General features: G+C 47.2%; 217 protein-coding genes and 3 pseudogenes (1 of these 220 cut by a window edge). 65 read left to right on the top strand and 155 right to left on the bottom strand.

All coding sequences use genetic code 11. From position 1 onward, the window contains the following. The 8 genes from ACBP46_RS12150 to ACBP46_RS12115 all read right to left on the bottom strand — a co-directional run. Nucleotides 1-304, bottom strand: partial view of an aldo/keto reductase gene (locus ACBP46_RS12150; RefSeq protein ID WP_371016983.1) — the 5' end (the start) only. Its footprint begins 680 nt before the window's first position; only the first 304 of its 984 coding nucleotides appear in the window; its start codon is at nt 302-304; its stop codon lies off the left edge, out of view. Between the two features lie 60 nt (nt 305-364). Next, entirely contained in the window at nt 365-1,315 is a 951-nt protein-coding gene (locus ACBP46_RS12145; RefSeq protein ID WP_371016982.1) for a Gfo/Idh/MocA family oxidoreductase, read from the bottom strand. 46 nt (nt 1,316-1,361) lie between these two features. Then, on the bottom strand, nt 1,362-2,204 hold the full coding sequence (locus tag ACBP46_RS12140; RefSeq protein WP_371016981.1) for a class III extradiol dioxygenase subunit beta: 843 nt from the start codon (nt 2,202-2,204) through the stop codon (nt 1,362-1,364). Between the two features lie 10 nt (nt 2,205-2,214). Beyond that, the gene (gene ligA, locus ACBP46_RS12135) at nt 2,215-2,613 is read right to left on the bottom strand and encodes a protocatechuate 4,5-dioxygenase subunit alpha (RefSeq protein ID WP_371016980.1); all 399 of its coding nucleotides are present in this window, start codon (nt 2,611-2,613) and stop codon (nt 2,215-2,217) included. An 11-nt stretch (nt 2,614-2,624) separates the two neighbouring features. Then, nucleotides 2,625-3,548: an amidohydrolase family protein gene (locus tag ACBP46_RS12130; RefSeq protein WP_371016979.1), complete on the bottom strand. Its 924-nt coding sequence runs from the start codon at nt 3,546-3,548 to the stop codon at nt 2,625-2,627. Between the two features lie 24 nt (nt 3,549-3,572). Then, on the bottom strand, nt 3,573-4,265 hold the full coding sequence (ligK, locus tag ACBP46_RS12125) for a 4-carboxy-4-hydroxy-2-oxoadipate aldolase/oxaloacetate decarboxylase (protein WP_371016978.1): 693 nt from the start codon (nt 4,263-4,265) through the stop codon (nt 3,573-3,575). A gap of 2 nt (nt 4,266-4,267) precedes the next feature. Further along, complete coding sequence (locus tag ACBP46_RS12120; protein ID WP_371016977.1) at nt 4,268-5,299, bottom strand: amidohydrolase family protein; 1,032 nt, start codon at nt 5,297-5,299, stop codon at nt 4,268-4,270. A gap of 211 nt (nt 5,300-5,510) precedes the next feature. Next, nucleotides 5,511-6,611, bottom strand: a complete 1,101-nt coding sequence (locus tag ACBP46_RS12115; protein ID WP_371016976.1) for a 4-oxalomesaconate tautomerase — start codon at nt 6,609-6,611, stop codon at nt 5,511-5,513. 171 nt (nt 6,612-6,782) lie between these two features. Here ACBP46_RS12115 and ACBP46_RS12110 point away from each other — a divergent pair, with 171 nt between their 5' ends. Beyond that, the gene (locus tag ACBP46_RS12110) at nt 6,783-7,721 is read left to right on the top strand and encodes a LysR family transcriptional regulator (RefSeq protein WP_371016975.1); all 939 of its coding nucleotides are present in this window, start codon (nt 6,783-6,785) and stop codon (nt 7,719-7,721) included. 51 nt (nt 7,722-7,772) lie between these two features. Here the strand turns inward: ACBP46_RS12110 and ACBP46_RS12105 are convergent, their stop codons facing one another. From ACBP46_RS12105 to ACBP46_RS12090, 4 genes are all read right to left on the bottom strand, one after another. After that, nucleotides 7,773-9,224, bottom strand: a complete 1,452-nt coding sequence (locus ACBP46_RS12105; RefSeq protein ID WP_371016974.1) for an aldehyde dehydrogenase — start codon at nt 9,222-9,224, stop codon at nt 7,773-7,775. Nucleotides 9,225-9,496: 272 nt separating this feature from the next. Further along, nucleotides 9,497-10,666 carry a 4-hydroxybenzoate 3-monooxygenase gene (gene pobA, locus ACBP46_RS12100; protein ID WP_371016973.1) on the bottom strand — a complete coding sequence of 390 codons (1,170 nt, stop codon included), beginning with the start codon at nt 10,664-10,666 and terminating at the stop codon, nt 9,497-9,499. A 186-nt stretch (nt 10,667-10,852) separates the two neighbouring features. Next, complete coding sequence (locus ACBP46_RS12095) at nt 10,853-11,323, bottom strand: tRNA (cytidine(34)-2'-O)-methyltransferase (protein WP_371016972.1); 471 nt, start codon at nt 11,321-11,323, stop codon at nt 10,853-10,855. A 5-nt stretch (nt 11,324-11,328) separates the two neighbouring features. Continuing rightward, nucleotides 11,329-12,135 (bottom strand): ComF family protein, encoded by an 807-nt coding sequence (locus ACBP46_RS12090; RefSeq protein ID WP_371016971.1) that lies wholly within the window; start codon nt 12,133-12,135, stop codon nt 11,329-11,331. A gap of 76 nt (nt 12,136-12,211) precedes the next feature. Between ACBP46_RS12090 and ACBP46_RS12085 the strand changes: the two genes are divergently transcribed. Beyond that, the gene (locus ACBP46_RS12085) at nt 12,212-13,099 is read left to right on the top strand and encodes a methyltransferase domain-containing protein (protein ID WP_371016970.1); all 888 of its coding nucleotides are present in this window, start codon (nt 12,212-12,214) and stop codon (nt 13,097-13,099) included. Here ACBP46_RS12085 and ACBP46_RS12080 read toward each other — a convergent pair. Genes ACBP46_RS12080 through rsmB form a run of 4 tightly spaced genes read right to left on the bottom strand, consistent with a single transcriptional unit; the run spans nt 13,096 to nt 18,034 of the window. Beyond that, nucleotides 13,096-13,761, bottom strand: coding sequence for a response regulator (locus ACBP46_RS12080; protein ID WP_371016969.1), 666 nt, complete (start codon nt 13,759-13,761; stop codon nt 13,096-13,098). The genes ACBP46_RS12085 and ACBP46_RS12080 overlap by 4 nt on opposite strands. Before the next feature lie 21 nt (nt 13,762-13,782). Further along, nucleotides 13,783-16,077, bottom strand: coding sequence for a sensor histidine kinase (locus tag ACBP46_RS12075; RefSeq protein ID WP_371016997.1), 2,295 nt, complete (start codon nt 16,075-16,077; stop codon nt 13,783-13,785). Further along, nucleotides 16,077-16,676 carry a DUF4390 domain-containing protein gene (locus ACBP46_RS12070; protein ID WP_371016968.1) on the bottom strand — a complete coding sequence of 200 codons (600 nt, stop codon included), beginning with the start codon at nt 16,674-16,676 and terminating at the stop codon, nt 16,077-16,079. Before ACBP46_RS12070 ends, ACBP46_RS12075 begins: the two co-directional genes overlap by 1 nt. 11 nt (nt 16,677-16,687) lie before the next feature. Beyond that, complete coding sequence (gene rsmB / locus ACBP46_RS12065) at nt 16,688-18,034, bottom strand: 16S rRNA (cytosine(967)-C(5))-methyltransferase RsmB (protein ID WP_371016967.1); 1,347 nt, start codon at nt 18,032-18,034, stop codon at nt 16,688-16,690. A gap of 399 nt (nt 18,035-18,433) precedes the next feature. Here rsmB and ydiJ point away from each other — a divergent pair, with 399 nt between their 5' ends. Together ydiJ and hglS are read left to right on the top strand one after the other, a co-directional pair. Beyond that, entirely contained in the window at nt 18,434-21,520 is a 3,087-nt protein-coding gene (gene ydiJ / locus ACBP46_RS12060) for a D-2-hydroxyglutarate dehydrogenase YdiJ (protein ID WP_371016966.1), read from the top strand. A gap of 10 nt (nt 21,521-21,530) precedes the next feature. Continuing rightward, complete coding sequence (hglS, locus tag ACBP46_RS12055; protein WP_371016965.1) at nt 21,531-22,922, top strand: 2-oxoadipate dioxygenase/decarboxylase HglS; 1,392 nt, start codon at nt 21,531-21,533, stop codon at nt 22,920-22,922. 90 nt (nt 22,923-23,012) lie between these two features. Here hglS and ACBP46_RS12050 read toward each other — a convergent pair whose 3' ends face one another. The 3 genes from ACBP46_RS12050 to azu all read right to left on the bottom strand — a co-directional run bounded on the left by ACBP46_RS12050 (nt 23,013) and on the right by azu (nt 24,702). Then, nucleotides 23,013-23,660 carry a carbonic anhydrase gene (locus ACBP46_RS12050; RefSeq protein WP_371016964.1) on the bottom strand — a complete coding sequence of 216 codons (648 nt, stop codon included), beginning with the start codon at nt 23,658-23,660 and terminating at the stop codon, nt 23,013-23,015. A 268-nt stretch (nt 23,661-23,928) separates the two neighbouring features. Then, nucleotides 23,929-24,117 carry a DUF3008 family protein gene (locus tag ACBP46_RS12045; RefSeq protein ID WP_371016996.1) on the bottom strand — a complete coding sequence of 63 codons (189 nt, stop codon included), beginning with the start codon at nt 24,115-24,117 and terminating at the stop codon, nt 23,929-23,931. Between the two features lie 135 nt (nt 24,118-24,252). Continuing rightward, the gene (gene azu / locus ACBP46_RS12040; RefSeq protein ID WP_371016963.1) at nt 24,253-24,702 is read right to left on the bottom strand and encodes an azurin; all 450 of its coding nucleotides are present in this window, start codon (nt 24,700-24,702) and stop codon (nt 24,253-24,255) included. Nucleotides 24,703-24,908: 206 nt separating this feature from the next. Between azu and ACBP46_RS12035 the strand changes: the two genes are divergently transcribed. Then, nucleotides 24,909-25,436, top strand: a complete 528-nt coding sequence (locus tag ACBP46_RS12035; protein WP_371016962.1) for a gamma carbonic anhydrase family protein — start codon at nt 24,909-24,911, stop codon at nt 25,434-25,436. 34 nt (nt 25,437-25,470) lie between these two features. On the opposite strand, the gene ACBP46_RS12030 is transcribed toward ACBP46_RS12035, so the two are convergent. After that, on the bottom strand, nt 25,471-27,459 hold the full coding sequence (locus tag ACBP46_RS12030; protein WP_371016961.1) for an acyltransferase family protein: 1,989 nt from the start codon (nt 27,457-27,459) through the stop codon (nt 25,471-25,473). A 54-nt stretch (nt 27,460-27,513) separates the two neighbouring features. Between ACBP46_RS12030 and ACBP46_RS12025 the strand changes: the two genes are divergently transcribed. Continuing rightward, nucleotides 27,514-27,645, top strand: coding sequence for a hypothetical protein (locus ACBP46_RS12025; RefSeq protein ID WP_371016960.1), 132 nt, complete (start codon nt 27,514-27,516; stop codon nt 27,643-27,645). On the opposite strand, the gene rfbC is transcribed toward ACBP46_RS12025, so the two are convergent. From rfbC to rfbB, 4 genes are read right to left on the bottom strand one after another with little or no spacing between them, the layout of a single operon-like run. After that, a complete protein-coding gene (gene rfbC, locus ACBP46_RS12020; RefSeq protein ID WP_371016959.1) occupies nt 27,642-28,205 on the bottom strand; it encodes a dTDP-4-dehydrorhamnose 3,5-epimerase in 564 nt (187 codons plus the stop codon). The two genes, ACBP46_RS12025 and rfbC, sit on opposite strands and share 4 nt — an antisense overlap. 5 nt (nt 28,206-28,210) lie before the next feature. Further along, nucleotides 28,211-29,098 (bottom strand): glucose-1-phosphate thymidylyltransferase RfbA, encoded by an 888-nt coding sequence (gene rfbA, locus ACBP46_RS12015; RefSeq protein WP_371016958.1) that lies wholly within the window; start codon nt 29,096-29,098, stop codon nt 28,211-28,213. Next, complete coding sequence (gene rfbD / locus ACBP46_RS12010; RefSeq protein ID WP_371016957.1) at nt 29,083-29,988, bottom strand: dTDP-4-dehydrorhamnose reductase; 906 nt, start codon at nt 29,986-29,988, stop codon at nt 29,083-29,085. Before rfbD ends, rfbA begins: the two co-directional genes overlap by 16 nt. Continuing rightward, nucleotides 29,988-31,067 (bottom strand): dTDP-glucose 4,6-dehydratase, encoded by a 1,080-nt coding sequence (gene rfbB, locus ACBP46_RS12005; protein ID WP_371016956.1) that lies wholly within the window; start codon nt 31,065-31,067, stop codon nt 29,988-29,990. The genes rfbD and rfbB overlap by 1 nt, the downstream gene beginning before the upstream one ends. Nucleotides 31,068-31,397: 330 nt before the next feature. On the opposite strand from rfbB, the gene galE reads away from it, so the two are divergent. Then, entirely contained in the window at nt 31,398-32,402 is a 1,005-nt protein-coding gene (gene galE, locus ACBP46_RS12000; RefSeq protein ID WP_371016955.1) for a UDP-glucose 4-epimerase GalE, read from the top strand. 10 nt (nt 32,403-32,412) lie between these two features. On the opposite strand, the gene wbaP is transcribed toward galE, so the two are convergent. The 8 genes from wbaP to ACBP46_RS11960 form a co-directional block, all read right to left on the bottom strand. Continuing rightward, nucleotides 32,413-33,858: an undecaprenyl-phosphate galactose phosphotransferase WbaP gene (gene wbaP / locus ACBP46_RS11995; RefSeq protein WP_371016954.1), complete on the bottom strand. Its 1,446-nt coding sequence runs from the start codon at nt 33,856-33,858 to the stop codon at nt 32,413-32,415. A gap of 108 nt (nt 33,859-33,966) precedes the next feature. Continuing rightward, a complete protein-coding gene (locus ACBP46_RS11990) occupies nt 33,967-36,849 on the bottom strand; it encodes a glycosyltransferase (protein WP_371016953.1) in 2,883 nt (960 codons plus the stop codon). Further along, a complete protein-coding gene (locus ACBP46_RS11985; RefSeq protein ID WP_371016952.1) occupies nt 36,849-38,045 on the bottom strand; it encodes a class I SAM-dependent methyltransferase in 1,197 nt (398 codons plus the stop codon). Before ACBP46_RS11985 ends, ACBP46_RS11990 begins: the two co-directional genes overlap by 1 nt. Before the next feature lie 133 nt (nt 38,046-38,178). Further along, nucleotides 38,179-38,949 carry a SapC family protein gene (locus tag ACBP46_RS11980; RefSeq protein ID WP_371016951.1) on the bottom strand — a complete coding sequence of 257 codons (771 nt, stop codon included), beginning with the start codon at nt 38,947-38,949 and terminating at the stop codon, nt 38,179-38,181. 177 nt (nt 38,950-39,126) lie between these two features. Continuing rightward, nucleotides 39,127-41,235, bottom strand: a complete 2,109-nt coding sequence (locus ACBP46_RS11975) for a DUF4214 domain-containing protein (RefSeq protein WP_371016950.1) — start codon at nt 41,233-41,235, stop codon at nt 39,127-39,129. Between the two features lie 321 nt (nt 41,236-41,556). Beyond that, nucleotides 41,557-42,534 (bottom strand): acyltransferase family protein, encoded by a 978-nt coding sequence (locus ACBP46_RS11970; protein WP_371016949.1) that lies wholly within the window; start codon nt 42,532-42,534, stop codon nt 41,557-41,559. 11 nt (nt 42,535-42,545) lie between these two features. Then, nucleotides 42,546-43,859, bottom strand: coding sequence for an HlyD family type I secretion periplasmic adaptor subunit (locus ACBP46_RS11965; protein WP_371016948.1), 1,314 nt, complete (start codon nt 43,857-43,859; stop codon nt 42,546-42,548). 5 nt (nt 43,860-43,864) lie between these two features. Continuing rightward, nucleotides 43,865-45,547: a type I secretion system permease/ATPase gene (locus ACBP46_RS11960; protein ID WP_371016947.1), complete on the bottom strand. Its 1,683-nt coding sequence runs from the start codon at nt 45,545-45,547 to the stop codon at nt 43,865-43,867. A gap of 132 nt (nt 45,548-45,679) precedes the next feature. On the opposite strand from ACBP46_RS11960, the gene ACBP46_RS11955 reads away from it, so the two are divergent. From ACBP46_RS11955 to ACBP46_RS11935, 5 genes are read left to right on the top strand one after another with little or no spacing between them, the layout of a single operon-like run. Continuing rightward, the gene (locus ACBP46_RS11955; protein WP_371016946.1) at nt 45,680-47,044 is read left to right on the top strand and encodes a TolC family protein; all 1,365 of its coding nucleotides are present in this window, start codon (nt 45,680-45,682) and stop codon (nt 47,042-47,044) included. Further along, nucleotides 47,026-48,081 carry a GDP-mannose 4,6-dehydratase gene (gene gmd, locus ACBP46_RS11950; protein WP_371016945.1) on the top strand — a complete coding sequence of 352 codons (1,056 nt, stop codon included), beginning with the start codon at nt 47,026-47,028 and terminating at the stop codon, nt 48,079-48,081. Before ACBP46_RS11955 ends, gmd begins: the two co-directional genes overlap by 19 nt. After that, nucleotides 48,081-48,962: a GDP-mannose 4,6-dehydratase gene (locus ACBP46_RS11945; protein ID WP_371016944.1), complete on the top strand. Its 882-nt coding sequence runs from the start codon at nt 48,081-48,083 to the stop codon at nt 48,960-48,962. The genes gmd and ACBP46_RS11945 overlap by 1 nt, the downstream gene beginning before the upstream one ends. Before the next feature lie 9 nt (nt 48,963-48,971). Next, on the top strand, nt 48,972-49,769 hold the full coding sequence (locus tag ACBP46_RS11940; RefSeq protein ID WP_371016943.1) for an ABC transporter permease: 798 nt from the start codon (nt 48,972-48,974) through the stop codon (nt 49,767-49,769). Beyond that, the gene (locus ACBP46_RS11935; protein WP_371016942.1) at nt 49,766-51,013 is read left to right on the top strand and encodes an ABC transporter ATP-binding protein; all 1,248 of its coding nucleotides are present in this window, start codon (nt 49,766-49,768) and stop codon (nt 51,011-51,013) included. Before ACBP46_RS11940 ends, ACBP46_RS11935 begins: the two co-directional genes overlap by 4 nt. 52 nt (nt 51,014-51,065) lie before the next feature. Here the strand turns inward: ACBP46_RS11935 and ACBP46_RS11930 are convergent, their stop codons facing one another. The 3 genes and pseudogenes from ACBP46_RS11930 to ACBP46_RS11920 form a co-directional block, all read right to left on the bottom strand. Then, a complete protein-coding gene (locus ACBP46_RS11930; RefSeq protein ID WP_371016941.1) occupies nt 51,066-52,469 on the bottom strand; it encodes a mannose-1-phosphate guanylyltransferase/mannose-6-phosphate isomerase in 1,404 nt (467 codons plus the stop codon). Nucleotides 52,470-52,579: 110 nt separating this feature from the next. Then, complete coding sequence (locus ACBP46_RS11925; protein ID WP_371016940.1) at nt 52,580-53,785, bottom strand: glycosyltransferase family 4 protein; 1,206 nt, start codon at nt 53,783-53,785, stop codon at nt 52,580-52,582. Nucleotides 53,786-53,831: 46 nt separating this feature from the next. Then, nucleotides 53,832-54,902, bottom strand: a pseudogene (locus ACBP46_RS11920) (glycosyltransferase family 4 protein); the annotation flags it as partial. A gap of 171 nt (nt 54,903-55,073) precedes the next feature. Here ACBP46_RS11920 and ACBP46_RS11915 point away from each other — a divergent pair. Then, a complete protein-coding gene (locus ACBP46_RS11915) occupies nt 55,074-56,216 on the top strand; it encodes a glycosyltransferase (protein ID WP_371016939.1) in 1,143 nt (380 codons plus the stop codon). A 124-nt stretch (nt 56,217-56,340) separates the two neighbouring features. Then, the gene (locus ACBP46_RS11910; RefSeq protein WP_371016938.1) at nt 56,341-57,099 is read left to right on the top strand and encodes a maleate cis-trans isomerase family protein; all 759 of its coding nucleotides are present in this window, start codon (nt 56,341-56,343) and stop codon (nt 57,097-57,099) included. Between the two features lie 68 nt (nt 57,100-57,167). On the opposite strand, the gene ACBP46_RS11905 is transcribed toward ACBP46_RS11910, so the two are convergent. From ACBP46_RS11905 to ACBP46_RS11890, 4 genes are read right to left on the bottom strand one after another with little or no spacing between them, the layout of a single operon-like run. Then, the gene (locus ACBP46_RS11905) at nt 57,168-57,575 is read right to left on the bottom strand and encodes a divergent PAP2 family protein (protein WP_371016937.1); all 408 of its coding nucleotides are present in this window, start codon (nt 57,573-57,575) and stop codon (nt 57,168-57,170) included. Between the two features lie 2 nt (nt 57,576-57,577). Next, nucleotides 57,578-58,423, bottom strand: coding sequence for a decaprenyl-phosphate phosphoribosyltransferase (locus ACBP46_RS11900; protein WP_371016936.1), 846 nt, complete (start codon nt 58,421-58,423; stop codon nt 57,578-57,580). Then, the gene (locus ACBP46_RS11895) at nt 58,416-60,326 is read right to left on the bottom strand and encodes a DUF7024 domain-containing protein (protein ID WP_371016935.1); all 1,911 of its coding nucleotides are present in this window, start codon (nt 60,324-60,326) and stop codon (nt 58,416-58,418) included. The genes ACBP46_RS11900 and ACBP46_RS11895 overlap by 8 nt, the downstream gene beginning before the upstream one ends. A 32-nt stretch (nt 60,327-60,358) precedes the next feature. Continuing rightward, nucleotides 60,359-60,715 (bottom strand): hypothetical protein, encoded by a 357-nt coding sequence (locus ACBP46_RS11890; protein WP_371016934.1) that lies wholly within the window; start codon nt 60,713-60,715, stop codon nt 60,359-60,361. Between the two features lie 217 nt (nt 60,716-60,932). Between ACBP46_RS11890 and ACBP46_RS11885 the strand changes: the two genes are divergently transcribed. Next, nucleotides 60,933-61,841, top strand: coding sequence for a LysR family transcriptional regulator (locus ACBP46_RS11885; protein ID WP_371016933.1), 909 nt, complete (start codon nt 60,933-60,935; stop codon nt 61,839-61,841). A 41-nt stretch (nt 61,842-61,882) separates the two neighbouring features. Here the strand turns inward: ACBP46_RS11885 and ACBP46_RS11880 are convergent, their stop codons facing one another. The 13 genes from ACBP46_RS11880 to ACBP46_RS11820 are packed head-to-tail and all read right to left on the bottom strand — an operon-like array spanning nt 61,883 to nt 73,898. After that, a complete protein-coding gene (locus ACBP46_RS11880) occupies nt 61,883-63,520 on the bottom strand; it encodes a thiamine pyrophosphate-binding protein (RefSeq protein ID WP_371016932.1) in 1,638 nt (545 codons plus the stop codon). Between the two features lie 14 nt (nt 63,521-63,534). Then, complete coding sequence (locus ACBP46_RS11875) at nt 63,535-65,001, bottom strand: aldehyde dehydrogenase (protein ID WP_371016931.1); 1,467 nt, start codon at nt 64,999-65,001, stop codon at nt 63,535-63,537. A gap of 18 nt (nt 65,002-65,019) precedes the next feature. Beyond that, on the bottom strand, nt 65,020-65,811 hold the full coding sequence (locus ACBP46_RS11870) for an aspartate dehydrogenase (RefSeq protein ID WP_371016930.1): 792 nt from the start codon (nt 65,809-65,811) through the stop codon (nt 65,020-65,022). Nucleotides 65,812-65,820: 9 nt separating this feature from the next. Continuing rightward, nucleotides 65,821-66,615: an SDR family oxidoreductase gene (locus ACBP46_RS11865; RefSeq protein ID WP_371016929.1), complete on the bottom strand. Its 795-nt coding sequence runs from the start codon at nt 66,613-66,615 to the stop codon at nt 65,821-65,823. A gap of 26 nt (nt 66,616-66,641) precedes the next feature. Next, a complete protein-coding gene (locus ACBP46_RS11860) occupies nt 66,642-67,439 on the bottom strand; it encodes an alpha/beta fold hydrolase (RefSeq protein ID WP_371016928.1) in 798 nt (265 codons plus the stop codon). Nucleotides 67,440-67,462: 23 nt separating this feature from the next. After that, nucleotides 67,463-67,987, bottom strand: coding sequence for a cupin domain-containing protein (locus ACBP46_RS11855; RefSeq protein ID WP_371016927.1), 525 nt, complete (start codon nt 67,985-67,987; stop codon nt 67,463-67,465). A 31-nt stretch (nt 67,988-68,018) separates the two neighbouring features. Then, nucleotides 68,019-69,254: an MFS transporter gene (locus ACBP46_RS11850; protein ID WP_371016926.1), complete on the bottom strand. Its 1,236-nt coding sequence runs from the start codon at nt 69,252-69,254 to the stop codon at nt 68,019-68,021. Between the two features lie 24 nt (nt 69,255-69,278). After that, a complete protein-coding gene (locus ACBP46_RS11845) occupies nt 69,279-70,481 on the bottom strand; it encodes an NAD(P)/FAD-dependent oxidoreductase (RefSeq protein WP_371016925.1) in 1,203 nt (400 codons plus the stop codon). An 11-nt stretch (nt 70,482-70,492) separates the two neighbouring features. After that, nucleotides 70,493-71,425 (bottom strand): VOC family protein, encoded by a 933-nt coding sequence (locus ACBP46_RS11840; protein WP_371016924.1) that lies wholly within the window; start codon nt 71,423-71,425, stop codon nt 70,493-70,495. 23 nt (nt 71,426-71,448) lie between these two features. Continuing rightward, on the bottom strand, nt 71,449-72,222 hold the full coding sequence (locus ACBP46_RS11835) for an SDR family oxidoreductase (protein ID WP_371016995.1): 774 nt from the start codon (nt 72,220-72,222) through the stop codon (nt 71,449-71,451). An 8-nt stretch (nt 72,223-72,230) separates the two neighbouring features. Further along, nucleotides 72,231-73,262: a Rieske 2Fe-2S domain-containing protein gene (locus ACBP46_RS11830; protein WP_371016923.1), complete on the bottom strand. Its 1,032-nt coding sequence runs from the start codon at nt 73,260-73,262 to the stop codon at nt 72,231-72,233. Between the two features lie 12 nt (nt 73,263-73,274). Beyond that, nucleotides 73,275-73,571, bottom strand: coding sequence for a recombinase-like helix-turn-helix domain-containing protein (locus ACBP46_RS11825; protein ID WP_371016922.1), 297 nt, complete (start codon nt 73,569-73,571; stop codon nt 73,275-73,277). Between the two features lie 12 nt (nt 73,572-73,583). Next, the gene (locus ACBP46_RS11820) at nt 73,584-73,898 is read right to left on the bottom strand and encodes a non-heme iron oxygenase ferredoxin subunit (protein WP_371016921.1); all 315 of its coding nucleotides are present in this window, start codon (nt 73,896-73,898) and stop codon (nt 73,584-73,586) included. 275 nt (nt 73,899-74,173) lie between these two features. Here ACBP46_RS11820 and ACBP46_RS11815 point away from each other — a divergent pair, with 275 nt between their 5' ends. Next, a complete protein-coding gene (locus tag ACBP46_RS11815; RefSeq protein ID WP_371016920.1) occupies nt 74,174-74,950 on the top strand; it encodes an IclR family transcriptional regulator in 777 nt (258 codons plus the stop codon). A gap of 232 nt (nt 74,951-75,182) precedes the next feature. Then, on the top strand, nt 75,183-75,392 hold the full coding sequence (locus ACBP46_RS11810; RefSeq protein ID WP_371016919.1) for a cold-shock protein: 210 nt from the start codon (nt 75,183-75,185) through the stop codon (nt 75,390-75,392). 69 nt (nt 75,393-75,461) lie between these two features. Here the strand turns inward: ACBP46_RS11810 and ACBP46_RS11805 are convergent, their stop codons facing one another. Both ACBP46_RS11805 and waaC read right to left on the bottom strand, forming a co-directional pair. After that, nucleotides 75,462-76,814, bottom strand: coding sequence for a 3-deoxy-D-manno-octulosonic acid transferase (locus tag ACBP46_RS11805; protein ID WP_371016918.1), 1,353 nt, complete (start codon nt 76,812-76,814; stop codon nt 75,462-75,464). 39 nt (nt 76,815-76,853) lie between these two features. Further along, entirely contained in the window at nt 76,854-77,810 is a 957-nt protein-coding gene (gene waaC / locus ACBP46_RS11800) for a lipopolysaccharide heptosyltransferase I (protein WP_371016917.1), read from the bottom strand. A 160-nt stretch (nt 77,811-77,970) separates the two neighbouring features. Here waaC and ACBP46_RS11795 point away from each other — a divergent pair, with 160 nt between their 5' ends. From ACBP46_RS11795 to ACBP46_RS11765, 7 genes are all read left to right on the top strand, one after another. After that, nucleotides 77,971-78,867, top strand: coding sequence for a LysR family transcriptional regulator (locus ACBP46_RS11795; RefSeq protein WP_371016916.1), 897 nt, complete (start codon nt 77,971-77,973; stop codon nt 78,865-78,867). A 129-nt stretch (nt 78,868-78,996) separates the two neighbouring features. Then, nucleotides 78,997-80,046 (top strand): TRAP transporter substrate-binding protein, encoded by a 1,050-nt coding sequence (locus ACBP46_RS11790; RefSeq protein ID WP_371016915.1) that lies wholly within the window; start codon nt 78,997-78,999, stop codon nt 80,044-80,046. An 87-nt stretch (nt 80,047-80,133) separates the two neighbouring features. Beyond that, complete coding sequence (locus ACBP46_RS11785) at nt 80,134-80,754, top strand: TRAP transporter small permease subunit (protein ID WP_371016914.1); 621 nt, start codon at nt 80,134-80,136, stop codon at nt 80,752-80,754. Then, a complete protein-coding gene (locus ACBP46_RS11780; protein ID WP_371016913.1) occupies nt 80,751-82,034 on the top strand; it encodes a TRAP transporter large permease in 1,284 nt (427 codons plus the stop codon). The genes ACBP46_RS11785 and ACBP46_RS11780 overlap by 4 nt, the downstream gene beginning before the upstream one ends. 12 nt (nt 82,035-82,046) lie before the next feature. Beyond that, entirely contained in the window at nt 82,047-82,733 is a 687-nt protein-coding gene (locus tag ACBP46_RS11775) for a DUF2848 domain-containing protein (RefSeq protein ID WP_371016912.1), read from the top strand. Between the two features lie 29 nt (nt 82,734-82,762). After that, nucleotides 82,763-84,115 carry an amidase gene (locus ACBP46_RS11770; protein ID WP_371016911.1) on the top strand — a complete coding sequence of 451 codons (1,353 nt, stop codon included), beginning with the start codon at nt 82,763-82,765 and terminating at the stop codon, nt 84,113-84,115. 19 nt (nt 84,116-84,134) lie between these two features. Continuing rightward, the gene (locus ACBP46_RS11765; RefSeq protein ID WP_371016910.1) at nt 84,135-85,052 is read left to right on the top strand and encodes a DMT family transporter; all 918 of its coding nucleotides are present in this window, start codon (nt 84,135-84,137) and stop codon (nt 85,050-85,052) included. Here the strand turns inward: ACBP46_RS11765 and fmt are convergent. Both fmt and def read right to left on the bottom strand, forming a co-directional pair. Next, the gene (gene fmt / locus ACBP46_RS11760; protein ID WP_371016909.1) at nt 85,024-85,974 is read right to left on the bottom strand and encodes a methionyl-tRNA formyltransferase; all 951 of its coding nucleotides are present in this window, start codon (nt 85,972-85,974) and stop codon (nt 85,024-85,026) included. The two genes, ACBP46_RS11765 and fmt, sit on opposite strands and share 29 nt — an antisense overlap. Then, nucleotides 85,971-86,501 carry a peptide deformylase gene (gene def, locus ACBP46_RS11755; RefSeq protein ID WP_371016908.1) on the bottom strand — a complete coding sequence of 177 codons (531 nt, stop codon included), beginning with the start codon at nt 86,499-86,501 and terminating at the stop codon, nt 85,971-85,973. Before def ends, fmt begins: the two co-directional genes overlap by 4 nt. 262 nt (nt 86,502-86,763) lie before the next feature. On the opposite strand from def, the gene dprA reads away from it, so the two are divergent. From dprA to ACBP46_RS11740, 3 genes are read left to right on the top strand one after another with little or no spacing between them, the layout of a single operon-like run. Beyond that, nucleotides 86,764-87,891 (top strand): DNA-processing protein DprA, encoded by a 1,128-nt coding sequence (dprA, locus tag ACBP46_RS11750; protein ID WP_371016994.1) that lies wholly within the window; start codon nt 86,764-86,766, stop codon nt 87,889-87,891. 8 nt (nt 87,892-87,899) lie between these two features. Next, nucleotides 87,900-88,811 carry a hydroxymethylglutaryl-CoA lyase gene (locus ACBP46_RS11745; RefSeq protein WP_371016907.1) on the top strand — a complete coding sequence of 304 codons (912 nt, stop codon included), beginning with the start codon at nt 87,900-87,902 and terminating at the stop codon, nt 88,809-88,811. Continuing rightward, on the top strand, nt 88,808-89,266 hold the full coding sequence (locus ACBP46_RS11740) for a hypothetical protein (protein WP_371016906.1): 459 nt from the start codon (nt 88,808-88,810) through the stop codon (nt 89,264-89,266). The genes ACBP46_RS11745 and ACBP46_RS11740 overlap by 4 nt, the downstream gene beginning before the upstream one ends. A gap of 5 nt (nt 89,267-89,271) precedes the next feature. On the opposite strand, the gene ACBP46_RS11735 is transcribed toward ACBP46_RS11740, so the two are convergent. Continuing rightward, entirely contained in the window at nt 89,272-89,955 is a 684-nt protein-coding gene (locus ACBP46_RS11735; protein ID WP_371016905.1) for a YggS family pyridoxal phosphate-dependent enzyme, read from the bottom strand. Nucleotides 89,956-90,354: 399 nt separating this feature from the next. Here ACBP46_RS11735 and ACBP46_RS11730 point away from each other — a divergent pair, with 399 nt between their 5' ends. From ACBP46_RS11730 to ACBP46_RS11710, 5 genes are all read left to right on the top strand, one after another. Continuing rightward, nucleotides 90,355-91,644, top strand: coding sequence for a Glu/Leu/Phe/Val family dehydrogenase (locus tag ACBP46_RS11730; protein WP_371016904.1), 1,290 nt, complete (start codon nt 90,355-90,357; stop codon nt 91,642-91,644). A gap of 125 nt (nt 91,645-91,769) precedes the next feature. Continuing rightward, nucleotides 91,770-92,555, top strand: coding sequence for an ABC transporter ATP-binding protein (locus ACBP46_RS11725; RefSeq protein ID WP_371016903.1), 786 nt, complete (start codon nt 91,770-91,772; stop codon nt 92,553-92,555). 15 nt (nt 92,556-92,570) lie between these two features. Then, nucleotides 92,571-93,374, top strand: coding sequence for a transporter substrate-binding domain-containing protein (locus ACBP46_RS11720; protein ID WP_371016902.1), 804 nt, complete (start codon nt 92,571-92,573; stop codon nt 93,372-93,374). Nucleotides 93,375-93,394: 20 nt separating this feature from the next. Then, nucleotides 93,395-94,108, top strand: coding sequence for an ABC transporter permease (locus ACBP46_RS11715; protein ID WP_371016901.1), 714 nt, complete (start codon nt 93,395-93,397; stop codon nt 94,106-94,108). Then, nucleotides 94,105-94,791, top strand: coding sequence for an ABC transporter permease (locus ACBP46_RS11710; protein ID WP_371016900.1), 687 nt, complete (start codon nt 94,105-94,107; stop codon nt 94,789-94,791). The genes ACBP46_RS11715 and ACBP46_RS11710 overlap by 4 nt, the downstream gene beginning before the upstream one ends. Nucleotides 94,792-94,813: 22 nt before the next feature. Here ACBP46_RS11710 and ACBP46_RS11705 read toward each other — a convergent pair whose 3' ends face one another. From ACBP46_RS11705 to panB, 3 genes are all read right to left on the bottom strand, one after another. Then, a complete protein-coding gene (locus ACBP46_RS11705; protein WP_371016899.1) occupies nt 94,814-95,803 on the bottom strand; it encodes an asparaginase in 990 nt (329 codons plus the stop codon). Between the two features lie 83 nt (nt 95,804-95,886). Continuing rightward, entirely contained in the window at nt 95,887-96,843 is a 957-nt protein-coding gene (locus ACBP46_RS11700) for a pseudouridine synthase (RefSeq protein ID WP_371016898.1), read from the bottom strand. 104 nt (nt 96,844-96,947) lie between these two features. Beyond that, entirely contained in the window at nt 96,948-97,775 is an 828-nt protein-coding gene (panB, locus tag ACBP46_RS11695) for a 3-methyl-2-oxobutanoate hydroxymethyltransferase (protein WP_371016897.1), read from the bottom strand. A gap of 47 nt (nt 97,776-97,822) precedes the next feature. Here panB and ACBP46_RS11690 point away from each other — a divergent pair, with 47 nt between their 5' ends. Next, entirely contained in the window at nt 97,823-98,665 is an 843-nt protein-coding gene (locus tag ACBP46_RS11690; RefSeq protein WP_371016896.1) for an aldo/keto reductase, read from the top strand. On the opposite strand, the gene ACBP46_RS11685 is transcribed toward ACBP46_RS11690, so the two are convergent. From ACBP46_RS11685 to ACBP46_RS11675, 3 genes are all read right to left on the bottom strand, one after another. Beyond that, the gene (locus ACBP46_RS11685) at nt 98,662-100,098 is read right to left on the bottom strand and encodes an MFS transporter (protein ID WP_371016895.1); all 1,437 of its coding nucleotides are present in this window, start codon (nt 100,096-100,098) and stop codon (nt 98,662-98,664) included. The genes ACBP46_RS11690 and ACBP46_RS11685 overlap by 4 nt on opposite strands. A gap of 116 nt (nt 100,099-100,214) precedes the next feature. Further along, a complete protein-coding gene (locus ACBP46_RS11680) occupies nt 100,215-100,529 on the bottom strand; it encodes an SMR family transporter (RefSeq protein WP_371016894.1) in 315 nt (104 codons plus the stop codon). After that, nucleotides 100,526-100,918 carry a DMT family transporter gene (locus tag ACBP46_RS11675; RefSeq protein WP_371016893.1) on the bottom strand — a complete coding sequence of 131 codons (393 nt, stop codon included), beginning with the start codon at nt 100,916-100,918 and terminating at the stop codon, nt 100,526-100,528. The genes ACBP46_RS11680 and ACBP46_RS11675 overlap by 4 nt, the downstream gene beginning before the upstream one ends. 72 nt (nt 100,919-100,990) lie before the next feature. Between ACBP46_RS11675 and ACBP46_RS11670 the strand changes: the two genes are divergently transcribed. Then, the gene (locus tag ACBP46_RS11670; protein ID WP_371016892.1) at nt 100,991-101,899 is read left to right on the top strand and encodes a LysR family transcriptional regulator; all 909 of its coding nucleotides are present in this window, start codon (nt 100,991-100,993) and stop codon (nt 101,897-101,899) included. Nucleotides 101,900-102,112: 213 nt separating this feature from the next. Here the strand turns inward: ACBP46_RS11670 and rpoH are convergent, their stop codons facing one another. From rpoH to ACBP46_RS11635, 7 genes are all read right to left on the bottom strand, one after another. After that, nucleotides 102,113-103,018 carry an RNA polymerase sigma factor RpoH gene (rpoH, locus tag ACBP46_RS11665; protein ID WP_371016891.1) on the bottom strand — a complete coding sequence of 302 codons (906 nt, stop codon included), beginning with the start codon at nt 103,016-103,018 and terminating at the stop codon, nt 102,113-102,115. Between the two features lie 270 nt (nt 103,019-103,288). Next, nucleotides 103,289-104,185: an S-formylglutathione hydrolase gene (fghA, locus tag ACBP46_RS11660; RefSeq protein ID WP_371016890.1), complete on the bottom strand. Its 897-nt coding sequence runs from the start codon at nt 104,183-104,185 to the stop codon at nt 103,289-103,291. A gap of 10 nt (nt 104,186-104,195) precedes the next feature. Further along, nucleotides 104,196-105,302, bottom strand: a complete 1,107-nt coding sequence (locus ACBP46_RS11655; RefSeq protein ID WP_371016993.1) for an S-(hydroxymethyl)glutathione dehydrogenase/class III alcohol dehydrogenase — start codon at nt 105,300-105,302, stop codon at nt 104,196-104,198. A gap of 285 nt (nt 105,303-105,587) precedes the next feature. Continuing rightward, on the bottom strand, nt 105,588-106,307 hold the full coding sequence (locus ACBP46_RS11650; RefSeq protein ID WP_371016889.1) for a cysteine hydrolase family protein: 720 nt from the start codon (nt 106,305-106,307) through the stop codon (nt 105,588-105,590). An 84-nt stretch (nt 106,308-106,391) separates the two neighbouring features. Then, nucleotides 106,392-106,712, bottom strand: coding sequence for a 2Fe-2S iron-sulfur cluster-binding protein (locus tag ACBP46_RS11645; protein ID WP_371016888.1), 321 nt, complete (start codon nt 106,710-106,712; stop codon nt 106,392-106,394). A gap of 39 nt (nt 106,713-106,751) precedes the next feature. Beyond that, nucleotides 106,752-107,975: an NAD(P)/FAD-dependent oxidoreductase gene (locus ACBP46_RS11640; protein WP_371016887.1), complete on the bottom strand. Its 1,224-nt coding sequence runs from the start codon at nt 107,973-107,975 to the stop codon at nt 106,752-106,754. Nucleotides 107,976-108,004: 29 nt separating this feature from the next. After that, nucleotides 108,005-109,075: an aromatic ring-hydroxylating dioxygenase subunit alpha gene (locus ACBP46_RS11635; RefSeq protein ID WP_371016886.1), complete on the bottom strand. Its 1,071-nt coding sequence runs from the start codon at nt 109,073-109,075 to the stop codon at nt 108,005-108,007. A gap of 313 nt (nt 109,076-109,388) precedes the next feature. Between ACBP46_RS11635 and ACBP46_RS11630 the strand changes: the two genes are divergently transcribed. Beyond that, nucleotides 109,389-110,702 carry an MFS transporter gene (locus ACBP46_RS11630; protein ID WP_371016885.1) on the top strand — a complete coding sequence of 438 codons (1,314 nt, stop codon included), beginning with the start codon at nt 109,389-109,391 and terminating at the stop codon, nt 110,700-110,702. 65 nt (nt 110,703-110,767) lie between these two features. Here the strand turns inward: ACBP46_RS11630 and ACBP46_RS11625 are convergent, their stop codons facing one another. From ACBP46_RS11625 to ACBP46_RS11590, 8 genes and pseudogenes are all read right to left on the bottom strand, one after another. Beyond that, the gene (locus tag ACBP46_RS11625; protein ID WP_371016884.1) at nt 110,768-111,415 is read right to left on the bottom strand and encodes a TetR family transcriptional regulator; all 648 of its coding nucleotides are present in this window, start codon (nt 111,413-111,415) and stop codon (nt 110,768-110,770) included. 55 nt (nt 111,416-111,470) lie between these two features. Continuing rightward, on the bottom strand, nt 111,471-112,322 hold the full coding sequence (locus ACBP46_RS11620; protein WP_371016883.1) for an endonuclease/exonuclease/phosphatase family protein: 852 nt from the start codon (nt 112,320-112,322) through the stop codon (nt 111,471-111,473). 9 nt (nt 112,323-112,331) lie between these two features. Continuing rightward, a complete protein-coding gene (aspS, locus tag ACBP46_RS11615) occupies nt 112,332-114,131 on the bottom strand; it encodes an aspartate--tRNA ligase (protein ID WP_167661465.1) in 1,800 nt (599 codons plus the stop codon). Nucleotides 114,132-114,202: 71 nt separating this feature from the next. Beyond that, nucleotides 114,203-114,421: pseudogene (locus ACBP46_RS11610) on the bottom strand (FmdB family zinc ribbon protein); the annotation flags it as partial. Nucleotides 114,422-114,530: 109 nt separating this feature from the next. Beyond that, complete coding sequence (locus tag ACBP46_RS11605; RefSeq protein ID WP_167661464.1) at nt 114,531-115,808, bottom strand: putative Na+/H+ antiporter; 1,278 nt, start codon at nt 115,806-115,808, stop codon at nt 114,531-114,533. A 129-nt stretch (nt 115,809-115,937) separates the two neighbouring features. After that, the gene (gene ubiA / locus ACBP46_RS11600; protein ID WP_167661463.1) at nt 115,938-116,864 is read right to left on the bottom strand and encodes a 4-hydroxybenzoate octaprenyltransferase; all 927 of its coding nucleotides are present in this window, start codon (nt 116,862-116,864) and stop codon (nt 115,938-115,940) included. A 70-nt stretch (nt 116,865-116,934) separates the two neighbouring features. Then, nucleotides 116,935-118,131: an aminotransferase-like domain-containing protein gene (locus ACBP46_RS11595; protein ID WP_077734032.1), complete on the bottom strand. Its 1,197-nt coding sequence runs from the start codon at nt 118,129-118,131 to the stop codon at nt 116,935-116,937. Between the two features lie 130 nt (nt 118,132-118,261). Next, nucleotides 118,262-119,290, bottom strand: a complete 1,029-nt coding sequence (locus ACBP46_RS11590; RefSeq protein ID WP_371016882.1) for an aromatic ring-hydroxylating dioxygenase subunit alpha — start codon at nt 119,288-119,290, stop codon at nt 118,262-118,264. A gap of 108 nt (nt 119,291-119,398) precedes the next feature. Between ACBP46_RS11590 and ACBP46_RS11585 the strand changes: the two genes are divergently transcribed. Further along, complete coding sequence (locus ACBP46_RS11585) at nt 119,399-120,316, top strand: LysR substrate-binding domain-containing protein (protein WP_371016881.1); 918 nt, start codon at nt 119,399-119,401, stop codon at nt 120,314-120,316. A 116-nt stretch (nt 120,317-120,432) separates the two neighbouring features. Here the strand turns inward: ACBP46_RS11585 and ACBP46_RS11580 are convergent, their stop codons facing one another. Then, nucleotides 120,433-121,299, bottom strand: a complete 867-nt coding sequence (locus tag ACBP46_RS11580; RefSeq protein WP_371016880.1) for an NAD(P)-dependent oxidoreductase — start codon at nt 121,297-121,299, stop codon at nt 120,433-120,435. A gap of 257 nt (nt 121,300-121,556) precedes the next feature. Then, the gene (locus ACBP46_RS11575; RefSeq protein WP_371016879.1) at nt 121,557-122,747 is read right to left on the bottom strand and encodes an amino acid aminotransferase; all 1,191 of its coding nucleotides are present in this window, start codon (nt 122,745-122,747) and stop codon (nt 121,557-121,559) included. 486 nt (nt 122,748-123,233) lie between these two features. On the opposite strand from ACBP46_RS11575, the gene ACBP46_RS11570 reads away from it, so the two are divergent. The 4 genes from ACBP46_RS11570 to ACBP46_RS11555 are packed head-to-tail and all read left to right on the top strand — an operon-like array spanning nt 123,234 to nt 126,729. Next, a complete protein-coding gene (locus tag ACBP46_RS11570) occupies nt 123,234-124,364 on the top strand; it encodes an MlaE family ABC transporter permease (protein WP_371016878.1) in 1,131 nt (376 codons plus the stop codon). Between the two features lie 3 nt (nt 124,365-124,367). After that, a complete protein-coding gene (locus ACBP46_RS11565) occupies nt 124,368-125,219 on the top strand; it encodes an ABC transporter ATP-binding protein (RefSeq protein ID WP_371016877.1) in 852 nt (283 codons plus the stop codon). After that, complete coding sequence (locus ACBP46_RS11560) at nt 125,219-126,136, top strand: MlaD family protein (protein WP_371016876.1); 918 nt, start codon at nt 125,219-125,221, stop codon at nt 126,134-126,136. The genes ACBP46_RS11565 and ACBP46_RS11560 overlap by 1 nt, the downstream gene beginning before the upstream one ends. Then, nucleotides 126,133-126,729 (top strand): ABC-type transport auxiliary lipoprotein family protein, encoded by a 597-nt coding sequence (locus tag ACBP46_RS11555; RefSeq protein WP_371016875.1) that lies wholly within the window; start codon nt 126,133-126,135, stop codon nt 126,727-126,729. Before ACBP46_RS11560 ends, ACBP46_RS11555 begins: the two co-directional genes overlap by 4 nt. Here the strand turns inward: ACBP46_RS11555 and ACBP46_RS11550 are convergent. Further along, nucleotides 126,721-127,224, bottom strand: coding sequence for a flavin reductase family protein (locus ACBP46_RS11550; RefSeq protein WP_371016874.1), 504 nt, complete (start codon nt 127,222-127,224; stop codon nt 126,721-126,723). The two genes, ACBP46_RS11555 and ACBP46_RS11550, sit on opposite strands and share 9 nt — an antisense overlap. 49 nt (nt 127,225-127,273) lie before the next feature. Further along, nucleotides 127,274-128,359: an LLM class flavin-dependent oxidoreductase gene (locus tag ACBP46_RS11545; RefSeq protein WP_371016873.1), complete on the bottom strand. Its 1,086-nt coding sequence runs from the start codon at nt 128,357-128,359 to the stop codon at nt 127,274-127,276. 228 nt (nt 128,360-128,587) lie between these two features. Here ACBP46_RS11545 and ACBP46_RS11540 point away from each other — a divergent pair, with 228 nt between their 5' ends. Continuing rightward, nucleotides 128,588-129,550 carry an AraC family transcriptional regulator gene (locus ACBP46_RS11540; protein WP_371016872.1) on the top strand — a complete coding sequence of 321 codons (963 nt, stop codon included), beginning with the start codon at nt 128,588-128,590 and terminating at the stop codon, nt 129,548-129,550. Between the two features lie 61 nt (nt 129,551-129,611). Beyond that, nucleotides 129,612-131,072, top strand: coding sequence for a TolC family protein (locus ACBP46_RS11535; protein WP_371016871.1), 1,461 nt, complete (start codon nt 129,612-129,614; stop codon nt 131,070-131,072). Here the strand turns inward: ACBP46_RS11535 and ACBP46_RS11530 are convergent. From ACBP46_RS11530 to ACBP46_RS11520, 3 genes are read right to left on the bottom strand one after another with little or no spacing between them, the layout of a single operon-like run. Then, on the bottom strand, nt 131,061-132,764 hold the full coding sequence (locus ACBP46_RS11530; RefSeq protein ID WP_371016870.1) for an FUSC family protein: 1,704 nt from the start codon (nt 132,762-132,764) through the stop codon (nt 131,061-131,063). The genes ACBP46_RS11535 and ACBP46_RS11530 overlap by 12 nt on opposite strands. After that, the gene (gene mdtN, locus ACBP46_RS11525; RefSeq protein ID WP_371016869.1) at nt 132,757-133,833 is read right to left on the bottom strand and encodes a multidrug transporter subunit MdtN; all 1,077 of its coding nucleotides are present in this window, start codon (nt 133,831-133,833) and stop codon (nt 132,757-132,759) included. The genes ACBP46_RS11530 and mdtN overlap by 8 nt, the downstream gene beginning before the upstream one ends. Nucleotides 133,834-133,843: 10 nt before the next feature. After that, nucleotides 133,844-134,098 carry a YtcA family lipoprotein gene (locus tag ACBP46_RS11520; RefSeq protein WP_371016868.1) on the bottom strand — a complete coding sequence of 85 codons (255 nt, stop codon included), beginning with the start codon at nt 134,096-134,098 and terminating at the stop codon, nt 133,844-133,846. 188 nt (nt 134,099-134,286) lie between these two features. Here ACBP46_RS11520 and dctP (ACBP46_RS11515) point away from each other — a divergent pair, with 188 nt between their 5' ends. The 3 genes from dctP (ACBP46_RS11515) (at nt 134,287) to ACBP46_RS11505 (ending at nt 137,169) form a co-directional block, all read left to right on the top strand. Beyond that, nucleotides 134,287-135,255 (top strand): TRAP transporter substrate-binding protein DctP, encoded by a 969-nt coding sequence (gene dctP, locus ACBP46_RS11515; protein WP_371016867.1) that lies wholly within the window; start codon nt 134,287-134,289, stop codon nt 135,253-135,255. Nucleotides 135,256-135,343: 88 nt separating this feature from the next. Then, the gene (locus ACBP46_RS11510) at nt 135,344-135,847 is read left to right on the top strand and encodes a TRAP transporter small permease (RefSeq protein ID WP_371016866.1); all 504 of its coding nucleotides are present in this window, start codon (nt 135,344-135,346) and stop codon (nt 135,845-135,847) included. A 2-nt stretch (nt 135,848-135,849) separates the two neighbouring features. After that, nucleotides 135,850-137,169 (top strand): TRAP transporter large permease, encoded by a 1,320-nt coding sequence (locus tag ACBP46_RS11505; protein ID WP_371016865.1) that lies wholly within the window; start codon nt 135,850-135,852, stop codon nt 137,167-137,169. A gap of 54 nt (nt 137,170-137,223) precedes the next feature. Here ACBP46_RS11505 and ACBP46_RS11500 read toward each other — a convergent pair whose 3' ends face one another. Then, entirely contained in the window at nt 137,224-138,657 is a 1,434-nt protein-coding gene (locus ACBP46_RS11500) for a DEAD/DEAH box helicase (RefSeq protein ID WP_371016864.1), read from the bottom strand. Between the two features lie 397 nt (nt 138,658-139,054). Between ACBP46_RS11500 and ACBP46_RS11495 the strand changes: the two genes are divergently transcribed. Genes ACBP46_RS11495 through dctP (ACBP46_RS11475) form a run of 5 tightly spaced genes read left to right on the top strand, consistent with a single transcriptional unit; the run spans nt 139,055 to nt 143,626 of the window. Then, the gene (locus ACBP46_RS11495) at nt 139,055-139,822 is read left to right on the top strand and encodes an SDR family oxidoreductase (protein ID WP_371016863.1); all 768 of its coding nucleotides are present in this window, start codon (nt 139,055-139,057) and stop codon (nt 139,820-139,822) included. A gap of 22 nt (nt 139,823-139,844) precedes the next feature. Then, complete coding sequence (locus tag ACBP46_RS11490; RefSeq protein WP_371016862.1) at nt 139,845-140,756, top strand: NAD-dependent epimerase/dehydratase family protein; 912 nt, start codon at nt 139,845-139,847, stop codon at nt 140,754-140,756. Then, entirely contained in the window at nt 140,749-141,243 is a 495-nt protein-coding gene (locus tag ACBP46_RS11485; RefSeq protein ID WP_371016861.1) for a TRAP transporter small permease, read from the top strand. The genes ACBP46_RS11490 and ACBP46_RS11485 overlap by 8 nt, the downstream gene beginning before the upstream one ends. Further along, nucleotides 141,240-142,556, top strand: a complete 1,317-nt coding sequence (locus tag ACBP46_RS11480; RefSeq protein ID WP_371016860.1) for a TRAP transporter large permease — start codon at nt 141,240-141,242, stop codon at nt 142,554-142,556. Before ACBP46_RS11485 ends, ACBP46_RS11480 begins: the two co-directional genes overlap by 4 nt. A 17-nt stretch (nt 142,557-142,573) precedes the next feature. Further along, complete coding sequence (gene dctP / locus ACBP46_RS11475) at nt 142,574-143,626, top strand: TRAP transporter substrate-binding protein DctP (protein ID WP_371016859.1); 1,053 nt, start codon at nt 142,574-142,576, stop codon at nt 143,624-143,626. A gap of 322 nt (nt 143,627-143,948) precedes the next feature. Here the strand turns inward: dctP (ACBP46_RS11475) and ssb are convergent, their stop codons facing one another. Beyond that, nucleotides 143,949-144,473: a single-stranded DNA-binding protein gene (gene ssb / locus ACBP46_RS11470; RefSeq protein WP_371016858.1), complete on the bottom strand. Its 525-nt coding sequence runs from the start codon at nt 144,471-144,473 to the stop codon at nt 143,949-143,951. Nucleotides 144,474-144,562: 89 nt separating this feature from the next. Beyond that, nucleotides 144,563-145,771, bottom strand: a complete 1,209-nt coding sequence (locus ACBP46_RS11465) for an MFS transporter (RefSeq protein WP_371016857.1) — start codon at nt 145,769-145,771, stop codon at nt 144,563-144,565. A gap of 113 nt (nt 145,772-145,884) precedes the next feature. Here ACBP46_RS11465 and uvrA point away from each other — a divergent pair, with 113 nt between their 5' ends. Continuing rightward, on the top strand, nt 145,885-148,704 hold the full coding sequence (uvrA, locus tag ACBP46_RS11460) for an excinuclease ABC subunit UvrA (RefSeq protein WP_371016856.1): 2,820 nt from the start codon (nt 145,885-145,887) through the stop codon (nt 148,702-148,704). Nucleotides 148,705-148,749: 45 nt separating this feature from the next. On the opposite strand, the gene ACBP46_RS11455 is transcribed toward uvrA, so the two are convergent. Genes ACBP46_RS11455 through ACBP46_RS11445 form a run of 3 tightly spaced genes read right to left on the bottom strand, consistent with a single transcriptional unit; the run spans nt 148,750 to nt 151,568 of the window. Further along, nucleotides 148,750-149,880, bottom strand: a complete 1,131-nt coding sequence (locus ACBP46_RS11455; protein ID WP_371016855.1) for a deoxyguanosinetriphosphate triphosphohydrolase — start codon at nt 149,878-149,880, stop codon at nt 148,750-148,752. An 8-nt stretch (nt 149,881-149,888) separates the two neighbouring features. Beyond that, nucleotides 149,889-150,959 carry a 3-dehydroquinate synthase gene (gene aroB / locus ACBP46_RS11450; protein ID WP_371016854.1) on the bottom strand — a complete coding sequence of 357 codons (1,071 nt, stop codon included), beginning with the start codon at nt 150,957-150,959 and terminating at the stop codon, nt 149,889-149,891. After that, on the bottom strand, nt 150,960-151,568 hold the full coding sequence (locus ACBP46_RS11445) for a shikimate kinase (protein ID WP_371016853.1): 609 nt from the start codon (nt 151,566-151,568) through the stop codon (nt 150,960-150,962). It lies immediately after the preceding gene. Nucleotides 151,569-151,677: 109 nt separating this feature from the next. Between ACBP46_RS11445 and ACBP46_RS11440 the strand changes: the two genes are divergently transcribed. From ACBP46_RS11440 to ACBP46_RS11425, 4 genes are all read left to right on the top strand, one after another. Then, nucleotides 151,678-154,131: a penicillin-binding protein 1A gene (locus tag ACBP46_RS11440; protein ID WP_371016852.1), complete on the top strand. Its 2,454-nt coding sequence runs from the start codon at nt 151,678-151,680 to the stop codon at nt 154,129-154,131. A gap of 7 nt (nt 154,132-154,138) precedes the next feature. Then, nucleotides 154,139-154,276, top strand: coding sequence for an LPS translocon maturation chaperone LptM (lptM, locus tag ACBP46_RS11435; RefSeq protein ID WP_371016851.1), 138 nt, complete (start codon nt 154,139-154,141; stop codon nt 154,274-154,276). Nucleotides 154,277-154,294: 18 nt separating this feature from the next. Then, nucleotides 154,295-155,563 (top strand): diaminopimelate decarboxylase, encoded by a 1,269-nt coding sequence (gene lysA / locus ACBP46_RS11430; RefSeq protein WP_371016850.1) that lies wholly within the window; start codon nt 154,295-154,297, stop codon nt 155,561-155,563. A 160-nt stretch (nt 155,564-155,723) separates the two neighbouring features. After that, on the top strand, nt 155,724-158,189 hold the full coding sequence (locus ACBP46_RS11425) for an EAL domain-containing protein (protein WP_371016992.1): 2,466 nt from the start codon (nt 155,724-155,726) through the stop codon (nt 158,187-158,189). Nucleotides 158,190-158,288: 99 nt separating this feature from the next. Here ACBP46_RS11425 and ccsB read toward each other — a convergent pair whose 3' ends face one another. The 3 genes from ccsB to ACBP46_RS11410 all read right to left on the bottom strand — a co-directional run bounded on the left by ccsB (nt 158,289) and on the right by ACBP46_RS11410 (nt 162,547). Further along, complete coding sequence (gene ccsB, locus ACBP46_RS11420) at nt 158,289-159,650, bottom strand: c-type cytochrome biogenesis protein CcsB (RefSeq protein ID WP_371016849.1); 1,362 nt, start codon at nt 159,648-159,650, stop codon at nt 158,289-158,291. Further along, nucleotides 159,643-161,637, bottom strand: a complete 1,995-nt coding sequence (locus ACBP46_RS11415) for a cytochrome c biogenesis protein ResB (RefSeq protein ID WP_371016991.1) — start codon at nt 161,635-161,637, stop codon at nt 159,643-159,645. The genes ccsB and ACBP46_RS11415 overlap by 8 nt, the downstream gene beginning before the upstream one ends. A 214-nt stretch (nt 161,638-161,851) precedes the next feature. Continuing rightward, the gene (locus ACBP46_RS11410; RefSeq protein ID WP_371016848.1) at nt 161,852-162,547 is read right to left on the bottom strand and encodes a c-type cytochrome; all 696 of its coding nucleotides are present in this window, start codon (nt 162,545-162,547) and stop codon (nt 161,852-161,854) included. Nucleotides 162,548-162,711: 164 nt separating this feature from the next. Between ACBP46_RS11410 and yihA the strand changes: the two genes are divergently transcribed. From yihA to ACBP46_RS11395, 3 genes are read left to right on the top strand one after another with little or no spacing between them, the layout of a single operon-like run. Beyond that, complete coding sequence (yihA, locus tag ACBP46_RS11405; RefSeq protein ID WP_371016847.1) at nt 162,712-163,335, top strand: ribosome biogenesis GTP-binding protein YihA/YsxC; 624 nt, start codon at nt 162,712-162,714, stop codon at nt 163,333-163,335. After that, entirely contained in the window at nt 163,332-164,348 is a 1,017-nt protein-coding gene (gene hemB, locus ACBP46_RS11400) for a porphobilinogen synthase (RefSeq protein WP_371016846.1), read from the top strand. The genes yihA and hemB overlap by 4 nt, the downstream gene beginning before the upstream one ends. A gap of 55 nt (nt 164,349-164,403) precedes the next feature. Further along, nucleotides 164,404-165,075, top strand: coding sequence for a GntR family transcriptional regulator (locus ACBP46_RS11395; RefSeq protein ID WP_371016845.1), 672 nt, complete (start codon nt 164,404-164,406; stop codon nt 165,073-165,075). A 34-nt stretch (nt 165,076-165,109) separates the two neighbouring features. On the opposite strand, the gene ACBP46_RS11390 is transcribed toward ACBP46_RS11395, so the two are convergent. Genes ACBP46_RS11390 through ACBP46_RS11375 form a run of 4 tightly spaced genes read right to left on the bottom strand, consistent with a single transcriptional unit; the run spans nt 165,110 to nt 169,102 of the window. Further along, on the bottom strand, nt 165,110-166,063 hold the full coding sequence (locus tag ACBP46_RS11390; protein WP_371016844.1) for a Bug family tripartite tricarboxylate transporter substrate binding protein: 954 nt from the start codon (nt 166,061-166,063) through the stop codon (nt 165,110-165,112). After that, complete coding sequence (locus ACBP46_RS11385; RefSeq protein ID WP_371016843.1) at nt 166,047-166,349, bottom strand: hypothetical protein; 303 nt, start codon at nt 166,347-166,349, stop codon at nt 166,047-166,049. The genes ACBP46_RS11390 and ACBP46_RS11385 overlap by 17 nt, the downstream gene beginning before the upstream one ends. Continuing rightward, the gene (locus ACBP46_RS11380) at nt 166,342-167,490 is read right to left on the bottom strand and encodes a thiolase family protein (protein ID WP_371016842.1); all 1,149 of its coding nucleotides are present in this window, start codon (nt 167,488-167,490) and stop codon (nt 166,342-166,344) included. The genes ACBP46_RS11385 and ACBP46_RS11380 overlap by 8 nt, the downstream gene beginning before the upstream one ends. A gap of 1 nt (nt 167,491) precedes the next feature. Further along, nucleotides 167,492-169,102: an AMP-binding protein gene (locus ACBP46_RS11375; protein WP_371016841.1), complete on the bottom strand. Its 1,611-nt coding sequence runs from the start codon at nt 169,100-169,102 to the stop codon at nt 167,492-167,494. 111 nt (nt 169,103-169,213) lie between these two features. Between ACBP46_RS11375 and ACBP46_RS11370 the strand changes: the two genes are divergently transcribed. Then, complete coding sequence (locus ACBP46_RS11370) at nt 169,214-169,684, top strand: tripartite tricarboxylate transporter TctB family protein (protein WP_371016840.1); 471 nt, start codon at nt 169,214-169,216, stop codon at nt 169,682-169,684. Between the two features lies 1 nt (nt 169,685). Next, on the top strand, nt 169,686-171,188 hold the full coding sequence (locus ACBP46_RS11365) for a tripartite tricarboxylate transporter permease (RefSeq protein ID WP_371016839.1): 1,503 nt from the start codon (nt 169,686-169,688) through the stop codon (nt 171,186-171,188). A gap of 52 nt (nt 171,189-171,240) precedes the next feature. Here ACBP46_RS11365 and dsbD read toward each other — a convergent pair whose 3' ends face one another. Genes dsbD through ACBP46_RS11325 form a run of 8 tightly spaced genes read right to left on the bottom strand, consistent with a single transcriptional unit; the run spans nt 171,241 to nt 178,677 of the window. After that, a complete protein-coding gene (dsbD, locus tag ACBP46_RS11360; RefSeq protein WP_371016838.1) occupies nt 171,241-173,130 on the bottom strand; it encodes a protein-disulfide reductase DsbD in 1,890 nt (629 codons plus the stop codon). Nucleotides 173,131-173,171: 41 nt separating this feature from the next. After that, on the bottom strand, nt 173,172-173,513 hold the full coding sequence (gene cutA, locus ACBP46_RS11355; RefSeq protein ID WP_371016837.1) for a divalent-cation tolerance protein CutA: 342 nt from the start codon (nt 173,511-173,513) through the stop codon (nt 173,172-173,174). Continuing rightward, nucleotides 173,513-174,157 carry a maleylacetoacetate isomerase gene (maiA, locus tag ACBP46_RS11350; RefSeq protein WP_371016836.1) on the bottom strand — a complete coding sequence of 215 codons (645 nt, stop codon included), beginning with the start codon at nt 174,155-174,157 and terminating at the stop codon, nt 173,513-173,515. Before maiA ends, cutA begins: the two co-directional genes overlap by 1 nt. A 36-nt stretch (nt 174,158-174,193) precedes the next feature. Beyond that, the gene (locus ACBP46_RS11345; RefSeq protein WP_371016835.1) at nt 174,194-175,519 is read right to left on the bottom strand and encodes a TRAP transporter large permease; all 1,326 of its coding nucleotides are present in this window, start codon (nt 175,517-175,519) and stop codon (nt 174,194-174,196) included. Next, on the bottom strand, nt 175,516-176,049 hold the full coding sequence (locus ACBP46_RS11340; protein ID WP_371016834.1) for a TRAP transporter small permease: 534 nt from the start codon (nt 176,047-176,049) through the stop codon (nt 175,516-175,518). Before ACBP46_RS11340 ends, ACBP46_RS11345 begins: the two co-directional genes overlap by 4 nt. A 13-nt stretch (nt 176,050-176,062) precedes the next feature. Then, nucleotides 176,063-177,097, bottom strand: coding sequence for a TRAP transporter substrate-binding protein (locus tag ACBP46_RS11335; RefSeq protein ID WP_371016833.1), 1,035 nt, complete (start codon nt 177,095-177,097; stop codon nt 176,063-176,065). Between the two features lie 33 nt (nt 177,098-177,130). Continuing rightward, on the bottom strand, nt 177,131-178,138 hold the full coding sequence (locus ACBP46_RS11330; protein WP_371016832.1) for a fumarylacetoacetate hydrolase family protein: 1,008 nt from the start codon (nt 178,136-178,138) through the stop codon (nt 177,131-177,133). Then, nucleotides 178,135-178,677, bottom strand: coding sequence for a VOC family protein (locus ACBP46_RS11325; protein WP_371016831.1), 543 nt, complete (start codon nt 178,675-178,677; stop codon nt 178,135-178,137). The genes ACBP46_RS11330 and ACBP46_RS11325 overlap by 4 nt, the downstream gene beginning before the upstream one ends. A 153-nt stretch (nt 178,678-178,830) precedes the next feature. On the opposite strand from ACBP46_RS11325, the gene ACBP46_RS11320 reads away from it, so the two are divergent. Beyond that, nucleotides 178,831-179,730, top strand: coding sequence for a LysR family transcriptional regulator (locus ACBP46_RS11320; protein WP_371016830.1), 900 nt, complete (start codon nt 178,831-178,833; stop codon nt 179,728-179,730). Nucleotides 179,731-179,841: 111 nt separating this feature from the next. Here the strand turns inward: ACBP46_RS11320 and rplQ are convergent, their stop codons facing one another. The 29 genes from rplQ to ACBP46_RS11175 form a co-directional block, all read right to left on the bottom strand. Continuing rightward, complete coding sequence (rplQ, locus tag ACBP46_RS11315) at nt 179,842-180,222, bottom strand: 50S ribosomal protein L17 (RefSeq protein ID WP_077734065.1); 381 nt, start codon at nt 180,220-180,222, stop codon at nt 179,842-179,844. A gap of 488 nt (nt 180,223-180,710) precedes the next feature. After that, nucleotides 180,711-181,697: a DNA-directed RNA polymerase subunit alpha gene (locus ACBP46_RS11310; protein WP_371016990.1), complete on the bottom strand. Its 987-nt coding sequence runs from the start codon at nt 181,695-181,697 to the stop codon at nt 180,711-180,713. 139 nt (nt 181,698-181,836) lie between these two features. After that, nucleotides 181,837-182,460, bottom strand: a complete 624-nt coding sequence (rpsD, locus tag ACBP46_RS11305) for a 30S ribosomal protein S4 (RefSeq protein WP_371016829.1) — start codon at nt 182,458-182,460, stop codon at nt 181,837-181,839. An 11-nt stretch (nt 182,461-182,471) separates the two neighbouring features. Then, nucleotides 182,472-182,867 (bottom strand): 30S ribosomal protein S11, encoded by a 396-nt coding sequence (rpsK, locus tag ACBP46_RS11300; RefSeq protein WP_077734068.1) that lies wholly within the window; start codon nt 182,865-182,867, stop codon nt 182,472-182,474. A 14-nt stretch (nt 182,868-182,881) separates the two neighbouring features. Continuing rightward, nucleotides 182,882-183,247 (bottom strand): 30S ribosomal protein S13, encoded by a 366-nt coding sequence (gene rpsM / locus ACBP46_RS11295; RefSeq protein WP_077734069.1) that lies wholly within the window; start codon nt 183,245-183,247, stop codon nt 182,882-182,884. A 36-nt stretch (nt 183,248-183,283) separates the two neighbouring features. Beyond that, on the bottom strand, nt 183,284-183,397 hold the full coding sequence (gene rpmJ / locus ACBP46_RS11290) for a 50S ribosomal protein L36 (protein WP_003805360.1): 114 nt from the start codon (nt 183,395-183,397) through the stop codon (nt 183,284-183,286). Nucleotides 183,398-183,430: 33 nt separating this feature from the next. Beyond that, a complete protein-coding gene (infA, locus tag ACBP46_RS11285; protein WP_077734070.1) occupies nt 183,431-183,649 on the bottom strand; it encodes a translation initiation factor IF-1 in 219 nt (72 codons plus the stop codon). 6 nt (nt 183,650-183,655) lie between these two features. Beyond that, nucleotides 183,656-184,981 (bottom strand): preprotein translocase subunit SecY, encoded by a 1,326-nt coding sequence (gene secY / locus ACBP46_RS11280; RefSeq protein ID WP_371016828.1) that lies wholly within the window; start codon nt 184,979-184,981, stop codon nt 183,656-183,658. Between the two features lie 11 nt (nt 184,982-184,992). After that, the gene (gene rplO, locus ACBP46_RS11275; protein WP_077734072.1) at nt 184,993-185,436 is read right to left on the bottom strand and encodes a 50S ribosomal protein L15; all 444 of its coding nucleotides are present in this window, start codon (nt 185,434-185,436) and stop codon (nt 184,993-184,995) included. Nucleotides 185,437-185,446: 10 nt separating this feature from the next. Beyond that, entirely contained in the window at nt 185,447-185,632 is a 186-nt protein-coding gene (rpmD, locus tag ACBP46_RS11270; RefSeq protein WP_077734073.1) for a 50S ribosomal protein L30, read from the bottom strand. A 3-nt stretch (nt 185,633-185,635) separates the two neighbouring features. Further along, nucleotides 185,636-186,157, bottom strand: a complete 522-nt coding sequence (gene rpsE / locus ACBP46_RS11265; protein ID WP_077734074.1) for a 30S ribosomal protein S5 — start codon at nt 186,155-186,157, stop codon at nt 185,636-185,638. 10 nt (nt 186,158-186,167) lie between these two features. Then, on the bottom strand, nt 186,168-186,521 hold the full coding sequence (rplR, locus tag ACBP46_RS11260) for a 50S ribosomal protein L18 (protein WP_077734075.1): 354 nt from the start codon (nt 186,519-186,521) through the stop codon (nt 186,168-186,170). 21 nt (nt 186,522-186,542) lie between these two features. Beyond that, nucleotides 186,543-187,076, bottom strand: coding sequence for a 50S ribosomal protein L6 (gene rplF, locus ACBP46_RS11255; protein ID WP_371016827.1), 534 nt, complete (start codon nt 187,074-187,076; stop codon nt 186,543-186,545). 10 nt (nt 187,077-187,086) lie between these two features. Beyond that, the gene (gene rpsH / locus ACBP46_RS11250; RefSeq protein WP_077734077.1) at nt 187,087-187,479 is read right to left on the bottom strand and encodes a 30S ribosomal protein S8; all 393 of its coding nucleotides are present in this window, start codon (nt 187,477-187,479) and stop codon (nt 187,087-187,089) included. A gap of 10 nt (nt 187,480-187,489) precedes the next feature. Continuing rightward, nucleotides 187,490-187,795 carry a 30S ribosomal protein S14 gene (gene rpsN / locus ACBP46_RS11245; protein ID WP_077734078.1) on the bottom strand — a complete coding sequence of 102 codons (306 nt, stop codon included), beginning with the start codon at nt 187,793-187,795 and terminating at the stop codon, nt 187,490-187,492. Nucleotides 187,796-187,806: 11 nt separating this feature from the next. Next, a complete protein-coding gene (gene rplE / locus ACBP46_RS11240; protein WP_371016826.1) occupies nt 187,807-188,346 on the bottom strand; it encodes a 50S ribosomal protein L5 in 540 nt (179 codons plus the stop codon). Between the two features lie 11 nt (nt 188,347-188,357). Further along, nucleotides 188,358-188,675, bottom strand: coding sequence for a 50S ribosomal protein L24 (rplX, locus tag ACBP46_RS11235; RefSeq protein ID WP_077734080.1), 318 nt, complete (start codon nt 188,673-188,675; stop codon nt 188,358-188,360). A 12-nt stretch (nt 188,676-188,687) separates the two neighbouring features. After that, nucleotides 188,688-189,056, bottom strand: coding sequence for a 50S ribosomal protein L14 (gene rplN, locus ACBP46_RS11230; RefSeq protein ID WP_077734081.1), 369 nt, complete (start codon nt 189,054-189,056; stop codon nt 188,688-188,690). A 246-nt stretch (nt 189,057-189,302) separates the two neighbouring features. Beyond that, entirely contained in the window at nt 189,303-191,258 is a 1,956-nt protein-coding gene (locus ACBP46_RS11225) for a LapD/MoxY N-terminal periplasmic domain-containing protein (protein ID WP_371016825.1), read from the bottom strand. Between the two features lie 21 nt (nt 191,259-191,279). Next, nucleotides 191,280-191,948 (bottom strand): transglutaminase-like cysteine peptidase, encoded by a 669-nt coding sequence (locus tag ACBP46_RS11220; protein ID WP_371016824.1) that lies wholly within the window; start codon nt 191,946-191,948, stop codon nt 191,280-191,282. 182 nt (nt 191,949-192,130) lie between these two features. Next, nucleotides 192,131-198,439 carry a hypothetical protein gene (locus ACBP46_RS11215; RefSeq protein ID WP_371016823.1) on the bottom strand — a complete coding sequence of 2,103 codons (6,309 nt, stop codon included), beginning with the start codon at nt 198,437-198,439 and terminating at the stop codon, nt 192,131-192,133. Between the two features lie 322 nt (nt 198,440-198,761). Then, on the bottom strand, nt 198,762-199,652 hold the full coding sequence (locus ACBP46_RS11210; protein ID WP_371016822.1) for an alpha/beta hydrolase family protein: 891 nt from the start codon (nt 199,650-199,652) through the stop codon (nt 198,762-198,764). Nucleotide 199,653: 1 nt separating this feature from the next. After that, complete coding sequence (locus ACBP46_RS11205; protein ID WP_371016989.1) at nt 199,654-202,767, bottom strand: CapA family protein; 3,114 nt, start codon at nt 202,765-202,767, stop codon at nt 199,654-199,656. Continuing rightward, nucleotides 202,719-204,368 carry a Mur ligase gene (locus tag ACBP46_RS11200; RefSeq protein ID WP_371016821.1) on the bottom strand — a complete coding sequence of 550 codons (1,650 nt, stop codon included), beginning with the start codon at nt 204,366-204,368 and terminating at the stop codon, nt 202,719-202,721. Before ACBP46_RS11200 ends, ACBP46_RS11205 begins: the two co-directional genes overlap by 49 nt. Before the next feature lie 10 nt (nt 204,369-204,378). Further along, complete coding sequence (locus tag ACBP46_RS11195) at nt 204,379-204,987, bottom strand: response regulator transcription factor (protein WP_371016820.1); 609 nt, start codon at nt 204,985-204,987, stop codon at nt 204,379-204,381. Between the two features lie 17 nt (nt 204,988-205,004). Next, complete coding sequence (locus tag ACBP46_RS11190) at nt 205,005-206,288, bottom strand: HlyD family type I secretion periplasmic adaptor subunit (RefSeq protein WP_371016819.1); 1,284 nt, start codon at nt 206,286-206,288, stop codon at nt 205,005-205,007. A 1-nt stretch (nt 206,289) separates the two neighbouring features. Beyond that, nucleotides 206,290-208,458, bottom strand: a complete 2,169-nt coding sequence (locus ACBP46_RS11185; protein WP_371016818.1) for a type I secretion system permease/ATPase — start codon at nt 208,456-208,458, stop codon at nt 206,290-206,292. 1 nt (nt 208,459) lies between these two features. Then, nucleotides 208,460-208,690, bottom strand: a complete 231-nt coding sequence (locus ACBP46_RS11180) for a hypothetical protein (protein WP_371016817.1) — start codon at nt 208,688-208,690, stop codon at nt 208,460-208,462. A gap of 24 nt (nt 208,691-208,714) precedes the next feature. After that, on the bottom strand, nt 208,715-210,190 hold the full coding sequence (locus ACBP46_RS11175) for a TolC family outer membrane protein (RefSeq protein WP_371016816.1): 1,476 nt from the start codon (nt 210,188-210,190) through the stop codon (nt 208,715-208,717). Between the two features lie 307 nt (nt 210,191-210,497). Here ACBP46_RS11175 and ACBP46_RS11170 point away from each other — a divergent pair, with 307 nt between their 5' ends. Together ACBP46_RS11170 and ACBP46_RS11165 are read left to right on the top strand one after the other, a co-directional pair. After that, complete coding sequence (locus tag ACBP46_RS11170) at nt 210,498-211,925, top strand: NAD-dependent succinate-semialdehyde dehydrogenase (RefSeq protein WP_371016815.1); 1,428 nt, start codon at nt 210,498-210,500, stop codon at nt 211,923-211,925. Between the two features lie 11 nt (nt 211,926-211,936). Further along, nucleotides 211,937-212,620 (top strand): ankyrin repeat domain-containing protein, encoded by a 684-nt coding sequence (locus tag ACBP46_RS11165; protein ID WP_371016814.1) that lies wholly within the window; start codon nt 211,937-211,939, stop codon nt 212,618-212,620. A gap of 92 nt (nt 212,621-212,712) precedes the next feature. Here the strand turns inward: ACBP46_RS11165 and rpsQ are convergent, their stop codons facing one another. From rpsQ to ACBP46_RS11095, 14 genes are all read right to left on the bottom strand, one after another. Then, the gene (gene rpsQ / locus ACBP46_RS11160) at nt 212,713-212,997 is read right to left on the bottom strand and encodes a 30S ribosomal protein S17 (RefSeq protein ID WP_371016813.1); all 285 of its coding nucleotides are present in this window, start codon (nt 212,995-212,997) and stop codon (nt 212,713-212,715) included. A gap of 1 nt (nt 212,998) precedes the next feature. Then, nucleotides 212,999-213,190, bottom strand: coding sequence for a 50S ribosomal protein L29 (gene rpmC, locus ACBP46_RS11155; RefSeq protein WP_077734086.1), 192 nt, complete (start codon nt 213,188-213,190; stop codon nt 212,999-213,001). A 9-nt stretch (nt 213,191-213,199) separates the two neighbouring features. Next, nucleotides 213,200-213,616 carry a 50S ribosomal protein L16 gene (rplP, locus tag ACBP46_RS11150; RefSeq protein ID WP_077734087.1) on the bottom strand — a complete coding sequence of 139 codons (417 nt, stop codon included), beginning with the start codon at nt 213,614-213,616 and terminating at the stop codon, nt 213,200-213,202. A 2-nt stretch (nt 213,617-213,618) separates the two neighbouring features. Beyond that, nucleotides 213,619-214,383 (bottom strand): 30S ribosomal protein S3, encoded by a 765-nt coding sequence (gene rpsC / locus ACBP46_RS11145; protein WP_371016812.1) that lies wholly within the window; start codon nt 214,381-214,383, stop codon nt 213,619-213,621. 9 nt (nt 214,384-214,392) lie between these two features. Beyond that, a complete protein-coding gene (gene rplV, locus ACBP46_RS11140) occupies nt 214,393-214,722 on the bottom strand; it encodes a 50S ribosomal protein L22 (RefSeq protein ID WP_077734089.1) in 330 nt (109 codons plus the stop codon). Nucleotides 214,723-214,725: 3 nt separating this feature from the next. Beyond that, a complete protein-coding gene (gene rpsS, locus ACBP46_RS11135; protein ID WP_371016811.1) occupies nt 214,726-215,001 on the bottom strand; it encodes a 30S ribosomal protein S19 in 276 nt (91 codons plus the stop codon). A gap of 12 nt (nt 215,002-215,013) precedes the next feature. Further along, the gene (gene rplB / locus ACBP46_RS11130) at nt 215,014-215,841 is read right to left on the bottom strand and encodes a 50S ribosomal protein L2 (protein WP_167661421.1); all 828 of its coding nucleotides are present in this window, start codon (nt 215,839-215,841) and stop codon (nt 215,014-215,016) included. Nucleotide 215,842: 1 nt separating this feature from the next. Then, nucleotides 215,843-216,139 (bottom strand): 50S ribosomal protein L23, encoded by a 297-nt coding sequence (gene rplW, locus ACBP46_RS11125; protein WP_077734091.1) that lies wholly within the window; start codon nt 216,137-216,139, stop codon nt 215,843-215,845. Then, the gene (rplD, locus tag ACBP46_RS11120; protein WP_371016810.1) at nt 216,136-216,753 is read right to left on the bottom strand and encodes a 50S ribosomal protein L4; all 618 of its coding nucleotides are present in this window, start codon (nt 216,751-216,753) and stop codon (nt 216,136-216,138) included. The genes rplW and rplD overlap by 4 nt, the downstream gene beginning before the upstream one ends. 2 nt (nt 216,754-216,755) lie before the next feature. After that, entirely contained in the window at nt 216,756-217,430 is a 675-nt protein-coding gene (rplC, locus tag ACBP46_RS11115) for a 50S ribosomal protein L3 (RefSeq protein ID WP_371016809.1), read from the bottom strand. A gap of 172 nt (nt 217,431-217,602) precedes the next feature. Then, entirely contained in the window at nt 217,603-219,114 is a 1,512-nt protein-coding gene (locus tag ACBP46_RS11110) for a tripartite tricarboxylate transporter permease (RefSeq protein ID WP_371016808.1), read from the bottom strand. Between the two features lie 12 nt (nt 219,115-219,126). Continuing rightward, on the bottom strand, nt 219,127-219,606 hold the full coding sequence (locus ACBP46_RS11105) for a tripartite tricarboxylate transporter TctB family protein (protein WP_371016807.1): 480 nt from the start codon (nt 219,604-219,606) through the stop codon (nt 219,127-219,129). A gap of 35 nt (nt 219,607-219,641) precedes the next feature. Then, nucleotides 219,642-220,622, bottom strand: coding sequence for a Bug family tripartite tricarboxylate transporter substrate binding protein (locus ACBP46_RS11100; RefSeq protein ID WP_371016806.1), 981 nt, complete (start codon nt 220,620-220,622; stop codon nt 219,642-219,644). A gap of 33 nt (nt 220,623-220,655) precedes the next feature. Beyond that, complete coding sequence (locus ACBP46_RS11095; RefSeq protein WP_371016805.1) at nt 220,656-222,251, bottom strand: gamma-glutamyltransferase family protein; 1,596 nt, start codon at nt 222,249-222,251, stop codon at nt 220,656-220,658. Between the two features lie 281 nt (nt 222,252-222,532). On the opposite strand from ACBP46_RS11095, the gene ACBP46_RS11090 reads away from it, so the two are divergent. After that, on the top strand, nt 222,533-223,216 hold the full coding sequence (locus tag ACBP46_RS11090) for a FadR/GntR family transcriptional regulator (protein WP_371016803.1): 684 nt from the start codon (nt 222,533-222,535) through the stop codon (nt 223,214-223,216). A 24-nt stretch (nt 223,217-223,240) separates the two neighbouring features. Here ACBP46_RS11090 and ACBP46_RS11085 read toward each other — a convergent pair whose 3' ends face one another. From ACBP46_RS11085 to ACBP46_RS11065, 4 genes are all read right to left on the bottom strand, one after another. Further along, on the bottom strand, nt 223,241-224,047 hold the full coding sequence (locus ACBP46_RS11085; RefSeq protein ID WP_371016802.1) for a quaternary amine ABC transporter ATP-binding protein: 807 nt from the start codon (nt 224,045-224,047) through the stop codon (nt 223,241-223,243). 8 nt (nt 224,048-224,055) lie between these two features. Next, on the bottom strand, nt 224,056-225,954 hold the full coding sequence (locus ACBP46_RS13245; protein WP_442512689.1) for a glycine betaine ABC transporter substrate-binding protein: 1,899 nt from the start codon (nt 225,952-225,954) through the stop codon (nt 224,056-224,058). A gap of 240 nt (nt 225,955-226,194) precedes the next feature. After that, nucleotides 226,195-227,526, bottom strand: a complete 1,332-nt coding sequence (locus ACBP46_RS11070) for an MFS transporter (protein WP_371016801.1) — start codon at nt 227,524-227,526, stop codon at nt 226,195-226,197. Nucleotides 227,527-227,548: 22 nt separating this feature from the next. Beyond that, nucleotides 227,549-229,198: a GMC family oxidoreductase gene (locus tag ACBP46_RS11065; RefSeq protein ID WP_371016800.1), complete on the bottom strand. Its 1,650-nt coding sequence runs from the start codon at nt 229,196-229,198 to the stop codon at nt 227,549-227,551. A 163-nt stretch (nt 229,199-229,361) separates the two neighbouring features. Between ACBP46_RS11065 and ACBP46_RS11060 the strand changes: the two genes are divergently transcribed. After that, the gene (locus tag ACBP46_RS11060; protein WP_371016799.1) at nt 229,362-230,126 is read left to right on the top strand and encodes an IclR family transcriptional regulator; all 765 of its coding nucleotides are present in this window, start codon (nt 229,362-229,364) and stop codon (nt 230,124-230,126) included. A gap of 76 nt (nt 230,127-230,202) precedes the next feature. Here ACBP46_RS11060 and rpsJ read toward each other — a convergent pair whose 3' ends face one another. Next, on the bottom strand, nt 230,203-230,514 hold the full coding sequence (gene rpsJ / locus ACBP46_RS11055; protein ID WP_077734100.1) for a 30S ribosomal protein S10: 312 nt from the start codon (nt 230,512-230,514) through the stop codon (nt 230,203-230,205). Nucleotides 230,515-230,580: 66 nt separating this feature from the next. Continuing rightward, nucleotides 230,581-230,686 (bottom strand): annotated as a pseudogene (locus ACBP46_RS11050) (elongation factor Tu); the annotation flags it as partial.

The raw sequence follows: 230,686 nt of genomic DNA, 5'->3' as shown, positions 1-230,686 counted from the left end.
ACTGGGCTTTGATCGTTTCAGGGCGGCCGTCTATGACCCGTTTACCATCTACCCCAGCCATGCCGCATTTACTGGCTAAAAAAATCTGTTGGCGATGGGGTTTAAGTACTGAACCCACTAAGGTTTCGTTTTTGCCAAAACCATATAACGTTGCCGTATCAAAATGATTAACCCCAAGCTCTAGGGCTGCTTGAAGCAAACGAATACCATCGTCCTGAGACAAAGGCTCGCCATAGGCGTGGCTTAGGTTCATACAGCCTAAACCAATAGGAAAAACCGATTCATTTGCAATGGTTCTGGTCATTGATTGACTCCGTTAACAGCTTTCCCCTAGCTCGGGTAAGAGCTAGGGGAATAATGGAATTTACACTAATTGCTGCTCTAGCTCGTGCAAAGTGCGGTAGCACTCAAACACAGAGGCCACACTAGAGTTAGGCTCGCGCCCTTCTACGATGGCAGCGATGAACTCACGGTCTTGTAGCTCGATACCGTCCATAGAAACGTCTACTTTAGACACATCAATGGCTTCGTCTTTGCCAGTGAATAAGTCATCGTAACGCGCTAAATACGTACCATTATCACAAATATAGCGGAAGAAAGTCCCAAATGGCCCGTCATTATTAAACGATAGCGACAAGGTACATACTGCACCGCTTTCTGTTAGCAACTGAATGGACATATCCATTGCAATGCCTAGCTCGGGGTGAATAGGCCCTTGGATTGCGTTGGCTTTTACAACCTTAGAGCCTGTTTGGTACTGGAACAAATCCACGGTGTGTGCAGCATGGTGCCACAACAAATGGTCAGTCCAAGAGCGCGGCTTGCCTAGTGCATTGGTATTGGTACGACGGAAGAAATACGTTTGCACATCCATTTGTTGGATAGCAAGATCGCCTGCTTTAATTTTGTTGTGAACCCACTGGTGACTGGGGTTAAAGCGACGTGTATGGCCTACCATGGCGACCAAGCCCGTTTCCTTTTGCAAAGCCACCACCTCTTCGGCGTCAGCTAAATTGTCTGCTAAAGGAATTTCAACCTGCACGTGCTTGCCCGCTTTTAAACAAGCCAAGGTTTGCGAAGCGTGCATTTGCGTTGGTGTACACAAAATAACAGCGTCCACATCGGGGCTGTTCAAAGCGTCTTCGAGGTTGCCAGAGGCATTAGGTACGCCGTATTTATCGGCGACCTCTTGGGCTTTTTCCTTTGAGCTAGAAACCACATAGGTGACCTCAGCTTCGGGGATACGCGCCAAACCATCTAAGTGTTTAATACCGAAAGCACCAGCACCGACTAGAGCAATTTTAACTTTTTTCATAGGTGTTCTCTTTCAATCCGAAATTAGAAAAACATGGCCTACGGCCTTAGTCTTTGTTCTCTAAAATCAAGTGTCCGACAGCCGTATTTGAAGCAGGCACATGATAGAAGCGATGCAACACATCTACATCTGCATCCATAGCACCACGTGCAATCAGCCACATTACTAGCTCGATGCCCTCGGAACCGGCTTCGCGCACGTACTCGACGTGAGATACCTGAGCTAACTCGTCGGGTTCTTCGACTAATCGGTCTAAAAACTGGTTATCCCACTCGGCGTTGATTAAACCAGCGCGAGGACCTTGGAGCTGATGACTCATGCCACCGGTACCCCAAATTTGTACGTTTAGATCTTGATCAAACGACTCTACCGCACGGCGAATAGCGCGACCTAAATCCAAACAACGCTGACCAGAAGGCACAGGGTATTGCACTACGTTAACATGCAGAGGAATCACAGGACATGGCCACTGCTCGGGCTGACCAAACATAAGGGAAAGCGGAACAGTTAAACCGTGGTCCACTTCCATTTTGTTGCACAGTGTTAAGTCAAACCCGTCTTGAATAACAGAGTGTGCAATATGAGCAGCTAGCTCGGGATGACCTTCTACATCCGGCACTGGGCGTTTACCCCAGCCTTCGTCGCTAGTTTCAAACGATGCACCCGTACCCAATGCAAAGGTAGGAATTAAGTCTAGGCTAAAGTTATTAGCATGGTCGTTATAAACCAAAATGATGACATCCGGCTTATTGTCTTTTTCCCATTGTTTGGAAAACTCGTAACCATCAAAAACCTTTTTCCAATACGGCTCTTGGTCTTTGCCTAAATCAAGTGCGGCCCCAATCGCAGGAACATGGGAGGTATAAACAGAATGTTTAATTTTTGCCATGACTCAGCCCTTATTTGTCGTCACTTTGTTCGTGTAAATAGCGATTACCTTTTGGTGAACGGCCACCGTTAACCATCATGTCGCGGTAGGCTTCTTCGGTCATACCGGTCATGCTGCCAGCCATTTGCTGGAACGACTTGCCATCGGTTGCACCGATTTTGGCCAAAAAGTAAATATTGCCACCTAATTCCATGCAACGGTTTAGGTCACGATCTAATACCGCCTGTTTTTGTTCAGGGGTCATAGGCCACTCGTTTAAGTAGGCCACTTCATCCGCTTTAAAGCGTTCGCGGTTTTCCGCTTTCATCAAGGACATGCAGAACTGATTTAAGTGATAGCCTTTACGCGATTGCTCGGCATCAAAAATAATCGTTCCTGGAATGTCTTTATAGGGTTTATCCAGTGCCACTATGCTCTCCTTTATTCTGAACGTAGCTCTTCGGGCCAATACAAACGCATGGGGTTATCCACCAGCAATGCCTGCTGCTCGTCTGTAGTGGGCGCGATCTGAACTACATAATCAACCAATAGTCCATCATCAGGCATATGGTCTTTGAGGTTAGGATGCGGCCAATCGGTGCCAAACAGCACACGATCCGGGAATTCTTGCATCAGACGACGTGCAAACGGCACGACGTCTTGGTACGCATGTTGCTCGCCATTTAATGCCGCTGGCCCTGTTTTGCTTAAACGCTCGGGGCATGAAAGCTTTGACCAGATGTTGGGGTGTTCTTGCATTAAGCGCACAAACAAATTGAACTCTTCACCGTCTACAGGTTTGGACACATCGGGACGCCCCATGTGATCCACCACCACGGTAGTAGGGAGCTCGGTAAAGAAGTCCCAGAGTTCAGGCAAGTCTTGTGCTTCAAAGTACACCACCACATGCCACCCTAAAGGTGCAATTTTCTGTGCAACCTTTAGCAATTCCTCTTTGGGAGTGAAATCGACCAAGCGTTTTACAAAGTTAAACCGCACGCCACGCACGCCGGCCTCGTGTAACTGCTGTAGCTCGGCCTCGGTCACCTCAGAGGACAACGTGACCACTCCGCGCGCTTTGCCATCAGCAGACAACAACGCATCAACCAATGCGCGGTTATCTTTACCGTGACAAGTCGCTTGTACTATGACATTTCGACTAAAACCCAAGTGATCGCGCAAAGCAAATAATTGCTCTTTGCTGGCATCACATGGGGTGTATTTACGTTCGGGCGCATAAGGAAACTGCGCTCCTGGGCCAAACACATGACAGTGAGCATCCACTGCACCGGCTGGCATGACAAATTTTGGTTTGCTAGGATTAGGGTAAAACGCCAACCAGCCTGGAGTTACTTCAAATTCCATGTTGCACCTATCTGCTTTTTTATTTTAGTCGATGTATTTCAAGCCAGCTTTAGCTAGTGGCTCGCGCATGTTGTACATGTCTAGCCCTAACACGCCATCGGCCAGTTTTTGACGTTTTTCGCCTTCGTTGTCTTCACGCTTTTGGGCAGCATCAGCCACTAACGCAGCAATAGCTTTGGGCACCACCACAACGCCATCTGCGTCGGCAATAACCACATCACCGGGGTTAACGGCTGCACCAGCACACACCACAGGAATATTCACTGAGCCCAATGTGGCCTTGATGGTACCTTTAGCTGAAATGGCTTTACTAAAGACGGGAAAGCCCATTTTTTCTAGGTCTTCCACATCGCGCACACCGCCATCAATAATAAGACCTTTAGCGCCACGTGCCATAAATGAAGTGGCTAAGAGATCGCCAAAGAATCCATCGGTACACTCGCTAGTGCAAGCCGCAATAACCACATCGCCGGGCTGCAACTGCTCGGCCACTACGTGCATCATCCAATTATCGCCGGGTTGCAATAAGACCGTAACGGCAGTGCCACAAATTTTAGCACCTGAGTAAATAGGACGCATATAGGGTTTCATTAGCCCCACGCGACCCATGGCCTCGTGAATGGTTGCTACACCAAATTTAGACAATCGGGCGACGGCTTCGGCATCGGCCCGCTCAATAGATTGTTTTACTATACCTAGTTCATTTAACTGCGTCATGCTTAGCGTCCTTGTTGTTTGAGTTGCTGATCTAAACGAGGGAATACGCGACGGGCATTGCCTTCGTAGACGTTATGGCGTTGCTGTGCCGACAAAGCACTGGCTTCGATATAACGCTTGGTGTCGTCAAAGTAAAATCCAGTGGTAGGATCGATGGTACGTACTGCACCGATCATCTCTGACGCAAACAACACGTTGTCGTGCGGAATCACATCTAACAGCAAATCAATACCAGGCTGATGATACACACATGTGTCAAAGAAGATATTGTTTAATAAATGCTGCTCTAGCTCGGGTTTTTTCAACATCATCGCCAAACCGCGGAAGCGTCCCCAATGGTACGGCGCAGCACCACCACCGTGTGGCACAATCAAACGCAGCTCTGGGAAATCTTTAAACAAATCACCTTTTAGCAACTGCATAAAAGCGGTGGTATCCGCATTTAGGTAATGATCGCCCGTGGTGTGGAAGCACTCTTTGCAGCTAGTGCTAACGTGTACCATCGCTGGTAAATCGTACTCGACCAGTTTTTCGTAGAGCGGATACCAGTAGCGGTCAGTCAAAGGAGGAGATGTCCAATGACCACCAGAAGGATCGGGGTTTAGGTTTACACCGACGTTGCCAAACTCATTAACGCAACGCTCTAGCTCGGGAATACATGTTTCAATGGCTACACCGGGTGATTGAGGTAGCATGGCTACTGGCACAAATCGGTCGGGGAACAACTGAGAAACGCGATAGCACATCTCATTACAAATTGCTGTCCAAGCAGCCGAAACTTCAAAATCACCAATGTGATGTGCCATAAAACTGGCTCGGGGTGAGAATAAGGTGAGATCAATGCCGCGCTCGTTCATCAAGCGCAATTGATTGTTTTCTATAGACTCACGAATTTCATCGTCACTGATGGTCAAATCCGAAGCGCTGGGCTTAGGGCCTTTGCCGTCAAAGGCCGCAATTTGCTTGTTTCGCCAGTCTTCTAGAGCTTGGGGAGCTGTGGTGTAATGGCCGTGACAATCGATAATTAAACTCATGTCTATTCCCTTGTAGTAACTGTAATGACATTGACGCATTTCAACTATTATCGCTATCGCTTTTTGTTTAAAACAGTCGATTTGCTATATATGAGCTATGTCAAAATGGCATACAAACCCCGAAAACATCAGGGTCCCTGATATCTTGACACTGTATAATGCCCCAGTAACTGCAACGAGCTACTGGGGCCTAAATGTATGGTGTGTAATCTTATTTAAAAACAGATTTTGGCACATAAGCCTCGCCCGCCATTAGCGCACGAGCAGTACGCAATAAGGCGGATTTAACAACCTCTGTGGGGTTTTCAGGGTTGAGTTCTAAAGCAACAGAAAATTCACCGCTGGGGTGTTCAATGGAAAGGGTTTGCTTTAAACCAGAACCTTTTTGCGTCAGACCATCTGCCACGGTACCCGGCAAAACACACGCTGTAGCTACTGTAACCGCAGCCAGTACCCCAATGGATTCGTGGCACACGTGTGGAATGTAGCAGCGCGTATGAATGGCCCCGCCATGCAAAGGTCGGTTCAGCAAACACATTTTGGGAAAATTTTTAGCACTAACATCGCCTAAGCCCATTTTCCTTGAGGCTGCTAGACGCAGTTTTTCAATTAAATCTTTAAGCTCGTCGTCTTGGTTGAGCTGGTCTACAGACTCATAAGCTGTGCGCTGTACGTCTTCGGCGCGCACTAAAATCATAGGCATACCGTTATCAATACACGTCGCCTGTAGTGTGCCAAACCCGTCAATGGTGAATTCGTCCACCACATTGCCTGTGGGCAGCAACGAACCACATACCGAGCCAGCCACGTCTAGAAAATTAATGGTAATAGGAGCACTGCTGCCTGGAGCACCATTAATGGTAGCATCGCCCTCGTAGGTGATTTCACCGTTGGGAGTTTGCACCTCGATCTCGCTTACCATATTGGTATTTAGAGTTAAGACTTTGACTGTGGTAGTATCTGCTTGGGGAGTAATTAGGCCTTTTTCCAAGGCAAAAGGCACCACCGCCGCAAGCATATTGCCACAGTTTGGCGTGGTATCAACGGTGTCTTTTTCCGGTTGTAGCTGCGCAAACAAAAAAGTAAGGTCGGCTTCGCCCGTTTCACAAATATCGACAATGCCTACTTTACTAGTCAATGCATGGGCACCACCTATGCCATCAATTTGACGTCGATGGGGCGACCCCAAAATAGAAAGCAGCACTTGATCACGAGTGTGAGGGTCTGCGGGTAAGTCTTTTGCATAAAAGAATGGCCCTTTGGATGTGCCGCCGCGCATTAAAATACAAGGAATGCCTGTTTGACTAGCCATATATTACTCCGTCAATTGCTGACCCAAAGACACGCCACACTTTTGTCTTCCAGTCTAACTTATTGTTTATCTAACTATTGTAGTAAGCCATCCAAAAGATAAAAGCATCAAATCTATCTATTAGCTATGTCAAATCAGCATAACGGCTTAAAGCCATTACAGGACTACACCATGGATCTCAAACAGCTGAAATACTTTACTCAAGTCGCAGAGTTAGGTAGCTACACTCGAGCCGCCGAGGTTACCCATGTCGCCCAGCCTGTACTAAGTCGTCAGATTCGCAAGCTGGAAACAGAATTACATCAAAACCTGCTCATTCGGCATGGTCGAGGCGTAGTGTTAACCGACGCTGGACGCACCTTATTAGCCCACAGTCGCATTATCTTGCAGCAACTCGAACAAGCCCAAGAGGACCTAAGCCTGTCCGAAGGCAAACTAACAGGGCATATTAATTTAGGTTTACCACCAACGGTAGCGCGTACCATTTCGTTAGATTTAGTGCGGGCATTTAAGCGCGACTTTCCCGATGCACGTCTTACCCTAACCGAAGCGCTCACGTCTAATATCGAAGAAGGTCTGCATTTGGGTCGTTTAAACATTGGTTTGCTTTACAACCCGACCTCAACTGAAAACCTAGAAACTCGCCTATTAGCCAAAGAGGCCTTGTATTTGATTTGTGATAAGCACAGCCCTTATATCCAAGGTCGTAGCTCTATCTCTTTACGAGAGCTGGTTGATATTCCACTGATTATGCCCAGTGACTCCAACACCTTTCGTTCTCTGCTTGAACAAGAAATGCTCAAATTGGACTTAAAACCCAAGATCGAGCTGGAAATTAATAGCGTGGGGGTAATTACTCAGCTTTTAGCTGTGGGAATGGGGGCGGCTATCTTGTCGCGTTCGGTATTGGACTTCATTCCCGATAGCAGTTTGCTACGAGCCGTCCCCATTGAAAACCCGTGCTTAGTGAACCGACTGTACTTGGCATATTCATCAAAGCGTCTACAAACCAAACTTCAACGCAAACTCATCGATGTACTGATTGAGCTCTGCGACAAACACTTTTCTAAAAACTACCCCACCAGCGTGGTAGGTACAGAAGACCCTTAACCAGTCGGTTCACCGCAGCGTCATGCCCAACGGGGCACCTACGCTACGTAACTACAAGGGATACTGACGCGGTGTGGTTTGTATGGTTACCCAACGCATTTCAGTAAACTCATTCACCGCAGACTTACTGCCAAAACGGCCGTAGCCACTGTCTTTGGAACCCCCAAATGGGGCTTGAGCCTCGTCATGTACGGTAGGACCGTTGATATGACAAATACCACTTTCAATTTGCTTAGCTAAATCTAAGCCTTTATTGATGTTTTGTGTAAATACCGCAGCAGACAAGCCATAGGCTGTGTCATTGGCTAAACGAACGGCTTCTTCTTCGGTTGCAAACGTGGTCATTGTGGCTAGAGGACCAAAGGACTCCTCGGCATAAAGCTTCATCTCGGGCGTAATCCCATTCACAATCAGCGGATGCATCAACGCCCCGTCTGTTTGCAGTGGCACTGGCAACGTAGCCCCCTTGGATACCGCGTCTTCGACCAAAGCCGTAATGCGTTGTACTGACTGCGGGCTTTCTAGGTACGCAAAAGTCGTGTCCTCTAAGTCTGGTGAGCCCACTTTAATGCGCTGGATTTTAGCCACTAATTTTTCTAAAAACGCATCGGCAATTTTTTCACTCACCAAAAGACGCTCTGTGGACATACAAATCTGCCCTTGGTTAAAAAACGCACCAAAGGCTACGCCTTCGACGGCCTGATCCAAGTCGGCATCCTCGCACACAATAACAGGAGCTTTGCCACCTAGCTCGAGCAGCACAGGTTTTAAGTATTTAGCCGCTGTACCTGCGATGATTCTGCCCACTTTGGTAGAGCCAGTAAAGTTCACACGCTTCACAGCAGGATGGGCGATAAGCTGCTCTACAATAGCAGGAGCGTCCTCGGGGGCATTGGTAATTACATTCACTACCCCTGCACCAATACCTGCATCGTTTAGCACTTCTCCGATTAAGGTATGCGTAGCCGGGCAAAGCTCTGAGGCTTTAAGGATTACCGTATTACCGCAAGCCAATGGCATAGCAATAGCACGGGTCGCTAAAATAACCGGCGCATTCCAGGGTGCAATGCTTAATATCACACCACATGGCACTCGAAAACCCATAGAAAGGCTACCCGGTAAATCTGATGGAATAATAGAGCCATCAATTTGGGTAGTCATTGCTGCCGCTTCGCGCAAAATATTCGCTGATAAATGCACGTTGAAGCCGTACCACGAGTTAGTCGAGCCGGTTTCCTGACGCGCTGTGAGCACAAACTCTTGGGCACGCTGATCCATTAAGTCGGCCGCTTTAAGTAAGCGTTTGCGGCGCTCGGTGGGACCAAGCTTTGACCAAACATGAAATGCTTTTTCGGCTGACTCGAGCGCGGCCTGCACATCGGCGGGCTGTGCCGCTGCGGCCACTGTAGCCACCTCGCCGGTAATAGGGTTCATACGCGTAAATGTCTTTTGTTCAACGGCATCGCGCATCTGACCATCAATGAGTAACTTCACTGTATTCACAGGGTATCTCCAGTTTACTTTGAGTTCATAACCCAACATCAATAATGAATGGGCTGGCTATATAAGCCACCCGGCTATTGACCACCTCAAAGCCATAATATGTGTCTTGAGCATATATGGTGTACTGCTTGGTTCTTGTTGCGACCTGTTTTATCCGGCCTTGGCAACAAGAACTGAATAAGTGCTCCGGGCAGGAGCCTAATAGAGTGATAGGGAGTCCAAACATTTAAGTTTGGCTCCCTATACCTATTATGAGACGATCATAGCGTTAATTAGTAAGGTAACCCTACATAATTCTCAGCTAATAGACGCGCCCCGTTTTCAGAGTTAAGCAATTGCATAAACTCCGCTTTTTGCATTTTTTTGTCCCACGCATCATGTTCGGGGAAAGTGTGCAGCATATTGGTCATGTACCAAGAGAATCGCTCTGCCCCCCAAACGCGTTTCAAGCAGCGCTCAGAGTAGCCCTCGATGCCAGCAGTATCGTTATTTTTATAAAAATCGATTAAGGCATCGGATAAGTACAACACGTCGCTAGCGGCTAAGTTAAGCCCTTTAGCACCTGTTGGGGGCACAATATGTGCCGCATCACCAGCTAGGAACAAATTGTGGTAGCGCATGGGCTCGGCCACAAAGCTGCGCAATGGAGCAATACTTTTTTCTATGCTGGGCCCAGTAACCAGATTGGCAGAGCGCTCTGGGCCAAGGCGAGTGCGTAACTCGTCCCAAAAACGCTCGTCACTCCAGTCTTCGACCTTATCTGTTAGTGGAACCTGTAAATAGTAACGGCTGCGTGTTTTAGAGCGCTGGCTACATAATACAAAACCCCGTTCGTGTTTTAGATAAATCAATTCATCCGACACTGGTGGTGTATCAGCCATCAAGCCTAACCAACCAAAAGGATAAACACGCTCGTAAGTTTTTAAAATATCAGCAGGAATGGTTTTGCGCGATACACCATGGAAACCATCACAGCCTGCTACATAATCACAATCTAAGCGGTGCTCTTGGCCGTCTTTAATATAAGTAACATAAGGCGTCGCTGTATCCACATCATGCAAAGCCACGTCTTTGGCTTCATAAATAGTCGTGGCCCCAATGGCTTCGCGCGCTGCCATTAGGTCGCGTGTAACTTCAGTTTGACCATAGACCACCACATGACGGCCCACCTGCTTCTCAAAATCCACGCGGTAGGACATGTCGTTAAAGATGATTTCACAGCCATCATGGTTCAAGCCGTGTTTCTCTAGGTTTTCGGTAACACCAGCACGCTTTAAACCATCAATAGTCACGCTTTCTAGTACGCCAGCACGAATACGACCTAATACGTATTCACCTGTTTGGCGCTCTAAAATAACGTTGTCGATACCATTTCTGGACAAAATTTGACCAAGCAACAAACCAGACGGGCCGGCTCCAATAATAGCGACTTGCGTACGCATGTTTTCCTCCGCTACAGAAATTGCAGTGATATAGATAGATGTCTTCATTGTCTGCAAAAAAAACCAAAGGAAAAACCACATAACTGTACTAACAGTTATGCGTTTTCATAGCGCTTGCGCCTATTTTTAGCTAAAAACCGATTTCAAACCAAAAAAATGGCTCTTTATGAGCCACAGGTAAAACACTTAACAGCCGCCTGCATAATCACTTTGACGCCATGCCTCAAACACCGTCACAGCTACAGCATTTGATAAATTTAAACTGCGCTGCCCTGGCATCATCGGTAAACGCAATCGTTGACCTACATCAAACAAGGCCACTTGCTCCGGCTTTAAACCAGCTGTTTCACAGCCAAACACAAACACATCACCAGGCAAAAAAGAATGATTAGCAATTAGGCTTGAGCCTTTGGTTGTCATAGCAAAGCAGCGCGTGGGTGCCGCACCAATCTGCTCTAAAGCAGTAGGCAAATCGGGATGAATTTGCATATGTGCCCATTCGTGGTAGTCAAGACCGGCACGTTTAAGCTTGCTGTCCTCAAGCCTAAAGCCTAACGGTTCGACCAAATGCAAATGGGCACCGGTGTTAGCAGCAAGACGGATGATGTTGCCCGTATTAGGGGGGATTTCGGGGGAAACCAGAACTATATGAAACATGATTTTTATTCGTTAAGCCACGGGGTTCGTGCCAAAGCCAAACCATAGACTTGATGTACTCCGTGCGCTTGTGCGCATAGAGCTGCCCCGTGCAACGTGCTACCTGTGGTCAACACATCATCGATGACAAGCAAAGTCTTAGGTGTGGCCGTAGAGCACCACTGAAAAGCACGTTGAGCATACTGCCAACGCTGATTTTGGGTACGGTGTTTTTGGGCTTGAGCATGTGCTGGCTGTGCCAATGCAATAGCGCTAGGAGCCCAATGTAAGCCTAAGCCCTGCGCCACATAGCGCCCTAGCTCTGCCGCAGGATTAAAACCGCGCTTGCACAGTGCTTGACGACGCGATGGAATAGCTACCACCCACGTATCAGCAGGCAACACCCACGAATCTGCCCTTAGAACTTCAAGCATTAACTCGGCCAAAACAGGAGCCAAACGAAACTGTCCAAAGCTTTTTAAGCGCCACACCAGACTGTCAACCGGCGCAGCATAATCAAACGCAACAGCCAACTGAGCCAGCGCCAGAGGCCTGTCGCGGCACGACATACAATCCAGATGCAAGCTCTCACCATCGCCCAAAACCGCTACTTTACACCGTTGGCAGCGCCAACGCACTTGTTTATGTCCACCCAACCAGTCAGTGCGGCACTCTGCACACAAAATAAAATGGGACTTCGCTAATGCGCTTTTCCGGTTAGAGTTCGGCATCAATAACCGTCTTTGCCCTGTGCCACCTAAAGGCAATGTGCACAACAAACAGTGATTTTGAAACAATAAACGCAACGATTGGGTGTACTTTGAACGCAGCATGCAGTCGCCTCCTAGAGGGAAATCAGCCATAATAGATAGACTTCTTTGCTGTGAATTTTCCTAGGTGTTGCTCTACATGACCACGTCTCGCCCTATTAATGCTCGTCACGTTCAACTGCAGTTCAATCGGCGCGCGCCCTTAGATGCAGCGCAGTTTTTGTACGGCGAAATCGCCCAGCGCATGCTGTCACGGCTTAGCTATATGACCTTGCAGCCCACCGATATTTTGGATGCCGGTTGCGGCGCAGGCCATGCGGTTGACCCGCTACGGGCTAAATACGTTGATATGAAATACGTAGGGGTGGATCACAGCTCAGCATTATTGGCTCTTGCTACACAACGCCATGGCCAAAGCCCCAGTTTATGGCAACGCTTACGCAAAAAAGAGTCTAATGCCCCACAGTTCGTAGAAGCCGACCTGGCTCAAACTCACCTAGCGCCTGCGTCTTTTGATTTAATTTGGTCTAATTTAGCCTTGCACTGGCATCCCGAGCCCGAGCAGGTCATCAATGAATGGCGTCGCCTTTTGCGCCCTGAGCGCTTATTGATGTTCTCGACTTTTGGCCCTGCGAGCTTTATCGAGCTTCGACAGGCAGTGGCTCAGGCCGAGCTAAATACGGCGCTGCTTGAGTTTGTGGATATGCATGATTACGGCGATATGCTGTTACAGCATGGCTTTACTGACCCCGTTATGGATCAGGAAACCCTGACCCTTACGTATGGGTCTGCACAGAAGTTACTTAAAGACGTGTACCATTTGGGCGGCAACCCGCACCCCCAACGTCGCCCTGTGACACGGGCAGCACTGCAACGTTTAATTCAAGCACTAGAAAGCCAACGGCAAATGGATGGCAAAATCCACCTGACCATCGAGGTCGCCTATGGGCACGCTTGGCGTACCACTGCTCAGCAGCATGGCAACGAAGTGCGCATACCCCTAAGCAGTATTAAGCGCAAAAACTAAGAGGACTGCTGACGACGACGTGCCGACGCGTCAATGCCTAGTTGTTTTAATTTGCGGTATAAGTGCGTGCGTTCTAGACCAGTGCGCTCGGAAACTCGAGTCATGCTGTAATTTTCGCGTGCCAAATGGTATTCGAAATAAATGCGTTCGAACTCATCACGGGCTTCGCGCAAAGGTAAGTCCAGCGAAATAGAGCCTAGGTATGACTCGTCTTGAGGCTGCGGTGCTGCTTGAGCCATAGCCGGAGCCGTTGCGCTAGTGCTGGCAACATTTTGCACTACATTTTTGGGAACCACCACAGTGCGCTCTAAGCCCGAAGCCACCGCCTCGAGTAGTTTTTGCATTGCAATGGGTTTTTCTAAGAAGTCCACCGCCCCAATACGGGTGGCTTCCATGGCGGTATCGACAGTGGCATGACCACTCATCATAATTACCGGCATATCTAATAAGCCGCGGGCTGCCCACTCTTTAAGTAGGCTGACTCCGTCGATGTCGGGCATCCAGATATCAAGTAACACTAAATCTGGGCGAGCCCGTAAACGCGCTTCTCGTGCTTGAGCTGCGTTTTCTGCCACCTCTACGGAGTGACCCTCGTCGTATAAGATTTCCGATAAGAGTTCACGGATACCGATTTCGTCATCAACTACCAGAATTCTGGCCATAAACCGTCCCTAACGTTCTTTTTAGGCATTATGATTGCCCTCGGATTTATTATGCAATGTTTGCGTCGTATTGGCTAGGCGCATAAATAACATTGAAATTCGTGCGCCGCCATCTTGGCGATTCGCTAAATCTATTTTACCGCCATGTTCTTCAATAATTTTCTTTACTATAGCAAGCCCTAATCCGGTGCCTGTGGACTTGGTGGTAATGTACGGCTCAAACACCCGAGCCAAAATAGCATCATCAAAACCAGGACCATTATCAGACATCACTAATCGTACTGCGGGTTGAGATTGATTATTATCTACGTGGGTAAGGCTAGTACGCACTACTATACAGGGATTTTCTTGTGATTTATCGTGTTCCAGTGCATCTGTAGCGTTACTTAGCAAATTATGGATAATTTGGCGCAGCTGCGTTGGGTCGCCCTCAAGCAAAGGCAAACCCTCGTACAAGCTAATTTGCAAAGGAATGCGTTGTGGATCAACGCTAGTTTGCGTCACCGGATCCCAGCCGTACAAACTGGCTATTTCAGAGATTAACTCATTTAAATCAACAGACTGCATTTGAGCCGGTGGAGTACGAGCGTACTCGCGGAAGTCCTCGACCATTTGTTTAAGCGAAGCCACTTGATTCACAATGGTGTTGGTGGCTCGGGTTAACATGCCCGCGTCTTTTTCGTCTAGCTTATCTACCAGCTTCAAAGCCAAACGTTCCGCTGAAAGCTGAATGGGGGTTAAGGGGTTTTTAATTTCATGAGCCAAACGACGTGCAACCTCCCCCCACGCCGCTAAGCGATTCACAGAAATCACATCACTAATGTCATCAAATACGACCAAATAGCCATTGCGTTGCCCATCCACGACCAAGGTTGTCCCTCGAGCCAATAACGTAATAATAGTGGGCTCTACATCGTATGCAGTGCGTAACTCGATCTCGAACTGCTGCTGCCAATGCTCACGCTCGGACTCAACCGCCACATGGGAAGCAAACGCATTTCGGATGTGGGTGGCAAACGCTTGAATTGGCTCAAACTCATCAAGACTACGCCCCATCAGCCCCAGCAAATCTATTTGTAAAATACGCTGCGCGCCTTCGTTAAAGCGGGTTAGGCTAAATCTTTCATCAAATACCAGCACCCCAGCCGAAAGATGACTTAGCACGGACTCCAAATACACATTGGAGCGTTCCAGTTGGCGCTTATTGTTTTCCACCATACGCCGCGCCTCTTCGAGCTGACGCGTCATGGCGTTAAAAGAACGCGTTAACTGCCCTACCTCGTCGGCAGAAGACGCCATCTCTGGCAAAGGACGGTAATCCCCCACCCCGACAGCTTGGGTACCCCCTGCCAAGGTCAGCAACGGCCGTACCAGACGACGTGACAAGGCAAATGCCGCCACTACCGCTGCAAACACCGCCAACACCAATGCTAAAGTCAGGGTCAGGCTGTAGAGCTTGCGTAAACCCACGCGCGATAGTCCTAGCTCTTGGTAGTCGTTATAACCTTGTTGGATTAAATTGGCGTGACGCGCTAGTTTCTCGGGCACCGGTTGAATCACCTGCAGCCAGCGCTTGTCAGGATTCACCCCATACTGAGTCAAACTGTTTTCATTTGACACCAAAGGCAAAATGACACGCAGCCGTAACCCCATTTCACCCGGACTGTTTTCGTCTACTTCAACGGCGGCATACTCATGCGCCACACGTAACTGATTGATAACCTGAGGTGGGGGCAAATCGGGCAACAACAACGCATAGTCCGAACTGGAAAAAGACAGTAAACGCCCACTAGAGGTAAACACCATGACCTCTTTCATCTCATAGCTTTCGCGCAAAGTACTCAGCATGATGGCGCTGCCATTGGGTGCGCCGTCTAAGCCAGCAACCAACTGATTCGCTTGTTTTTTTACCTCGTCCAGTTGCTGATCGAGTGCGGCACGACCTAGATTCAATCCGGACTCCAGCGCTGAATCTACCCGCACATTAAACCAAGACTCGATGGACTTGGACAAAAAATGCACAGACAGCACATAAATTAAAGCACCGGGAATAATGCCAATTAAGGTGAAATACCACGCAAAGCGTGCCGTCATCTTGGCACCAAACTGACGGCGGCGTATTTGACGCCAAAGGCGGACAGTAAGAATTAACACCCAAAAAATCAGGGCAAGCGCTAAGACCAGGTTTAAGCCTAGTAGCACCTCATAATACTGCGCAAAACGCGAAGCATTTACCGTGGACCACACCAGCATAGCCAAAAGTGCAATCGCACTAATGACGGCAACAACTAAAGCAAAGCGCAGCGACCAACGTATTAGGGCTGGAGCGCGTCGACGGAGAAATTGAAATTTTTCCATGGGGTTGCTAAGGACCACGAGCGCCCATTCAAAGCATCAACCTGAAGCGGACGGGTTAAAAGAGAAGTGTCTAGGCGCAAGCGTAAGCGCCCCTCGTATGTTTTATTGGGGTCTAAATCAATGGCATACGCCACCGCCCATTGTCGGATAGATTGCATAGGATACAACGCATCCTGCAAAGACGACTCGGGCCAAAGCAGATCGCCGGCCCCTACACGCCACTGCCGTGTGAGGGCGTTATAGACCACCCGCCATGTTTGGCTTTCTTTAATTTCTGTTTTGTCGAACCACCACCAACGCGCCCGATTAATTTCCACATCGGCAGTAAAGTGTAAAGGCACGCCTTTCAAGGCCGCCTGACGTAACTCATCAGAAAGCTCAAACTCAATATCAGCATTAATGAAAAGCTTGCCGTCTTCGATGTATGGCTCAACCACAATGACTTGCTCAGCCCCACCGAGCTGGGCGGGGTCATCAGCATTTGCTGCCGTGACCCACACCATCAAACTGATAAAACAAGCCACTATCACGTGTATAGAAAAACGTAATTCGCGCATTGTTTACTACCCTATTGAGCACTTTTTTGAAGCAAAGCGTAGAAAAACCCATCGCCCCCCGCCTGGTCATGCGTCGTTAAGGACGGCAGAACCTGCAAGGGTGACTCGGGTAATAGTACCGCATCTGGATGCTGTGCTAGAAACTGCTCGAGTTGTTGTTGCCCTTCTTCGGGAAAAACCGAACACGTTACATAGAGCAAATGACCGGTAGGTTTTAACGTGCTCCATAACGCTTTGAGTATGTGCTGCTGTAATGCCGCTGTAGCCTGAATGTCGGACTCACGTCGCAACCAGCGAATATCAGGATGACGTCGCACAATGCCAGCGGCGGTGCACGGCACATCAGCCAAAATCGCATCAAAAGGCACACCATCCCACCACGCATTTAGGTCTTGGGCTGGCGCAGCCTTTAGCTGCACATGATTACCCTCTAGCCCTAGTCGCTGTATGTTTTCACTGACGCGCTCTAGACGACTGGCGTCCACATCTAAGGCCACCAGATCGATATCGGCACGCTCTAATAAGTGGGCTGTTTTACCCCCGGGGGCAGCGCAAGCGTCTAGCACGCGCATACCATCGGTTATAGGTAGCAAGCGTCCGGCAATTTGGGCAGAACTGTCTTGTACCGACCACCAGCCCAAATCAAAAGCAGGAATCTGCTGCACAGGACGAGCTTGTTGCAGAATAACGGTATCGTGACCGGGCGACCAAGCTGGAATCTGGGCTTGCTCGAGCAAGGCCAAGAGCCGCGCTACGGAACAACGACGCTGATTCACCCGCAAGGTTAATGGAGCGGGAATAGCCGCTACCTGCAAAATCTGCTGCCAATCGTTGGGATAAGCTTTTTTTAAACGCTGCACCCACCATGCTGGGTGATTCCAGCGTGCGACGGGCTTTTTTAAAGCTTGCTCAAGCAATGCGTCTCGTTCACGAATAAAACGCCGCAACACGGCATTTAATAAGTTTTTAAAAGGCCGCAACTGACGTTGTGACTGGGCGGCTTCGACGGCTTGGTCTACCACGGTGTGCACCGAATAAATAGGCGTTTCGGGACGATCGCTAAATGCAGTTCGATCTGCTTGAAAACGCACAGCCACATCCACCAAAAGCAGAGCTTCCATCAGTAACGCGTCTAGTAGCGGCTCTTTGGGTTGACGCGGTACCAACAAACGACGCAGCTCTTGCGCCAAGCCCAAGTGACGTAAAGCATAAAAACTGTGAGCCTGTGCAGCCGCACGCACCGACGTTGGCGTGCGCGCCAAACTGTCAGTTAGCGAAGACCCTGTAAGAACCTCGTGGATATGACGAGCGGAAGCAAGTAAAACCTGAGCTAAAGCAGGCTGAGAAGCGGTAGACATGAAAAACTGAGCCAAAAAAAGCCAAAAAAGGCAGCAACATAAACTGTATCATTATTTACGCTTTTATAGGAGTTCACATTAATAACTGTGCTGTGCAAAGTACGCCTTATCACGCTCTGAGCACAGTTGGCTGTTTTCTTGCACGCTTTACTATTACGCCTAAAAACAAGCGGTGATGTGGCACGCAATACGCCAGACAAGGGGTAAAATTCTACTCTGCCCACCCTGCCACTCATGAACAAATGGAATGTATTGCGGGTTTTTATTCGCTTGATTCCCCACGCAAAGTTTGCTTTGATGGAGGGTAGGCGTATAGCGTATACCGCCTGTGAAATTTTCACCCATGCCGATTTATTGTACAGAGGCTTTTGCCCTCTGTTTGCTGACTGCTAGGACACGATGGAACACATTGCTTTTTTGCCCGTACACCGCGTTCAAGAAAACTCGCTCTATAACGAGTTTTTAACCGATTTAGCCGCCCAAGGCTTCCAAGGCGATATCGAACGCGATCTAGCCAAACGTGTTGTTTTTGCCACCGACAACTCTATTTATCAGCGCTTGCCCCAAGCCAGCGTATTTCCTCGTCACACCGACGACTTAATTTGTATTAGTCGATTAGCAGGCAGCGACAAATACCGCAGCATCGTACTCACAGCACGTGGTGGGGGCACTGGCACCAACGGTCAGTCATTAACTGACGGGCTTATTGTGGATATGTCGCGTCATATGAATCAAATCCTTCATATTGATGCGCGCGCCCGTACCGCAGTGGTGCAGCCCGGCGTGGTAAAAGATCAACTCAATGCCGCGCTCAAGCCATATGGCTTATTTTTTGCTCCCGAGCTATCCACCTCAAACCGAGCCACCATAGGCGGCATGATCAACACCGACGCCAGTGGTCAGGGCAGCTGTACGTATGGCAAAACGCGCGATCATGTTTTGGGTCTTAAAACTGTGTTGCTAGGTGGGCAGGTCTTGGATACTCATCCTCTCCATACCGATGAACTGCCAGCATTTAAAGCCGACCCGTTAGTGGGTGCTTTTTATCAAACCATCGACCAACTGGTCACCACTCACGCCCAAGCCATCCGCGATACTTTCCCACCATTAAATCGTTGCTTAACAGGTTACGACTTACCCCATATTAAAGAGGGCGAGTCCTTTAACCTCAACAATTTACTGTGTGGTGCCGAAGGCTCGTTGGGCTTTATTGCCGAAGCCAAACTCAACGTACTGCCTATTCCCACCGAACAAATTCTAGTGAATGTGCGCTATGCCGACTTTGAGGCTGCGTTGCGTGATGCCAAAGCATTAATGGCCTTAAAGCCGCTTTCTATTGAAACCGTAGACTCCAAGGTCTTGGGCTTGGCACAAAACGATATCATTTGGCACAGTGTGGCAGAGTACTTCCCTGACAATGCCGATGGCACCCCCACCTTGGGTATTAATCTAATTGAGTTTGCCGGTAACGATATCGATACACTGCAGCATACAGTTACAGCCTTTATCAAGCATTTGGAAAGCGACACCAGCGTAGTGCGCCTAGGGCATACCGTCGCTTACGGTGCCAAAGCCGTTAATACCGTATACGGCATGCGTAAACGTTCCGTGGGCTTGTTAGGCAACGTAGAGGGCGAAATACGCCCCCAGCCTTTTGTAGAAGACACTGCTGTACCACCAGAAAACCTAGCGGATTTTATTGCTGAATTCCGTGCGGTCTTGGACGAGGCCAATTTGTCTTATGGCATGTTTGGGCACGTGGACGCCGGGGTCTTGCATGTACGCCCTGCTCTAGATATGAAAGACCCTGCCCAAGCCGCCATGATCCGCCCTATTACAGACAAAGTGGTAGAGCTTGTGCATAAATACGGTGGCGTGCTGTGGGGCGAACACGGCAAAGGGCTGCGCTCGGGCTATGCACCCAAATTCTTTGGCGACTTGTACCCCGTGCTGCAGCAAATTAAAGCCTTATTTGACCCATACAACCAGCTTAACCCCGGAAAAATCGCCACACCCAGCACTACCCCTAACGCCCAGCTACTAGCGGTAGATCAGGTCGAGCTCCGCGGTGACTTCGACCGCCAAATCAAGTTTTCTGATTGGAAACTGTTTAATAGTGCCGTGTACTGTAATGGCAACGGCGCATGCTACAACTACGACACAGACGACGCCATGTGCCCCTCGTGGAAAGCCACACGCGATCGTCTGCATTCACCCAAAGGCCGCGCCTCGGCAGTGCGCGAATGGCTACGCCTGCAAAACAATCAAGGTCTAGACCTTAGCACCTACCAAGCCCCCAACACGGCGCTAGGGCACCTCAAGCAATGGCTGCATAAAGCCCAAGCCAGCTGGCAACAGCCGCGCTCTAAAAAAGAGGACTATTCCCATCAGGTTTACGAGGCCCTAGAGGGCTGCTTGTCCTGTAAATCCTGTGCGGGCCAATGCCCCGTCAAAGTAAACGTACCCGATTTTAAAGCTCGCTTTTTATACCTGTATCACAGCCGCTATTTGCGACCACTCAAAGACTATGCAGTGGGCTCGCTTGAGTACGTATTGCCCTATGCAGCCAAAGTGCCTGCACTCTACAACGGCATGATGCGACTAAAGCCAATACAAACTCTGGTCAGCAAAACCGTAGGCCTAAGCGATATTCCGTTATTAAGCACCACTGCTTGGCAGCCTTTGCTAGAGCGTTATGGGGTGCAGGTTGCTACCCCAGACGTCTTAAAACAACTCAGCCCAGCACAAAAACAAAATAGCATTATTTTGGTGCAAGACGCGTTTACACGTTATTTTGAAACCCCTTTGTGGGAAGAATGGCTAGCCTTATTGCAGCATCTACAGGTCAATGTGTATATAGTGCCTTTTATGCCTAACGGCAAACCGCTGCAAGTTCACGGGTTTTTAAATCGTTTTAAACAACAAGCCCAGCGTCATGCGCAACTGCTAAACGAGCTCAGCGCCGAAGGGGTAGCATTGGTGGGCTTAGACCCTGCCATGACCTTGGTGTATCGCCAAGAATACCGTCAAGCGCTCGAGCCCGATATGACAGCGCCTAGCGTGCAACTACCTCAGGAATGGCTGCACCACTGGCTGCAGCACCAAGACCTCAGTCACGTGCAAAACGATACCACCTTGGATAACACCTATTATTTGGTGGGTCATTGCACTGAAAAAACCACCGCCCCTAAAGCCGCCGCTTTATGGAAAGACGTCTTTGCTTTACTAGGCCTAAATTTAGTCAATGTGGCTAGCGGCTGCTGTGGCATGGCGGGTACCTATGGTCACGAAAGCCAACACCAAACCACCTCCGCCACTATTTATGGTCAATCCTGGCAGCGCATTGTGGCACGCCACGGTGGTAGTGGCCGCTTGTTAGCGACCGGTTATTCCTGTCGCAGTCAGGTCGAACGCTTTAGCCAACTTAAAATCAAACATCCGTTGCAAATACTGCAACAACACTATTACTCTCAAGCCAGAAAATAGGAGACAGTTGATGCCATCCACCCCCTTTATGGCTCCTAGCCAAATCCGAGCCTTATTCTCAACAGCCATGTCCACCATGTATAAGGACGAGGTTCCTTTATATGGCGAGCTGCTTGATCTTGTGGCTCAGGTCAATCAAGACTGCCTACAGCAAAATCCGCAACTAGAGCAACATTTACGCACCACACACGAATTAGAACGACTTGATGAGGAGCGCCATGGTGCCATCCGCGTTGGCACAGCGCACGAACTACACACCTTGCGTCGATTGTTTGCGGTAATGGGGATGGAACCAGTGGGGTATTACGATCTTGCTCCGGCTGGCGTTCCTGTGCACTCTACGGCATTTCGGGCACTGCACGAGGCCGATTTACGTCAAAGCCCATTTCGCGTCTTTACCTCGCTATTGCGACTTGAGCTCATTGACAACCCCACCTTGCGCGACGAAGCCAATGAAATCCTAGCGCGACGTCAGATTTTTACGCCTGCTGCGCTTGAGCTCATTGAGCTGCATGAAAAACAAGGCGGCTTAACCGCTGAGCAAGCCCAGCAGTTTGTAACCGAAGCCCTAGAAACCTTTAGATGGCACAGCGAGGCCACGGTTAGCAGCACGCAATACCAAAACTTGCACGACCAGCATCGTCTCATTGCCGATGTGGTGGCCTTTAAAGGCCCGCATATTAATCACCTTACACCACGCACGCTAGACATTGATGCTGCCCAAGCAGAAATGCCTAAACGTGGCATTAGCCCTAAAGCGGTTATTGAAGGTCCGCCGCGCCGTCAGCAACCCATTTTATTGCGCCAAACCAGTTTCAAAGCCCTCGAGGAAAGCGTGCGCTACAGCGACCAACAGGGCACAGAGCGCGGCACTCACACAGCGCGCTTTGGTGAAATTGAACAACGCGGTACTGCACTTACCCCTAAAGGGCGTGATCTGTACGACCAGCTTTTGCAAGCAGCACGCGCTGAAATGAATGGCCCCACTACCGAAGCCAATGCCGATCATTACTACGAAGTCCTAGAGCGTCATTTCAAGGCTTTTCCAGACGATCTACTCAGCTTGTACCAGCAAGGCTTAATCCATGTTACCTATAGCCCCACCGAACAGGGTTTAGCCAAAGCCGGTCAGTTTCCAGCCAACACCACGCTAGATACACTGATTGCAAATGGCGATGTCCGTATTGATGGCATTGTGTACGAAGACTTCCTACCAGTTAGCGCCGCAGGCATTTTTCAATCGAACTTAGGCGAAGGAGCCACCACAGAATACGCCCAACTATCGAATCAAGAGGTATTCGAGCGCGACCTAGGCTGTAGTGTGCAAGATGAGCAAGCGCTTTATCAGGCGCAAAGCGAGCGCTCCTTGGCACACACCAAGCAACAGCTGCAACTCAATTAAACACCCGTTAGCAATAAAAAGAGTCCTGTAAACACAGGACTCTTTTTTATGACTGCTAGTGTGCAGACAAGTAATCGCTAAGGCAGTGCTCTACCAAACAACGGGAGCAGCCACCACATCGGGAGACTCTGCCAACGACACAAAGCGGCGCGATGCGCCATCGTAGGCGTCGATGGTACCCGATTCAATATCAAAGACCCAACCATGCAGGCTGAGCTTATTTTCAGCCAAAGCCAAACGCACCGATGGATGAGTCTGCACATTAGCGAGTTGTGCAATCACATTTTCTCGTACCATTGAAGCAATACGCTCTTGCTCATTAGCATGAGGACGCGCTTCATTAACCAAACGGGCCGAGTCCGCATAACGTAGCCAATGCTTCACAGCAGGCATGTGGTCTAGACACTGACACGCTGCAATAGCAGTCATAGCGCCACAATCAGAGTGACCGCAAATTACTAAATCCCGCACACCGAGCTTAGACACGGCGTACTCTACCGAGGCCGACACCCCGCCCGGCTCTGGCCCATACGAAGGCACAATATTGCCCGCATTGCGAATAACGAAAATATCACCTGGCTCGCGTTGTGTAACAAGCTCTGGAACAATTCGGCTATCCGAACAGGAAATAAACAACGCACGGGGATTTTGATTGGAAGCGAGATTTTTAAACAAATGCTCGCGCTGAGGATAGGCTTCTTTTTGGAACTTTAAAAAGCCTTCAATAATTTCTTTCATCCGGAGTCCTTGGGCAGCTATAACGCTTTGCGTTGCTAAGCCGTCTTGATGTTGCCGCTAAAGCAGCCCATTCCTAGGTGAACGACCAGCCGCCGCTAAAGCTAATTGGCTGATTTTACTGCCAATTAGCCGTTGGACTCAATAAAAAACTCATACCACCCTACAAAGCCTACTTAATTAAGCCTGACTCTGTACGTTTAAGCACGACAAACAAACCAAACACTAACCACCACAATGCACAACTAAACAACCCAAGACCCGCATCCTTTTACTTGCTGTCCTTGTGTTCAGGCAGTTTTTTACGTGGTGTGGCGGCAAAATCCTCTAACTCTTTTTCCGTCATGGAATCATACATAGATTTAGCCGCCCCTTTGAGCTCACTGACTTTGATTTCCTTGCGCTTGGCTGACAGCGCGGCTCCGGCAGCTTTTTGCTGAGCTTTAGAAACAGCAGGCATCATCGACTCCTTTAGCGATTCAACGTATTACTCTACTAGCAAGTAATGATCCTACGCCCCAATACACCATACAAAAAAACCGACTTGTGCCGGTAGTTTGGCCCAAGTCGGTTTAAGCATATCCAATAAAAGGAATTATTGGACTTTTAGATCGCCTTTCATCAAAGCCAAGTGGCCAGGGAAAGAGCAGAAGAAAGCGTAGTCCTCGCCCTCTGTTAGATCGGCAACCTTAAAGGTAACGGAGGTGTCTTCGCCCCCACCAATCACACTTGAATGAGCTACAACACGTTCGTCATCTGGTTTAACGTAGTCGTTGTCCAAGCCTGCAGCAATACCATCGTTAGCGACGGCTTGCTCATCGGCCTTTTTAGAAATAACCACGTTGTGACCCATGCTAGCGACGGGCAAAGTGCCTGTGTGTTTTAGATTAATGGTGAACTCATCACAACTTTTATCTACGATGATTTCTTGGGCGCTAAACTGCATCGCATCATTGCCTTCGAGATCGAAACTGCAATCAGCTGCCATTGCTGCCGGTACACTGGCAACGGCTAAAGCAGCGGCAAAAGTGAATTTCGCGAACATATATAACCTCCTAATCAACAAAAAAAACTACTCTTTCATCATAAGAAAAACTGCTTCAACTGTACATGCCCCCACCCTTACTTTATGTAAGTAATTTTAGCATTACGCCATAAAACCCCATCAAACCCTTATTATTAGGCCCTTCAGCAGACTTCGTACCTTTCTCAATCCACGGTATGATGGGGTGATCTTTTCGAGGAGGCAGGATGACTATTTATCAATTTCAACATAAAAAACCCAGCATTGCTGATTCCGCCTACGTGGCAGCCGAAGCGGTAGTGATTGGCGACGTACATCTAGGGCAGCAGGTTAGTGTTTGGCCTGGGGCCGTTTTGCGCGGTGATAACGAGCCCATTGTCTTGGGCAACGGCAGCAATGCCCAAGAGGGGGCCGTCTTTCATACCGACCCCGGCTACCCTTTAACCGTAGGCAAGAACGTAACCGTTGGGCATCAAGCCATGCTGCATGGCTGCACCATCGAGGACAACTGCTTAATTGGGATTCAAGCGGTGGTACTAAATGGTGCCGTCATTGGTGCAGAGTCCCTAGTGGGGGCGGGCGCGCTAGTTACAGAAAACAAAGTATTTCCACCGCGTTCCCTTATTTTAGGTAGCCCAGCAAAAGCGGTACGCACCTTAACTGAAGACGACATCGTCGCAATGCAAAAAAATGCACAAACCTATATAGAACGCGGGCAAGCATTTAAGACGGACTTGGTAAAACTAAGCGATTAAGCCCATCTAAAGCCCTAAGCCTTTGGTACGTAAACTAAGGCAACAGCGCTTCTAACTGAGGCGCTATTTTTTGCACTAAAAACCGTGTCGCTGCCGTAGACAGATGGGAATCATCCACATAGGCCATGGCTTTGGGTTCAAAGCTCTGATCGGGCAAACGGATTAAACACGCTTGCTCTGTATCACACAGGTAGTCGGTAGCAGAAACATAATGCACATACGGCTGCCCTTGCCAATGGTCTCGAATACGCCCATCAAAAAATTGCGCACTGTCCAACAAACCAAAACTCGTAAACGGGGGAACCACACTGCCCCGCAGCGCAAAATAATTAAACGTATTTTGACCTGCAGGCTTTTTCCAGTTGGGTATTGGGCCGAGGATAACAACCTCTGTTTGGGGTAAATAATGGCGGATTTTTTCTATGGTGGTCTGCAACTGCTGCTGCATGGCCTCGGGTGTTTGACTATGGGCCACCCAAAACGCATGCAGTACCAACACAGCTGGCGGCCGCTGTCTGAGTTGCTCTAGCGCCCGTTCAGAGATGCTGCTGTAATCCCAACCCATATTATTTTTGCGCTCCGCATCAAAATACGGTGCCGTCGCATCTATGGTTAACTGGCCGATTTGCACCCCCTGTGTTTGCCCCCACTCGTGCAAAGCCTGATAGAGCGATGCGGCTTGTGAGTCCCCCCACAGCACCACACTTGCAGACGCATCGGGTAAACAGTGCTCAGCATTTAGCTGGGGGTCACGATAAACCATATTGTGGCACTGGCCCTCGCGTAATGCGCCTAACCACTCGGGAGTACGCAAATCCATTGACACCACCTCTCGTACCTCGGGCGCAAAGCGCTTAGGCATGCCTTTGGCTAACCAAATGGCGCTAGCGACTACGGCAATCAGCCCCATCACTGCACACAAGCCAAGCAGTTTTATGCGCCCAGCGCGACCACCACGTAAGGGTTCCTCTACATAGCGATACGACAACCAAGCCAATAAAACGCTTAATAACAATAAAACAGTAATAATAAGCGGGTGCCACTGGGCCTCAAACAAATAGCTAAAATTATGAAAATACGCTAATAGAGGCCAATGCCATAAATACAAAGGGTAGCTAATTAAACCAACCCAAACCATAAGCGGTCTGGATAAAACATAGCGGTTAAACCACGCATAGGGCCCAGCCGCAATAAAACACACCGCGGAAAGCACAGGCCAAATTGCACGCCAACCGGGAAATACACTTTGTGGATTTAAATTAACCAAAGCCACAATAAAAAAGATAAGACCGGCTAATGACAATACATGGTGACGCCTAAGTGCTACACCATTTAGTGATAATGGATTTTGCGTTTTTTTAATAGACCACCACGCTAAAGCGGCACCTGCTAGCATTTCCCAAAAACGTGAAAAAGGATTATAAAATGCTAATTTTAAATTGCCTAAAGTTAAATAATGACTATAGGCAAATGATGACGCCATACAAATAACTACGGCTAACCATAACGGCCATTTACGCCAATAAAAAAACCAAAGCACCAAAGGCCACAGTAAATAAAACTGCTCCTCTATACCTAATGACCACAAATGCAAAAGCGGATTGGTATCGCTAATATCACTAAAATACCCGCTATCGGCAGCCAGCATAAGATTTGAAACAAAAGCAGCCCCACCTACTGTATGTTTGGCTAAAGATTGAAGCTCTAGGGGGGAAAGCACAAACCACCCCAAACCCAAACTAAAAACCAATACCACCACCAGCACGGGAAACAAACGACGAATACGTCGCTCGTAAAAATGCCAAATACTAAACTGCCCTAGCCGCAAACTACGAATAATAATTGAGCTAATTAAAAACCCACTAATTACAAAAAAAACATCTACCCCCACAAACCCCCCAGGAAGCCATTCCGGAAAGCCATGGAAAAGTAAAACACTTATTACCGCGATAGTCCGTAAACCATCAATATCTGGCCGGTATTTAGGATGCGTTTTGCCAGTGGGAGATAGATTTACACTCAACGTTTTCTCAGCTCAAATCAGTTACAAAACAAAGTATTTCCACCGCGCTCCCTTATGTTAGGTAGCCCAGCAAAAGCGGTACGCACCTTAACTGAAGACGACATCGTCGCAATGCAAAAAAACGCACAAACCTATATAGAACGCGGGCAAGCATTTAAGACGGTCTTGTTAAAACTAAGCGATTAAGCTCCAAGCGCAACCGAGTATTTTTTACAGGTGGCCCATGGCTGTGCTTGATGCTGGTCTTTCACTGATAACACTGGCGACCCAGTCACTAAGGGCCACTCAATACCCACGCTGGGATCATCCCAACGTAAGATCTGCTCGTCGTGCGGCGCATAATACGCCGTGCACTTATAGTGCAGGTCGGCATGGGCGCTAAGCACATAAAACCCGTGCGCAAACCCGGGGGGAATCCATAGCTGATTTTTGTTTTCTGCGCTTAAATACACCCCTACCCACTGACCAAAGGTAGATGAATCGGCGCGAAGATCTACCGCCACATCGTAAACCTCACCAGCGGTCACGCGCACTAATTTGCCTTGGGGCTGATGGTACTGATAATGCAAACCACGTAACACACCCTGCCCTGAGCGTGAATAATTTTCTTGAACAAACTCATATGCGCCGCAGTGCTGCTGAAAAACAGTTTTCCTAAAGCTTTCCATAAAAAAACCGCGTTCGTCCCCCAAAACGGTTGGCTGTAATAGCACCACATCGGGTATGCGTTGGGCTATGTATTGCATGGACTTTACCTTAATAAAAACAATAAATAATCACCATAGGCAGTTTTGGCGAACCTTTCTCCAGCCGCTTGCAATTGCGCATCTGTAATCCAGCCATTGCGCCAAGCAATTTCCTCTAGACACGCTATTTTTAAACCCTGACGTTTTTCTATGGTTTGCACGTACTGCGATGCCTCTAAGAGACTGTCATGAGTACCAGTATCTAGCCAGGCAAAACCGCGACCCAGTTTTTCTACGGTCAAATTACCTTGCTCTAGGTAGGCGCGGTTTAAACAGGTAATTTCGTATTCACCGCGCGCAGAGGGCTGCACCTGCTTAGCTAGCTCCACTACTTGCTGGTCATAAAAATACAACCCTGTTACCGCATACGGTGACTTGGGGTGTAGTGGTTTTTCTTCGATGGAAATGGCTACCCCATTGGCATCAAACTCTACTACACCAAAGCGCTCTGGGTCGTTAACCAAATACCCAAAAACAGTGGCCCCCGTTTCCTGTTGAGCCGCTTTTTGCAGCTGCATGGAAAAATGCTGACCGTGGAAAATATTATCGCCTAACACCAAGCACACATTCTTATCACCAATAAATGATTCACCAATAACGAATGCTTGTGCTAGCCCAGCAGGAGTGGGCTGAACCGCATACTCAATCTGCAAGCCAAACTGCTCACCACTGCCCAGTAGTTTCTGAAAGTTGGGTAAATCTTCGGGAGTGGAAATGACTAAAACCTCATGAATCCCTGCCAACATTAATACAGACAAGGGGTAATAAATCATGGGTTTATCATAAATAGGCAGCAGTTGCTTGGATATCCCCAAAGTAATCGGATGCAGACGCGTACCTGCACCCCCCGCCAATATAATGCCTTTGCGTTGATTTTTTATTGCGATATGCATCTAGTTAGGTACTCCGCCCAAGTTAAATTCAATTGATCGCGCCAGCATGGCATACACAACCCAAACGTAGTCTGAATTTTCCCTAAATCCAAACGCGAATTTAGCGGACGCGGCGCTGGAGTGGGATACTGAGCCGTGCTAATGGCCTGCAACCCCTCTGGCTCTAGCTGTAGGTTTAACGGGTGACGGCGTGCTAAAGCGATAATATGGCAGGCAAACTCGTACCAACTACACTCCCCGGCTGTGGTTAGGTGATACACTCCAGCATGCAGCGCCGTCTTTTGTGCCAATACCTGCTGCAGCACCAAAGCAGTAACCATAGCAATAAAACGTGCAGGCGTCGGCGCACCGCGTTGATCGTCTACCACGGTTAATTGCGAACGCGTTTGGGCTAGACCCAAGATCGTGCGCATAAAATTGTGCCCCCGCGCCGCATACACCCAACTAGTACGAAAAATTAAATGCTGCGCACACTGCGCAATAATGGCATTGTCGCCCGCTAATTTCGTTTGTCCATACACAGTTTTAGGTTGGGAAACATCCGTTTCTTGCCACGGTTTTTCACCCAAGCCACTGTACACGTAGTCTGTAGAGTAATGCACAAGCCATGCATTTAATTGCGTGGCTAGGGTTGCTAGTAAAGCAGGCAAGTCTGCATTGATATGGTACGCAGCCTGTGACTGAGCCTCAGCCAAGTCAACCCCGGTCCATGCCGCAGCATTAACAATCACATCGGGTTGAAGCTGCATGATGATCTGGCTCAAGCGCTCAAACTGCACAAAGTCGACTTCTTTGCGACTAATACAATGCACATGCCCTAGAGGGGCTAAAGCACGGACTAGCTCGTACCCTACTTGCCCATAAGGCGCTAACACCACGATTTTTCGCATTAGTCCTGCTCGCTTTGGTAAGACCCATCTAAAATAGCCTGCCACCAATGAGGATGGTCCAAATACCATTGCACCGTTTTTCTTAATCCGGTTTCAAAGCTTTCCTGGGGATGCCAGCCTAACTCTTGTTGAATTTTTGCTGCGTTGATAGCATAGCGCACATCGTGACCCGGCCTATCTTTAACATGCGTAATTAAATCTGTGTAATACCTAACACCTGCGGGCTTGACTGGTGCTAGCTCCTCAAGCAAATGGCAAATAGCGTACACCACATCCCGATTCGTTTTTTCATTGTGGCCCCCGACCACATACGTCTGCCCTACTACACCCTGTGCAGCTACGTTTACCAAGGCTCTTGCGTGATCGTCCACATACAACCAATCACGAACTTGCATGCCATCCCCATAGATGGGCAATTTTTTGCCTGCCAACGCCTGCACAATCATTAATGGGATTAACTTTTCAGGGAAATGATAGGGCCCATAATTATTAGAGCAATTGGTAATTAGCGTAGGCAAGCCATAAGTACGGTGCCAAGCGCGCACTAGATGATCTGAGCCCGCTTTGCTAGCCGAGTAGGGGCTGCTAGGGTCATACGGCGTGGACTCTACAAAAAACGCCTCTGTGCCTGCTAAGTCGCCAAAGACTTCGTCCGTAGACACATGCAAAAATCGAAACCCATCTTGTTCAGCAGCGTTAAGACTAGCCCAATACTGACGCGCAGCCTCTAGCAGCACATAGGTACCGACCAGATTGGTTTGAATAAAAGCGGCCGGACCAGTAATAGAACGATCCACATGGCTTTCAGCCGCTAAATGAACCACCACATCAGGCTGAAAGGAATCAAAGACCTGTGTCATGGCCGCCACATCACAGATGTCTGCACGTACAAACTGATAGCGGTCTGAGTCGGCTATGTCACGTACCGAGTTCAGATTACCGGCATAGGTGAGTTTGTCTATATTTATTACCTGATGAGTAGTATTGGTAATTAAATGGCGCACCAGCGCAGAGCCAATAAACCCAGCCCCGCCTGTAACCAAAAAACGCTTCGCACACTCTCCCCGTCCTGTAACCATCGTAATCCTAATCACTATAAAAAAACCCGCTCGTTTCTTGGACAAAGAGCTGGGTATATAAAGATGTGTTTTTATTATACGACGAATGCGCTATTAGCTCTGGACAATGCATCGACAATAAAACCACTTTCTAGTGATCTCACAATGCTTGTCATACAAAAAGCCTCAAACCTAGCCATTATTTTCAAGACAATTCTATTAAAACCCGCCATATACAGTGCGGAATAGGTCCATAAATCTTCGCGCTATGTATTCCCTTATAATTATTGCTTTACCTGAGTACGTGGAAGGCCCGTCTTTCAGGGCTGAAGGGCATCAAAGGAGAATACAATGCGCTTATTGGTAACGGGTGGCTTGGGGTTTATTGGAAGTCACACCACGGTACTGCTCTTGCAAGCTGGTTACGAAGTGGTTATTTTAGACAACCTGTCTAATAGCCACCTGCAGGTCTTGAATGCCATCGAGCAGCTTTGCCACCAACGCCCACAGTTTATACAGGGCGATGTACGCGACCGCGACCAACTTAACGCTCTATTTACTGCCTTTCCTTGTCAGGCCGTATTGCATTTTGCAGGCTTAAAGGCGGTAGGCGAGTCCGTACAGCACCCCTTGCGCTACTATGACAACAACGTTAATGGCTTAATCAGCTTGTTGCTCGCCATGGAACAAGCACACGTCCATCAACTGGTTTTCTCGTCCTCGGCAACGGTGTATGGCGAACCCACCATCTTGCCATTGACCGAATCGCACCCCTTGTCAGCTACCAACCCATACGGACAAACCAAATTAATCGGCGAACACCTTTTACAAGACTGGCACCGCAGCCAACGCCACAGCGCTATCGCGTGTTTACGTTACTTTAACCCCGTCAGCGCCCACCCCAGTGGCCTACTAGGCGAAAATCCTCAGGGCAAGCCCAACAACCTCATGCCATATATTATGCAGGTAGCCAGTGGGCAACGCGACACCCTTCATATTTTTGGTAACGACTACCCCACCCCCGATGGCACCGGGATACGCGACTATTTACATGTGATGGATTTGGCAGCGGGCCATGTGGCGGCGGTGGATTATCTGCTACGCCACCCATACGCGTTTTTACAGGTGAACTTGGGCACAGGCCAAGGCTATTCGGTATTAGAGCTAATGCATATGGTGGAACGCGTCACGGGAAAACCTATCCCGCATGAAATCGTAGCGCGTCGCCCTGGGGACATTGCAAGCTGCTATGCCGATCCAACCCTAGCCAAACAGTACTTAAACTGGGTCGCACACCACGATCTTTTTACGATGTGTGCCGATGCTTGGCGTTGGACGCAGCACCACCAGCCCTAAGCACAAGGTATTAATACGCCCCGTCACGCTTTAAAACAATTTCTACGGTTTTAGCCAAAATCACAATGTCATTCCAAAGCGACCAATTTTTGACATACCACGCATCAAAATAAACGCGTGTGTCGTAATCCACATCATTACGACCACTGACTTGCCACAAACCCGTCATACCCGGTTTAGCCATCAGGTAGTAGCCCTGATTGGTGCCATACCGCTCTAGCTCGTCGGGCACAATAGGACGTGGGCCCACTAGACTCATCTCACCCCGAATTACATTCCACAGCTGGGGGAGTTCGTCTAAACTGGTTTTGCGTAAAAAATGCCCTACCGGAGTAATACGCACATCGTTTTTTAGCTTAAAGTCGGCCTGCCACTCGGCACGAGCCTTGGGGTCTGTACGTAACAGTTCCTGCAACACCTCGTCGGAATTCAGCACCATGGAACGGAACTTTAAACAGGGGAAGAGTTTGCCATTGCGCCCTACCCGCATGTGCTTATAAATAGGGCTGCCCCCATCGCGCATAATCCAAAGCACCAACACAATCAACAGGGGAGCCAGCAACACACTAATTAAAAGCGCTATTAGCAAATCAAAACTGCGCTTTACAAAACGCGCTGACCACTTGGTCAGATTCGTATTAATTTTTAATAACAGCAGCTCGTAACGAAACAAATACGACACATCGGTACTATTTAACGGAATGCCCCGTAGCGTAGGCACCACCGACACCACACGACACTGCTGTAACGCCAGCTTTTGAATCCATTGCTCGCGTAACACCTCTTGACCATCGTCTAGCGCCAATACATATTGGGTATGACGTGGATCTGTAGTACGCCATAACAAGCGCTCGTCGCTGACCACCCGCAAACCGTGAATACGCTGCTGATGGGGTGGGTTCGCTGCAAAAAAATAACGAAAGCGCAGACCTAGCTCTTTTTCACCTTTCAGCGCCTTGTAGGACTCGATGGCATTGGCTCCTGTGCCGATAATGACGCAATCTTTTAGCCAAATGCCCGTGCGCCGCAGGATTTTCTTTACTACAAAACGCCCCGACGCCACAAAAACAGCAATACTAACCCAGGTAAACACCCACAAATAACGCGACACATGCCACTTGGAAAACGCCAAAATCGCCAAATTAAAAATGGCAAAAATAGCCACAGTACGCAGTATTTCCTTTAGCTCAAACCAAAACGGCTTGCGGTAAGTGTAGTGACGCAAACGAACCCAAAACCACCCCACACACAAACCGCCCAATACTCCATGCGCCACAAACTGCGGATACCATTGCGAGGGGGGAATAAAGCGACGAATATCGCCCCAAATCAGCCACACCACCCACAGCGCAACAAAGGGACCAAGCAGAAAAAAAACAAAATCCGCACTGGCTAGGGCCAGTTGTGAAACAGCAGATTTAGTCCTATTAAGGTGAAGATATTGTTTTTTTCTCATTGGGTATTCTTATAAGGGTCTAACACGAATGGGGTAATTATAGCGATATCACCTCCAGCGCTTGGCTAAAAATGGCCATACTTACCCCAAACGCGCTTCAAATCATCATTACGACGCCGTGAAACCCAAATGCGCTACCACCTGCTTTGCCATTTGTTGCCACGTTTGCCATGGCATATCAGCAGACGTCGGAGTACGCTGCTCAAGCCACTGTATTAAAGCCTCTGCCAACTGCTGGGCGGTATCCGCATGAAAGAAAAAAGCATGGTCGCCAGCGACCTCGCGAAACACCGGCAAATCCCGCGCAATAATGGACAATTGGTGTTGCGCCGCCTCGATCAAAGGCAATCCAAACCCTTCACCAAACGACGCCGCAATCAAGGCAGAACTGCTTTGGTACAACTGCTCGACAAACTCATCACTGGCGTCATTAAACCAATACAAATTACGTTTTAACTGGCTAAGCCCATAAATGGCCTGAGGAATGGTGCGCCGCGCGTTGGGTTCCAACCCCCTCCAACCCTCGCGCCCCACCACCACCAGATTAACGTCCACCCCTTTACGCCACAACAGTGTCATGGCCTCCAGCACCTGTACATGGCCTTTACGGGGCTCGATGGTACCGACCATTAAAAATGTCGGTTTGCTACGAATTTTCTGCAGCAAATGCTCGGCCTGCGGTGGCATTCCTTGGGATGGATCAGAGTTAACAATATCTGCGCCCAAATGCGCCCACTGAATTAAATACGTGGGTTTTAAGGCTAAGTGAGTTTGCTGGGCGCGCCACTCAGCAAAAGCATCGGCTACCGTTTTGGAAATGGCAATCACCCCATCAAAGGTAGCAATGCGCTCTAACCACTGCTCATGCTGCTGATCTGCACCCGGAGGGAACACCTCTGGTATTTGAATGGGCAACAAATCATACAGCATCCAGTACACCGTTACCCCCTGAAGTTGCAGACGTTGAAATAAACCATCTTGATCAGCCTGCTGCATAAAATGCCCAGACAAATCCAAACCCAACAAGGTGTCGCCAGCCCCGAACTCCACCACCTCATCGTGTAAGAGCGGATAACTGCGGTGCGCGTCCACCTGTGGTAGCGTATGCCGACGTGCGTAGCGATACTGCCAATGGCCGTCGTCCTCAGCCAAATACACTGGCTCTAAATAAAACTCCCCCTGTGCCAATGACTCGTTAAGCAACGCCACTGACAACGCCCGTACCACACGTTCGATACCGGTGCGAAGGTCATGATGCAAAGTCGCTGTCATATCAATAAAAAGCCGTTTCTGAGGCACCGGCGTCGGATACGTAGCAGCAATGGCCCGAGCTAGCTGCCTAAAATGGAAAGCCGTGGCCTGCGGCGCAAGCACTGACCCCACAGCGTGGGCCACATCGTAGCCATGAGGAACCGCGTAAAACTGTTCGATGGCGTCGTAATAGCGCTGCGCACACTGCTGGGGGTGGTGCACATGCTGTACCTCTGCCAAAGCGCGCTGCCCCAACTGCTGACGCCGTGCGGCATCCTCGTGCAAAGTATGTAATGCCTGAACAAGTTGCTCATCACTAAATGCATCGGGCAGCATCCAAACTGCATCCTGATTGATTTCCGCAAATGCACCATTGGCATTCATAATCACTGCCAAACCCGCCGCCATACCATCCAGCACTGTGGCCGAGGACTCACCACGAGATAAGGAACGTAACTGCACCACGACGTCAGCAGCCGCTAAATAGTTTTGGTATTGCTGGTGCGAAGCAAAACCCGTAATAGTAATATGCTTTGTCTGTCCACTGTGTTGAATGGTATCAACCAACGCCTGACCATAGGTCTCGGGATTATTTTCCCCCACAAAAACCAGATGACAACGCGGATCGTGTGCTAAATCACTGCTTAACCAACTAGCCAAAAGGCGATGATTTAACTTGGTCTTTCCTAAAAAACCAAAACTGCACACCAGAAAATCGTCCTCGACCAGACCCAGCTGTTCCCGCGCCACCTCGCGCGATGGCAAAGTGTAATCTTTACATAACAAAGGAATAACCGCCCAATGTTGCGCGGCTTGCGCCCCATACCAGTGCTGGGTGAGCTGCTTAGAATACAAAGAATGACTAATCAGACCGCGCGCAAAACGAATGCAATCAAAATTTGCCGGGTAACGATACGTGGCATCGGCCTCGTGATCGCGCAAATACCTAAGCGCCGCATAGCCATGCGACTCGTAAAGATGCTTTTCCCACAAACCAGCTGGGCCATGATCGCGTTCGTAACCCTCTACCCAACCTCCTAAATAAAAATCGTGCAACACCACCACGCCCGGAATAGCCCGCATCAAAGGCCATATATAGGCATGCATGGCCGAATTGCCCATCTGATACACCACACGATCCACCGTATGTCCGTGCTCTAGTAACCAAGCACTGTCTTTAACTTGAGCATGCGCTAGCACCCACGGGTCGGTCAGGGTTTCCTGATCGGGCACCACCACAATATCATAGTAGTGCGATAAAAGCGGCAACAGCCTAGACGTATAATTCGCCACCCCCGTTCGCGTTGGCAACAAAGGCGATACCATTACTAAGGTAGGCTTGGAGGCTGACGACGCAGATGCCTCGTGCACAGCAGGTAAGGAGGGCAGCGTCTGTGCCCATATCGGCGGCTGGCCTGTTGCCGTTAACACTACTTCGTGTACCCAATCTGCCTTTAAGGCCTGCACAGCGTGCTGATGCAATAACATCGCAGCGGACTGCGCCACCGAGTCATCAGATGCAGGGGGCGCAAACCACACATGAATGGCCTCAGCTGCAACACAAGTTTGTAAAAAAAGCCGATGGCGCATCGCCTGATGCGGGTGAGTACCCTCTAACAACACTAGCACCTCGTGCTGTGCTTGAAGCTGCTGAATACTGTGCTGCCACTCCTGACGTGTCTCGGGCTGCATTTGCTCTGGCAGCACCGAGGCCTTGGACCAATCCAAAACAATACGCATTATTCACCCTTGTGATGTGTTTGAGCCTGTTGCAACGCATTAAACAGCTGCTGCTCCTGTGTGCCTAAGCGGTGCGAGGAAGAAGCCGATGAACTGGTAGACGGCACACTAGGTGCAGTTGGCTCGGGTACGTGAGTTTGCGTAACCCGATGGATACGGCGCTGTAGGGCCGGTACACGTCCCAACTGCGCCCGTACAAAATGCCGCAGCTGCGGGTTTTTCTCGGCGCGCTTATCAAAATGATTTAAAAAAAAACGCAACACAGCTTTGACGACTCGTTTACTGTAACGGCCCACCCGCAAACCCACACCCATCAAGGTGTACGAATAAAAAAGACGCTCTAAACGCACGAGCTGCTGCTGTTGCTGTTGGTACTGCTGCTGCAACTGCCCAATTTGCTCGCGCAATACCTGTGCGTGCTGATGCTGCGCGTGCAGCTGTGCTTGCCACTGCTGCTGATAACGCCCAGTCAACTGCTCTAACTCGACCCCAAACCCCTGCGCAAACGCCGCATCCCACTGCTGCACATACGCCGCTGGACCGGCTTTTTGCGCCACAATGGAATAATCGGGGCTAGCACCCGCTAACACCTCGTACAAAGACACGTGATGATCGGACTCATGCAACGTGGTGGCCTCGTTTAAACGCACCACCCGCACCCGCTCAAAACCCGCGTACTCTAGCGCAAAGCTTAACAATGCTGGTGGTATGGGCTTGACATGCGACGGATCCAAATAAAAATAATGGCTACCCACCATTATATTTTCTGGGTTAGGGGTCTCTAAAATAAGTAAACCGCCTGGCTTTAACGCACGTAGCGCATCCCGCGCTAGCTGCATCACAGCCTGAAAAGGGATATGCTCGACCACATGAAAAGCAGAAATCAAGTTCAGAGTTTGCGCTGTTTGCTGCGCTAAGCACAGCAAACCATCGCCCTGCACCAACGGCAGACCCAGCGGCTCAGCATCCCGAATCATTCCAGCATCCAGATCAATACCCTGCACCTGAAACCCCTGCTGCTGTAGTAGCTCGACCCACTCACCCCGACCACAACCAATATCTAATGCCGTGGGTGCCGCACCAGCGGTCTGTGTAAAGGGCACATAAAAAGGACGATACGCCTGCAAACGCTGGGAAATCAACGCCCGTGAGCCGCGATGCCTGTCTTCAAAGGCACGATAAAAACCCGCATCCATAGTGATTTTTTCTACCAAGGTTTAGATGGAAGTTAGCATAGCATACTGACTTAGACTGCACGCGTTACGAGAAAAAAAGGCAGCCGCAGCTACCTTTTTATGGTCTTAGTCAGCACCACAGCATATACGGTGATTAAAAATTAAAGCGAATGGTGTCATCGCCCTTGGAACCAAACAGGACATCCACCTGATCCGCACTGTCCACGGCCGGGTTATGACGTTGCAAACGCAATAGAAGATGTCCCTGCTGCAATGACATATTCACCCCATAGCCTATCCCTAGGGCTTGGGCTTGACGCAACGCCAAAAAATCGGCATCGGGCAGCTTAGCTAGAGCGGCCTCGTTTAAACAATACAGCTCGGGCAGCTTCATGCCTAACGCGTCTACCAATGCAGTGGGCCAAGGCATCAATACCTGAGCATCCGCCAGAGCCTGTACCGCCTGCTGAGTACGGGCAAACAAAGGCGCGTCTTTGAGTAACTGATCTTGAATGGTCTGAACCGCTGGCGTTAGGCTACCATCGCCCTGCATTAACGGCTGCGCCCCTAGACTGTCGGCTTGCGCAGCGAGTTTGCCAGATAAATTAAAGCGTAAAAATGCGGCCTTGCCCATTTGGTGCAAATCAAAATCGTAAGTGCTGATGCAACGCGGTTGATACCGACCTAGCCACTCGCCGTTTAAGACAAATAAATTGTGTTGCGGCTGCAGCCCTGCCACAGCAACCAACTGCCACACACCACCCAACTGCGTGATAGCCACTGGCATGGTGGATGCCGCCAACGCCAGCTCGCCCGCATGCAAAGGTAGCAGTGGCTGACCTGCAATGTAGCTTAGATTAGCAGGCGGAATCCAATAAAACTGCTCGGAGTGATTTTGGTTAAGAATTTGATAGTTTGCACTCATACATTGACTCCAAAAATAACAGGCTTCTTTAATCATACACCGTCCGCTAGTGACATAAGGTAAGCAGAGCATGCAGACCTTATCACCTCATAAACAAAAACCCTCCCCTAACCGAAGTCGGGGGAGGGTTTAAATCATTATCTGTATTGAGTTAAAAACTTAATACAGCATTAACGATTAGAAGTGCAAGAAGCCATTGTCTAAGACTAGCTCGTCAGCTTGAACACCTGTTAGGGTGATCTCGACTAGATCGCCATTATCTTCAGCTGGTGTAGAAGAAGCGCCAGCAAAGGCTGCTTTTTCAACATACAAAACTGTATTGTCACCGTCTTGGATAGCAAAGATTTCTAGTACGCTATTGTCACCACCTAGGTTGCCTTTAGCTGCATCAAACCCAGCCTCCAATACGATTAGAGCCTCCGCCTTGTCACCGAAGTAGAACAAGTCTTTGCCGTCGAAGTTGTTAACAGTAACTTCATCTTTAGCATCGTAAACGAAAAGATCAGCTAACTGGTCAGCATCGTCTTCGTTGTAAACGTCGCCATTGTACTCGTTACTGCCATTAACTTTAACTAACTGAACGCCTAGATCTTCAAATGCTTTCTCAGCGGTTTCAATTGCTTTATCTGCGTCTGCAACTACATTAGCGGCATCTTTTAGCAAACTTTGCTGCTCTAGGGCTGCATTGTAATGATCTACGGCTTTGTTAAAGTCAGCTAAAGCGTTTTCTGCATCAGAGGCAGCCTCAACAAACTCAGCGCTGGCCTCTGCGGCGTTAAGTAAACCTTCTGGTAACTGGCTACCATCTAGAGATGCTGAGTCTTCAATAACTTCGCCTATACTTTCATCGATACCATCTACAGTAAATAGTTGACCTTCGATTGTTGTATCAGCATCAAGCTTGCCTTCTTTATCGGCTAAACCAACAGCTGTAGCAGGCTCTTTTACAGCTAACTCACCGTTTTCATCAACAGATACTAAAGACCATGCTACGGATTTACCATTTTCATCAAAAGCTTGGTATTTGTTATCGCGTAGTGCAGCCAATGCTGCTGTAGCTACTGCTTTTTCGGCGGCAGCTTGCTTAGCAATGTTGCCATGTAAAGCTAACACCTGCTCTTTATAGGCATCAACACCTTTTAGCTTGTTAAAGGCATCAACATCCTCTTTTTCGCCACTTACTTTAAGCTGACCTTTTTCAACTGTCAGCTCAACATCAGCAACACTTACTTTAAACTCTTTAGCATCATTTGCATTTTCTAATGAGTTCCACTCGCCTTCAAAACCATTTAACGCACCAAATTTGGCCGATTCAGCCCCATAAGCGGTTACGGTTTCGTTTATTTCTTTAGCGGTATTGTCGTAAGCTGTCAGTTTTTCTTGTAAGTTCACTGCAGCGGCGTTCTGCTTTTTCAACGCAGCTACATCGGCCTTAGCTGCATTAAGATCAGCTGTTAAGGATTCACGAGCTGTAGCAATGGTTTCCTCTGTTACTTTCAGAGCGTCGTCAATTTCACCAGTAGTACGTACAGCAGTTTCTGCATAATCTACAGCGCCATTCACTGCAGTTACAACATTATCTACGGCTACGTTGCCGTTTTCATCGGCCTCTTCTAAATCCAACGCTTTGTCTGCAGCTTTAGCGGCTTCAACTTGAGCTTTCTCAGCACCTGCTTTAGCGTCTAGCTTTTCTTGGTAGACTTCAGCAGCCTCTGCAATAGCAGTGTTGTCTAGAGGAACATTTTTATCGATTTCCGCTTTAGCGGCTTCGACAGTGGCTGGGTCTGCGGTTACGTTAGCGATGGCTTCAGCAGCAGCTTTGTAGGCGGGATCGTTCACTACATCAGCTGAACTAGGATCAACGTCTTCGGATAGGTTGGAAGCGGCACCCATTTCTTCTGTGAAATATAGACCCACAGCCACTTTGTTATCCAACGCAGCTTTGCGTAGCAAGGCATCAGCGTCGTCACCGTCGTAAGCAAGCGCAGCGTCGATGAACTCGGCTAGGAACTCGCCGCGGCTTATACCGTTGTCTAGGGCGTTAACCCAGAACTCGATACCTTCGGCGTCGCCTTGGCCTTGTAATACGTTTTCGTAGATAGCTTTAACGAACTCTTCGTTGGTTTTCTCGCCGTACTGTTCTGTGAACACAGGGTGAGTAACGAAGCCTTCGGACATAACCACAAAGTTTTCTTGTGCAGTCCAGAAGTTAAGACCATTTTGGTCGGGAGCGCGATTAAATACGGCAGCGTATAGAGCGGTTGCTTGATCTTTAGTTACTGACATATGAGTAGTCTCCTTAAGGATTTTTGGTACTTAGTAGGTACCTATAGATTCGAGTGCGACTCGAATCAGCAGTAAATCTAACATAGCCTATTACTTCAAAGCCCCTTGCATTGAGCAAGTAGCACAACCCATGCAACTATCAATTTCATTGTGCCAAATCAAAAAATAGATGAAAAGCACTGTTTACTTTGGACACGTGTAGCAAAGAGCGCATACAAGCACGCCTGAGCTAAAACACAAGCCTTTGGTTGCCAACCATACATTAATTATAGCGCTAATGCAAAAAAAAATTAGAAATAACTATCTAAGCAATATGCTGTATTACTGAGAGCTAGGTTTGCCTAAATAGGATCTAAAACGCGACCACAACGGACGCTCTACATAGCGGTGCGCTAACTCAGCATAAAGTAAGTTCATGGCACAGACCACTGCCACTGCCGTCACCCCGTTGCCCAAGCGGGGTTGCACCACCCATAGCAACGGAAAATGCAATAAAAACAACGCATACGAATACACACCAGCTCGCTGCTGTACCACCCGCCACCATTTGGGTCTAGAGCTAGACCGACTGCCCCACACCACGCATGGCAAGCCCACACTAAAACCCACCGCCACCTCAAACACATACGGGGGGTTCGTGGGCTGTAACACTAAATAGACGACATATACACAACAGATCAACCACAATAAAAGTAAAAAAATGCGGGTAGCACGATTTGGCTGAATACATAAGGCACCGCAAATAAATAAAAATAAAATACCAGGCAATAATCGATAGCCGTATATATCGGAATTAATTAAACCCGTTTGCGCGAAACTAAATATCCCTAATGAAAGCATTAATGCCACAAATAACACGTTGCGATTAAGCAACAGGATTGGCACCAGAAAATAGAATTGAATTTCTGCGCCTAATGACCATGCGGGGGCTAATAAAGTGAATTGATCTGTGCCATTAAACATAAAGTAGTTCAATGGCACGATAGTGAGGTTGGCGAACCAATCAAAAAGAGTGGGTATAGCGCTAACATGGTAACTGTCGGGCTGTAGCCAACACCACATGACCGCAGCCACAGCTAGGCTAAGATAATATTGCGGCAAAATACGCCAAGCACGATCGCGTGCAAACCACTGCAAGCGGCGTTCGGCAGGTGCATGCAACCAAAGTTTTGCCACCACATGCCCTGCTAGCAAATAAAACACGGCAACGGCCATTACTCCTGGGTTATAGCCGTGCCAGCTGTAACCCATATGACTGATTAAGACTAAAAAAGCCAAAAACAACCGTAGGCAGCCCATGACAATTGGGGCTAGTCTTCGATTAAGGAGCGGGCAAAAGCGTTATCAACGGGTTGCATCAGGTACTGAAACAAGGTGCGTTCCCCCGTGTTGATAAGCACTTCGGCAGGCATACCCGGTACAAGCTGGCGATGCCCTAAAGCTTTTAAGCCCTCTTCGGTAAGCTGCACCCGGCTTAGGTAATACGGCATGCCGGTTTGTTCGTTGATTAGACGGTCGCCCGATATTTGCGCCACCACGCCCTGAATGACGGGGGTAGTGGCGCTGTTAAATGCACTGAAGCGAATATCGGCCAGCTTGCCAATTTCCACGCGGTCGATGTCCATAGGCGAGACCTCGGCCTCGATCACCAAGTCGGAGGCAGATGGCACAATATCGAGCAAGGGCGTGCCAGAGCTGATCACGCCGCCTACTGTATGCACTTTCATACCAATCACCATACCGCTGTCGGGGGCACGAATCACAATACGGTTGATGCGCTCTTGGAGGGCAAGTAAGCGTTGCTCGAGGTCGAAGGCATGGGCTTGTACCTCGGCCAGTTTACCTACCACTTCGGTATTAAACTGTTTGTCGAGCTGCACAATTTGTAATTCGGTTTCTATGATTTGCAGCTGAATACGGATTACTTCGCTTTTATGCTCGGCCGCTTCGGCGACGCTGGTGTCTAAACGACGCTCTTGTTCTAACAAACGTTGTTTATCTATGTAGCCATCTTTAAGCAGATCGCGTAGCTCTTTGACCTCTGAGCGGTACGATTGCGCTAGTTTTTGTTTGGTTTGCACCAGATCGTTTAGGCCTTTGATTTGCTGTTTAAGCTGGCCTACACGCTGTTGCAGCACCTCGCGCTCGCCCTGATGAGAGCGACGGCGTGAAGTAAAAACTTGTGTTTCACCCTCTTGGGCCTCTAGGGCGCGACGGCTGTCTATCTCGGTCATAAGGTCGAAGTTAATGCTATCCAGCTGATCTCGCTCGGCCAGTAAGCGAGCTTCGGTGGCTTGAGCACCAAGCAATTGGCCCAACACGATATCGTATTCGGCGCGTAACTGCGTGTCGTCCAAAATAATTAATGGTTGACCGGTTTCAACGTGGTCTCCGTCACGCGCTAGTAATTCTTTGACGATGCCGCCCTCTAGGTGTTGTACGGTTTTGCGATAGGTTTGTACTGTGACTACCCCCGGTGCCAACGCTGCGCTGCCGATGGGGGCCAATACTGACCAACCACCGAAAAAACCAAACATAATCAGCACCACGGCATAGCCAAAACGACGAACGCGGTGATCGGAGGCAATGATATGGGGAAGTGTGAGAGTTTCTGTTTGTGTCATGATGGTTAGCGCGCCGCTTGTAATTCAGCAAAAACCTGTTGGGCTGGGCCAAACTTCATTATTGCGCCTTCTTTCAGTACCAACAAGGTATCGACTTGGTTCAGGATACTGGTGCGATGCGTAATAATGAAGATGGTCGCGCCCGTGGCTTTGACCTGGGCAATGGCTTGTGCCAGCGCACGCTCGCCCACCTCGTCTAGATTAGAGTTTGGCTCGTCCAGCACAATCAGTCGGGGGCTGCCGTAAAGGGCGCGAGCTAAACCAATGCGCTGACGCTGTCCGCCCGATAGGTTAACGCCGCTAGAGCCAATCACCGTATCGTAACCATTGGGTAGCTGCAAAATCATTTCATGCACACCTGCCAACTGAGCCGCAGCAATAATTTTTTCAGAGTCGGGCGCGCCAAAACGGGCAATGTTGTCGCTGATGCTGCCTTCGAAGAGCTCGATGTCTTGGGGTAAATAGCCCATGTACGGGCCTAGTTTGGTTTTATCCCACTGCGATAGTTCAGCGCCGTCCAAACGGACCGTGCCGTGCTGGGCACGCCATACCCCCAGTAATGCGCGTGCCAAGGTGGATTTCCCCGACGCACTGGGACCAATAATACCCACGGTTGTGCCAGCAGGGACGTTAAAACTGATGTTGCGTAAGATAGGGGTTTTGCTGCCAGGCGCGGTGACCATTAACTGCTCTACACTAAGCTGCCCAGTGGGCGCAGGCAAGGGCAACGGGTCGATTTCCTGATCTAACTGCTCAAGCACTTTGGTTAAGCGTTCGTACTGGCCCCGTGCAGACACAAAGCCTTTCCAACTGCCGATCATTAAATCAATGGGGGCCAGAGCACGTCCAAGCAAGAGCGAACCAGCAATCATCATGCCAGGGTTGATTTCGTGGTTGATCGCCAGATATGCCCCCAAACCTAGAATTAAGGACTGCACAATTTGCCTAAAGGTTTTTGAGATGGCGGAAACTGTGCCTGCTTTGTCACTGGCCTCAGACTGGAAAAAAAGCACCCGTTTTTGTTTTTCCTGCCAGCGCTGACGTAACGAAGTCAGCATACCCATCGAAGCGATGACCTCGGCATTGCGTAAGTTTTTTGTGGTGTAAAGAGAGGCGTCGATGTTTTCGCGGTTGGCCTCAGCCAAGGGCTTGGCGCTGACTTTTTCGTTGATAAAGGCCAACACAACGAGGAAAATCGCCGCCCCAATAGCAACCCATCCGAACCACGGATGAAATAAGAACATAACGGCCAAATAGAACGGGAACCAGGGCGCGTCGAAAAAAGCAAACAGGCCATTACCTGTCATGAACTGGCGCAAACCGTTTAAGTCGTTCATAGGCTGCGCGCTGGCGTCCATACCGCCAGAGGCTAAGGCGCGGTTAAAACTGGCTTGGTACACATCGCTGCTAAGGCGCTGATCGAGCTGATTGCTGATGCGCACCATAAGACGAGATCGAGTCCATTCCAACAAGCCCATCGTAATCATTAACGCTGCCATAATGATGGTTAACATGACCAACGTGGGGATACTGCCACTGGTTACTACCCTGCCATAAACCTGCAACATATAAAACGCGGGCGTAAGCATGAGCAAATTAACAAACATGCTGAAAAACCCAACAGCAAAAAAGCTGCTTCGACAAGCGCGCAGCGCATCATGTAGGCGATTAACAGTGGGGTTTGACATAATCTGGGGAGTAAAAAGTAATGGGAAATAATAACATATACACACGATAGGCATGACGCGGCTGTGTTAGAATTTTTGCTCGGTGTCAGCGCCGAGTTGGTGTGACTGTTTATTATGACGTTAGGGGGTATCGTGCGTATTTTTCTTAGTAGCGTGCTGATAACACTAGGGCTTAGTCCGGTGTGGGCCGCCCCAAGCTCCCAAAGCAATCTGCTGAGCCTCTATTGCGAGGCCCGCACACAAGACCCAAAAGTATTGACCTCTCGCTATAACGCTTTGGCTGCCGAGGCCCGCGAACGCGAAGCGCTGGGTGCGCTTTTGCCGCAGGTTTCTGCCAGCGGCCAGTTTAACCGTACTCGTCGCAGTGGCGATGTGCCTACTGAGTACTATAATACTCACCGCTATACCCTATCACTGTCTCAGCACATCTACAATAAAAGTGCTTGGGAAAATTACAAAAAATTTCATCACCGCGCCATTGAGGGAGAGCTACAGGCCGAAGACCAGCAAGCCGAAGCCGCGGTTGAGCTCGCACGGCGTTATTTCAGCGCGCTTGCAGCCCAAGACGAGTTGGATTTAATCGAAGCCGAGCTACGTACCACCCAAAAAAGCCTAGACCAAGCCGATGCGCTGTTGGCGAAACAACGTATCCCCCGCTCCGAGGCCTTGCAACTACAAGCCCGGGTCGAAACCCTAAAGGCGCGTGTGATCGAAGCCGACAACCAACGCACTGTACACCTCGAGTCGTTAACGGAGTTAGTGGGCCGTCCCATTACAGAAAACCTAAGCCGTATCCGCCAAGACATTAAAATGACGCCGCCCGACGAGCCCATGGATACTTGGGTACAACGCGCCCTAAGCAACAACAAATCCTTACTTGCGCACAGCGCCGCGATCGAGGCATCGAATGCCGCAGTCAAAGAAGGCCGCGGTGGGCATTACCCCTCGGTTAGCTTAAACTTGTCTACACAACGTAGCGATGTGGGCTACGATAACGTCATTGCTCCACGCACCAACAGCTTAATAGCAGCCGTCAACGTCAATATCCCTATCTATAGTGGTGGTTCCACCCTAGCCAGAGGGCGTGGCTTGTACAACGAGTTGCTTAGCACTCAACAAAACTACGAAGCGGTCAAGCGTGAGCTAGTCAAAAACAGCACCAGTGCGTATTTGACACTACAAGCCAGTACCAAGAAAATCGATGCTCTAACCCAAGCCCTACAAGCTGCTAACGAGTCACGCGTTGCCTCCGAGGTTATGTTCGAACGTAGTTTAATTAATGCGGTCGATATGTTGAACAGTGTGCAGCAAGAGTTTTCCGCACGCCGCGACTTGCTTCAAACTCATTATGATTTTGTGATTAATCGTCTCATGCTTTCTCGTTGGGCTGGAGCTTTTTCCGCCCAAAGCATTTTTGACGTGAATGGTTGGCTTGAGGGCGCTGCGCTGCCAACCGCATCTACAGGTATAGATTATCAATGTCAAACCTCTCCATAAAGAATAAACGCGCTATTGTTACAGGCGTTACCGGCCAAGACGGAGCCTATTTGGTGCAGCTGTTATTGGAAAAAGGCTATACCGTGTATGGCACCTACCGCCGTACTAGCTCGGCTTCGTTTTGGCGGTTGGATTACCTAGGCGTGCAACACCACCCCAATCTGCACTTAGTAGTGCATGACCTCACCGACTTATCAGATAGCATCCGTTTGCTGCAAAAGACCCAACCACACGAGCTTTACAACCTAGCTGCCCAGAGCTATGTGGGCACTTCTTTTGATCAACCTATCACTACAGGCGAAATCACGGGTTTAGGTGCTGTGAATCTTCTAGAAGCCATCCGCATCGTAGACCCCAGCATACGGTATTACCAGGCCTCCACATCAGAGATGTTTGGAAAAGTACAAACCATTCCCCAGACCGAGTCCACGCCGTTTTATCCGCGCAGCCCATATGGTGTTGCAAAACTCTATGCACATTGGATGACCATCAATTACCGCGAGTCTTATGGCCTGTTTGCGACCAGCGGCATTTTGTTTAATCACGAGTCACCATTACGTGGGCCTGAGTTCGTTACACGTAAAATTACCCAAGCCGTGGCTCGCATTGCCACGGGCAAACAAGATCTGATCGAGCTTGGCAATCTAGATGCCAAGCGAGATTGGGGCTATGCCAAAGAGTACGTCGAGGGCATGTGGCGTATGCTTCAAGCGGATCAGCCTGATACGTTCTTATTAGCCACTGGACGCACCGAATCTGTGCGCTCTTTTGTAGAAATGGCGTTTAAAGCCGTAGACATGGCTATTACGTGGCAGGGTAACAACGAATCAGAGGTTGGCAAACTGGCGGGCTCTGAGCGCGTGCTGGTACGCGTCAACCCCGAATTTTATCGCCCTGCCGAGGTAGATTTACTGGTGGGCGATGCCTCATATGCGCACGAGGTCCTAGGTTGGAAGCCCAGTACCACGCTTGAGCATTTGTGCAAGATTATGGTTGATGCCGATCTACGGCGTGAACAGGTTCCAGGAGCCCTATAATGTCAGTATTAGTCACAGGTGCCTCAGGTTTTACGGGGCGAGCCTTATGCGCTGCGCTGCACGAGCAAGGGCAAACTGTGCACGGCCTAAGCCTACGCCCGTTTCATACGGTGCCTTGGTCAAATTACTCTGTCGATTTACGTGACTCAATGGCACTGCACGAGCTGGTGGCACAGTTGCAACCCAAAACCATTGTGCATTTAGCGGCACGCAGCTTCGTCGACGACACGGATAACCTTGGTTTTTACGAGCATAATGTCGTGGCAACCACCCATCTGTTAGACGCTGCTCGAGCGCATGGGGTGTCACGTGTAATTGTCGCCAGTAGTGCCAATGTGTATGGGGTACCCTCGTCAGACGATTTGCCCTTAAACGAGTCCTCCCCTTTACGTCCAGTCAATCATTACGGCGCGAGCAAATTGGCAATGGAACACATTGCACGCACCTACAGTGACGATTTTGCTCTTACTATTACCCGTCCTTTTAATTACACGGGTTTAGGTCAAGCAGCGCATTTTCTAGTACCCAAGCTAGCCGCCCACTTTTCCCAACGCAAAGTGCAAATTGCCTTAGGCAATCTGGACATTGCACGGGATTACACCTCCATTAACGATGTGGTGCGGGCTTATACCCTACTGCTTGGTTGCGACGCTGCAGCGGGTCAAACCGTTAATATCTGCAGTGGTCGTGTCTACACATTACGCCAGCTACTAGCGCTTTTTACCCAGTTGTCTGGTCATTCCCTTCAAATCCAAAGTCAACCTCAGTTTGTGCGCCGTCATGATATTGCCGTGCTTAGCGGTGATTACGCTTTATTGCATCAACTGTGTGGTTGGCAGCCTACGCAATCCATTCCCGATCTATTGCAAAGCATGTTGTAACATCCAAACATGAATACCTTTTACCGTTTATGGCTCTTTAGAGACTATGTGCTCAGCGCCATTATTACTGATCTGCGCTATCGCTATACGCGCAGTGCCTTAGGTGGCGTTTGGGCTATTTTGCAGCCCTTGGCCCAAGCCGCTATTTTTGCTGTGGTGATGTCTGTGATTATGCAAGCACGTTTACCCGGTATGACCAGCACCACCTCTTATGGGGCCTATTTACTAAGTGGCTTGTTAGGCTGGAACTTATTTGTAGATGGTGTAAATCAGGGACTAGGGCTGTTTTTACGGCATGCCAACACCATTAAAAAAGTCCGCTTTCCCTTGTTGTCTTTGCCTATTATTGCTGGGGGAATTACCACACTTAACCATGCTCTGTTGCTGCTTGCCACCCTATTTATTTTGAGTTTGCTGGGTTTTGCCCCGCTAGCACCTAAGGTTTGGCTGATGCTACCTGTGTTGTGGTTGCTTACACTTGGGCTTGGGCTTGGGCTTGGGTTGATGCTGGGCATCGTCAATGTGTTCATGCGAGATTTAGAAATTGTGGTACCTATTGTGTTGCAGTTAATGTTTTGGTTTTCCGCTATTGTGTATAGCCCAAGCGTACTACCCGAGCTATATCAGCGTTTATTGTTAATTAATCCTATGGCTGGCATTGTCCAAGCCTATCACACGGTCTTGGTGTTTGATCAATGGCCAGAGTGGTTTTGGTTGGCTTATCCCGCTGCGTTAGTGGTGGTGTTTTTTACGCTGGCTGCGTGGTTATTTAAACGGTGTTTTGTTCAAATGGTGGATATTTTATGATTCCGGTCGGTGGTATTCACGTTCAGAATCTTAGCAAAACCTTTTATCGTTATAAAAACGACGCCCAACGGTTTTGGTCTTGTTTATTCTCGCGCGTGCAGCCGTTACAAGTCCATGAAATTTTGAAGGATTTATCGTTTACGGTACAACCTGGGCAGGCGGTAGGTATTATTGGTCACAATGGGGCGGGTAAATCCACCCTGCTGAAAATGCTAACTGGCACCTTGCAACCATCCTCAGGTACAGCGCAGGTAGCCGGGCGGGTTGCTGCTATTTTAGAACTAGGCATGGGGTTTAACCCAGACCAAACAGCCCGTGAAAATGTACGCCACGTCAGCGGTTTAATGGGCATAAAACAAGAGGAAATCGAGGCGCTTATGCCTAGCATCATCGATTTTTCTGAAATTGGGTCGTATTTTGACCAACCAATGCGTGTGTACTCAAGCGGTATGCAGGTACGTGTGGCCTTTGCTCTTGCCACGGCAGTGCGTCCTGATGTGCTGATCGTAGACGAAGCGTTGAGCGTGGGCGATACCTATTTTCAGCATAAAAGCTTTGCCCGTATTCGCGAATACCGCGACCAGGGCACGACTCTTTTGTTTGTTTCGCACGACCCAGGCTCAGTATTGGCTTTATGCAATCGCTGCTTATTAATTAACCAAGGCCAATTGGTATTAGACGACGAGCCAAGCGTGGTCATGGACTACTACAATGCGCTCTTAGCAGAAAAAGACCAGTCCGTAGTCGGTGAAAAAACCATCGTCCAAGAGCGTACCGAACATGGCATTCGCACGCGCTCAGGTTCGGGTGAAGTGCATTTGGACCACATCGAACTACTGACAGAACAACGTGAAACAGCAGAGTTTTTACATGTAGGCCAACACACCACCTTGCGTGTCGAGGCAACCTGCCATCAAGATATAGACCAATTGGTCTTTGGCTACATGATTAAAGACCGATTAGGCCAACCGATTTTTGGTACGAACACACATCATACCCAGCATCCCATAACGACAGTTAAGGCGGGGGAACGTCTTGTGTTTGAGTTCGACTTTCCTGTGCAGTTAGGTGAAAACAATTACTCCATTGCCACTTCTTTTTCTAATGGAGACACTCACCTAACAGGAAATTATGAGTGGGTTGACCATGCGTTGGTGTTTAATGTGGTGAATTTAGATCAAGACAACTTTGTAGGGTCGGCGTGGATCCCCCCGACGCGGGTGCATATTGAACGCCTACCTTAAAAAAAAGCCCGTCGCACAGCAACGGGCTTTTACGTGGTTTATTGGTTAGGGACTATTGACGCCCATAGCGGTCTTCAAAACGCACAATATCATCTTCACCCAAGTAGGCACCCGACTGTACTTCAATGAGCTCAAGCGGTACTTTACCAGGGTTGGATAAACTATGGGTAACGCCAAGTGGAATATAGGTAGATTGGTTTTCGCTAAGTAAACGCTCCTCGTCCCCACATCGCACTAGCGCGGTGCCAGACACCACAATCCAATGCTCGGCGCGGTGATAGTGCATTTGTAACGACAGGGATTCGCCTGGAGCAACAAAAATGCGTTTGACCTGATAGCGTTCGCCAATATCCACTGTTTCATAATGCCCCCACGGACGATGTACTACAGGATGCGCAATGTATTCAGGGCGATCTTTTAGCTTGAGCTGGTCAACAATTTCACGCACGGCTTGGGTGTCGTCCTTGTTGGCAATAAGCACGGCATCAGAGGTTTCCACTACCACTAGGTTTTCCACGTCCACAGTTGTAACCAGACGATGGTGCGAGTGAACTAGGCTATTGCGCGTGTTGTACGTCAACACATCGCCACGAATGCTGTTTTGGTCTGCATCACGTTGATCTGCATCGTAGATAGAGCCCCAACTACCTAGGTCTGACCAGCCCGCATCCAAAGCCACCACGGCCCCTTTATCGGTGTGCTCCATAACGGCATAATCCACTGACTCGGAGGCGCACTGAGCAAACTCAGCCTCGGGAATGACGGTGAAATATAGATCGGTCTGGGCTGCAGCCAGCGCGAGTTTACAGTCTTCGAGTAGTTGCGGGCATAGACGCTGAACCTCGGCCAGAAACACTGAGGCCTTGAACATAAACATACCGCTGTTCCACAAGTACTCACCACTGTCTAAGTAGCTTTGTGCTGTGTCAGCATCGGGTTTTTCTTTGAAGGATTTAAGCTCGAATCCATTCGCAAGGGCAGCGCCAGTATGAATATAACCATAGCCTGTTTCAGCGTGCGTAGGGGTAATGCCAAACGTGACTAAACGCCCTTGTTCGGCTAAACCAGCCGCATGCTGGATAGCGTTATGGAAGATGGCTGTTTCCGCAATGTAGTGATCGGCGGCCAACACCAATAGCACCGGATCTTCGCCTGTTTGCATGGCGGTTAAGGCAGCCAGCACAATAGCAGGCGCTGTATTGCGGGCAATAGGCTCTAGAATAATCGCGCTTTGCTCTAGGCCCATTTGGCGTAATTGTTCGGCCACAATAAAACGGTGGTTTTGATTGCTGACTATGATGGGATTATCGTGTGCTAAACCACCTAAACGTGCCAACGTGTCCTGCAACATACTGTCTTGGCTGCTTAGAGCCAAAAATTGTTTGGGGTAATTTTGTCGAGAAAGCGGCCACAGTCTAGAGCCACTACCACCGGCAAGCACAACAGGTAAAAACATGAGAACTCCGTTTCGTACCATATAAACTGGTCGTTAATAGGTCAGATTTTAGCAAAGCTACGTCGTTTACCTACCTAACTTTAACCTAACCGAAAAATAACAGCATAAATTTAGAGGCACTGCTTATAGACCTCGACCGTGCTACGCGCACACTTTGTCCATGAAAACTCGCTAGCGCGCTTTAGACCGCGTTCAATCAAATCGGTTCGTAACGAGGTGTCTTGTACTAAATGTGCCAATTGTTCGGCCAAAGCCTGAGTTGAGTTGCCGTGCAAAAGCACTGCGCCCTGAGCAAACTCAGCCATGGACGTGCCCTCGCGACACAGCACCGGCACACCAGAGGCCATCGCCTCTAGCACAGGTAAGCCAAAGCCTTCGTAAATAGCAGGAAACACAAAACCCATGCTGCCCGACACCAAAAAGGGTAAATCAGCATGGGAGACATAATCTAAATACCGCAGCTGACCTTGGTCCTGCAGGGTACGCAACCGCTCCATGACGTGATCATACTGCCAACCGATGCCGCCCGCTATGACTAACTGTTGGGTGCGACGCAAAGCTGGATCTATCATTTCCCATGCATTTAATAGCTCTTCGACACGCTTACGCGGCTCGATAGTTCCCACATACAACACATACTGCCCGTGTGTGAGGCCATAGCTGTCTAACACGGACTGGGTTTGCGCAGCCTGACGTGGCTGAAAGCGCTCGTCCGCAGCTAAATAGACCGCATGCACTCGATCGGGACTGACCTTAAAGTGATCGATGATTTCCTCTCGTACCAGCTCGGAAACAGTCAAAATGTGTTCGGCAGAGTTAACGGCCTGCTGAATACCCGTTTGTAACCACTCTAAACGTTTTGCAGGTAAATATTCAGGAAAATGAATCCATGATAGATCGTGAATGGTAGTGATCAGTTTATTTTCTGTGCGTACCGGAATAAAGTTTGGCTCGTGGTACAAATAGGTAGCCAGTTCTTTTTGTTGTTGTCGTAATACCGCGCTGCCATAGGCTTGTTTTAAACGATAAGCCCCCGGAATAGCGCGGGCATAACGCTTGAGGCGTCCGTAAACTTTGGTTGAAAAAGAGCGTTTTACCATTTCAGCCGGAACAGGGGCAGGCTCGGGCGTAGCGGACGTCTGGGGCTTGGTCAGTCGATCAAGGACTTCATGCGCAGGGACTACGTGTTGCCCCGTAAACGCTTTGATGTCAGTAAACTCGGGCATGGTCACAAACTGCTCAAGCAGCCTATAGGTATAGGTACCAATCCCGGTTAACGGTGCATTTAGCGGTTCAGTATTAATCAGTAATTTCATGAGTATGCTGGATAAAATGAGTGTATTTTTCTTGTACTAGCTCTTTGAACTGCTGTTTAAAACGGTCAGTTGAAAACTGCAATGCATGGGTACGAATTTGCTGTGGGTCGGCGTTAAAATGCGCTTCAAAATCAGTTACCGCCTGTTGAATAGCTGCACTGGTTTGCTCGGTAAACAACCAGCCAGTTTTTGTATGGCGCACAGTTTCGGCTGCCCCTCCTTTGCCAAAGGCAATAACGGGCGTGCCACATGCTTGGGCTTCGACCATCACAATGCCGAAATCCTCTTCGGCAGCAAATACAAAGGCTTTGGCACGCTGCATGGAATCAACTAACACGTCATGAGGTTGATAGCCAAGAATCTGCACATTGGGTGTGGCCACGGCACGAATTTTCGCCATGTCGGGACCATCGCCAATAACGACTAATTGCTTGTCTGGCATAGCGGCAAACGCCTCGATAATGAGCTGAATTTTTTTATACGGCACCATACGCGATGCAGTGAGATAAAAATCTTCTTTAGGCTTTGTGCCTAGCTGAAAACGCTCTACATCCACACAAGGGTAAATCACCTTGGCCTTGCGCCGATAGACTTTGTGAATACGGCGCGCAATATATTGGCTGTTACCAATAAACACATCTACCCCATTAGCGGTGCGCAAATCCCACAAGCGTATTTTGTGAAGTAAATATCGCACTACTAGACTTTTTAGCCCGGTGTTTAAACCGCTTTGCTCTAGGTATTGGTGTTGAAGATCCCACGCATAACGGATGGGGGTATGGCAATAACAAATATGTAACTGCTGGGGACCTGTTAATACCCCTTTTGCTACGGCATGGCTGCTACTAATGACCACATCATAGGTACCCAAATCGAATTGCTCGATGGCGTAGGTCATAAGCGGCAAATAGTGCCTGTAATGTTTTTTTGCTAGGGGTAGGCGCTGCACAAAGCTGGTGTGTACGGGTTTGTTTTGGATAAAACCGCGCTGGTCGGACGGCAAAAAATCAACGATAGAGAACACGTCTGCCTGCGGCCACAACTGGACGAGCTGCTCTAGCACGCGTTCTGCGCCTGCGTAGGTGACGAGCCAGTCATGAATTATTGCAACTCTCATACCGTTTTACTTGTTTTTAACAAAATATAAATAATCATTAAAATACGCAAAGATGTCCGTAAAAGAGCGCCCTGTTTGATCGAATTCACTCTGCGCATTGATGCTACCGTTCTTTAGGTGGTTTGATCTTAACAGATTCAGCATCCATTTCTTCACATTGTCTCTTGATCTATGCATAAACGATTACTTATATTAGGAAGCCGCGGTGTTCCAGCCCAATATGGCGAAAAGGAAAGCCTAGCCGAAGAGCTGGCTTTGCATCTGGTACAAAAAGGGTGGCGCGTAACGGTTTATTGCCAAGAGGACTGGAGTCGAACCGTACCTTACGAAACCATGTGGGGCCGCGTGCGTCGGGTTCATATTCCAGTAAAACAAACAGGCTCTGTAGGCCAATTCATGTTTTACTTAAAGTCGGTATTGCACGCCCGAAAGCAGGCTTCAATGACCCTGATACTAGACGATCAGTATGCGTTTTTAAGTATTTTCCAACGCCTGCGCGGCAAAGTAGCTATTTTCCACTTAGGCAGTCGGCCCCAGCTTAATCCACACAACCACTTCTTGAGCCGGATGTGGGCACGTTTTAATGAAAAAATGGCGTGTTTGCTCGGAGATTATTTTATTGTAGATAACGCCGAAATCATCAACTATTTCCAACTGAACATCACAAAAGATAACAGCTATCTTATTCCTAGTGGGGCGCTAGCAATTACCGATGCCAGCACCACCGATCTCCGTCAGCTTGGACTGGAGTCAGGCAAGTACGTATTGATAGACGCACTGGCCCAGCCTGAAAATAGTTTGTTGGAAATCGTTCAAGCGTTTAGCCAAGAGCAACGTCGGCATCAGTTAGTGGTGGTGGGCGCGTTTGACGATGACAACCCTTACCATCAGCGCGTCTTGGTCTCTGCTAGCGACGAAGTCAAATTCATTGGCCCTATTCACGACAAAACCACATTACGGGCCTTGCGCTATCACAGTCTACTTTTTGTGCATGGGCACCAGTTGGGGGGCACAAGCCTTAGTTTAGTTGAAAGTTTGGCGGCGGGTTCACCTATTATTGCTTTCGACACGCCTTCGACACGGTGGGTCTGCGCAGAGGCAGCACTTTATTTCAATGACAGTACCAGTTGTGCTGCACAGCTGCATCGTTTGCTTAACGAGCCCGAATTACGCGCTGGTCTGAAACAAGCTGCGCGGTTGCGTCATGCCGAGCTATTCACCTTAGACAGCATGCTGACCGCGTATGAAAACGTCTTAACCGCTCTCAACCCTTACCAACCACTGGCCGAGGATGACTCTGAGCTGCATCCATAATCTCTATACAACTAAACACTCCAGTCATCGCAAAATACGATGGCAACATGATCAAACAGCATTTTACGCATTGCCATCCATTTATTAAACTAAAGCTATTCTTTTATTTTTGTAGGTGGAGACAATGAAAACTTACCGTATTGGTCAAATCGTTCCTAGCTCTAATACAACCATGGAAACAGAAATTCCCGCCATGCTAAATGCACGCATGGCTGCGAATCCTGCTGATCGTTTTACGTTTCATTCCTCACGCATGCGCATGATGAATGTCACCCCCGAAGAGTTAAAAGCCATGGATGCCGCCAGCGACCGTTGTGTGGTTGAGCTTGCCGATGCTCGTTGTGATGTCATGGCCTATGCGTGTTTAGTAGCGATTATGGCTCAGGGCAATGGCTATCACCGTCAATCCCAAGAGCGTCTAGAGGCTGCGGTTAAAACCACTGGCGTTGATATTCCTGTGCTTAGCTCCGCCGGTGCCTTGGTAGACAGCATGAAAGAGTTTGGCATTAAAAAAGTGTCCATTATCACTCCTTACATGAAGCCATTAACTCAACGCGTGGTTGAGTACATCGAAGCCGAAGGCATCGAAGTCAAAGACTCCATTAGCCTAGAGGTTTCTGACAACCTAGAGGTAGGCCTACTGAACCCAGAAAATCTGCTTGAGCACGTACAGCGCTTAGATCACGAGGGCGTCGATGCTGTGGTGTTATCAGCGTGTGTGCAAATGCCTTCCTTGCCTGCTATTCAACGTGCTGAAGACATGATTGGCAAACCGGTTTTATCCGCCTCAGTTGCCACGGTATACCAAATGTTGAAAACACTAGGCCTAGAAACTCGTGTGCCTGACGCCGGTTTCTTGTTGTCTGGCAAAACCAGCATCTAATTCTGATACACCTCCGGTATAAAAAGGTCACGCATTTGGGCGTGACTTTTTTGTGCTAATTACGACGTTTAAAAATGGGCAACACACACTGCTACCAATAGGCCAACCAACACCCCAGCGCCAATTTCAATGATTGTGTGACCCATGCGTTCGCGTAGAGCGGTCTGAGTGGATTGCGCCCGAAGCTGATTAATAGCGGCGGCTTGTTTGCCTACCTGACGTCGTAAACTGTTTGCATCCAACATCACAATAAACGCTAGGGTAATAGCCACACCAAAGGCGGGATGGTCTATGCCCTCGTTGAAAGCAATCAACGCCGCCATACTTGAGACAATGGCACTGTGGTTACTGGGCAGTCCGCCATAGCCCACAAGGCCAAAAGCCAGTTGCTTGGCTTTAAGACTGTTAATTAAAAATTTAGTAACACCCGCCACAAACCATGCCACAAACGGGGTTAATGCATAAGAATAATCCATTTTTATACCTGTTCAGGCCATAACGCCCATGCACATACAGCAACCCATACTATAACGGTGACGAGCAACTGCTTGTCATCAAATAACGCATCGGTTGGCGATTCACCGCCATCTAGGGCTTCGACCACATACCAATAACGAAATAAACCAAATAACACAATGGGAATAGTGATGACCAGCTCGAGGCGCTCCGACAAAACAAACATACTGTAGAAGACCAATGCTCCAGTTGCAGACATTTCAGCATAGCGATCTACCAAACCAATGGAGTATTTTTCCAGCACCTTGCGCCCCCCGGCCCCGCTTTGGCTAAGTTCCTGTCTGCGTTTAACTGCAGCTAAATACAATGCTAAACACAACGTGGTGATAAACATCCACGAGGAAACCGGCACACTAAGGGCCACAGCCCCAGCATATACACGAATCACAAAACCCAATGCAATGGTAAATATATCAACTACAGGTTGGTGCTTGAGTACAAAGCTATAGGCCACATTTAAGAGCAAATACAATAAAATAACGCTCAGTACTTCAGGTTCTAACCAAAACCCCACAAGCAAAATACTATACAACCCACCTAGTAAAACGAGAGCTTCGGGTACGTTGACGGCACCAGAGGCCAGCGGACGCATTTTGGATTTTTTAGGATGTAAACGATCTTGTTCTCTATCGCGCAAGTCGTTCACTATGTAAGTTGCCGAAGACGCCACACAAAATAAGAAAAACGCAAACGCGGCTTGGCTTATGGCTTGGGGCTGTAAAAACAAGCCAGAAAAAATCAAGGGTGCTAAACAAAATACATTTTTCACCCACTGTTTAGGGCGCATAAGACGGAGTAAATCAATCATCCAGCACCTCGATCTTTAACGCTTTTAAGCCAATGCCAAGCAGGCGGGTATCCGTAGACTCCCCGACAGTGTGGGGCGATATCGCATCGGGCAAGCTAAAAACCAACGGCATATCCTGCCCAGCATTTAACGACACCACAACGCTTTCCACCAGTTTCGACTCTGGGTAATGGACTTCCCACGTTGCAGCAGGCTGCCCTGCTACCGTTAAACCAACACGTTGTAAGGGATGTTTTTCGTTCACATAAGTCTCGGCTTCAATTTGTATTCGTAATTTTACGGGTTTATCGGGATGCAGCGTCTTTAGATTCAACACAGCAGTATTTCCTTCTGACCATACCCCCCAACTTTCAAGGTGCGACCAACCCTGCCCTAAATATAACGGCGCGAGGGAATTCAACGTAAGCGGTAGGGCTAGTGGGTACATATACTCGCACTTGAGTCTTCCTGTCAGGTATGCGTAGCCCTCTTTAGGTTTAGAAAGTCGAGCTTGGCTGCTTGGACGCGTATCAATGGGAACCAGTTTACTGCCCACCCCACATACCTCTTCCATCGTTTTCTGCATAGTAGACTGCTGTGTGAGGACTTTAAGAATGGTCTGCTCGTCATTGGTAAAGATGGCTGGCGTACTGATAGGTAGCTCTTTTTGGTGCAACCGGTTAAAAAACACCATAGGAGCTGGGTTGTAGCGATGAGGGTTGATTCGCCACACTACTGATACCCAAGGCTTAAACTGCAAATAAGCACCAGGTGCTAAAGCGTGGTGGGTGCCATAATAAAAAGCGAGTGGAAGTTGCACTAAGGCTACGGCCAAAACCACCCACGAGGCATGGCGAAATGAATTTAAGTGCAAAGCAACCCAAAACAGTAAAGGAATACTTAACCAACACACATACCGAAGAAATGCACTTTGCCCAGGGTTCCAATTATTTTGCGCTAAAACGGGCAGCGACATGAACACAAACGCTACCAGAAAAATATCGGCAAAGACGAGGTTTTTTTTATATTTTCTGAACTGCCATAAGCGATAAAAAAACAGCACGCCTATCAACACCACCACTGCCGGCAAGGCAACAAGGACCCCTTGGTTTAAATCAAACAGCAATGACAGCCAACGCGAAATACGCACATATGAATAATTAACGTAGTCTGAATCGGCAATGGGGTTAAATACTCCCATCACACTCTTACTCCAAACGTAAGGCAACAAAACTAAAAAAGAAGCCATAAACGTGGGAGAAAAACGTTTTGCCACGCGCCATAATCCCTGCTGCCAGTCGCTGCGGTACGCTATAAAAAACTGGTAAAAGTAAACGGGAAACAGGAAAAAAGCCAAGGATGGGTTTTGGTATGAGGCCAACGCCACCCACACGGCTGTCCAAGCATATTGACGGCGCAAGAGTTGGCAGCATGCAATCAACAATAACGCACTGCTGTATATTTCTGGATGCGTCCAAAGTAAATACATTGCACCGGTAGAAAACACAAAACACAGAGCAATAAACCATTTACTGGCGCGGCAGAGTGATGCACTGCTAAAAAGACAATACAGGGCCGCTATACATAGTAATGCGTTGGTTATTTGAAAGGCTTGTAGTGTGTCTAAACCCAAGCTTTTTAAAACAAAAAAGGCAGGTAAACAAACCAGACTGTAAAACCAAAAATGCCAGGTGTAAATATGGCCGTCCTTGCCTACCGAGGTGAGGATTTCCTGTGCGTTAACACCTGTTCGTTGCAAAACTTGGGCATTGACGCCATCGCTTACATAGGGGTGCCCATATTCATAAAAAGCAATTAACTGGGCGTAATAATACGCTCCATCGCCTGTGCGTTCGGCGGGATAATAACAAGCGATGAAAAGCAGTAGCAGTGCTAAAAAAATCACACCGAGCCGATCTATCACGTTGTTTCCATTGAAGCGAGTTAAAATACGCATTACCCGTCAATGCCTTTACTGCTTAAAAAAAACATACCTGCAAAAATTAAGCTCATCCCTATAACTAAGTTAAACGTTATTTTTTCTTTAAAAAACACACTGCCCACTATGACCAAAACCAGCTGGACGCCCGAAGTCATCACGATGTAGGCCTTACTGAGGGGAATAGTTTTTAGCAGAGCGGCATAGACCAAAAACGCGACAAAATACAGTGTTACTGCACTGCCTACATACACCATTGTCATTGGATTTAAAATATCAACGACGTCGCCCCCTTTAAGGTTAAAAGCTTTAAGCAACACGCTGGCTAATGCATTCGCCAATACGGCAATTAATAATAAAATATAGATAGACACGACTTGACCTGTTATATGACGAATATGTGCCAACAGACTGGGTCCATTGCCTCGGCACACGGCTAAGCAAGAAAATTTTTGCCTAGGCATTATATCGAGGGCTATGCATGCTCGTCTGTAGCTTATAGTGTATAAACGTTAAACACTTGGGCGCTGGCCTGTGGTGCTTTTCTACCCAAACACCTATCTTTACCTAAACGGATTCAACCTTACCGGTATGCCGCTCGATTTACTCAGCCTAAAACTCTTCGTTCGTGTCCTTGAAGAAGGCACCATCAGCCAAGCCGCCCACAAAGAGCATATCGCATCGGCAGCGGTCAGTAGACGTATCAGCGAGCTTGAAACCCAACTAAACACTCAGCTATTACACCGTACCAATAAAGGTGTAGCCCCCACAGAGGCAGGGCTTGAGCTGTTGTATCGCGCCCGCAATCTATTACAAAACGCTCAGGCTTTGAAAGACCATTTGCATGATTTTTCTCAAGAGCGCCAAAGCCATGTTCACATTTTGGCGAACATTTCTGCTTTATCGCAAAACTTGCCCCATTTATTATCTGAATTTATAAAAAAGCACCCAACTATTCATTTAAAAATAGAGGAAAAAAATAGCCAAAATATTGTTTACGATATTGAAAAAAGCAAAGCAGATATTGGTATTTATTCGGCTTTGCCCCATGATGCGAAAATTGAAAGCTATTTTTTTAGAAAAGATATTTTGGGTTTATTAGTACCTGCTAACCACCCATTAACGCAATACAAGCAGTTATATTTTGAGCAATGTTTAAATTATGAGCAGATTGTATTGCGCAGTGGTACCCAAATTAATTATCAAATTACCAAAGCGGCAATGGAGGTCAACCAACACATAAAGGTGCGTGCCGAAATTGATAGCTACGAAACCATGGCGTTATTGGTAAATGCGGGTATGGGAATAGGCGTAATGCCTAGACAAAGCACGCAAATTTTTCAAATACCACATACCCATTTTATTGAATTAAAAGACAACTGGGCCCAGCGGCAACTGGTCATTGGGGTACGAAGTAAAAAAGAACTCAGTGCCAGTGCAAAACTACTGTTTGATTATTTAACCAAGCAAAGCCTAACCTTTCAAGAAAATACCCCCTAGGCTAGCTTCAACCTAGGGGGCATTTATGATGAGTCTAAAGGTTAATACAGTTTTTTCTGGGGTGGGCCCGAGAAATTCAGAGGGCCTAAAGCTTGCATATCCACTTCAATTACGGCTGGGCCTTGTAGTGCTACGGCCTCGGCAATCACAGTTTTGAATTGTTCTAAGCTGCTAACGGTAAAGCTTGGGCACTGCATTGCTTCCCCTATTTTCTGGTAGCTGGGCGTATGCAGTTCGTTGAAGTATTGTCTATCGTCAAAATAACGACGCTGAATGCCTCGCATAACCCCATAGCCACCATCATTCATTACCAGCAAAATCATATTGCTTTTTTCTTGAACTAAAGTGGCTATTTCGCCTAAACCTAGCATTAAGCCGCCATCACCCACTAAAGCAACGACTTTTTTATCTGGGTTCGCTATGGCTGTGCCTATACCATGGGCTAACCCCAAGCCAATAGCACCGGCTAAAGAGTGAATGTTTTGTAAAGGCTTGTTTACAGGGAAAAGTCGGCTGCCCCAAGTGCTGCCAGACATGGTGATGTCGCGTACTAAAATACTGTCCGAAGGCAACGCCTCTCGTAAAGCAAAGCATATATCTGCGTAGACGCCTATTTGCTCGCTTAACGCACGAACTGCGTCTTGCTTTGCCGCGCTAATCTGTTGATCGTACTGCGCGTCTACCCATGTGTGCCCCTCTAGCTGTGTTAGGGCTTGCTGCAATAAGTATTGGCTGTCAGCGCAAATAAAATGGCTTACTGGGTAATTACGCTGCTGCGCCATCGGGGTAGCATCTATTTGGATTCGATGCGGAGCCAATTCGATACTGTAGGTTTTGGTTTCATTACTGCGTAATCTAGAGCCTACGATAACCAAAAGATCGGCCTCGGCCAGTAGTTGCTCTACCTGCTCTGAGTTATGGAATGCCCCCAAGCTGCGTGGGTGGGCATCGTCCAAGATGCCTCGGCCATGTGTTGAAGACACCACAGGAATACCCAAATCAGCAAAGGCTTTCACTTGGTCACCTGCGCCCAAAGCGCCCCCACCCACCCAGAATATAGGTCGTTTGGCGGTTTTTAGCGCATCCACTAAGGTTGTGATCTCTGCAGTAGAAGGCTGAGGCAATGCTAAGGGAGCCACTGGGCTTAAATCGCTGGGCAACTCTATTTCAGCGGCCTGCACATCGATGGGGATCTCTACACTGACAGGCCCCATGGGTACCGTAGTAGCGACCCGAATAGCTTCGCGTATTACACCCACGGCATGCTCAGGACTCATAATACGAAATGCCGCTTTACTCGCAGCGCGTAAAAAATTTAACTGGTCCTTGGCTTCATGAATGAAGCTCACATCGCGATCTAAATACTCTCGTTCTACCTGACCGGTTAAATGCAAAACGGGGCTACTGGCATTAAAGGCTTCAATTAACGAACCCACCGCATTGCCAGCGCCTGCGCCGGTACTGGTTAAAGCCACCCCCAAACCTGTAAAACGTGCTTCTGCATCGGCCATTGACACTGCTCCCGCTTCACCACGGGCACACACAAAATGCATTTTTTCACGTCGTCCTACTGCATCGGCAACTGGTAAGTTATGAATGGAAATCACGCCATGCATATTTTTTACCTGGTGTGCTTCGAGCACACGCACGATTGCTTCTCCTACAGTGACTTTAGTCATCTTTTTCTCCTTGATTACCCTTCACACCATGGGTTGGGGGTACTGTCTAAACCAATATAAATACTTTTTTGCTGCATATAGGACAAAATACTGTGCCGGCCTTTTTCTCTGCCTACACCACTTTGTTTGAAACCACCAAAGGGGGTAGAAATAGAAAACTTTTTATAGGTGTTAATCCACACAGTACCCGCATCTAGTAAGCGTGCTAGCTGCCAAGCTTTACGGTAATTTTCTGTCCATATACCTGCTGCTAAGCCATACACACTCTGGTTCGCTACACTTACCAGCTCTTGTTCAGACTCAAAGGGCATCACCACTAATACCGGACCAAAAATTTCTTCTTGGCAAACCGTAGCGCTATTGGATAAACCCGTAATAACTGTTGGGGCGTAATAACTGCCTTGGTCTAAGCCATTGCCTGTAACACGGTGCCCTCCGGTTACTACCTGCCCCCCTTCTGCTTTGGCTTGCTGCACATACGCATCTACGCTGCGTAAGTGGTTTTCATCAATGAGCGGGCCCACTTGAGTCGCAGGGTCTTCAGGATGACCCACGCGTAAGCGGCTTGTTTTTTCTACCAAGCGAGCTACAAACTCGTCATAGCGAGACTGATGCACAAATAAACGCGATCCGGCAATACACGCCTGCCCTGCCGAGCTAAAAATGCCATAAATAACGCCGTTTACTGCCAGTTCTAAGTCGGCATCTTCCAAAACCACTGTAGGTGATTTGCCGCCCAACTCTAACGAAGTGCTAATCAGACGCTCGGCGGCAACATGAGCAAGCTGCTTGCCTGTATTGGTGCCACCAGTAAAGGAAATTTTACGTACTAAATCGTGCTGAACTAGTGCATTACCGACCACTGAGCCTTTGCCAGGCAATATGCTCAGCAAGCCCTTGGGCAAGCCTGCCTCTTCAAATAATTCTGCTAAGCGCAAAGCAACCAAAGAGGTCAGCTCTGCTGGCTTCAATACAATGGCGTTACCACCGGCTAGCGCTGGAGCAATTTTTTGCATCTCTGACGCAATAGGAGAGTTCCATGGCGTAATCGCTGCCACCACACCTAAAGGCTCGTAAACACTTAGTGTTAATGTGTCGCTAGCGCGCTGATTTGTTAATTCCTCATCTAAGGTGTCCAACACAGAGGCCATATAACGGGCTGTTTGTGCTGCACTCATTACCAAGCCTCTGGTTTCACTCAAGGGCTTGCCATTATCTCGGGTTTGCAATGCGGCTAGCTCTTCAACACGTGCCTCGATCAGATCGGCCACTTTCCATAACACGCGAGCCCGTTGTGACGGCAAGCTAAAACGCCATTCAGGCTGCTGCCAAGCCTGATGTGCTTTATGCACCGCCTCATCCACTTGCTCTACACTAGCGGTGGAGAACTCATCATTTTTAGTGCCATCCGCTGGGAAATAACTTACCGTAGGCTTTCCCTGCCCTAACACCCACTCTCCGGCTAAAAAAATCTTTTTCATACTTTCCCTTTGATAGAGCTAAATCACCCACACCTGATTGATCTGTTCAATGGCACGTACAATACTTAACGCTGCTAGAGTGGAGGTTTTAGGGTTATCGGCCAAAGCAATACCTTGCATCTGCACGGTCATTTCACCAAAACCGCCTTTGGCATAGATGGTGTGGGTATTACGCTGTACGGCTGGATCGGCAATAAGCTGAACCTGCGTCGCATCCATGCCCACCCCAGCCAAACCAATAGTGGCGGCTACATTGGCATTGGCAGGAAACAACTGGGCTGCCTCCCGTGCTGTACCGGTAAAAAATACAGTCGCTTCAGTTAGGGCATCTAAATCCACCTGTTGTTCTGCGTAGCTACCTTTCCAACCCGTTGGGGGTTTGCGCCCTTGATACGTAACCTGTTCTAAACCGAAAGTCCGCGCTGCCCTCAAGCCGTCCATACCTGCCACGGCCCCTGGTAATAACTGTATTTGTGCTTGGTGTTGTTCGGCTACGCGTTGTAATGAGTCCAGCAAATCTGCATCAGCTAATGCGCCCACAGAGATCACCGCTAAACGCCAGCCTCGCTCTAACACCGCGCCTGCATGCTCTTTTAGTCCTGCTTGCCCTGCCATCTCTACCACTAAGTCAGGCTCAAGCTGAAGCTCTGCTATAGCACTTACGACTTCGACGCTGGCATCAAGCTTATTTTTTACGTCTGCTACCGCAGCAGAGGGCACAACCACACCACCCAATCGAACGCCTTGCGGTAATAACCGATGCACGGTTTGGGCCATCGCGCCATAGCCAATAAAAACTACTGTTTTCATAACATCCCTTTAAATTTCTTGGCTAAAACCGCCGGATACATCTACTACCGCACCCGTGGTATAAGAGGCCAGCGGCGAGGCTAAAAACACCAAAGCCTGAGCCGCCTCATGAGGTAAGCCTAAGCGTCCCATGGGAATGCCTCGATCATTCGCTATGCCCTGAATCCATTGTTCCCATGTTTTAGATCGGTCTGAACGCTGCTCGTAGCGCCGACGCCATTGCCCTGACTCCACCATACCTATTAGCACTGAATTCACCCGTATGGTTTGACTAGCAAACTCTTTTGCTAAGGATTTGGTTAGATTTAGTAGCCCGGCGCGCGCAGCAGAAGTGGCGATCATATGAGGTTCTGGTTTAAGCGCTAACAAGGAATTAATATTGGTTATGGAACCGTTCGCTGACTTTTTCAAAAAAGGCAAAGCCGCTTTAATTGGGTTCAAAACACTAAAATATTTCAACTCCACTTCTGTAATCCACTGCTCGTCTGCCGTATTGTCAAAGTTGGAAACCAAGCCCTGTCCTGCATTATTGATAAGCATATCGATTTGACCAAAATGCTCGTTGACTTGTTTGATAAACTGTTGGACCTCTTCGCGCTTGAGCACATCACAAACGGCTGTAAAGCATTCGGCTTCGGGGTAGAGCTTTTGCATTTGCTCTAAGGACTGCTGTAATCGCTCTGGATTACGCCCGCACCATGCTACTTTTGCACCCTGAGCCAAAAGCAACTTAACTGTTTCTAAGCCAATACCTGATGAGCCGCCCGTGACAATAGCCACTTGATTACGAACTAAAAAACCCATAGTTAACACTCTCTGTTTGCTACTGTTTATATTTGAAATACCTGTTGATTAAAAAGCGCTGGTTGATCCAAATAGGCCAAATGTCCCGCTGCAGCGAGAGGAATTAACTCTAAATTTGGGTATTTCTGCTTTAAATCAAACATACCCTCAGGAGGAGTGATGCTGTCTTTTTCTCCGTAACAAAGTGGGATAGGCATTGATAAAGAATTCAAATACCAATCAATGCTGTCATAAGCGAGTAGGTACGACGCCTGAGTTAGCCCCTGTTGGGTTAGCCCGGCAGAAACCGCCTGCACCACCTCTAAATTAAAGGGCGTAGGTTGAGCCAGTAAACGTGGCCCGCGCTCTTTAGCCATGCCTGCTGGCCCTAAGCGTTTAAGTAGCTCTGGGCGCATACGGTACACCCGTTCTTGGTCTGTACTGGCATGGCTCCCATAGCCTTGAGCCGGATTCACTAAAACGAGTTTTTTAGTTTGCTCTGGGTACAGCTTGGCAAAAGCTGCGGCCATCATGGCCCCCAATGAGTGTCCCACTACTGTGACAGGCGTGCGAATCTCTAGCTCATCCAACAGCTGCTTAATCTGTAGCGCATAATCCTGTGCAGTAGGCGTGCTGGTTAATAACCCAGCACTTTTGCCATAGCCAGGTGCATCCCAAGCAATAAGCCGACAGGACTCTTTTAAGGTCACAAACTGCTTGACCCAAGACTTTGCCCCAGAGCTAATCCCATGCAGTAATACATAAACGTCTGCATCCGCCTGATTATCGATATAACTCAAGCCACGCTCGGATTGTCTATAGAGGGATTCGATTTGGTCTAACATCGGCTTTATTCACTCCAATACAGCTAGGCGTTGCGTTTTATTTTAGAAAGCGGGTGCGTTTCAGGATACGTAGGTATTTCTGGCTTATTCGTCCCTAGCATCACACACATCAACGCATCTTCTTGTGTGGGGTTATATAAACCGCGATAAATACCAGGAGGGATTGAAATTAAATCTCGCTCTTTCAATACGGTAGTGTAGGTTTCCCCGTTGTCTTCCAATGTCAACTCAATAGAGCCTCGCAACATAAAAAACACTTCTTCTACATCGTTATGGATATGCAATGGGCCTTCGCATTGAGCAGGCAAGACCATAGTAGAAAAAGTAAAGTTTTCTGCTGGCACCGTATTGGAATCGGTTGCTACTCCTGTTGCGCCTGTTCCCATATAGCGCATTTGGGCACGACGGTATTTAGGATCAAAATCAGCCTGAAACTTTAACGCATCAAAGTCATAACGACGCGTTTCAAAGCGAGCAATACGTGTTGCCATCCAGTCTTCTAATGACTGGGATTCTTTTCTGACCCAACCTGGAAATGTATGACTCATAACTGCACTCCTTTACTATACAAACCATGAGTTAATAACGTTTAATCAAAGCCACTAACATGAGGGATCCAACCACAGCAACCAGAGCTAAAAAGTAAATGCCGTTGTTGAAATCACCAGTGAAGGTGACGATATAACCAATTAGTACGGGGGCTAAAGCACTACCGAAATTACCTAAGCCATTAAAAATTCCGCCAGCCGTCGTTGCCGCTTCTTTGGTGCTTACTTGACCTAACAAGGGGAATACAGCAGAAACGGCGACTCCCCAGAACATAGAGCTAACCGACATTGCTAAAATCACCATCCAAACACCGCTTGCCAAGGTCATCACATACATCGCAATGCCCGCTACAAAAAGCCCGAGAAACACTTGTTTGGCACGAGACTGGTGAAACACCTTATCGGAATAAAAAGCACCCGCCACTTCCCCCACAAGCATGCTGATAAAGGGAATAGACGACAGCATGCCAAAGGATTTCAGATTGAAATTTTTCTCCTCAATCAGATAAGTAGGAATCCAGCTATTTAAGCCCCATAGATATGTCATTAAGGAAATATTGAAAATACAGATAATCCAAAAACCAGGATTAGAGGCAAGCACTTTAAAGTTGGTTTTGTGATCTGCTTTTTTCTTATGGCGGTCTTTGTTGATCACTACGTCTTTAAGGCCAATGACTACAAAAATCGCCATGATTAGCGTCAGCACACCCATCACATAAAACGTGGTGTGCCAATCATAGTGTTGTAATACATAGGCCGTAATCGGGAAGCCCAAGGCCGCACCTATAGGTGTTCCTAAAATAAATAGAGTGGAAGCACGCGCTTGCTCTTTTTCGGTAAAGCGTTGCTTGACGATGCTATAACACAAAGCAAACAGAGGCCCTTCCGCAATGCCTAACAATATGCGATTTGTTAACATGCCCTCGTAGGTATACGTTACCCCCATAAGGAGCATTAACACGCCCCAACTCACTACACTCCAAAACAAGACCCGTTTAGGATTAAAAATATCGCCCAAAAAACTAAGGAAAATAGATGAAAAACCATAAGCTAATAAAAAGCTGGTCATCAACCATCCTGCTTTGGCCCTATCCTGAGCGATGCCCATTGTGTTTTGAAAGGTCGGATCGGCAAACAACACCGCAATACTAATCTTGTCAAAAAAAGCCAATACCACACACAACATAAGCACCACTGCCGGTGTCCAATGCTTAACCATGCTTTTAGGCGGTGCTCTGTGGTCTAAGCCCGTATTCACTGTCCCCATGTGCCCTAACTCCTCAAGGTGCTTTTACTTTATTGCCATTAAGTTGATGCTTAAATCTGCCACTTGCTCGGGCGTTACAGCCACCTGACGTTGCATCCAGCGTTTAGCTATTTTGATGTTTTTGGCATCGTTGACGGCAACCACATAGCGCAGCGTTTCGTCTTCATCAAAATAAAAAAATGTTTTTTGGCGTGCGCCGCTTTCGCGCATAACGCAAGACAAGGAAGGAGAAGGTGTACCTAACATCTGGATATTGCAGTCATATTGGTCAGACCATAACCAAGGAATGTCTTGATAAGGCTCTTCTTTGCCTACCATATGCTTAGCTGCGGTTGCGCCTTGATTTTGGGCATGGGCCCATGACTGCATACTGATCCCCAACGCGGGATGAATCGCCACATCGCCTGCGGCATAAATATCGGGCTCGGAGGTTTGACAGTACTCGTTAACGACTACAGCCCCTTGGACATCAAGACCTGCGGTACAGGCTAGCTCTGTGTTTAATTGAGCACCCGCAGCCACCAACACGGCATCCACCGTAGAGTGAAGCTCGCCCTCTATAAACACTTGCACTGTTTGGGAATCGCCTTGGGCTAATTCAATCGCCCCGCAATGCGTTAGGATTTCAACGCCTTCACTTTGGTGTAGATTTTGCAAAAACTGCGCAACCTCTGAGGTCACGCTGCGCCCACAGACTTGTTCACCGCGCTCTAAAACCGTTACTGCCAAGCCACGTTGACGTGCTGATGCTGCCACCTCTAGGCCGATCCAACCCCCGCCAATGACTACCAAGCGTTGGCTTTGCTCTAAACATTCACGTAAGCGGTGGCTATGCAGAAAAGAGCGCAGCTCATGCACATTTTCTAGTTGCTGCCACGCTGGATTAATAACCCGCGCGCTGCTACCCGTAGCCAACAACAACTTGTCATATACCAATTGATCGCCATTACAAAGGCGCACCACTTTGGTTTGGGTGTTTAGGTCTACTGCTCTACGCCCCAAATGCCAATTAATCATTAACCCAGCTATCACATCGGGTTTATAAAATTGGATGGCGCTTAGCTCTGTAGGAGCTAACAAGTTTTGTTTTGAAAGCGGTGGACGCTCATAAAATATATCTTGCTCATCCGAGACCACATGCAAGGTGCCGCTATAGCCTTCTTGTCGTAAGGTATAAGCCGCAACAGCTGCCGCTTGACCGCCACCAATCACTACAATATTTTCCATGGCTTCACCTTTTAGTTTGAGCTGATTTGCCGTCTTGTTGCCGGATCAATGCCTTTATCAATGGCCCATTCAGTGAAAAGCTCTAGCGCATAATCAAAATGTCTAGGTTGCCAGGCTGCGGTGAGATAATCGTCGTTGGTATAGTATTCAAATGCTCCGCCTAGAGGAGAATGGATATACCAAAAATAGGCTGAGGAAACAGGATGGCGGCCCGGCCCAATAAACGAATCCCAACTGTTTTTGTTCATATTGAGCCCGCCCCCGATGACCTCATGAATGTCACGCACCACAAAAGCCACGTGGTTGAGTCCTGGTTGCTCTCGATTAGGCAGCTTCAATAAAAATAAATCGTGATGCCATCCTTGGGCGCTACAGCGTAAAAACGCTCCTCGTCCTGTATACGCATCCGATAAGTAAAAACCGAGCTTTTCTTCATAAAATGTCTGGACGGTTTCTAAGTCAGGGGTAAAAAACACCACATGCCCTATCGCCACCGGATTGGCTTTTTCATAAACCGGACTGGCCTCATTTACCCGTTGGATGTGCCCATATTGGTTTATTGCTGGGCTTAAAGCCTGAGTTGCTATGCCTAGTTGAGCTACCTCGAATCGTAAGCTCATCCCGTTCGGGTCTAGACAGCGCAGCACGGTGCCATCAAAGGCATAGCCCGGTTCATCTTGTAAATTATGAGCCAACTGCAGCAAATCCTGAGGCCGGTTTACCGCCCAAGTCACCTCTCGTAATGTAGACCCGCTTTCAAAAGCAGGAGGTAAATCAGGATGATCAGACTCAAACACCTGCACTGTGCTGCCGTTAGGCAAGGCATAATGCAACGAGTCGGCGTTTTGCTCTGCCGCAGCATCCAAACCAAAATCAAACAAATAGTCTTTGGCTTTATTTAAGTCTTCTACGCCAAAAGTTAAGTTTTTGAGTCCATTAATCATGCTAAATAACCTTACTCAAGCGGTTAGTTAAAGACGAAACCGCCATTTACAGGTATGTTTTGACCTGAAACAAACGACGAGAGATCAGACAATAAGTACAAAGCGGTGCCATTAATATCGTTTGGGTATTGAGCCCGTTGTAAGGCTCGACCTGATACATATTGATGGTGACGTTCTTCAGGCACATACTCGGTGGCCTCTACCAGCGTCAAACCAGGTGAAATCGTATTAACACGGATGTTGTACTCACCTAGTTCTCGGGCCATAGAGCGTGTCATGGCAATAATGGCTCCTTTGCTTGCCACATACGCCATGAGTTTGGGGGCACCCCACAAAGCAGTATCTGAAGCTATGTTCACGATGCTGCCTTGATCTGCTTGCTTCATATAAGGCAATACCGCTTGTGTCACTAACCAAGTTCCTTTGACGTTTACCAACATGACTTGGTCCCACAGGTCGGGAGAGTAGTGCTCTAAGGTTTTACCGCCCACTCCCGTAGCCAAAGCGGCACAGTTCACTAGCCCATCCACATGCCCCCAGTGCTCTTGTATCCAGTGTCCTAAGCCGGTAATGGACTCCTGTTGACTAATATCTACGGAAAGACCATGAGCATTTAGGCCTTGGTCGCGAAGCTCTTGAACGAATGCCATTAAGCGGTCAGTTAAAATATCCGCTAATAAAACCTCAGCCCCTGCAGCCAAAGCGGCTTGGGCAAAATCAGCCCCTAAGCCGCGCGCAGCACCCGTAATCAGTATTTTTTTATTAGAAAGTAGCGTGCTAGTTGAACTCATTGACACCCCCTGCATTAAGCCTCGGCAACGGTTTTTTGCTCTTGCAGGGTTTTAAACTGAGTTTGAGCCGCTTTTTTAAACTGTCTACGCAACCGTGCTAAGCCCACATCATGTTGGTACAAGAACTCATGCTCTTTTGCGTTGGGTGCCATGTTTTCCAAGATAATGCGGTCTTGCTCGAGCACATCCCAATGTAATTTTTCTAAGCGGGTGCGGTACATAAAGCGCCACACATGTCGTTGCCAACCGCTAACTTTGCGACAGCGCCAGAAAAACACGCGTGTATTGTCTTTATCAATAGGTGTAGCGAAGCCAATGATAAAAAAATCACCGCCAGGACCAAACTGCTGCTGATAAGGAATGGATAAACGCAACCACGCGCCGCCCGTTTGACCGTATTCAACCCAGTCAAAGTTGACACGCGCTTGTCCTTCTTTCTCGAACACGAACCCTTCTTCAGTAGGACGTAGGCTCATGTTGGCGACGCGATCACCTTGATACATGGAGTGAGACTGGCTATGCAGGTAGGTACCATGCATTGGGTCCATCACGTTATCAATGGCATACATGTAATTCACACCCCAGTCCGCGCGACATAGGAAGCTGCTCCAGTCATCACTGCTTAGTTGCTCTGGAAGTTGTAATGGAGTGGGTTCCTGCTCTGCATCTACACCAAACCACAGGAAAATCGCGCCATTCAGTTCTTGTGCAGGGTATGATTTAACGCATTTCATCCCCTCTAGAGGACAGGACGCCACTGCAGGCACATCGGCAACCACACCATCACCACGAACCTCAACCCCGTGATACCAGCATGCCACCCGATCACCTAAGTTCCACCCCAAAGAAAGACGCGCACCGCGGTGAGGACAACGGTCTTCCAAGGCATGAACTTGACCTTGGCTATCACGCCACACCACAATGTTTTCCCCCAAGCGAGTAATACCCACTGGGTTTGAGGCTACCTCCCAACTTGCTAAAACTGGGTACCATAAATCTCGTATGCCGTACTCTAGATATTCATCTGCTGAAGCAAAGTCTCTCATCTCGTCCCTCTTTTAATAACCTAGTCGTGCCATTTCTGTCTGAAAGTTAGACGTGGTCCACTTTTCACCCGTTTCTAGCAACAAGCCTTGCTCGTTTAGCAAGCTCACAATGCTTTCTGGTTCCGTAGCACCTTGCTTAAACGCTTTGATTAGATGATCAGCAAGCTGCTGCTCGTACTCAGTTGGAGCATGCGAGCGGTTTTGCCAAACAATATGCTCTACTACCCCAGGTTTTTGAATGTTGTTGATCCCTGCTTCGGTGCTTGGAATAGCATGAATCCAAGATTGAAGTTTTGTGTTGTATTCCATTTTCTTGCCTCTTTAGGTTGTTTCGCACTGAATCAAAACTTGCTCACCCTCTACCTTGGTGGGATAAATGCGTAAATTTCTACAGCCCGGTCCGCTTTCCAGAACACCCGTTTTGATATCGAAAATTGCTTCGTGTAAAGGACACTCCACTTTTTCGTCCTCAATAAAACCATCGGTTAAGAGGGCAAAGGCGTGAGGACACACGTTTTCTATGGCGAAAAAGTGCTCATCAACTTTAAAAACCCCCACATGGTTGCCTTCTATCTCAATGGCTTTGGGCATATCTTGAGAGACCTCGTCGACCCCACACACCTTAAACCAGTTCATCTTAACCCCCTTGTTTTACCTGCAAAACATAGTTTAATATACAAAACAACTTCATTTAAACTTGAATTATTTATTTTGCACATAGGAAAAAACCCCTATTCAGGGGTTAAAAAGTGACTTAAATAAGACAAATGCAAAAGAAAGAGGGGCACTGCAGCACGAACGCTACAGAGCCAAAACACAAAAAATGAGACATTTTTGCAGCATAAAACCTCGTTATAATGGGGCTATTAATGCTGTATCTATTTAGTTATTAAAGGGTTAGCTGCATCAATATGAGTACAAACGAAAACGAAAAATACCTTGTACCGGCCTTAATTCGTGGCTTAAAGATCCTAGAGCTATTCAGCCCTACCCAAACAGAGCTAGCTCTTTCAGAAATTGCTCAATCCTTAGAGATCAATCGCTCTAGCGCATTTCGTTTAGTACAAACTTTAGAATATTGCGGTTATTTAAATCGTAACGAGCAAAAAAATTACACGATTAATATCAAAGCGTTGCAGCTTGGTTATAGTGCTTTAGCAAGCATAGATATTACCGATCAAGCGATGCCAATTATGAAACAGTTACGCGACCAAACTCGCACTGCTGTGCATTTGTCAGTGTTAGATCAAACTGACATTGTTTATGTACAAAATATTCAAGCGCTTGGTGCTTTTACTTCTAATATTTTGATAGGCACTCGTTGGCCTGCCCATGCTACGGTTATTGGGCAATTTTTATTATCTGGTTTAAATAATAATGAAATAATTGAGCGATATAGCGCATTTAAAGAATGGAAACGCTTTTCAGAAAGTACGCCTAAAAATTTAGATGAATTATTGCTTAAAGTTGAAAGAGCCCGAAACTCTGAATCCTTGACGAGCTGGCAACAATTTAAAAACACAATGGTTGCTAGTGCGGCCCCTATTATTCATCCCTTCAACGGCTCTATCCCTTATGTTCTGTCTGTTAGCCATCCGGCTTACTCCTTAGACAAAAAGAAATACGAGGCCGAAGTCATCCCTCATTTAGTTAATGCCGCTAAAAAAATATCTTCTTATATTTTGTAAGCTTCTGTGGCTTTAATTCTTATAAATATAAACTTATTACCCTAGCACAAACCCTTAATAAATTATCTTGACCCACGATATGAAACAGTCTAAAGTACAAGAGTAGGTTATCAAGTTCGTCGAAGTTCGCTCAATACTGTTTGCTTTCTTAGTAAATTGCATTGCATAATTTTGTCCCTTGAAAATCTGTTACTTAGGGCACCTTGCTCATTTATTTAAGGAATCGCATATCATGCAAACAGAATACGGCACCGTAAAATGGTTTAACAACGAAAAAGGCTTTGGCTTCATTTCTCCAGAAAACGGTGGCAAAGATCTTTTCGTTCACCACTCCGACATTCTTGGTACAGGCTACAAATCTCTAGAAGAAAACCAACGTGTTTCTTACGAGCCAGCTCAAGGCCAAAAAGGTCCACAAGCCAAATCCGTACAAAAAGTTTAATTTTTGTATGTGCTAAAAAACCCGCCTAGGCGGGTTTTTTTGTGTCTGCTCCATTTGCATTACCGTTTTTTAACGGTGATCGTTACGCACGTATTGTTTTTTTAACACTTCTTTCACCCCCGTCATGACACGATCTACCGAGCCTGTATGTTTACGTACCCAAGACGAGGCCGCATCCGACATAGTTTGACGCTGGGTGCTGTCGTCAAGCAAGCTCATTGCTTGTTTTAGTGCCGCATCAGCGTTGGTCACACGCACCGCAGCCCCTTCGTCCAATGCGTCATTAACCGCTTGTTCAAAATTACGGGTATGGGGCCCAACAATAACTGGCACACCCAACGCACACGCCTCAATGATGTTTTGTCCCCCTAACGGGGCAAAACTGCCACCAATAATGGCGACTTGAGCCTGAGCGTAATACCAGGGCATCTCGCCAAGAGAATCGCCCAAGAGCACATCCGCATTTTTACAACACGCTAACGAGCTGCTTGTGCAGTCGCCAGTAGTCATAATCTCTGTGCGACGAATCACATTCCACCCTTCGGCTTCAAGCAAAATCGCCGCTGATTCAAAGCGTTGAGGATGACGTGGAATTAAATAAAAAAGAGTGCGTTGTTGACTATCTAGATCCATGCTGTGTTCACGGCGGATATAGCGTCGCATCGCATCAATAAAAATCTGGTCTTCGCCCTCGCGGGTGCTAGCAATTACCACAATTTTGCGCCCTAAAGAGGCCGCAAACTGTTTACCGCGCTCGACTTGCTCTTGGGATAACTGCACGTCAAATTTAAAATTTCCTGCCACGCGCACCCCTTTACCACCCGCTAACTCTAAGCGCACCGCGTCTTGATAGGTTTGTGCATAAATGGCGGTGAAATAGCCTAAAGTTTGGCGCATCAGCAAGCCCATGCGTAGGGATTTGCGTAAAGACCGCGCAGAAAATCGCGCACTGACCAAAAAAGCGGGAATATCGGCTCGATAAGCCTGATACATCAGGTTAGGCCAGACCTCGCGCTCAATAACTATCAGTAATTTAGGTTGGTAATGGGCATAAAAACGACGAGCCGCACCAGGGAAATCGTAGGGTAGCCATTGTTGTTGTAAGTGGCCTTCGGCCAAAGCTTTATTAAAGGCTCGCTGCCCTTCGGCAAGCCCGGTATAAGTTAAATGCGTTAATAAAACGTGATGACCTGCGTCTAATAGGGCTTGTACTAGTGGCTGAGCCGCCCTCATTTCACCTAAACTAACAGCATGAACCACAATAACCGGTTCGGCTGGGCTAGGGCTTTTGCCATAATACCCAAATCGCAATGGGCTAAACACCTGCCATTGCCCACCAGACCGACGCGCGCGTAAATACATCCACCCCAATAAAATGGGTGAAATCAAACGCAACAACACGGTATATATAAAACGACTCAAACGTACAAAACCTTCAAACAACAAACATATATTGTACTGTTATCCCAAGCTAAATGCTTGTTGGATTGCGCTTAACACGACTTCAGCACTGGGCTCTTGGCCTCTGTCTCCTAAACTGGCGGTATAGGCGCGGCTTACTAATGGGGTGCGCACAGGAGTAGATGCCTTGTAAATACCAATAGTAGGACGCTCTAACGCAGCTGACAAATGCGTTAGCCCGCTATCTAAGCCTACCATAATGTGGGCTTTGGCTAACTCGTGCGCTACTTCAGTTAAACCCATTCGTGGTAAAACCACTGCATTTTCACGATTGGCTATTAGCTGTTGAGCCCGCTCGGCCTCGTGCTCATTTCCAGCTAATAAGCGCAAACCCAAACCCTTTTCTTGTAAAAAATCAAATACTTGGTGCCAAGACGTTTCAGGCCATAATTTATCATCACGGCTTGCTGATGGCATAATCATCGCTACAGGCTCTACCGTGACCGCATTGGTAATGCTCTGCAACCCATAGTCAGGAGCCCCTTCGTATGCGTAGTCAAATGCCAGTGAGGCCAACAAGCGTTGACGGGTAATAGCTGGCTGCCAAAATTCGACGCGGTGTTTTACATCGTAAAATAGCGAACATACCGGTTCTCGTGCCGACTTCCAATCTAAACCGTGCTTGACGCCCTTTGCTAAACGGGTAATCCACACCGTTTTTAACAAGGCCTGCATGTCTAATACTACATCGTATTGAGTTTGCAGTAGGCGCTGTTTAAATGCTTTTCGTTCTTTTTTGGTCTGGGCGGACCACCATTGTTTACGCCACCGTCGATGCGCTACTGGTATAACTGTATGTATTGCGGGGTGCCAAGTGGGAATTTGCGCAAAGGATTCCTCTACGACCCAATCAATCTGCGCGTCTGGGAACACCGCTTGCATATCCGTAATGGCTGGCAACATATGCACCAAATCCCCTAATGAGGAAGTGCGCACTATTAATATTTTTTTACTCATAACTGTTTATCTTAGGTGGGCGTAGATACCACTGGCTTTTTTGTAGGGCTATAGTAACTCAACTCGCACTTATTGCTAGCCATTCTGTTAATGGATTTTTTGCATTAAATGTTCACCCGCCTTCCAGTCTTTTATCTCCCCTCTCTGTGGAAGCCACTTAATGATTGATTTTAAACAAATTGAAGCCTTTATCTGGGTTGCTGAGTTAGGTGGTTTTAGCGCTGCCGCTGAAAAACTTAACACCACCCAGCCTTCAATATCACAACGTATTGCTAGCTTCGAACGCGAGCTGTCAACGCGCGTATTTGATCGTGGGGCACGAGGGATCAAACTGACAGATAAAGGCCAAGAGCTGCTATCTCACGCACAGCGCTTGCTGGATCAACGTAATGAAATGCTGCGTGTGGCACAAAGTACAAACGTGATACAAGGCACATTTCACCTAGGAGTAGCGGAAACTCTGGTGCATATGTGGCTGCCATTGCTGATTGAACAGCTTTATTTGCAATATCCCGCCTTAAATATTGAAATTCATGTCGATACCAGTCAAGTCCTTAAAGAAAAACTCTTGAATTATCAATTAGATTTAGCTTTTTTTGTAGGTAAAGAGACGGATAACAATACTGAATACATGCCTGTGGGCGAGTACCCCTTAGCCTGGGTCGCAAGCCCAAATTTAAAGTTACATAATCGTCAATTACGCATCACGGATCTAGGTGTTTACCCTGTAATTACCTACCCAGTAGGTAGTTTACCCTATCGGGTAGTTACCCAAATTTTGCGTGATGCACATGTGCCTTCACCACGCATTTATGGCAGCGCTTCGCTTAGCACCATTGTGCACATGACGTCGCGTGGAATGGGGGTTAGCGTGCTTGCTCAAGTCCTAGTCAAAGACCTATTATCCCAAGGGAAACTGCGTCTTTTACATGTAGATCAGCCCCTGCCGGCTTTAGAGTTTTACGCCCATTGGTTGAAGTCACCAGACAGCCATGCGGCACGCACCGTAGCACGTTTAGCCCAACGCATTTCTCAAGACTTCACCCCCCATGAATAAGTTTTTCTTATACCCCTACATCTAAACATATAATTGGACAGTGGACAGCGAATACGGTGCAATTCTGTCTAATTATATTCAATTGTTTCTATATGGCTTAGTTATGGGCTTATATACAGGAGACTCCGTATGAAACGTTTATTCGCTGCATCCCTCTTGATGGGTTTCACTGCACTGAACGCACAAGCACAACAGGTCGTAACTGATCTGCCTCAAACTAAATTGAACGTAGTGGGTGGCCTCAGCAACCTCACTGCATACCAAAATGGCGAGCTACCATTCTGGTCCAAAACAATTCCTGAGCTATCAGACGGCAAAATCACTGTAGACATCAAAGGCTACAATGAAATGGGTCTGAAAGGTCCTGAGGTATTACGTTTGGTTAGCCAAGGCGTAATACCTATCGGTAGTGCTACGCTTGCCTACTTTGCCACCGACAACCCTATTAACGAAGCCATTGACTTAGCAGGTCTAGCTCCAGACATCGATACAGCACGTGCCGTTACCGAAGCCTTTTTACCGGTCTATGAGCAACACTACGATGCCAATAACGCCAAACTGCTAGGCATTTCTACTTACCCAGCTCAGGTTCTGTTTTGTAAAGGCAGCTTTACTGGGCTTAGCGACCTAAAAGGCAAAAAAGTACGCACTAGCAGCCGCACACAGGCCGAGTTTGTACAAGCCTTTGGCGGTAGTAGCGTGACCATTCCATTTGGTGAAGTAGTACCTGCTTTGCAAAACGGTGTTGTAGATTGCGCTATTACCGGTTCCTTATCGGGTTACTCAGCCAAATGGTACGAAGTCAGCGATCATCTTTACGCGTTGCCCATTAACTGGAACCAGCAACTCATCGTGGCTAACAAAGCGTTTTGGAACAAGTTAGACCCTAAAGTTCAAACTTTCCTTGAGGAAAACGTAAAAACTTTGGTCGATGACATTTGGGACGCTGCCGCCGCCGAAACACAACAAGGTTACGACTGCAACACAGGTGCCGAAGCGTGTACGCTTGAGCCTAAAGGTGCCATGAAATTGGTAGAGCCTACCGACGAAGACCGTCGTATTCTTCAGGAAGTCATGGATAAAACCGTTATCCCTGCTTGGGCTGCCCGTTGTTCCTCTGATTGTGTAGAAAGCTTTAATGTTCTAGTTGCTCCTGTTTTATTTGACGCAGCTAACTAGTCTTCTTTGAAGGTTACGCTGTAACCCAGCTCTAACCGGGCGTTTGATTGCATCTAATCAAACGCCTCTTTTCTCTAGGTGTAACCCATGACGACTCCTACTCCTACATCCTTGTTAGGACGACTGCTCAATGGCGCTACCACGCTGTCTCGTTTTGCCATTTGGATAGCAGGTTCTCTGACCTTATTAAGTGCTTTGTACATTACGGCGGATGTAGCAAGCCGTAAATTATTTAATGCGCCTTTAGGTGGTTCTGATGAACTGTCTGGTTACGCATTTGCCATTAGCATTTCATGGGCGTTGTCCTTTGCCACACTTGATCGCGCCAATATCCGTATCGATGCGATCTATCAGCATTTACCTGCTCGTTTAGCCGCTTTTTGCGATTGGTTAGCTTTAGTGGTGTTGGCTGTTTTTATTGTTTATCTCACACGTTACGCTGCCGAAGTCGCCGGGATGTCATGGAATAGTCACTCGACCGCCAACACACTCTTGGGCACACCACTTTGGATCCCACAAATGCTTTGGGTTGCGGGCCTCGTATGGCTGTGTGTGGTGCTGGCCTTAATGCTGCTGCGCGCCTCTTTGGCCCTAGTGACGGGCGATATTGAGCAGGTACGCGCTATCTGTGGCGTACGAACCGCCAAAGAAGAAGCCAGCGAAGAAGCCGAAGCCGGTAAACGTATTGTGCAAATGGAGCAGCAATGATTGCCACCTCTCTGACCCTACTGCTTGTTTTAATTGGCGTTAGCATCCCCGTTGGGGCCGCTTTAGGCGTGCTAGGCCTGATCCTTGATCCACTCTATTCTTTTTTACCCCTTAGCCGTGCTATGGGCGAAGTGGCCTGGGGCACAAGCAATGAATTTCTCTTAGTCGCTGTGCCCTTGTTCATCATGTTGGGCGAAATTCTCCTGCGTTCGGGCTTAGCCGAACGTATGTACAACGCAATGAGCCTCTGGTTGTCATGGCTACCCGGTGGTTTAATGCACGCCAATATTGGGGCAAGCGCATTGTTTGCAGCCACCTCTGGCTCCAGTGTAGCCACTGCTGCCACAGTAGGTACCGTAGCCCTACCCCAAATTAAAAAACAAAACTACAACGAGCCTTTATTTTTAGGCAGTTTGGCAGCAGGTGGTACGTTGGGGATTTTAATTCCTCCATCTATCAACCTCGTTATTTATGGGGTATTAACCAACACCTCTGTGCCCAAACTGTATCTTGCCGGTATTGTGCCCGGGCTTGGCATGGCGCTTTTATTCATGGCCGTAATTGCCTTAGCGTGTATGGTTAAACCTGCTTGGGGCGGTAAAAAAATCAGTGCCTCATGGTCAGCGCGTTTAACAAGCCTAGTCCACTTAATTCCACCTCTGTTGATTTTCTTTTTAGTGGTGGGCTCAATTTATGCCGGGATAGCCACACCCACCGAAGCCGCCGCACTAGGCGTAGTAGGCGCATTGCTACTGGCTGCTTTTAGCCGTCGCCTATCTGTAAAGATGCTTTTGACGTGTTTTGAAGGCACCATGAAATCCACCGCCATGATCATGTTAATTGTGATTGGGGCTGCTTTTTTAAATTTCATTATGTCTGGCATCGGCCTAACTAATGCCATTACGCACGCCATTACAGGGTTGGGCGTTTCGCCCATGATGATGCTTTTAGTGCTGGTCGTCTTTTACTTAGTTTTAGGCTGCTTCATGGAAACGTTATCCATGATGATCACTACCATCCCTATTGTGGCCCCTGTCATGATTGCATTGGGCTTTGATCCGGTCTGGCTAGGTATTGTGATTATTATTTTGGTTGAGGTGGCTCTAATCACTCCACCTGTCGGTTTGAACCTGTTTGTGGTTCAAAGCTTGCGCACCACTGGCAGCATGAACGATGTCATGGTGGGTAGCCTGCCTTTTGTACTGATGCTCTTGGGAATGGTGTTAATCCTTGCGGTATTCCCTGACGTCGCCCTTTGGTTACCGCAAATATTTGGTTAAAGGTAGTTTTCCATGTTGTTAAATTTTGATCTTATCGGCACAGATGGTAGCAATGAGTCCATTCAAGTTAATGTGGACCACTGTATTGTGGCTGGTTGGGCTGGTCGTGATCGTGACGCGATTGAACACCATATTTTAGAGTTGGCTGAACTAGGCGTGCCCCGCCCTAGCGATGTACCGCTGTATTATCGTATTGCCACAAACCAGCTTATTCAGAGCTCACGTGTTCAGGTGGTAGGCCCGCACAGTTCAGGCGAAGCCGAGGTACTGGTGTTTAACCATAACAACGAGCTATGCGTTAGCTTGGCCTCTGATCATACTGATCGCGCTCTAGAAGCACACAGTGTTGCGCTATCTAAACAAATTTGCGTCAAGCCCACGGCACAGCAAGCATGGCGCTATAGCGATGTGGCTGGTCATTGGGATGAGCTGGTGCTGCGCGCTTGGATCCTCGAAGAAGGCCAAGAGGTGGCTTATCAAGACGGCGCGGTGGCTACGTTACTGCACCCCATCGATTTAATTAAAAAGCATTTTGGTCAAGATCATTTGCCAAACCAAACGGCTATGACATGCGGTACAGTCGCTACTATCGGCTCAATTCGTCCAGCGGCTCAATTTACGATGGAGCTTTACGATCCACGCCTTGAGCGCAGTATTCGTCATACTTACGATATTGAGTTCTTGCCTGAAATCGCTTAATTAGATTTTTTACTCATAGGGATTCCATCATGTCGACCTCTTTTGCACGTATTCGTGAGCTACAACACGCTCTAGATGCCGGAGAAACCACTGCCGTTTTGCTAACCCAGCAGGCGCTATCACGCATTGCTGACCCAGCTGGCGAAGGGGCAACCACCTTTATCTCCATCTATAAAGAACAAGCCTTAGCCGCCGCTCACGCTTCCGACATTTTACGTGCAGCCGGTCTAAGCCGTTCTGCTCTAGAAGGCATCCCTATTTCTATCAAAGACCTCTTTGATTACAAAGGTGACGTCACCCGTGGGGCTTCCGCTCTGCTTAAAGACGCACCGGCTGCTACAGAAAACGCCACACTCGTCCACCGCCTCCAAGAAGCAGGGGCCGTTATTATTGGGCGTACCAATATGACGGAGTTTGCTTTTTCCGGATTAGGCATCAACCCGCATTACGGAACCCCCCGTGCTCCTTGGGACAGAGAGCACGGCCGTATCCCGGGCGGCTCCTCTTCCGGTGCAGGCGTGTCGGTCGCAGACGGTATGGCCGTCGCTGCTATTGGTACTGATACCGGTGGCTCTATTCGTATTCCCTCTGCTTTTTGCGGTATTACTGGCTTCAAGCCTACTGCCGACCGCATTCCTGATGCAGGCGTTATGCCCTTATCGCATTCCTTAGACTCCAGCGGGCCGCTTGCTTTGTCTGTCGAATGTTGCGCTATTGTGGATGCGGTACTTAGTGGCGAACCCGAGCCCGAGCTCGCCCTTATTGACTCCACCCAATTACGTTTTGTGGTGCCAACCAATTACGTCTTGAATCAGGCCGATGACAAAGTCAAAGCCGACTTTAAAGCCGCACTAACTACTCTTAGAAACAAGGGGGTCTCTATTGATGAAATTGAAATCCCCGAGCTAGACCAGTTGCCTTATATCAACCGTACCGGTGGCTTTGTGTGCGCAGAAGCATGGTTCTACCATCAAAAACACATCGAGGCTCACGAAGCGCTGTATGACCCACGCGTGGCTTCACGTATCTTGCGTGGCAAGAGCCAAACCGCTGCGGATTACATTGAGCTAGAGCAAACGCGTCAAGTCTGGATTGCCCAGATGGAAAGCCTGCTTGCTCCTTACGATGCCATGTTAATGCCCACTGCGCCGCTATTGCCTCCTACCATCGATGAGTTAAACGATGAGGACGCTTATTTCCGCGCTAATGGTCTAATTTTACGCAACCCAGCTATAGTTAACTTTTTAAATGGGTGCGCCTTATCTATTCCATGCCATGCTTCAGGCACCGCTCCTGTAGGTCTTATGGTGGCCGCCCCCGCCTACCACGATGCACAGTTGCTTAATGTAGGTCATACTATCGAGCATCTACTTAACTCTTAATTTTTTTAAGGCATTTTTTATGTCTACGCCGCAGCGCCCTATTGTTGGAATTGTTCTTTTAATTCTTTCCACGTGGGCGCTGTCGTCATTAGACGCCAGTGGCAAGTGGATTATGGCCGCCGGACTGCCATTGTTGGTAATGTGCTGGGCGCGCTATGTGATTCATTGGTTTTTGGTATTGGCGGTAGTGTTACCTATGCGCGGCACAAAGGTGTTTAAAGCCCATCGCCCCCGCGATCAAATTTTGCGTGGCCTTATTATGTTATTTGCCACGCTGTCTTTTTTCTCTGCTCTGCGCTACTTGCCCCAGGCTGAAGCCACAGCCATTAATTTTTTAGCCCCATTACTTGTGTTATCGGTCGCCCCCTGGCTATTGAAAGAGCCCTCCCGCCTTTCACGTTGGATTGCGGCAGGGGTAGGCTTTTTAGGGGTATTGCTAATTATTCGCCCTAGCTCGGGTTTACATCCGCTAGGGGTGATGTTTGGCTTGATTACAGCTATTTTTTTTGCGACCCAGTTTATTGTGACGCGCCGTTTAGCGGTTGAAGACGCCTTCACCACCTTAATCTGGAGCGGTTCAGTGGGCACGGTATTAACTTCATTATTAATGCCGTTTATTTTGCCTGAAATTTGGCCGATTTTTACCACATTTGGCCCTAAAGAATGGGCCGTATTAATGGCAACCGGTGTGTTTGGTGCCTTGGGCCATTTATTGCAAATACAGGCTTATCAACGTGCTCCTGCCTCAGCCTTAGCGCCCTTTGTTTATACGCAAATTATTAGTGCTGCTGGATTAGGTTGGCTAGTGTGGGGCCAGTTCCCCGATGCGTTAAGCTGGCTAGGTATTGCTATTGTGTGCGGTAGCGGCGCCGTGATTGGTTATATCGAATGGCGCCAACAGCAACACGCTAGGCGGGCAGCTGCCACCCTTGAATAAAACTAGCAACTGGTTGTCGTCGGCTGCCAGCACGCTGTAGCTCGAGCAACCGCAACACGCCGTCGCCTGTGGCAATATCTATACCGTCCGCACTGGCTGCTAATACCGTACCGGGTGCCGCCGTGGTGGCCTGATCTAAAGCCTGAGCCTGCCATACCTTCACGGGCTGATCTAGCCCGGGTAACGCCATCGTACAACTAGGAACCGGATTAAACGCCCGTATACGACGTGCCAACAGGACGGCAGACAAACTCAAGTCTAAGGCTGACTCGGACTTTTGCAATTTTTCAGCATAGGTAACGCCCTGTGTAGGCTGTGGTACTGCCGTTAAACCTGTGGTTTCTAACGCTTTTAGTGCCTGCACAATCGCCTGAGCACCAAGCTGTGCTAAATCGTCGTGCAAACTACCCCCAGTATGCTCTGCGCTAATAGCCAAAGGGTGTACAGCCAACATATCGCCTGTGTCTAGGCCCGCATCCATTTGCATAATAGTAATGCCGGTTTCGGTATCGCCTGCGTCTATGGCACGCTGAATTGGGGCGGCCCCGCGCCAACGCGGCAACAAGCTGGCGTGGATATTTAAACAACCTAGGCGTGGTAAATCGAGTACCCATTGCGGCAAAATCAAGCCGTAGGCAGCCACCACCATTACATCGGGCTGAATAAGCTGTAATTGCTGTTGTACTGCGGCGGCGTCAGCGGGGTATTTGCCATCTAGGCGCAGGCTAAGGGGCTGCGCCACAGGAATGCTTGCATCTAGTGCGGCTTGCTTTACTGCGGACGGCCGTAGCTTCATGCCTCGGCCAGAGGGTCGATCGGGCTGAGTTAACACCAAAGGCACCTGATACCCTGCCGCTAAAATGGCCTGTAAAGCCAACTGCGCAAAATCGGGGGTGCCAGCAAAAACCACCTTTAGCGTCATACAGACACCTTTGCTTCAGCTTTGCGTGCCTCGCGCTGTTGCTTGCGTAATCGCGTTAAAATACGGGTCTGTTTCAAAATGGATAAGTGTTCAACAAAGACCTTGCCATCAAGGTGGTCAAGCTCGTGCTGTACACATACGGCCAATAAGCCCGCCGCATGAAACTCGTAACTTTCACCTTTTTCATTTAAGGCTTTAACTTTAATTTCAGAGGCTCGTTCTACCTTGTCGTAGATGCCAGCAACAGACAAGCAGCCTTCCTCGTGAACCTTGGTTTCCTCGCTGTACCAGGTGATTTCAGGGTTAATCAGCACTAAGAGCTCATCGCCCTGCTCGGACACATCGATCACCACAACACGCTCGTGTACATTGACCTGAGTAGCGGCAAGGCCAACCCCAGGGGCATCGTACATGGTTTCCGCCATGTCTTTAACTAACTGACGAATGCGGTCATCTACTTGTGCCACTGGTTTAGCTACCGTGTGCAAACGTTCGTCGGGGTATTGAAGTATAGGTAATAGCGCCATAATAACCTGAGTGATCCGGCTTATTTAGTACAAATAAGAACGCATCACCCCAAATAAGTAAGAATACCGTCATTTTAATACACTCTGTAGACTTTGCCTAAAAATGCTGCTCTTTGGGCGTAAGTGTGGCTACAGCAACAACGACCTCAGGTAGCTCAACGGTTTAGCCTAAAAAGACCCGTCAGACGTGAGTAGAGCGAGTTCATCTACGTATTTGTCGCTCTATCCGCGTCTATCTAATCAATCGTACAATTCAGCCATGATGACGCCACGAATGCCTCCCTCCGAGCTCTATGCCTGGATACGTCTATCCCTAGAGCCTAATCTCACCGCCCATGCAGCCCGACTGCTATTGGCTAATTTTGGTTTACCTCCCCAAATTTACGAACAGTCCATCAGTACACTTAGCCGCTATATCGATACCGCCTTAGCCACGCAGTTGCGTAGTGCTCCCAACGCCGAACTCGAAAGCCAAATTCAAACCACACTGGAATGGGCTCAGGCTTCAGACCAACATATTCTGTGCTTAGCCGATAGTCACTACCCAAAGTCATTGCTTGAGCTAGCCGACCCGCCTCTTGTACTTTACGCTAAAGGCGATCTTAACCAGCTTAGCCATCAGGCATTGGCTATTGTGGGTTCGCGCAATGCCACTCAGCCCGGTCTGGAAAACGCCTACCATTTTGCGCAGTTTTTAGCGGATCAGGGGTGGTGTATTATCAGTGGCCTAGCTACAGGCATCGATACTGCAGCTCATCGTGGTGCTTTAGCGGCTCACCAAACCAACAGCACCATCGCCGTACTGGGAACAGGTATGGATTTGGTTTATCCCGCACGAAACCGTGCGCTCGCACACCACATTGCTGAACAGGGGCTGCTGCTCTCCGAGTTCCCCTTAACCACTAAAGCGCTGCCCTACCATTTTGTGCGTCGCAACCGCTTAGTGGCTGCGCTTTCCCGTGGTGTTATTGTGGTCGAGGCCGCCCTAAAAAGCGGATCACTCACCACAGCACGCTTTGCCGGCGAAATAGGACGCGAGGTTTTTGCCATACCGGGCTCTATTCATTCGCCTCTGCACAAGGGATGCCACCAGTTGATTCGTCAGGGGGCAAAACTGGTAGAATCAGCAGAACATATACTCGAAGAATTAGGGCAGCATTTACGCCCTCCGTCCAAAGCTTTACCCAAAAGCGAAACACGCGCGCTTCCAGAGCACCTTGCCTCTGAACAACAGCAGGTGCTTACGGTCATGGGGTTTGACCCAGCCAGCGCAGATACGATTCAACAACGCAGTGGGCTTAGCCCCACTACCGTTGGCAGTGCTCTTGTGCAGCTCGAGCTCATGGATCTGGTCATAGTACAGGCTGATGGACGCTATTTACGCACCTAGGAGACTCCATGCATTATCCTCAAGCCGTTAAAATTGTCGAGGTCGCACCACGCGATGGCCTACAAAACGAAAAAAACTTTGTACCTACCGCAACAAAAATTGAACTGGTAAATCGCTTGGCCCGTGCCGGCTTTCAAAATGTAGAGGCCGCCTCGTTTGTATCACCGAAATGGGTACCCCAAATGGCAGATGGCACTCAGGTCATGGCAGGCATAGAGCGTCTTGATGGGGTGGTGTACTCTGCGCTTACCCCAAATCTACGCGGTTTCGAGGCCGCCCTTGCAGCGGGTGCCGACGAAGTGGTCATTTTTGGTGCTGCTAGCGAGGCCTTTTCCCAGCGTAATATTAATTGCAGCATTGCCGAGTCCATCGAGCGTTTTATGCCCGTGGCCCAAGCCGCCCATGCGGCTAATATCCGCTTGCGTGGCAGTATTAGCTGCGCGCTGGGCTGTCCTTATCAGGGTGAAACAGCAATAGACACGGTGTTAGATGTGGTCAAACGCATGCAAGACCTAGGCGTCCAAGAATTCGATATTGCCGATACCATCGGGGTAGGCACGCCACATAAAACCGCGCGCCTACTGCAGGCTGTGGCTCAAACTATTCCCTTAGATCGTATCGCTGGGCATTTTCATGACACCTACGGCCAAGCCCTTGCCAATATTCTGGCGGCTCTAGATGTAGGCGTTCATATTTTTCACAGCTCAGTCGCCGGACTAGGCGGCTGCCCCTATGCCAAGGGTGCCACAGGCAACGTTGCTACCGAGGACGTCGTGTACATGCTACATGGCATGGGCATTCACACAGGGCTAGATTTAGATGCGTTAGTACAAACCGGTGCCTGGATTTCCGAACAAATTGGTAAACCCACCAACAGCCGCGCAGGTCGTGCCCTCTATTTAAAAAACACTACCGTATGAACCCCACCCTAAGCCCAGAACAGCAACAGCTTTTACCTAGTCTCAATTTACCTATACGTGGGCGCTCTTGGCCCAAACACATTGCACTGATGGCTTGGGTAGTCATTGCTCTGATCGGGCTACGTCTAGGATTTATTGCAACACACTATGGCGATCAGGTTGCCACTAGTATTATTGCCTGCGTGGTGTTTGCTTATTGTGGCATGATTGTGGTGGCTTATTTTATGCTGGTTGGGCACACCACCATCACCACTACAGGTATTCAACAGGAATGGATTCTTAAACGCGAGCTACTTTGGCAAGACCTTAAATTTGCTAAATTTGTTCCGCTTTTTTTCTCAAAACGTTTAATTTGTTTTACTAAGCGCGGACGCCCCATTGTTTTTCAAGGTGCCAGCCCCGAGCTACAGGTAGCCTTTGCACAGATTGCTTTGGCCCACCGGCGTCCCATCTAGCCGCTTTATGCCTTATCGCGTTCACCAAACAAAGCTGAACCAACGCGAATATCTGTGGCTCCCTCGGCTATAGCCAACTCAAAATCGCCGCTCATCCCCATCGATAGTCGCTGTATTTGCGTGTACCCCTGGTCCAACGCCTGATCCCGCAGCTGCCTTAGCTGGGAAAAACAACGTCGCACCTCGCTCACTTCGTTGGTTTGGGTAGCCATGGTCATTAAACCCACCGGCTCTAAGCGATCAAAGCTAGCAAGCTGCGCTAAAAAACCCAATAACTGGTCGGGCTCTAGCCCAAATTTGCTGTCTTCTCGTGCTGTTTTGACTTGAATAAACACGCTCAAGCTACGCTGTTCTAGCTCGAGCCGCTGCTGTAAGGCCTGAGCTAATGCCAGGCGATCTAAAGACTGCAACTCGCTGGCATAGCGTGCAATTTCTTTGGCCTTGTTGGTTTGCACATGGCCGATCATCACCCACTCAAGGGCCGGGTTAGCAAAATGCGTGGCGCGCGCGCGTAAATCTTGGGCACGGTTTTCCCCAAAACGCTGTAAGCCTAGATCAATGGCTTGTTGGACGCGGTCGTGGCTAAAGGTTTTGCTGACGGCTAACAGTCGAACCGTTGCCACATCACGATCGGCCTGAATACACGCCTGCTCTATACGTTGCTGAATCGCCTGTAACTGTTGCTGCATAGCTGACTGACCTATCTCAAGATAAAACCGTATTTTAACAAAGCGGCGCAGCCCTTAATCGCTAGTAAATTTTGTCCAAACGATAAACACCCATTTACCCTAGGTTTGCTGTTTTATGGACACTTTTGGGTTATGCTCAAACTTGACATAACAGCAACACACACTACAATTTGCGCCTTATGTACTAAAAATAGCGTTTTTTAATCATAAAGTCTCAATAAAACGTGACAATCATGCTTGATTAACGTTAAATTTATTTTTGCTGTTCAATAGCAACGGCACTCTTCTTTAGGCGATACAACACACGATTTATAAACCCCTGCTCATCGAGCAGGTCTTAGTGCCGTGGTTGTTTTTTGCTTCCCGTAGACCTCCGCATAACCGCAAGAGGATTGATTAATGAATCAGCCAACTCAACACGACCTACCTACATATTTAAACCCTGACGACCTTGGGCCATGGGGCATTTATTTAGAACAGGTAGAGCGTGTCACTCCCTATTTGGGTAAGCTGGGGAAGTGGGTTGAAACCCTTAAACGTCCTAAACGTATTTTGACCGTCGATGTTCCCGTAGAACTCGATAACGGAACGATTGCTCATTTCGAAGGCTACCGCGTCCAACACAATATGGCACGCGGCCCCGGAAAAGGGGGCGTGCGTTATCACCAAGATGTAACCTTATCAGAAGTTATGGCTTTATCCGCCTGGATGTCTGTTAAGTGTGCTGCAGTCAATGTGCCTTTCGGAGGCGCAAAAGGTGGTATTCGCATCAACCCTCGCAACTACTCTCAAAAGGAGTTAGAACGTGTCACTCGTCGATACATCAGCGAAATCAGCATGATTATCGGACCCGATCAGGACATTCCAGCTCCAGACGTTAATACAAATGGTCAAACCATGGCATGGATGATGGACACCTATGCCATGAAAACAGGTCACCTAGCCACAGGCGTTGTTACCGGCAAACCGATTTCCTTAGGCGGTAGCCTAGGTCGGGTTGAAGCAACCGGACGTGGTGTATTCACTGTAGGCGTTGAAGCAGCGCGTGAATTAGGTTTGGACCTAACCGGTGCTCGCGTTATTGTTCAAGGCTGTGGCAATGTGGGCGGCATTGCTGCTCTTTTATTCCACGAAGCCGGTGCTAAAGTCATCGCACTTCAAGACCACTCCGCCAGTATTTATGCTGAAAACGGTCTAGATGTGCCCACCATTTTAGCGAACAATAACCCAAAAATTGGTTTGGTCGGCAGCAATGCTGGCGAAATCATCAGTGCAGACGAATTCTGGGAATTAGAATCAGACATTCTCATTCCTGCGGCTTTGGAAAACCAAATCACCGCAAAAAATGCCGACCGTTTACGCACGAAAATTGTTATTGAAGGTGCCAATGGCCCTACCACGCCCGAAGCTGACGATATTCTGGCTAACAAAGGCATCCTCGTCATTCCCGATGTGATTGCGAATGCCGGTGGCGTTACCGTTAGCTATTTCGAGTGGGCGCAAAACTTTTCCAGCTATTTCTGGGAAGAAGACGTTATTAACGAGCGTTTAGGCAAAATGATGCGTGAGGCTTATCAAGCCACCGCAGCTGTTGCCAAGCAACATAACGTCACCTTGCGTACGGCCGCTTTTATTTCGGCTTGTAGTCGTATCCTAGAGGCTCGTGAGCTACGTGGCTTATACCCCTAAGCCGGCTACTACGCTATAACGCACCCAAAACCGCCCTCTTGTCGGGATAATCCCGAACAAGCTGGCGGTTTTAGTTCTAAAGCTGTTTATAATGTGTCTTTTAACTCTAAACCGCGGCCAAAACAGTGACCGTTTCAACTGATTCTGCTGCTTGCGCTGTGCAGGTACGTAATATCCATAAAGCCTTTGGTGACGTCGACGTCCTTAAAGGGATTTCGTTTAGTGCACACCAAGGTGATGTGCTTTCTATTATTGGTGCCTCCGGTTCCGGAAAAAGCACCTTATTGCGCTGTATTAATCATTTGGTCATCCCAGATCAGGGTGAAGTCCAAATTGGTAAAGACGTATTACGTACACGCGCTAAGCGTAATGGCCAGATGGTCAGCTCAGACCCAAAGCTTCTTGAGCAGGTTCGTGCCCGTTTAGGCATGGTATTTCAAAACTTTAATCTTTGGTCGCATCGTTCTGTATTGCACAATGTGATCGAAGGTCCTGTGCATGTAAAAAAAATTGCCAAAGCTCAAGCTATAGAATACGCCTTACACCTACTCGACAAAGTCGGTCTTGCCCACAAGGCCGATGCTTATCCATCTGAGCTTTCCGGTGGGCAACAACAGCGCGTAGCTATTGCGCGTGCTCTGGCTATGGATCCCGATGTAATGCTTTTTGACGAACCCACTTCTGCTCTGGACCCAGAAATGGTGGGCGAGGTGCTACGCGTAATTCGTCAGCTTGCAGAAGAGGGGCGAACGATGATTCTCGTCACCCACGAGATGCAGTTTGCTCGCGAGGTCTCAAACCATGCTATTTTTATGCACAACGGCATATGCGAAGAGACTGGTGCGCCTGCAGATCTCTTTGGCAACCCTCAATCGGCGCGTCTACAACAGTTTTTACAGCCTTTGGCTTAGGTTTAGGAGATCTAAATGAATATCAAAAAAACCCTAATCGGGGCAAGTTTAGCCCTGTTTAGTGTCGCGACCTTGGCGGCCACCTCTTATAAAATTGGTACCGAAGGCGGCTACCCCCCTTGGTCTATGGTGGATGCAGCTGGTACTGTCACAGGCTTTGATGCAGATGTTGGCGCTGCACTCTGTAAACAGCTAGATGCCGACTGTCAGTTTACTGTGCAGTCGTTCGACAGCCTCATCCCGTCACTTAGTGCAAATCGCTTTGATTTAATCATCTCGGGCATGTCCTACACCCCCGAGCGTGCCAAGCGCATTAACTTCAGCTTGCCTTATGCCGTAGAAGACGCCATTTTTATTCTTAAAAATGATGCTGACGGTATCAAAGCGGGTTCTGCCGACGCAATCTACGACAGCCTCGAAGGCAAAACCATTGGTGTACAGGGCGGTACTACCCACGGCGCATTTTTAGCCAAAGTAGCCCCTAAAGTCACCATCAAAGACTACGAGACACTAGACCAAATGCAAATTGATCTGGATGCGGGTCGTTTAGACGGTACCTTTGCCGATCTCACATCACAGTCCCGTTTCCTAAAGCAAATGAACAATAGTGACTTTGCACTAACAGAAACCGTTATTAAAGGCTCCTCTGACCCTGAAGTCTTAGGTTATGGTATTGCCATTGGTATTCACAAAGACAACACCGACCTAAAAGAAAAAGTCGATGCTGCCTTATGCAAACTTATCGAAGACGGCACGATCAAAACTGCTAGCCAAAAGTGGTTTGATATCGATATTACCAACTACGACGCTTGCAAATAATCACTAAGTAGCCCATTACGATGCTGGAAACCTTATTACGCATCTTCAACGAAGGTTGGGGATGGATGTTTTTGCGTGGCCTTTCCATGACCTTATTCATTTCGGTCTTTGGGATGGCCTTAGGTGTCATCATCGGCATTGCCGGTGCCAGCATCAAGCTGTACGGCCCGCGTTGGCTTAGCGGGCTTGTCAGCCTTTACACGACCGTTACACGCAGCATTCCCGAACTGCTCATTATTTATCTGCTCTTTTTTGGTTCTGTGCACTCGGTGTCAGACTTGGGCGTGTGGCTACAGGCCGAAGACTGGGTCAACAAGTGGTTTCCGGCAGCCATTGGTATCTTAGCCATCGGCTTAATTGCAGGCTCGTATAGCGTAGAAGTGTTTCGCGGTGCTCTGCAGACTATTCCCCAAGGCCAAATCGAAGCCGCTAAAGCTATTGGCATGTCGCCATTCATGCGCTTACGCCGCATTACCCTACCGCAAATGGTGTGGTATGCCTTACCTGGCTGCAATAACGTCTGGCAGACTGCTCTTAAAGACACCGCTTTAATCTCTCTGGTGGGTTTGGTTGAAATTATGCGCGCAGCGCAACTAGGCGCGGCCTCAATGCGCGAACCGCTAGCTATGTATTTAATTGCTGGCTTTTTATTTTTTATGATTGGTATAGGTAGTCAGGCTTTGTTTGTTTTGGCTGAACGTCATTCTGGTAAAGGCATGAGGGCCGTCGTATGATGAGCTGGGACGAATTTGCATACACCGTTAGCATCCTTTGGAAAGGATTTGGGCTGACGCTTTATATCGGTCTGTGGGGCATTGGGCTTTCTTTGCTGGTGGGTATTACCTTAGCCTTAATGCGTCTTTCGTCTAATCGCCTTTTCTCTCGCTTTGCCTTTGTTTACAGCACGGTATTTCGAGGCACGCCCTTGTTGGTGCAGCTTTTTTTGCTGTATTACGGGGTGGGCATGATTGGCTGGGTCAAACAAGTGCCATGGTTATGGTGGCTATTCAGCGATGGCACCCGTACTGCTATTTTGGCTATTGCGCTAAATAGTGGGGCTTATGTAGGCGAAGTATTTCGGGGTGGGTTTCAGTCTGTACCCAAGGGTCAAATCGAAGCAGCACAAGCTATTGGTATGAGTGCTTGGCAATGTTTTAAACGTGTCCGTTTGCCCCTCGCCATTCGACAAGCCTTGCCAGCCTATAGCAACGAAATCGTAATTTGCATCAAAGGCACGAGCTTGGCCTCGACCATTGCTGTGCTTGAGCTAACCGGCTATGCTCGCCGTATCATGAGCCAAAACTATGCCATTGTTGAGACCTTTGTGATTGCAGGCTTGTTGTACTTAGCTATTAACTTCAGTTTGCTGGCTATTGTGCATGTGGTTGAACGCCAGCTTATACACAAGCACAACTAAGCCCCTGCTTAATCATCACACTCTAATAATGCCGCAAGTAATACGCTAGCTCATCGCGACTGCTCTGTTGTGCCAAAGCCAAGGCCACAAGCGTGCGCGCTGCTACTGCGTGAAGCTGATGCGCCGGCAGGGTATGAAACTGTGTATCTTGCTCAGAAACACTAACCGCACCATTCAAAATACGACTCGCACGCACGCACAGCACATCGCGTTCGTAGCAATACAATGCGCCCTCGCGTGCAGCAGGACTTAAACTGCCATTTCCCAAGGTAGCAATCACCACGGCACGGCTTCCCGCTTGGGCACAAGCTTTATACATACTGGATTGAGCCCCCACGTAATCCACCACGATGTCGACTTGAGGTAGCTGAGACTGTGCCGGTAGGTGTAGCGCACTCTGCGCCCCGAATGGGCGTCGTGGGGTGGCATTAATATATACATTGCCTTGACTGACCAAGCCCACAGGGCCTGTTGCTGGCGAGCTAAATGCGTCGGGCACCGAAGTATGGGTTTTTTGCACAAAACGAGCACTATGTAAGGTATCGTTTAGCAGCACCAAGACCCCAACGCCATGGGCCTCGGGATGGCTAGCCACCAGCACAGCATTAAATAAGTTTAATGCGCCGTCGGCGCTTAGTGCCGATGCCGGACGCATCGCCCCCGTCATTACCACCGGTTTGGTGCTTTTTACGCACCATTGCAATAGCAGCGCCGTTTCCTCTAGGGTATCGGTACCATGCGTAATTACCACCCCATCTATATCATTGCGCGCGACTAGGTGCTGCACTTGAGTTGTAAGCTGGTGCTGAAGCGCAAACGTCATATTCCGGCTATCAATATGACACACCTCATGTACCTCTATATGCGCGAGCTGTGCTAGCTCAGGCACGGCCTGAACCAACTGCTGGGCTGATTGGTCTACTTGATAGTCCCCCAAGGTGGTTTGACTGGATGCACTCGCTGCAATCGTGCCCCCTGTAGTCACAATAGCAATGCGTTTTAAGCTGGACATAACAAGTTCCTAAAGAAAAATAACAATAAACAGTAGGTCATCAGATTTTGGTTGACATCCTCCTCGCCCTAAAGGACGAGGCTTTACGCGCTTTCTGGCAAATAACGTAAGCGTTGTTGACTACAAAACTGACGCTGTTTTTGGCTAACTGGATCAATAAACGCAATAGAACGCGCTAGCAATTGCAATGGTCGCGAAAAATCATCTGCTGCTAAAAAAGCTTGGCCCGCAGGATAATAACTATCATTCAAAATAGGGATGCCCATACCTAGTAAATGCATGCGTAGCTGGTGCTTGCGCCCTGTTATAGGATGCAAAATATACTGGGATAACGGCCCTATTTGCTCGTCGTACCAAGACTGTGCAATAGCAATTTGGGTTTGGCTATTAGGAGAGCCTTCGACTTCTTGCATTAAAAACTGCCCTTTGGGAGCAAGCAGCCGACTTTGATAACACAACGGAAACTGCCACGTAGGATGAGTGGCAGCAATTGCCTCGTATTGCTTATAAATTTTTTGTTCTTGGAATAAGCGTTGATAGGTCCCGCGTAAACTGGGTGCGCGACAAAATAGCAAAACCCCTGCTGTTTCTCGATCTAAACGATGCAAAGGCGTAATTTGTGCCTCGTTGAAGTGCTGGCGGACTCGTACTAGTGCCGTCTGTGTTAGGTACTGCCCCCCGGGCGTAGAGGCTAAAAAATGCGGTTTATCTACAGCAATGAGATGTTCATCAGCATACAAAATGGGCATCTCAAAGGGAACGGGTACCTCGTTGGGAACGGCTCGGTAATACCACAACCATTGATTAGCTTGATAAGGATGGTGTTCGCAAACGGGCTGCCCTGAACTAGTCACAATATCGCCTTGTGCTAAGCGTTGACGCAAGTCGGCAACAGCCACATGGGCAAAGCGCTCAAACAAAAACGCGCCTATAGTAGGCCACTGACCTAGCGGCAACCACACCCGGCTTGGAGCGACCCCGTTTTTAATAGGCAGAGGGGCTAACAGCCCCCCTGTATTTTGCTTTACCGCATTTTTCATACAAACCCAGCTCAACTATACCGACTGCCCCTCCTGTAAATGGGGTGAGGTTCGGCGCATACACAAAAGCCTTAACTAACTATTATACCCACCCCACAGCTGCTTTAAGCCTTGCGTTTTACCCCAAAACAATGCTCTAGACCGGGGAACTGCCCCTCACGAACCTCGTCGGCATAGCGCTGGACGGCTTCTTGGATAACGGCACCTACATCTGCATAAGGCTTTGCAAAACGGGGGATACGCCCTCCGCTAAGCCCTAATATGTCTTCTGTTACTAAAACCTGACCATCACACGCTGGCGATGCCCCAATACCTATGGTCGGTATTTGTAACTCTTCGGTAATTCGACGCCCTAAAGACTCGGCCACCCCTTCAAGTACCACAGCAAAAGCGCCCGCAGCTTGATGGGCTTTGGCGTCATCCAAAATACGTTGTGCGGCCTCATCGTTCATGCCCTGAGCTTTAAAACCACCCATGGTGTTTACATACTGAGGCATTAAGCCTACGTGGGCCAGCACCGGTATGCCTCGCTCAACCAAGAAACGTGTGGTCTCAGCCAGGGCAATGCCCCCTTCTATTTTCACTGCTGAGGCTCTACTGCGCGATAGCAAAAAGGCTGCGTTTTCAAAGGCTTGCTGTGGTGATACCTGATAACTGCCAAAAGGCATATCAATCACCACACACGCTTGTTGAGTGGCGTTGACAACGGCTGCGCCATGATCGGCCATTTGTTGTAGAGTAATGCTTAATGTGTCAGGCATGCCATAGCCGACCATGGCGGTCGAGTCACCGACTAAAATCAAATCCAAGGCCGGATCAATCAAACGCGCAATAGGGGCAATATACGCGGTTAAACAAACGATTTTCTTATTGCCTTTATACGCCATGAGTTCCGGCACGCTACGGCGTTTGACTTCACTATGTACACTCATTCCAACCCTCTTTAATAAACGAAAACAAAAACAAACTGGAGCTTTTTATGCAACTTAGCCCTTTAGTCCACTTTTATAACGGTCAATCTGCGCCTCAGTTAGGTTTTGGTGTTTGGCAAATCCCTAACGAACAAACGGCTGATGCTGTACAAGCAGCGCTGGAAACAGGCTACCGTTTAATTGATACTGCTGCCATTTATGAAAATGAACAAGGCGTGGGTGAAGGTCTAGCCAATAGCGGTCTAGCTAGGCAAGACTATTTTGTCACCACCAAAGTCTGGAACGATAGCCATGGCCATGAACAGACTCGTGTTGCTTTTTTTAATAGCCTAGAGCGCCTGAATCTAGACTATGTCGATATGTACTTAATCCATTGGCCAGTACCAAAGAACAATTTGTTCGTAGAAACATGGGAAACGCTAAGGCAATTGCGTGATGAAGGCTTAATTAAACACATAGGTGTGTGTAATTTTAACGCCAACCACCTAGAAACCTTGATCAAAGAAACCGGTGAAAAACCCGTAGTGAACCAAATTGAGTTACACCCTGGTTTTCAACAACACGCCATGCGTGAATTTAATGCAAGTCATCAAATTCAAACGCAAGCCTGGAGCCCGATGGGCTTAGGTACGCTCTGGGATAACCCGACTTTAACGGAAATTGCACAAAAGCACCAACGAAATGTCGGCCAAATTATGCTGCGCTGGCAATTAGAGCTGGGCAATATGGTGATTAGTAAAAGCGTCAGCCCTGAACGTATCCGTAGCAATTTTGATGTATTGAATTTTCGCTTGGATGCGCAGGATATGGCCGCTATTGCTGCATTAGACCAAGACCAAGGCCGTTTAGGCCCTGATCCCGAGCTTTTCCGTTTGCCTAAAGCGCTTTAAGTATTGGTATTGGGCTCGGTAGGCTCTCCGGCCTGACGAGCCGCTTTAGACACGCACACAAAAATAATCGGCATTAAAGCAAAACACAGCAACAACCACGATGCTGAGCGTTGCGCACCCGCTAGAGTACCTGTATTAAAGCCCGCCGAGGTGGTGATCATACCCGCTAGGGCAGCACCTATAGACATCGCATACATTTGTAAGGTGGTAATAGCAGCGGATGCCATGTTTTCCTGCCCAGGCTGGGTGGATAAAAAAACACGGGTCGATAAATGCGGCCAAATCATACCCACCCCTAGCCCCACGCCAAATAAAGGAATAAACATTACCCATGTCATGTGGTAGTGCAGACTTAATGCCTGCCACGGCATCAATACACCTAAAACCGCCAAGCACACTGCGGAAAGCAAAGGGGAAATAATTAACAATTTATTGGCAAACTGACGACTACGACCTGACATTAAGATAGAACCGGTGGTCCAGCCTGCCGACATCAACGCCGTCATGTACCCTGCCGCAAAAGGGCGTATATCGTGAATGTGCTGTAAGAAATAAGGAATAAAAACTTCGCTTGTTACCCCTATACTCATCAAGCCAATGCCTGCGTACAAACTACCTAACGATTGTTTTAAGGAGTAAGTGCCGGAAGGGAACAACGGGTTATTACCGTTTAAATCATCCCGTGCAATGCCGTACATAATGCTGACTACCACCACCAAGCACAGCACCATCAAAGGCCACGAGGTCGTTAAACTACCAAACGACAACACAAGTACTGACAAGGTCAGCAATACAATTTTAAAGACAGGGGTCTGGACTAAACGTGACTCGCGCTGCTCTTGCCGTGTTTTCAGTTGTGAGTTAACCAGCAAAGCCACACACACCGCTACCGGCACAGTAGACCAAAACGCCAAGCGCCAAGCCCCACTTTCAGCAAAAATGCCCCCTACAGCTGGCCCAGCCAACGTAGCTACTCCCCACATACTGGAAATAAGCGCCATAGTACGCGGCCAAAACCGTGGCGCGAACACCATGCGCACTGAAGCAAAGCTAAGCCCTAACAGCAAACCACCGCCCAGCCCTTGTATAGTACGAGCAACAAGCAACAACAGCATTGAAGGTGCCATCGCCGCACCCATCGAGCCAAGAATAAAAACCAAAATGGCACTAAGATACGAACTACGCAGCCCCAAGCTAGCTATGGCGCTAGAGGACAGTGCCGAGCCCAAAATTGAAGCGGCAATAAATAGCGTGGTATTCCATGCATAGTACTCAAGCCCGCCTAAGTCTTGGACTACCGAGGGCATAATCGTGGTGACAATATACACATTAATGGCGTGCACCACTACGCCGCCACATAAAGCGACGGCGCGAATACCATTTTTTCCAGAAAATAACTCAGACCACGATGCGGTTTGCTGAGAAGTTGACATGGGCGGCCCTTAACCAATACACGTTAATAAAAACAAGCTGTATTTTAGTACGAGCTAGCTCTTAACGCACTGAAAGACCTTAAAGCCGAGCGCGCCCTTTTTGAATACAGAGAGTATTAAGCCTGCATCAACATCACAGCCAAAATTAATATAGCCAAACCCAATACAATGGTACGGTTCATGGGCTGACCTAAAAAAAACCAAGTGGCTATAGCGGTGCCTGCAATAGACAGCACACCCCAAACTGTATATGCCACGATCAAGGACATACCTTGTACGGCTAGTGCCAAAAAGGCAAAAGCCGCCATAATAAGAAGCACGGCAGCAAAACCCCACCGTTTTTTCTTAAAACCGTCTGAAAGGCTCAAAGCCATGTTGGCTAAAATATCGAGTACAACAGAGCTGAGCAGATAGGCTACATAGGCACTCACACGGTCTCCTGTACAGCCTCATCCGCTTGGTGATAGCCATGGTGAATCACCATAATGCCTATCAAAGACAGCACAATACCGATTAACTGCAAGGGGGAGATTTGCTCTTGGAGCCAGAGAAAAGAAACGCCAGTGATAAGCACCATACCTAGCCCTTCCCAAGCGGCATTGGCAAATGTAACGGAGATCCGTCGTGTGGCTTGACTGAGTAGTAAGTAAGAAATACCTACTGTGGACATAGCAATAAGCGTGCCAATAAACACACGCCCTTCATTACTAAAAACTTTCATTAACGAGGTACCTACTACCTCACCTACAATAGCTAGTGTCAAAAAGACCCAATGCATAAAAAACGTCCAACTACAGAACGCTCCATAAAATGAACACATAGCTATCTTAAAAGACTTTTAATATTTGATAAAATCTCTGAGCATCAAATAATTTGGCACTAAAGGCAAACCATGCGTATTGAACATATAGAGTATTTTGTAGAAACTGCACGACTGGGTTCTATTGTCAAAGCAGCAGCCAGCTTAGGCCGTCAGCGCAGCACAGTCAGTATGGCAATCGCTGCCTTAGAGGATGAGCTAGGGGTGGCCTTGTTTGACCGCACAGGAAACAGTCTAATGCTATCAGCCATAGGCGAAAGTATTCTTGAGGATTGCCATCGCCTGCTAAGCCTACATTTGGGGATCAAGCAACGCTGTTTGATTGGAGACCACACCCAACGTCAAGAGCTACGCATTGGACGCGATGACGTGCTCTCTGAAACCTTCTGGCGTCAAATTATTTTGCAATTGCGCCAACGTTATCCACATTTAAGTCTAAGCATGCGTTTTGCTTCATCGGATGAACTGCCTGACTTAGTGCGACAACAGCAATTAGATATTGCCTACGGTTTAACGGAGAACCTTTACGACCCAGCCGAAGGTTTATACCGACGTGTGGTGGGCAGAATTATGATGCGCATGATGATTGCACATAATCATCCCCTAAGCCTTCTCCAACACGTGACAGACAGGGATCTGCGCTCTCTAGCACAAATCACCTATATGGATAGCTCCAATCAAGAACGTTTTCATATGGAACACGTAGGCAGCGAGCGTATCGCCCTGAGTAGCTTTGAGTTAGTACGCGATGCTATCCGTGATGGTTTAGGTTGGGGCTATGTGCCTGAGCCCCTATTACAGTTAGAACAACGAGATGCTGAAGAATTAACGCCACTTCGACATGGGCTGATGGTCACAGGCTACCCCTATCTGGTGTACAGCCGAGAAACATTACTTAGCCCAGCACGTCAGTCACATCTTTTATCAGAGGTCAACGATCTGGTCGCTCATGCCATGCAGAAACTAGGAGCTCAAGCCTAAAAAGACAAAAAAAACCCTCCCGATTCGGGAGGGCAAATCTTTGAATGTTGGGGCACATTCAACGCCTGACTCTTGGGTAAGGAGAAGCCAAGACAGGCTATCAACCGCCACGCTTACAGCTACAAGGGGTTTAAATGGCAGTTGATAGTAATTAGTCTAGTGTAAATAAGAAGAGTTCCAAAAAATAAGTGAAACGCTTTGTAAGGCAAGCAATTAAGCGACCTCGGCCTCAAGAAAACCGCGTAACTTTTTCAGAGCAGCCGTTTCAATTTGTCGGATGCGTTCGGCCGATACCCCGTACTCGGCAGCCAGTTCGTGCAAAGTAGGACCACGATCGTCTTGGAGCCAACGCGACTCAATAATGTGTTTAGAGCGGTCATCAAGACGTGCTAATGCGTTTTCTAAGCCGGGGCCCTGCAATTGGATTTGGGCGCGTTGCGCTAAGACATTGGAAGGCTCAAGCTCGCCTTCGTCAGATAAATACGAAATAGGCGCAAAGACAGCATCGTCATCGTCGTTGCCATAAGGAGCCTCTAGGGCCATTTCTGCCCCTGACATACGCAATTCCATTTCTGCTACGTCTTGGGGGCGAACATTTAATTCGCGCGCAATGCTGTCGACCTGTTCAGGATCGAGTGTTTGCCCGTCTTCGGGCGACATACGACGTAAGTTAAAGAACAGTTTACGTTGGGCTTTAGTGGTAGCCACTTTAACCAGACGCCAATTACGAATGACGTACTCGTGAATTTCTGCTTTGATCCAGTGCACCGCAAAAGACACCAATCGCACACCACGATCTGGGTCAAAGCGTTTCACTGCTTTCATGAGGCCAATATTGCCCTCTTGGATGAGGTCGGCATGAGGCAGACCATACCCTAAATATTGACGCGCAATAGACACAACCAAACGCAAATGCGACATGATTAATTGACGAGCGGCGTCCAAGTCTCCGTCTTTTTGTAGACGACGACCTAAGTCATGCTCTAGCTCGGCGCTAAGCATGGGTTGCTGATTTACTGCCGTAATATAGGCTTCGATGGTACCCAACGCGCCGGGGTTAGATACCGCTGCTGCTAATTGTTGATTCGGTAGAGCCAATGTGGTTGTACCTTGGGTCATATCGTTTCCTATGAAATGATGGGTCGATTTCAAATAACACACCAAATAGTAATTGTCTAACATTACAATTTTAGCACTGTATTGCCCTGAGTGCTAATACACATTACTAAAATCAATTTACACTGTATTTGAGCAAAAAATGAGCATAAAGTTCCACTTTAGACTGAATTTTATGTTTTTTTACATCTTTTATTATTCAGCCATGTCGTTGCTTTTTACCTACAAAAAAGCCGAACCCGTGGTTCGGCTTTGGTGAGCACAGCAAGTTAGTTAGGCTCTGAGCTGCTGAGCATGGTGTTCAATATGGTCTTTAATAAAAGTCATAATGAAAAAATACCCATGGTCGTAACTTTCGTGGCGACGCAGCGTTAACGGTTGCCCTACTTGAGTACATGCCGCTTCGAACAAATGCGGATGTAACTCACGTTCTAAAAACTGATCCGCTAAACCTTGATCAATCAAAATACCCTGTGGAAAAGGTACTGCCGTCTGATTTTCCATCAAGCTACTTGCATCGTGTTTTTTCCAGATTTCTCGGTCTGTACCCAAGTAACCCGTAAACGCTTTTTCGCCCCAAGGGCACTGGGTAGGCGCTGCAATGGGAGCAAAAGCAGAGACGGACTTGAACTTGTCTTGGTGGCGTAGCGCTAATACCAACGCACCATGCCCCCCCATTGAGTGACCAAAAATGCCTACACGTTCAGCATCACCAGGGAGCTCTGTAGTGACAATACGAAATAGCTCGTCTGCCACATACGACTCCATGCGGTAATGCTTGGCGAAGTCGGGGGTAGTGGCATCAACATAAAAGCCAGCGCCCGTGCCGAAATCCCAATTGTCGTCTTCGCCAGGTGCACCCGCACCACGTGGACTGGTATCGGGAGCGACCAAAATCAACCCGTGTTCTGTCGCATACTGTTGTGCACTTGCTTTGGTTGTAAACGTGTCTTCAGTACACGTTAATCCAGCCAAATAAATCACTACGGGACATTTGGTGGTGCCCATTGGCTGCCCAGACTCGGACTTAGCAGACGTGGCCTGAACCTGTTCAGGTAAAAAAACCGAGAACTTCATCGGTAAACCGATGGTGGTAGATTGATGCTGGTAATAGCGCTGCCAGCCACCATGACAACGGTGTTCACTGACTAACTCTAAACTCACAGTCATTAAATCCTCCTTAGAACATCACCACAGAACGAATGGACTCGCCGCGTTTCATCATTTCAAAGCCCTCGTTGATTTGATCTAGACGAAGGTGATGCGTAATTAAATCGTCGATATTGATTTTGCCGTCCATGTACCAATCGACAATTTTTGGTACATCAGTACGACCTCGGGCCCCCCCAAACGCAGAGCCTTTCCAAACGCGACCTGTTACCAACTGGAAAGGACGAGTGGAAATTTCCTTACCGGCTTCGGCCACACCAATAATAATGGACTGCCCCCAACCACGGTGACAACACTCAAGGGCTTGACGCATCACATCGGTATTGCCCACACACTCGAAAGAGTAATCAGCACCACCATCAGTCAGCTGGATGATGTGATCCACCACATTTTCCACTTCGTTTGGATTCACAAAGTGAGTCATACCAAATTTGCGAGCCATTTCCTCGCGCTCTGGGTTTAGGTCTACCCCGATGATTTTATCTGCGCCAACCATTTTGGCACCTTGAATGACGTTTAAGCCAATACCACCTAAACCAAACACCACTACGTTGGCTCCGGCTTCGACGTTAGCAGTAAACAAAACTGCGCCTAGGCCAGTAGTAACGCCACAACCGATATAGCACACCTTGTCAAACGGAGCGTCATCACGAATTTTTGCTAACGCAATTTCAGGCACCACAATGTGGTTAGCAAATGTAGAGGTACCCATATAGTGATGAATGGGCTGACCGTCAATACTAAAGCGTGAAGTACCGTCTGGCATTACCCCTTTACCTTGTGTGGCACGAATGGCCGTACACAAGTTGGTTTTTTGGGATAGACATGATTTACATTGACGACATTCGGGCGTGTAAAGAGGGATCACATGATCACCCGGTTTTAAATTGGTAACGCCTGGCCCGACTTCGACCACTACCCCCGCCCCTTCGTGACCAAGAATGGCAGGAAACAAACCTTCGGGATCAGCACCTGACAAGGTATACAGGTCGGTATGGCAAAGACCGGTTGCTTTTACCTCGACTACCACCTCGCCAAACTTGGGCGCATCAAGCATGACGTCTTCAATTGTTAAGGGCGCGCCCGCTTTCCAGGCAACCGCTGCTTTGGTTTTAATCATATATCCCCCCATGTGGAAAACGTAAAAAGCGACAGTGTGATGTTATCACTGTCGTTCATAAATCAAAATTGTAGGCTTTCAGTAGTATAAATAAGTCATATGTCCACCTAAAGTCTACGGCTTTAGTCTATACATACTTTGATATTCTTCCCATTTTAAAGGACGAGCTTTGTCTCGTCCTTGATCTGCCTATGGAAAGAAGCGCCTGGTGAGTCATTTTAGCTGCAAGGCCATAGAGCTAAGATTGAACTCAATCGAATTAAATACTAAACCTATTTTTTATTAAATAATACTCAACGATGGCTTAGCCGTTGGCATTGTATTTTGCTGTAAGTAATCGACTATTTGTTCAGTCCCAGCCAAATCTGCAAAATTAACGTACAAGTTGTTCAGCGTTGCATTGTGTTCTTCATCTGACAATGCGGCATTAGAATCCGTCATAAAAACAACGTGATAGCCAAGCTGGTGGGCGTCTCTGGCGCTAGCCTCTGAGCAACAGTTCGTTAACGTACCACTAACAATAACGGTTTCTATTCCTGCTGCTTGCAAACGCTGGTCTAAATCACAGGTTCCAGGTACAAACGCACTAAATCGCGTTTTTTCCAGCACCCAGTCTTGTGGTTGGTGATCTAACTCGGGCCAAAGCTGACTGTCTGCCGAGTCACTTAGAAAGGCCAAACGTCGCTCGGCTGAATAAATGGGATTGCATAATGAATCATACCAGCTTGTCCAAGGGCGAGCCTCGTTGGGGTTATATACAAAGCGTAAAAACACATTAACCCCGCCTGCTTGACGCACGGACTGACTAATTTGATTCACATTATTAACAATTTCTCGTGCCATAGGCACCTCCACCGCCCCGCCCTCTTTTAGAAAGCCATTTTGCATATCAATAATGAGATGGGCAGTTTTCCGTGGATCAAAGTCACGATGCCTCAGAGAGCCTTGGCGTTGTGCTGCCGCTTGTTCCTCGATAAACGGCAAAATAGTAATTGCGTGCATAGTTTTGTCTCCTTGTGTACTTTATTTTTAAGTATTCATCTCACTCCCTAACCAAGTGCCCTTTATAGCGAGGGGTTCAAGCACTTAACTTTGGCACTCTGGGAGTCGGACGGTTAAGCCATCCATGGCCTCGGTCAGTATCACCTGACACGAAAGTCTAGAGTTGTCTTGGGGGCTTTGTGCAAAATCGAGCATATCTTGTTCTTCCCGCATAGAGTCGGGTAAATGAGACTGCCAATTAGCATCAATATACACATGACATGTAGCACAGGCACACGCCCCACCACACTCCGCATCTATCCCTGGTACACCATTGTAAACAGCGGCTTTCATTAAGGTAGTGCCTGGTTCCGTTTGTACCTGGTGGGCAGTACCATCAAACTCGATATATGTCACTGTAATCATCACTATTTTCTCGCTAAGTCAGTTCAAACAGGGCTTAAACTATTGCAATACGCTAGCTAAAGGGGTTTCAGCATAGTTAAATAGGTTTAAATCAATGGGTTTGGCTTGGGCAATGGCTTTGCGCGCCATCATGAAGTTACGGGGGGCTTGAACACATTCCACCGCGACTAAGCAAGATTTAGCAAAATGGAGAACAGAAAACCCGCCGCTGTCAGGGTCTTGGCATACGACTGCTTTTTCCGAGTTTTGTATTAAACCCGCCACTTGTATTTTGCTGTCATATTGATCGGACCAAAACCAAGGCACTTCAGGTGCTGGCGCTGCTTTACCTGCCAAACGCAAAGCCACTTGTTTAGCCTGCTCTAAGGCACTGGGCACACTTTCCAAACGCAAAGTCGTTGTCAGCCCCAATACAGGGCGTTGTGTCATGTCGCCAATGGCAGAAATGTGCTCTTGGCTTGTTTGTGCAGTGGCATCGACAATTACCCCTTGCTCGCACTGTAAGTTTGCTTGTAAAGCTAAACTTAAATCAACGCTAGAGCCTATTCCTACCAAAACAGTGTCACACGCAATCACCCCTGCTTGGTGGAGCTCTACCCCTTGAACATCCGTTTGCCCTACAAGTTCCTGCACCTGCACGTTATAACGTATGTCCACGCCGTTTGCTTGGTGTAGCTGGGCCAAATGTTCCGACAGCTCGCTAGAGGCCAACCGTTTTAATAAGCGATCTTCCCGCTCTAGCAAGGTCACTTTAATACCTAAACCACGGGCAAAAGCCGCCAGCTCTAAGCCAATAAAGCCGCCACCGATAATGACTAGATGCTGACTTTTTTTCAACGCGGTGCGTATTTTTTCTGCATCCCTCATTGTGCGTAATGAGTAAACCCCTTTCAGTTGGCTGCCTTCGACATCTAGCTTACGGGCTTGAGCACCACATGCCAGTATCAAATGACCATACGATACGGTTTCACCATTATTTAAATGCAGCTCTTGTTTTTGGTGATTTACCCCAATGACCTTTACCCCAGTCACACACTGAATGTCTTTTTGCTCGTAAAACGCAGCAGGCTTCAGAAGCAGATCGTTCTCTGACATATGGCCTTGCAACCAGCCTTTGGATAAAGGCGGGCGCTGATAAGGTAAAAATGGCTCATCGCCTATCAAAGTGATTGCACTTGTTACGCCATGCTGTCTAAGTAAGGCAGCCACCGTACCACCTGCGTGGCCTGCGCCGACAATGACTATTTTCTCATTCGTAATCATTACGTCTGCTCCTGCTTTAAATTGTTTAGCTACTGCACCCGGTCTAACAAGGCTGCAACTTCTTTTTCAGAGGTGGGTTTGGCATCAGACTCTTGACTCATTTGATCAACCAAACGACGCATACGTCGCGGCGCTGCATCAATGGCTATTTTGATGGTCTTACGCCCTACGAGACGACGCTCATTATCCTCAATGGCCTCTAGAATTTCTTTGTCTTCATCAAACGCTTCGCGGAAAGCATCAGAAAGACCTTGATTGGTTGCATCATCGGCATGGAAATTTTTGATATGCAGCCAATGATCAATGGAGTTTTCTTTATCTACTGGAGTAATAAAGTGACAGGCAAAAATTTGAATGCAATCGTCACGACGCCCTTCTGGGGCTCCGGTTCCTGTCTCGGCAGAGCCAAAATCAATTACCGCAATGCTAGGGGCGTAATAATGGTAATAATGCCAGCGGTCCACATTACCTTTAAAGTTTCCAAACTTTTGAAATAAAGGAATGGCTGGTGCATCAATAATCCAACGCCACGTCACAAGTTTGCCTTCCTCTTCGGCATATTGGACGGGCACGTCTTCGCTGGCCGCATTGCCTAAGGTGGTTTGGTGCACAAAGCTTACATGCGCCGGATCGCATAAGTTATCCGCCAAATTCAAGTAATTGGCGCGGAAATGCAACGCATCCCCTTCCACGGTGCTCCAGTTGGGATCATGGTATTGCTCTAAGTCAAAAACAGTGGAGGGGTCAGCCAAGCTTGGGTCACCCATCCATATCCACACCATGCCCATGTTTTCATGAGTGGGGTACGTGCGCACCTTGGCTGAGGCTGGAATCATGTCTTGTCCAGGGATACGGACACAGGCACCGGAGCAATCAAAGGTCATGCCGTGATAACCACACTCAATGGCATCCCCTTTTAGCTTGCCTTTTGATAGCGGTAGCAAACGATGAGGGCACGCATCTTCCATAGCGACTACCCCACCTTCGGTACTGCGAAACAACACCACATCCTGATCCAAAATTCGATGCGAAGTCAGCTCACGACTTACCCCTCTAGACCACGTTAATGGATACCAAGTGTTTAACACATAATTTTGCATTTCTGTCTCCTAGTTTTTGAGCGTTCACTCAAATAGTAGGGGAGCAAATCTTTGATAGCAAATAGTATTAACACCTACTAAACAAGATAAGACCAACATAAGCCATTGATAAAAATCATAATTTTTCTTTTATTCTTTTATTTTAAGCTTCATTTATTGAAGTCTAAGTAAAACCACTAATTTTAGTGAACACTCAATTAAATTAGTCTCCAAAAAGAAGAGCGCAAAGCGTCAAGCTCTTCAGCAGTGATATGTGATGGAAAAAGATAAAACGTTGTACACAACTACACATTTCAAACCAAAGGAGCTCCCTATGTCGCAGCTTTCATCAGTCGCCTTGCCCCAGGCACTGATCACAGATACATCCCAAGAATCCCTATTTAAGAAAATTACTTGGCGGATTATCCCGCTACTTTGCATCTGTTATATTGCCGCCTACCTGGACAAGATCAATATCGGTTTTGCTAAGCTACAAATGCAAAGCGATTTAGGCTTTAGCGAAACCGTATATGGTTTAGGCGCTGGTTTATTTTTTATTGGCTATATGCTCTTCGAGGTTCCTAGCAACCTGATCTTGCAGCGTATGGGTGCCCGCGTTTGGATTGCTCGCATCATGATTACCTGGGGTTTGATCTCAGCCTGTATGATGTTTGTAACCACACCAACCCAGTTTTACATCCTACGTTTTTTACTCGGTATTGCTGAAGCTGGTTTTTATCCAGGCGTTATGCTGTATATCACACTCTGGTATCCCAGCTATAGACGCGGCAAAATTATGGCTTATTTTTTGCTTGGTATCCCTTTATCAAGCCTAATTGGCGGCCCTCTTTCCGGCTGGATCATGGATTATTTCGACGGCTACCGCAGCATGCCCGGCTGGCAATGGTTATTTCTGCTCGAAGCCATTCCATCGGTGATACTCGGTCTTCTTGTTTTAAAAATGTTACCCAGTAAAGTCGAACAGGCTCAGTGGTTAAACTCAGAGGAAAAACAACAGTTATTAGACACCCTTAAAGAAGACGCCCTCAGCTCCGCGCGTACCTCTGTAAAAGAAGCCTTTAAAAGCTTAGGGGTTTGGGCGCTTGGTATTATCGATGTTTTTTTAATGTTTGCCGTCTACTGCCTGAACTTTTGGCTTCCCACCCTGATTCGCGACTCAGGCGTCACCGATACGTTCACCATTGGCTTACTGACCGGTGTCTCCAGTGTTTTAGCGGTAGGCGCTTTGATTTTTAATGGCATGAGTTCAGATAAAAATCGAGAGCGACGTTGGCACGTGGCTTTGCCTGTTTTTTTAGCGGCAATCAGTATTGGTCTAAGCCCTTTTTTCAGCAGTAACCCAACGCTTACAGTGACTCTGTTTTCCCTAGCCAATGTAGGGTTAATGGCGGCTTTCCCGGTGTTCTGGTGTTTACCTGCTACCTTTTTATCCGGTCGTGCCGCGGCAGCGGGTATTGCTATTATTGCCTCTATGTCCACGCTGGGCGGTATTGCCGCTACCTCTTTGATTGGTTTGCTCAAAGACGTTACTCAATCCTCTAATCTGGGTTTATGGATTGTTTCCATTTGCGTACTACTAGCTGGTCTGATGGTTCTGGCCTTTCCTAGACAGGTGGTTAACCGTTAACCCTACTAAAAAGCTATCTGTTTTTAAAACAGATAGCTTTTTGTTTTTTAAAGATGAACTAGCAGCTAAGCTCGAACAGAGGCCAGTACGGTCTGCACAATAACATGGCCCCACCGCTCTAATTCAGCCTTGTTCATTAAGTTGCGATCTAAAAAAACACTCAGACTATACCGATTGGATAAGTAAAAATACCCCAACCCCATAATCGTAATGTACAGATCCACAATATTAATGTCTGGTCTAAATATGCCTTGTTCAGTTCCTTTCTGAACCACACGCTCTAATACCTCTAGAGCCGGGGAAAGAAACTCGCTCATAGAGCTAATGCTAGATAAGTGTTTGCCCTTGAGTAAATTTTCTGTATTTAACAAAATAATCAGCTCGGGGTTTTTTTGGTAATAATTCCACATAAATAGCGCAATATCCCCCAACGCCTGCTCGGGGTTATCGGTATTAAGCTCGAGTGCCTGTTCTGCTTTGATCAACTTTTGATAGGTGTTGGTCAGCACGGCGGTAAACAATTTGTCTTTATTTCCAAAGTGATAATAAATTAGACTCTCGTAACATTCTGCCTGTTGCGAGATGTGTTTAACCGTAGCTCCTGCATAGCCATTTCGGGCAAAGACGAACTCTGCTGCCTCTAGAATTGCTTTTCTAGTAATCCGACTTTGCTTTGTTTTAGGCGTCTGCTCTGAATAGTTTGTTTTTTTCATATCAGTACAATTACACGTTTTTGGAACCGCATTCGACGAGCAGAGGCTAGAAATTTTAAGGTAGCTCTAGTTCGGCCACGATGGGGGCGTGGTCTGAAATTTGAGTCCAAGGCGCACCGCTAAGTACCCGTGCGCTGCGCACAGCAAAACCACGTTGGTAAATACGGTCAAGGCGTAACCAAGGGAAAACAGCAGGAAAAGTACGTGGTGGTGGCACCATACGTGCTCCGCCAGTTGCGCTGATTTCAGGAATGATGGGCATGCGAGACTGCTGCGCATCAAAGCCCTGACGCATCCAATTGAGTGGTTTTTTCAGTCTAAAACGTTTGCGCTGATCGCCATCGGGGGAAAAAGCAAAGACTTCGTAAAGATTAAGCTGCTCGACAAACAAAGGAGCTAGTTTGTTAGACCAGTCGTTAAAATCGCCAGCAATAATCAGAGGTGCATCACTAGGCACCATTTCTTTAATGCGCTCTAGCAGGGCTTGAGTTTGACGCGCTCTACCCGAGCCAAACAACCCCAAATGCACCACAATACAATGCACTGACTGATTATTAATCTCAACAACCACATGCAATAGACCGCGCTGCTCGAGGCGATGGTCTGACACGTCCTGATTTTCATATTTCAGAACGGGGTAACACGAAAGTAAAGCATTGCCATGATCGGTGTGTTCGCGGATCGCATTGCAGCCATAGACAGGCTGCATGCTGAGGGCCGCAGCTAAGGACTCGTGCTGCGCGTCCAGTGTTCCTCGTAGTTCGTTACGCCCCTGCACCTCTTGGAGAAACAAGAGATCGGGCGCTAGTTTATATAAACTGAGCTTTAGATCGGCAAGGGATTCGCGATTGCCTGTGGCAGACCTTCCCTTGTGAATGTTGTAACTGATTACTCGAACAATGGACACGCGCTCTCCTTAGACGGTAGGTTTAGGCTCCGTAGGACGTAAACGAATATGCAACTCTTTGAGCTGTTTTTCATCTACGGCGGATGGAGCTTGAGTGAGTAAGCACTGGGCACGCTGCGTTTTAGGGAATGCAATGACATCACGAATGGAATCGGCCCCTGCCATCATGGTAACCATGCGGTCTAAACCAAACGCAACACCACCATGAGGTGGCGCACCGTATTGCAACGCGTCAAGCAGGAAGCCAAACTTTTCACGTGCCTCGTCGGCATCAATACCTAGCGCAGCAAATACCTTGCTTTGTACATCGGCGCGGTGAATACGTACAGAACCGCCCCCCATTTCCCAACCATTTAACACCATATCATAGGCTTTGGCCAAAACACGCTGTGGTTCGGTTTCAAGTAGGTCTTCATGCCCGTCTTTGGGGCTGGTAAATGGGTGGTGGGCTGCCACGTAACGTTTGTCTTCGGCATCGTATTCGAACATGGGGAAGTCAACCACCCAAAGGGGCTTCCAACCGGCTTCGAACAAGCCATTTTTACGGCCGAGTTCGCTGTGACCAATTTTAATGCGTAATGCGCCAATGGCATCATTCACTACGTTTTTCTTGTCGGCGCCAAAGAAAATTAAATCGCCGTCTTGAGCACCAGTACGCTCGATAAGCTGCTTTAGGGCGGCTTCGTGAATGTTTTTCACAATGGGCGACTGTAAGCCACCAGGGATATCGGTATGGTCGTTGACTTTGATGTAGGCTAAGCCTTTAGCGCCATAAATGCCTACAAATTTCGTGTAGGCATCAATTTCGCTACGTGTTAGCTCGCCACCGCCAGGTACGCGTAATGCAACCACGCGGCTATTAGGATCGTTAGCCGGTGCAGAAAACACTTTGAAATCCACGTCGGCCATTAAATCAGCCACGTCAGTAAATTCTAGGTTTACGCGTAAATCGGGCTTGTCAGAGCCAAAACGGTGCATGGCTTCCTGCCACGTCATGGTAGGAAATGGATTGGGAAGCTCTACCTGAAGCACATTTTTGAACACATGCCGAACCATGTCTTCGAAAATGGCACGGATTTCAACTTCATTTAGGAAGGAAACCTCGCAATCGATTTGAGTGAACTCGGGCTGACGGTCAGCACGTAGGTCTTCGTCGCGAAAGCATTTTGTGATTTGGTAGTAACGATCAAACCCAGACACCATCAGCATTTGTTTAAAAAGCTGGGGGGATTGGGGTAAAGCAAAGAACTCGCCAGCATTCACCCGGGATGGCACGAGGTAGTCGCGTGCACCCTCGGGCGTGCTTTTGGTGAGCATAGGCGTTTCTACGTCGATAAAACCGAGGTCATCGAGGTAGCCACGCACAGCACGAGTCACTTGATGACGCAGCATCAGGTTTTTTTGCATTTGTGGGCGGCGTAAGTCTAAGACACGGTGCGTAAGACGTGTGGTTTCGGACAAATTATCGTCGTCAAGCTGGAACGCGGGTGTGACTGACGGATTAAGAATTTCGATTTCAGTACAAACGACTTCGACCTGACCTGAGGGCAAATCGGGGTTCACTGTGCCTTCGGGACGCTCGCGTACTTCGCCTGTGATACGCAAACAGAATTCGTTGCGAATGCGCTCAGCGGCTGCAAACATGTCGGCATTTTCCGGATTGACCACCACTTGTGCGAGCCCTGCACGGTCTCTTAAGTCAATAAAAATCACACCACCATGATCGCGTCGGCGGTGCACCCAACCAAATAATGTGACGGTTTGACCCAAGTATTGGGTGTTTAAATCGCCGGTGTAGCAGGTACGCATCTAGGATGACTCCAGTAAACGTTAAAAATATATAGGATGAAAAGGGCGCTAAGCGCCCTTGGATATTAGTCTGCAGAACCCGATGCAGCACCCCCTGACGATTTGGGGCCATCGCGAAAATCGGTCACATACCAACCGTCGCCCTTGAGCTGAAAACCGGCAGCAGTGATTTGTTTTTCGTAAGTAGGCTGATGACACGTTGGACACTGTGTTAATACAGGATCAGACATCTTTTGTAGAACATCCTGCTCGTGACCACAGTCACTGCATTTATAAGCATAAATAGGCACGACCTAATCAATCCTATAAATCAATAATTAATATAACAAACTCACATTCTTTAATTTTAACGTGTTTGCGCCCGTTACGTATAGCGTTACGGCGCGCAAACCCTGTCTTTTAAACAAAAGAGGTGGGTAATAAGAACATAACGGCTGCAATCAATGTGGGGACAGCAGCGGCTAAAAGCAAGCGTAAAGGCGAAATGGCCCCATCGGGGAATGTGCTTTTTAAGATGGAAAAGCCAGCCGGGTTAGGCGCATTCGCAATAACCGTTAACCCACCCCCTGTGACGGCACCAGCCACCAACATATAGCGCCATAGATCGCTCGTTCCTTCGACTAATGAACCCAGGTACGTTAGAGCGGCATTATCTGTAATCGCTGTTAAGGCGGTCGAGCCCGCAAACAAGGCGTAGGGAGACAGGCCACCGAGTAGGTCTTGAAGCCACCATTTTTGTAAGCCACCAAGCACCACTAAGCCAGCCAAGAAGAAACCCACCATCAGCCCTTCGCGGATCATTAATGGATTTTGATACTGACTATAGGCGGTTGAGTACCCAATGAACATCATGAGCAAGCCCAAGAAAATAATGGGATGGTGCGAAGCCAAGACAATACACAACAAAAAGACTAAATGGATCGCCATCACCACTAAAGGAACGTTAGGGCGAGCGCTGGCTGTTTGCTCGGGCACTGACTCGGGGGCTTCGGTTAAGGCACAACGACAGATTAGGGTTAATAACCCAGCATTGATAAATACCGCCACAGCAGCACGCCACCCAAAGTGGGTCGCCATAAAGGGGGTATCCCAACCAAAGGTTTGAGCCACCATCAAGACGGGAGGCGCTGCATAGGCAGTTAACACACCACCAATAGAAATATTAACAAACAGCACACCTAGCGTAAGGTATTTAAAGCCCGCTCGGCCACTACGTTTAAAGTATTGATCGCGAAGCAATAATGCCGCTAAGGTCATGGCGGCGGGTTCGGTAATGAGCGAGCCGGCCAAAGGCACAAAGGACATGGTGACAAAAAACATGGCGTATTCGTTGCGCAATGGCATGATGCGCGCAATGACTTTGACTAGGCTTGACACCATTTCCAAAATCGGACGGCTAGCGGCTACCACCATAATTGCAAACACAAAGGCTGGCTCGGTGAAATTGCGTGTGTCCATGTATTCAACGGCTTGATTTAAACCAATAAAGGCCGCCACCAAGACGACTAGAACAAATGCCCATACCCCGAAAACGGCTTCGACTTCGGACAATAAATGCCACAGACCCGAATGTGCCCCCCCTTTGTTTGCTAAACGGGCAAACACAGGCACTGAAAAAGTATGAACAATAGCTATTGCAAACAGAACGGTTGCAAGAATTTCCATTGTGGTTGGCATAATCTACCTTCTTTTTTTATGACGCTTAGAGTGTAAGCGGAAAATCTAACTCTTATGTCACAGCTAAAACAGTAAAACTGGCGCTATTTTACACGTCTATGCGTTTGCGCCTACTTTTAAAGCCAAGTTTTACAGTAATGTGCCACCTAAAGCGGCAACAACCAATAAAACCCCTACTGTCATGTTGGCTCTGAATAAAGGCAACCCCAGTTCGCGCCTTTGAGGATCGAATTGCTTAATTTGCCATGCTAAATGCATGCCAATGGCCGCCATGACCACAAAGTAGGCCCAGCTCATGCCCATGGCGTATCCCGCCCAAAGCCAGAGCACCATCGTGACAGCATAAAAGCCCCCTAGCCATTGCTTGCCTTGGTCACCAAAGCGGATGGCGGCAGACTTTAACCCGAGTTTGAGGTCGTCTTCCATGTCGATATAACCGTAAATGGCATCGTAAGCAATCTGCCACGTGACCGCCCCTAACCACATGGCAATAGCAGCCAAAGGCAAGGCATTTTGTGTGTCTGACCATGCCATTAACATACCCCAATTAAACGCAATGCCTAGTACGGCTTGGGGCCAGTGCGTAAAGCGTTTACATAAGGGATACACCACGATAAACGGCACCAACAGCAAGGCTAACCAACGACTGAATTCATTTATAGCCAGTAATAGCAATGCGCCAATCATGAGCTGCACAAAGACGAAGATCAATGCATTACGTAAGCTAAGTTGCCCGCTGGTCAAGGGTCTAAAACGGGTGCGCTCGACCTGATGATCAAAATCACGATCAAAAATATCGTTAAAGCAGCAGCCGACGCCTCGCATTAACAAGGCACCAAATGAAAAAATCAACAAGCGCCAGACATCAGGCCACCCCCCTGCTGCTTGGATAAGCGCAGCAATACAGGGCAGCAGGGTCAGCCATGTACCCACAGGACGATCTAAACGGCACAAACGGGCATACGGCCCCCACGAATCAGGTAAATACCGAGCGACCCAATCGTCGGGGCGCATATCAGTCAAATCTGGCCGTGTGGTGGATGAGGTATGTTGCATAAGAAAGGATTACGTAAAGACAAACAGCCGTGACACGCACGGCTGTAGAAGTTGAGTTAACGCATCGTCATTACATTTGTTCGCGAATGAGCTTGCCTAAGATAGCAATGCCTTCGCGAATGCGGTCTTCGGTGACCGTCACAAAGCTAAGACGGAAAGTGTTCGCTTTTGCATCGCTTGTTGCGTAAAAAGGCTCGCCAGGCACAAAGGCAACATTGCGCTCGATGGCTTTACTGAGTAGGTCTTGGGCGTCCATGTGTTTTGGCAAAGTCACCCACAAGAACATACCGCCCTCGGGTCGTGTCCACTCGACCTCGGCTGGGAAATACTCTTGCATGGCATCAAGCATGTAATGACACTGACGCATGTAGAGATCGCGCACCATAGGCAGATGCTTTTCGAGGAAGTTGTCTTTAATGGCTTCGTAAATAGCCATTTGGGTAATGGTAGATGAGTGTAAGTCTGTTGCTTGTTTGATTTGGATGAGCTTATCGATAATGGCCGGCGGTGCTACGATATAACCTAAGCGTAGGCCGGGAGCCAATACTTTAGAAAAAGTACCCAAATGGATAACCGTAGCACCGGCTTTACGGCCTAAGTGCAATAAGCTGGGTTGCGGGCTACCTTCGTAACGTAATTCGCCGTAGGGATCGTCTTCGACCACAGGAATATGGGCGGCGGCACAACGCTCGACCAGATCTTGGCGACGCTCATTGCTAAGTGTGCGCCCTGTTGGGTTTTGGAAGTTGGGTAAGGCATAAATAAAGCGTGCGCCTTCGGCTTTAGCAGAGGAAACCTCGGCAGGAATTAAGCCGCCCTCGTCAGTATCAATGGGAACGTAGGTGGGCTCGTACATGGAAAACGACTGCAATGCACCCAAATAAGAAGGAGACTCGACTAAGACCTTGCTGCCAGGATCAATAAAAAGTTTGCCTAGCATGTCGAGGGCTTGTTGAGAGCCTGAAACGATAAGCACTTCATTGGGACTGATGGTGACATCGGCCGAGCTTTTTTGACGGGCTACCCATTCACGTAAGGGTCCGTAGCCCTCGGTAGGGCCGTACTGTAGGCCCACTTTCCCTTGTTTTTCCAAGACCACATCAAACGCCTGACGCAACTCTGCCACAGGGAAGCCATCGGCTGAGGGCAAACCACCCGCAAAAGAAATAATTTCTGGTCGAGTAGTGACCTTTAGGATTTCTCGGATAGCCGAACTAGTAAGCTGATTAGCGCGATTGGAAAAAGTAAAAGGGGTATGAGAATCCATGATATGACGATGACCCTGATAAAAAGAGTAATTACAGCAATAGATAGCAACGATATGCTCTAGATTACAGTATTACGCGCTTAGCGTGAATAGCCAAACACCATTAGGCAGTATTTAGCTACTTTAGGGCCTAGGCTTCGTTTGCTGTCTTTTCCACCGCAATTTTGGCGCTCATGCGACGTCTAAACAACAAAGACCCCTTGTCAGCAGCCAAGTGCAATTTAGTCCCATGCTCGTCCATGCCGATTTGCACAGCTTCTAGGATCTCTTTGTCTTCATTAAAAGCAGCCCGTACATCTTCATTAAAAATATGTGAGATGGCGTCGTCATTTGGACTGAAATTGCGCAGCTGGAACCAGAAATAGCGCGTGGTTTTTTCATCAATAGGGGTTAGGAAGTTATAGGAATCCATTAAAAACACATCTGGGTGCAATTCTCCCTCGTCACTTCCTGTACCAGCAGGGGTAAAAATCGCCCGAATCACCGCGTGCGCGGGGTAGCGCATTTCATACTGCTGCTTACGGTCGCAATTGCCACTGAATTTCACGAATTTTTTATAGAATGGTGAGACTTCAATATCGCGTAGCCAGCGCCACACGGTAATACCGTTATCGGCCTCGGTGACCTCAAGCGGGACACCAACTAGCTCGTTGCTACCAAAAGAGCTTTGGTGTACCCATGTCACATGAGACGGATCCAATAAATTATCAGTGATATAAAGGTAGTTACAAGCCACCTCCATCGCATCGCCACGGTTTACCCCCCAATTGGGGTCGTCCCACTCTTTAATTTCAATCACACCGGCAGGGTCTGCCAAGGCACTATCCCCCATCCATACCCAAACCAGACCATATTTTTCTACTGCAGGGTACTGGCGCACTACGGCTGACATAGGAATGTGTTTGGTACCAGGGGCGTCTACACAAGCACCTGAGCAGTCAAAACGTAAACCGTGATAGCCACACTCTAAGGTGTCATCAATAACGCGCCCTTTAGACAGCGGCAAACGACGGTGGGGACAGGAGTCTTCCAACGCGACCACACTGCCATCTAGCTTGCGATACAGCACCACGTTTTGGTTAATCATTTTTACTGCAAAAGGACTACGGCTGATGTCAGCAGAAAGAGCTGCTACATACCAAGCGTTTTCTAAGAACATGAGACTCTCTACCGAAAAAAAATAGAATACATCTATAATAAAACAAGGTTAGCTGGCATAAGATTGTTTTTCATTAAGTTTTTCTAAACTATTTAGACGAGGCAGCCAATGAGTGCTTTACCACCGCTACGCGCTCTGCAAATTTTTGAAACCGTCGGGCATAGCCAAAATATTCAAGACGCCGCTAAACGCTTAGGTATTAGTACAGGCGCAGTCAGCCAACAACTTCAGTTACTTGAAAGTGAGCTTAATGCAGCCCTCTTTTTTAAAGAAGGTCGGCGTTTACGACTTACCGCGGCAGGCTTAGACTACCATCAACGTTGCTCTGAAGCCTTCGAGCTATTACGTGAAGCCCAAACCCAACTGTACTTAGATCAGCAAGACAGAACACTGCATATTAGTGCCCTGCCCTCTTTTTTAAATGAGTGGTTAATTCCACGCATTCACCCATGGCAGCAGCAACAAGAGTCTTTGGTTAATATGCACTTCCAAGGCTCTCACTACGAACCCGATTATGCCAACGAGCGTATTGATTTTCGTTTTACGTATGCACAATCGGTACCACAAAACTTGCATGCCCTAGAGCTATTCACCGATAAGGTGCTGCCAGTGTGTCACCCACAACTATTACAGCGCTTTACCGTATCGCAGCCCAAAGACTTACAACAAATACCCTTGATTACCGTAGACTGGCAGCCTCGTTTTAGTTCACCCCCGTCTTGGTCCGACTGGTTTGCTACCTATGCACCCTCTGTAGCCCCCAATACGCCACCAGCTTGGCAAAGCTTTAGTCTGTCGCACCAAGCATTGCATGCGGTGCGTCAAGGTCTAGGGATGATGTTAGCCCAGCACTCCTATGTGCGGGCTGAGCTTGAGTCTGGTCAACTGTGTTCTCCGTTTGAGGAGATGAGCTTAGAGTTGGACTGGCCCTATGTGATGACTTGGCAACCTCATGTGTTTAATAAAGCCCAAGCACGTGATTTTCACCGTTTTGTGGTGGGGCAAGTGAAGCGTTTAGACGCTTAGCCCCATGTTTAGTGCTTGTAACACTCAACAACACATCTAGATTTTTCAACAGCATACTTTTAAGCCCAGTTTTTAGTATGGGCTTAAAAAGCCTAGCTGTGGTTTAAGCTAACGATTTACTTCGATTTCAAACGTAAATCGACCACTTGATTAACGGCTTGAGCAAGAGGAGCATCGCTCAAATCGTTTACGGGCAGGTGGCCCATTTTTTCTTGCACATCCGCAATTTTATCAGCTAGGGCACCAGTAAAGCCTAACTCATCATAGGTAGCAGCGACCTCTCGCATCTCAGCGGCACGACGTAAGCCATGATGCAGGGTGCGTTCAAACATGTAGTTCACATTTTTGGGCCACCCTAAGCCAGGGAAAGTATCAGCCAAAGAGCCTATTACGCGCTCAAAGCACCCTGTAGCAGAGGCCGCTAAAGCTGTCTCGACGGTTAAGGCTTCTAAGCCTTTAACAAACATGGAGCGCACCATTTTAATGGCGGTGGCCTCACCAGGTTGATCTCCTACTACTTCAAATTGAAAGCCTAACTGCTCCAAAGTAGGAGCAATAGCATGGGCCTGTGCCCCAGCAAGCAATACTGGCGTAGCATGTCCTCGGGGGTGTACAGGAGCCATCACTGCCATATCCAAATACTGGGCACCTTTTTCAGCCACTAGCGCAGCCGTTTTTTGTTTACGGCCTGGTGATACAGAGTTGATGTCTATAAATAGCTGCTCTGGCTGCAAAGCACTTAAAGCATGCTCTGCGGCCTTATAGCTTTGGTCAGCCGTCACAGCACTGATAATCCAATCCGCGCCTTTTACTGCTTGTGCTACATCAGTCTCAAAGGCTAAACCACGCTGTGTTGCCGCCTGACGCATTTCATCATCGTGACGCACATCATACGCAGCAATAAAGCCCTTAAAGTTTTGCTGCACTAAACTATCCGTAAAGGCCCGTGCGGCCTCGCCAAACCCAATATATGAAATATTCATGTGTACTCTCTTAGACCATGAGCAAAAGATGAGCCTGTTATGTAGTGATGCCCTACGAGTTAAGCCCTGCTCATTCCAATGAACCAAGAACGCATTGCGTTACCAAGGTAATTTTAGAGCCTAATGATGGCTCTTTGGTTTTATAAATAAAAAACCAGTTTGTAGACATAGGCCGATTTATCGTCCCCACCTACAAACTGGTGTAATCCAGCAACCGTATTACGTTAGTAAATGTGTAATGCACAAACCAGCTGGCGCTAAACGACGGCAGCAATAGCCGTTGCGTAATACTCTACATTTTTTTTCGTCAACCCCGGCACACTAATGCGCCCGGAATCCAGCATATACACCCCAAACTCTTCACGTAGACGCAAAATTTGCTCTAGGCTAAGACCGGTATAACTAAACATACCTTGTTGCTTAATCATGTAGTCGGCATCGTAATGAGGGGCCAAGCGGGCTAGATGTTGATGAACAGCCTGACGCATAGCATGAATGCGGGTGCGCATCGCGTCTACATCGTTAACCCAGCTTTGGAATAGCTCGGGGTCTGATAACACTAAAGCAATGGCTGCTGCCCCATGAATGGGGGGGTTGGAATAGTTTTTACGCACCCAAGAGTTAAGCTTGCCAATCGTAAGCTCGGCCTCGGTTTTATCTTTGCAGACTATAGACAAACCACCACAGCGTTCTGCGTAATAGGAAAAGTTTTTAGAAAAAGAATTAGCGACTAAAAAGTGCACGCCAGCATCGGCCATAGCACGCACCGCATAAGCGTCTTCATCTAAGCCCTGACCAAACCCTTGATAAGCCATATCTATGAAAGGAATGAGCTTGTGGGATTTAATTAATACAATGAGCTCTTGCCATTGCTGTGGCGATAGATCGGCCCCAGTTGGGTTATGACAGCAAGGGTGTAACAACACAAAACTGTGCTCGGGCAACTGGCTTAGGTCGGCTAGCATCCCTTCGAAATCTACAGCCTGGGTGGTAGCATCGAAATAGCGATATTTGTTCGTTTTGATACCACAGCCGCCAAAAATTGAATGGTGATTATCCCAAGCTGGGTCACTAATCCACATTTGGCTGTCTGGGTAGGCCTCGTGCAGCAAGTCTCCGCCCACTTTCAGCGCACCAGTACCCCCCAAGGTTTGGATAGTGGCAATACGCTGGCTTTGGTAGGCCTCGTGCTTGGCACCAAACACCAGTTTTTGTATGGCGGTGCGATACGACTCAAGACCTTCCATAGGTGTATATACACGCGGCTGTTTTTGCGCTGCCCAACGTTGCTCTGCAATTTGGGTACACGCCAATAACGGCACACTGCCATCGTCTTCAAAGTACAACCCAATAGTTAGGTTGACTTTATTTTCACGTTGATCTGCCTGATATTGAGCAGCAATACGGAAAATAGGATCGCCAGCATAAGGGGCTACATGTTCAAACATGAGAATTCCTATCGAACAAAAAGAGAAAAACAAGACCAAAAGCGTACAAAACAGTTTAAACCCGCCGCTTTAAAAGCACAGGTCTTATCCATCCAGTGTAAACCCTAGTATCCCCCAGATAAAGCTAAATACACTATGTAGTAGCGCTAGACTTTTTGTTTTAAGTGCTTTGCATTATATCAACCCAAAAAGCCAAGTAATAAAACTAAAAACCTACCCATAGACCCTTTTTAGTCCGTTCACATCTACCACAATTAACGATTGTTTTAGTCTTTTTAAACGCGTTGCTTTCTGTCTTTAACATATATCTATTAAACTTTCGGGTTCAAAAACCTTAATTTAAAACACCTTCAAGGGCAACGAGGCCTATACAGCTAGAAGCAAAGCGTAATCAAGCTTGTGTTGCAGCATAGCTTCCTAGTACGTTAAATTTAATGCCTTAACGCAAATCGTTGTTTAACTCTTTTTAGGGTAGACTCTGGTTTCATGACCCAAACTAATACCACCTATTTACGTGATACAGACCATACCCTCTCTATAGAGGGTGAATGGGTATTACGCCATTACAGCGATTTACAGCAAGCCGTCCATCAGCATCAAGACCTTGCTGCCTCGGCACAGCAACTTGATTTCTCTCAATTGCAAACCATCGATACGGCAGGAGCAGGACAGCTATGTCGCTTACTCGGCGCTGAAAAGCTCATTGGGTTTTTAGATAATGCGGCTCACCTCTCCAACGAACGTAAAGCACTTTTACACACCGTAGCCAACGCAATGATCGAGGCTGGCCCGCCTCCAGACCAGAAAAAAACTTCAAGCCTAGCTCGATTTTTTGGCAATATCGGCGCAGCACTACAAAATTTTTGGAATAATGCCATCGAGTTGCTAGGGTTTATTGGCTTAACACTACAAAGTATGGCCCAAATCGCTTTACGCCCTTCTCAATGGCGTATTAATGCGTTAGTGCAACAGATCGAGGAAACAGGATTAAACGCGGTCCCTATTATTGCGTTATTAACCTTTTTGGTGGGGGCAGTGATTGCTTTTTTAGGCTCCACCATTTTGAAGGATTTCGGTGCCACCCTGTATACCGTTGATCTGGTAGGTTTTTCTTTTATGCGCGAATTCGCAGTGTTACTGACTGCTATTTTGATGGCAGGGCGCACCGCCAGTGCATTTACAGCACAACTAGGCTCCATGAAAGCCAATGAAGAAATTGATGCATTACGCGCTCAAGGCCTAGACCCGATCCAGATTTTGGTGATTCCCCGCGTGTTTGCCTTGCTGATCTCCTTGCCTCTACTGACATTTATAGGCATGGTGTCCGGTATTATCGGAGGAGCCCTTGTCTGTTATTGGGTGCTCAATATTTCACCCACCATGTTTTTTAGCCTCTTTCAAGAAGACCTGACCATTACTAATTTTTATGTTGGTATGGCTAAAGCGCCTTTATTTGCCTTTTTAATTGCGGTTATTGGGTGTTTGCAAGGGTTCAAGGTGTCTGGCAGTGCTCAGTCTGTGGGCGAACACACCACTGCAGCAGTAGTGCATTCTATTTTTATCGTCATTGTATTAGATGCTATTGCCGCCCTGTATTACATGGAAATGGGATGGTAAACAATGACTAACTCTCATCCAAACCAAACGACGCGTGACGCGCGCATTAAAGCCCAACAAGAACGCCAGCAAGGCGAGCCCATCATTCAAGTTCGCGATCTGGAAAATAGTTTTGGCAGCCATGTGGTACATGAGCATTTAAATCTGGATTTATACAGCGGCGAAATCGTCGGCGTAGTGGGTGGCTCAGGCACAGGAAAATCGGTGCTTTTGCGCTCTATTTTAGGTTTGCGCCCTCCTACTTCTGGTCAAGTTACAGTATTTGGTCAAAATCTGGCCCAGCTTAACTCCGACGAGCGCTCCTTAATTGAACGACGCTTTGGGGTCTTGTTTCAACAAGGTGCTCTGTTTTCTTCTCTTACTGTTATAGAAAACATTGCTGTGCCTTTAATTGAAATTATGAAAATGGATCGTGCTAGCGCTGAAGACTTGGCTCGCATAAAAATTGCGCTAGCTGGCTTACCTGCTTTAGCAGCGGATAAATATCCTTCGGAACTGTCTGGCGGCATGATTAAGCGTGCAGCATTAGCCCGTGCGTTAGCCCTAGACCCAGAAGTGCTTTTCTTAGATGAACCCACTGCAGGTCTAGACCCTATTGGAGCCAATGAGTTTGATGAATTAATTCTCACTCTCAGGGATGCTTTGGGTTTTACTGTATTTTTAGTTACGCACGATTTAGATACGCTCTACACTATCTGTGACCGAGTTGCCGTGCTTTCCCAAAAGCGCGTCATTATTAATGATCGTATTGAAGTGGTAGAGCACTTTGATGATCCGTGGGTCCAAGACTATTTTCAGGGCCCTCGAGGGCGTGCTGCCCAACAAGCTCAAACACGACGTCAGGAGAATTCGTAATGGAACCGCGCGCGCATCATATTCTGATTGGCGTTTTTACCCTTCTTATCGCTACTTGCGCTATTTTATTTTCCCTATGGTTAACCAAAGCAGGCAGCGAAAATAAAACCAAAGACTATGTGATTGTCTTTACTGAAGCTGTACGCGGTTTAAGCCGTGGTAGTGCAGTACAGTTCAATGGCATACGTATCGGCGAGGTCACTAAACTTAGCTTAGATCCTAACGATATACGTCGTGTTTTAGTGGACGTTAGCATCCAAGAAAGCATTCCTATCAAAGAGGACACCAAGGCCCGTTTAGCACTGACGGGCATTACTGGCACATCTGTGATTGAGCTACAAGCCGGTTCACCTGGCAGCCAACCGCTTGAGCCCACCGATACCCAACCTGCTATTATTTATGCCACCCCTTCGCCTATAGCAAGCCTGATGGCGGGCGGAGAAGAGCTAATGACTAACATCTCAGAGCTCTTAATCAATGCCAATGCGTTTTTATCGTCAGATAATGCCAAACGTATCACCTCTAGCTTGGCAGAGCTCGACAGCCTATTGCAGCATTTGGCTGAAGGCTCTAGTGATCTGCCCAGTTTGTTGGCTGAGCTCAAAAAAACCACCGTCGAAGCCGGTGCCATTATTACAGACACACGTAAACTGATTAATACGGATGGCCCCCAAGCGTTTGCCAAAGCCAACGAAGCCATTGATCAATTAGCACAAGCGGCACACCAAATTCAAGAGTTAGTACACTCAAACAGTGGTTCGATCACCCAAGGCTCCCAAGGCTTTGCGCAATTAGCACCTGCTATGACAGAGCTGCGTCAAACGCTTTTAAACATCAAACATATTACGCAAGAACTACAAAACAACCCCACTGAGTATCTTTTAGGTGGAGATAAACTACAGGAGTTTCAGCCATGATGCAGCGCTGGCGTCACTATTTACTAGGAGCCGCCTTGGCGGTGTTGGGTTTAACCACGGGATGCTCCATTTTGCCCAAATCCGAACCCCAAACTCGGTTTAATCTTCCTGCCGCCGCCTTAGACACTCACGTGCCACAGCAAAAGGGGGTTTTGTTTGTGGCGGTGCCTCAGGGTAACCGACTCATCAGCAGTAATTATGTTTTGATCCAACCTGAACATACAGAAATTCAGGTGTACAAGGGTACACTTTGGGCCGACACCGTACCGTCGTTATTACGGGAACGTTTAATTACTGCTTTTAGCGAAGCCCAATTATTTGATGCCATTAGTGGCGATGCGGCATTACGGTCTGATTTGACTCTTGAAACCTATGTACAACGTTTTCAGGTTCAGTTTGAGAATGATCAACCTATAGTTCATGTGCAGGCTGATGCCAAGCTCGTTGATAGCAACACCGCCTCTATAGTTCGTTCCCAGCGGTTTTACGTTACCCAGCCCGCCCAGAGCAAAGACGTGGTGCATCTGGTTGCGGCCTTTGGGCAGGCCACCGATCAGCTCAGCCTAGAGCTGATACAGTGGTTGTCACGGTAATGCGACAAACTGACCCTGCCAATACAATAAAGCGGGGTCAACGGTATCGGTTAGGTGTACGTGTTCCACCGCACCCAGCACGATTACATGGCTATGGCGCACAATAATTTCTGATACCTTACACACTAAAGCAGCGGGTGCCTGCGCCAAAAGCCAAACCCCATTGTGCTCGATCCAGTCCGCACCTTCGTAACGCTGCTCTGCATGTAAGCCGCCTATGCCAGCAAAACGCTCTGCTACGTCTTGCTGGCTGTGCTTTAAAATATTGACCCCAAAATAACCACTTTTTTCTATGAGCGGCCAAGCAGATACTCTTTGATTAATACAAACCAAAAGCTCGGCTGGGTCAATAGCCACAGAGGTAACGGAAGAAGCCGTTAGCCCCGAGCGCTGCCCTTGGTAAGACGCTGTAATAACACAAGGCGTGCCTGCTAAATGACGCATTGCTTTTTTATAATCGGTACTGCTTACCGCTAGTGGATGGGTAGAGCTCATAAACAACCTGTTGATCCATAAAGCCAGAGACTAACTCTAGCGCGTAAATTTAACGAATTCCCCGTGCTTTTAATAGGGGTAACACTTCATCTCTAAAATAAGGGAATTCGTTGACATAATCAAAAAACGACAACGTGGTGCCACGAAACCCCGCCTCATGCAAAGCACAAATTAAGTCAGCCACCTTTTCAGGTGTACCCACTAATGGAAAACCACCGTGCCCGACTGTCATGCGTTCTCGGATTTGAGCTAACAACTCATGCGGAAAAGAATGGGCATGTGCAAACTGCAAGTTCACTAAATTCTCTACCGCACCGGTATCTGCATTATCCAAGACATGCTGCCACTCTGCTTCAGCCTCAGCTTGAGTAGGTCTACAAATAACATGCGAAAAAGTCATCACATCGACCTGTCTGCCCACTGCCGCTGCTTGGGATTTGAGCTCGTGTACCTCTTTGCTAGAACGCTCTAGCTCCATGGCAGGCGTGAATAAAAAGTTAGCGTTACGGCTAGCAAACTCACGTCCCTGACCAGAGCCAGCCGCATTAAAAATAGGGGGATGAAAATCGGGACGCGGCGTACCATGCACCTGTTTAAGCTGAAAATGAGTACCAGGCCAATCAAAACGACCCTCATGATCCCATAACTTACGAATCACATCAAACCACTCTTGAGCATAGGCATAGCGCGTTTCATGATCATCAGGCAGAGTTAAGCCCAACGCATCATACTCCGGCTTATTCCAACCTGCCACAATATTTAACCCCACTCGGTTTTGACTCATTTGCGCTAGGGTCGCAATTTGCTTTGCTACCACTACGGGGTGATTAGCGACGGTATGAATCGTGGCAAATACATTTATTTTTTTAGTATGCGCTAATAATGCTGCGGCCCAGGTCATGGTTTCTAGTACATAACCATGAAAATCCGTTTCCCCTCGGTAGCCAACCCAACGCGCAATAGGCAACATAAAATCAATGCCAGCCTCATCTAGCATTTTTGCTAATGCCAAATTATTTTCCCATGTGGCCTGCCAGCGGTTAGGCAGCTGAGATACGGTCATACCGCCCCCACAATTAGAAGCAAAAGTGCCCAGCAAAAAGTGATCACTAGTTAATAGGCTATTGGGTTTCATGTCTGTCTCCTTTTGGTGTGATACATCTAACTGATGTGAATCACATTCTAGGTTTGGCTGTGTAAACCCGACTATCTCAATGCTGCTGTGCTATCTGAATCCTGCAGTTTTTTTTATCAGTGAAAACCAGAGTACAGCAGACGACTTAGACTGCTTTATGCTTAAATTTCATTAGCTCATAAATAATAAAAAAACGCTAATGCACTGACCCGTGTTTTTGGACTTGTTATGCAGCATTTACTTCAACAGTATGACCAGCTTCGCTCTACTGACTTAAACCAAGTACAGCAGCATATTGCGCATATTCTTTGTCCACACCAGCTACACCTCAACAACAATCAGAGCCTAAACACTGAATTGTATTATCGGGCCAGCTCTGGCTTAGGTTTTGGACGCTTGCGCTATGGTGCCCATGTTTCTATTACCCCCGAGCCATTACTTGGTTTTTATCTATTGCAGATTCCTATCCAAGGCTATGAACAAATTCAGCTTGGCAAACAGCGCTTTGAGTCTCACCAGCACTGTGCCTCAATGATTAATCCTAATGATGAGTTCAGCATGGAGCACAGCCAAGAAGCGAATAAACTGTTTATTCGTATTTGCAAGACCAGGCTAGAACAGTTTTATGTGCAACATTACCAACGTCCCTTGCGCGGTGAACTTCACTTTAGCGTCTTACATACTTTAGACACCCCTGCGGGACAAAGTATCTGGCATTTAATGCAATGGCTATTTCAAGAAAGCAGCCAAGGCTTATTATTTGATGAGCCCGCTAGTGCACAGCGCTTAGAAAATTTTTTCTTAGCACATTTACTTGATTTATGGGCTCATAACCAGTCCCCCGAGTCTCTGCACTCTACATGTATTACCCCTCATACCATCAAACAGGCCAAAGCATTTATTGATGAGCATCTTGACCAGCCCTTAACGGTGCAACGCATTGCTAATACCGTAGGAATCAGCACTCGTTCGCTCTATGCGGGCTTTAAGGAATACGTAGGATATAGTCCCATGCAATTTGTAAAGCAGCGCCGTCTAGAACTAGCACGCTCTTTGCTTGCCCAAGCAGACCCCACGCAGCAAACTGTTACTCAATTAGCCCTACAATGCGGATTTACCCATTTGGGACTATTTGCTCGCGATTATCAGCAACGGTATGGTGAGCGCCCTTCAGCGACATTATTAAGATAAAATGCCACCTGGCTGTGCTTTTGCATTTTTAATGAGCCGCTCTTATCCAAAGGCGTTACGAATGAGTCCAAAACTTTTTTTTATGGTCGGTGTCAGCATACTTGCTGGCTGCACTCACTTAGATTCAGCCCACTCGGTTAAACGCGCCTCATTTGAAACACCTAAACCCGCAATCACACAACCCCCACAACCGCAATTTGCACATATTCGCCCCATCGAAGCCATTGATACCCAACACGAGTATCAATTGGCGGAACTGATTCATCTGGCTCAACTGCATAACCCAGCTACCCGTATTGCTTGGCAAGAAGCAGAACAAGCTGCCTTGGCTGCTGGGATGGTGAAAGCCACCTACTTGCCTAGCATTACAGCCAGCGTGATTGCTGGCAGACAATCCTTTCATAATCAGCACAATATTGAGCTAGCGCATTTATTAGATAAAGAAATACGATCAAAAAACACCGCTCATGGCGTGGTGCCAGCTCTTACCCTTTCATGGCTTTTATTTGATTTTGGTCGTCGAGACGCCGCACACAAAGCCGCGGTAGAGCTTAGTGCAGCGCAATACGCTAAATTTACGACGGCACATCAACTGATTATTTTTAACGTCACACGTACCTATTTTGAATACGATGCGGCACGCCAAAAAACCCGTCTAGCTCACGAACACTTTACTCAGTCTAAAACCCTAGTACAGGCCGCTCAGGCACGTTTTAACTCCGGTGTAGGCACCCGTATCGATATCGCTCAAGCCCAACAACTACAGGCTCAAGCCCGTTTACTGTGGGTACAAAAACAAGGGGCTGAACGCGACAGTTACAACGCTCTTTTAGGCGCTATGGGCTTGCCACCCAATACCTCACTTCAAGTTCAAAGCAGTGCAAAGCGCACGCTACCTGCATTAAAGCAACTACCGTCTGCTGACGATCTACAGGCAGCCTTGGCTTACCGCCCTGATTTAATGGCGGCGGATGCCGTCGCGCGTGCAGCAGAACAAGGTGTTGAGCTAGTTAAAGCGGATTACCGCCCTGCGGTAGGATTATTGGCCGTAGCAGCAACCGGCAGTGCATCCTTAAATTTTAATAATGCGCTGCAAACTAGCCCTACGGTTAAAGGCAATGCGGTATTTTTAGGAATGACTGTACCGCTCTATGATGGTGGCTTACGCCGTCAGCGCCTTTACGATGCGCAGTCTAAAGCTCAAGCAGCTCGAGATATATTCGAACAAACTCAACACGCGGCTTGGCGAGAAATTCATATTGCAGCTAATGCGTTACGCACAGCGCTCGAAGCCTATGAGGCCTCACAAGAGTTGTTGGCAGCAGCACAAATCACTCATACAGCAGCGCAAGAATCCTACGAGGTGGGTTTAACCAGTATGATGTTAGCCACTGAAACCTCGAATGCGTTGCTTGATGCTGCGCAAGCCCATGCCACAGCCCATGCCGCAGCGTTAATTGCTTCGTCTAATTTAGCGTTTATGATGGGCCAGATTGAAGCCACTGATGTGTTAACTCAATAGGTGTTGCTGTACGTATTGCCACTGTGCACGTTGCGCCTGAATTTGTTCAGGTGTAGCACGAATGGTTTTGGGCTCTAAGTGTGCTAGATCCAACTCATAACGCGCAGAATCAAGCGCTTTGGCGGCATTGGCGGCGTAGAAGGTCGCGGCAGTCAAGGTCGTGGCCTGCTCCTGCTGATGCAATGCGTCTTTTGCTTGGTTTAAGTGTTTTTGAGCAAATGGCATTATGCTGTTTGGCCACAAGTACGTAAAAAAGCCATACATCATTATATTTCCCACCAAAATTCCGATGATACGGTCCCGTGCCATATCCATATCTACACTAGGCCCATTCGCACCCAAATTAATTAATAAAAAAGCAAATGCAATTTGTAAGCCTGCATACGAAATACGCTCTGAGCCCAACACAACCCAAGCCGCAAGCAAACACACCAAAAACACAGCCAACATGAGTGAAGCGATGGACGTCATATGAGGAATAAACACATACCAATACACGATCGTGATGGCTACGCCAATTAAACACCCAATAATACGTAAAAGCATTTTATGTAAGGTTTCACCCGTGTTGCTTAACCCCACGATATAGCAAGTAATAAGCGCTGTATGAATCCCATCCCATTGCGCTGCGCTGTAAAACAAATAACAAAGTAATGCCGCTAAGCTGGTTTGCAACGCAATGCGCACATAGGCGGGATTAGTAAACGCATCCGCTACAAAAAAAGAGGACTTTTCTTTAGGGATGGTTTCGGTGGCTTGGGTTTCACTTAGACGCTGCAACAGGGTACGTATGATGGTGAGCTGAGGCGATGCCAACTGTGCTGCCTTGGGTAAGTCTAATTGATGTGGGCGTTGTTTATGGCGTAACTGTTGGGCAGCCTGACTACAGGCTTGCGCTAAACGCTCGGTGTTGACGGTGGTTTCTGCATGCGCTTGTGACCAACGGCAAGCGGCTAACAATACGCCATAGCTATGGATCACAGCGTGCGCATACCAAGGTTGCCAAAACCGTGGCGCTAAATGAAATACCCTCAGCCATCGCACGCGTTTTTGCTGTTGTTCTATGCCAGAAAGTAAATTTTCTTGCGCCTGTTCAGCATGCACACCTGAACGCTGCAACACCGCAGCGGCTAAGTCTAAACGCGTCGCCATTTCTTGCAGTAATAAGGTACGCGGATTGCGACCAATAGTTAGCGAGGCAAAAAGAAGCAAACCCATGGGCATTGCCACCATTAACCACGCATACAACACAGCACGGGTGGCTAACTCGCCGATAGGAATATAAGAGAGTAAAGTCAGAACAAAGGCAATAACCAAAGCAATAATGCCGCCTAAGGGCCCTAAAGCACTGCTTACCCCTAAAAACATAAACACTATTGAGCTACTTAAAAGCCAAATCATCCGCGCCACAGGCGAATCAATAGTGATCTGAATTAACCCAATCAACGCGACTACAATTAGGCTGACAAATACCAATAATGCCACTGCCATAAGCGATGATTCGGCCGCATCGGACTTCATCACAAAAAAGAGCACATAACAACTGATGGCAGCCTCGGGAATGCCGTATGTCATAGAGACGGCTGTGCTAAACATGCACAGCAAGGCAATGCGCCACGTTTGTGCCCATCTTCCATCGTAAGGCTGCAAATCACCCCATACCCGCTGCCAAAGCGTCTCTGATTTACTCACATTGTGTTCCATCATGAATAATGGTGGTGGCCGACACCCCTTTACGTATATAAGGCTCGAGCTCTGGTGTCATCTGTAACTTGATCCGTACCGGAAAACGTTGCGCCACACGTACCCAGTTCATGGACTTTTGTACATAGGGGACTTGGCGGGGCAACTCAATCATATCGGTAGCGCTAACGCCCCACCCAATGCTTTCTACTTTGCCCTGAATACGCACATGGGGATTGCTCATGACATACACATCAGCACACTGACCTGGCTGTATAAACGGCAAGGTGCTTTCTCTGTACATCGCGGCAGCGTACCAACGCTCGGTACTTAACAAGGTAAACACACTCATTTCTGGCAATAAATGCTCGCCAACCATCATGTTGAGCCCCACTACTCGACCTGAATGTGGCGCATACAACCGAGTGTCTCGTAACGCCCGCTCTGCCATGGCTAAACCGGCTTTACGCATCTCTACCATGGCTAGCTCTGCATCGGTATTGTCTACCAGCGCTTCTGCGGCATCGGCTTGCTCTAGGGCTTGGCGCAATGAAATCTCGGCATCACGACGTACCGTTGTGGCTTCGTCTAGTTGCTGTTTGGGCACATAACCTTTAGGAGCTAAAGCGGCTAAACGAGCTTGGGTTTGTTTAGCCAGCGATAAATTTTCACGCGCGCGATCTATTTGTTCGTTGGTAATGGTGGCATTGTGCGATTGTGCCAAAACCACACGCTGCTTAGAATCAAGTAAAGCTTCTGCTAGGGCTAACTCGGCTTTGGCCTGTTCTACCCGTAACTCGTACAGTTCGGGATCTAAGGTCAATAGTAACTGCCCTTTTTCTACATACTGCCCTTCTTCAACCAATAGTTCTTTAATATGTCCAGGTACAGAGCTGACAATTTGCACCCCTTCAGTATTAATGGAGGCGTCTTCTGACTTGGGATTGTGGTGCGTTTTTTGCCAATTTACATAGGCTAGAACCGCAGCAATGCTAAGCACCACCACAACAAGCCCTATTGCTATGATTTTTTTGCTTTTGCTGGACTCGGGAGATTGAGTTAAATCAGTATTGGTCATGGTGGTTTAGTTAGGGTACAAAAAAAAGTAATAACGCAGCCAAGCAAAAAACTACCATCAGGCCAATATAAAGCACCGGCTTATAGCGTAGGGCATCATCCACGCCCAATCGTATCAATAAACCTCGCACCAACAAGGTCAACACCACAGAGGCAAGCGCAAATACCAGCCAAGCAGGAAAGTAGGCCCCGCCTATGCTAAATGATGGAGCGCGCTGGCATCCGACTAATAAAAAAGCCAGTCCAGCCACCAAAAAAACAGTCATAAAACAGATCCGTCCCGAAAAGAGACCTCATTATAGTCGTGCATCCACTTATCAGTTCATAGCAAATTCTCTCTCTGCACTGACCTCGTACAAACCCTATGCAGAAAAATTATTAGTCAAAAGGTAATATATTTAAAACTAAATATATTACCTTTCATGGTTATACCTGTACGACATTAGGATGGGACATGCTCAAACAAACCTCTAAACGACTCTTAGGCTTGGCATTGTGTTTTTGCGCTTGGGGCGCTAATGCTGAACAAGCCACACTCAAAGCGGTATCCGCGTTTGGAAAAGACACGTTTTTCAACGAACGCTTTGAGCAATTCGTAGAAAAAGTGAACGAGGAAGGCAAGGGTCTTTTACAGATCCAAGTTATAGGTGGCCCAGAAGCCATACCTACCTTCGAGGTGGGCAATGCCGTGCGATCTGGCGTGGTTGATTTTGCCAATACCAGTGCCGTGTTTCACGCGAATCTCGTACCAGAAGCCTTAGCCATGACACTAACCGACCGCCGTATGGATGAGCTCCGCGCCAATGGTGGATACGACCTAATGAATCAGATTCATACGGACAAATCCAATATGATCTGGCTGGCTCGGGTTACAGACGGGTTGCAGTATCATCTGTACGTCAACAAGCCCATCGACAACGCAGACTTAAAAGGCTTCAAAATCCGCAGCACCCCCGTTTATTTGGCTTTATTACGCAATTTGGGTGCCACTGCACTACAAATCTCCCCTGGTGAGACCTACACGGCATTAGAGCGTGGTGTAGTAGATGGTTATGGCTGGCCCTCCGTAGGCTTATTAGACCTTGGCTGGCAAGAAAAAACCAAATACCGCGTAGAGCCCGGTTTTTACAATGTAGAAGTCAGTTTCTTCATCAATAAAAACAGTTGGGAGAAACTCAATGACGAGCAAAAAGCTTTTCTACAAAAACAAGTGGAATGGGTAGAGTCCCTAAATCAGCCTGAACTAGAACGCGGTGAAAAAGAGAAAAAGCGCCAAGAAGACGCAGGCATTGAAGTGATTACTCTTTCTGATTCAGCAGCCACCGATCTGCTGAATAAAGCCTATGCCGCCGGTTGGGAAAATATCCATAAAGTTAGCCCAAACAATGCCGCCGATATAGAAAAATTGTTTGGCCGTGACTAAAGCGTTTAGCACTCCAAACCACCTTAAAGGCATCTTCCACGTCGCAGATGCCTTTTAATTTTTTATTTCCCACCCCAAAGGACAAAGTATGTCGACCTCTGTGCCTCGAGCTACGGGCCCTTATCACATCATGATGTGGTGTTGCGGGGCTTTCTCCGCTATCACTTTTGGCCTCATGAGTGTATTGGTAACCTTAGACGTGCTCTTACGTAACCTAAATATTGACCTTATCCCTGCCAGTGTAGAAATCACAGAATATATGCTGATGATAGCCACTTTTATTGCGGCACCGTGGTTACTTTACCAAGGCGGTCACATTCGTATTGATGTGGTTGTCAATGTATTGCCACGCTCACTTCAGCGTCTATTGGGCTTACTTAGCAATGCATTGGGCTTTTTTGTTTGCGGTGTATTGGCATGGCAATCGTGGACTGTTTTACAAGATTCTCACCATCAAGGCAGTGTGGTGTTTAAAGAACTCATCTTTCCAGAATGGTGGTTAAGTTTGCCACTTTTGATTGGCTCTGCCCTATTAACACTAGAGTTCTTACGCCGCCTTTTCAATGATTTTTCTCGCAACGAGGTCGCCTAATTATGGAATGGCAATCTGCACTTTTATTGATGCTCGGAGCCCTGTTCTTTTTTATGGCGGTGGGCACGCCCGTAGTTTTTGCTTTTTTAGCGGTTAATTTAATCGGTGCTTGGATTTTTTTAGGACAGGAAGCGGGTTTAGCCCAATGGGTCCGTAATACCACCTCGTCTGTAACCAGTTTTGCTCTAACGCCTATTCCCTTATTTGTTTTAATGGGAGAGGTGTTGTTTCATACAGGACTAGCATTTAAGGCAATTAATGCCATTGAGCGTTTAATCTCACGTGTACCTGGCAAGCTATCTATTGTAAGCATCTTAGGTGGCACAACTTTTGCCACCTTATCCGGCTCATCTATTGCTAATACTGCCATGATGGGCGGTGTAATGATGCCTGAAATGCAGCGGCGCGGGTATCACCCTACCATGTCCATGGGTCCCATTATGGCTGTAGGTGGTATTGCTATGCTCATTCCGCCCTCCGCATTAGCGGTAATGCTAGGCAGCTTAGCGGGTATTTCCATTGAGCGACTACTCATTGGAGGCATCTTACCCGGTCTATTGATGGCGATCGGTTTTTTAGGTTATGTCGTTATTCGTAGCCGTCTTCGCCCCCAAGATGCGCCATCCACGGCCGAAGACGAAACCCTGGTTCAAGGCTGGGAAAAATGGAAGCCTTTTTTCTCTGATGTGGTGCCATTGTTAGGGATTTTTATTGCTGTGGTCGGCTCCATGTTGGCTGGCTGGGCCTCCCCTACCGAGTCCGCCGCCATTGGTGTCACGGCTTCAGTTATTGCTACTTGTTTTTATCGTGCGCTTACGTGGAAAGCGCTGTGGACTAGCCTAATTGAAACAGCCAAAGTGTCAGTAGTTATTTTATTTATCTTAGCGGCTTCCACCACATTTGCTCAGCTTCTTAGCTTCTCTGGTGCTAGCGCCGGCTTTTTAGGCCTAGTCAAAAGTATGGGGCTAAACCCAGCGGTTTTAGTAATTAGTATGCTTTTAATCTTGCTAGTGCTGGGTATGGTATTAGATCAAGTGAGCATGATGATGATTGCATTACCTTTTTTCATGCCATTGGCTCATGCCGCAGGGGTGGAGCCCGTCTGGCTTGGTGTCATGATACTTATTGCTTTAGAGATTGGGCTATTAACCCCGCCTTTTGGCTTGCTACTAATAGTGATGCAAAGTGTAGCGCCTAGCTCAATACGATTACCGCAAATCTATCGTGCTGCTGTTCCATTTTTGGTTATTGAGATCATCGTACTGGTTTTGGTTTTCTCTATACCTTGGCTAGCCCTTGGTCTACCTAATTTAATCCGCTAACACACATAAAAAAAGCCTCGTTGATTAACGAGGCCTTTTGATTTTTAACGGAATTTAGTGCGCTGCAGCACGGCTGGCACTACGGCCACCTGAACGCGATTTTCCAGAAAAATTACCTGGGCGACCAGTAGGACGTGCAGACGGTTTAGCACTGCGATCGCCACGACGTGGTTTACGGCTGTCTTGATCTCCACGACCAGCAGCATGACCTTCGCCAGCACGCACAGGACGACTAGGACGGGTGTCTCTAGACTCGCCATCACCGAATTTCTTTGGTGCGCCGTTATTAAATGCGGGGCGACGACGACCACCGCCATTACCTTTACGTGCTTTATAGGTAGGACGAGCTACACGTGTAGGCTCTAAACCAGGAATTGTTTCCACAGGAATAGGCTGCCCAATAAAGTGCTCGATGCGACGCACTTTGTGACGCTCAGAAACATTTGCTAAGGTAAACGCTAAGCCGTCTTTACCGGCACGACCAGTACGACCAATACGGTGAGTGTAGTCTTCGGCTTGCATTGGCAAATCGAAGTTAATCGCATGACTAATACCCTGTACATCAATACCACGCGCTGCAACGTCAGTTGCTACTAACACACGTAAACGACCTTTTTGTAGCATGCTTAGTGTGCGAGTACGCTGGCGTTGGTTCATATCACCATGCAATGCCCCGGCAGCAAAGCCTTCATCGGCTAAATGCTCAGCCAAATCATCTGCACCACGCTTTGTCGCTGTAAATACAATGGCTTGATCCAAATTGGAGTCGCGCAACAAGTGGTCAAGCAAGCGCATTTTATGATCAGCGTTATCTGCATAAAGCAATGCTTGGGTAATATTGGCGTGTTTTTCACGATGGCCCGATACCTCGATAGATAAGGGGTTGTTCATCATTTGGCTAGCCAAATCGGCCACCGTGCCATCCAATGTGGCGGAGAACAATAAGGTCTGACGGTCAGAAGGAGTACGCGCCACAATGCTTTCGATGTCTTCAATAAAACCCATGTCAAGCATACGGTCTGCTTCATCCAATACCAATGTATGAACGGTGTTTAATTTAACGCGTTTGGCCTGAATGTGATCCATTAAACGGCCTGGAGTGGCTACCAAAACATCCACTCGACGTGATAAGGCTTTAAGTTGGGCACCGTAAGGCATACCACCTACCACCACAGCAACACGTAAATCGCGACAGTGAGCAGCATAGCTTTTAGCGGCTTCACCAACCTGCATAGCAAGCTCGCGTGTAGGCGCTAAAACCAACACAGACACCCCACGTTGTTTAGGTGGATTTGCCAAAATTTTATTTAAGGCAGGCAACATAAACGCTGCCGTTTTACCACTTCCTGTTTGCGCTGAAACCATTAAATCATGGCCTTCAAGGGCTTTAGGAATAGAGGATGACTGAACAGAGGTAGGCTCGGAAAAACCGGCTTTTTGCAAAGCGGATAATAAAGGAGCAGCCAAACCTAGGGTTTCAAAAGACATAACATACCTTTGCTGTACGCACAGCAAGAGACACGTCTAGAGCTAAAAAAGCACTATGACGATAGATTAATTGGAAAGCATCGGGCCGACCAATCAACCTAATCATAAGGCAATGTTGATGCCGCAGGCTTGGGGGTCAGAAAACGCGATGACAAGACAGCAAATTTTTTGCTGCAAAGGTGAGTATATAGAGCTTGACCATAAAATTAGGCCAAGCCATACATTAACGCATAAAAAAAAGGATTTAGCAAGCCATTTCAAAGCCAGTGCCTGATCACACTCTCACTCTGTTGCTTCTTTTTCCCAACGAATAAGTCTAAACCCTAGTTGCAGCAACCCAAAAATAAAAATAATCTTTCACTTGAAATTATTTTCCAATTCGATACGAATTCCAAAAATGTCTCTTTCACACCTACCTGATCCAAACTACCCTTCCCTAAATGACCGTATTGTCGTTTTAACAGGGGCCTCCGGCGGTATTGGTCAAGCCTTAGCCAAAAAATTCACTGCCAACGGAGCCAAGCTCGCCCTTTGGGATTCCAACTCAGAGGCTTTAAACCCTCTTCAAGAACTCTATCCCTCGGCTTTGCTTTATGCGGGAGACTTAACACAAGAAAACTGTGTACGCGCCGCAACCGAGCAAACGCTACAACATTTTGGACGCATAGATGTTTTAGTGCATGCCGTTGGAATTCTTGGCCCCTATTCACCAGTAGCAACCTACGATACGACTCAATTTCAACGTGTTTTCGATATTAATATGCACAGTACATTTTTATGCAATAAATATGTACTGCAACCCATGCTACGTCAAAAGTACGGCCGTATTATCAACATTTCATCTATAGCTGGTAAAGAAGGCAATGCAGAAATGAGTGCCTATTCTGCCTCCAAGGCAGCGGTTATTGGTTTTACTAAATCATTAGGCAAAGAGGTAGCCAAGGACAACGTTTTAGTGAACTGCATCACTCCAGCCGTCATTGCCAGTCCTTTAAATGACCAACTCACACCCGAGGAATTAAAGCTCATCGTATCGAAAATTCCGATGGGTCGAGTAGGCCAAAGTCATGAAGTCGCCGACTTAGTGCTTTGGCTAGCCTCAGAAAACTGTTCATTTTCTGCCGGGGCCTGCTTTGACCTCTCGGGTGGTCGCGCTACCTACTAAAAAATAAAAAAAGGAGACAGCCATGAAAAAAGTTCTAATTACAGGTGGCAGTGGTTTTCTAGGTTTATGGGTTGCTAAAAAACTATTAACTCAACAGTATCGAGTTCGTATTGCCGACATCCAACACAATCCCCATCTAGCTCAAGCTATTCTTGGCTCTCAATCTGCACAATTAGAGTGGGTTCATACCGATGTGACCTCAATCGATGATTTACGCACCGCTGTTTCAAACTGTGATCACATCGTACATTTAGCCGGATTATTGACCCCACAATGTAGAGCAAATCCTCTGGATGCCTATCAAGTAAATTACCAAAGCCTGCTTTATCTGTTTGAGCTAGCGCGTGAATTTCAGCTACCCCAAATTATTTATGCCAGCACAGCCGGTGTGTATGGCCCGCATCATAATCAATACCCTGAGCCCGTAACTTTTTACGGAGCATTTAAGCTGGGAGCAGAACATCTCGCTCGAGCTTATTGGACAGATGTCGAACCCGAACAAAAAATTGCCAGCATAGGCTTACGCCCCTTAGTCGTCTATGGTCCTGGACGCCTAGGCGGTGCCAGTGCTGGTCCTAGCATTGCTTGTACCAAAGCCATTAAACAAGAAGCCTATATCATTCCCTTTTCAGGCCAAACAGGTTTCATCTATGTAGAAGATGTAAGCGAAATCATTCTACGCTCACTACAGAAACCGCCTCAAGGGGCCCATGTGTTGAACCTCTCTGGCGTTATGGCACAAAGCGAAGAAGTAGCTCAGGAAATCATCAAACAAACTGGCTTTAGTGACATTCATGTTCGCGGCCCGTCATTAGGTATTCAAGTTCCCACTCAAAACCTAGCTGATCATCCATGGTTAGGAGACTTGCAGTACACGTCCATTCGAGATGGAATTTCAAAAACTTTAGCTTTTGAAAGGAATAGATATGAATGATGCCATCAAAAGAATAAGTAGGCTTCTATCTATAATTAGTGGTTTTACTTTTTTAATTATTGCTATTTTCATTAGTGTTAACACCATAAGTCGTTACTTAGGCGGCCCCTATTCAGGTCTGAGCGATCTTTTATCTTCAATGGCTATGGCATTAGGAGGAGCTTGGTCTTTATCCTACGCTTTAGTCAATGACACTCACGTTAAAGTTGATTTATTTAATTCAAAATACCCAAAAAAAATAAATGATTTATTTAAATTAATAAATCTTTCTATTTTATCTTTTTTAACTATAGTTTTATTTAAAGAATCTTTTGCCCTAGCTCTTAACTCCTATGAATTAGGTGCTCTTATCCCACAATCTATGGTAGATCTTCCTTTAGCTCTGCCTCAGTTTTTAGCTAGCTTTGGTTTTTTTATTTTTATGGTGCAGTCTATTTTCATGACTCTAAGCGTAGCTTTAAACATGAGATCTAAGGGGGAGTTATGATTGCAATCGGTATTTCTATTCTTGTCATATTAGCCGTATTTTTTATATTTGGCGCACATGTAGCCGTCGCTTTAGCGATGACGGCCTTAATCACAGGTCTTATTTATATTGGTTCTATTTGGGACTTTTTTGCACACATCCCTTGGAACGTAGTCAGCGGCTCTACTCTTATCGTTGTCCCTTTATTTGTATTGATGGGCGAACTCTTAGTGCGTAGTGGCGTCACCGATGATCTATACGCAATTTTAGCTCGCATCATGCGTCCTGTACCGGGCGGTCTACTCCATACGAATATTCTCGCTTGTGGTTTATTTTCTTCCATATCGGGCTCTAGTGTTGCCACTGCCACCACCATTGGCTCTGCTGCCATGCCTGTTATGCGTAAATATCGTTATAGCGAACGCTTGGCCGTAGGTTCTTTGGCATCAGGAGGAACACTGGGTGTATTAATCCCTCCTAGCGTAATTTTAATCATCTACGGTCTTCTAGCCGAAGTATCTATAGGCGAACTGTATATTGCAGGCGTTATTCCTGGATTAGCCATGATGATTGCCTTCATGGTTGTCATTCTGGCTCTAGCCTTTGTTTTTCCAAAATCTGCTCCAAAAATAGATAAAGACGCTATACAAAAAATAAGTTGGGTAAAAGGTGCTCTTAACATTCTTCCTATTTTAATTTTATTTCTAGTTGTTATTGGGTCTATTTACTTAGGTGTAGCCACAGCAACCGAATCTGCAGCTTTTGGAGCAACTGGTGCCCTACTTATAGCCGCTTGCAAAAGAAAAGTTAACAAAAATATGCTATGCGATGTTTTTGTTAACACGGCCACCACCACCGCCATGGTTTTATTTATTTTAATTGGTGCTTTTCTTTTACAGTTCATTTTATCCATGAGCGGCATACCATCATCCCTATCTAAATGGGTAATTAGCCTAGGATTAAGCAAAACTGAACTTATTATTTTGATTTGTTTAATCTATTTAGTACTTGGCATGTTTTTAGAAAGTCTAGCCATGCTCGTCATGACTATTCCTATAATTGTGCCTATTTTGCAAGCTATGCAAATTGACCTAGTTTGGTTCGGAATTATTGCAACTATTATGGTCGAAGTCTCGTTAATTACCCCACCTGTAGGTATGAACCTATTTGTTATCCAAAGCATGAGAAATCGGCTTGATCAAAATATGCCGCAGAAATCCATGATGGATCTTTATATTGGAGCATTCCCTTTTGCACTTACTATGCTCATCGTTCTAACTACCATCATTATTTGGCCTTCCATTGCGACCGGCTTAGTTAGCTACATGAGATAAAACTGGAGACATACAACATGGTTACAAAAAATCTACAATCTCAAAACCGTCGCTCGTTTCTAAGCACATCGGTTAAAGGCAGTCTAGGTTTAGCCACCTTATCATTACCTTCTTTATCCTTTGCCTCTAACAAGCAAATCACATGGCGGGTGGTGCTGCAGCACCGCAATGGAGCTCAGCACAAAAAGTGGCTTTGGCTAGAAGAAGAGCTCCCCAAACGCACAAACAACCGTCTTAAAATCGAGCTGACTACGATTCCTGAGCTCGGTCTACAAGGTACTGAGATTCTACGTGTACTCAAAACGGGAATGGTAGATGTCGCCGAGGTCTTAACCGGTTATGTAGCTAGCGACTTCCCCGCCATGGAGGCCACTGATCTTCCTGGCTTAATCTCCTCATACCCTCAGGCGCGTACCGTGTACGATACATGGGTGCAAGCGGTAGTAAACAATAATGAAGCCATGATGGGTGGCAAAACCATTGCCACCTTTTCCTATGGCACCATGCCAGTTTTCACTAAATTCCCGCTTAACTCTCTAGAAGACTTTCAAGGCCAAAAAATCCGCGTGTTTTCCCCAGCCCAAGCACGTTATATTACCGCCTTGGGGGGTGAACCCATTAGCATGCCTATCGCGGACGTATACAGTGCATTACAGCGCGGTATTATGGATGGTTTAATTACGGGCTTAGAGTGGGTTTCCGGCATGAAAATGTGGGAGATTGCAGGCCACGTTAGCGATATCAACATAGCTCCCTTAGGTTGCTATATTGTAGTAAGTCAACGCTCTTGGGAGCGCCTACCAGAAGACCTAAAAACGATAGTTTTAGGCTTGTCAGAGGAGCTAACAGATCTAGGGTGGCAACTAGGTCAAGAAGATATGGACTCTGGCTTGCGCTTGGCTGCCGAGCATAATATGACCATTAACATTCCTGGCAAAGATACTTGGCAACCTCGCCTGAAGCAAATATGTGAAGAGGATATTTTACCGTGGTGGGCCAAACGTGCAGGTAAAAAAGGAGTTGAATCCTTTAATGAGGCACTTAGTCCTATTTTAACTATCTCTGCCTAAGCTAAGTCGGCCTAGAGCAGAAAATGTCTTAATCTTATCCCCAAAAAAGCCAGAGCAACAAAATAATAGGAATAGGTACGCCGATCAACCACAATAAGATAGAACGCATAAGAACTCTCCTGATAGGTTTGATTTGTCTTCTGCTGGCCCCTCTTAAAACTAGGGGTACACCTTTAACCTTACACCCACTAATTGTTATTTCCTATGTCATAACTAAAACATAAGTAAAAATTCGCAACAAAGCGCTCAATGAACAGACCCCAAAAAGTTAGTCCAACTTTTTGGGGTCTGTTCAGGTTTTATACTGCTAATGTGATTCCCATCAGAACGGAATATCGTCATCCATATCCGCCATGCTATCCATGGGGGCTTGGTAGTTTTGTTGAGGACGTTGCTGTTGAGGTGCTGGTTGCTGAGGAGGACGCTGTGCAGGAGCGGAGCGTTGTTGCTGAGGGGCTGATTGACTGAAATCGCCGCCATATTCACCGCCACTAAAATCACCACCGCTGTCACCACGACCGCCTAGCATTTGCATTTGATCAGCAATAATTTCTGTGGTGTAGCGGTCTTGGCCGTCTTGGCCTTGCCATTTGCGTGTACGTAAACGGCCTTCGATATAGACCGGACGGCCTTTGCGTAAGTATTCGCCTGCCACTTCAGCCAGGCGATTAAACATGACGACACGGTGCCATTCAGTTTCCTCACGGCGCTCACCTGTTTGGCTATCACGACTATTAAATGTGGTGGCAATAGAAAGATTACACATTGCCGCGCCATTAGCGGTATAACGAACCTCGGGGTCGCGTCCTAAGTTGCCCACTAAAATTACTTTGTTTACTGAGGCCATGTTGTTTTCCTTTAAATATCTGTTTGTTCTATTATCGATGATTTAGAAACGAAGTCCTAGTGGCTACTTTTAGCCTTGACTAAAACCACTCAAAGTCGCACTTGAAAGTGGCGTGTGCTATTCCACCAAACCACCGCCAGCGCCGCCCCCAACCACAGAGCCCATTGCACGCCGGCAGTGGAAGCAATAATGCCCCCGGCCAAGCCTCCACCAAAGACCCCTAATGACTGCGTCGTGTTGTAAAAGCCCATTGCTAACCCTTTGTAATTAGGCGGTGCCACACGCGAAACCAACGAAGGCTGCAACGCCTCTAGGGTATTAAACAGGCAGAAAAACAAGAACAAAAATACCACTACGCCCCAGAACGAGTTGCTTATAAAGGGCATAAGGACTAGGACAATAACTAAAGCACACACTAAATGCGTTAAGGTTTTTGTGTGAGTTTTACGTACTTCTGTACGTATGACCATAGGGATCATAAAACCAAAAGAAAGTACGATCACAGGTAAATACACTTTCCACAAGCTGCCTGAATCTAGCTGCCCAACTTGAGATAAGGTGGTGGGAATAACCACAAATAAGGTCATCAAAATAAAGTGCAGAGCAAACACACCCAAATTTAAGCGCAATAAATCACTGTGGGCTAGCACCTCTCGTGCTGACACCTGTACCAGCGTTTCGCTTTGGGGGTACTCAGGAATAGCAAATGCTGCAATGAGTAAACACACAAAACCCAGCAAACTAATGGCCCAAAACAAGCCGGATAAGCCAAACTGCCCTACTAATACAGGAGACAGCACCAGTGACACAGCAAATGACAGCCCAATAGCAGAGCCCACCATAGCCATAGCACGAGTACGCACCTCGGGACGGGTGGCATCAGCCACCCACGCAGTAATAGCAGCAGAAATTGCACCAAGGCCCTGAAGTACACGGCCCACAATAATGCCATCTACACTGTGAGCTAAAGCACTGACAACCCCACCAATAATGAACAGCACCATGCCAGCCATAATAATAGGACGACGGCCAAAACGATCTGAAGCAATGCCAAGCGGTATTTGCAAAATAGCTTGGGTCAACCCATAGGCCCCCAAAGCAATACCGACTTTCATGGCATTGTTGCCGCCTGGAATACTTTGCGCGGCCACAGCAAAAATAGGGGTTAATAAAAACAGCCCTAACATACGTGTAGAAAATAAAAGGGCAAGCAAAATACTAGAGCGGCGTTCCTGAGGCGTAAACTGCACACGTTGGGAGGTTTTTTTATTCATTTCCTGATTTTTAGACGAACTCATGCAAGACTCAATAGTTAACGCTTTACAAAAAGCTGACCACTCAACCGCGCACTAATTGGCGGTACACGCTATAGTAGTAGGTTAGCCTCTAGACCATAGCACGTAAAAAACGAATGGAATTAATACGTATTCGCGGTGCGCGCACGCACAATTTAAAAAACATTTCGATTGATTTACCTAGACAAAAGCTAGTGGTCATTACTGGCTTGTCTGGCTCGGGTAAATCCTCTTTAGCCTTTGACACGTTGTATGCCGAAGGCCAGCGTCGTTATGTGGAGAGCTTATCCGCTTATGCCAGACAGTTTTTACAATTAATGGATAAGCCTGATGTAGACCTGATCGAGGGTCTGTCGCCTGCAATTGCTATTGAGCAAAAAGCAGCAGGACACAACCCGCGCTCTACTGTAGGCACCACCACTGAAATTCATGACTATTTACGTTTGCTGTATGCACGTGTGGGCACTCCGCATTGCCCTACGCATGAGCTAGCGCTGCAAGCACAGAGCATTAGTCAAATGGTGGACACCGTTTTGGCTTGGCCAGCCGAAACGCGCATAGCTATTTTAGCGCCTATTTTCTTTGAACAACACCAAGACCTAAACCAAATAGCACAAAGCTTGCAATCCCAAGGTTTTGTGCGTATTCGGCTTAATGGCACCATGATCAATCTAGGCGAGCCGCTTTCTAACACAGACCCAATCAATACCCTCGAGGTCGTGATTGACCGACTCCGTGTACGTGCTGATAGTGCTGCTCGTCTGGCCGAAAGTTTTGAAACGGCAACCCAACAAAGTCAGGGCAAAGCATTCGTCTTAAACATGGACACAGAAGAATTAACCAGTTTTAGCGTGCATTTTTCCTGCCCACTCTGTGACTATCACATTGAACAGCTAGAGCCGCGATTATTTAGTTTTAATAATCCTGCCGGTGCCTGCCCAACATGCTCAGGCATGGGGGAAACGGAATTTTTTGATCCGCAATTGGTTGTGGCAGTACCTGACTTGAGCTTAGCCAGTGGCGCTATTGTAGGGTGGGATCGTCGCAACGCGTTCACCTTTAATTTACTGCAAAGCCTAGCAAGCTATTACGGTTTTGATATTGAGGATAGTTTTGAGTCCCTTGATGCCCAGGTCCAACACGCTATTTTATATGGATCAGGCACAGAGGACATCCCCTTTATCTACCTGACTGAAAAAGGGCAAACCACCACCAAACTTCATCCATTTGAAGGTGTCATTCCTAATTTAATCCGTCGCTGGGAGGAAACTGACTCCAGCGCAGTAAAAGAAGAGCTCAACAAACTACGTCGCATTCAAACTTGCCCAAGTTGTAAAGGGGCACGCTTAAATACGGCCGCTCGCCATGTGCTTTTAGGGGATAACGACGCCAAAGCCATTCATGAAGTCGAACACTTTACACTGCAAGGTTGTTTAGAGTGGTTTGAGCAGCTTGAGCTTAGCGGCGCAAAAAAAGAAATTGCCGCCCGCATCGTAGAGGAAATTCAGTCTAGATTACGCTTTCTGAATAATGTGGGGCTGAGCTATTTGTCTCTTGATCGACGAGCCAACACCATTTCTGGCGGCGAAGCCCAACGTATCCGTCTAGCCAGCCAAATCGGCTCGGGCTTGACGGGGGTCATGTACGTGTTGGACGAGCCCTCGATTGGTTTGCATCAACGCGATAACGACAAACTTATCCTCACATTGCAGCAATTGCGTGATTTAGGCAATAGTGTGATTGTGGTGGAACACGATGAGGACATGATTCGCCTTGCCGACTTTATCATTGATATGGGGCCAGGAGCCGGTGAATTGGGGGGAGAAGTCATTGCATCGGGCACCCCTGCTGAAATTATGGCAAATCCTCAATCCACCACAGGGCAATATTTAACCGGTACCCTTTCTATCCCTATCCCAGCACGCCGAGCCGTGCTTGAGGATCAAGCCTATTTAGAGCTTTTCGGTGCGATTGGCAATAACTTAAAGCAAGTCAACCTACGCATTCCCACACAGCGTTTTGTTTGTATTACAGGTGTTTCTGGTTCGGGAAAATCCACGTTAATTAATCATACTTTAGCCAAAGCTGTTGCTAAACAACTGCATCGCGCTCAGAGTGAGCCTGCTCCTTACGAAAGCTTAAATGGGCTTGAGCACATTGATAAAATTATTACTGTGGATCAAAGCCCAATTGGACGTACACCGCGCAGCAATCCAGCAACCTACACCGGTATGTTCGGACCTATACGTGAGCTGTTTGCCGGTGTGCCCGAGGCGCGTGTACGGGGCTACGACGCGGGGCGTTTTTCATTTAATGTGAAAGGTGGCCGCTGCGAGGCCTGCCAAGGCGATGGCGTGATTAAAGTGGAAATGCACTTTTTGCCCGATGTGTATGTACCGTGTGATGTCTGTCATGGCAGCCGCTATAATCGCGAAACCTTAGAAATTCATTATCGTGGCAAAAACATCAGTGAGGTGTTGGAGCTTACCGTAGGCCAAGCACTGGACTACTTTGACGCAGTACCACAAATTGCACGACGGTTACAAACCCTGATGGATGTGGGGCTTTCCTACATTCGTTTAGGGCAAAGCGCCACCACCCTTTCAGGTGGTGAAGCGCAACGTATTAAACTTGCGCTGGAATTATCCAAACGCAATACCGGCAATACACTCTATATTTTGGATGAGCCGACTACGGGCTTACACTTCCAAGACATAGCCATGTTGCTTAATGTCTTAAACCAGTTGGTGGACGCGGGCAATACCGTTGTCGTGATCGAACATAATCTGGACGTGATTAAAACCGCCGACTGGATTATTGATGTAGGACCAGAAGGCGGCGCGTTAGGCGGCAACATTGTGGCAACTGGCACCCCAGAAACCATCGCCGCTACCCCAGCAAGCATTACTGGTCAGTATTTAAAAGCTCATTTGTAGCCTGTCTCTCATTAAAGCGTCACATACAGACGCTTTAATGAGTGCTTAGACTGCGTAGAGTTCTCGATGTTCTTTGATAGCGTAACGATCAGTCATGCCCGATACATAATCCGCAATAGCTCGGGCTTGCTCGTTAAAATCGTCACGTCGGTGTTCTTCAGACAGTAGCCGCGGATCAGATAAGAAAGCCTGAAACAGCTCGCGCACGGTACGACGCGCTTTAAATGACATCCGCAATACTTTGTTGTGTTGGTATAAATGAGTACGCAAAAAACGTTTTAACTCATCGGCCTGAGCACGCATTTCTGGAGAAAATGCAGCTAAGCGTGGGCATTGGCGCAGCTCCGTCACAGAGCGTGGCGTATGTTGTGCCAAATTCGCTAGGGTGGCTTGGGTTAAATCAACCACAAAAGTATGGATCATGCGTCGTAATATTTCACCAATTAACCGCTTTCTTGCCCCTTTAGCAGCCAACTGGGGATATTGCCTAAGTACACGCTCGTGGTGCTGAGCAAATACCGTCACCTCGAGTAATTGATCAAGGTGAATTAAACCTGAACGCAGTCCATCATCCATATCGTGGTTGTTATAGGCAATCTCATCAGCCAGGTTGGCGATCTGAGCCTCTAGAGAGGGCTGAGTGCGCTCAATAAAACGACGCCCTACATCGCCTAACTGTCTGGCATGGCGTGCATTACAGTGTTTTAAAATGCCTTCGCGTGTCTCGAAACACAAGTTCAAACCGTTGAACTCTGCGTAGCGCTCTTCGATATGATCCACGATGCGCAAACTTTGCAAGTTGTGCTCAAAGCCCCCTGCCTCGGGGGCTAGTTCGTGCATACAATCATTTAGCTCGTCTTGGCCTACATGACCAAATGGCGTATGACCTAAATCGTGCGCTAGAGAAATGGCTTCGGTCAAATCTTCATTAAGCCCCAAACGGCGGGCGATGGAGCGCGCCACTTGGGCTACCTCTAGGCTATGCGTTAGACGCGTGCGAAATAAATCGCCCTCGTGGTTCACAAATACTTGAGTTTTGTATTCAAGTAACCTAAACGCGTTGCAATGAATAATACGATCTCGATCACGCTGAAATTGACCTCGGCCCTCGGGAGCGGCCTCGGGATGTAAACGTCCTTGGGTTTGATCATCATGGCATGCATACGCGGCTAGCATAAAACCTCCTAGAATTTGGCTAATACCTTTTTCACGGTGGATACATCAACAGCTTGAACTACACTACGGCCTAACTCGGGCAACAACACAAAACGCAGCTGCCCGCCTTCGGTTTTTTTGTCTAAGCCCATTAAATCTATCCATTTATCGTGATCCCACTGGGGAGGTGTAGTTGGACAACCGATGGCCTCTACCAATTGACGAATTTTTTGTACGCTTTCGGCAGATAAACCGCAGACCTCGGCAGAGAGCTCGGCAGCCATCACCATCCCACAACCTACGGCCTCTCCGTGTAACCATTCACCATACCCTAACCCGGCTTCAATCGCATGACCAAAAGTATGACCAAAATTTAAAATAGCGCGCAGACCTGACTCACGCTCATCCTGAGACACCACATGGGCTTTGAGTTCGCATGAACGTTTGACGGCATGTTGTAGCTCGGCATCACGCAGCTGATTTAGCGCTTCTGTATGCTCTAAACACCAATCTAAAAACTCAGCATCCGTAATCATGCCGTATTTAATGACCTCGGCTAAACCGGCTGCGATTTCTCGTTTAGGTAGGGTTTTGAGCACATGAATATCTATTTCTACCGCAATAGGTTGATAAAACGCACCTATCATATTTTTACCTAGGGGGTGATTGATTGCTGTTTTGCCCCCTACAGACGAGTCCACCTGCGATAATAATGTGGTGGGAACTTGGATAAAACGAATGCCACGCATAAAGCAGGCTGCAGCAAAACCACTGATGTCTCCGACCACACCACCACCTAAAGCCACAATTACTGCTTTGCGATCCAAACGATTTTGTAACAAAGCGTCAAAAATCTGTTCAAGCGTCGCCATGGTTTTGTACCCTTCCCCATCCGGTATTTGCACTTGCACTACCTTTTTTCCTGTGGTTTGAAGAGCATCTAAAACTCGCTGCCCATATAGCTCAAATACAGTGGGGTTAGTAATTAATGCTAAGGTTGTTGCATCAGTAGGAATGGACTGCTGCAGCTGGTCTAAGCGCCCAGCCTCTACGTAGATGGGATAGTTTCCTCCTGGTGTACTTACCTGAACCACACTCATTCAAATCACCTCTTGTTCTTTTAATACATTAAGTAATTGTTTAATAACCGTATGCACGGGGGCAGATCCTGTCTCGAAAATCACATCGGCAAGCGCCTCATAAATAGGCTCACGTTGTTGTAACAGCTCTTCAATACGCTGTTGTGGATTTGCAGTTTGTAATAATGGACGGGTTTTATCACGCTCGAGTCGTCTATATAATTCATTCACACTAGCGCGTAAATAGACGACTGTACCGCGCTGGCTTAACATGGTTTGATTGGCTTCGGCCAACACCGCTCCACCTCCGGTAGCCAGCACAGTAGCAGGGCGACGCGAACAGATGTCTAGTTCCATTGTTTCACGTTTGCGAAACCCCGCTTCCCCTTCTATGTCAAAAATAGTAGAAACGGGTACCCCACAACGTTCAATTAGCTCTTGGTCTAAATCGTAAAACTCTCGTTTTAAATGGCGAGCCAGCTGACGACCAAGTGTTGTTTTACCCGCACCCATCATGCCAATCAAAAAAATAGGTTTATTGGCTGGTTGCACTAACTGCTGTAATTCTTCAGGACTAAGAGGTGTTAAAATTTCATTTTGCATGAGGTCTGCGGATAAAAAGTCTATCATTTGTGTATTATCTCATTAGCTACGTATAGTTATTCGCTTTTGTTTGCCATTTATTTGCTTTCTTAACCCAATGTCTAAATCTTTCTTGGTTTAGCACCCATACCCCACAATGAGTTCTACTGCCCAATCTTCACCAAATAAGCCAGTCGCTGGCTCTTGGATCATCCGCTTTCTTGTGAAAGTAGCCGCTTTATGCACAGGCTTAGCCATCTGTGGGGCCTTGGTTGTGTCCTTAGCACTAGCGTTAGCCTGGCCCAACCTTCCCGATCTTAGCGCAATGACGGATTACAAACCACGTGTACCTTTGCGTATTTACACTGCAGACAAGGTTCTGATTGGTGAGTTCGGCGAGGAGCGCAGAAATGTAATGCGCTTTGAGGACATTCCTGATGTGATGAAATCCGCCCTTCTAGCCGCCGAAGACGACCGCTTCTATCAACACAGCGGTATCGATATTAAAGGAATCGGGCGCGCCATTGTGGCCAACTTGGTCTCTGGCTCTAAAAGCCAAGGGGCCAGCACCATCACCATGCAATTGGCACGCAACTTTTATTTATCCTCTGAAAAAACATACACCCGCAAGTTCTATGAACTATTGCTGACCTTTAAAATTGAGTCCATGCTCACTAAAGATCAAATTCTTGATCTCTACATGAACCAAATTTTCTTAGGCCACCGTGCATATGGTTTTGCAGCAGCCTCACGCGCTTATTTTGGTAAACCGCTTACTGAAATCACCTTAGCCGAAGCTGCCATGTTAGCCGGTATTCCTCGTGCTCCTTCGCGTTTTAACCCCATCGCTAACTACAACGAAGCCAAGCGCCAACAAGTGGTCGTGCTGCGTCGTATGTTAGGTCTTGGTTATATTACTGAATCCGAATACCAAGCAGCCCTAGAGCAAACCATCGAGATTCGTACCGCCGAGGGTATGCCTACTGGTGGCTACAGTGTGCATGGTGAATACGCGGCCGAGCTGGCTCGTCAACTTTTACATGGGGTTTATAAAGACGGGATTTATTCGCGTGGTTTCAATGTATACACCACAATTAACTCTAAAGACCAAGAGGCAGCGTATAAAAGTGTGCGTGATGCGGTTCTGCAATACACCCGTCGTGCTCGTTACCCAGGTCCAGAAAGCCGCGTTGACCTACCCGAAAACGTAGAAAATGATCCCGAGGCTTTAAGCGATATTTTGGCAGATGTACAGCGCAAACACCCTGACATGGGCGACTTGCTTACCGCAGTGGTGTTAAAGGCCAGCCCTACGGAAATTACTGCCGTACGCAGTGCTGATGAAACCATCGTAATTGATAACAAGCGCTCGTTAAACATTGTGGCACGGGGTCTTACCGCAAATGCTAGCGATAAAGAGCGCATTAGTCGCGGCGCAGTGGTGTATTTATTTAATAATGGCGAGTACTGGGAAGTCATTAATATGCCTGCCGTTCAGGCTGCATTTGTATCGATGCGCCCCCAAGACGGTGCCATACGCGCTATGGTCGGTGGTTTTCATTTTTCTGATGGCAAATTTAACCGCGTCACCCAAGCTTGGCGTCAGCCCGGCTCAGCCTTCAAGCCCTTTATCTATGCAGCTGCTTTAGAAAAAGGCTTAACACCCGAAACTCTCATTTCCGATCAGCCCTTTAGTCTCTCCTCAGCACAAACCGGCTCCAAACCTTGGAACCCTAAAAACTATGGCGGCCGCTATGAAAACATGCTGACTTTACGCAATGGTCTGTATCGATCCAAAAACATGGTTTCGATTCGCATCATGCAAGCCGTTGGGCCTAAATACGTCCAAGATTACATTGTGCGTTTTGGTTTTGACCGTGAACGTCAGCCTGCTGTACTGCCTTTGGCTTTAGGGGCAGGTAGCGTAACACCATTGCAACTGGCTTCAGCGTATAGTGTTTTTGCTAACGGGGGTTACCGAGTTCAACCGTACCTTATTGATTACATCACTGATGGCTCTGACGAGGTCATTATGCGTGCTAAGCCCGTGGTCTCAGGCGATAGTAAAGCGCGCGCCATTGACGAGCGTACCGCTTACCTAATGAACCACCTACTGCGCGGGGTAGCCACCTCTGGCACAGGGGCTCGAGCCTCTTCCACCCTAAAACGTAACGATATTGGTGGTAAAACGGGAACCACCAATGACTCACATGATGCCTGGTTTGCTGGCTATACCCCAGACTTGGTAGGGATTGCGTGGATGGGTTTTGATCAACCGCGTTCCTTAGGCTCAAGCGAAACAGGTGGTGGCCTATCTCTGCCTATTTGGACTAACTACATGCAAACTGCCTTAAAAGACGTGCCGCAAAAACCGTTGGGTCCGGTACCATCTGGGCTACAGCAATCTAATGGTAATTTCTACTATAACGAGTTCCCACCCAGCAAGGCTATTATGCGCGTTGGCTTGCCCTCCGCTTTGGATGACAGCCTCTACAATGACGAAGGCGCTGATGGCCCCGACCAAATAGGTGAGCTGCTCCAACAGCTTAATCCACAACAAGGGGGTGAAGCACTAGACCCAGCTTCTACGCCTGGTCTAATCCCCTTTTAGCGCCATCATGAATCATGTACTAACTCGGCTAAGCGCCTTATCATTATTGATTGCCCTTTTTATAGGGACCGCAGGGTGTGGCTACAAAGGCCCCCTGTATCTGCCTGAGCCCGCCTCTGAGTCGGACTCAGTCTCACAAAATTAATGGAATGTTTTTATTTCTATGACTGTAGCTACACATTTTCAACATAAAGACGGCGTTTTACACGCTGAAAACGTATCACTCGAGCAGCTTGCTCATGATTTTGGTACTCCGCTATATGTGTATTCCCGCCAAGCGCTACATGATGCATGGAATAGCTACTACCAAGCCGCTCAAGGTCGAGATGTGCTCGTCTGTTATGGCATGAAAGCAAACTCTAATCTCGCTATTTTGAATGAGTTCGCTCGTTTAGGTACGGGGTTTGATATTGTGTCGGGGGGCGAGTTAGCTCGAGTCCTTGCCGCAAAAGGAGATCCCGCTAAGGTCGTGTTCTCTGGTGTGGGCAAGCAACGCTGGGAAATCGAAGCCGCACTCGATGCGAACATTAAATGTTTTAATGTGGAGTCCGTTGCTGAGCTCGAGCGTATTGCCGCTATTGCGGCAGAAAAAGGGGTAAAAGCGCCTGTATCATTACGCGTTAATCCAGACGTGGATGCAAAAACCCACCCTTATATTTCTACCGGTCTTAAAGACAATAAATTTGGGGTAGACATAACCATTGCGCCAGCGATTTACGCCCAAGCACAACAAATGCCAAGCCTGACCATTGTGGGTTTAGATTGCCATATTGGGTCGCAAATCACTGAAATCAGTCCTTATCTGGACGCGCTTAACAAGCTAATCGCTCTTATTAAGCAGCTTCAAGCCCAAGGCATTGAACTAAGCCATCTAGATATTGGTGGGGGCTTAGGTATCCGCTATACCGACGAAACCCCAGCTACTCCCTCTGACCTGCTCTCAGCTGTATTCAACGCTTTAGATAAAGCCAATCTCGGTCACTTGCAGTTGATTCTAGAGCCTGGTCGTTCAATGGTGGGCAATGCGGGCGTGCTTCTTACGCGCGTAGAGTACTTAAAATCCAATCAAGACAAGCATTTCGCTGTGGTCGATGCCGCCATGAACGATTTAATTCGCCCTACTCTGTACGACGCATGGCACGATGTAGAGCCGGTACGTCCCCATACTGATGGCACCGCAGCCGATCAATACGATATTGTTGGTCCTATTTGCGAAAGTGGCGATTGGCTAGCTAAAGATCGCGCTCTAGCTTTAAAACAAGATGATTTATTAGCGGTTATGTCAGCAGGTGCTTATGCATTCACCATGGCTAGCCAATACAATACGCGCCCTCGTGCTGCTGAAGTCATTGTGGACAAACAATCTGTGCACTTAGTCAGACCTCGTGAAGAATTGCAAAGCCTATTTGAACACGAACGTTTAATCGATTAATTCCAAAAAAACAGCCCATAAATGGGCTGTTTTTACTTATGGCGCAGTAAAGAAAATCCAGCTATAAACGTTAAGTCATATAGGAGGGGTGTTCACTCCGTCAGGATTTGATTTAACTCTAGCCAAATTAGGCTGTTTTCTTGGATAGTACGCTTTGACAGTGCTTTTTTTTCAGCGGTGGTCTTTAGCAACAATTAACCATCTGCTTTCGACTCGTTTTATTCCGGGTCTCATAGGCTTGCTGTCACTACTTGGGATTTTTTTTCTTAGTCCCAACCCGACCTTACAACAAGAGCTGTTTGGGTCACTTGTTTCTTCACACCATTACCACCTCCTCGAAGGCGGTTTATGGGCAACCGCTTTGTTTGCGGTATTGTTAGCCTTTTATAAAAACAATAGCTTTTTTTTGCTATCGGGGGCTTGGGTTCTATGCAATTTGCGTTTAGGCAGTATTTTTTTACACCAAGACGCATTTTGGTTACAGCTACACATCCCACCTGAGCTACTTCCTTATTTCAATCAGCTCACTGTTGGCATGTATTTTTTGCTAACACAGCAGCTCTTGCATACGGCACTTAACCTAAACTCTGCTGCACCGCTCAATCGATTATTAAATGGTTTGGCTAGTAGTGTATTTATAGTGGCCTGTTTACCTTTTGAGGCACCTTTTCAGGCCTTAATAACGGTAGCCCTGCCTCTTGGCCTAGGGAGTGCTTTATGGCTCAGTCTGCAGCGTTTAATAAGCCAAATTGGGCAGTTATTGTTGTGGCAAGTTTTATTAGTCAGTGTATTGCTAGCGGGCGTACTGGCTTATGGACTTAACATTGGGTATGGCGCTAACCCTTTAATCAATATTTTTACTGCTTTTGTGTTTTTTGTTTTGTGCCAAAGCGTTGTAATCGTGTGGTTTTTAGAGTTTTTACGTCAACGTAATCAACAACACACAGAACTCTATAGCCAACTGCATCAATACCCTTTACCTCTGATCCGTATCGATCACGATGGCCTCATTCTGTATGCTAACCGTGCTTTCCAGCGGCTTAGCCAACAGTTGATTCACATGCAAACCAATCAATGGACTGAGCTTTTTCCGGTGCAAAATTGGAAGTTTCTGGCTCAATGTACCCGTCAAGGTAAAGCCATAGAAGTTTCTCCTTTGCAAAGCACACCAAATCGCTTTTATCACCACCAGTTCCGGCTCTTTGTTAAACGCCACCCTTTTTATTTTTTAGTCAGTCTGCAACCTATTACCCACGATAAAGAAAGTGTAGACCCCGTTCGTGCACACGCACAGAGTACCGTGTTGAATCAACATGGCTTAGAAAAAGCCTTGAACTACACTCTGACCCATTTAAACAATCATCAGCCGTGCTTTTTAGCCTATTTGGAAATTAGCCAAATTAGCCAAGTCAGTCGCACCCATGGGCATGCTGCCGGCGATGCGCTGCTGCAGAGTATTAGTGAGCGCTTGCACACGCTATTACAAGATCGTTATGCTTTTGGTCGCATCGGTAACGATGATTTTGTTTTTATTATGCCAAACACTACTACGGAAGATGCCCGTACTATGGCCCAAGAGTTAACTCACAGTCTTAATAACACCCCTATCAAAACAGAGACTCGTGATTATAAGCTGCAAGTGCACATGGGCTTAATTGAGCTTGGCCCTGATATGGATGAGCAAGCCGCTTTGCGTATGGCTCAAAGTGCCAGCACAGCAGCCCGACGTAATAAAAATGAATTGATCGTGTATGAGCACGACTCGTTAGCAATGCAATACCACGCCGAAGAACTCACTCTCTTTCAGCGCTTGGAAAACGGCTCAACCCAAGGCCTGTTTATTGAAATGCAGCCACTGTTAAATCTTAGTGATCCTGTAAACAGCTTGAATGTAGAGGTCTTATTACGTGTACGTCGCGCCAACGGCGATCTCATTCCCATTCAGAACTTTATTATGGCAGCCGAAGAAAACGGCACTATTTCCACTATAGATAAGTGGGTATTTGTGACCACCCTAGAATGGTTAGCCAAGCACCAAGAGCAACTGCATAACCTGCATTTGGTCACCATTAATCTTAGCGGTTCGTCCTTGAACAACGATAAGTTTATTGCAGATTTATTTGTTATTCTTGATCAGTACAAAGCCCAACTAAATCGCTTATGTGTGGAAATTACTGAAGGGGTCGCCCTACAGGATCTAGCACGTACTCGTACTTTTATGTCCCAGTTGCAAAATAAAGGGGTACGCATTGCTTTGGATGACTTTGGGGCGGGCTATACGTCGTTTAGTTATTTACGCGAGCTACCTGCAAACCTAATCAAAATTGATGGTGCCTTAATTCGTGACATGCTGCACAAAGAAAGCAATATTGCTATTGTGCGCACATTAGTAGAGCTAGCTCATAACCTAGGCATGGCATGTGTAGCGGAATGGGTTGAGGACGCAGAAACGCTATCTATATTAAATACTATGCGTGTGCATTATGCGCAGGGCTATGCGATTAGCCCATCGGTATCGCCAACAAAAATCCTACAAACTCGCTCGGTGATGGAGCTGATTAATAAGACCGACACACAGACTTTTATTGAAAATAACTACCCCACCCTATCTAAATCAATACATTAACTCACTGGTACGACAAAGCTTGTAGGTATTGCTTCTACTAAATGGCAGCATAAAAAAAGGTGGCTGAAATAAGCCACCTTTTTTCAATTAAAGCCCTGTTTAGAGCTCGCCATACGAGTGCAAACCAGACAAGAACATATTCACACCTAAGAATGCAAAGCTAGTGATCAACAACCCCACTAATGCCCAGTACGCACTAAACGTACCACGCAAGCCTTTCATAAAGCGCATATGCAACCAAGCGGCATAGTTTAGCCAAACAATCAAAGCCCAGGTTTCTTTAGGGTCCCACTGCCAATAGGTGCCCCATGCGTCAGCAGCCCAGAGCGCACCTAAAATAGTGGCAATGGTAAAGAACGCAAACCCAACCGCTATGGCCCTATACATAATGTCGTCAAGGATTTCCAATGAGGGCAACTGACGTGAAATAGGACCACGGAAAGCCATAATTAAGCCAACAATAATGGCGCTAATCCCAAAATACACCATCCATGTAGCAGAGAACTTGCCCGAGCTAAAAATAAGCGGCTCAGCACAGAGGAGCACCCCTAAAACAAACACAGGACTTAGCTTAGCCCATGAGCGGGTCTCGCCATTTTCTTTGACTAGATAGGCCAAGCCCACCATAGCTGCTAGGGAGAAGGTACCGTACCCAATAAAGTTAGCAGGCACGTGGATTTTCATCCACCAGCTTTTTAGCGCTGGCACAAGAGGCTGAATTTGATGGGCATCACGCGTAAAGGAATACCACAGCAAAAACACCACAATCGATGACATGACCAGCAAAACAAAGCCACCCAAAGCACGGGTATGATAACGACGCTCGTAGTACAAGTAAAACAGGGCGGTCATTAAGGCAAAAAGCACAAAGACTTCGTACAAGTTACTGACCGGAATATGACCAATATCAGGGCCTAATAAGTGGCCTTCACGCCAGCGTACTAATAGGCCAATAGCCCCCGCATACACAGCAGCCCACGTTAAGCCAGACCCAATCCATGCAGCGGTTTTGCTGACCATCCCTATCCAATACATCACTGTGGCCAAAATGAACAAGGCACACATCCATAAGATGGCAGATTGAGAAGAGATTAAATAACGTAAGAAAAATACAGATTCAGAACGGTTAATATCGCCGTTTAATAAGTTGCCATCTGGGGAGTAAAGCCAAATGGCAAATAACGACACCAAAGCCACCACCACTGTCATGGTGCGCAAAGGACGCCACAACCAACCCATCCATGCCAACAAGGGCACGGTAGCAACCAAAATAATACGTTCGTAATAGTCCATTTGGTCGGGGTAGGTGTTAAGACAATACACCGCCGCCACGGCAAGGACGATTAAATAAATAAAATCACTAATCGTAGGACGACCTCGTACACCTCGGGAATCTCCGCTTGGCGCACGCTGGTCGTCTCCGCTCCACATGGACGGAGACGAAACGGCTGGATTAGACATGTTCATTACCTCTATTTTCGGACAAGCGCTCAAAAGCCTGTTGGAAGCGTTGGAATTCTTGTTGGAAGTCTAAGTTACGACGTTGGGATGTCATGGCGGCAGTTAATAAACTACCTTTTTCGTCAGGACGCACCCAAACCCAAATACGGCGATCTCGTACATAAATCATGACGAACACACCGATTACCAAGAACAAGCTACCGGTATACACAATATACATACCAGGGCTGCGTGAGACCTGGAATACACTGGCCTGCACTTGATCAAAACTATCTAGTTTAAATACTACAGGAGCCGGGTAATCTGGCATATTGGCAAAAGCCAACAGTGCCAACTGCACCCACTCTTCCTCGTGGGCACCACGCTCACCGCTGTAATCCACTGCGTCTAGGCCGTGCTTTTCACGCGCAATATTACGCAACTCAAGCAAAGTCATTTGTAACATTGGCACCGTTAAGCTAAGGATACGCTCACGCTCGTTTTCGGGCACGGGTTCAATAATGCCGTTAAAGCCTTTTTTCATGAAGGTTTCAATGGTTTTAAAAGCCGCGACCTCCATGAGCGAGTTGGCTTCGACCTGACCACTACGCTGCGCAAAACGTTGAGCCGCCAAATGCAATGCATCTGTGTCCTCTGTAATGGCCCGCAACATCATGAACTCTTCCATACTGTTTTTTGCATCAGCCGGAATACGCACATAACGGTAAAAATCGGCCTGATTACGACGCATGCCCAATAAAAACACAGGGAAATCGTCAAGCATCATAGGGGCCATGTAGTTTACAAACTCAAATGACTGACCTTGTTTGTCCGTCAGGCTATACAACACACTAGGCCCTACGTTAGTTAGATTGTCTTTAGGACGAACATTACTACCCGAGACGGCAGCAACGTGCTCTATAAACGCTTTGGGTTGTGGCGCACCGTCGGTTAAGTCCTCGACGTTAAAAACGCGTAGCTCGCTAAACATCGCATTTACGCTCTCGCCACTGTTATTGTAAGTTACTGACTGACTCTCTCCCACGGTGGCTTTAAAACGCACCGGTTCGTAATCTTTGCCCTGCAAGGGATAAGCGCTTAGGGTTAGGCGGCTACCACCATCGTCAAAACCTGATTGGTATACCGTCACGCCTCGGTAGCGCAATGGTTCGTTGACCTCTATCAGCTGCTCAAACCGTTCGCCGCGTTCTTCGTCAATGACCTCTACTTCACTTTTAAAGCTACTTGGCATGCCTGTGGAGTAGTAATCAATGTAGAAACGTTTTAAATGCAGAACGAAGGGCAAAGGTTGAATCAATACCCCATCACCATAGCTAATGATAGCGCTAGAAGATCGAGCATCATCCGGTAGCATCATGTTGGCGCGAAAGCTGGGGTTAGCCAAACTAAGGCGTCCGGACTCTGGTACCTCGGAAATAAACATATTTTCCGTGATGGCGGCTTTATTGCCAAACCACACCTGTAAACGCACCGGAAGCTCGCTATCTAGCATGCCGCCAATACAAATTACTACAATGGCAACGTGACCAAAAATATAGCCTAAGCGATTAGCGCCCCCTTTTTTGGCGGCTACTAAATAACTACCATCCTCGTCTTCACGCACTTTAAAAGCGTAATTGTGGGCTTTAAGCCACGACTCAATCGCAGGTAGATTTTCCTTAGGTATATGGCTTGAACTGATATCGATACGATGGGGAAAAGCGCGCAAGCTAGAGCCACGAATATGCTCACGAAAAGTGCGTGCCTCACGCAGCATTTTAGGCGTATGACGAATTACACATAGTGTAGTCGACATCACCAAAAAGCCCATAATAACTAGAAACCACCAGCTGTTATACACATTCCAGATGGTGAACTTGTCGAATAATGCAGTCCAAAACGGGCCAAATTGGTCGGTATAAACATTTAAGGCCTCGTTTTGAACTAAGACCGTTCCAATAATGCTAGCGATACAGATAAAAACCAGTAGGCTAATCGCAAAGCGCATGGAACCAAGCAGCTCTGTAATATCAGCGGCACTAGCTCGTTGTTGAGTAATTGGTTCAGTCACAAAATTAACTTTTAAACAAATAAGGAAGAAGGAACGCTAACCGAGTTAGAAAGCACACCCCAGCAAAAGTTCCGCACTTCTTAACTTTTACAGACAACAAAGCTCATCTTGCAAACACGCAAGATGAGCTTAAACCGCTTAGACTGTGTTTTTAACGTAATCCGGCTGCGTAATCAGCGACGGCATCGATGTCTTTGTCGTTCATACGGTCAGCGATTTCGTGCATCATGACTTGGTTGTTGCGATCACCACTTCGGAATAAGCGTAATTGCTCGGCAATATAGGAAGGGAATTGACCGCCAAGACGGGGATACTGACCAGGGATACCGGCACCGTTAGGAGCATGACAGGCCGCACAGGCAGCCACGCCGCGCTCGGGCAAACCACCACGCCAGATTTGCTGACCACGATCTAGACTTTCTAAATCCGTTGCTGTGGCCGCTTTTTCTAGGTCTAAGTCTTGTTGACTAAGATAAAAGGCCACGTTGCGTATGTCTTCTTCAGTCATACCAGCAGCAATACTAGCCATTACACTAGGAGCCCCACCCGCACCTAAACGAGGAGCAGGCACCCCATCTTTGGTGGAGTTAAAATCGTGCAGCTGTTTAACGATATACTCAAAAGGCTGATGTGCTAAGTTGGGGTTCGCACTTAACGTGCTGTTACCGGCTTCGCCGTGACAGGTTACACAGGCAAGTACACCTTTAGATACATTGCCATTAATATAAAGCTGTTCGCCTTTTTGTAAGTCGGGCTTTGCTGCTTCGGCAGCATAAGCGAAATTCAGCACGGAACAACCCGCCACTAGGCTGCTTGTGATAATAAATTTTGATAGCACGCGCTTCATGTAGTCCTCGACAATCGCGATTCAACTGGAATAAGCAATGGAGGCTTATGCCGCCAAACCCGTCGCATTCTACATCAGCATCTTTTGCTAAGAATACGACGATACAGTATTAAACTTAGTGATTATACAATAGAGCTACAAAATTAAACGGAAATTGCTACACCATGTCTATATTACATCGCGCTCGTTTCACTATTTCAGCAGCGCAACTTTCGCAATTACCCCCAGCAGGCCCACCAGAGGTGTGTTTTGTGGGGCGCTCTAACGCGGGAAAATCCTCTGCCATTAATGTGTTAACAAACCAACGACGCTTAGCTTTTTCCAGTAAAACGCCTGGCCGCACACGTTTAATTAACATGTTTGGTATTCCTGACCCACTCGATAAAGACGGTCAATTAGGTTATTTAGTCGATTTGCCTGGTTACGGCTATGCCGCCGTTAATCGCCAAGAAAAACAACAGTGGGATCAGGTGTTAGGCAGTTACCTACGCGAGCGTAGCTCTCTGGCAGGCATTGTGCTGGTCATTGATATACGGCGTGGCCTGACTGATCTTGACCTACAGCTCGCCCACTGGATTGCGCCCACAGGCCGTCCGGTATTAGTATTATTAACTAAAGCCGACAAATTCGCGTATGGCAAACGCATTCAAGCGGTCGCTGCAGCTCGCAAAGAGCTCAAAGAAATCGGAGCGGTACACGCGTTGCCTTTTTCTGCCACGCACCGTCTCGGCCTCGAAGAGGCCACCCTACACATAGAGAACTGGATTTCTCCACAATTTGTACCATGACAAAATTTTTACCTGACGTTCATTTTCCACACAGCCGTCCTCGTCGTAATCGTCGCGATGACTTTACTCGTCGCTTGGTTCGTGAAAGCTCGGTCAGTGTGAACGACTTCATTTATCCTGTTTTTATTCGCGATGGCAAAAACGTCCAAGAGGCGGTCGATTCTATGCCAGGCGTGAACCGTTACTCCCCCGATACCTTGTTACCTATAGCCGAAGAGTGCGTAAAACTTGGTATTCCTGTTTTATCGTTATTCCCATCTATCGACGCCGAACTCAAGTGCCCTAAAGGCCTAGAGGCAGGCAACCCTGATGGCCTTGTTCCGCGTACTGTTGCTTTACTCAAAAAAGAATTTCCTGAATTAGGCATCCTAACGGATGTAGCGCTCGACCCCTACACCAGTCATGGTCAAGACGGCATTATTGATGAAAACGGCTACGTATTAAACGAGCCTACCGTCGAGGTACTGTGCCAACAAGCTCTTACTCAGGCTCAGGCCGGAGTAGACATTATTGCTCCTAGCGACATGATGGATGGTCGTATGGGTGCTATTCGTCGCATTCTGGATGAAAACCAGTTCATTGATACCCGCTTAATGGCTTACTCAGCAAAGTACGCCAGCGCGTTTTATGGTCCTTTCCGTGACGCAGTCGGTTCGGCCTCTAACTTGGGTAAATCCGACAAAGCCTCTTATCAAATGGACCCAGCAAACCGTCTAGAAGCATTACGTGAAGTAGCAGCAGATATTCGCGAGGGTGCGGACATGGTTATGGTAAAACCAGGCATGCCTTACCTTGATGTAGTACGCGAGGTCAAAGATGCCTTTGGTATGCCTACTTTTGCTTATCAAGTCAGTGGTGAATACGCCATGCTGAAGGCCGCTAGTCAAAATGGTTGGCTAGACCACGACAAGGTCATGATGGAAGCTCTGCTCGCTTTTAAACGTGCCGGTGCAGATGGTATTTTGACCTACTTTGCCATCGAAGCGGCAAAATGGCTGAAAGCAAATAGCTAAAGCTCAAACCCAAGGTATTGTAGTCGTGTAGTACGTTAAAAATGCTACGTTTTTTATGAACCCAAAAAATCAACCATTAAATAATCGAGAGCGTGCCTATCACCATCTAAGGCACGCCATTCTAATCGGCGAAATTACCTACTCTAATCGTTTAGTAGACAAAGACATTGCCCTAGAGCTAGGTATGTCGAGAATGCCTGTGCGCGAAGCACTACTACAACTCCGAAGCGAAGGTTTTTTAGAGTCCACCTATCGTGGGTTTATATTAAAAGCATACTCGGCTGAAAATATTTTCGATATTTTTGCTGTACGTCTTTTGCTAGACCCCGAAGCCGCCTACCAAGCTTGTCAAGCCGCCACTGATTTTCAGCTCCAATCTCTAGAGGCTGCCAGTAAAAAAGTTGCCTTGACCGATCAACAGGGTCTGGTCAAGGACAACCTGTTGGCTAATTGGAGTTTTAGACGTACTTGGGCACAGGCTGTTCACAACTTAACCCTTAAAGACACAATGGACCGCTTACGTGACTGGGCTGAGCAAGCTCGCATACAAGCTCTTAGTGACCCCGATTTTCGTCACGGTACAGCACAACGTATTCAGCAAATCACGGAAAGCTTTCTCAATAAAGACCCTCATCTTGCTAAGCAGCTTGTGGCGGAAAATCTAATTATCTGTCGTGATAAATACTGCGCAATTCAAGCTCAACTCACTACCATCCACCATAACTAAAAAAAGCAGCTTATTAGCTGCTTTTCCTATTATCTTATTGAATGCTAAGTCCTAACTCATCAATCAATGGACCTACGGTACTAATTTCTCCATTAATCAAACTTTCCATTTCTAGTGGTGTGGTGGTTTGCACTAAAATGCCACTTTTTCTGAAGTCATCAATCACCTTTTGATTATTTAATACCTCAGATACATCGGCTTGAACTTGGTTAATTAGCTCGTCTTTTAATTTGGACTGCGCTCCTAGCCCCCACCAAATTCTAAAATCAACGTCATTAACTCCCAGCTCTTTTAATGTGGGTACATCCGGCTTTAAGTCGCTACGCACTTGATCAGCTACCGCTAGAACAGTTAATTGATTATTCTCCACAAAAGCTGTACTGCCTGCTGATACATCAAACATAAAATCAAGCTGCCCACCCACTAAATCCACCAAAGCGGGTGCAGCACCACGATAGGGCACTACCGTCAAATTGCCGTCTACCTCTAGATTGAGCATCTCAGCAGTTAAGTGCGTGCCCGTTCCTATACCAGGCACGCCATATCTTAAATTCTGGCTATTAGCTGCTGCCAAAAAGCTCTCTGCAGTATTAAGTGGTCCCTCTGTTTTACTAAATAAGAAAATAGGTGCCTCTGCGACCAATGTGACTGGTTTAATGTCGTTCTTAATATCGTAATTAAGATTCTTATATAGTTTTTGATTTAAAGTAAAAGCACTATGATCTGACAAAATTAAAACAATATCATCATCTTTGCGTACTCGTTGCAGCTGGTTCATTGCTATCTGAGCCCCCGCGCCGGGACGGTTTTCAACTAGCACCTGATGCCCTTTTTGCTCAGTTAAACCTTGGGCAATAACCCGTGCTAGCTGATCTGCTGCCCCACCTGGAGGGTATGGCACAACTATAGTTATTTTCTCTGCTAACACAGCCGTGCTACTTAGAGCTAATACAGAACCTAACAACAAGGTATTAACGGTTTTTTTCATCAGTTGTCTCCTCAATAGGAATGGAAATCAGTTTTTTATTGTCTTCATAAATACGTACTGCTTGGCCTACTGGCAAAGCCTGTACTGCTATAGCAAAAACTAAAACGTGGTTTTTAGTTTTAACTAAACTTATGTAATGGTCTTGATGCGCATTTTTAACTTGGGCAACTATCTGTCCTATCTGATCAGGAGCCGAAATAAAATTCGAGCCATAACAGTTAGGACAAATCTGCTTAGGCGGGTAAACCGATTGCTTGCATTGTTGGCACTGTTCCGTTTTAAACATTTTGCACCTCTAAAACCATGGCGGCCGCACACATGCAATAGCGGTATTGCACCATGCCATACCCAGTCACCAACCCATACTGGGGCTGCACCACCTGACGTTCAGCTGCTTGCCCTGTTAATTGTTGAATAACCTCAACCAAACCCAACATACTTCCTGCTGTACCTGCTTGCCCACAGGACAACTGCCCCCCAGAAGTGTTCAATTTAAAACGTTGGGTAGCAATCTGATCTCGAATAAAAGGACGAATCTGATCTGCGCTAAAAAACCCCAAATCCTCTAACTGAGCCAAGACCATCACAGGATAATCATCATAAATGGCACATACATCTATAGAATCAGGTGCCAAATCGGCTTGTTTCCAGAGATGGTCTTTGATTTGAGCTAGTCCTGTCTGTAAACCCGTCCCTAGTTGATTGTCATAGTTATGTTTGGCCTGAAAGGCACGAATGGCAAGACTTGGCCCCTGTTGAGCAAGAGGATGATCGGCTCGAACTAATAAAATCGCATTCGCTCCGGCTGCAACGGGCACACAATCATAAAGACCGAGCACATCAGTAACAGGGCATGCCGCCAAATACTCCTCCATACTTAATGGAGTACGATAAAGAGCACTAGGATTCAGCGCAGCCCATTGTCGCTGTTGCAGAACCAGATGACCAAAGTCCTCGGTCTTTAATCCACGCAACTCCTGATATTGCTTAGTCAAAAAAGAAAAAAGAGTATTGGGACTTGCCGCTCCTATAGGAGCCAAATAGTTTTGAGTCGTACTGTTATAGCCATTAATTAGCTGCTCAAACATCGCTTTGTCAAAACTATCTCCGGCCACGAGCACTATGGCTGATGCCTGACCAGTAGCAATAGCAGCCATAGCATGCTGCACCATGTTTAAGGCACTTACACCACCATTCGCCTCATCATGCACCCAAGACAAACTCATGCTCAAGCGCCAAGCGATATCTATAGCGCGGTTCGGTGCCAAGCTAAATGAAGCCACTCCCAAACCATCTATATCAACAATAGACAGTCCCGTTTTTTCAAGTAAAGCTAAAACGGCATCGCAGATTAAAGTAGCTGAATCGTGCTCGCTCGAACGAACATAAGGCAGCTCAACGGCATCAATAATCCGTGTCGTCTGCATCTTAGTCTCGCCTTAATACAATATTGGATTGTTCTCTATCCCACGTATCTGTGGTTATGCCCTCTGCCCGTAATTTATATTTTTGAATTTTTCCGTTTTCGGTCAAAGGCATCTGTTTAACAATACGAAAATAACGAGGAATGGCAAAATACGCTAAATTTTTCTGACAATGCTCGATGAGCTTGGCAAAATCAACCTCATTCTGAGAACGTAGTGTTAATGTTGCCATCACCTCCTCTTCGGCTAAGTCCGACTCAACTGCATATACAGCAACCGCTTCAATATCTGTATAGGAAGACAAGGCATTTTCCACATCATACGAGGAAATATTTTCGCCTCGGCGGCGAATCATATCCTTTAGACGATCCACAAACTTAAAGTACCCATCTTCATCCACACTGACTCGATCTCCGGTATGAAACCAAAGGTTTTTTCTACTTTCTATAGTGGCCTCAGACATCTTGTAATAGCCAAGAGAGAAAGAGTAGGGGTCTAAGCTACGTAAAATTAGTTCACCCACCTCTCCAGTAGCCACTGGCTCACCAAACTCATCAACAACTCGTGCCTCAAAGCCAGGCGTAATTTTCCCCATTACTCCTGGACGCTGGTCTTTTAACGCCCCACCAATAATAAAGTTTGTTTCCGTTGACGCATACCCATCTAACAATGGGAAACCAAAGCGCTGTTCAAAATCATTTTGCTGCTTGATAGAAACAGAAGGGCCTAAAGCCAAACGAATACGGTGCGTTTGATCAGCAGACCGAGACGGCTGCGCTAACAAAATAGGAATCATCGCCCCAAGCAAATACACGACTGTGGCCTGATTGTCTGTTAATGTTTGAAATAGTCGGCTAGCTGAAAAACGCTTACCAATCACCATCGTGCTATCACTAACCAAAGCCTGATATATCGTATTCAAAGCATTGGTATGGAATAGAGGCAGACAGTTATACAGCACATCATCGCTGGTCAATTCTAGTTTGTTACCTGTATGAATTCCCCACCAATAAAACTGAGCATGAGGACAGATCACCCCTTTAGCCGGACCCGATGTACCAGAGGTATACAAAATAGCCATCGGATCACTAGGCAAAATACGAATGGCCTCGCACTCCTGTTGACTACGTACAGGTAGCTCCTGCACACTTAGCCCCTGCATATTCGATTGCACATGAGGGCTTAAAGTCCAAACTGTTTGCAGCGCTGTTGCTTTTAAGTCCAATTCAGCCAAATTAGGCAAAATAGCGTTATCACATACGATAAGTCGCGCATCACTATTTTCTAACACGTGCTGGAGCTGCGCCCCTTTTAATGCCGCGTTAATAGGAACGGCAATACCGCCCACCCAGGCTACCGCCATCAACAGCTCAACAAACAACAGATTGTTCGGCGCAATCAACGCAACCTTATCACCTTTTTTTATACCGTACTGTTTGAAGTTATACGCTCGCTGCTGTACTGCTTTTAATGCATCGACGCCTGTCCAAACTCCTCCGTCCTCATCCACTAGAAATCGTTTAGCTGGCAAACGTTTTGCTCGTAGTTTTAACAATTCCGGTAGGGTTCTAGACTGCGGGCAGAGCCCTTCTAAAGCCAAGGTGGTGTTGCTCATCTCTCTTCCTTAAATTTTTTTATTTAGTATTTTCACTGATTAACAGAAAATATATTACAGTATACTCTTTAGTTGTCAAGTATATATATCTATATAAAAAAGAGGCAAAAAATGAGACCCACTTTCAATAGAAAGGCCTGGTTATCAACCGGTGTTATGTGGTTATTAGGAGGAGGAATCGTCGCGCTAAGTCAGCAATATGACATTGGCACTCTACGAGAAATGGGCCCGGGTTTCATGCCCTATTACTGTGGATTGCTTATGCTTATTCTCGGTTTTATTTATCTGATTGCGTCCCATGTCATCCCAACTGAAAGCGACTTCAAACACATTTCTTTTTCACGCAGCCGTCTACGAGGTTGGATTTTTATTTTCCTTGGTCTGAGCGCTTTTGTTTATCTAGGCGATGCCTGCGGATTCGTACCAGCCTCTTTTGCCTTGGTCTTCATTTCATCTATTGGCTCTTCAGAGTTCAAACTAAGTAACACCCTTCTCCTTTCTAGCGCTATTACACTCATCGGGACCTTTATTTTTATTTATTTACTAGACCTACAAATCCCCCTCTTTACGGCGAACTTCTAAAATGGATATCTTTCATAATCTAATTGCCGGCTTTGGTGTCGCTTTTCAGCTAGATAATTTACTTTGGGCTGTTTTTGGGGTCGTTGTTGGCAACCTAGTCGGTGTTTTGCCCGGTATGGGCGTCATGGCGTCTCTGTCTATTCTGCTACCCCTGACTTATTCCATGACACCTACTGCCGCTCTCATTATGCTGGCCGGTATTTTCTATGGTTCCCAATACGGAGGAGGTATTACTTCGGTTATGCTGAACTTGCCAGGTACAGCCGCCCATGCTGTTACCTGTCTAGAAGGGCATCCCATGGCCAAAAAAGGTCGAGCCGGAGCCGCTCTATTTATGCTACTACTTGGTTCATTTTTTGGAGCAACCTGCGGCATTTTATTGATGGTTTTTCTCTCGCCAATCCTCTCTAGCATTGCGTTTAAATTCGGGCCTGCCGAATACTTCAGTATGATGCTATTAGGTCTAATTGCTGGCTCCACCTTAGCTAATGGCTCTGCTTTAAAAAGTATCGCTATGGTGTTGCTAGGAGTGGTTTTGGGACTTATTGGTATAGATGTCAACACAGGCACCATGCGTTTTACTTTTGGCTTTATAGAGCTCGCCAACGGTCTTAGCATTGTGATCTTAGCGATGAGTTTTTTCGGTTTGGCTGATTTCTTAAAAAACATCAACAACTCCGACCTTGCATCTCCAATAACTAAGATAAAAGTCGATAGTAAATCCATCCGTCCCAAAAAAGGAGACATCAAAAAAGTGCGTGGCGCACTATTCCGCGGGACCTCAATAGGCTCTTTGCTAGGAGTGCTGCCTGGTACAGGTTCTGTTATTGCCTCATTTATTGCCTACGCTACAGAAAAACGCATTTCCAAAAATAGCCATGAGTTTGGAAAAGGAGCCGTTGAAGGTCTTGCGTCTCCAGAGGCAGCCACGAGTTCAGCCGCGCAAACCAGCTTTATTCCTACATTAACCTTGGGGATACCTGGTGACCCTGTTATGGCTATTATGCTTGGAGCATTAATTATTCATGGCATTCAGCCTGGTCCAGCTCTTATTACTGAGCACGCCGATATTTTTTGGGGGCTTATTGCCAGTTTCTGGATTGGTAACCTGTTGCTACTCGTAATCAACTACCCTCTTATTGGTTTTTGGGTAAAGCTCATCTCTCTGCCATTCAAGTACTTATACCCAACGGCTTTATTTTTTATCTGTGTAGGGGTATACAGCACAAACTCAAGTTTTTTTGATGTGGGTTTAGTTATTTTTATTGGATTTGTGGGTTACCTGCTTTTGGTTTTAGACTTTGAGGCGGCTCCCTTATTATTAGGTTTTATTTTGGGTCCTATGATGGAGGAATACTTCCGTCGATCTCTCATTATTTCTGATGGCGACCTCAGCTTCTTTATAGAGAAGCCCATTAGTTTGGCTTTTTTAGTTTTGAGCTTACTTATTCTGCTCTACTCCATTTACACCAGCGTAAGCAAAACGAAAATAGCTCAAACCTAGCCCCACGCAAAAGCCCTTCTTTAACAAGAAGGGCTTTTTAGTATGGCGTTAATTATAAAACCTTGTTTAGCTCTGCAGCGAAGGCTTCAGCCGGCATAAAACCAATCACTCGAGGGTCGGACTGCTCTTGGCCTTGAGCATTAAAAAAGATAATCCCTGGTGGCCCAAACAAATTAAATCGTTTTAATAGCTCACGATCTGCCGCCGTATTTTGGGTTACGTCTGCCTGTAACAACAGCATGTGCTCCATCTTTTGAGCCACTTGGGGGTTAGTAAAAGTGAACTGCTCCATTTCTATGCAAGACACACACCAATCCGCATAAAAATCCAGCATAACAGGCCGGTCTGTAGTGGCTAACAGTTCATCAAGCTGCTGCACCGAGCTAACAGACTGAAAACTGGGTGCCGCCACCGCTGTGGTAGCGGTAGCACCTAGACCCAAACCAGCTAGAGGCTGCGTTAGGCTACGCCCCCCTGAGGCTACCCCCACCGTCAAGGCAACAGCCCACACGGCCACTAAAACCCCTACTGCTTTTAATAGTTGAGCCAACACACTGCTGTCAGCATTAAGCGCTCGGAATGCACCTAATAACACAGCACTCCACATGGCTAACACGGCCCATCCTAGCATCAGCACCCATGTGGGTAAGACGGAATTCACCATCCACCAAGCCGTAGCCAACAGTAAAATCCCAAAGGCGTATTTGATGCCGTTCATCCACCCACCTGCTTTGGGCAATAGCACGCCGGAGGAGGCCCCCACCAGTAATAAGAGCGCCCCAGAGCCCCACGCTAAAGCAAATAACGTAGCACCACCTAAGACCACATCACCGGTTTGAGAAATAAATAACAATACCCCTGCTAACGGTGCTGCTACGCATGGCCCTACGATTAGCGCAGATACCATCCCCATCACAAACACCCCACCGTATTTCCCACCAGGGATTTTGGCTAGACGTCCTTGTAATGACGATTGCAACGCTGAAGGTACTTGCAGGGTATACACATCAAACATAGACAAAGCTAAAACAGCCAATACCACTGCAAATAAACTAAGCACCCACGGGGTTTGCAACCATACCGCTAAGCTGGCTCCCGCCAGACCTGCGGCCACCCCCAGCGCGGTATAGACTAACGACATACCGAACACATACACTGCGGCCAATGCTAACCCACGTTTTCTAGACAAAGCCGCCTGTGAACGTTGCCCTGCAATAATGCTAAGCAAAATAGGCACCATGGGTAATACACAAGGTGTAAAGGACAAAAACAAACCAAAAACAAAGGCTAGCGCCATCATTTGAGGCCAACTGGCTTGTGCCAAAAAACCAGCAATACCCGTATCACTTAACTGAAGGGCATCCGTAAAACTGACGGACTCGGTGGTCTTTTTTTCTACAACATAATCTAAAGGCGCTGGCACACTGGCCTGCACCCATTGTCCTTGTGCTTCGTAGCCATCCGCTACAGGAACTATCTGCACCGTTTCGGTAAGAGGGGAATAACACAGCCCGGCATCGGCACAGCCTTGGTAATTGATCTCAAAATTCAGAGGTAAACCAGGTACACCCTGACCGGCAGGAATAGGAACACGAACAGTGACTTGTTCACGATACACCGCCATATCCTCGCCAAACGTCGGGTCAAAAATGACTTTGGCGGGCGGATACTGGACTTGATCGTTCGCAATAGGTGTGCCATTTACGGCAAAACCAAAACGCGACTGATACATGTAATAAGCAGGTGCAATCTCGAAAAAAACATCGAGCTCAGTAGGACTATGGTGGGCGACCTGTAATTGAAACGCTTGCTCTGGCTCGAGAAAATCCTCTTCGGCATGGGCCGAAACTGCCCCAAACCACATAAATACCAATGCGAAAAACCCAAACACAAACCGATAATAGCTGTGTTTAGCTGAGCGAGCGGGATAGGTACCCAACATAGAAAATCCTTTGGTTAACAGTGATTAAACCTGAACCAAGGCTACGCTGACGTTTGTTCTTTTACCCACTGAATGTAAGAGTCTAGCCCTGCAATTACAGGCAGTACGAGTAGTTCGGGAACATCATACGGATGCAAAGATTTAATGCGCTCCATTAGCGCTAACACCCGTGCACCCGTGGTCTTAAAAGTTAAGGGGACCTCTTCGGCCCCCTCAAGCGTGCCTTGCCACATGTATATAGACAAGCTAGGCCGCCCAAGGTTCACACATGCCGCTAAACCTTCTTCGATCACGATGTGAGCGATTCGTTTTGCCAAGGACTCATCTGGTGCATTAGACAAGACCACAACGATTTGTTCATCAGAATACGGTTCAAATTGCATTATTCAGCATCAGGTTGATTAGATGGCTCGGCTTGTATAAATGCGGGTAATTGCGAGCAAGCCTGTACCGCTTGAGTCACCCGCGGTAAATGGTCGGTGCAGTATCCAAATCGGTGTGCATTAAAGACCTGGGGAATTAAACAGGCATCTGCCAAGGAAGGCACGGTGCCATAACAGAAATCCCCTGATTGATTATACGCCACTAGCTGTTGCTCAAAGGCCTCTAGCCCCAATGCAACCCAGTGCAAATACCACTCTTTACGCTGTTCGGCCGATAAACCAACGGAATTTTCTAAGTATTTTAAAATGCGCAAATTATTGATGGGGTGCACATCACAGGCAATATCATAGGCCAAACCACGAATATGAGCTCGAGCCACACTGTCACCGGGCAAAATAGAGGCTTGGGGATACCTTTCCTCTAAGTATTCCATAATAGCCAAAGATTGCTTTAAAACGGCTGCGCCATCTTTCAAGGCAGGCACTAAGCCCGCAGGATTGATCTTTTTATATGCTGCACTGTGTTGCTGACCGCCATCTTGCAGTAAATGCACAGGTACCGCTTCCCAACTCAGCCCTTTTAAACCTAAAACAATACGAACGCGATAAGCGGCTGAACTACGAAAGTAGGTGTATAACTGCATGCTTTTTCCTTTAATGAATCAGTTTTTTTATTTTTTCTAGTAGCCAAGTAAATGCACAAACCAAAGAGTTAAACTAGGAAAGAACACCAGTAACACCATGCGCAGTAGATCTGAACCTAAAAAAGGCAACACGCCTTTAAAGGTCTCACTTATTGGTATGTCTTTAGCCAAGCCATTGATAATAAAAACATTCATACCTACAGGTGGTGTAATTAGACCTATTTCGACTACCATCAACGCTAATATGCCAAACCAGACTGCTTTATCGGTGTACTCTAAACCCCAAAAATCTAAGCCCATAATGATGGGAAAGAAAATAGGGATGGTCAGCAAAATCATTGATAGGCTATCCATAACACAGCCTAAAACCACGTAAGTAATAATCATTGCTGCCAAAATCGCTAAGGGAGGCCACCCACTTGTTAAGGCTAAATCAGCAAGCAATTGGGAAATTTGGGACAAGGCTAAAAAAGAATTAAGCACGTCCGCTCCGATCAGAATCAAAAAGATCATCGCAGTGGACTCCATAGCACCAAGTACAGCTGAAACAAACCCGTCCCAACTTAACTCTTTTAAAACCAAAGCCACGCCTAACGTCGCCAATACTCCTATGGCAGCAGCCTCTGTTGGAGTAAATACTCCACCATAAATACCGCCGACCACTACAATAAATACCGCTAAGATAGGCCACACTTGACCAAGGGCTTGCCAACGCTGACGCCAAGGCTGACGCACTGACGCGGGTCCACTGCCGGGCTTTAACCGGACTACTAGTGCAACGGTAGCTAAATAGCCAAGCACGGCAATTAGACCTGGCACAAACGCCGCGATGAACATAACCGCTACATTTTGTTCAGCCAAAATAGCGTAAATAACCAACGCTACGGAAGGAGGGATCAATACACCCAGTGTTCCCCCCGCAGCCAGTGTCCCCGTTGCTAAGGAAGGCGAATAACTGTGTTTACGTAACTCAGGCAGCGCCACACGACCCATCGTTGCCGCAGTAGCTAACGATGAGCCGCATATAGCACCAAAACCAGCGCAAGCCCCAATTGCGCTCATAGCGAGTCCGCCTTTGTAGTGGCCCAAAAAGCTGCTGGCAGCATGAAAAAGCCGCTGTGAAAGTCCCCCATACGAAGCAATATTACCCATCAGCAGAAACAACGGAACCACAGAAAGGTCATAACTTGAGAAACGAGCATACGCTAAGCTTTTAAATGTGCTTAATAAAGGAGACCAGCCCGACAATAAAACATAGCCTAGCGAGCCGGCGACTAGCATCGCAATACCAATATGCACACGTAAAGCTAAAAGTCCTATTGCTAGAGCTCCGACCACGACACCTAAAAGCTCGCTGCTCATGCCGTCCCCTTTGGTTTACTCATTAGCCGCCCTGCGGTATAGAGAGAAGTCATACACAAGAGAAAAAACCCTGGCCCTAACATTAAGAATGACCACCACACAGGCCAAGCTAAAATCATACTGCTTTCCCCATAGTGGTAAGACTCTATGCCGCCTACTACGCTTCGCCATCCCAAAACTGCCGCACATAAGGCAAGTAATAGCGCTGCCCCTATGTCTAAGCCACGCTTTAATTTAGGTGGTGCCTTGAGCGTAAAAAAATCCACAATAAGATGCGCATTACGCATTTGGGCATACGGCAAACAGGCTGCAATGCTAAGAGCAGCCCCCATTTGCACTAACTCTACATCCCCTAACACAGGCTCTGAAAAAAGCCACCGTCCTATCACGCTGTATGTAGATAAAACACACACCAGAAATAAAATAGCAGCACCAACCAAAGCCAAGCTTACTGAGACCGCATATAAAAAGCGGCCTAGCAAGTCTGTGGGTTTAGCCCAAGCGCTGGCCTCTAGTCCGCTTTCCGCCATGATTTAGGCCTATTTAGTTTGTGCTGTATTTATTAATTAACGACTTGGCTGTATCAAGCATCTCTTGCCCGTTATGCCCTTTTTTATTCATGTCTTTAACCCAGTCCTCTGCGACCTTATCGCCTACGGCAATCCACTCAGCCATTTGATCATCAGAAATAGCATAAAACGTGTTTTGACGGTCTTCGGCTTGTTTACGAGCAGGACCTACGGACTCATCCCATTGCTTACCAATTAATGCAGAAAACTCAGCCCCACTGTTGTCGTCAATGATTTTCTGCAAATCTGCAGGCAGACTGTTGTAACGGTCCTTATTCATAGCGATGGTAAACAAAGTGGTATAAAACGCAGGTGCGTCTGGGCTCATTTCCGTGTGATACTTGGTTAGCTCATGCAAACGCATCGTTGGCACGACCTCCCAAGGCAAAACATAGCCATCAACTACACCTTTAGACAATGCGTCTGCCATTTGAGGCAATGGAATAGAAACTGGTGTAGCCCCTAATTTGGCTAACATCAGGTTTGTTTGACGTGTAGGGGCACGCATCTTTAAACCTCGCATGTCAGCTATTTTTTTTATTTCACGTTTATTGTTATGAATAATCCCTGCATCGTGTACGTTAAACGCCAGCGGCTTTACTGAGGAAAACTCGTCTTGGGCGTATTGTTCGTAATACTCCCACAACGCACGGCTCGCGCCCTCAGCTTGACGCGTCATAAAGGGTAATTCAAATGCTTCGATAATAGGGAAGCGACCTGCCGTATAACCCGGCAGCGTCCAAACAATATCAGCCACCCCGTCGGCGGCCTGCTGAATAAGTTGTTGTGGTGAGCCACCCAACTGCATAGCCGGATAAATCTGACAGCTTAAACGGTCATTGGATTGCTCGGCGAGCTTAGCACACCAGGGTTCTAGAACCTTTTGTTGACTCAATGCGCCAGAGGGCCAAAAATGCGCGACTTTTAAGACGTATTTATCAGTCTCTGCAGTATGTGCTGTAAATGCTGCTGTTACGCATGCCAAAGCTAGTATCGTTTTTTTAATCATGTCTCCACCACCCGATAGATAAACGTAGATAACCTACGGTTTAAACAACTCAACTTTGTTTTCAATCACACCAAAAATGCTTTGACCTGCTTCATCTTGCATTTCTATGCGAATCACATCGCCGGGCTGCATAAAAGGAGTGACTGGCTTGCCTTGTTCTATGGTTTCGTACATACGTACCTCTGCCAAACAGCAATACCCTACCCCACCATTTTCAATGGATGAACCCCACAAGTTCCCTTGTTTGTTTGAGACGGTGCCTGAGCCCACGATCGTGCCCGCGCATACAGTACGCGTTTTAGCAACATGAGCTACTAACTGAGCAAAGTTAAACGTCATGTCCACGCCCGCATTGGGCTTGCCAAACGGTTTTTGGTTTAAATCGACTAACAAAGGCAAATGCACTTTGTGGTCTTGCCATTTATCACCGAGCTCATCCGGCGTTACAGCGACGGGGCTAAACGCACTGGCGGGTTTGCTTTGTAAAAAACCAAAACCTTTGCCTAGCTCGGCTGGAATCAATCCACGCATGCTGACATCATTTACCAACATGACTAAACGAATGGCTTGACCTGCTTGCTCTACCGTTGCCCCTTGAGGAAGGTCGCCCGTAATAACGGCCACCTCTGCCTCGAAATCGATGCCCCATGCTGGATCCGCCACCACGTTGTCAGTGGGAGCAATAAAACAATCGGATGCGCCTTGGTACATTAAAGGATCGTGGTAGAAGGACTCGGGGACCTCAGCATTACGCGCCTTGCGCACAAGCTCTACGTGGTTGATATAGGCCGAGCCATCGGCCCATTGATAGGCGCGCGGTAAAGGAGAGTGAAATAGATTTACATCAAAGACTTGAGTGTTGTCTGCTGAAGCATTAATTTTTTCATACTCAGCATTGAGCTGCGGCTCGCATTGCTCCCAGTTGTCTAAGGCGTACTGCAGGGTTGGGGCAATGTCTGCCACCACCTTAAAACGGGTTAAATCGCGGCTTACGACCACCAAGCTGCCATCACGGCCTTGTTTTAAGCTGGCTAATTTCATTTAAACATCTCCTTGTAGCTACCATCGTGCAGCCACGCTGCATGTTTAGGTGCTCGTTTAGTTTGACTCCATTCCTCGAGCATCGCCCACTTCACTTCGTCTAGGGCTTTATCCATGCCCGGTAAAGGCGTATTAACGGCTAACTCTAAGCGATGCCCATTGGGATCAAAAAAGTAAATTGACTGAAACAGTGCGTGATCGGTTGGCCCCAATACCTCTACCCCATTTGCTATAAGGCGCTCTTTAGCTGCCAATAAGGTTTCCATTGAGTCCACTTCTAATGCCAAATGCTGAGTCCATTTTGGGGTGTTTTCATCACGCCCCATCTCTGGTTGGTTAGGCAACTCGAAAAATGCCAACACATTGCCCATGCCTGAATCAAGAAAAATATGCATGTAGGGATCGAATTCGCCGGTAGAAGGAACATGGTCTTCGGCAATAGCTAAAACCAATTTCATATCGAGGTTTTTTTCGTACCATTTGGCCGTGGCGTACGCATCTTTGCAGCGATATGCCACGTGATGAATTTTACTAATCATGGCAGCTGTCTCCTTGCTGAATGTCGCAAAGCGTAAAACCGCTGCGACAAATTAGAACGAATTAACCCATTACAAACCAAAATCATCTATTATTCAAATTGATTTTTTCGTTTAATTTATTAATTTAATTAATAAATAAAAGAGGCATGAGGGATGAAAATACGGTTACGTCAGTTACGGGCTTTTGTGGAACTTGCTAAAACTCAAAGCTTTACTCAGGCAGCCCAAAACCTGTTCATTACCCAGTCTGCATTAAGCAGTTTAATTAAACAGATGGAGTTGAATCTGGGTTTACAACTGTTTGATCGTAGTACACGCAACGTCAAGCTATCGGATGTAGGTCAAGACCTATACCCCTATATTGATCAGATTCTGATTGATTTAGCTCATGTGCTTGATGAAGCGGCCAACCTAAAAGCTCTTAAAAAAGGCACTGTGCGTATTGCTGCTCCCCAACTGCTTGCCTGTACTATTTTGCCCCAGAGCATTGCAGAATTTCAGCAGTATTATCCCGACATCCAAGTCCAGCTTATTGACTGTGGTGTAGAACAGGTTGAAACCAAGGTGCTGTCAAATGAGGTGGATCTAGGCATTAGTCCCGAGCGCGATCATCATGCGGATATCGAGCCTACGTTATTGTTTGAGAGTGCTTTTTGCGTGGTTAGTCCAAAAAATCACCCTTTTACTCAGCGTCATCTTATTACTTGGCAGTGTTTACAAGATCAACCGCTTATTCTCTTGCAAGGTCAGTTTACAAAACAGCTCTCGGGCGATCTTAACAGCACGGAGTTTGGGCCAGAGTTTAATTTACGCCCTACGGCACACGTTAATTTTATGTCCACGGCGTTAAGCATGGTAAACTCAGGTTTGGGGTTAACTATTTGTTTGCCGTATGCACGTTCTTTGGTCGACGTATATGGTTTAACCATGCAAGAACTTAGCCCTGCTGTGCACCGGCGTTTTTATACCTATGAGCGCCAAGGGCGCACTTTAGCCCCAGCAGTAGAGCAGTTCAAACAGCACTTAATGCAAACTCTTTCTGCCGTGCACTAATTAAAATAATAAACAACAGCGCTCAAACCCTGCCCAAATACAATGGGTCGTTTGAGCAGCCATAAAAAAACCACCGCATTTAGCAGTGGTTTTTTATTACAAGGTGCGAAATTACTCGGCAGCTTGTTCTGTTTCTGTGCGCTCTACTAGCTCCATGTAAGCCATAGGAGCGTTATCGCCTTGACGGAAACCCATTTTTAGAACGCGGGTGTAACCACCGTTACGCTCTTTAAAACGTGGGCCTAACACATCAAACAATTTAGTTACTGCGTCACGGTCGCGTAGACGAGCAAAAGCAAGACGACGGTTAGCAACGGTTGGCTCTTTGGCTAAAGTGATCAAAGGCTCGATAACACGACGTAGCTCTTTGGCTTTAGGCAATGTGGTTTTGATGGCTTCGTGCTCGATCAAAGACACAGACATATTGCGGAACATAGCCAAACGATGGCTGCTAGTACGATTTAGTTTACGTAAACCACTACGATGACGCATGATTTTTTCCTAATAAATAAAAATGAATCTTAGTTGTGCGATAACTGCATGCCGCACCCACCCAGGCTCTTCTATCAGCATTGCTGCGGGCCAATTGGCGGTAAAAGACTAAAAATTATACCAGAGTTTCTGGTAAAACCACTAGATTTTAGTGGTGCTATGCGTTGTAGAAAACCAAACTGGGAATAGAGTTCCTGTTTGTGTTTGCCTTAACGCGGTCGAACGATTCAGCGCGAAGCGAACGAATAAAGCGAGCACTGCTTAGTGAAATACCATTCAGACAAACCCAGCAAGCAATACATCGCTCTATTTCTTTACCCTGAAAAATAAAACAGAGCACTGGGGGTCATAAGTCAGACTGACAGCAGCACCCTAAACACAAATCAATGATTCAGCACGGGCTTATAAAATAAGCGAACACGGCCTAGTGAAATTGTGATTTAGGGTGCCGCAGTCAAAGCTGACGCTAACCCGGCATCCTAGCAGGATTATGGGCGCTCTAAACCTAGAGGCGGCCAGTTATCTAGCTTCATACCCAAAGTCAAGCCACGTGCAGCCAATACCTCTTTGATTTCATTGAGGGATTTGCGACCGAGGTTCGGTGTTTTGAGTAGTTCATTTTCTGTGCGTTGAATGAGGTCACCGATGTAGTAAATATTTTCGGCTTTCAAACAATTGGCAGAACGAACGGTAAGCTCTAGATCATCTACAGGACGTAGCAGAACAGGATCGATCTGAGGTGCAGCGCGCTCGGTGGTCTCAAAGGTGTCTTCTTCGTTTTCCAACGCAGCAAACACAGAGATTTGATCCATTAGAATACGTGCAGCTTGACGCACGGCTTCTTCAGGGGTCAAAACACCGTTGGTTTCAATATCTAAAACCAGTTTATCTAAGTCAGTACGCTGTTCTACACGCGCGTTTTCTACTGCGTAGCTAACACGACGTACAGGACTAAAAGAAGCATCAAGAATAATACGACCAATAGTATGCTGACGATCATCAGATAAAGCGCGAACGTTGCCTGGTACATACCCACGACCTTGTTCTACTTTGATCTGCATTTCTAGCTTGCCGTCTTCGGTAAGTGTAGCAAGGTGGTGATCGGGATTAACGATTTCCACATCATGAGGGAGCTCGATATCACGAGCAAACACTTCACCGGCACCGGTTTTATTCACAGTCAAATTGACTTCTTCACGACCGTGTAATTTAAAAATCACGCCTTTTAGGTTCAGCATGATGTCGACAACGTCTTCACGCACACCTGAAATAGTGGAGTACTCGTGTACCACACCCGTAATTTGTACTTCGGTAGGCGCATAGCCTGTCATGGAGGACAAAAGAATGCGACGCAACGCGTTCCCTAGTGTGTGACCATAACCGCGCTCGAAAGGCTCCATAATGACCTTGGCGTGGTTTTTAGTGATGGCTTCGACTTCAATGGAGCGTGGCTTTAGAAAAGCTTGAGACATGATTTTTCCTTTTCAATACCCTCGGCTCGTTACACCGATAAGGCTGATGGAATAAAACAAAGAATAAAAACACAACATGGTCCACTCTCGAATGAAAGTGGACCATGTGTCGTTTAACAAGTACTTGGTAAGTACGTGTTAATTAGCGTGAGTACAACTCAACCACTAAGGATTCGTTCACATCACGGGCCACGTCAGCGCGATCCGGGACTTGTTTGAACACACCGCTTAGTTTGCTGGCGTCTACCTCAACCCACTGTGGTACACCAACGCTAGCTGCTAGGTCTAACGACTCTTTAATGCGAAGCTGACCACGAGCTTTTTCACGAATGGCAACCACATCACCTGGCTTAACGGCCATGGATGCGATATCGGCAGTGCGACCATTGATTTCAATTGCGCGGTGGGTTACCAATTGACGTGCTTCAGCACGTGTGGAACCAAAACCCATGCGGTAAACCACGTTGTCTAAACGTGATTCTAGCAATTGAATCAATAGTTCACCGGTGTTACCACGACGGCGCTCGGCCTCTTCGAAGTAACGACGGAACTGTTTCTCTAGTACACCGTACATACGTTTGAGTTTTTGCTTTTCGCGCAACTGCAAACCGTAATCAGACGTACGAGCACCAGAAGTGCGACCGTGCTGACCTGGACGTGAATCCAATTTACATTTGGAGTCCAAGGAGCGACGAGCGCTTTTCAAGAATAGATCAGTACCCTCACGACGCGAGAGTTTACATTTAGGTCCAATATAACGAGCCACTTATCTTCCCCTTAGATGCGACGACGCTTGGGAGGACGGCAGCCGTTATGTGGGATCGGCGTAATGTCTGCAATACTGGTAATTTTGATACCTAATGCATTCAATGCGCGAACCGACGAATCACGGCCAGGGCCAGGGCCCTTGATGCGAACTTCCAAGTTTTTAATACCGTATTCCATTGCAGTACGGCCAGCTTGTTCAGCAGCCACCTGCGCAGCAAACGGTGTGGATTTACGCGAGCCTTTAAAGCCAGCGCCACCCGATGTCGCCCAAGACAATGTGTTGCCTTGACGATCGGTGATAGTGATGATTGTGTTGTTAAAGGTCGCCTGAACGTGCGCAATGCCGTCGGAGACGCTCTTTCTGATTCTCTTACGAGCGCGCGATGCGCCAGAAGCTTTAGCCATCTTCTATTCCTCGATTATTTCTTCAGAGATTGCGCTGCGCGACGTGGTCCCTTACGGGTACGTGCGTTAGTGCGTGTACGCTGACCGCGCACAGGCAGTCCGCGACGGTGGCGCATCCCACGATAACAGCCCAAGTCGATCAAACGTTTGATTGACAGTTGGACTTCACGACGTAAATCGCCTTCAACGTTAAATTGCGAAATCTGTTCGCGAATTACTTCAAGTTCGGCGTCGGTAAGATCTTTGATCTTTTTGGAGTATTCAATGCCCGCACCGTCACAAATTTGACGAGCGCGAGTACGACCGATACCGAAAATCGCGGTTAGACCGATTTCGGCGTGTTGATGCGGCGGAATATTAATGCCAGCAATACGGGCCATGGTTGTTCCTTGTTAAATCGGTTGCGTTTCGGCGTATCAGCCTTGACGCTGCTTGTGACGGGGATCAGTGCAGATTACACGTACCACGCCATGACGTTTAATGATTTTGCAGTTGCGGCAAATCCGCTTAACTGATGCCATTACCTTCATGGTTGACTCCTAGTTTTCTTAAACCGGCCGCTATTATTTAGAGCGGAATACAATTCTAGCTCGGCTAAGATCATAGGGCGTGAGCTCCACTGTGACCTTGTCGCCCGGCAGAATCCGGATGTAATGCATACGCATCTTGCCCGAAACGTAGCCTAACACCATATGGCCATTTTCTAGCTTGATACGAAAAGTTGCGTTAGGGAGGTTTTCTACAACCTCACCTTGCATTTGTATAACGTCGTCCTTTGCCATTTTCTTTTATCGCATAGGCAAACCCGTGCCTTTAAAGTTAGCCTTTTTAAGCAACGAGTCATATTGTTGAGACATCACGTAAGCCTGAGCTTGTGACATGAAGTCCATCGTAACTACAACAATAATTAGCAAGGAAGTACCACCAAAATAAAACGGTACATTCCAGCGCATCTGCAGAAACTCCGGAACCAAACACACTATAGTGATGTAGATAGAACCTGCTAATGTTAAGCGAGATAAAATCCGATCAATATAGCGAGCTGTTTGCTCTCCGGGACGTATACCAGGTACAAATGCACCGCTTTTTTTCAAGTTGTCTGCTGTTTCACGGCTATTGAAAACCAATGCTGTGTAGAAAAAGCAGAACAATATAATCAAAGCTGAAAACAGCGTGATGTACAAAGGCTGACGAGGTGAAAGCGCAGCTTCCAAATCACGTAACCAGCCCAGACCCGGTGTAGTGGAGAACCAACTGGCAATTGTTGCTGGAAGCAAAATAATTGAGGAGGCGAAGATTGGAGGAATCACCCCTGCCATATTAAGCTTCAGCGGCAAATGCGAGCTTTGTCCGCCATAAATACGGTTACCTACCTGACGTTTCGCGTAGTTGACCGTGATACGACGCTGTCCACGCTCGACAAATACAACAAAGTACGTTACTGCAACCACTAGTAAAATAATGAACAATGCAGAGATAATCGACATTGAATCAGTACGTACTAGATCTAACAAGCCGCCTAAAGCGCTTGGTAGTCCTGCAACAATCCCAGCAAAAATAATGATGGAAATGCCGTTGCCTATACCACGTTCAGTGATTTGTTCGCCTAGCCACATAAGGAACATCGTTCCAGTAACTAAGGTAACCACCGTAGTAAAGCGGAATAACATACCGGGGTCAATAACGAGCCCTGGTTGAGATTCCAGTGCAACTGAAATTCCAACTGCTTGGAATAGTGCAAGAAACACTGTGCCGTAACGAGTGTATTGGGTGATCTTACGACGACCCGCCTCACCTTCTTTTTTGATTGCCTCGAGCGTAGGCACAACCACCGACATTAGCTGCATAATAATAGAGGCAGAAATGTAGGGCATGATCCCCAATGCAAACACGGAGAATCGTTGCAACGCACCACCGGAGAACATGTTGAACAAACCAAGAATACCACCTTGATTTTGTTGGAACAGTTCAGACAGTGCGTCTGGATTGATCCCTGGGACGGGAATATGTGTACCCAAGCGGTAAACAACCAGCGCGAGCAGCAGGAATACGATACGCCGCTTTAAATCAGCGTAACCTGAACCTGTCTTACCCTTTGCCTGTGCTTTAGCCACCGTGACCCCTTTTATTCAGCCAAAGACCCGCCAGCAGCTTCAATAGCAGCACGGGCACCAGCTGTTGCACGCAAGCCTTTCAATACGACTTTACGAGACAGCTCGCCGGATTTAATGACTTTTGCGTAACGCACGAGCTGACCAACTACGCCAGCTTGCTTTAATACGTTCACATCGATTTCTTCAACGTCTAAACGTTGTAAGTCGGATAAACGTACTTCGGCGTGCAAGTGACCACCAGGAGCGGTAAAACCACGCTTAGGTAGACGACGCTGCAAAGGCATTTGACCGCCTTCAAAGCCAACTTTGTGGTAACCACCAGAACGAGATTTCTGACCTTTGTGACCACGACCTGCTGTTTTGCCGTAACCGGAGCCCGAACCGCGACCAACGCGGCGAGCAGCGTGTTTAGCGCCAGCTGCAGGTTGTAAGGTGTTTAATTGCAATTGCGACATGCCGATTCCTTTAGGCTTCCGATACGGTAACGAGGTAATCCACTTTACGGATCATGCCACGTACTTCGGGAGTGTCAACCAGAACGCGGCTGCTGTTAACACGGCGTAGACCTAAACCACGAATAGTGTCGCGGTGGTCTTGCTTAGTACCGATAACAGAGCGCACGAGAGTTACCTTGATTTGCTTCTGTGCCATGATTTACCCCAGAATTTCTTCAACTGTTTTGCCACGTTTAGCAGCAATTTCAGCCGGTGTGGAGCAAGCACGCAAACCATTTAACGTTGCGCGAACCATGTTGTACGGGTTGCTGGAGCCTAAGCTCTTTGCTACGACGTTACGTACACCCATTACTTCGAAAATAGCACGCATTGGACCACCGGCGATAACACCAGTACCTTCTGCAGCTGGAGAGATAAGAACAGTGGATGCACCGTGCTTACCAACTACGGAGTGATGTAACGTACCGTCTTTCAGAGCAACTTGGAATAGACCACGACGGGCTTGTTCCATAGCTTTCTGTACAGCAACAGGTACCTCACGGGCTTTACCTTTGCCCATACCAATTCGGCCATCACCGTCGCCTACTACTGCTAGTGCAGCGAAGCTCATGGTGCGGCCACCCTTGACGACTTTACTGACGCGGTTAACCGCGATCATTTTTTCACGCAGGCCGTCATCGCGCTCTTGTTCGGCATTTTGTCTGCCTTGTGCTTTAGCCATTTGACATTCCTTAGAACTTCAAGCCGGCTTCACGCGCGGCATCGGCCAACGCTTTCACGCGGCCATGATAACGGAAGCCCGAACGATCGAAAGCGACTGTTTCGATTCCAGCAGCTTTGGCTTTCTCGGCAACACGTTTGCCGATAATCGTCGCTGCAGCAACGTTGCCACCATTGGCCAACTCTTTGCGCACTTCGGGTTCCACCGAGGAGGCGCTGACCAAAACGCGGTCGCCTTCGGGCGAGATGATGTTGGCGTAAATGTGCAGATTGGTGCGGTGTACCGCCAGGCGATGTACGCGTAACTCGGCAATTTTCTTGCGAGTTGCCACTGCACGACGCAAACGAGATTGTTTCTTGTCCATAATTCGTCCTTGCCTGTGCGATTATTTCTTCTTGGTTTCTTTCAAGGCCACATGCTCTTCGGCGTAGCGCACACCCTTGCCTTTGTAAGGCTCTGGGCGACGGTAAGCGCGAATTTCAGCAGCACACTGACCTACTACCTGTTTGTTTGCACCAGTCAACAGAATTTCTGTTGGGGTTGGGCATTCGGCAGTAACACCAGCGGGCAACTCGTGCACGATGTCATGAGAAAAACCGAGTTGAAGCTTGATAGCATTGCCTTGTACTTGGGCACGGAAACCCACACCAACTAATAGTAGTTTGCGTGTGAAGCCAGTGCTAACACCAGTAACCATGTTGTTCACTAAAGAACGCACGGTACCAGACATAGCATTAGCATGACGGGTTTCGTTAGCTGCGGCAAAGGTCAATTGACCATCGACAAGCTCTATAGTTACATCGCCAGTCAAAGGCTGCACTAAAGTACCACGAGGGCCTTTAACAGTAATTTGATCTTCAGCGATTGTTGTTTCAACGCCATTTGGCAATGCGACGGGGTATTTAGCAATACGTGACATTGTGTTCTCCTTATGCCACGTAGCAGAGGACTTCGCCGCCCACGCCAGCAGCACGTGCTTTACGATCTGTCATAACACCGCGTGAGGTGGACACGATCGCTACGCCCAAGCCATTCATAACTTGAGGAATGCTGTTGCTACCTTTGTAGATGCGTAGACCAGGACGGGACACGCGATCGATACGCTCGATTACGGGTTGTCCAGCGTAATATTTTAAAGTGATTTCTAGCTCGGGCTTTTTATCGCCGGAAACTTGGAAATCTTCGATATAGCCTTCGTCTTTTAGCACAGCTGCAATAGCAGCTTTTAGCTTCGAGGAGGGCATGGATACCGACTTTTTGCTGACCATTTGTGCGTTACGAACGCGGGTCAACATGTCAGCGATTGGATCGCTCATGCTCATGTTTTTTCTCCTACCAGCTAGCCTTGGTCATACCGGGAATCTCGCCTGCGAGGGCCATTTCACGGATTTTATGACGAGTTAAACCGAATTGTTTGTATACACCGCGAGAACGCCCTGTAACAACGCAGCGATTACGCAAACGTGTTGGATTGGCATTGCGTGGAAGCTTTTGTAGCTCTAGGCGTGCCTGATAACGCTCTTCGTCGGACTTAGACTGGTCGTCAATGATTGCTTTTAGCGCAGTACGCTTAGCAGCAAATTTTTCGACTAGTTTTGCGCGTTTGATATCGCGATTGATGAGTGATAATTTTGCCACGTCATCGCCCCTTAGTTACGGAACGGGAAGCTGAACGCATTCAATAGCGCTTTTGCTTCTTCGTCGGTCTTGGCAGAAGTGGTGATGCTGATGTTCAAGCCACGAACTGCGTCAATTTTGTCGTATTCAATCTCAGGGAAAATGATTTGCTCTTTTACGCCTAAGTTGAAGTTGCCGTGGCCGTCAAAAGCACGAGCAGGTACACCGCGGAAGTCACGAACGCGTGGGAGTGCCACAGCGATTAGACGATCCAAAAACTCGTACATACGGCGACCACGCAATGTGACTTTACAGCCAATTGGGTAGTCTTCACGGATTTTAAAACCAGCAATAGCTTTGCGAGTTTTAGTGATAATAGGTTTTTGACCTGCGATTTTCGCCATGTCTTCAGTAGCGTGATCGATAACCTTACGATCTGCTACTGCCTCGGATACACCCATGTTCAAAGTGATCTTGGTGATGCGAGGTACTTGCATGATGCTTTTGTAGCCGAATTCCTTTTGTAATTCTGCTACAACTTTATCGCGGTAGAATTCTTGTAAACGTGCCATGATTTCGTCCCTTATGCCTTAGCGCCCACAACTTTGCCGTTGGAGCGATATACACGCACTTTGCGACCGTCAACAACGCTAAAACCAACGCGATCAGCTTTATCGGTTTCTGGGTTAATCAAAGCTATGTTAGAGATGTGAATAGGCATGGTTTTATCTACGATGCCACCTTGTACACCAGCCATAGGGTTTGGACGCACGTGTTTTTTAACAACGTTGATGCCTTCAACTACAACGCGATCGCCATCTACGTTTAACACCGTGCCACGGCGAGTTTTATCGCGACCGGCTAGCACAATGACTTCGTCGCCTTTACGGATTTTCTGCATATCCTAGGCTCCTTATAGCACTTCAGGTGCCAATGACACGATTTTCATGAACTTCTCGGTACGCAATTCGCGCGTAACGGGTCCAAAAATACGAGTGCCGATTGGCTCTAGTTTTGCATTAAGCAAAACGGCAGCATTGCCACCAAATTTAATTAGCGAACCGTCCTTGCGGCGAACACCCTTGGCAGTGCGAACTACCACAGCGTTGTAAATTTCGCCTTTCTTGACGCGTCCGCGCGGGGCCGCTTCTTTTACGGTGACTTTAATAATGTCACCAATAGCGGCATAACGGCGCTTGGAGCCACCCAACACCTTGATGCACATTACGGAGCGCGCACCAGTGTTGTCGGCCACATTCAGCGTGGTCTGCATTTGAATCATGATTTTTCCTGTTCCAACTTAACTGCACAACCTGGTACGGACAAAAAGCCTACCAAGCAACGCAACCAGTTTTGGGCCCGTCAGATTCGACGTTGGTAACCACACCAATTGTTGTAGTAGCTTGCGCCGAACCCTGGGTTGAAATCTTGCGAGAAACAAAACGTATGTGTTTAGTCTACTTCGCTCTATTAATTAAAAGCCAAGTAAGCCATCAATTTTAACAAAAAACACAGATTAAGCAAGTGTTTATGTGGTGCTTGATGTTAACTTGCCGTATTCCTGCAACATTTGACGAGTAGACTCAGTAAGTTGAGAGAATTCACCATCAAAAATAAATAATACACCTGAAAGCGCACAAATATCTAGTGCGCTGCGTAGAACAATTAAGCCCCCTGTTTTTTGCTCTAATTCAAGCAGCTCAGCATTCTCCGCTCGTACATATGAAATATGCAGCGTAGTTAAGTCCATCAATACTCGCGGTAGCTGCAGAGCACGACGGGCACCACGTAAGACCCCATATTCCGCAAGTAAGGCGGTAAAACGTGCCACACGCACAGGCTCACTACTAAGAGCGTAGGCATCTAGCTCTACAGCTAGACGTTTTGCCACCGACGGCTCCACTTGGGCTAGTTGCTGTGCCACTTGATCAGTAAAGAACTCTTGAGCTATAGATGACAAAGAAACACGCAATAAGATGCGATCATTCTCATGCTGCGTTAAATGATTAAGCGCTAACTCGAAGGCTCTTAGATCACATACTGCCGATAGGCCCAAACGTGTTGCAACCGGCATAAACTGATATCCCAAAAGCTTTTCATCTGTATGGGAAAGAGACAACGCTAAGACTGCCTCGAGCCAGTTGTGCTGCCCCATACGCTTAGGGCTTAACTTTAAGCTTAGTCCCTGTTTTTCTAAAGCATCTTGAATTAGTGCGCGCCACTGCGTTTCCCCGCCTTTGGGTTGCTCTATCAGCTGTTCAGCCTGCTCGCTAGTTAATATCTCAATCACATTATGCCCAGCACTTTCTGCACGCATCAGCGCCTGATCTAAACGCCCCATAATATGAACCAAAAATTGCCCAGGCTTATAATCCGTCTGTGCCATGGCCCAACGGCAGTATGTACCATTTGGTAATTGAATTCGTTGCTGTCGTAGTATTAACTGCACCGTCTCCATTAGTTTATGCATAGGCTCTGTCTCTAGACCATTTATCAAAAGCACAAAATCAGAACCATTTAAGCGAGCTAAAGTTAACTGGGCTGTCCCATTGTATTGGGCGATTTCCTGCTGCAATTGCTGGCTTAAACTTCGTAGCCAGTCATCAACATTCCCTCGCGCCATCACTCGGTTTATTTCGGCTAGATCACGCTGCCTAAATAAAAAGAGCCATCCTCCGTACCCATGATTTTTTTCTAGTTGGCGTCGCAACTCATTAATAAAATATTTTCTATTCACTAGACCAGTTACTGCATCTTGATTTAGCTCTATTTCTAACGACTCTAGTTTGGCGTTTTGCTCCTCAGTAGTCGCCACAATACTTTGGCGAGCTGTAGCAAGCGCCTGGCTGACCTCATTTAGCTCAGTAAAGGTAGGTTTTTTATATGTTTTTTCTGTGGGCTCATGGTCATGAGTTAATGCATGAAGCTGTTGCGTTACTTCCTTATGCAAAACACGGCGCAACCAACGTATTAAAAACAAAACAAACAGAGCCCAGAGGAAACCTGCCCCGACTACCCAAGCCACTAAACGAACAAAACTTTGCCATAAGCTATCGCGCGCATAGGTAGGATCAGCCTGAAGACTAATTTGCCCCACCTGACGCCAGCCATCGCTCACTTGGGCAGCACCTTCTGCTGCATGAATAGGTAGCCAACGCACAAACCACGAGGGCGCTTTGCCTTGAGAGTCACCCCCCTCTGTTTGACGTAAAAAGACGACTTGTTGGTGGCTATCACGCAAAGTAATTCGATTGAACTGCCCCGAATCAAAAAGCGCCATAATAATTAGCTCTTGTGTAACTGGATCTTGGTTTGAAGCCTGCGATAAGGTCAAAGCCAAAGAGGTTGCAGCTGAGTCGGTCTGAACCTGAAGCTGTGTATCTAAATAATTTCGCGCTGAGTCCACACTTAACCAAAGCGCACCACCCAAAATAATTACTATAGCCAAACTAACACTAATTAATAGCTGTTTTAATAACGACATAGTGTCTAAACCTTTTTGTTTTTAGGGCGTGAACCCCTCTCTACGCATTTTATCTAAAAGCCCACGCCAACGACTGATTCTATCTATAGAGCTAGGAGCGCTTCCGCTCACATAGACGCCTTCGGAGTTAAAACTAAAAACAGGCGTTAAATCAGGCCGCTGACTAGCGGGACGTATTAAGCCCGTTAAGTTATCTAATAACAAGGGTTCTGCATCAGGCGTCGCATAGTAACCTAAAACCATGTGGGCAATACTGGAGCCAGCGACTTGAGCACGCACATAAATTAATCGCAGTTTTGCCGCTGGCACACCTAAACGAATCAAAGAAAAATACTTTCCAATTACGTAGTCCTCACAATCAGCGGCTGCTCGACCTAAGGTTTCCAATGGGGTAGCCCAATAATCCTCTACCCCCCAGATGTGTATGTCTTCGCCCGCTACAGCAACTCTGTTCCAAAAATCATTGATTTCTTTTAGTTGTTGCTCCTCGGGAACAGCCTGAAGCGCAGCAAGTGTAGCTAGCCACTTTTCTACGTTTTGAATGCCTTTAGTACCGTATTTTTTTTGAGCAGTGCTTTTAAGTCTTTCATTATTGATTTCTAAAGCAATAAGACCAGTAGACGCGAATGCAAACGCCAACCAACTTATCGCCACAAGTATCTTCTTTAAGTCTAAGCACTGCAACCTCATATAGATCTCTTTGCTAAAACAATTTTCTATTTTAATTATTTATTAACGGCATATATTAAAAAACATTAAGAAATACGACGATCACCTTAAATAGGCACTTAACCATAAAACCACCATTAGCTTCAGCTTAAAGGTAAACAAGCCGCCCTTTTATAGGCGGCTTGTTTTAATTAAAAATCGAATTAATGATGATCGTGACCTCCCCCTGCTTTAAGCAGGTCTTGAGCCGATTTCAGATCGACCTCTGAAGGCCCTGAAACACCATCTCCTGTGCTATATACGTCTTGATCCTCTACCACAGACTGCGTATTAACCGCCTTTTCAAGGTTTACCTGAGCTCGCTCTGTGCCTAAATGCTCTAAGTGACTCGTATCGACGAATTGCTCCTGATCACTGAGAAGATCTTCTGGTATGGCACCCTCTTGCTCGCTCGTAGCTGTATCTGTAGACAACCCACTTTGGTCTGCATTGATCTCGTCCAACGTATCAAAGACATCAAAACTCAAACTTTCTGAATCGTCATCTAAGAGCGAGAACGACATCATGCGGGGCTCTACTGCCACATCAAACTCGTGCGGACTAGCGGTATCCTCAGCAACATCACCTACGGTTTCCCCATTTAGCATCGCGGAGACACTACCTTTAATGCTCCAGTTAGCCTCGGGGGTATCAGTAGTAACCGTCGCAGAAATTTCTGCACTCTGACTTCCAGCAGGAAGCGTCAAAGTAATCGTACCGTCTACATTCACAACAGGAGAAATAGCTTCACCACCGACCTTCCAGTCTGTAATAGCGGAAGTATCTAGACCAACCACCTCAACTGTAAGCTGAGATAAAGAAGCCCCTTCAGCCTCTGACTCGAGTAAGCCTGCCGTGATGGTTAAATCATACTCATACGAAGACGTTGGTAAATAAGGCTTGATTTCCCCATTTTCCCAAACCGTACCATCGGTAAAGATAAAACCTTTAATATGGTTAACGGTCATCTGATTCAGCCCAGGCGTACCGTGCTTATCTGTAATAACCCCACCATAATATCCCGTATTCATGGTTGGAGCTTGTTGATAAACTACCCCCAAATCATAACGACTGGCGTCACCCTCTAGGAGAATGTACTGAGCATTGTGATTAGGGTTCGCGTTGGCTACCCCATCAATACTCGATCTATTGTCATTAGAAATACCCTTGACATGAATCACGGCAGGATCAGAAGGATTCCAATAAGGAGCAGAACCTTTTTCTACCAGCTTTATACCCTCAAGCTGGATCGTCCCATCGACAATAGTAATTTGAGCACCATTTCCTAAATCAATCTCTACCCCTTTCTCTATCAGCTGAGCCGCGCCCACCTCAACATCTATAGTGGCCTGAAGGTCAGCTGGCGGTGTTTCAGGATGCTCTGGTTGCTCTGGTTGCTCTGGTTGCTCTGGTTGCTCTGTTTCTATATCAGAAGTAATCACTTCCTCCGCATACCCTGTTGCCGTTTCTGAAGTCCCTAACACTCGCTCGTAAGCCTGTGCTTCTACTTCTAAAGAGAAGTTGGTGCCAGTCGGTACACGAACGGTTATGTCCGCAGTAACTTGAGTATCCGAACCTAAGGATAATTCGTAGTCAGACAAATCCCCTTGCAAAGTCAGTTTGCCACTGGCGTCTATAGTAAATACCTCGCCCTTATAGACTACTTGAGCCCCATTAGGTAAACCGCTAAGAACAAGATCAGCTAACATTCCTTCGCTACCATCGAGATCAGAAACATGAGCCACAATAGTAATATCGTACTCAGTAAAACTCTCTGGCTCAGTTGGCTTAGTAACTAGTCCGGGATTTCCTATGTATCCCCCAGTCGAAGTAATTACGCCTGCTAATTGGTTAAAGCCCTGCGTGACCTGAACACCACTCTCGGTTTGAATATTCCAATTATCGTTATGGTTGTATTCTTGCTCGTGCCACTCATGGCTGACCACTCCGGAAACTGTGTATTTTTCATTTGCACTCTCAAGCAAGAAAATGAAGTCGGCTGCATTGCCATTACCCCCGTTTCCAGTGCCACCATTAATTTTATAGGCATGGTAAGTCGTACCCTGGTTGTCCGTCTGGATATTTTGCTGGTACAAGCTATTTTCATGCAGCATGAACACATCTGTCATCTGCTTACCAGCATCCCCAGCACTTGGGTTGCCCGTTGTATAAGGCACAAAGTTCGCCTTCATTGCATTAAAGGCTTGAACATAGGCATCCCCTGTTAAACCTTTCAGGCTATTTGCAATAATAGTATTAATATCCTCAGCAGAAAGGTCTTGCACATGTTTAACATCGCCATTCTGTGTGGAACCTGTTTTAGCATCGGTATACCAAATACGTACATTTCCACCTATAGCGACGATCTTGCCGTCAAGCACATCAAAACCTAAACCGTCTGGCGATTTACTACCACCATTTACCTCGACTACCTCAGCTCCTGACTCTGACTCTGATTCTGACTTGGAATTTACAGTGATATGCACCTCTGGACTATCAACCACAGGCTTAATATTTACTTCCAACTCTCCTAATTGAGACGACTCAGCCCCAATAATGTTGTATTTAATATGAGCATAATCCGTTTTTTGATCACCAACGCCTTCAGCGTCATACCCATCAAAGCCGGACTCATTTTCAGCAGGTACAAAAGTTAACTTACCATCCAGTACATTCTGTTTAGTAATCTCAGTCCCTACCTCTACCTCTTCACCATCCAAGAGTAACTGCCCACCACCTTCACTTCCTAAATAGGAAATAGACTGCGCTGTTACATTATCCTCGCCCACTAAATCAGCCCAACTAATAGTAAGAGTCGTATCCTCAGTGCCTGATACGACACCAACAAAAGATACGTTTTCATTAGGATCATCTGAGTCGGAATCTGCGTCGGCGTCAGAGTCGGAGTCGGCATCTGCATCAGCGTCCGCGTCGGCATCCGCATCAGAATCAGAGTCGGCGTCAGCATCGGCATCGGCGTCCGCGTCGGCATCAGAATCTGCATCGGCATCAGAATCTGCATCGGCATCAGAGTCGGAGTCCGCATCGGCATCAGAATCTGCATCGGCATCGGCATCAGAATCTGCATCCGCATCGGCGTCAGCGTCGGAGTCTGCATCGGCATCCGCGTCCGAATCGGAGTCCGCATCGGCATCCGCATCCGCGTCAGCATCGGCATCTGCATCTGCATCCGCATCCGCGTCGGCATCAGAGTCGGAGTCGGAGTCGGCATCCGCATCAGCGTCAGCATCGGCATCGGAGTCAGAATCTGCATCCGCATCAGCGTCAGCATCAGCGTCGGAATCTGCATCGGCATCGGCGTCTGCGTCAGAGTCTGCATCGGCGTCCGCGTCCGCGTCGGCATCAGCATCCGCATCAGCATCAGAATCGGAATCTGCATCAGCATCAGCATCTGCGTCGGAATCGGCATCTGCATCGGCGTCAGCGTCAGCATCGGCGTCAGAGTCTGCGTCAGCGTCTGCATCCGCATCAGCGTCGGCATCTGCATCAGAGTCCGCGTCAGCGTCGGAGTCAGAATCTGCATCAGCATCCGCATCGGCATCGGCGTCAGAATCGGCATCGGAATCAGAATCAGCGTCTGCATCAGAGTCGGAGTCGGCATCTGCATCTGCATCTGCATCGGCGTCAGAATCGGCATCCGCATCGGCGTCGGCATCCGCGTCGGAGTCAGAATCGGCGTCGGCGTCAGCATCAGAGTCGGAGTCGGAGTCTGCATCCGCATCGGCGTCAGAATCGGAGTCCGCATCTGCGTCAGCGTCGGAATCTGCATCCGCATCAGCATCAGCATCAGCGTCTGCATCGGCGTCAGAATCGGAATCGGAATCGGAATCCGCATCAGCATCGGCATCAGAGTCAGAATCTGCATCAGCGTCGGCGTCTGCATCGGCATCGGCGTCAGCATCAGAGTCAGAATCTGCATCAGCGTCGGCATCTGCATCGGCGTCGGCATCCGCGTCAGAGTCGGAATCCGCATCCGCATCGGCATCTGCATCAGCGTCAGAATCGGCATCAGCATCAGCATCAGCGTCTGCATCGGCGTCAGAATCAGAATCTGCGTCGGAATCTGCATCCGCATCGGCATCCGCGTCAGAGTCGGCATCAGAGTCAGAATCTGCATCGGCGTCAGCATCGGCGTCAGAATCGGAATCCGCATCCGCGTCAGCATCGGCATCTGCATCAGCGTCTGCATCGGCATCCGCATCGGCGTCGGAGTCAGAATCGGCGTCGGCGTCAGCATCAGAGTCGGAGTCGGAGTCGGAGTCGGAGTCTGCATCAGCGTCGGCGTCGGAATCTGCATCCGCATCCGCGTCGGCATCTGCATCGGCGTCGGCATCAGAGTCGGAATCCGCATCCGCATCGGCATCTGCATCAGCGTCAGAATCAGAATCTGCGTCGGAATCTGCATCAGCGTCAGCATCCGCATCAGCATCGGCATCGGCATCCGCATCGGAATCGGAATCAGAATCTGCATCCGAATCGGAGTCCGCATCGGCATCAGCGTCAGAATCAGAATCTGTGTCGGAATCTGCATCGGCATCCGCGTCGGCATCTGCATCTGCATCAGCGTCAGCGTCGGCATCAGCATCAGAGTCAGAATCGGAATCCGCATCGGAATCAGAATCAGCGTCTGCATCAGCGTCAGAGTCTGCATCGGCGTCCGCGTCCGCATCAGAGTCAGAATCTGCATCTGCATCCGCATCGGAATCAGAATCAGCGTCAGCATCCGCATCCGAATCAGAATCAGAATCAGCGTCTGCATCAGAGTCAGAATCTGCATCCGCATCAGCGTCAGCATCAGCGTCGGAATCTGCATCCGCATCAGCATCTGCGTCGGAATCGGCATCTGCATCGGCGTCAGAGTCTGCGTCAGCGTCGGAGTCAGAGTCTGCATCCGCATCAGCGTCGGCATCCGCGTCGGAGTCAGAGTCGGAGTCAGAATCTGCATCAGCGTCCGCGTCCGAATCGGAGTCCGCATCTGCATCCGCATCCGCATCGGCGTCGGAATCTGCATCGGCATCAGAGTCGGAATCTGCATCCGCATCGGCATCAGCGTCGGCATCGGCGTCAGAATCGGAATCCGCATCGGCGTCTGCATCAGCGTCGGAATCTGCATCCGCATCCGCATCAGCGTCGGCATCGGCGTCAGAATCCGCATCTGCATCAGCATCGGCGTCGGAATCTGCATCCGCATCAGCATCAGAGTCAGAATCTGCATCTGCATCTGCATCGGCGTCAGAGTCGGAGTCAGCATCTGAATCTGCATCTGCGTCGGAATCTGCATCCGCATCTGCATCGGCATCCGCATCAGCGTCGGCATCGGCGTCCGCGTCGGCATCAGCGTCGGCATCGGCGTCAGAATCCGCATCTGCATCAGCATCGGCGTCGGAATCTGCATCCGCATCGGCATCCGCATCTGCATCGGCGTCAGAGTCGGAGTCAGCATCTGAATCTGCATCTGCGTCGGAATCTGCATCCGCATCTGCATCGGCATCCGCATCAGCGTCGGCATCGGCGTCCGCGTCGGCATCAGCATCAGCATCAGAGTCAGAATCTGAATCTGAATCTGCATCTGCATCCGCATCGGAATCCGCATCGGCGTCTGCATCGGCGTCGGCGTCAGCATCAGAGTCAGAATCAGAGTCCGCATCAGCATCGGCGTCCGCGTCGGCATCAGCATCAGCATCAGCGTCAGCGTCTGCATCAGAGTCAGAATCAGAATCCGCATCAGCGTCGGAATCGGCATCCGCATCTGCGTCAGAGTCGGAGTCGGAGTCTGCATCAGCGTCGGCATCAGAATCAGAGTCCGCATCAGCATCGGCGTCCGCGTCGGAGTCAGAATCTGCATCCGCATCCGCATCGGCATCAGCATCTGCATCCGCGTCGGCGTCGGCGTCGGCGTCGGCGTCGGCATCAGTGTCCGATTCGTTAGGATCTAGTGGGTCTAAATCATCCACTAAGGGGTTAGGTTGCGCTAGGCCACTTATTGGATTAATAGCATCAATAGCTGTATTTGGCGTTGGATAGGCAAGACTTAATGGCTGTGTTGTTTCAATGGCTTCTACTAGCTGCACAATGCTGGTTCCGCCACCATCCCCGCCACCGCCTGTTAAAGTGGCCGCAGTCGGATCAAGGGTATCAAAAGGATCATCTCCAGCCTGTAGCGCCGCTAGCACTTGGGCAATGGCAGGGTCATCTGCTAAGGGAGGTACTAAAGAAGAAAGCGTGGGGTCTACCTGCGTATCAAACATACTAGGGTCAAGTTGAAGCTCACGACCTTCTCCTAGCACAAATGGTGTGACACCATTTGCCTGGAGCTGAACTTGCGCCCCTTCAGCTGTAATAATTTCAGCATTATCAGGAATTGACATTCCTGCTTGTAGAGGTAGTAATTCACCACCTTCTGAGCGTACCCATGCAATACCTTGTACTTTTTCTACGATTACCTGTGCCATTTGTTTGATCTCTTTGATTTACTCTGCCCAGCTGACCAAGAGCCAGCCTATCCTATGACACAAATACTAACAAAGGAGGGGGAAAAAACTATTGGCGTCTAAGCCAATAAGGCTTCTTATTAGCCCTAAGCTTTCTACGGACTTAACCGCTGTGAGTTAAAAGCTGAGATCTTTAGCACCAAACCAGCTCTTTTTTTAACGAATGAAAAATTTTCATCATTAATGTCTAGAGCAGATGTCTGAATCGATTATGTAGTCTTAATATAACTATTATCCACAAATAACAATAAATAATATTTTTTATTTTATAGATTTTACTTATTTAAGAATCTGAACACTCTTTTATTAAATATATAAAATCACTTTCGTTTATGTTGTGATGGTCTGGGCCTTTACCAGCGAACTCTACTATATTTACTTGGTGTCCAGCCTTTTCTAACTTAAAAGCAAAAGCTAACTGCAAGTGAAAAGGTGTATTTTTATCTCTTGTATCACCCATAATAAAAATTTTTCTATTTGGGTCTTTTACTATGTTTTCAGTATAAAAATAAGGGTCATACTGCTGTGAAACTCTACGAGTTTGTGAGTCATAAGAAAAACTGTTTTGTTCTAATTTTTTTAAGGCTCTTCTTGCTAAATAATCATACGTACCTGAGCTAAGAATGGCACATTGGATATCCGTGCGACCTAAAGTTAGTAAACCAGCGCCTAGGGTTGCCCCTCCACTATGCCCAACGATAATAAACCGCTCGATGCCATACCGACCTTTAAGCCCATCCAGTGCTTTATTTATTGCCAAAAACTCTGAAAGCATCCTTTTTTCTTTATGGTTGCCGCTTGACCCGTATGTGCCAGGCCTAGCCAAAATAACCCAAGGGATATTTTTTGTTTTTTTAAGTTTTGCAATAGCTAATTTTTCTTGATCTGATTTGGTGTTATTTTTTATTTCATCAATGGGACTTCTAGAGGACACATCTCTATCACCGTATAACTGAATCACAACAATTTTTTCACCGTTCAAACTAGAGCTGGGGTAGTATCTTAGGCATTGATTTTCATTTTCATAGTTAACCAACATATAGCCATTTTCATCTAAACATTTTTCTTTTGAAAAAGGTTGATTCCATTTTAGAAAACTATTATTTAAATGATTGGCATTTGGTTCATTAAAAAAAGAAATAATAAAAATAGAGGAAAGCAGTATGTTTATCACTTTATCCCCACTTAAATTTTTTTATAAAAAAATCACTTATTGCACTGAAATCAGACTCCCTTCTTGACCCTTTTAATAAAACAACATCATCTTTTTGTAAATTTTTACTTATGTAATGACAAAGGTCTTCATGATTTAAAAAATGTGGGCCCAGTAAATTAGATGGTACTCTTTTTCTTAAATATTCCATTTCCTCGCCATGCGTTATGATCATATCTACGTTGGCATCAATCAAAGGCTTGGCCAAGTCCTCATGAATGCTTTTAGCCTCTTTTCCTAAGTGAACTATTCTGCCTAAAATAGCAATTTTTCTACCTTGGCAAGGGTATCTCTTCAACATATCAAAAGCATTTACCATTGAAATATAAGTGGCATTATGACTGTCATCGATCAAGGTTAGGGGCTCACCCGCTATAAACAAGTTATGTATTTTCATTCTGGCAGACAGTGAGTTATAGCTTTCCATAGCCGAAATAAATGTTCTTCTATTAATTTTTAATAGCTCACTTATACAGAAAACAGCAATTGAATTTTCTATTGACCCTTGATCAAAACCGGTAACCCTATAAATAATTACTTCATTTTTGTAAATTAAATTAATTTCTGTTCCCTCTTTGGAAACAGTCACCTTTTTAACTCTTACTGTAGCAAGCTCACTTTCGCCATAGGTGAAAATGGTATCAGCATGTTTTTTTGCTTCTTTTATTACATAAGAATAAAAAGGTATTTTTTCATTAATGACAGCAACTTTTGCCCCTTGCAATGAATCAAAAATACGAGACTTCCAATGAGCAGCTTCTTTTAGGTTTTTTACTCTTTGTTCGACTTGAGAAAGACCTATTGAGGTAATAATAGCGATATTAGGTCGCAATAAACGAGTGATTGGCCCCCTACGCATCCACAAAGCGCTTTGTGCTACTTCTACTGCTGCTACATCATAGTCAGCACTAAGGCTAGCTAATAAGCCAGGCGCACCCACTCTAGAGTTATAGTTATCGATGCTCGCTAAACAAGACTTACCCGCTTGATTTAAAAGCGTCTTAATCATGTTTACTGTTGAGCTTTTACCTGCTGTTCCTGTAACCGCTATAACTGTACCGTTAAACCGTTGTCGTGCTGCTAGACCTAAAGTGATGAATGCCTTAATAGGGTCAGGCACATACAAAATGGGAAAAGTACTGGGTAAGCCAGCAATCTTTTTTGATACTATAGCGCCAGCCAATCGACTTATATTTTTTTTAATAATGTCGTGCCTATCGAAATTTTCATTTGGCAAGCGACTATTTTCATGTCTGCCTCTATCAAACGAATCATGTCCGACAAATAGCGTTGGCCCTGGCAACAAAGGTATATGCCGCCCTCCTGCCACTACGGACTTTACATACCAATTTTTCGGGGGCCTAACTAACCATCTTCCCCCTGTAATAATCTCTAATTGCTCTGCGTTCCAAGTTTGCCCAGAAATCTCAGAGGCATAAGTACTTTTTGGGAAGTTTTGTGGATAGTGAACGGTATCAATTAAGTCTCCTTTCTCATCGAATAATGACTCTTTGGCTGGATGGTTCAGTTTAATTTTTATAGGTAATGGGACGGGCTGCCAAAGTGGCTGTGCCGCGATCACATTAACTACTAACTGCAGCTCACCATTATCCCACTCCTTTAAATGAGGAGGCCTCAGCCCATAGAAGTCACGATACACAACCCCTGACTCCCAGGTGCTTACGGGCTTTAACCAATCACAGGGGTCATGATCCATAGCACGCCCCCAGGGCCGCATGGTGGTTTTACCTAAAGGAACTGCTTGAAAATCGATACGTACATTTTCTTGTGTTTTTGTCTTTAAGGTCCAGAAACTTTCCACCCATATCATTTGGCGTTTTTTTAAATGCTGATTTATTACTCTTACGCCTAAAAGCTGGATTGGCCCAAAACGGATTGGGGAAATCACAGCCTCGTCTGGAACACGTTTTACTGTCCACTGCCCCTCTAGCTCGGGCATTAGCGCAGCATTAAATTTTCTTTTAGATGGGGGTTTAAAATAAGGGAATGACGTAGCCTGTTTTTCAGTATTTACATCAAGTGCTAGGTAGCCATGACCTTTTTTATTAATAGTTAAACGGGCCTTCAGCTTCGAGCACAGCAAGCCATAGTCTTTGCTTGCTTGTTCCGCTACAGTGCCCATTAATTCATGCGTTTGACCATATCCCACAGCCACAGGAATAAACGTTATGGCTTTAACACCTTGTTGACATAGCGTTAATTGGAAAATACCTCCTTTTCTACTTTTGCTTTGTACAGCATCAAACAATAAATCACCCGCATCATGAATAATGGGGCGGTTTTTATACACTTCTATTGCCTGTAGCTCGTGAGCAGAACTTCCTAAAACAGCATCAGCGCCTGCATCGATTAAAGCATAAGCAAGAGCCTGGTTTTCACTGGTTACCTCGTGACTACCATTTAATCCATAATGAGCAGCCACTAAAACCACATGCACCTGTCGCTTAGCCTTTCTAATAAGAGGCGCTAACTCTTGTTGGAGTAATTTAGGTTTTTTAGGATCAAAGTAAGCGGTGCCTCCTACCTCATCTGTTGCTGCAAAATGGCGTTGTGTGGTGTCTATACTAAATAGCGCTAGATTAATTCCCTTGACACTACAATAGACCGGTTGCAGTGCCTCTAGGCGATTCCTTCCCGAGCCGGCTTGTTGAAGACCTATTGTTTTTAAGAATTCGTTTTGCTGCAAAAGTGCTTCTGGACCGTAATCGCCAGCATGGTTATTGGCAGTGGTTACAATATCAACCCCTGCCTCTAGAAGCACATTGACCATTTCAGGTCGAGCCCTGTAGTAATAGGGTCCTCCCTCTCCTTTAGCAATGCCTTGTTTACCTTTGGTAGTAATTACACATTCAAGATTAACGACAATCACATCACTTTTCTGTAATGAAGGGAGGGCTAAAATATTTTTTACCCCTAACTCTGCACTTCTATAGTGTTGTCTTCTACCTAAGTTGACATCCCCTCCCCAAGTAAAAACAGGATCTCCGGCAGATGTTAATTTCCTAGTTAACGATTTTTTTTTTGCAAATACTTCAAATACGCCACATAGCCAGATAGGTAATGCTCAACGTCGTCAATACGTACTCTAAATGAATGATGGCGTATGAAAAAACTGCCTTTTATACGTTGGGGATTAGCAAAATACATGGCTATTTCTGGAGCAAAATAACCATTTAATAAGTAATGGGCTCGCTTTTCTAATGCGCTATAAAACTCATCAACATCTAGCTCATTTAATAAATGGCGATATGTTTCTGAATTCTGTAGGCGCTCTACCATGCGTTGGGCAGCCATCATCAGCTCTAATAGGGTAGGAAAAGTTGTAATGCGATTCGCTACAAAATCTAAATAACCCACGATGTTTTTTAGACCAAATCGATAGTATTTTTCTTTTTCTTTATAGAGGGTTAACTCATTAACACAGTAACTAAGCCAATGATCATGTGCTCGCCAGTGCTCTTTTTCTATAAAATATTCGAACGCTTTTTCAACAATACGCAACCAACGAGGATCTTTAGTTAAGCCATACAAACGCATCAGCCCAAAAGCAGCCTCGCCGTCGTAGTAAATGATGCGAAACTCGTCTTTGATGCTTAAATTTGGATAATTCAATACATGTGAAAATCGACCTGTGACAGGGTCTTGCATAAACTCAATTCCCAATGCTAGTGATTCTAATAGTTTTAAGTATTGAGTTGGATGAATTAGTTCACTGTATTTTGATAAGGCTAAAATCAACACAGCATTTGCACCCAGTTTAATTTCTTTGCCGGTGTGCTCTACAACAAATGCTCGTTGTATGCCTTGAGAATCAGTTTCTATCTTAACAAAATGCTGTAGTGCATATTCCAATGCTTTCTGAATAGCCTGAAGCAGCTCATCAGAGCGTGTTATCTCCCATGCTTCCACCATGGAGTAAATGGTAGAGCAATGGCGCAGCGTATTATAAAACTTGATTTCCCTGTCAAAACAAGGATGCCAGCCATAATAAAAAAGACCTGAAGGCTGCACCTGTGTGGCTAAATAGTGGCTACTGGTTTGGATCAGATGCTCTACATTGTGAACGCTAAGCTTTTCTATGTGGCGACGTCCGGCATCCCGCCCTTTACCATAAAGCAAAACCGGTGCTTCATCGGTGGCAACAAACACGCCTGCATTATCTAGCATCCATATAGGCTGCTCACCATCTAGCGAGGTAGATAAATGGCCATATTTTTTACGAGCATAGGAATTAAAATTGGTTTTGTTTATCACCACATGGGGTATTTTGACACCGCCATACAGCATGGCATTTGCATTTAATTCCTGTTCAGTAAACGCATACTCTAAGTTTTCATCAAAAAGAACGCCCCACCTAAAATAGTTTCTTTTAACACCTTGAAGCCATTCTTCTAATTGAGCTACGTGCGTTTTTTTAACTTGTTGAGCCCAATCAACGCGTAGCCACTGGTTTAATGGTTTTTCTGCTTGTACCCACTCTTTATAGCAACGTTCTAATTTTTCCCACGCTTTTTCAAAGCTCATTTCAAAAAAATGATGTACTTGTGCTCTCTGCGTACCATCAGAAAAAGACAAAAATAAGAAAATCCCTTTTGATTCCTGTAGTTTGACTAAAGGAGCTTTTGTTTGAACTATAGATTTAATTTTATTTAACATAGGAATTACTTTATTTTAAGCCGTGCACTTTTAGTACCAGCATCAACCTATCACTAATATTTAACTTGTTAAATATCGCCCCCAGATGAGCACGCACTGTTCTTTCACTAATACCAAGATCTTCTGCTATCAGCGCGTTAGAGTGTCCTAGCGCGGCGCGTTGTGCTACATCAATTTCTCTGGGGGTTAATTCAGCTTGCCAAGCATTGCTTCTTTGCGGTAGATGACTACTAACTTGACTGAGTAAGCGACTTAATAAGCTTTGTCCTAACCACACCTGACCGGCTTGTACCTGTTGAATAATTAATAGCCAGTGCTCGGGCGCACTATAGGCTTGAGCGTATGCTTTAGCACCCAATAAAAAAGCATCCTGCCCCTCTGAATCATTGGGTTTTAGCGTTGCAACCAAAACGTTCTGTGTAGTAAATATTTCTTGCCAAGAAACGTTTCTCCATTGCACACAAATACTATCTACAATCACCAGCTGAGAGGGCTCTAACGCGTGCAGCTCTTGTAGCGTTTCGACTTTTTTTGTTACATAAAGCTCGTTAGTAAGGCGCTTTAAATGTTGAGCAAGAAAGTCATCCTGAGTAAATAAATAAATCGTTTGTTGGCTCATGGTCGATTCCTTTACCTTCATCGTTCAGTAAACGCATTTTCACGCGCTCTCAATATTGGTTTCAACAAGTACTGCAAAACCGTGCGTTTTCCAGTCAATATATGTACCTCAGCCATCATTCCAGGAATAATGGGTTTATTGTTGTCTCCTACATATGCATTTTCTGTCCGAACCTTAGCCACGTAATACGCATTCCCTTTTTCATCTAAGATGCTGTCCGCACTAATTTGCTCTACCATGCCTTTTAAGCCACCATAAATAGTAAAGTCATAAGCAGTAAGCTTTACACTGGCTTCTTGGCCTGGATGGAGAAAACCAATATCTTTGGGATTAATACGTACCTCTAACAACAAGGTGTCATCTAGGGGGACGATTTCCACAATGTCTTTCCCCGGCTGTACAACACCACCTCGGGTATTTGCATACAAGGTTTTGATCGTGCCTCGTACAGGAGAGCGCACTTCGGCTAAACGAACGCGATCGGCCAAAGCAATTTGCCCTTGGGTTAGTGTTGAGAGCTTGGCTCGTGTCTCGGACAAGTCCACTCGAGCTTGATTCTTAAATGTGATTTCAGTTTCTTGTAAACGCTCTTGAGCTTCTTGAATCGATGCTTGAATACGATCTATTTGGGCATTGGCAGCTTTTTGTTCACCACAATAACGGGCAACTTCGCGCTGAATACGCAAAATATCAACCTGTGAAACAGCCCCACTTTGCAATAAAGGCCGAGTCATTCTGAGCTCATCAGAGGTTAACGCACAGCTAGAGGCCGCTTGATCTCTGTTTGCCTGTGTTTCACGTAACTCTTGTTGACGTTGGTTGAGTTGTTCTCGAGCTACTGAAAGCGTGCTTTGTAACTCTTGTAAGCGTGACTCCCATACGCGACGTTCCATTTCCGCCAAATCCGGTGCAGCCACCACTACTTCTTCAGGCATATGTATGGGTTCACCTGTGGCTATGGCCTCTAGTCGGGCTGCTTTTGCTTTCAACGATAGAATTTCAGCTTGTGTTTCTCCGAGCGAAGAGGAGTAACGCGTTGGATCGATGCGCAAAAGAATATCCCCCTCTTCTACGGCCTGCCCTGGCCGAATTAAGATTTGTTCGACCACGCCACCATCAAGACTTTGGATTACTTGTACTTGCTGTGAAGGAACCACCTTGCCTTCGCCTCGAACGACCTCATCAATGGTTGCAAAATAAGCCCATACGAGTAGTGCAAAAATAGCAAACAAAGACAGCCATACCAAAGCCCTAGAACCTCGTAACCGTTGCTTTTTTATAAGTTCATCAATAGGGCTCACCTTACGCTCCTTGTTTACTAATTCGGCCTTCGCGTAAGGCTGTAATCACTTGATCTTTAGGGCCATCAGCCATAATTTTTCCATTATCTATAACAATGAGACGATCAACGAGCTCTAATAACGCCATGCGGTGCGTAATCAGCAAAACAGTCCGCCCTTCGCACACGGGTTTTAAGTGTTTGCGTAAGTTGAGTTCACTTTGATTATCCATATTGCTACTAGGCTCATCCAACAACAACACAGACGGATTATTGAGTAACGCTCTGGCTACCGCTATGGCTTGGCGTTGACCTCCAGACAACGACTCGCCTCGTTCGCTAATAATCATGTCATAGCCTTGAGGGTGCTTAGAGGCAAAGCGGTCAACACCTGTTAACTTTGCCACCTCTAGCATTTGCTCATCGGTAGCAAACGGTGCCCCCATCAATAGGTTTTGTTTTAAGGTGCCATAAAATAATACGGGGTCCTGAGACACATACCCCATGGCCCGACGTAAATCTGCGGCATCAATTTGCTGACTATCTACCCCATCAACGAGCAAAGCACCTTCGATGGGTTGATAAAGACCCAAAATCAGCTTTGCTAAGGTACTTTTCCCTGATCCAATACGACCAATAATCCCTACTCGTTCACCTTGTTTAATATGAAGATTCAGTTTTTCTAAAACATAAAAATTCGTATTGGGATAAGCAAAACTGAGATTTTTAAATTGAATATCCCCTTTAATATGAGGGCGAGGCAAAAAATTCGTTTGCACATCATGCTCTATAGGCAACTGCATATAGGTGTCGATGGCTCCTAAAGATTGACGCGTGTGATAGTACTGCATCATCAAACCTGCCACCGACCCCAGTGGGGCCAAACTACGCCCCGCAAGCATTGAAGAAGCAATAATTCCACCTAATGACAACTGAGAGTCCGCAATTAAATACACACCCACCATAACCACGGCTACCGTAGTTAACTGTTGTACGGTTTGGATAAAGTTAACCGTACTGCTGGTGATATAGCGTATTTTTAAATTCACGCGTGCGATTTGCTCTGTCGCTTGTTCCCATTGCTGTTGTGATCGACTTTGTGCATTTAAAACTTTGATTGTTTCCAAACCCGCTAAGGACTCAACAAGTACAGCATTGCGTTGGGCTCCGGCCTGAAATAGATCTGCACTAAAGGCTCGTATGCGCCTTTGCGAGAAAAAAGACAAAATCAAAATAACAACCATCGCCACCAAAGGCGGTACCATCAGATAAGGTGATATCCACCCTAAAACTGCTACAAATAACAGACTAAAAGGCACATCGACTAAAGTGGTTAAGCTAGCAGAGGCAATAAAGTCTCGTACTGCCTCGAAAGACCGCAAGTTAGCAGCAAAAGCCCCCACTGAGGTGGGCCGACTCGCTAAGCGTAAATCCAGCACCCGCTCCATGACTTTGGCTGAAATACGTATATCAACCTCGCTGCTTGCTTTATCAACAACTCGGGAGCGTGTTACTGTTAATAGCCAATTGAACAGCAATACAATTACCACTCCAGCAGCTAAAGCCCATAAGGTGTCGAAGGCATTGTTAGGCACCACCCTGTCATACACATTAAGAGTAAACAGCGGCATCACCATGGCAAATAGGTTGATCAATAACGCCGCAGCTAACGCATCACGATACAAACGCCAGTTGTCCCACACCGTAGACCAGAACCAGTTTTTTTCCTGAGCAATGGGTAAAGACTCTTGAGAGCGTTGCTCCACTCTATAATGAGGCTTAATAAAAGCAGCCAGCCCATCATAGATTTCCAGTAGCGTAGCCATCTCTATTTCTACAGGAGACGGACTTTCAGCAAACATCACCATAGCCATTGAGTTTCGCTGGTCACGACTAACCAAAACGCAATGACGGCCATTTTTTAAAAATAAAATAGCAGGTAATGCTTCGTTAGGAATGGTTTCTAGGCGGGAACGCAATAGTTTAGTTGCACATTGAGCACGTGCAGCAGCTCGCCCCAGTAGCTCAGGGCCGAGCAAATTGTTTTTAATGGGTAAACCATTGACTAAATGTTCAGCCGAACATGGATACCCCAGTAAACGTGTCACCTCAACTAAACAAATAAGTAATGAATCATCATGCACCGTATGTGACGGGATCTGTGCATTCAATGCCGTTTCTACTTCTGACATATTAAATTAAGCTCTCCCCATCTTCTTCATCTAACAAGTTCAGCGATCCTTTTAAATGTTGACGTGTTTGTTTGCGTTTATTTAATTTAGCTAAAGCTTCAGGAGGTAAATCCGTCAAACGTATCGTGCCGTTTGCTATTAGTACATCTATTAAATCTTCTAATACGCGTATGAACTCAGCATCTGAAAGATCTAATTCATTTTTAATATCATCATTTTTAGCTTGGCTCATACGCTTTACCTCGTTTATGAATAATTAATTCCAACCAGCGGGGCTAATCACTGGCGGCTCTAAGTTGTCCTGATAATGCACCTGCACAGGCTTTAGATTTTGTAAGTCGGGCACAGGTTTTGCACAGTGTTCCAGCATGTCCTCTGAGAGCGCTAATGCTTTTATTTCCTCTGGTCGCTCTTGATAGGGTTGTGCTAACCCTAGGGCTGGCAATAGCTGATGCGAATACATTAGCCACTTCAACTCTGATTGATGCAAGTTATAGCGTGCATTGACCAAAGCTCGGCGCGCCTCAAAGAGCTCGTTCTCTGTGTCGAGCAAGTCTAAAAGTGAACGCTCTCCGATTTGAAACTGCTGCATATAAGCCACTCGCACCCTAGAGGTGGTGAGCTCATGCTCCTCAAGAAAAGGGATTTGTTCGCGTAAGCGCACTAGACCATTCCAGGCAACATTTAATTCTTGTTGAATATTGCGACACGTGTAATTACGTACATCCTGAGCGGCATATTTTTGAGCGGCTGTTTGACGTAAACGAGCACTATCGGCCCCACCACGGTACAAATTAAACGTAGCACGCAGCTCTGCATTAGAAGATCTGACATCGTTTCTATTATCTAGCCGTTGGTTGTCTTTACCCGTGCTTGCTTTGAACTCAATTTTGGGAGAAAAGTTGCCTTTTGCTACATCTACCCCTGCTTGTGCAGCTTGTGTTAGTGCCTGTTTCGATAGCAGCGATGGGTTTTGACGTAAGTAAGCGGTAAAGCTTTTTGGGTCAACGGGTAAATAGGTTTGCTGGGAATTAGGAGCCCCTAAAAATTGAGGTACAGCAATACCAGTCAGACGCTGATAACGTTGCATTACATCGTTATAGTTACCTGCCTCTACCATAAGATTAGTTTGGGCTAAAGCTAAACGGCCACGTGCTTGCTCAAGATCCACACCACGTCCTACGCCAGACTGATGACGCTCTTGAAGATTTTCTTGAGTACGTAAATGCATCGCGTAGTTGTCTTGGGCTAACTCTTCGAGCGCACGGTAACGCAGCACATCAATATGCGCCGCTGCCGCCTCGTAGGCCACGGTATCAACAGTGGCTAAAAGCTCGTAATAACCAGAGAGGTACTCTAAGCCAAGCTGTAGAACTCGGTTTCGTGTTTGAAAACCGTTGTAGAGTAGCTGGTTAAGCTCAAGAGCATATCCGTTGCGATTCCAACTGCTTGAAGGCTGAGATGAGGAGCCGGCGCGCCACTCTTTTCCTACCCAGCCTGCAGCATTGACCTCTGGCAAGAAACCGGCCTTAGCAATACTTTTATCTTCGAGCGCAGACTGAAAGTCATGAAATCGCGCCCCAATTTCTGGGTTATGGGAAATAGCTTGCTCGACGGTTTGCTCTAAGGAAAAAGACGCCGTGTTAGCAGAGCTAGGAAACGATGAGAAAAGGAGCATTGAAAACAAAGCTCCTGTTGTTAAGCGTACATGTTTGTGGGTTTTATTCTTCATTGTATACCTCATGCCTTTTACGCCCATGTAGGGCGGACAGATTTCAGCTGGGAAATAAAGGTCACTATAGGTTGGCAAGGCGGAGCCTCAGGCTTCTGGCCTGACGTTCTTGGAGCATAACCTTGCGTCTTTGATACGCTTTAATGTTGAAAAGACATTAAAGGTTTATGATTTAATCGTAGTATGCTTTTTGTAAGCCCAAAAAAGCAACTAACATTTACAAATTTAACATTGTTTAACCCAGATCTACCAATTTGTAAAAACTTATGGTTTAAACCGCAGCTTTTAGTACACAGGAGACGCCACGATGTACCCTACTCTTTCCCTTTATATCAACGGTGAGTTTATTGAAGCCCAAGGCCGCAAGACCGAATCTGTTTTAAACCCAGCAACGCTTGAAGAGTTAGGCAAGCTTCCGCATGCCACCCAAGACGACTTGGACTTGGCTTTAAAAAGTGCTCAAACTGCGTTTGAGTCATGGCGTCATAGCTCACCCATTGAGCGTAGTGATATTTTGCGCAAAGTGGCACAGCTTTGCCGTGATAATTCTCAAGAAATAGGCAGAAATATCACGCTAGATCAAGGAAAGCCTTTAGCAGAGTCTGTAGCAGAGGTTATTAACTGCTCAGAGCATGCTGAATGGCATGCTGAAGAATGTCGCCGTATTTACGGTCGCATCATTCCACCACGTAACCCTGCTGTACGACAAATGGTGGTGCGTGAGCCAATTGGGGTGTGTGCGGCCTTCACTCCTTGGAACTTTCCATTTAACCAAGCCATCAGGAAAATCACCGCTGCTATTGGAGCAGGCTGCACTATTATTATTAAAGGGCCCGAAGACTCGCCCAGTGCGGTCATGGCTATCGCCAAAATGTTCCATGAGGCTGGTCTACCAAAGGGGGTTTTAAATGTGGTGTGGGGGGTACCCGCAGAAGTCTCTGATTACCTAATTCGTTCTCCTATAGTGCGCAAGGTCTCCTTTACGGGCTCCGTGCCGGTGGGCAAACAACTAGCCGCTCTGGCCGGTGCTCACATGAAACCAGTAACAATGGAACTAGGTGGGCATTCCCCTGTGTTGGTTTTCCCAGATATTGATATCCCACGTGTAGCCAAACAGTTGGCTTACTTTAAGGTACGAAATGCAGGGCAAGTATGTATTTCACCTACACGTTTTTATATTCACGAGGACATTTATCAGCCCTTTAAAGACGAATTCATTAACGTTTTAGCTAATATCAACGTAGGCAATGGTCTAGAAGCAGAAACCGAAATGGGGCCACTTGCTCATGAAAGACGCTTAGCTGTAATGGATAGCTTTGTTCAAGACGCTCTTTCTCACGGAGGCAGCCTAGAGCTAGGCGGTAGCCAGTCCCAAGGAACCGGTTATTTTTATGGCCCTACTGTACTTGCTGATGTGCCTGACCATGCAATGATTATGACTGAAGAGCCATTTGGTCCTATTGCACCGTTAACTCGATTTAGTGATACCACAGACGTATTAAAACGCGCCAACTCATTACCTTTTGGTTTGGCTTCGTATGTTTTTACTAATAATCTACAAACGGCACATACCGTTTCAAACGAGCTTCAAGCCGGTATGGTAAGCATCAACCACTTTGGTGTTTCTATTGCAGAAACCCCGTTTGGAGGAGTTAAAGACAGCGGTATTGGTAGCGAAGGGGGCATAGAAAGCTTTGATGGTTACCTAGTTACTAAATTTATTACGCAACGTTAAAGAGGTCTTTTATGCGCCCTACTTTTTGTTCAGCCCTTACTCAATCACTGGCATGGATAAGTGGGGCGTTCCTTAGCTTGCCTTTACTTTGTTTTGCTCAATCGCCTATGTCTTTATTTGATGCTATTGCCAAAAACGATGAAAATGCTGTCATAGAAATTTTGACGCACCACCCAGATCTTGAAGTACGTAACGCCCAACAACAAACACCACTGATGACTGCTGTCTATCAGGGTAATACAGAATTAGCTTTACGCTTAATTCAAGCTGGAGCCGATGTTAATGCCCAAGATGCCATGGCTAACAGTCCTTTTTTATATGCAGGAGCAGAGGGCATGATAGCTATTGTGCGCGAAGCATTAAATCACGGGGCTGACTTCAGCGTATTCAACCGGTACGGCGGCACGGCCTTAATACCCGCAGCAGAAAAAGGTCATTTAGATGTGGTTCAGCTATTAGCCAGCACGCCTGATTACCCCATTAATCATATCAATCGTCTTGGCTGGACGGCGCTTATGGAGGCCGTTATTTTGGGGGATGGTAGTCCTACTCAAGTGGAAATAGTTAAGACCTTGCTTGAAGCCGGTGCCGATGCCACTATTCCCGATAAAAATGGCACTAGTGCTTTGCATCATGCTGAGGCCAGAGGTTTTACTGATATGGCAACATTACTCAAAACGCATTTAGCCAAATAAAAAAACTAATATATTCAGCAAAACAAAAAACCCCAACCTATTTACACAGATTGGGGTTTTTTTAGATTCCGTAGAATCGAGTGCGTTATGTATTAAATAACGCGAGCAGGAGTAACCAAACGCACAACTGTCCACGTTTTGTGGCGGCTGATAGGACGGCCCTCGGCGATCTCTACGATATCGCCTTCGTTGTATTGGTTAGTCTCGTCATGCGCTTGGTATTTACGTGAACGCACGATGATCTTGCCATATAAAGGATGTTTAACGTGACGTTCTACATAAACGACAACGGTTTTATCCATTTTAGTGCTGACCACGCGGCCCTGTAATAGGCGCTGACGCTTTTCTGCTACGGGTGTAGTTTGAGTATCGCTCATATCACTTTCCTGCTTTCTCAGCCATTACGGTGCGTACACGAGCGATGTCGCGACGTACTTTAGATAGCTGGCTGGTGTTGGAAAGCTGCTGAGTGGCTTGTTGCATACGCAAGCTAAATTGAGCCTTCAGCAGACTTTCAAGCTCAGTTTTGAGCTCGGCGGTTTCTTTAGAACGGAGTTCGCTGGCTTTCATGTGATCTCCTTAAGCACCAATGTTTCGTACCACGAATGTGGTAGAAAATGGTAACTTGGCAGCAGCTAAACGGAATGCTTCGCGCGCGAGTTCTTCGCTAACGCCTTCCATTTCGTACAGCATTTTGCCGGGTTGAATTTCAGCGACCCAGAACTCTGGACTACCCTTACCACTACCCATACGCACCTCTGCAGGTTTCTGGGAAATAGGTTTGTCAGGGAAGACACGAATCCAGATACGGCCACCACGTTTAATGTGACGGTTAATCGCACGACGCGCTGCTTCGATCTGACGAGCAGTTAAACGACCACGACCTGTCGCTTTCAAACCAAATTCGCCAAAAGACACTTGGGTACCACGAGTCGCTAGACCAGTGTTACGACCTTTGTGTTCTTTGCGATATTTTCTACGAGAAGGTTGCAACATAATTATTCTCCTTCTGGCGCCGGCGCTGCGTCACGACGAGGACCGCGACCACGACCTGGACGACGGCCTTCGGGGCGCTCACCACGAGGGCGACGCTGACGACGCTCTTCAGGGGCTGCCTCTTGAGGCAATTCGCCGTTAGGCAACATATCGCCTTTGTAGACCCAGACTTTAATACCGATAATACCGTATGTAGTATGAGCTTCTGCTGTCGCGTAATCGATGTGAGCACGCAAGGTGTGTAGAGGCACACGACCTTCACGGTACCACTCGGTACGGGCAATCTCGATACCATTCAAACGACCAGAGCTAGCGATTTTGATACCTTGGGCACCTAAACGCATTGCGTTTTGCATCGCACGCTTCATGGCGCGACGGAACATAATACGTTTTTCTAGCTGTTGAGCGATTGAGTCAGCGATAAGCTGAGCATCGGTTTCAGGCTTACGAATTTCTTCGATATTGACGTGCACAGGCACGCCCATCAAACGCTGTAGGTCAACTTTTAAGCTTTCGATATCCTCACCACGCTTACCAATTACTACGCCTGGACGGGCTGAGTAAATAGTAATGCGGGCGTTTTTGGATGGACGCTCGATGACAATACGACCAACAGAAGCGTTTTTAAGCTTCTTTTTGAGGTATTCACGCACGCGGATATCATCGGCTAGCATGCCGCTGAAATCGTTGTGATCAGCATACCAGCGAGAATTCCAGTTACGGTTAACCGCGAGGCGGAACCCAATTGGGTTAACTTTTTGTCCCATTGTGACTCCTTAAGCGCCGACCTTAACCACAATGTGGCAGGTTTGCTTTTCGATGCGGTTACCGCGGCCTTTGGCTCGTGCGGAAAAACGTTTCAAAGATTGCGCTTTATCTACTTGGATAGCAGTAACGCGCAACTCATCGATGTCGGCACCATCGTTATGTTCAGCATTAGCAATAGCGGACTCAAGCGCTTTTTTGATAATGCCAGCGGCTTTCTTGGGAGTAAATGTGAGCGTATTTAACGCCTGCTCTACAGACTTGCCGCGAATCATATCAGCGACTAAGCGTGCTTTCTGAGCAGAGATACGTACTCCACGAATTTTTGCTGTGGTTTCCATCGCTTATCTCCGTGACTTCTTGTCCGCAATGTGACCCTTAAAGGTGCGGGTCAATGCGAATTCACCGAGCTTGTGGCCAACCATGTTCTCGTTAATATAAACGGGAACGTGTTGACGACCATTGTGCACGGCAATCGTCAGCCCGATAAATTCGGGCAGGATGGTAGAACGACGCGACCAGGTTTTGATCGGACGTTTATCGTTGCCCTCGACAGCTTTCTCAACCTTGTTGATTAAGTGCTCGTCTACAAATGGGCCTTTTTTAATCGAACGTGACATTATGTTCGCCCCTTACTTACGCTTGCGACGCGAGACAATCATATTGTCTGTGCGTTTGTTACGACGTGTGCGGTAACCTTTAGCAGGTGTACCCCATGGACTTACGGGCTCACGACCTTCACCTGTTTTACCCTCACCACCACCATGTGGGTGATCGATCGGGTTCATGGCTACACCACGAACAGTTGGGCGGACACCGCGCCAGCGCATAGCACCAGCTTTACCAATTTGACGCAAGCTGTGATCTTCGTTGCTGACTGCACCAATAGTGGCACGACAGTCAATGTGAACACGACGGACTTCGCCGGAACGTAAACGTACCTGAGCGTAAGAACCATCACGTGCTAGCAATACGGCAGATGTACCTGCTGAGCGAGCTAGTTGAGCACCTTTACCAGGCATCATTTCAATACAGTGAATGGTTGCACCGATTGGGATGTTGCGAATAGGTAGGGTGTTACCAGCACGGATAGGCGCATCCTGGCCGGACAAGAGCGTAGCACCAACTTCTAGACCACGAGGAGCGATAATGTAACGACGCTCACCGTCTGCATAACACAATAATGCGATATGCGCTGTACGGTTTGGATCGTATTCTAAACGCTCAACTTTCGCTGGGATACCATCTTTATTGCGACGGAAATCAACGATACGATAGTGCTGTTTATGACCACCGCCACGATGACGTACGGTGATATGACCGTTGTTATTACGGCCAGAGCTACGCTTTTTCTTTTCTAGTAGTGCTGCATGAGGAGCGCCTTTATGGAGCTCTGAGTGCACTACTTTAATCATGCCGCGACGACCTGCAGACGTGGGCTTAACTTTTACGAGTGCCATATTAGTTCATCTCCGTAAAGTCGAGTTCCTGACCGTCTTTAATACGAACGTAAGCTTTACGCTCGTTGCGGCGGCGACCTTCGAAACGACCAAATCGCTTGGCTTTACCGTTTTGGTTTAGGACCTGTACGGACTCGACTTCAACCTTAAACAACATTTCAACTGCTGCTTTAACTTCAAGTTTGGTCGCATCAGGTGCTACGCGGAAAGCGATTTGCTGATTATTTTCCGCTACCATCGTGGCTTTTTCAGTCACGATTGGAGCTAGGATGACTTGGTATAAGCGTTCGACGTTCATCCCAACATCTCCTCGATTTGAGCAACAGCCGCTTTAGTGATCAACACATTTTTGTAGTGGATCAAAGATAAAGGATCGGCGTCGCGCGGTTCGACCACAGCTACGTGAGGTAGGTTACGTGTAGCGAGGTAGACGTTTTCGTCAATGCTATCTGTGATGATAAGCACGGACTCAAGGCCTAAATCTTTCAGTTTTGTAGCAGCTAATTTTGTTTTAGGTGCTTCGAGGTTGAAAGACTCGACTACAGAAATACGACCTTCGCGAGCTAACTGAGAAAAAATGGACTGCAAACCAGCGCGGTACATTTTTTTGTTAACTTTGTGGCTGTAGTTTTGATCTGGCGAGTTAGGGAATGTACGACCACCCCCACGCCATAAGGGCGAGGAAGCCATACCAGCACGGGCGCGACCAGTGCCTTTTTGACGCCAAGGTTTACGTGTGCTGTAGCTAACTTCAGCACGTGTTTTTTGTTTGCTGTTTGCGCTACGAGCATTTGCTTGGTAAGCAACAACAATCTGGTGAACGAGGGCTTCGTTGAATTCACGACCAAAGACTACGTCTGAGGCGGCAAATGTAGAAGCTTGACCCTGATCATTCAGGAGCTTGAGTTCCATGATTAGGCTCCTTTGATGGCGGGACGTACAATAACGTTGCCATTTTTATGGCCGGGGACAGCGCCACGAACCAATAAAAGACCACGTTCTACGTCAACGCGCACAACATCTAGATTTTGAACGGTACGGGTAACATCACCCAAATGACCGGCCATTTTTTTACCAGGGAATACACGACCTGGATCCTGTGCCATACCGATTGAACCGGGGGCACGGTGAGAGATCGAGTTACCGTGGGAGTTACGCTGACCAGAGAAGTGGTGGCGTTTGATAGTACCGGCAAAGCCTTTACCAATGGTGGTACCTGTAACGTCAACTTTTTGGCCGGCTTCGAATACGCTTTCAATAGCGATCACATCACCAGGATTGTGTTCGGCTGCTTTAGCGGGATCTAGACGGAATTCTTTAAGGATGCTTCCAGCTTCAACGCCTGCTTTGGCATAATGACCAGCAGCAGGTTTGTTCACACGGGAGGCACGACGAGAGCCATAAGCTAGCTGTACGGCAGCGTAGCCATCGACTTCGGGCGTCTTGATTTGGGTGACGCGATTGTTGGACACGTCCAGTACAGTTACAGGTACGGATTCACCGTCTTCTGTAAATACACGGGTCATGCCGACTTTGCGCCCAACAAGGCCCAACCGCCATGCGGCAGGCACAGGTGTCGAGTTCGACATCTTATTCTCCATTCCCAACTACGATTGGTCGGGGCTAACTTGATTACGCATGCAAATAAAATTGCACACCTACTCTAACTTTAACCAGCAACTTGGTTAAGCTAATAAATATAACACGTCTATGCAAAGTCAAGCAAGAAAAACCACGGCAAGAGCCCATAAATACAACGTCTTAGTCGCTTGGCGATGGTTGTAGAGTATCCACTGTTGCTGGCTTGGTCTTATGACGGATGAGCTTATAGAGCGCAGATAACAAATACAACGCAGTAAACGCCCAGAAAACTTTAGATATAAAGCTACTGACAAAGAACTCATATTGTCCATGTGCCATTAGCAAAGACTGTCTAAACGTGTTTTCAAGTAATGGGCCTAATACAAACCCAATCAGTAAAGGAGCACGTGGAAAATGCAGAAGCACCATTACATAGCCCAAGACGCCCATGCCAAACATCACCATAACGTCAAACATGCTTTTATTGACACCATAAGCACCAAACATGCACAACACTAATACGCCGGGCAGCAACAAAGAAGGCCTGATATTTAATAGCCGTCCTAAAATAGGAATACTTGATCGGCCAATAATAAACAACAAGACCGAACCCGCTAACATCCCCATAAATAACGCGTAAATAATATTAATGTTCGTATGAAACATAAGCGGCCCAGGTTGTAGGCCATGAATCATAAATGCCCCCAATATCACAGCAGTAATGACATCGGCCGGTATACCTAGCGCAAGCAAAGGCACCATGGAAGCACCCCCTACTGCGCTATTAGCGGCTTCAGCAGCAGCTACTCCTTCGATATTTCCCTTGCCAAAGCTTTCTGGCTGAGACGATTTTCGCTTTGCTTCCCCATAAGAGAAAAAAGCAGCAGGCGTCGGACCTAAACCGGGGATTACTCCCAACACCACCCCAATCACACTACTACGTACTAAGGTTTTCCAGTAACCAAAAAAAGCACCAAAGCTAAGTCTGTTATTGCCAAGCGGCGCTGCGGGCTTATTTTTTTCTTGAGTGCTATACATTTGAAACACTTCGGGTAGCGCAAATAAGCCGATTAAAACAGGAACTAGGCTTAGGCCTGCATTCAGTTCTGTCACCTCAAAGACAAAGCGTTGCTCACCTGTAATCATATCCATGCCTACAGTAGCCAACCCTAACCCAACCGCCATTGATAAAAACCCCTTTATTTTTTCTTGAGCGGCTACCCCTGCGACTATGACTAAAGCAAACACTACCAAAGCAAAGAGCTCAGAAGGACCAAAGTCCAGCGCAAAACCAGCTAACCACGAGGCGCTCAGAATCAAAACAAAGGTTGAGACCAGGTCACCAAAACAAGAGGCATACAAGGCCATTTCCAAAGCAGAGCGTGCTTGCCCTTTTTTAGCCATTGGGTAGCCATCAAGCATTGTGCAAGAAGCGGCGGGAGTCCCAGGCGTGTTAATTAAAATAGCGCTAATTGCACCACCATACATCCCCCCTTTATAAACCCCCACTAATAACAGTAATCCAGCTATTGGCTCTAATGAAAAGGTAAAAGGCAAAGCAATGGAAATTGCCATAACTGTGCTTAGCCCGGGGATAGCGCCAATAACGGTTCCAATAAATACCCCCGCCACCAAAGCGATTAAGCCAAAGGGGTCTGCAAATAACGTCAGGCCATTGATTATGTCTTGCATGTGTTTTCTCCTTTATGAAAACAAGCCATCAATAGGACCTAAAGGAACCAGTACCTGAGCGATGTAAATAAAGAATAAAGTGATAAATGCGGGTACCACAAAAGACAACACAGCCACTTTTTTATAGCTTTTTTCGCCGGCCAGTAAGGCATACGCTGCAAAAGCAATAGCTGATGAAAGCAATAACCCTAGCGACTGAGCCAAGAAGTAATAAGGTACTAAAAAAAACACGGCCCATAGTACCGCTTTGGGAAGCTTCTCTTTTGGTGCCACTGCGCGAGTAGAGGCTTGCGATCTAAGGCTCAGGCCGCCTTGAAGCATTAAGCAACCGCCTAACCCCATCAATAAAACCGTTATGACATAAGGCCAAAAAGTAGCGGATAGCGCTAGGCTAGGAGCCTCTGCATATTGCTGTACGCCGTATGGAATTAAATAAAACCAACTAAAAAGCCCTAAAACACCAATGACTAAACCTGCTAAAAAATCTCTCATAGGTCTCCTCCTAATTAGATCTTCTGGTTTTAGATTTATTTTTTTATGCCCATTCTTAGGGCCATGTCTTTATAAAGATCTTGTTGTTGAGCAATAAACTCAGACGTCTCTGTTGGATTTAAAATACGAGGTTCAGAACCCATTTTTTTAATGAATCGCAACCAAGCTTCCTCATTTTTCACTTTATCTAAAGCCACTACATAATTAGAGACGGTTTGCTCATCCATATTGGGAGGCCCTATTAGTGCACTCCAACCTACAATCTCCTCTAAACCATCTAATCCCAACTCTTTAACTGTGGGCACCTCTTCTAAACCTTCTATACGTTCTTGTGATGTAACAAAAAGCGCCTTAACGGTTCCGCTTTGCACCTGAGGCATCACAGGACCCACATTGCCGCAAAACAAGTCTATGTGTCCTCCTGCAACAGCAGTTAAAGCGGGGCCCTCTCCTTGTGAAGGTATATGAGCAGCGGCTCTTAGAGGTTGCTCTACACCCAACTCTTCCAAAAAGCGTAATACAGCGAACTGGTTTAATGACCCCACCCCGGATGAACTATAGGTAAGTGTTCCTGGTCGTTCTGTTAACACCTCTCGCACCTCATCCACCGTACTGAGATTTTTACGCGAACTGGTCACACATACAAAAGGATCTGTTGCAATCAGTCCCAAAGGGGTAAAACCGGCTGGATCATAAGGCACTTTTTGTAAATTAGGCGCTACGGCCAAGGTGGCGATGCGAGCTAATAGCACCGTTTGGCCGTCTGGCTTGGCTTTAAAAACAAAATCAGTACCTACCATCCCTGCCGCGCCAGGACGGTTTTGTACAATCATTTTTTGATTAAGACCAGACTCAATATTTGCGGCTAAATTGCGCCCCATTAAGTCTGAAACCCCGCCCGCAGAATAAGCCACTACCAGCTCTATAGGCCCAGACGCCAAAGCAGGGGAAATAGAGGTACACGCCATCACCACAGCAACCGCGCACGTTAAACCTGTAAATTGATTTTTTCTCATTGGATTTGTCTCCGTTTTAAATTATTTATTTTCTTAAAACGCTGCTACCTGTCCATCGGCTCTTCCGTCAGACCCCCCCACGAAAGCTCCGTTTTTCATTCGCCAAATAATTTGCCCGCGCCCAAACCCAGTGTCATCTGGAGAAACCACTATGTCGTGACCCCGCGCCAATAAAGCCCGTACCACATGTTTAGGCATCGATTGCTCAACCCGTACTGTGTTTCCTTTTACCCATTGCCATCTGGGTGCATCCAACGCAGCTTGGGGGTGCATATGATGTTGAATCGTATTTAATACCATTTGCACATGCCCCTGAGGCTGCATAAATGCCCCCATCACCCCAAACGGCCCAACGGCTTCGTTTCCTTTGGTTAAGAACCCAGGCATGATGGTGTGATAAGGCCTTTTATTTGGGCCAATTTCATTAGGATGGCCGGAAATCGTATTAAAACTATGACCGCGGTTGTGTAACGCAATGCCGGTGTCAGGTACCACTATTCCACTTCCAAACCCCAAATAGTTAGATTGAATAAAACTGACCATCATGCCGTTTTTATCAGCCGCAGCTAGATAGACGGTATTGCCTCGCTTGGGTAAGCCAGCCATAGGCTCTGTGGCTTGATCGGTAATAAGAGCACGTCTTTGCGAAGCGTAATCCTTACTCAAAAGTGCTTGTACCAAATGCGGATCCGTACTGTCTCCCACATGAGCTAACGCATCGATAAACCCCAATTTCATTGCTTCAATTTGCAAATGAATCGCCTGCTCGTCTTCTCTGTGCTTGCCTAAATCCATCTCGTCAAGAATAGTTAGCGCTAATAAGGTAGCTAATGCTTGAGTATTAGGCGGCAACTCCCACACGGTATAGCCTTGATAATCCGCCGAAATGGGTTCTACCCACTCTGGCTGGTAAGCAGCTAAGTCTTGTGCATCAATAAGCCCACCAGTCTGCTGAGCAAATGAAGTAATAGCCTCTGCCAGCTCTCCAGTATAAAAATCTTCACACCGTGTGGATGCCAAACGCTCTAAGGTTTGAGCTAGGGCCTCACAACGCCAAAGCTGACCAGCCTCTGGCTCAAAGCCTTGTGGCATAAATGTCTGGTGCCAAGCAGCATACGGTTGCTCGGTATGAGTAGACATCATTTTTTTAGCGCGACGCCAATACTCTGCAACTACAGGCGAAAGAGGATAGCCTTCTCGAGCGTAGTGAATAGCTGATTTAAACAAATGGTTAAAATCTGTTTTACCAAAGCGGCTATGTAACTCTGCCCAAGCTCGAGGAGCCCCTGGCACGGTTACTCCAGACCACCCTAGAGGCCCCAATTTATCCCCTTGTTTTAAACCTAATGCCTCGTACGAAGTGTTCCGTGAAGACCGACCAGAACCATTTAAAGCGTGAACCTTGGAACCATCCCAAACCAATGCAAAGGCATCACCGCCAATTCCATTTTGCGTTGGCTCAACCACAGTCAATGTAGCACCCGCCGCTATAGCAGCATCAATCGCATTTCCACCTTGTCGTAATACCTCTAACCCAGCCTCAGCCGCGAGCGGATGCGATGTTGCCAGCATTCCGCCATTGGCGTAGACAGGTTCTCTGGATACCCCATAAGGGTTGTACTGATTCATTAAGTTGTCTCCTGATTTTATTTTTACACGACAAACCAATCGTACCATTACGAACCAACAACACAACTCGTTTTCTAAAAAAAGACACAAAACCAGTGAAAACACCTAAAAACGAAACAAAACATTATGTTTTTTGATGATTTATGGAACCATTTATCATTATTGGTACCATCTATGTTTTTCTAAAACCAATTCACAAAAACTTTAGCTTAAACTGGTGTTTATAGCGCTCTCTTAGCTATGCACTTATTCACTAATTAACCTGTGATATGAATACTCCCATGCATCCCCCTCGTCGTTCGGGAGAGGTTCTCGAAATTCTCCGAATACTTTTAGAAAGCCCTGACTATCCTCCAGGGACTCAGCTAACACCCGAGCGAGAGCTTGCCGCCATGCTTAATACAAGTCGTAGAGCATTAAGGGAAGCCCTGTATATTTTGGAGTCAGAAGGAAAAATTGAACGTACACCTGGGCGAGGCACCCGAGTACTCGACCCAGAAAATAAAGTGTTTTTAGTGCAACGTGTTTTACAGCACACCAGCCCGCTTGAGATTCTTGATGCGCGTTATTTATTAGAGCCTGCGTTAGCAGCCGCAGCCGCTGTGCATGCTACCCCTTATGATTTGGCGCGTATGCAGCAGTATTTTGATAAAACGCTAGATGCAGAAAACCACCGCGAGTGGGAAAAGTGGGATGCCTTGTTTCACAATAGCCTGGGCGCTGCTAGTAATAACCCCATTCTTAAACATTTTTATGATGTTCTTACTCATGCTAGAACCTCAACAGAATGGGGCAAACTACGCAAAAAAACCCTAACAGAAAAAAAGCGACGCCACTATATCCAACAACACCAAGAAATTATGAATGCGATTAAAAACCGTGATGCAGACCAAGCCGCTCTAGCAATGCGACTGCACTTAACCTCTGTACGCAATAGCCTGCTTAAAGTCTTACTCCAAAGCTAAAAAGGACTCTAAGTAGCAGTGAGCTCATAACTTGGGTAAAAAATGCGCAACATAGTCATTTACTGGCGAGTGTTGGATTTCTAACGGCGTGCCAGCTTGCTCTACGCGGCCATCACGTAAAATGACGATATGCTGCCCTAACTTTAAGGCTTCATCAATATCATGCGTCACAAACACAATGGTTTTATTGAGCTTCTGTTGCAGTGCGATTAACTGATCCTGCATTTCTTGCTTGATAAGCGGGTCCAAAGCGGAAAAGGCCTCATCCATTAATAAGATCTCGCTATCGGTGGCTAAAGCCCTAGCCAACCCAACACGCTGACGCATGCCTCCTGACAGCTCATCAGGATAATGGTGTTCATAACCCGCTAGTCCAACTTTATCTACCCACTCTTTGGCTAATTGTTCTTGGGTTGCTTTAGTTTCATGCCTGACCTTTAAGCCTAGGGCCACATTATGCAGTACATTTAAATGTGGCAATAAAGCAAAGCCTTGAAAGACCATGCTCATTTTTTGACGTCGTACTTGGCGTAACTGATCAAGAGAATAATGCAAAATATTTTCACCGTCTAAGCGCACTTCGCCTTTAGTCGGATCGATAAGACGATTGATATGACGGATTAAGGTGGATTTGCCCGAGCCAGATAACCCCATGACACATGAAATCTCCCCTTTTTTAAAGGTGGCGCTTACGCCGGCTAAACCTACGTTCAAGCCCGTCGCCTCTTGCACCTCATTTTTACTGTGCCCCTGCTCTAATAAACGTACTGCCTCGGCTGGGTTTGAACCAAAAACCTTGATAAGTTGATGAAGCTCTAGTTTGTTTTGCATACAGTCACCTACTTAGTCTGAGGCCGACGATCACGGCGTGATTTACCATAAGCTTGAGTAATACGATCAATCACAATCGCTAAAATCACAATAGCTATGCCAGCTTGTAAACCCCGCCCTATATCTAATGTTTGAATCCCTGCTAGCACATCTTCACCTAGGCCTTGGGCACCAATCATTGAAGCAACCACAACCATAGACAACGCCATCATTGTTGTTTGGTTAATACCTGCCATAATGCTGGGTCGAGCTAAAGGCAGACTCAATTGCGTCAGCATTTGCCAACGCGTGACACCAAAAGACTGTACGGCCTCTACTAGTTCATGATCTACCTGCCTAATCCCTAAACTGGTTAAGCGTATCAATGGCGGTACTGCATAAATCACAGTGGCAAATAAAGCTGGCACCTTGCCCAAACCAAACAGCATCAGAACGGGGATCAAATACACAAAACTAGGCATGGTTTGCATCATATCGAGCAATGGCATAACTAAACGTCGCACTACTCGTACTCGTGCTACCAGAATGCCTACTGGGATGCCTATTACAATAGAAAGCCCAGTAGAAACCACAACCAAAGCTAAGGTTTGCTGTAACTTAGCCCATAAACCCATGGCACCAATAAGAAAAAAGCCTACAGTAAATAAAAGGGCCATCCGCACCTTACGCGTAGCATGCCAGCTTAACAAGGCGATCAAAGCCAGCATCAACCAAGGCGGCATGCTTACAAACAAACGCTCCAAAGGCTGCAATATTGATTGAAGCAACACCTGACTAACTGATCTAAAGGCCTCGCCACTACTACGCACAAGCACTGTTAGGTAGTGATTAATTGAATTAGCCATCGACCAGTCAGGAAAAAAAGAAGAGCGAACAACAGGAGCTTTTTCTGATTCACCTTGGTGACTAGCTAACAACCGTTGTGCAACAGGTTCAGGTACCCAATTCATCCATAAGTCAGGATTTGTCTCTATAAACCGCTCTGCCACTTGAGAGCCAGTCAGTTTTTGCTCAGACATATCTAATATGGCCTGATTAATCACAGCAGCCGGCACTGAGTATTTTTCAAAAAAACTCACCAATTGTGGATGCGTTTGTGCAAACGCGTCTGATACCGCTATACGTAGATGAGAAGCCAGAAAATCGGTCTTACATGCTTGATCGGACTGTGCCACGATGGCTTCCCAACATGTGCGATTAAAAGGGTGCTGCTCTAAACGCGTAAAATCGTATTTCGCCATCAAGCCTGCTGGTTGCCAATAATAAAATAAAATAGGCTCACGACGCTCATACGCCGAACTAATAGCTGCATCTAAAGCGGCACCCGTTCCTGCACGAAAGTTTTCATAAGTCGTATTTAAACCCAGCACCTTGAGTAGGCCTGTATTCGTGGTCTCGCAAACCCAACCTGTAGGACAGTTATAAAAACGTCCCTGCTCTGACTGGGTAGGACTTTTAAAAAGCGTAGTGTAATCAGCAAGCTGCTCCACACTTTTTAACTGTGGAGCTAACGGCTCTAGATTTTGAGTAGGATCACCTTGCACCAGATACGTGGGCACGTACCACCCTTGCTCGGCCCCGCCCTCTAGGGTGTCACCCACCACTTTTACCTGACCAGCTTCAATGCCTTTTTCAATGATCTCGGTACGCCCATCCCATAGCTCTGCCAACACTTGAATATCATTTTGAGTTAATGCTACCTCTAGCGCAGCGGAACTGCCTGGCACGACCTCTACCTCGCAACCATAGCCTTTTTCTACTATAGTTTTTAACAGGTAAGTAGAAAATGCAGCGCTCTCCCAGGCCAAATCAGCAAAACGAATAGGTGAAGTACCGCAATCATAAACAGGTGGTGAGCTTGAGGAGGTATTTTGTGCCTGAGCTGTGTTTGTTATCACAAGCACCATGTTCATCAAGGCAGCTAGCGCCACCCACCTGAAATAACATAATACATATTTTCGTGCCGAGCTAACCATGCTGACTCCTCGTACCCGCCTTTATGGCATAAGTAGACGTTGCGCTAACTTCAGCAAAAGTCAAAGCAACGATTTCATTCGCACACGAATTATATCAAGGCTAATTTTTTAAACCTAGACAAAAAAAACGAGGCTGCTTGCCTCGTTTTTTATCTATCAATAAGTGAGTGGTTAGACTTCTTTAAGTTGATTGGGTGTGTAGGCACCTGATGCTACTGGTTTTCTATTTTTAGAACGTTTAATAGACCAAGCGCTAAGTGCAGAAATAACCCCTACAACGCTTACATAGCCAGCCACATACCAAGGTTGATTATCATTCGCATGCAGTAATGCCGTTGCAATCATGGGTGTAATACCCGAAGCAAAAATGCCTGAAAATTGGTACACAAACGATATGCCGGTGTAACGCACATCGGTGTCGAACAGTTCACAAAACAACGCAGCCTCAGGCCCATACACGGACGCATACAAAATGCCAAAAGGCACAATAATAGACAGCCATACAATCAATACGTTATCTACATTGGCTGTCATTAGGTAAAGAGCAGGAAAAGCCGACACACCTGTAATTAAAGAGCCCCAAAAATACGTTTTAGTTCGACCCACTTTATCTGACAAAGCACCAAAAAAGGGAATACTCAAACACATTACTAGTGAAGCAATCAACACACCTGTTAAAGCGGTGGTACGATCCATCCCTAAGTCATTACTTAGGTAGCTAATGCTAAACACACCAAAGATATTAAAAAACACACCATCAATATAACGGGCACCCATACCGCGTAAAATATTTCCAGGGTAGTTTTTCAGCATGCTTAAAAATGGCTGTTTATTTTCTGCATTATTCGCCTTCATTTTTTCAAACTCTGGGCTTTCTTTCACAGCCACACGTATATAAAGGCCCAGCAAAACCAATAAAGCAGAAAGCAAAAAGGCAACACGCCAACCCCAAGCATAAAAATCTTCAGGGCTCAAAACCGCCGTAAGCAAAGCAACTACACCTGAAGCCAAGCATAGACCTAATGCCAAGCCCACTTGGGGCCAAGAAGCATATAAACCTCGCTTGTTTTTTGGTGCGTATTCATAAGCCATTAATACAGCCCCGCCCCATTCACCACCTAGACCTATACCCTGCAATATGCGGCAGATCAAAAGAAGAATAGGTGCCCAAATGCCAATGCTTTCATAGGAAGGTATAAGACCAATAGCAAAGGTAGCAGTGCCCATCAAGATCAAAGTGGCAATTAAGGCCCCTTTACGACTGACACGATCACCAATATGACCAAAAATAATGCCCCCTAAAGGTCTGGCCACAAAACCAATCGCAAAGGTGGCATAAGCCAACATGGTGCCAATAAACGCATCGTCGGCTGGAAAATACAATTTATTAAAAACGAGTCCTGCAATCACCCCATAAAGAAAAAAGTCATACCACTCAATCGTGGCACCGATCACGGAAGCACGAATGACGCGATGCACCTCTTGTTTTTTATCTGCTTGCATGGTTTGTCTCCTAGGTGTTTTATTAGGCTACTGCGCTGTATTCCGGTGAAGGAGAAAGGTGTTTTTTTTGATCCTCTAAAATCATCGTTGCAGCTTTTTCTGCGATCATCACCACAGGCACGTTGGTGTTGCCAGAAACAAGCGTAGGCATAATGGATGCATCTACTACACGTAAACCTTCTAAGCCATGAATACGCAGTCTCTCGTCAACCACAGCCATTTCATCGTGCGCTAAGCCCATCTTTGCGGTGCCAGAAGGGTGAAAAATGGTAGCCCCATAATTACGACAAAACTCCAACACCTCTTCGTCACTTTGCTGATCTAAGCCTGGGCGGTGCTCACGAATTAAGAGTTCACCCAATGGGCCTGTGCTGGCTATGCGTCGTGCAAGGCGCACCGAAGCAATTGCAGTTCTGCGGTCTAGATCTGTGCTTAGGTAATTAGGGTGTATAGCCATAGACTGTGCAGGATCTGTACTTTTTAAACGCATATAACCGCGCGATTCAGGTCGTAGTTGGCATACGGATATAGTGCAACCTGAAAACGGGTGTACTTGCCCGCCCGCTTGGTCTGCAGAAAGCGTACCAAAGTGAAACTGCACATCAGGTGTTTTAGCTTCGCCCGGCAACGCATAACAAAATGCCCCTCCTTGATTAATTCCTATAGCTAAAGGCCCCGAACGCGTCAGTAACCATTGCAAACCTATTTTGCTCTTACCCCATAAATTTCTTAATTGATCGTTATTCGTGATGGGTTTAGCTACCTCATAAATCAGACGTAACTGCAAATGGTCTTGTAAGTTTTCTGCGACCCCTTTGAGATTTTTTTGTACCGGGATCCCCATTTTCATTAGTTCCTCTGCGGGTCCAACCCCAGACAACAGCAGAATTTGAGGACTTTGAATGGCTCCAGCACTCAAAATCACCTCTTTTTTGGCGCGTATAGTGTGCTTTGCATTGTCTTTATGGCTTAGCTCAACACCTACTGCGCGATTATTTTCAAACAATACACGGTGCACCAAGTGTTCCGTTTTAATAGTTAGATTTTGTCTTTGCTGTGCTGAACGCAAATACGCCACAGCAGTGGATTGACGCAGACCATTTTTAGTTGTGAGTTGGTAATACCCTACGCCAAACTGATCCCCCGAATTAAAATCATCCACACGGGGAACCCCTTCCATTTGAGCTGATTCAATAAATGCATCGACTAGTTCATGGTTTGCAGGAATAGAGGTTGCACTTAATGGCCCTTCTTTGCCCCGAGTTGCACTAGCCGGCAAATCGTTATTTTCTAGTTTACGAAAATAAGGTAAGCAGTCCTTCCAGCTCCAGCCTTTATTGCCTAAGTCTGCCCATCGATCGTAATCCTGTTTTTGACCACGAATAAAAATCAACCCATTGATAGAGCTACAACCCCCTAAGGTCTTACCCCGAGGCCAATAAAACTGTCGTTGATTCATGTGTGGATCCGCTTCAGTTTCAAAAGCCCAATTTAAATTTTTATTAAACATGGTTTTGCCATAGCCAATAGGGATATGGATCCACATGTTTTTATCCGCAGGGCCAGCTTCAATCAAGCACACAGAAAAACGCCCATCCTCACTGAGGCGATTCGCTAAAACACAACCTGCTGAACCGCCTCCTACCACAATGTAATCGTATTCTTCTTGCATATCCGTCTCCTTTATTATTGCTTTTAATGTAAGGAGTTATGTGTTTGACACCTATAGGGTTTATGCGCAAAAAACCATTATTGGAACCAACTGTTTTAAAACCGTGTCATTTTCAAGTTAATCTAGGGCTAATTTATAAAAATATTATGGGAGACGACACCACATGCTTCAACATAACGGCCCTGTACGCGCCTTATTAATCGTAGAAACACTAGCTAACTCTTCAGAGCCTTTAAGCGTAAATGAACTCATACATAGCACGGGCATTCCTAAAAGCAGTCTAATTCGTCACTTACGAAGTTTGAGTGAAACGGGCTTTATTATTCGCTTGCCTGAACAGCTTGGCTATACCATAGGAGCTCGTAGTTTGCGACTCAGTGCTAATGCTCTGCATTCAACACATTTTGCTCGCGCAGCACGTGCTGTGTTGAAAAAGCTTGTCGCAAAAATCAATGAATCATGTAATTTGACAATCTTGGCAGAAGACTCTGTCCGGTATTTGGTTCGCGTAGAAAGTGATGCCCCATGGAGCCTACAACTGTATGTGCAGCCTAATACATCCGTGCCATTACACTGCACTGCTAGCGGCAAACTGTTCTTGGCACATCTTGCCTTAATAGAACAAAAATCCTATCTACATCGTTTAGAGTTAAAAGCTTTTACTAAAAACACCATTACCGAGGTGTCGGTTTTGAAAGCTGAGCTCGAGCATAGTAGACGCCAAGGCTTTGGAGTAGATAATGAAGAATTTGTGACAGGGATGGCTGCTATAGCTGTCCCAATTGATGACCCTAAAGATCCTACACGAGTGTTAGCAACGGTAGCCTGCCATGCCGTTACCGCCAGAACAAGTTTAAGCCAACTACTCTCCTATCGCCCCGTCATGGCTCAAGCTGCTGCAGAAATAAAAACGCTGCTAGAGTCATAATTCAGCCATAAAAAAAACCGAATACATGTCGGTATTCGGTTTTCATCACCTCGTAAAACTACGCGGTTAAATATTTTTACTGTAGTGCGATCTCTACATCTACACCAGCAGGTAGATCTAAACGCATCAAAGCATCAACTGTTTTATCAGTTGGATCAACGATGTCCATTAGACGCTGATGGGTACGAATCTCGAACTGGTCACGTGCTGTTTTGTTGACGTGAGGGGAGCTCAAAATGTCGTAACGACGAATGCGTGTAGGTAGAGGTACAGGACCACGAACTACAGCACCGGTGCGCTTAGCCGTATCCACGATCTCGGCTGCAGACTGATCGATGAGTTTGTAATCAAACGCTTTTAAGCGAATGCGAATTTTCTGGTTTTTCATGTGGATTCCTAAAGAACGAAATAAACGGGGGGAAAAGCCCCCCGCCATCATAAACTAAAAATTAGTTTATTTGATGATTTTAGCTACCACGCCAGCGCCAACAGTACGGCCACCTTCGCGAATCGCGAAACGTAGACCTTCTTCCATGGCGATAGGAGCGATCAAGGAAACG

Origin of the sequence: Paenalcaligenes hominis (genome assembly GCF_041359055.1) — a bacterium.
Lineage (GTDB): Bacteria > Pseudomonadota > Gammaproteobacteria > Burkholderiales > Burkholderiaceae_B > Paenalcaligenes > Paenalcaligenes hominis_A.
The sequence above is the reverse complement of the archived record's forward strand: the minus strand, read 5'-3'. Positions and strand labels throughout refer to the sequence as shown.

What these genes read in the sequence shown, in the direction of transcription:
- ACBP46_RS11720 (WP_371016902.1), top strand. Translation starts at nt 92,571, where the DNA reads ATGAATATCAAAAAAACCCTAATCGGGGCAAGTTTAGCCCTGTTTAGT.
- ACBP46_RS11170 (WP_371016815.1), top strand. Translation starts at nt 210,498, where the DNA reads ATGTACCCTACTCTTTCCCTTTATATCAACGGTGAGTTTATTGAAGCC.
- ACBP46_RS12025 (WP_371016960.1), top strand. Translation starts at nt 27,514, where the DNA reads ATGTTAGGTAGCCCAGCAAAAGCGGTACGCACCTTAACTGAAGACGAC.
- ACBP46_RS11485 (WP_371016861.1), top strand. Translation starts at nt 140,749, where the DNA reads ATGAATGATGCCATCAAAAGAATAAGTAGGCTTCTATCTATAATTAGT.
- rplO (WP_077734072.1), bottom strand. Translation starts at nt 185,436, where the DNA reads ATGTCGCAATTGCAATTAAACACCTTACAACCTGCAGCTGGCGCTAAA.
- rpmC (WP_077734086.1), bottom strand. Translation starts at nt 213,190, where the DNA reads ATGAAAGCCAGCGAACTCCGTTCTAAAGAAACCGCCGAGCTCAAAACT.
- ACBP46_RS11925 (WP_371016940.1), bottom strand. Translation starts at nt 53,785, where the DNA reads ATGAAATTACTGATTAATACTGAACCGCTAAATGCACCGTTAACCGGG.
- ACBP46_RS11380 (WP_371016842.1), bottom strand. Translation starts at nt 167,490, where the DNA reads ATGCAGACGACACGGATTATTGATGCCGTTGAGCTGCCTTATGTTCGT.
- ACBP46_RS11970 (WP_371016949.1), bottom strand. Translation starts at nt 42,534, where the DNA reads ATGGGCTGCCTACGGTTGTTTTTGGCTTTTTTAGTCTTAATCAGTCAT.
- ACBP46_RS12130 (WP_371016979.1), bottom strand. Translation starts at nt 3,548, where the DNA reads ATGGAATTTGAAGTAACTCCAGGCTGGTTGGCGTTTTACCCTAATCCT.
- dctP (WP_371016859.1), top strand. Translation starts at nt 142,574, where the DNA reads ATGGTTACAAAAAATCTACAATCTCAAAACCGTCGCTCGTTTCTAAGC.
- ACBP46_RS11705 (WP_371016899.1), bottom strand. Translation starts at nt 95,803, where the DNA reads ATGTCCAGCTTAAAACGCATTGCTATTGTGACTACAGGGGGCACGATT.
- rplB (WP_167661421.1), bottom strand. Translation starts at nt 215,841, where the DNA reads ATGGCACTCGTAAAAGTTAAGCCCACGTCTGCAGGTCGTCGCGGCATG.
- ACBP46_RS12140 (WP_371016981.1), bottom strand. Translation starts at nt 2,204, where the DNA reads ATGGCAAAAATTAAACATTCTGTTTATACCTCCCATGTTCCTGCGATT.
- ccsB (WP_371016849.1), bottom strand. Translation starts at nt 159,650, where the DNA reads ATGTCTAATCCAGCCGTTTCGTCTCCGTCCATGTGGAGCGGAGACGAC.
- ydiJ (WP_371016966.1), top strand. Translation starts at nt 18,434, where the DNA reads ATGGAACACATTGCTTTTTTGCCCGTACACCGCGTTCAAGAAAACTCG.
- ACBP46_RS11570 (WP_371016878.1), top strand. Translation starts at nt 123,234, where the DNA reads ATGACCCAAACTAATACCACCTATTTACGTGATACAGACCATACCCTC.
- ACBP46_RS12120 (WP_371016977.1), bottom strand. Translation starts at nt 5,299, where the DNA reads ATGAGTTTAATTATCGATTGTCACGGCCATTACACCACAGCTCCCCAA.
- ACBP46_RS11445 (WP_371016853.1), bottom strand. Translation starts at nt 151,568, where the DNA reads ATGATAGACTTTTTATCCGCAGACCTCATGCAAAATGAAATTTTAACA.
- rpsM (WP_077734069.1), bottom strand. Translation starts at nt 183,247, where the DNA reads ATGGCCCGTATTGCTGGCATTAATATTCCGCCGCATCAACACGCCGAA.
- ACBP46_RS11985 (WP_371016952.1), bottom strand. Translation starts at nt 38,045, where the DNA reads ATGGATGCGGGTTTTTATCGTGCCTTTGAAGACAGGCATCGCGGCTCA.
- yihA (WP_371016847.1), top strand. Translation starts at nt 162,712, where the DNA reads ATGTCTATATTACATCGCGCTCGTTTCACTATTTCAGCAGCGCAACTT.
- uvrA (WP_371016856.1), top strand. Translation starts at nt 145,885, where the DNA reads ATGGAATTAATACGTATTCGCGGTGCGCGCACGCACAATTTAAAAAAC.
- ACBP46_RS11780 (WP_371016913.1), top strand. Translation starts at nt 80,751, where the DNA reads ATGATTGCCACCTCTCTGACCCTACTGCTTGTTTTAATTGGCGTTAGC.
- ACBP46_RS11880 (WP_371016932.1), bottom strand. Translation starts at nt 63,520, where the DNA reads ATGACTAAAGTCACTGTAGGAGAAGCAATCGTGCGTGTGCTCGAAGCA.
- ACBP46_RS11440 (WP_371016852.1), top strand. Translation starts at nt 151,678, where the DNA reads ATGAGTTCTACTGCCCAATCTTCACCAAATAAGCCAGTCGCTGGCTCT.
- fmt (WP_371016909.1), bottom strand. Translation starts at nt 85,974, where the DNA reads ATGACGCTAAAGGTGGTTTTTGCTGGCACCCCCGATTTTGCGCAGTTG.
- ACBP46_RS11865 (WP_371016929.1), bottom strand. Translation starts at nt 66,615, where the DNA reads ATGGGTTTTTTAGTTCGTAATCAAGTGGCTATTGTCACGGGCGGCTCA.
- ACBP46_RS11465 (WP_371016857.1), bottom strand. Translation starts at nt 145,771, where the DNA reads ATGAGTTCGTCTAAAAATCAGGAAATGAATAAAAAAACCTCCCAACGT.
- ACBP46_RS11830 (WP_371016923.1), bottom strand. Translation starts at nt 73,262, where the DNA reads ATGAGAGACTTTGCTTCAGCAGATGAATATCTAGAGTACGGCATACGA.
- rplP (WP_077734087.1), bottom strand. Translation starts at nt 213,616, where the DNA reads ATGTTGCAACCTTCTCGTAGAAAATATCGCAAAGAACACAAAGGTCGT.
- ACBP46_RS11365 (WP_371016839.1), top strand. Translation starts at nt 169,686, where the DNA reads ATGGATATCTTTCATAATCTAATTGCCGGCTTTGGTGTCGCTTTTCAG.
- ACBP46_RS13245 (WP_442512689.1), bottom strand. Translation starts at nt 225,954, where the DNA reads ATGGTGCTTGTGATAACAAACACAGCTCAGGCACAAAATACCTCCTCA.
- rpsQ (WP_371016813.1), bottom strand. Translation starts at nt 212,997, where the DNA reads ATGAGCGATACTCAAACTACACCCGTAGCAGAAAAGCGTCAGCGCCTA.
- ACBP46_RS11220 (WP_371016824.1), bottom strand. Translation starts at nt 191,948, where the DNA reads ATGAGGTTGCAGTGCTTAGACTTAAAGAAGATACTTGTGGCGATAAGT.
- ACBP46_RS11410 (WP_371016848.1), bottom strand. Translation starts at nt 162,547, where the DNA reads ATGAAGCGCGTGCTATCAAAATTTATTATCACAAGCAGCCTAGTGGCG.
- ACBP46_RS11370 (WP_371016840.1), top strand. Translation starts at nt 169,214, where the DNA reads ATGAGACCCACTTTCAATAGAAAGGCCTGGTTATCAACCGGTGTTATG.
- ACBP46_RS11730 (WP_371016904.1), top strand. Translation starts at nt 90,355, where the DNA reads ATGAATCAGCCAACTCAACACGACCTACCTACATATTTAAACCCTGAC.
- ACBP46_RS11625 (WP_371016884.1), bottom strand. Translation starts at nt 111,415, where the DNA reads ATGAAAAAAACAAACTATTCAGAGCAGACGCCTAAAACAAAGCAAAGT.
- waaC (WP_371016917.1), bottom strand. Translation starts at nt 77,810, where the DNA reads ATGAGTAAAAAAATATTAATAGTGCGCACTTCCTCATTAGGGGATTTG.
- maiA (WP_371016836.1), bottom strand. Translation starts at nt 174,157, where the DNA reads ATGCAGTTATACACCTACTTTCGTAGTTCAGCCGCTTATCGCGTTCGT.
- rfbC (WP_371016959.1), bottom strand. Translation starts at nt 28,205, where the DNA reads ATGCAATACATAGCCCAACGCATACCCGATGTGGTGCTATTACAGCCA.
- ACBP46_RS11505 (WP_371016865.1), top strand. Translation starts at nt 135,850, where the DNA reads ATGGAATGGCAATCTGCACTTTTATTGATGCTCGGAGCCCTGTTCTTT.
- rfbA (WP_371016958.1), bottom strand. Translation starts at nt 29,098, where the DNA reads ATGCATATCGCAATAAAAAATCAACGCAAAGGCATTATATTGGCGGGG.
- ACBP46_RS11990 (WP_371016953.1), bottom strand. Translation starts at nt 36,849, where the DNA reads ATGCGTATTGTTTTGGATTGGTCCAAGGCCTCGGTGCTGCCAGAGCAA.
- ACBP46_RS11650 (WP_371016889.1), bottom strand. Translation starts at nt 106,307, where the DNA reads ATGCACGCAATTACTATTTTGCCGTTTATCGAGGAACAAGCGGCAGCA.
- ACBP46_RS11675 (WP_371016893.1), bottom strand. Translation starts at nt 100,918, where the DNA reads ATGTGTTCATTTTATGGAGCGTTCTGTAGTTGGACGTTTTTTATGCAT.
- ACBP46_RS11385 (WP_371016843.1), bottom strand. Translation starts at nt 166,349, where the DNA reads ATGTTTAAAACGGAACAGTGCCAACAATGCAAGCAATCGGTTTACCCG.
- ACBP46_RS11395 (WP_371016845.1), top strand. Translation starts at nt 164,404, where the DNA reads ATGAACCCAAAAAATCAACCATTAAATAATCGAGAGCGTGCCTATCAC.
- ACBP46_RS11455 (WP_371016855.1), bottom strand. Translation starts at nt 149,880, where the DNA reads ATGCTAGCCGCGTATGCATGCCATGATGATCAAACCCAAGGACGTTTA.
- ACBP46_RS11965 (WP_371016948.1), bottom strand. Translation starts at nt 43,859, where the DNA reads ATGACACAAACAGAAACTCTCACACTTCCCCATATCATTGCCTCCGAT.
- rplW (WP_077734091.1), bottom strand. Translation starts at nt 216,139, where the DNA reads ATGAACGTCGAACGCTTATACCAAGTCATCCTAGCTCCAATCGTGACT.
- ACBP46_RS11575 (WP_371016879.1), bottom strand. Translation starts at nt 122,747, where the DNA reads ATGTTTGAACATGTAGCCCCTTATGCTGGCGATCCTATTTTCCGTATT.
- hemB (WP_371016846.1), top strand. Translation starts at nt 163,332, where the DNA reads ATGACAAAATTTTTACCTGACGTTCATTTTCCACACAGCCGTCCTCGT.
- ACBP46_RS11700 (WP_371016898.1), bottom strand. Translation starts at nt 96,843, where the DNA reads ATGAAAAATGCGGTAAAGCAAAATACAGGGGGGCTGTTAGCCCCTCTG.
- rplQ (WP_077734065.1), bottom strand. Translation starts at nt 180,222, where the DNA reads ATGCGTCATCGTAGTGGTTTACGTAAACTAAATCGTACTAGCAGCCAT.
- ACBP46_RS11480 (WP_371016860.1), top strand. Translation starts at nt 141,240, where the DNA reads ATGATTGCAATCGGTATTTCTATTCTTGTCATATTAGCCGTATTTTTT.
- ACBP46_RS11915 (WP_371016939.1), top strand. Translation starts at nt 55,074, where the DNA reads ATGCATAAACGATTACTTATATTAGGAAGCCGCGGTGTTCCAGCCCAA.
- rpsK (WP_077734068.1), bottom strand. Translation starts at nt 182,867, where the DNA reads ATGGCTAAAGCTTCTGGCGCATCGCGCGCTCGTAAGAGAATCAGAAAG.
- aroB (WP_371016854.1), bottom strand. Translation starts at nt 150,959, where the DNA reads ATGAGTGTGGTTCAGGTAAGTACACCAGGAGGAAACTATCCCATCTAC.
- ACBP46_RS11345 (WP_371016835.1), bottom strand. Translation starts at nt 175,519, where the DNA reads ATGAGCAGCGAGCTTTTAGGTGTCGTGGTCGGAGCTCTAGCAATAGGA.
- lysA (WP_371016850.1), top strand. Translation starts at nt 154,295, where the DNA reads ATGACTGTAGCTACACATTTTCAACATAAAGACGGCGTTTTACACGCT.
- ACBP46_RS12070 (WP_371016968.1), bottom strand. Translation starts at nt 16,676, where the DNA reads ATGCGCGAATTACGTTTTTCTATACACGTGATAGTGGCTTGTTTTATC.
- ligK (WP_371016978.1), bottom strand. Translation starts at nt 4,265, where the DNA reads ATGACGCAGTTAAATGAACTAGGTATAGTAAAACAATCTATTGAGCGG.
- ACBP46_RS11690 (WP_371016896.1), top strand. Translation starts at nt 97,823, where the DNA reads ATGCAACTTAGCCCTTTAGTCCACTTTTATAACGGTCAATCTGCGCCT.
- ACBP46_RS11640 (WP_371016887.1), bottom strand. Translation starts at nt 107,975, where the DNA reads ATGATTACGAATGAGAAAATAGTCATTGTCGGCGCAGGCCACGCAGGT.
- ACBP46_RS11195 (WP_371016820.1), bottom strand. Translation starts at nt 204,987, where the DNA reads ATGAGCCAACAAACGATTTATTTATTTACTCAGGATGACTTTCTTGCT.
- ACBP46_RS11550 (WP_371016874.1), bottom strand. Translation starts at nt 127,224, where the DNA reads ATGAGCTCTACCCATCCACTAGCGGTAAGCAGTACCGATTATAAAAAA.
- hglS (WP_371016965.1), top strand. Translation starts at nt 21,531, where the DNA reads ATGCCATCCACCCCCTTTATGGCTCCTAGCCAAATCCGAGCCTTATTC.
- ACBP46_RS11085 (WP_371016802.1), bottom strand. Translation starts at nt 224,047, where the DNA reads ATGCAAAACAAACTAGAGCTTCATCAACTTATCAAGGTTTTTGGTTCA.
- ACBP46_RS11940 (WP_371016943.1), top strand. Translation starts at nt 48,972, where the DNA reads ATGAATACCTTTTACCGTTTATGGCTCTTTAGAGACTATGTGCTCAGC.
- rplV (WP_077734089.1), bottom strand. Translation starts at nt 214,722, where the DNA reads ATGGAAACCACAGCAAAAATTCGTGGAGTACGTATCTCTGCTCAGAAA.
- rpsJ (WP_077734100.1), bottom strand. Translation starts at nt 230,514, where the DNA reads ATGAAAAACCAGAAAATTCGCATTCGCTTAAAAGCGTTTGATTACAAA.
- ACBP46_RS11825 (WP_371016922.1), bottom strand. Translation starts at nt 73,571, where the DNA reads ATGGAATACAACACAAAACTTCAATCTTGGATTCATGCTATTCCAAGC.
- ACBP46_RS11935 (WP_371016942.1), top strand. Translation starts at nt 49,766, where the DNA reads ATGATTCCGGTCGGTGGTATTCACGTTCAGAATCTTAGCAAAACCTTT.
- ACBP46_RS12145 (WP_371016982.1), bottom strand. Translation starts at nt 1,315, where the DNA reads ATGAAAAAAGTTAAAATTGCTCTAGTCGGTGCTGGTGCTTTCGGTATT.
- ACBP46_RS11740 (WP_371016906.1), top strand. Translation starts at nt 88,808, where the DNA reads ATGAACCCCACCCTAAGCCCAGAACAGCAACAGCTTTTACCTAGTCTC.
- ACBP46_RS12110 (WP_371016975.1), top strand. Translation starts at nt 6,783, where the DNA reads ATGGATCTCAAACAGCTGAAATACTTTACTCAAGTCGCAGAGTTAGGT.
- ACBP46_RS11415 (WP_371016991.1), bottom strand. Translation starts at nt 161,637, where the DNA reads ATGCGCTTTGCGATTAGCCTACTGGTTTTTATCTGTATCGCTAGCATT.
- rpoH (WP_371016891.1), bottom strand. Translation starts at nt 103,018, where the DNA reads ATGACCCAAGGTACAACCACATTGGCTCTACCGAATCAACAATTAGCA.
- ACBP46_RS12080 (WP_371016969.1), bottom strand. Translation starts at nt 13,761, where the DNA reads ATGGCCAGAATTCTGGTAGTTGATGACGAAATCGGTATCCGTGAACTC.
- ACBP46_RS12115 (WP_371016976.1), bottom strand. Translation starts at nt 6,611, where the DNA reads ATGGCTAGTCAAACAGGCATTCCTTGTATTTTAATGCGCGGCGGCACA.
- rplF (WP_371016827.1), bottom strand. Translation starts at nt 187,076, where the DNA reads ATGTCACGTATTGCTAAATACCCCGTCGCATTGCCAAATGGCGTTGAA.
- rpsS (WP_371016811.1), bottom strand. Translation starts at nt 215,001, where the DNA reads ATGTCACGTTCGATTAAAAAAGGCCCATTTGTAGACGAGCACTTAATC.
- rpsE (WP_077734074.1), bottom strand. Translation starts at nt 186,157, where the DNA reads ATGGCTAAAGCACAAGGCAGACAAAATGCCGAACAAGAGCGCGATGAC.
- ACBP46_RS11110 (WP_371016808.1), bottom strand. Translation starts at nt 219,114, where the DNA reads ATGCAAGACATAATCAATGGCCTGACGTTATTTGCAGACCCCTTTGGC.
- mdtN (WP_371016869.1), bottom strand. Translation starts at nt 133,833, where the DNA reads ATGACCAATACTGATTTAACTCAATCTCCCGAGTCCAGCAAAAGCAAA.
- ACBP46_RS11795 (WP_371016916.1), top strand. Translation starts at nt 77,971, where the DNA reads ATGATTGATTTTAAACAAATTGAAGCCTTTATCTGGGTTGCTGAGTTA.
- ACBP46_RS11980 (WP_371016951.1), bottom strand. Translation starts at nt 38,949, where the DNA reads ATGAGTGCAAACTATCAAATTCTTAACCAAAATCACTCCGAGCAGTTT.
- ACBP46_RS11775 (WP_371016912.1), top strand. Translation starts at nt 82,047, where the DNA reads ATGTTGTTAAATTTTGATCTTATCGGCACAGATGGTAGCAATGAGTCC.
- ACBP46_RS12035 (WP_371016962.1), top strand. Translation starts at nt 24,909, where the DNA reads ATGACTATTTATCAATTTCAACATAAAAAACCCAGCATTGCTGATTCC.
- ACBP46_RS11065 (WP_371016800.1), bottom strand. Translation starts at nt 229,198, where the DNA reads ATGCAAGAAGAATACGATTACATTGTGGTAGGAGGCGGTTCAGCAGGT.
- ACBP46_RS11590 (WP_371016882.1), bottom strand. Translation starts at nt 119,290, where the DNA reads ATGTTCTTAGAAAACGCTTGGTATGTAGCAGCTCTTTCTGCTGACATC.
- ACBP46_RS11215 (WP_371016823.1), bottom strand. Translation starts at nt 198,439, where the DNA reads ATGGCACAGGTAATCGTAGAAAAAGTACAAGGTATTGCATGGGTACGC.
- ACBP46_RS12085 (WP_371016970.1), top strand. Translation starts at nt 12,212, where the DNA reads ATGACCACGTCTCGCCCTATTAATGCTCGTCACGTTCAACTGCAGTTC.
- ssb (WP_371016858.1), bottom strand. Translation starts at nt 144,473, where the DNA reads ATGGCCTCAGTAAACAAAGTAATTTTAGTGGGCAACTTAGGACGCGAC.
- ACBP46_RS11580 (WP_371016880.1), bottom strand. Translation starts at nt 121,299, where the DNA reads ATGAATATTTCATATATTGGGTTTGGCGAGGCCGCACGGGCCTTTACG.
- ACBP46_RS11325 (WP_371016831.1), bottom strand. Translation starts at nt 178,677, where the DNA reads ATGATTAGTAAAATTCATCACGTGGCATATCGCTGCAAAGATGCGTAC.
- ACBP46_RS11975 (WP_371016950.1), bottom strand. Translation starts at nt 41,235, where the DNA reads ATGTCAGTAACTAAAGATCAAGCAACCGCTCTATACGCTGCCGTATTT.
- ACBP46_RS11555 (WP_371016875.1), top strand. Translation starts at nt 126,133, where the DNA reads ATGATGCAGCGCTGGCGTCACTATTTACTAGGAGCCGCCTTGGCGGTG.
- ACBP46_RS11375 (WP_371016841.1), bottom strand. Translation starts at nt 169,102, where the DNA reads ATGAGCAACACCACCTTGGCTTTAGAAGGGCTCTGCCCGCAGTCTAGA.
- ACBP46_RS11790 (WP_371016915.1), top strand. Translation starts at nt 78,997, where the DNA reads ATGAAACGTTTATTCGCTGCATCCCTCTTGATGGGTTTCACTGCACTG.
- rplD (WP_371016810.1), bottom strand. Translation starts at nt 216,753, where the DNA reads ATGGAACTCAAGCTCCTGAATGATCAGGGTCAAGCTTCTACATTTGCC.
- rpmJ (WP_003805360.1), bottom strand. Translation starts at nt 183,397, where the DNA reads ATGAAGGTAATGGCATCAGTTAAGCGGATTTGCCGCAACTGCAAAATC.
- ACBP46_RS11490 (WP_371016862.1), top strand. Translation starts at nt 139,845, where the DNA reads ATGAAAAAAGTTCTAATTACAGGTGGCAGTGGTTTTCTAGGTTTATGG.
- ACBP46_RS11560 (WP_371016876.1), top strand. Translation starts at nt 125,219, where the DNA reads ATGGAACCGCGCGCGCATCATATTCTGATTGGCGTTTTTACCCTTCTT.
- aspS (WP_167661465.1), bottom strand. Translation starts at nt 114,131, where the DNA reads ATGCGTACCTGCTACACCGGCGATTTAAACACCCAATACTTGGGTCAA.
- ACBP46_RS11910 (WP_371016938.1), top strand. Translation starts at nt 56,341, where the DNA reads ATGAAAACTTACCGTATTGGTCAAATCGTTCCTAGCTCTAATACAACC.
- gmd (WP_371016945.1), top strand. Translation starts at nt 47,026, where the DNA reads ATGTCAAACCTCTCCATAAAGAATAAACGCGCTATTGTTACAGGCGTT.
- ACBP46_RS11320 (WP_371016830.1), top strand. Translation starts at nt 178,831, where the DNA reads ATGAAAATACGGTTACGTCAGTTACGGGCTTTTGTGGAACTTGCTAAA.
- ACBP46_RS11840 (WP_371016924.1), bottom strand. Translation starts at nt 71,425, where the DNA reads ATGATTAATGGACTCAAAAACTTAACTTTTGGCGTAGAAGACTTAAAT.
- ACBP46_RS11165 (WP_371016814.1), top strand. Translation starts at nt 211,937, where the DNA reads ATGCGCCCTACTTTTTGTTCAGCCCTTACTCAATCACTGGCATGGATA.
- def (WP_371016908.1), bottom strand. Translation starts at nt 86,501, where the DNA reads ATGGCGCTATTACCTATACTTCAATACCCCGACGAACGTTTGCACACG.
- ACBP46_RS11180 (WP_371016817.1), bottom strand. Translation starts at nt 208,690, where the DNA reads ATGAGCCAAGCTAAAAATGATGATATTAAAAATGAATTAGATCTTTCA.
- ACBP46_RS11545 (WP_371016873.1), bottom strand. Translation starts at nt 128,359, where the DNA reads ATGAAACCCAATAGCCTATTAACTAGTGATCACTTTTTGCTGGGCACT.
- lptM (WP_371016851.1), top strand. Translation starts at nt 154,139, where the DNA reads ATGAATCATGTACTAACTCGGCTAAGCGCCTTATCATTATTGATTGCC.
- ACBP46_RS11715 (WP_371016901.1), top strand. Translation starts at nt 93,395, where the DNA reads ATGCTGGAAACCTTATTACGCATCTTCAACGAAGGTTGGGGATGGATG.
- dsbD (WP_371016838.1), bottom strand. Translation starts at nt 173,130, where the DNA reads ATGTTGGGTACCTATCCCGCTCGCTCAGCTAAACACAGCTATTATCGG.
- ACBP46_RS12050 (WP_371016964.1), bottom strand. Translation starts at nt 23,660, where the DNA reads ATGAAAGAAATTATTGAAGGCTTTTTAAAGTTCCAAAAAGAAGCCTAT.
- dctP (WP_371016867.1), top strand. Translation starts at nt 134,287, where the DNA reads ATGCTCAAACAAACCTCTAAACGACTCTTAGGCTTGGCATTGTGTTTT.
- wbaP (WP_371016954.1), bottom strand. Translation starts at nt 33,858, where the DNA reads ATGAGAAAAAAACAATATCTTCACCTTAATAGGACTAAATCTGCTGTT.
- ACBP46_RS11820 (WP_371016921.1), bottom strand. Translation starts at nt 73,898, where the DNA reads ATGAACTGGTTTAAGGTGTGTGGGGTCGACGAGGTCTCTCAAGATATG.
- ACBP46_RS11685 (WP_371016895.1), bottom strand. Translation starts at nt 100,098, where the DNA reads ATGTCAACTTCTCAGCAAACCGCATCGTGGTCTGAGTTATTTTCTGGA.
- ACBP46_RS11540 (WP_371016872.1), top strand. Translation starts at nt 128,588, where the DNA reads ATGCAGCATTTACTTCAACAGTATGACCAGCTTCGCTCTACTGACTTA.
- ACBP46_RS11175 (WP_371016816.1), bottom strand. Translation starts at nt 210,190, where the DNA reads ATGAAGAATAAAACCCACAAACATGTACGCTTAACAACAGGAGCTTTG.
- ACBP46_RS11670 (WP_371016892.1), top strand. Translation starts at nt 100,991, where the DNA reads ATGCGTATTGAACATATAGAGTATTTTGTAGAAACTGCACGACTGGGT.
- ACBP46_RS11060 (WP_371016799.1), top strand. Translation starts at nt 229,362, where the DNA reads ATGCTTCAACATAACGGCCCTGTACGCGCCTTATTAATCGTAGAAACA.
- rplN (WP_077734081.1), bottom strand. Translation starts at nt 189,056, where the DNA reads ATGATTCAAATGCAGACCACGCTGAATGTGGCCGACAACACTGGTGCG.
- rpsC (WP_371016812.1), bottom strand. Translation starts at nt 214,383, where the DNA reads ATGGGACAAAAAGTTAACCCAATTGGGTTCCGCCTCGCGGTTAACCGT.
- ACBP46_RS11565 (WP_371016877.1), top strand. Translation starts at nt 124,368, where the DNA reads ATGACTAACTCTCATCCAAACCAAACGACGCGTGACGCGCGCATTAAA.
- ACBP46_RS11200 (WP_371016821.1), bottom strand. Translation starts at nt 204,368, where the DNA reads ATGTTAAATAAAATTAAATCTATAGTTCAAACAAAAGCTCCTTTAGTC.
- ACBP46_RS11765 (WP_371016910.1), top strand. Translation starts at nt 84,135, where the DNA reads ATGTCTACGCCGCAGCGCCCTATTGTTGGAATTGTTCTTTTAATTCTT.
- ACBP46_RS11870 (WP_371016930.1), bottom strand. Translation starts at nt 65,811, where the DNA reads ATGAAAACAGTAGTTTTTATTGGCTATGGCGCGATGGCCCAAACCGTG.
- ACBP46_RS11095 (WP_371016805.1), bottom strand. Translation starts at nt 222,251, where the DNA reads ATGAATCAGTACAACCCTTATGGGGTATCCAGAGAACCTGTCTACGCC.
- azu (WP_371016963.1), bottom strand. Translation starts at nt 24,702, where the DNA reads ATGTTCGCGAAATTCACTTTTGCCGCTGCTTTAGCCGTTGCCAGTGTA.
- galE (WP_371016955.1), top strand. Translation starts at nt 31,398, where the DNA reads ATGCGCTTATTGGTAACGGGTGGCTTGGGGTTTATTGGAAGTCACACC.
- rfbD (WP_371016957.1), bottom strand. Translation starts at nt 29,988, where the DNA reads ATGCGAAAAATCGTGGTGTTAGCGCCTTATGGGCAAGTAGGGTACGAG.
- rfbB (WP_371016956.1), bottom strand. Translation starts at nt 31,067, where the DNA reads ATGGTTACAGGACGGGGAGAGTGTGCGAAGCGTTTTTTGGTTACAGGC.
- ACBP46_RS11510 (WP_371016866.1), top strand. Translation starts at nt 135,344, where the DNA reads ATGTCGACCTCTGTGCCTCGAGCTACGGGCCCTTATCACATCATGATG.
- ACBP46_RS11500 (WP_371016864.1), bottom strand. Translation starts at nt 138,657, where the DNA reads ATGTCTTTTGAAACCCTAGGTTTGGCTGCTCCTTTATTATCCGCTTTG.
- ACBP46_RS11710 (WP_371016900.1), top strand. Translation starts at nt 94,105, where the DNA reads ATGATGAGCTGGGACGAATTTGCATACACCGTTAGCATCCTTTGGAAA.
- ACBP46_RS11785 (WP_371016914.1), top strand. Translation starts at nt 80,134, where the DNA reads ATGACGACTCCTACTCCTACATCCTTGTTAGGACGACTGCTCAATGGC.
- rpmD (WP_077734073.1), bottom strand. Translation starts at nt 185,632, where the DNA reads ATGGCACAGAAGCAAATCAAGGTAACTCTCGTGCGCTCTGTTATCGGT.
- rplR (WP_077734075.1), bottom strand. Translation starts at nt 186,521, where the DNA reads ATGGACAAGAAACAATCTCGTTTGCGTCGTGCAGTGGCAACTCGCAAG.
- rplC (WP_371016809.1), bottom strand. Translation starts at nt 217,430, where the DNA reads ATGTCGAACTCGACACCTGTGCCTGCCGCATGGCGGTTGGGCCTTGTT.
- fghA (WP_371016890.1), bottom strand. Translation starts at nt 104,185, where the DNA reads ATGACTGTGAGTTTAGAGTTAGTCAGTGAACACCGTTGTCATGGTGGC.
- ACBP46_RS11630 (WP_371016885.1), top strand. Translation starts at nt 109,389, where the DNA reads ATGTCGCAGCTTTCATCAGTCGCCTTGCCCCAGGCACTGATCACAGAT.
- ACBP46_RS12095 (WP_371016972.1), bottom strand. Translation starts at nt 11,323, where the DNA reads ATGTTTCATATAGTTCTGGTTTCCCCCGAAATCCCCCCTAATACGGGC.
- ACBP46_RS11885 (WP_371016933.1), top strand. Translation starts at nt 60,933, where the DNA reads ATGCCGCTCGATTTACTCAGCCTAAAACTCTTCGTTCGTGTCCTTGAA.
- ACBP46_RS11815 (WP_371016920.1), top strand. Translation starts at nt 74,174, where the DNA reads ATGAGTACAAACGAAAACGAAAAATACCTTGTACCGGCCTTAATTCGT.
- ACBP46_RS11745 (WP_371016907.1), top strand. Translation starts at nt 87,900, where the DNA reads ATGCATTATCCTCAAGCCGTTAAAATTGTCGAGGTCGCACCACGCGAT.
- ACBP46_RS11635 (WP_371016886.1), bottom strand. Translation starts at nt 109,075, where the DNA reads ATGCAAAATTATGTGTTAAACACTTGGTATCCATTAACGTGGTCTAGA.
- ACBP46_RS11945 (WP_371016944.1), top strand. Translation starts at nt 48,081, where the DNA reads ATGTCAGTATTAGTCACAGGTGCCTCAGGTTTTACGGGGCGAGCCTTA.
- ACBP46_RS11595 (WP_077734032.1), bottom strand. Translation starts at nt 118,131, where the DNA reads ATGGATTCTCATACCCCTTTTACTTTTTCCAATCGCGCTAATCAGCTT.
- ACBP46_RS11605 (WP_167661464.1), bottom strand. Translation starts at nt 115,808, where the DNA reads ATGCCAACCACAATGGAAATTCTTGCAACCGTTCTGTTTGCAATAGCT.
- pobA (WP_371016973.1), bottom strand. Translation starts at nt 10,666, where the DNA reads ATGCGTACGCAAGTCGCTATTATTGGAGCCGGCCCGTCTGGTTTGTTG.
- ACBP46_RS11855 (WP_371016927.1), bottom strand. Translation starts at nt 67,987, where the DNA reads ATGAGTCATACATTTCCAGGTTGGGTCAGAAAAGAATCCCAGTCATTA.
- rplX (WP_077734080.1), bottom strand. Translation starts at nt 188,675, where the DNA reads ATGCAGAAAATCCGTAAAGGCGACGAAGTCATTGTGCTAGCCGGTCGC.
- ACBP46_RS11330 (WP_371016832.1), bottom strand. Translation starts at nt 178,138, where the DNA reads ATGAAATTAGCCAGCTTAAAACAAGGCCGTGATGGCAGCTTGGTGGTC.
- rsmB (WP_371016967.1), bottom strand. Translation starts at nt 18,034, where the DNA reads ATGTCTACCGCTTCTCAGCCTGCTTTAGCTCAGGTTTTACTTGCTTCC.
- ACBP46_RS11735 (WP_371016905.1), bottom strand. Translation starts at nt 89,955, where the DNA reads ATGCAGCAACAGTTACAGGCGATTCAGCAACGTATAGAGCAGGCGTGT.
- ACBP46_RS11340 (WP_371016834.1), bottom strand. Translation starts at nt 176,049, where the DNA reads ATGGCGGAAAGCGGACTAGAGGCCAGCGCTTGGGCTAAACCCACAGAC.
- ACBP46_RS11875 (WP_371016931.1), bottom strand. Translation starts at nt 65,001, where the DNA reads ATGAAAAAGATTTTTTTAGCCGGAGAGTGGGTGTTAGGGCAGGGAAAG.
- ACBP46_RS11930 (WP_371016941.1), bottom strand. Translation starts at nt 52,469, where the DNA reads ATGTTTTTACCTGTTGTGCTTGCCGGTGGTAGTGGCTCTAGACTGTGG.
- ACBP46_RS11645 (WP_371016888.1), bottom strand. Translation starts at nt 106,712, where the DNA reads ATGATTACAGTGACATATATCGAGTTTGATGGTACTGCCCACCAGGTA.
- ACBP46_RS11225 (WP_371016825.1), bottom strand. Translation starts at nt 191,258, where the DNA reads ATGTCGTTATTAAAACAGCTATTAATTAGTGTTAGTTTGGCTATAGTA.
- ACBP46_RS11335 (WP_371016833.1), bottom strand. Translation starts at nt 177,097, where the DNA reads ATGATTAAAAAAACGATACTAGCTTTGGCATGCGTAACAGCAGCATTT.
- ACBP46_RS11770 (WP_371016911.1), top strand. Translation starts at nt 82,763, where the DNA reads ATGTCGACCTCTTTTGCACGTATTCGTGAGCTACAACACGCTCTAGAT.
- ACBP46_RS11390 (WP_371016844.1), bottom strand. Translation starts at nt 166,063, where the DNA reads ATGAAAAAAACCGTTAATACCTTGTTGTTAGGTTCTGTATTAGCTCTA.
- ACBP46_RS11850 (WP_371016926.1), bottom strand. Translation starts at nt 69,254, where the DNA reads ATGGGGACAGTGAATACGGGCTTAGACCACAGAGCACCGCCTAAAAGC.
- ACBP46_RS11495 (WP_371016863.1), top strand. Translation starts at nt 139,055, where the DNA reads ATGTCTCTTTCACACCTACCTGATCCAAACTACCCTTCCCTAAATGAC.
- ACBP46_RS11100 (WP_371016806.1), bottom strand. Translation starts at nt 220,622, where the DNA reads ATGAGAAAAAATCAATTTACAGGTTTAACGTGCGCGGTTGCTGTGGTG.
- ACBP46_RS11905 (WP_371016937.1), bottom strand. Translation starts at nt 57,575, where the DNA reads ATGGATTATTCTTATGCATTAACCCCGTTTGTGGCATGGTTTGTGGCG.
- ACBP46_RS11185 (WP_371016818.1), bottom strand. Translation starts at nt 208,458, where the DNA reads ATGTCAGAAGTAGAAACGGCATTGAATGCACAGATCCCGTCACATACG.
- ACBP46_RS11585 (WP_371016881.1), top strand. Translation starts at nt 119,399, where the DNA reads ATGAGTGCTTTACCACCGCTACGCGCTCTGCAAATTTTTGAAACCGTC.
- ACBP46_RS11810 (WP_371016919.1), top strand. Translation starts at nt 75,183, where the DNA reads ATGCAAACAGAATACGGCACCGTAAAATGGTTTAACAACGAAAAAGGC.
- ACBP46_RS11845 (WP_371016925.1), bottom strand. Translation starts at nt 70,481, where the DNA reads ATGGAAAATATTGTAGTGATTGGTGGCGGTCAAGCGGCAGCTGTTGCG.
- dprA (WP_371016994.1), top strand. Translation starts at nt 86,764, where the DNA reads ATGACGCCACGAATGCCTCCCTCCGAGCTCTATGCCTGGATACGTCTA.
- ACBP46_RS11070 (WP_371016801.1), bottom strand. Translation starts at nt 227,526, where the DNA reads ATGCAAGCAGATAAAAAACAAGAGGTGCATCGCGTCATTCGTGCTTCC.
- ACBP46_RS12090 (WP_371016971.1), bottom strand. Translation starts at nt 12,135, where the DNA reads ATGCTGCGTTCAAAGTACACCCAATCGTTGCGTTTATTGTTTCAAAAT.
- ubiA (WP_167661463.1), bottom strand. Translation starts at nt 116,864, where the DNA reads ATGCAACATACCTCATCCACCACACGGCCAGATTTGACTGATATGCGC.
- ACBP46_RS11520 (WP_371016868.1), bottom strand. Translation starts at nt 134,098, where the DNA reads ATGACTGTTTTTTTGGTGGCTGGACTGGCTTTTTTATTAGTCGGATGC.
- ACBP46_RS11960 (WP_371016947.1), bottom strand. Translation starts at nt 45,547, where the DNA reads ATGTCAAACCCCACTGTTAATCGCCTACATGATGCGCTGCGCGCTTGT.
- cutA (WP_371016837.1), bottom strand. Translation starts at nt 173,513, where the DNA reads ATGCAATTTGAACCGTATTCTGATGAACAAATCGTTGTGGTCTTGTCT.
- ACBP46_RS11900 (WP_371016936.1), bottom strand. Translation starts at nt 58,423, where the DNA reads ATGATTGATTTACTCCGTCTTATGCGCCCTAAACAGTGGGTGAAAAAT.
- panB (WP_371016897.1), bottom strand. Translation starts at nt 97,775, where the DNA reads ATGAGTGTACATAGTGAAGTCAAACGCCGTAGCGTGCCGGAACTCATG.
- ACBP46_RS11105 (WP_371016807.1), bottom strand. Translation starts at nt 219,606, where the DNA reads ATGAGAGATTTTTTAGCAGGTTTAGTCATTGGTGTTTTAGGGCTTTTT.
- ACBP46_RS12045 (WP_371016996.1), bottom strand. Translation starts at nt 24,117, where the DNA reads ATGCCTGCTGTTTCTAAAGCTCAGCAAAAAGCTGCCGGAGCCGCGCTG.
- ACBP46_RS11090 (WP_371016803.1), top strand. Translation starts at nt 222,533, where the DNA reads ATGCATCCCCCTCGTCGTTCGGGAGAGGTTCTCGAAATTCTCCGAATA.
- ACBP46_RS11535 (WP_371016871.1), top strand. Translation starts at nt 129,612, where the DNA reads ATGAGTCCAAAACTTTTTTTTATGGTCGGTGTCAGCATACTTGCTGGC.
- ACBP46_RS11860 (WP_371016928.1), bottom strand. Translation starts at nt 67,439, where the DNA reads ATGTTAGACCAAATCGAATCCCTCTATAGACAATCCGAGCGTGGCTTG.
- rpsH (WP_077734077.1), bottom strand. Translation starts at nt 187,479, where the DNA reads ATGAGCATGAGCGATCCAATCGCTGACATGTTGACCCGCGTTCGTAAC.
- rplE (WP_371016826.1), bottom strand. Translation starts at nt 188,346, where the DNA reads ATGGCACGTTTACAAGAATTCTACCGCGATAAAGTTGTAGCAGAATTA.
- infA (WP_077734070.1), bottom strand. Translation starts at nt 183,649, where the DNA reads ATGGCAAAGGACGACGTTATACAAATGCAAGGTGAGGTTGTAGAAAAC.